This window comes from Saliniramus fredricksonii (assembly GCF_900094735.1).
GTDB classification, from domain to species: domain Bacteria; phylum Pseudomonadota; class Alphaproteobacteria; order Rhizobiales; family Beijerinckiaceae; genus Saliniramus; species Saliniramus fredricksonii.
In genome coordinates this window covers 55,658-279,637 of record NZ_FMBM01000002.1, presented here as the reverse complement: position 1 = coordinate 279,637, position 223,980 = coordinate 55,658, and the positions used below count along the sequence as shown (strand labels likewise).

General features: G+C 64.9%; 224 protein-coding genes and 2 tRNA genes (2 of these 226 only partly in view). 94 read left to right on the top strand and 132 right to left on the bottom strand.

Annotated features, from left to right (window positions below; translation table 11 throughout):
* Positions 1–175 carry the 3' portion of an RluA family pseudouridine synthase gene (locus GA0071312_RS07930; protein ID WP_420819967.1) on the top strand. 473 nt of this gene lie to the left of the window's left edge, so only the last 175 of its 648 coding nucleotides appear in the window; the start codon falls outside the window, past its left edge; its stop codon occupies positions 173–175.
* A 34-nt stretch (positions 176–209) separates the two neighbouring features.
* Positions 210–1,232 carry a zinc-binding dehydrogenase gene (locus GA0071312_RS07925; protein WP_074444524.1) on the top strand — a complete coding sequence of 341 codons (1,023 nt, stop codon included), beginning with the start codon at positions 210–212 and terminating at the stop codon, positions 1,230–1,232.
* Positions 1,233–1,334: 102 nt separating this feature from the next.
* On the opposite strand, the gene GA0071312_RS07920 is transcribed toward GA0071312_RS07925, so the two are convergent.
* Together GA0071312_RS07920 and GA0071312_RS07915 are read right to left on the bottom strand one after the other, a co-directional pair.
* Positions 1,335–1,577: a hypothetical protein gene (locus tag GA0071312_RS07920; RefSeq protein WP_074444523.1), complete on the bottom strand. Its 243-nt coding sequence runs from the start codon at positions 1,575–1,577 to the stop codon at positions 1,335–1,337.
* A 96-nt stretch (positions 1,578–1,673) separates the two neighbouring features.
* The gene (locus GA0071312_RS07915; protein ID WP_074444522.1) at positions 1,674–2,651 is read right to left on the bottom strand and encodes a Gfo/Idh/MocA family protein; all 978 of its coding nucleotides are present in this window, start codon (positions 2,649–2,651) and stop codon (positions 1,674–1,676) included.
* A 231-nt stretch (positions 2,652–2,882) separates the two neighbouring features.
* Here GA0071312_RS07915 and GA0071312_RS07910 point away from each other — a divergent pair, with 231 nt between their 5' ends.
* The 7 genes from GA0071312_RS07910 (at position 2,883) to mutT (ending at position 8,371) form a co-directional block, all read left to right on the top strand.
* Positions 2,883–3,164, top strand: a complete 282-nt coding sequence (locus tag GA0071312_RS07910) for an acyl carrier protein (protein WP_074445999.1) — start codon at positions 2,883–2,885, stop codon at positions 3,162–3,164.
* 112 nt (positions 3,165–3,276) lie between these two features.
* Complete coding sequence (locus GA0071312_RS07905; protein ID WP_074444521.1) at positions 3,277–3,741, top strand: 3-hydroxyacyl-ACP dehydratase FabZ family protein; 465 nt, start codon at positions 3,277–3,279, stop codon at positions 3,739–3,741.
* The gene (locus GA0071312_RS07900; RefSeq protein WP_074444520.1) at positions 3,738–4,934 is read left to right on the top strand and encodes a beta-ketoacyl-ACP synthase; all 1,197 of its coding nucleotides are present in this window, start codon (positions 3,738–3,740) and stop codon (positions 4,932–4,934) included. Before GA0071312_RS07905 ends, GA0071312_RS07900 begins: the two co-directional genes overlap by 4 nt.
* 2 nt (positions 4,935–4,936) lie before the next feature.
* A complete protein-coding gene (locus GA0071312_RS07895; protein WP_074444519.1) occupies positions 4,937–6,211 on the top strand; it encodes a beta-ketoacyl-ACP synthase in 1,275 nt (424 codons plus the stop codon).
* A gap of 38 nt (positions 6,212–6,249) precedes the next feature.
* Positions 6,250–6,999, top strand: a complete 750-nt coding sequence (locus tag GA0071312_RS07890) for an SDR family NAD(P)-dependent oxidoreductase (RefSeq protein ID WP_074444518.1) — start codon at positions 6,250–6,252, stop codon at positions 6,997–6,999.
* Positions 7,000–7,031: 32 nt separating this feature from the next.
* A complete protein-coding gene (locus GA0071312_RS07885) occupies positions 7,032–7,967 on the top strand; it encodes a TrmH family RNA methyltransferase (RefSeq protein ID WP_238947153.1) in 936 nt (311 codons plus the stop codon).
* Positions 7,964–8,371, top strand: a complete 408-nt coding sequence (mutT, locus tag GA0071312_RS07880) for an 8-oxo-dGTP diphosphatase MutT (protein WP_074444517.1) — start codon at positions 7,964–7,966, stop codon at positions 8,369–8,371. The genes GA0071312_RS07885 and mutT overlap by 4 nt, the downstream gene beginning before the upstream one ends.
* 43 nt (positions 8,372–8,414) lie before the next feature.
* Here mutT and GA0071312_RS07875 read toward each other — a convergent pair whose 3' ends face one another.
* Positions 8,415–9,677, bottom strand: a complete 1,263-nt coding sequence (locus GA0071312_RS07875) for a DUF418 domain-containing protein (RefSeq protein WP_074445997.1) — start codon at positions 9,675–9,677, stop codon at positions 8,415–8,417.
* 150 nt (positions 9,678–9,827) lie between these two features.
* On the opposite strand from GA0071312_RS07875, the gene GA0071312_RS07870 reads away from it, so the two are divergent.
* From GA0071312_RS07870 to GA0071312_RS07860, 3 genes are read left to right on the top strand one after another with little or no spacing between them, the layout of a single operon-like run.
* Complete coding sequence (locus tag GA0071312_RS07870; protein ID WP_074444516.1) at positions 9,828–10,700, top strand: LytTR family DNA-binding domain-containing protein; 873 nt, start codon at positions 9,828–9,830, stop codon at positions 10,698–10,700.
* Positions 10,687–11,457 (top strand): hypothetical protein, encoded by a 771-nt coding sequence (locus GA0071312_RS07865; RefSeq protein WP_074444515.1) that lies wholly within the window; start codon positions 10,687–10,689, stop codon positions 11,455–11,457. The genes GA0071312_RS07870 and GA0071312_RS07865 overlap by 14 nt, the downstream gene beginning before the upstream one ends.
* Positions 11,458–11,473: 16 nt before the next feature.
* Positions 11,474–12,955, top strand: a complete 1,482-nt coding sequence (locus GA0071312_RS07860; RefSeq protein WP_074444514.1) for a M48 family metalloprotease — start codon at positions 11,474–11,476, stop codon at positions 12,953–12,955.
* A 26-nt stretch (positions 12,956–12,981) separates the two neighbouring features.
* Here GA0071312_RS07860 and GA0071312_RS07855 read toward each other — a convergent pair whose 3' ends face one another.
* Positions 12,982–14,115 carry a D-alanyl-D-alanine carboxypeptidase family protein gene (locus GA0071312_RS07855; protein ID WP_165603988.1) on the bottom strand — a complete coding sequence of 378 codons (1,134 nt, stop codon included), beginning with the start codon at positions 14,113–14,115 and terminating at the stop codon, positions 12,982–12,984.
* A 402-nt stretch (positions 14,116–14,517) separates the two neighbouring features.
* Between GA0071312_RS07855 and GA0071312_RS07850 the strand changes: the two genes are divergently transcribed.
* A complete protein-coding gene (locus tag GA0071312_RS07850; RefSeq protein ID WP_074444512.1) occupies positions 14,518–15,426 on the top strand; it encodes a DMT family transporter in 909 nt (302 codons plus the stop codon).
* Between the two features lie 106 nt (positions 15,427–15,532).
* Here the strand turns inward: GA0071312_RS07850 and GA0071312_RS07845 are convergent, their stop codons facing one another.
* From GA0071312_RS07845 to GA0071312_RS07835, 3 genes are read right to left on the bottom strand one after another with little or no spacing between them, the layout of a single operon-like run.
* The gene (locus GA0071312_RS07845) at positions 15,533–16,420 is read right to left on the bottom strand and encodes a C40 family peptidase (RefSeq protein ID WP_074444511.1); all 888 of its coding nucleotides are present in this window, start codon (positions 16,418–16,420) and stop codon (positions 15,533–15,535) included.
* Positions 16,417–17,847 (bottom strand): leucyl aminopeptidase family protein, encoded by a 1,431-nt coding sequence (locus GA0071312_RS07840; RefSeq protein WP_074444510.1) that lies wholly within the window; start codon positions 17,845–17,847, stop codon positions 16,417–16,419. Before GA0071312_RS07840 ends, GA0071312_RS07845 begins: the two co-directional genes overlap by 4 nt.
* 43 nt (positions 17,848–17,890) lie before the next feature.
* Complete coding sequence (locus GA0071312_RS07835) at positions 17,891–18,760, bottom strand: NAD(P)-dependent oxidoreductase (protein WP_074444509.1); 870 nt, start codon at positions 18,758–18,760, stop codon at positions 17,891–17,893.
* Positions 18,761–18,960: 200 nt separating this feature from the next.
* Here GA0071312_RS07835 and GA0071312_RS07830 point away from each other — a divergent pair, with 200 nt between their 5' ends.
* The gene (locus GA0071312_RS07830) at positions 18,961–19,299 is read left to right on the top strand and encodes a hypothetical protein (protein WP_074444508.1); all 339 of its coding nucleotides are present in this window, start codon (positions 18,961–18,963) and stop codon (positions 19,297–19,299) included.
* A 34-nt stretch (positions 19,300–19,333) separates the two neighbouring features.
* Here GA0071312_RS07830 and GA0071312_RS07825 read toward each other — a convergent pair whose 3' ends face one another.
* The 6 genes from GA0071312_RS07825 to mutY form a co-directional block, all read right to left on the bottom strand.
* Complete coding sequence (locus tag GA0071312_RS07825; protein ID WP_083204426.1) at positions 19,334–20,620, bottom strand: multidrug effflux MFS transporter; 1,287 nt, start codon at positions 20,618–20,620, stop codon at positions 19,334–19,336.
* Complete coding sequence (locus tag GA0071312_RS07820) at positions 20,617–21,558, bottom strand: DMT family transporter (RefSeq protein ID WP_083204425.1); 942 nt, start codon at positions 21,556–21,558, stop codon at positions 20,617–20,619. Before GA0071312_RS07820 ends, GA0071312_RS07825 begins: the two co-directional genes overlap by 4 nt.
* A 134-nt stretch (positions 21,559–21,692) precedes the next feature.
* Positions 21,693–22,703: an OmpA family protein gene (locus tag GA0071312_RS07815; protein WP_165603987.1), complete on the bottom strand. Its 1,011-nt coding sequence runs from the start codon at positions 22,701–22,703 to the stop codon at positions 21,693–21,695.
* 99 nt (positions 22,704–22,802) lie between these two features.
* Positions 22,803–23,633 carry a glycoside hydrolase family 25 protein gene (locus tag GA0071312_RS07810; RefSeq protein ID WP_238947152.1) on the bottom strand — a complete coding sequence of 277 codons (831 nt, stop codon included), beginning with the start codon at positions 23,631–23,633 and terminating at the stop codon, positions 22,803–22,805.
* Positions 23,634–23,763: 130 nt separating this feature from the next.
* Positions 23,764–25,461: an alkaline phosphatase family protein gene (locus tag GA0071312_RS07805; protein WP_074444506.1), complete on the bottom strand. Its 1,698-nt coding sequence runs from the start codon at positions 25,459–25,461 to the stop codon at positions 23,764–23,766.
* A 63-nt stretch (positions 25,462–25,524) separates the two neighbouring features.
* Positions 25,525–26,655, bottom strand: coding sequence for an A/G-specific adenine glycosylase (mutY, locus tag GA0071312_RS07800; protein ID WP_083204423.1), 1,131 nt, complete (start codon positions 26,653–26,655; stop codon positions 25,525–25,527).
* A gap of 459 nt (positions 26,656–27,114) precedes the next feature.
* On the opposite strand from mutY, the gene GA0071312_RS19145 reads away from it, so the two are divergent.
* The gene (locus GA0071312_RS19145) at positions 27,115–27,633 is read left to right on the top strand and encodes a helix-turn-helix domain-containing protein (protein ID WP_083204422.1); all 519 of its coding nucleotides are present in this window, start codon (positions 27,115–27,117) and stop codon (positions 27,631–27,633) included.
* 19 nt (positions 27,634–27,652) lie between these two features.
* On the opposite strand, the gene cysK is transcribed toward GA0071312_RS19145, so the two are convergent.
* The 8 genes from cysK to yajC all read right to left on the bottom strand — a co-directional run bounded on the left by cysK (position 27,653) and on the right by yajC (position 34,344).
* Positions 27,653–28,621 carry a cysteine synthase A gene (cysK, locus tag GA0071312_RS07785; RefSeq protein WP_074444504.1) on the bottom strand — a complete coding sequence of 323 codons (969 nt, stop codon included), beginning with the start codon at positions 28,619–28,621 and terminating at the stop codon, positions 27,653–27,655.
* A 29-nt stretch (positions 28,622–28,650) separates the two neighbouring features.
* Entirely contained in the window at positions 28,651–29,103 is a 453-nt protein-coding gene (locus tag GA0071312_RS07780; protein WP_074444503.1) for an RrF2 family transcriptional regulator, read from the bottom strand.
* Between the two features lie 44 nt (positions 29,104–29,147).
* On the bottom strand, positions 29,148–29,600 hold the full coding sequence (dut, locus tag GA0071312_RS07775) for a dUTP diphosphatase (RefSeq protein WP_074444502.1): 453 nt from the start codon (positions 29,598–29,600) through the stop codon (positions 29,148–29,150).
* Positions 29,597–30,871: a bifunctional phosphopantothenoylcysteine decarboxylase/phosphopantothenate--cysteine ligase CoaBC gene (gene coaBC / locus GA0071312_RS07770; RefSeq protein ID WP_074444501.1), complete on the bottom strand. Its 1,275-nt coding sequence runs from the start codon at positions 30,869–30,871 to the stop codon at positions 29,597–29,599. The genes dut and coaBC overlap by 4 nt, the downstream gene beginning before the upstream one ends.
* A 70-nt stretch (positions 30,872–30,941) precedes the next feature.
* A complete protein-coding gene (locus GA0071312_RS07765) occupies positions 30,942–31,325 on the bottom strand; it encodes an Mth938-like domain-containing protein (protein WP_074444500.1) in 384 nt (127 codons plus the stop codon).
* Positions 31,326–31,329: 4 nt separating this feature from the next.
* A complete protein-coding gene (gene secF / locus GA0071312_RS07760; protein WP_074444499.1) occupies positions 31,330–32,280 on the bottom strand; it encodes a protein translocase subunit SecF in 951 nt (316 codons plus the stop codon).
* Between the two features lie 12 nt (positions 32,281–32,292).
* The gene (secD, locus tag GA0071312_RS07755; protein WP_074444498.1) at positions 32,293–33,903 is read right to left on the bottom strand and encodes a protein translocase subunit SecD; all 1,611 of its coding nucleotides are present in this window, start codon (positions 33,901–33,903) and stop codon (positions 32,293–32,295) included.
* 102 nt (positions 33,904–34,005) lie between these two features.
* On the bottom strand, positions 34,006–34,344 hold the full coding sequence (gene yajC, locus GA0071312_RS07750; RefSeq protein ID WP_074444497.1) for a preprotein translocase subunit YajC: 339 nt from the start codon (positions 34,342–34,344) through the stop codon (positions 34,006–34,008).
* Positions 34,345–34,550: 206 nt separating this feature from the next.
* Between yajC and GA0071312_RS07745 the strand changes: the two genes are divergently transcribed.
* The 3 genes from GA0071312_RS07745 to kynU all read left to right on the top strand — a co-directional run bounded on the left by GA0071312_RS07745 (position 34,551) and on the right by kynU (position 38,709).
* Entirely contained in the window at positions 34,551–35,435 is an 885-nt protein-coding gene (locus GA0071312_RS07745; RefSeq protein WP_083204421.1) for an ATP-binding protein, read from the top strand.
* Positions 35,436–35,551: 116 nt separating this feature from the next.
* A complete protein-coding gene (locus GA0071312_RS07740; protein ID WP_131817744.1) occupies positions 35,552–37,342 on the top strand; it encodes a hypothetical protein in 1,791 nt (596 codons plus the stop codon).
* A 110-nt stretch (positions 37,343–37,452) separates the two neighbouring features.
* Positions 37,453–38,709 carry a kynureninase gene (kynU, locus tag GA0071312_RS07735; protein WP_275261983.1) on the top strand — a complete coding sequence of 419 codons (1,257 nt, stop codon included), beginning with the start codon at positions 37,453–37,455 and terminating at the stop codon, positions 38,707–38,709.
* A 22-nt stretch (positions 38,710–38,731) separates the two neighbouring features.
* Here the strand turns inward: kynU and GA0071312_RS07730 are convergent, their stop codons facing one another.
* Positions 38,732–39,388, bottom strand: a complete 657-nt coding sequence (locus tag GA0071312_RS07730) for a PilZ domain-containing protein (RefSeq protein WP_074444494.1) — start codon at positions 39,386–39,388, stop codon at positions 38,732–38,734.
* 70 nt (positions 39,389–39,458) lie between these two features.
* Positions 39,459–40,718 carry an allantoate amidohydrolase gene (locus GA0071312_RS07725; protein WP_074444493.1) on the bottom strand — a complete coding sequence of 420 codons (1,260 nt, stop codon included), beginning with the start codon at positions 40,716–40,718 and terminating at the stop codon, positions 39,459–39,461.
* A gap of 299 nt (positions 40,719–41,017) precedes the next feature.
* Here GA0071312_RS07725 and GA0071312_RS07720 point away from each other — a divergent pair, with 299 nt between their 5' ends.
* Both GA0071312_RS07720 and GA0071312_RS07715 read left to right on the top strand, forming a co-directional pair.
* On the top strand, positions 41,018–41,638 hold the full coding sequence (locus GA0071312_RS07720; protein ID WP_074445991.1) for a class I SAM-dependent DNA methyltransferase: 621 nt from the start codon (positions 41,018–41,020) through the stop codon (positions 41,636–41,638).
* Between the two features lie 196 nt (positions 41,639–41,834).
* Entirely contained in the window at positions 41,835–43,331 is a 1,497-nt protein-coding gene (locus GA0071312_RS07715; RefSeq protein WP_074444492.1) for a CoA-acylating methylmalonate-semialdehyde dehydrogenase, read from the top strand.
* Positions 43,332–43,388: 57 nt separating this feature from the next.
* Here the strand turns inward: GA0071312_RS07715 and GA0071312_RS07710 are convergent, their stop codons facing one another.
* The 4 genes from GA0071312_RS07710 to GA0071312_RS07695 form a co-directional block, all read right to left on the bottom strand.
* A complete protein-coding gene (locus GA0071312_RS07710) occupies positions 43,389–44,054 on the bottom strand; it encodes a hypothetical protein (RefSeq protein WP_131817743.1) in 666 nt (221 codons plus the stop codon).
* Complete coding sequence (locus tag GA0071312_RS07705) at positions 43,960–44,286, bottom strand: hypothetical protein (RefSeq protein ID WP_074444490.1); 327 nt, start codon at positions 44,284–44,286, stop codon at positions 43,960–43,962. The genes GA0071312_RS07710 and GA0071312_RS07705 overlap by 95 nt, the downstream gene beginning before the upstream one ends.
* Positions 44,287–44,386: 100 nt before the next feature.
* The gene (locus GA0071312_RS07700) at positions 44,387–45,376 is read right to left on the bottom strand and encodes a calcium/sodium antiporter (protein WP_074444489.1); all 990 of its coding nucleotides are present in this window, start codon (positions 45,374–45,376) and stop codon (positions 44,387–44,389) included.
* 81 nt (positions 45,377–45,457) lie between these two features.
* Positions 45,458–46,075, bottom strand: coding sequence for a 2-hydroxychromene-2-carboxylate isomerase (locus GA0071312_RS07695; protein WP_074444488.1), 618 nt, complete (start codon positions 46,073–46,075; stop codon positions 45,458–45,460).
* Positions 46,076–46,184: 109 nt separating this feature from the next.
* Here GA0071312_RS07695 and GA0071312_RS07690 point away from each other — a divergent pair, with 109 nt between their 5' ends.
* A complete protein-coding gene (locus GA0071312_RS07690) occupies positions 46,185–46,892 on the top strand; it encodes an NAD-dependent deacylase (RefSeq protein WP_108721898.1) in 708 nt (235 codons plus the stop codon).
* Positions 46,893–46,904: 12 nt separating this feature from the next.
* On the opposite strand, the gene GA0071312_RS07685 is transcribed toward GA0071312_RS07690, so the two are convergent.
* The gene (locus tag GA0071312_RS07685) at positions 46,905–47,276 is read right to left on the bottom strand and encodes a DUF2293 domain-containing protein (protein ID WP_238947151.1); all 372 of its coding nucleotides are present in this window, start codon (positions 47,274–47,276) and stop codon (positions 46,905–46,907) included.
* Positions 47,277–47,476: 200 nt separating this feature from the next.
* On the opposite strand from GA0071312_RS07685, the gene GA0071312_RS07680 reads away from it, so the two are divergent.
* The 3 genes from GA0071312_RS07680 (at position 47,477) to GA0071312_RS07670 (ending at position 49,836) form a co-directional block, all read left to right on the top strand.
* Entirely contained in the window at positions 47,477–47,695 is a 219-nt protein-coding gene (locus GA0071312_RS07680) for a hypothetical protein (RefSeq protein ID WP_074444486.1), read from the top strand.
* 82 nt (positions 47,696–47,777) lie between these two features.
* Positions 47,778–48,722 (top strand): DMT family transporter, encoded by a 945-nt coding sequence (locus tag GA0071312_RS07675; protein ID WP_074444485.1) that lies wholly within the window; start codon positions 47,778–47,780, stop codon positions 48,720–48,722.
* Positions 48,723–48,726: 4 nt separating this feature from the next.
* Positions 48,727–49,836, top strand: coding sequence for an ATP-dependent DNA helicase (locus GA0071312_RS07670; protein WP_074444484.1), 1,110 nt, complete (start codon positions 48,727–48,729; stop codon positions 49,834–49,836).
* 31 nt (positions 49,837–49,867) lie between these two features.
* On the opposite strand, the gene GA0071312_RS20470 is transcribed toward GA0071312_RS07670, so the two are convergent.
* The 7 genes from GA0071312_RS20470 to GA0071312_RS07635 all read right to left on the bottom strand — a co-directional run bounded on the left by GA0071312_RS20470 (position 49,868) and on the right by GA0071312_RS07635 (position 58,324).
* On the bottom strand, positions 49,868–51,379 hold the full coding sequence (locus tag GA0071312_RS20470; RefSeq protein ID WP_074444483.1) for a DUF2793 domain-containing protein: 1,512 nt from the start codon (positions 51,377–51,379) through the stop codon (positions 49,868–49,870).
* A 43-nt stretch (positions 51,380–51,422) separates the two neighbouring features.
* Entirely contained in the window at positions 51,423–55,337 is a 3,915-nt protein-coding gene (locus tag GA0071312_RS07660; RefSeq protein WP_074444482.1) for a baseplate multidomain protein megatron, read from the bottom strand.
* Positions 55,334–55,795, bottom strand: coding sequence for an NlpC/P60 family protein (locus GA0071312_RS07655; RefSeq protein WP_074444481.1), 462 nt, complete (start codon positions 55,793–55,795; stop codon positions 55,334–55,336). Before GA0071312_RS07655 ends, GA0071312_RS07660 begins: the two co-directional genes overlap by 4 nt.
* Complete coding sequence (locus tag GA0071312_RS07650) at positions 55,792–56,664, bottom strand: DUF2163 domain-containing protein (RefSeq protein WP_074444480.1); 873 nt, start codon at positions 56,662–56,664, stop codon at positions 55,792–55,794. Before GA0071312_RS07650 ends, GA0071312_RS07655 begins: the two co-directional genes overlap by 4 nt.
* Before the next feature lie 143 nt (positions 56,665–56,807).
* Positions 56,808–57,446: a DUF2460 domain-containing protein gene (locus GA0071312_RS07645; protein WP_074444479.1), complete on the bottom strand. Its 639-nt coding sequence runs from the start codon at positions 57,444–57,446 to the stop codon at positions 56,808–56,810.
* A gap of 81 nt (positions 57,447–57,527) precedes the next feature.
* On the bottom strand, positions 57,528–57,782 hold the full coding sequence (locus GA0071312_RS07640) for a hypothetical protein (protein ID WP_131817742.1): 255 nt from the start codon (positions 57,780–57,782) through the stop codon (positions 57,528–57,530).
* A complete protein-coding gene (locus GA0071312_RS07635; protein ID WP_131817741.1) occupies positions 57,779–58,324 on the bottom strand; it encodes a hypothetical protein in 546 nt (181 codons plus the stop codon). The genes GA0071312_RS07640 and GA0071312_RS07635 overlap by 4 nt, the downstream gene beginning before the upstream one ends.
* 183 nt (positions 58,325–58,507) lie before the next feature.
* Here GA0071312_RS07635 and GA0071312_RS07630 point away from each other — a divergent pair, with 183 nt between their 5' ends.
* Entirely contained in the window at positions 58,508–58,750 is a 243-nt protein-coding gene (locus GA0071312_RS07630; protein ID WP_074444476.1) for an HP1242/YdcH family protein, read from the top strand.
* A 4-nt stretch (positions 58,751–58,754) separates the two neighbouring features.
* Here GA0071312_RS07630 and GA0071312_RS07625 read toward each other — a convergent pair whose 3' ends face one another.
* From GA0071312_RS07625 to GA0071312_RS07595, 7 genes are read right to left on the bottom strand one after another with little or no spacing between them, the layout of a single operon-like run.
* A complete protein-coding gene (locus GA0071312_RS07625) occupies positions 58,755–59,345 on the bottom strand; it encodes a phage tail tape measure protein (RefSeq protein ID WP_074444475.1) in 591 nt (196 codons plus the stop codon).
* A 22-nt stretch (positions 59,346–59,367) separates the two neighbouring features.
* Positions 59,368–59,574, bottom strand: a complete 207-nt coding sequence (locus GA0071312_RS07620) for a rcc01693 family protein (protein ID WP_074444474.1) — start codon at positions 59,572–59,574, stop codon at positions 59,368–59,370.
* The gene (locus GA0071312_RS07615) at positions 59,571–59,912 is read right to left on the bottom strand and encodes a gene transfer agent family protein (protein ID WP_074444473.1); all 342 of its coding nucleotides are present in this window, start codon (positions 59,910–59,912) and stop codon (positions 59,571–59,573) included. The genes GA0071312_RS07620 and GA0071312_RS07615 overlap by 4 nt, the downstream gene beginning before the upstream one ends.
* Positions 59,913–59,922: 10 nt before the next feature.
* Positions 59,923–60,330: a phage major tail protein, TP901-1 family gene (locus tag GA0071312_RS07610; protein ID WP_074444472.1), complete on the bottom strand. Its 408-nt coding sequence runs from the start codon at positions 60,328–60,330 to the stop codon at positions 59,923–59,925.
* A 32-nt stretch (positions 60,331–60,362) separates the two neighbouring features.
* Positions 60,363–60,773: a DUF3168 domain-containing protein gene (locus GA0071312_RS07605; protein WP_074444471.1), complete on the bottom strand. Its 411-nt coding sequence runs from the start codon at positions 60,771–60,773 to the stop codon at positions 60,363–60,365.
* Positions 60,770–61,102 carry a head-tail adaptor protein gene (locus GA0071312_RS07600; protein ID WP_074444470.1) on the bottom strand — a complete coding sequence of 111 codons (333 nt, stop codon included), beginning with the start codon at positions 61,100–61,102 and terminating at the stop codon, positions 60,770–60,772. Before GA0071312_RS07600 ends, GA0071312_RS07605 begins: the two co-directional genes overlap by 4 nt.
* Positions 61,103–61,113: 11 nt before the next feature.
* Positions 61,114–61,680, bottom strand: coding sequence for a head-tail connector protein (locus GA0071312_RS07595; RefSeq protein ID WP_074444469.1), 567 nt, complete (start codon positions 61,678–61,680; stop codon positions 61,114–61,116).
* A gap of 32 nt (positions 61,681–61,712) precedes the next feature.
* Here GA0071312_RS07595 and GA0071312_RS07590 point away from each other — a divergent pair, with 32 nt between their 5' ends.
* Both GA0071312_RS07590 and GA0071312_RS07585 read left to right on the top strand, forming a co-directional pair.
* Positions 61,713–62,471 (top strand): S1 family peptidase, encoded by a 759-nt coding sequence (locus tag GA0071312_RS07590; RefSeq protein WP_074444468.1) that lies wholly within the window; start codon positions 61,713–61,715, stop codon positions 62,469–62,471.
* Between the two features lie 51 nt (positions 62,472–62,522).
* Positions 62,523–63,368, top strand: coding sequence for a S1 family peptidase (locus tag GA0071312_RS07585; protein ID WP_165603986.1), 846 nt, complete (start codon positions 62,523–62,525; stop codon positions 63,366–63,368).
* Positions 63,369–63,410: 42 nt separating this feature from the next.
* Here GA0071312_RS07585 and GA0071312_RS07580 read toward each other — a convergent pair whose 3' ends face one another.
* The 4 genes from GA0071312_RS07580 to GA0071312_RS07565 all read right to left on the bottom strand — a co-directional run bounded on the left by GA0071312_RS07580 (position 63,411) and on the right by GA0071312_RS07565 (position 66,849).
* On the bottom strand, positions 63,411–64,655 hold the full coding sequence (locus GA0071312_RS07580) for a phage major capsid protein (RefSeq protein ID WP_074444467.1): 1,245 nt from the start codon (positions 64,653–64,655) through the stop codon (positions 63,411–63,413).
* 46 nt (positions 64,656–64,701) lie between these two features.
* On the bottom strand, positions 64,702–65,250 hold the full coding sequence (locus tag GA0071312_RS07575) for an HK97 family phage prohead protease (RefSeq protein ID WP_074444466.1): 549 nt from the start codon (positions 65,248–65,250) through the stop codon (positions 64,702–64,704).
* Between the two features lie 202 nt (positions 65,251–65,452).
* On the bottom strand, positions 65,453–65,656 hold the full coding sequence (locus tag GA0071312_RS07570; RefSeq protein WP_074444465.1) for a hypothetical protein: 204 nt from the start codon (positions 65,654–65,656) through the stop codon (positions 65,453–65,455).
* The gene (locus tag GA0071312_RS07565; protein WP_074444464.1) at positions 65,653–66,849 is read right to left on the bottom strand and encodes a phage portal protein; all 1,197 of its coding nucleotides are present in this window, start codon (positions 66,847–66,849) and stop codon (positions 65,653–65,655) included. Before GA0071312_RS07565 ends, GA0071312_RS07570 begins: the two co-directional genes overlap by 4 nt.
* A gap of 335 nt (positions 66,850–67,184) precedes the next feature.
* Here GA0071312_RS07565 and GA0071312_RS07560 point away from each other — a divergent pair, with 335 nt between their 5' ends.
* Positions 67,185–68,126: an IS110 family RNA-guided transposase gene (locus GA0071312_RS07560; RefSeq protein WP_074444463.1), complete on the top strand. Its 942-nt coding sequence runs from the start codon at positions 67,185–67,187 to the stop codon at positions 68,124–68,126.
* A gap of 55 nt (positions 68,127–68,181) precedes the next feature.
* Here GA0071312_RS07560 and GA0071312_RS07555 read toward each other — a convergent pair whose 3' ends face one another.
* On the bottom strand, positions 68,182–69,432 hold the full coding sequence (locus GA0071312_RS07555) for a DNA-packaging protein (protein WP_083204417.1): 1,251 nt from the start codon (positions 69,430–69,432) through the stop codon (positions 68,182–68,184).
* Positions 69,398–70,012, bottom strand: a complete 615-nt coding sequence (locus tag GA0071312_RS07550; RefSeq protein WP_074444461.1) for a hypothetical protein — start codon at positions 70,010–70,012, stop codon at positions 69,398–69,400. The genes GA0071312_RS07555 and GA0071312_RS07550 overlap by 35 nt, the downstream gene beginning before the upstream one ends.
* A gap of 265 nt (positions 70,013–70,277) precedes the next feature.
* Here GA0071312_RS07550 and GA0071312_RS07545 point away from each other — a divergent pair, with 265 nt between their 5' ends.
* A complete protein-coding gene (locus GA0071312_RS07545) occupies positions 70,278–71,024 on the top strand; it encodes a YebC/PmpR family DNA-binding transcriptional regulator (RefSeq protein WP_074444460.1) in 747 nt (248 codons plus the stop codon).
* Between the two features lie 62 nt (positions 71,025–71,086).
* On the opposite strand, the gene GA0071312_RS07540 is transcribed toward GA0071312_RS07545, so the two are convergent.
* Positions 71,087–72,310, bottom strand: coding sequence for a glycosyltransferase family 4 protein (locus tag GA0071312_RS07540; protein ID WP_074444459.1), 1,224 nt, complete (start codon positions 72,308–72,310; stop codon positions 71,087–71,089).
* A 71-nt stretch (positions 72,311–72,381) separates the two neighbouring features.
* Here GA0071312_RS07540 and GA0071312_RS07535 point away from each other — a divergent pair, with 71 nt between their 5' ends.
* Positions 72,382–73,161: an alpha/beta hydrolase gene (locus GA0071312_RS07535; RefSeq protein ID WP_074444458.1), complete on the top strand. Its 780-nt coding sequence runs from the start codon at positions 72,382–72,384 to the stop codon at positions 73,159–73,161.
* A 9-nt stretch (positions 73,162–73,170) separates the two neighbouring features.
* Here GA0071312_RS07535 and GA0071312_RS07530 read toward each other — a convergent pair whose 3' ends face one another.
* The 8 genes from GA0071312_RS07530 to sdhC all read right to left on the bottom strand — a co-directional run bounded on the left by GA0071312_RS07530 (position 73,171) and on the right by sdhC (position 78,770).
* A complete protein-coding gene (locus GA0071312_RS07530; RefSeq protein ID WP_074444457.1) occupies positions 73,171–73,578 on the bottom strand; it encodes a carboxymuconolactone decarboxylase family protein in 408 nt (135 codons plus the stop codon).
* A 53-nt stretch (positions 73,579–73,631) separates the two neighbouring features.
* Positions 73,632–74,258 carry an AprI/Inh family metalloprotease inhibitor gene (locus tag GA0071312_RS07525; RefSeq protein ID WP_108721841.1) on the bottom strand — a complete coding sequence of 209 codons (627 nt, stop codon included), beginning with the start codon at positions 74,256–74,258 and terminating at the stop codon, positions 73,632–73,634.
* A gap of 305 nt (positions 74,259–74,563) precedes the next feature.
* The gene (locus GA0071312_RS07520) at positions 74,564–75,349 is read right to left on the bottom strand and encodes a succinate dehydrogenase iron-sulfur subunit (RefSeq protein WP_074444456.1); all 786 of its coding nucleotides are present in this window, start codon (positions 75,347–75,349) and stop codon (positions 74,564–74,566) included.
* A 4-nt stretch (positions 75,350–75,353) separates the two neighbouring features.
* The gene (locus GA0071312_RS07515) at positions 75,354–75,824 is read right to left on the bottom strand and encodes a type II toxin-antitoxin system VapC family toxin (RefSeq protein ID WP_074444455.1); all 471 of its coding nucleotides are present in this window, start codon (positions 75,822–75,824) and stop codon (positions 75,354–75,356) included.
* Positions 75,821–76,072 carry a hypothetical protein gene (locus GA0071312_RS07510; protein WP_131817740.1) on the bottom strand — a complete coding sequence of 84 codons (252 nt, stop codon included), beginning with the start codon at positions 76,070–76,072 and terminating at the stop codon, positions 75,821–75,823. Before GA0071312_RS07510 ends, GA0071312_RS07515 begins: the two co-directional genes overlap by 4 nt.
* A gap of 18 nt (positions 76,073–76,090) precedes the next feature.
* On the bottom strand, positions 76,091–77,923 hold the full coding sequence (gene sdhA / locus GA0071312_RS07505) for a succinate dehydrogenase flavoprotein subunit (protein WP_074444453.1): 1,833 nt from the start codon (positions 77,921–77,923) through the stop codon (positions 76,091–76,093).
* A 16-nt stretch (positions 77,924–77,939) separates the two neighbouring features.
* The gene (gene sdhD, locus GA0071312_RS07500; protein ID WP_074444452.1) at positions 77,940–78,353 is read right to left on the bottom strand and encodes a succinate dehydrogenase, hydrophobic membrane anchor protein; all 414 of its coding nucleotides are present in this window, start codon (positions 78,351–78,353) and stop codon (positions 77,940–77,942) included.
* Between the two features lie 12 nt (positions 78,354–78,365).
* Positions 78,366–78,770, bottom strand: a complete 405-nt coding sequence (sdhC, locus tag GA0071312_RS07495) for a succinate dehydrogenase, cytochrome b556 subunit (protein ID WP_074444451.1) — start codon at positions 78,768–78,770, stop codon at positions 78,366–78,368.
* A 307-nt stretch (positions 78,771–79,077) separates the two neighbouring features.
* On the opposite strand from sdhC, the gene GA0071312_RS07490 reads away from it, so the two are divergent.
* The 3 genes from GA0071312_RS07490 to GA0071312_RS07480 all read left to right on the top strand — a co-directional run bounded on the left by GA0071312_RS07490 (position 79,078) and on the right by GA0071312_RS07480 (position 82,334).
* Complete coding sequence (locus tag GA0071312_RS07490; protein WP_074444450.1) at positions 79,078–80,223, top strand: iron-containing alcohol dehydrogenase; 1,146 nt, start codon at positions 79,078–79,080, stop codon at positions 80,221–80,223.
* 10 nt (positions 80,224–80,233) lie between these two features.
* Positions 80,234–80,698 carry an acyl-CoA thioesterase gene (locus GA0071312_RS07485; protein WP_238947150.1) on the top strand — a complete coding sequence of 155 codons (465 nt, stop codon included), beginning with the start codon at positions 80,234–80,236 and terminating at the stop codon, positions 80,696–80,698.
* Positions 80,699–81,221: 523 nt separating this feature from the next.
* Positions 81,222–82,334 (top strand): crotonase/enoyl-CoA hydratase family protein, encoded by a 1,113-nt coding sequence (locus GA0071312_RS07480; protein ID WP_238947149.1) that lies wholly within the window; start codon positions 81,222–81,224, stop codon positions 82,332–82,334.
* A 51-nt stretch (positions 82,335–82,385) separates the two neighbouring features.
* On the opposite strand, the gene GA0071312_RS07475 is transcribed toward GA0071312_RS07480, so the two are convergent.
* The 4 genes from GA0071312_RS07475 to GA0071312_RS07460 all read right to left on the bottom strand — a co-directional run bounded on the left by GA0071312_RS07475 (position 82,386) and on the right by GA0071312_RS07460 (position 89,476).
* Positions 82,386–85,013 (bottom strand): hybrid sensor histidine kinase/response regulator, encoded by a 2,628-nt coding sequence (locus tag GA0071312_RS07475; protein ID WP_165603984.1) that lies wholly within the window; start codon positions 85,011–85,013, stop codon positions 82,386–82,388.
* Between the two features lie 41 nt (positions 85,014–85,054).
* On the bottom strand, positions 85,055–87,205 hold the full coding sequence (locus GA0071312_RS07470; RefSeq protein ID WP_074444446.1) for a two-component system response regulator: 2,151 nt from the start codon (positions 87,203–87,205) through the stop codon (positions 85,055–85,057).
* 383 nt (positions 87,206–87,588) lie between these two features.
* On the bottom strand, positions 87,589–89,019 hold the full coding sequence (locus GA0071312_RS07465; RefSeq protein WP_074444445.1) for a GGDEF domain-containing protein: 1,431 nt from the start codon (positions 89,017–89,019) through the stop codon (positions 87,589–87,591).
* Positions 89,020–89,400: 381 nt separating this feature from the next.
* A tRNA-Lys gene (locus GA0071312_RS07460) sits at positions 89,401–89,476 on the bottom strand.
* A 284-nt stretch (positions 89,477–89,760) separates the two neighbouring features.
* On the opposite strand from GA0071312_RS07460, the gene GA0071312_RS07455 reads away from it, so the two are divergent.
* Positions 89,761–90,072 (top strand): DUF4258 domain-containing protein, encoded by a 312-nt coding sequence (locus GA0071312_RS07455; RefSeq protein ID WP_074444444.1) that lies wholly within the window; start codon positions 89,761–89,763, stop codon positions 90,070–90,072.
* 155 nt (positions 90,073–90,227) lie between these two features.
* Positions 90,228–90,674, top strand: a complete 447-nt coding sequence (locus tag GA0071312_RS07450; protein ID WP_074444443.1) for a helix-turn-helix domain-containing protein — start codon at positions 90,228–90,230, stop codon at positions 90,672–90,674.
* A gap of 127 nt (positions 90,675–90,801) precedes the next feature.
* On the opposite strand, the gene GA0071312_RS07445 is transcribed toward GA0071312_RS07450, so the two are convergent.
* A complete protein-coding gene (locus GA0071312_RS07445) occupies positions 90,802–92,529 on the bottom strand; it encodes an IlvD/Edd family dehydratase (RefSeq protein ID WP_074444442.1) in 1,728 nt (575 codons plus the stop codon).
* A gap of 38 nt (positions 92,530–92,567) precedes the next feature.
* Between GA0071312_RS07445 and GA0071312_RS20465 the strand changes: the two genes are divergently transcribed.
* Positions 92,568–92,696 carry a hypothetical protein gene (locus GA0071312_RS20465; protein WP_275261971.1) on the top strand — a complete coding sequence of 43 codons (129 nt, stop codon included), beginning with the start codon at positions 92,568–92,570 and terminating at the stop codon, positions 92,694–92,696.
* Here GA0071312_RS20465 and cysQ read toward each other — a convergent pair.
* The 3 genes from cysQ to GA0071312_RS07430 all read right to left on the bottom strand — a co-directional run bounded on the left by cysQ (position 92,693) and on the right by GA0071312_RS07430 (position 94,481).
* Complete coding sequence (gene cysQ / locus GA0071312_RS07440) at positions 92,693–93,523, bottom strand: 3'(2'),5'-bisphosphate nucleotidase CysQ (protein WP_074444441.1); 831 nt, start codon at positions 93,521–93,523, stop codon at positions 92,693–92,695. The two genes, GA0071312_RS20465 and cysQ, sit on opposite strands and share 4 nt — an antisense overlap.
* 131 nt (positions 93,524–93,654) lie before the next feature.
* Positions 93,655–94,203, bottom strand: coding sequence for a sigma-70 family RNA polymerase sigma factor (locus GA0071312_RS07435; protein ID WP_074444440.1), 549 nt, complete (start codon positions 94,201–94,203; stop codon positions 93,655–93,657).
* A complete protein-coding gene (locus tag GA0071312_RS07430) occupies positions 94,200–94,481 on the bottom strand; it encodes a NepR family anti-sigma factor (RefSeq protein ID WP_238947148.1) in 282 nt (93 codons plus the stop codon). The genes GA0071312_RS07435 and GA0071312_RS07430 overlap by 4 nt, the downstream gene beginning before the upstream one ends.
* A 386-nt stretch (positions 94,482–94,867) precedes the next feature.
* On the opposite strand from GA0071312_RS07430, the gene GA0071312_RS07425 reads away from it, so the two are divergent.
* Positions 94,868–95,671: a response regulator gene (locus GA0071312_RS07425; protein WP_074444438.1), complete on the top strand. Its 804-nt coding sequence runs from the start codon at positions 94,868–94,870 to the stop codon at positions 95,669–95,671.
* Between the two features lie 37 nt (positions 95,672–95,708).
* On the opposite strand, the gene GA0071312_RS07420 is transcribed toward GA0071312_RS07425, so the two are convergent.
* Positions 95,709–96,137, bottom strand: coding sequence for a SufE family protein (locus GA0071312_RS07420; RefSeq protein WP_074445987.1), 429 nt, complete (start codon positions 96,135–96,137; stop codon positions 95,709–95,711).
* A 106-nt stretch (positions 96,138–96,243) separates the two neighbouring features.
* Positions 96,244–96,558, bottom strand: coding sequence for a hypothetical protein (locus GA0071312_RS07415; protein WP_074444437.1), 315 nt, complete (start codon positions 96,556–96,558; stop codon positions 96,244–96,246).
* A 300-nt stretch (positions 96,559–96,858) separates the two neighbouring features.
* On the opposite strand from GA0071312_RS07415, the gene GA0071312_RS07410 reads away from it, so the two are divergent.
* The 3 genes from GA0071312_RS07410 to GA0071312_RS07400 are packed head-to-tail and all read left to right on the top strand — an operon-like array spanning position 96,859 to position 99,839.
* A complete protein-coding gene (locus GA0071312_RS07410) occupies positions 96,859–98,724 on the top strand; it encodes a sensor histidine kinase (RefSeq protein ID WP_165603983.1) in 1,866 nt (621 codons plus the stop codon).
* Positions 98,725–98,761: 37 nt separating this feature from the next.
* Positions 98,762–99,457, top strand: a complete 696-nt coding sequence (locus tag GA0071312_RS07405) for a peptidoglycan-binding domain-containing protein (protein WP_165603982.1) — start codon at positions 98,762–98,764, stop codon at positions 99,455–99,457.
* 43 nt (positions 99,458–99,500) lie between these two features.
* Positions 99,501–99,839, top strand: a complete 339-nt coding sequence (locus GA0071312_RS07400; protein WP_074444434.1) for a DUF1491 family protein — start codon at positions 99,501–99,503, stop codon at positions 99,837–99,839.
* Between the two features lie 5 nt (positions 99,840–99,844).
* Here the strand turns inward: GA0071312_RS07400 and GA0071312_RS07395 are convergent, their stop codons facing one another.
* Positions 99,845–101,023, bottom strand: coding sequence for an aminotransferase class V-fold PLP-dependent enzyme (locus GA0071312_RS07395; protein WP_074444433.1), 1,179 nt, complete (start codon positions 101,021–101,023; stop codon positions 99,845–99,847).
* 135 nt (positions 101,024–101,158) lie between these two features.
* Between GA0071312_RS07395 and kynA the strand changes: the two genes are divergently transcribed.
* Together kynA and phhA are read left to right on the top strand one after the other, a co-directional pair.
* Positions 101,159–101,977 carry a tryptophan 2,3-dioxygenase gene (kynA, locus tag GA0071312_RS07390; RefSeq protein WP_074444432.1) on the top strand — a complete coding sequence of 273 codons (819 nt, stop codon included), beginning with the start codon at positions 101,159–101,161 and terminating at the stop codon, positions 101,975–101,977.
* A gap of 121 nt (positions 101,978–102,098) precedes the next feature.
* Positions 102,099–102,965: a phenylalanine 4-monooxygenase gene (gene phhA / locus GA0071312_RS07385; RefSeq protein WP_074444431.1), complete on the top strand. Its 867-nt coding sequence runs from the start codon at positions 102,099–102,101 to the stop codon at positions 102,963–102,965.
* 17 nt (positions 102,966–102,982) lie between these two features.
* On the opposite strand, the gene GA0071312_RS07380 is transcribed toward phhA, so the two are convergent.
* On the bottom strand, positions 102,983–104,065 hold the full coding sequence (locus GA0071312_RS07380) for a flagellar biosynthesis protein FlhF (RefSeq protein ID WP_074444430.1): 1,083 nt from the start codon (positions 104,063–104,065) through the stop codon (positions 102,983–102,985).
* 302 nt (positions 104,066–104,367) lie between these two features.
* Between GA0071312_RS07380 and GA0071312_RS07375 the strand changes: the two genes are divergently transcribed.
* The gene (locus GA0071312_RS07375) at positions 104,368–105,840 is read left to right on the top strand and encodes a phospholipase D-like domain-containing protein (RefSeq protein ID WP_074444429.1); all 1,473 of its coding nucleotides are present in this window, start codon (positions 104,368–104,370) and stop codon (positions 105,838–105,840) included.
* On the opposite strand, the gene GA0071312_RS19640 is transcribed toward GA0071312_RS07375, so the two are convergent.
* Complete coding sequence (locus GA0071312_RS19640; protein WP_131817739.1) at positions 105,826–106,332, bottom strand: hypothetical protein; 507 nt, start codon at positions 106,330–106,332, stop codon at positions 105,826–105,828. The genes GA0071312_RS07375 and GA0071312_RS19640 overlap by 15 nt on opposite strands.
* Positions 106,333–106,482: 150 nt before the next feature.
* On the opposite strand from GA0071312_RS19640, the gene GA0071312_RS07370 reads away from it, so the two are divergent.
* Positions 106,483–106,737, top strand: coding sequence for a GlsB/YeaQ/YmgE family stress response membrane protein (locus GA0071312_RS07370; protein WP_074444428.1), 255 nt, complete (start codon positions 106,483–106,485; stop codon positions 106,735–106,737).
* A gap of 639 nt (positions 106,738–107,376) precedes the next feature.
* Here GA0071312_RS07370 and GA0071312_RS19635 read toward each other — a convergent pair.
* Complete coding sequence (locus GA0071312_RS19635) at positions 107,377–107,619, bottom strand: hypothetical protein (protein ID WP_131817738.1); 243 nt, start codon at positions 107,617–107,619, stop codon at positions 107,377–107,379.
* 105 nt (positions 107,620–107,724) lie between these two features.
* On the opposite strand from GA0071312_RS19635, the gene GA0071312_RS07360 reads away from it, so the two are divergent.
* Together GA0071312_RS07360 and cueR are read left to right on the top strand one after the other, a co-directional pair.
* Positions 107,725–110,199 (top strand): heavy metal translocating P-type ATPase, encoded by a 2,475-nt coding sequence (locus tag GA0071312_RS07360; protein ID WP_074444426.1) that lies wholly within the window; start codon positions 107,725–107,727, stop codon positions 110,197–110,199.
* A complete protein-coding gene (cueR, locus tag GA0071312_RS07355; RefSeq protein ID WP_074444425.1) occupies positions 110,199–110,654 on the top strand; it encodes a Cu(I)-responsive transcriptional regulator in 456 nt (151 codons plus the stop codon). The genes GA0071312_RS07360 and cueR overlap by 1 nt, the downstream gene beginning before the upstream one ends.
* On the opposite strand, the gene GA0071312_RS07350 is transcribed toward cueR, so the two are convergent.
* A complete protein-coding gene (locus tag GA0071312_RS07350; RefSeq protein WP_074444424.1) occupies positions 110,604–111,179 on the bottom strand; it encodes a Yip1 family protein in 576 nt (191 codons plus the stop codon). The two genes, cueR and GA0071312_RS07350, sit on opposite strands and share 51 nt — an antisense overlap.
* A 157-nt stretch (positions 111,180–111,336) precedes the next feature.
* On the opposite strand from GA0071312_RS07350, the gene GA0071312_RS07345 reads away from it, so the two are divergent.
* The 8 genes from GA0071312_RS07345 to GA0071312_RS07310 all read left to right on the top strand — a co-directional run bounded on the left by GA0071312_RS07345 (position 111,337) and on the right by GA0071312_RS07310 (position 120,409).
* Positions 111,337–111,990 (top strand): tetratricopeptide repeat protein, encoded by a 654-nt coding sequence (locus tag GA0071312_RS07345; protein ID WP_083204414.1) that lies wholly within the window; start codon positions 111,337–111,339, stop codon positions 111,988–111,990.
* A 122-nt stretch (positions 111,991–112,112) separates the two neighbouring features.
* Positions 112,113–113,756, top strand: a complete 1,644-nt coding sequence (locus GA0071312_RS07340) for a GMC family oxidoreductase (RefSeq protein WP_074444423.1) — start codon at positions 112,113–112,115, stop codon at positions 113,754–113,756.
* A gap of 107 nt (positions 113,757–113,863) precedes the next feature.
* A complete protein-coding gene (locus tag GA0071312_RS07335) occupies positions 113,864–114,223 on the top strand; it encodes a hypothetical protein (protein ID WP_074444422.1) in 360 nt (119 codons plus the stop codon).
* Between the two features lie 87 nt (positions 114,224–114,310).
* On the top strand, positions 114,311–115,855 hold the full coding sequence (locus GA0071312_RS07330) for a YifB family Mg chelatase-like AAA ATPase (RefSeq protein ID WP_074444421.1): 1,545 nt from the start codon (positions 114,311–114,313) through the stop codon (positions 115,853–115,855).
* Positions 115,856–116,335: 480 nt separating this feature from the next.
* Complete coding sequence (locus GA0071312_RS07325) at positions 116,336–116,557, top strand: hypothetical protein (RefSeq protein ID WP_074444420.1); 222 nt, start codon at positions 116,336–116,338, stop codon at positions 116,555–116,557.
* Positions 116,558–116,890: 333 nt separating this feature from the next.
* Positions 116,891–118,348 (top strand): LutB/LldF family L-lactate oxidation iron-sulfur protein, encoded by a 1,458-nt coding sequence (locus GA0071312_RS07320; protein ID WP_074444419.1) that lies wholly within the window; start codon positions 116,891–116,893, stop codon positions 118,346–118,348.
* Entirely contained in the window at positions 118,348–119,040 is a 693-nt protein-coding gene (locus tag GA0071312_RS07315; protein ID WP_074444418.1) for a LutC/YkgG family protein, read from the top strand. Before GA0071312_RS07320 ends, GA0071312_RS07315 begins: the two co-directional genes overlap by 1 nt.
* A 151-nt stretch (positions 119,041–119,191) precedes the next feature.
* Entirely contained in the window at positions 119,192–120,409 is a 1,218-nt protein-coding gene (locus GA0071312_RS07310) for an NADP-dependent isocitrate dehydrogenase (RefSeq protein ID WP_074444417.1), read from the top strand.
* A 314-nt stretch (positions 120,410–120,723) separates the two neighbouring features.
* On the opposite strand, the gene GA0071312_RS07305 is transcribed toward GA0071312_RS07310, so the two are convergent.
* From GA0071312_RS07305 to GA0071312_RS07295, 3 genes are all read right to left on the bottom strand, one after another.
* Complete coding sequence (locus GA0071312_RS07305; RefSeq protein WP_131817737.1) at positions 120,724–121,452, bottom strand: hypothetical protein; 729 nt, start codon at positions 121,450–121,452, stop codon at positions 120,724–120,726.
* 195 nt (positions 121,453–121,647) lie between these two features.
* On the bottom strand, positions 121,648–122,853 hold the full coding sequence (locus tag GA0071312_RS07300; protein WP_074444054.1) for an IS256 family transposase: 1,206 nt from the start codon (positions 122,851–122,853) through the stop codon (positions 121,648–121,650).
* Positions 122,854–123,315: 462 nt separating this feature from the next.
* Positions 123,316–124,107, bottom strand: a complete 792-nt coding sequence (locus tag GA0071312_RS07295; protein WP_083204413.1) for a DUF3800 domain-containing protein — start codon at positions 124,105–124,107, stop codon at positions 123,316–123,318.
* Positions 124,108–124,460: 353 nt separating this feature from the next.
* Between GA0071312_RS07295 and GA0071312_RS07290 the strand changes: the two genes are divergently transcribed.
* The gene (locus GA0071312_RS07290) at positions 124,461–125,624 is read left to right on the top strand and encodes a M20 aminoacylase family protein (RefSeq protein WP_074444414.1); all 1,164 of its coding nucleotides are present in this window, start codon (positions 124,461–124,463) and stop codon (positions 125,622–125,624) included.
* 13 nt (positions 125,625–125,637) lie between these two features.
* Here the strand turns inward: GA0071312_RS07290 and GA0071312_RS07285 are convergent, their stop codons facing one another.
* The 3 genes from GA0071312_RS07285 to GA0071312_RS07275 all read right to left on the bottom strand — a co-directional run bounded on the left by GA0071312_RS07285 (position 125,638) and on the right by GA0071312_RS07275 (position 128,049).
* Positions 125,638–126,360 carry a ribonuclease activity regulator RraA gene (locus GA0071312_RS07285; protein WP_074444413.1) on the bottom strand — a complete coding sequence of 241 codons (723 nt, stop codon included), beginning with the start codon at positions 126,358–126,360 and terminating at the stop codon, positions 125,638–125,640.
* Positions 126,361–126,412: 52 nt separating this feature from the next.
* On the bottom strand, positions 126,413–127,321 hold the full coding sequence (locus GA0071312_RS07280) for a dihydrodipicolinate synthase family protein (RefSeq protein ID WP_074444412.1): 909 nt from the start codon (positions 127,319–127,321) through the stop codon (positions 126,413–126,415).
* A gap of 104 nt (positions 127,322–127,425) precedes the next feature.
* Entirely contained in the window at positions 127,426–128,049 is a 624-nt protein-coding gene (locus tag GA0071312_RS07275; protein ID WP_074444411.1) for a PilZ domain-containing protein, read from the bottom strand.
* Positions 128,050–128,281: 232 nt separating this feature from the next.
* Here GA0071312_RS07275 and GA0071312_RS07270 point away from each other — a divergent pair, with 232 nt between their 5' ends.
* The 4 genes from GA0071312_RS07270 to alaS all read left to right on the top strand — a co-directional run bounded on the left by GA0071312_RS07270 (position 128,282) and on the right by alaS (position 133,275).
* The gene (locus GA0071312_RS07270) at positions 128,282–129,043 is read left to right on the top strand and encodes a hypothetical protein (protein WP_074444410.1); all 762 of its coding nucleotides are present in this window, start codon (positions 128,282–128,284) and stop codon (positions 129,041–129,043) included.
* A gap of 268 nt (positions 129,044–129,311) precedes the next feature.
* Positions 129,312–129,434, top strand: coding sequence for a hypothetical protein (locus GA0071312_RS20460; protein WP_275261967.1), 123 nt, complete (start codon positions 129,312–129,314; stop codon positions 129,432–129,434).
* Between the two features lie 56 nt (positions 129,435–129,490).
* Complete coding sequence (locus GA0071312_RS19630) at positions 129,491–130,429, top strand: hypothetical protein (protein ID WP_131817736.1); 939 nt, start codon at positions 129,491–129,493, stop codon at positions 130,427–130,429.
* Positions 130,430–130,602: 173 nt separating this feature from the next.
* Entirely contained in the window at positions 130,603–133,275 is a 2,673-nt protein-coding gene (alaS, locus tag GA0071312_RS07260; RefSeq protein WP_074444408.1) for an alanine--tRNA ligase, read from the top strand.
* 71 nt (positions 133,276–133,346) lie between these two features.
* On the opposite strand, the gene GA0071312_RS07255 is transcribed toward alaS, so the two are convergent.
* Both GA0071312_RS07255 and GA0071312_RS07250 read right to left on the bottom strand, forming a co-directional pair.
* Positions 133,347–134,609 (bottom strand): threonine synthase, encoded by a 1,263-nt coding sequence (locus tag GA0071312_RS07255; RefSeq protein WP_074445985.1) that lies wholly within the window; start codon positions 134,607–134,609, stop codon positions 133,347–133,349.
* 123 nt (positions 134,610–134,732) lie between these two features.
* Complete coding sequence (locus GA0071312_RS07250) at positions 134,733–134,930, bottom strand: hypothetical protein (RefSeq protein WP_131817735.1); 198 nt, start codon at positions 134,928–134,930, stop codon at positions 134,733–134,735.
* Between the two features lie 172 nt (positions 134,931–135,102).
* Here GA0071312_RS07250 and GA0071312_RS07245 point away from each other — a divergent pair, with 172 nt between their 5' ends.
* Positions 135,103–135,372 carry a helix-turn-helix domain-containing protein gene (locus GA0071312_RS07245; RefSeq protein WP_074444406.1) on the top strand — a complete coding sequence of 90 codons (270 nt, stop codon included), beginning with the start codon at positions 135,103–135,105 and terminating at the stop codon, positions 135,370–135,372.
* An 83-nt stretch (positions 135,373–135,455) separates the two neighbouring features.
* Positions 135,456–136,124, top strand: coding sequence for a septation protein A (locus GA0071312_RS07240; protein WP_083204412.1), 669 nt, complete (start codon positions 135,456–135,458; stop codon positions 136,122–136,124).
* A 4-nt stretch (positions 136,125–136,128) separates the two neighbouring features.
* Here GA0071312_RS07240 and GA0071312_RS07235 read toward each other — a convergent pair whose 3' ends face one another.
* From GA0071312_RS07235 to GA0071312_RS19620, 4 genes are all read right to left on the bottom strand, one after another.
* On the bottom strand, positions 136,129–136,344 hold the full coding sequence (locus GA0071312_RS07235; protein ID WP_074444405.1) for a hypothetical protein: 216 nt from the start codon (positions 136,342–136,344) through the stop codon (positions 136,129–136,131).
* A gap of 263 nt (positions 136,345–136,607) precedes the next feature.
* Entirely contained in the window at positions 136,608–136,877 is a 270-nt protein-coding gene (locus GA0071312_RS07230) for a hypothetical protein (RefSeq protein WP_074444404.1), read from the bottom strand.
* 141 nt (positions 136,878–137,018) lie between these two features.
* A complete protein-coding gene (locus tag GA0071312_RS19625; RefSeq protein WP_131817734.1) occupies positions 137,019–137,285 on the bottom strand; it encodes a hypothetical protein in 267 nt (88 codons plus the stop codon).
* Between the two features lie 67 nt (positions 137,286–137,352).
* Positions 137,353–137,730, bottom strand: coding sequence for a hypothetical protein (locus GA0071312_RS19620; RefSeq protein ID WP_131817733.1), 378 nt, complete (start codon positions 137,728–137,730; stop codon positions 137,353–137,355).
* Positions 137,731–138,186: 456 nt separating this feature from the next.
* Between GA0071312_RS19620 and GA0071312_RS07225 the strand changes: the two genes are divergently transcribed.
* The 4 genes from GA0071312_RS07225 to GA0071312_RS07210 all read left to right on the top strand — a co-directional run bounded on the left by GA0071312_RS07225 (position 138,187) and on the right by GA0071312_RS07210 (position 142,934).
* Positions 138,187–138,654: a hypothetical protein gene (locus GA0071312_RS07225; protein ID WP_074444403.1), complete on the top strand. Its 468-nt coding sequence runs from the start codon at positions 138,187–138,189 to the stop codon at positions 138,652–138,654.
* 10 nt (positions 138,655–138,664) lie between these two features.
* Positions 138,665–139,771: a SctD/MshK family protein gene (locus tag GA0071312_RS07220; RefSeq protein ID WP_074444402.1), complete on the top strand. Its 1,107-nt coding sequence runs from the start codon at positions 138,665–138,667 to the stop codon at positions 139,769–139,771.
* A 28-nt stretch (positions 139,772–139,799) separates the two neighbouring features.
* Positions 139,800–141,845 (top strand): flagellar biosynthesis protein FlhA, encoded by a 2,046-nt coding sequence (locus GA0071312_RS07215; protein ID WP_074444401.1) that lies wholly within the window; start codon positions 139,800–139,802, stop codon positions 141,843–141,845.
* Positions 141,846–141,971: 126 nt separating this feature from the next.
* On the top strand, positions 141,972–142,934 hold the full coding sequence (locus GA0071312_RS07210) for an OmpA family protein (RefSeq protein WP_074444400.1): 963 nt from the start codon (positions 141,972–141,974) through the stop codon (positions 142,932–142,934).
* Between the two features lie 3 nt (positions 142,935–142,937).
* On the opposite strand, the gene GA0071312_RS07205 is transcribed toward GA0071312_RS07210, so the two are convergent.
* The 4 genes from GA0071312_RS07205 to purH form a co-directional block, all read right to left on the bottom strand.
* A complete protein-coding gene (locus tag GA0071312_RS07205) occupies positions 142,938–143,681 on the bottom strand; it encodes a cysteine hydrolase family protein (RefSeq protein WP_074444399.1) in 744 nt (247 codons plus the stop codon).
* 68 nt (positions 143,682–143,749) lie between these two features.
* Positions 143,750–144,247, bottom strand: a complete 498-nt coding sequence (locus GA0071312_RS07200; protein WP_083204411.1) for a TRAP transporter small permease subunit — start codon at positions 144,245–144,247, stop codon at positions 143,750–143,752.
* 89 nt (positions 144,248–144,336) lie between these two features.
* A complete protein-coding gene (locus GA0071312_RS07195) occupies positions 144,337–144,903 on the bottom strand; it encodes a hypothetical protein (RefSeq protein WP_083204410.1) in 567 nt (188 codons plus the stop codon).
* A 16-nt stretch (positions 144,904–144,919) separates the two neighbouring features.
* Entirely contained in the window at positions 144,920–146,512 is a 1,593-nt protein-coding gene (gene purH, locus GA0071312_RS07190; RefSeq protein WP_074445983.1) for a bifunctional phosphoribosylaminoimidazolecarboxamide formyltransferase/IMP cyclohydrolase, read from the bottom strand.
* Positions 146,513–146,698: 186 nt separating this feature from the next.
* Here purH and glsA point away from each other — a divergent pair, with 186 nt between their 5' ends.
* Entirely contained in the window at positions 146,699–147,673 is a 975-nt protein-coding gene (gene glsA / locus GA0071312_RS07185; protein ID WP_074444397.1) for a glutaminase A, read from the top strand.
* Between the two features lie 25 nt (positions 147,674–147,698).
* Here the strand turns inward: glsA and GA0071312_RS07180 are convergent, their stop codons facing one another.
* Positions 147,699–148,670: a bifunctional riboflavin kinase/FAD synthetase gene (locus tag GA0071312_RS07180; protein ID WP_074444396.1), complete on the bottom strand. Its 972-nt coding sequence runs from the start codon at positions 148,668–148,670 to the stop codon at positions 147,699–147,701.
* 314 nt (positions 148,671–148,984) lie between these two features.
* Here GA0071312_RS07180 and GA0071312_RS07175 point away from each other — a divergent pair, with 314 nt between their 5' ends.
* From GA0071312_RS07175 to GA0071312_RS07165, 3 genes are all read left to right on the top strand, one after another.
* The gene (locus tag GA0071312_RS07175) at positions 148,985–149,368 is read left to right on the top strand and encodes a response regulator (protein WP_074444395.1); all 384 of its coding nucleotides are present in this window, start codon (positions 148,985–148,987) and stop codon (positions 149,366–149,368) included.
* Positions 149,369–149,528: 160 nt separating this feature from the next.
* Positions 149,529–150,128, top strand: coding sequence for a protein phosphatase CheZ (locus GA0071312_RS07170; protein ID WP_083204409.1), 600 nt, complete (start codon positions 149,529–149,531; stop codon positions 150,126–150,128).
* Positions 150,129–150,310: 182 nt separating this feature from the next.
* Positions 150,311–151,159 carry a chorismate mutase gene (locus GA0071312_RS07165; protein ID WP_074444394.1) on the top strand — a complete coding sequence of 283 codons (849 nt, stop codon included), beginning with the start codon at positions 150,311–150,313 and terminating at the stop codon, positions 151,157–151,159.
* Positions 151,160–151,182: 23 nt separating this feature from the next.
* Here the strand turns inward: GA0071312_RS07165 and cobO are convergent, their stop codons facing one another.
* Both cobO and secB read right to left on the bottom strand, forming a co-directional pair.
* On the bottom strand, positions 151,183–151,803 hold the full coding sequence (gene cobO / locus GA0071312_RS07160) for a cob(I)yrinic acid a,c-diamide adenosyltransferase (protein WP_074444393.1): 621 nt from the start codon (positions 151,801–151,803) through the stop codon (positions 151,183–151,185).
* A 71-nt stretch (positions 151,804–151,874) separates the two neighbouring features.
* A complete protein-coding gene (gene secB / locus GA0071312_RS07155) occupies positions 151,875–152,429 on the bottom strand; it encodes a protein-export chaperone SecB (protein WP_074444392.1) in 555 nt (184 codons plus the stop codon).
* A gap of 421 nt (positions 152,430–152,850) precedes the next feature.
* Between secB and GA0071312_RS07150 the strand changes: the two genes are divergently transcribed.
* The 4 genes from GA0071312_RS07150 (at position 152,851) to leuB (ending at position 156,737) form a co-directional block, all read left to right on the top strand.
* Positions 152,851–153,561 carry a Tim44/TimA family putative adaptor protein gene (locus GA0071312_RS07150; RefSeq protein ID WP_074444391.1) on the top strand — a complete coding sequence of 237 codons (711 nt, stop codon included), beginning with the start codon at positions 152,851–152,853 and terminating at the stop codon, positions 153,559–153,561.
* 44 nt (positions 153,562–153,605) lie between these two features.
* Complete coding sequence (mltA, locus tag GA0071312_RS07145) at positions 153,606–154,769, top strand: murein transglycosylase A (RefSeq protein ID WP_165603981.1); 1,164 nt, start codon at positions 153,606–153,608, stop codon at positions 154,767–154,769.
* Positions 154,766–155,533 carry a monofunctional biosynthetic peptidoglycan transglycosylase gene (mtgA, locus tag GA0071312_RS07140; RefSeq protein ID WP_108721837.1) on the top strand — a complete coding sequence of 256 codons (768 nt, stop codon included), beginning with the start codon at positions 154,766–154,768 and terminating at the stop codon, positions 155,531–155,533. Before mltA ends, mtgA begins: the two co-directional genes overlap by 4 nt.
* A gap of 91 nt (positions 155,534–155,624) precedes the next feature.
* Positions 155,625–156,737 carry a 3-isopropylmalate dehydrogenase gene (gene leuB / locus GA0071312_RS07135; protein WP_074444389.1) on the top strand — a complete coding sequence of 371 codons (1,113 nt, stop codon included), beginning with the start codon at positions 155,625–155,627 and terminating at the stop codon, positions 156,735–156,737.
* A gap of 18 nt (positions 156,738–156,755) precedes the next feature.
* On the opposite strand, the gene GA0071312_RS07130 is transcribed toward leuB, so the two are convergent.
* The 4 genes from GA0071312_RS07130 to GA0071312_RS07115 all read right to left on the bottom strand — a co-directional run bounded on the left by GA0071312_RS07130 (position 156,756) and on the right by GA0071312_RS07115 (position 161,173).
* Entirely contained in the window at positions 156,756–157,715 is a 960-nt protein-coding gene (locus GA0071312_RS07130) for a hypothetical protein (protein ID WP_131817732.1), read from the bottom strand.
* Between the two features lie 211 nt (positions 157,716–157,926).
* On the bottom strand, positions 157,927–159,051 hold the full coding sequence (locus GA0071312_RS07125; protein ID WP_074444387.1) for a DegT/DnrJ/EryC1/StrS family aminotransferase: 1,125 nt from the start codon (positions 159,049–159,051) through the stop codon (positions 157,927–157,929).
* A gap of 151 nt (positions 159,052–159,202) precedes the next feature.
* Complete coding sequence (locus GA0071312_RS07120) at positions 159,203–159,832, bottom strand: hypothetical protein (protein WP_074444386.1); 630 nt, start codon at positions 159,830–159,832, stop codon at positions 159,203–159,205.
* A 138-nt stretch (positions 159,833–159,970) separates the two neighbouring features.
* The gene (locus GA0071312_RS07115; RefSeq protein ID WP_074444385.1) at positions 159,971–161,173 is read right to left on the bottom strand and encodes a pyridoxal phosphate-dependent aminotransferase; all 1,203 of its coding nucleotides are present in this window, start codon (positions 161,171–161,173) and stop codon (positions 159,971–159,973) included.
* Positions 161,174–161,451: 278 nt separating this feature from the next.
* Between GA0071312_RS07115 and GA0071312_RS07110 the strand changes: the two genes are divergently transcribed.
* The 7 genes from GA0071312_RS07110 to GA0071312_RS07080 all read left to right on the top strand — a co-directional run bounded on the left by GA0071312_RS07110 (position 161,452) and on the right by GA0071312_RS07080 (position 168,267).
* A complete protein-coding gene (locus tag GA0071312_RS07110; protein ID WP_108721897.1) occupies positions 161,452–162,123 on the top strand; it encodes an FRG domain-containing protein in 672 nt (223 codons plus the stop codon).
* Complete coding sequence (locus tag GA0071312_RS07105) at positions 162,120–162,836, top strand: hypothetical protein (RefSeq protein ID WP_074444383.1); 717 nt, start codon at positions 162,120–162,122, stop codon at positions 162,834–162,836. Before GA0071312_RS07110 ends, GA0071312_RS07105 begins: the two co-directional genes overlap by 4 nt.
* Positions 162,837–163,116: 280 nt before the next feature.
* Positions 163,117–164,502, top strand: coding sequence for a Trk system potassium transporter TrkA (trkA, locus tag GA0071312_RS07100; protein WP_074444382.1), 1,386 nt, complete (start codon positions 163,117–163,119; stop codon positions 164,500–164,502).
* Entirely contained in the window at positions 164,489–166,000 is a 1,512-nt protein-coding gene (locus GA0071312_RS07095) for a TrkH family potassium uptake protein (protein ID WP_238947147.1), read from the top strand. The genes trkA and GA0071312_RS07095 overlap by 14 nt, the downstream gene beginning before the upstream one ends.
* A gap of 136 nt (positions 166,001–166,136) precedes the next feature.
* Complete coding sequence (locus GA0071312_RS07090) at positions 166,137–167,072, top strand: DMT family transporter (protein WP_074444381.1); 936 nt, start codon at positions 166,137–166,139, stop codon at positions 167,070–167,072.
* Between the two features lie 10 nt (positions 167,073–167,082).
* A complete protein-coding gene (locus GA0071312_RS07085; RefSeq protein WP_074444380.1) occupies positions 167,083–167,802 on the top strand; it encodes a haloacid dehalogenase type II in 720 nt (239 codons plus the stop codon).
* Positions 167,803–167,871: 69 nt separating this feature from the next.
* A complete protein-coding gene (locus GA0071312_RS07080) occupies positions 167,872–168,267 on the top strand; it encodes a VOC family protein (protein ID WP_074444379.1) in 396 nt (131 codons plus the stop codon).
* A 12-nt stretch (positions 168,268–168,279) separates the two neighbouring features.
* On the opposite strand, the gene GA0071312_RS07075 is transcribed toward GA0071312_RS07080, so the two are convergent.
* Entirely contained in the window at positions 168,280–168,933 is a 654-nt protein-coding gene (locus tag GA0071312_RS07075) for a MarR family winged helix-turn-helix transcriptional regulator (protein ID WP_083204408.1), read from the bottom strand.
* 187 nt (positions 168,934–169,120) lie between these two features.
* Here GA0071312_RS07075 and GA0071312_RS07070 point away from each other — a divergent pair, with 187 nt between their 5' ends.
* The 3 genes from GA0071312_RS07070 (at position 169,121) to GA0071312_RS07060 (ending at position 173,731) form a co-directional block, all read left to right on the top strand.
* On the top strand, positions 169,121–169,543 hold the full coding sequence (locus tag GA0071312_RS07070) for a DUF2237 family protein (RefSeq protein ID WP_074444378.1): 423 nt from the start codon (positions 169,121–169,123) through the stop codon (positions 169,541–169,543).
* The gene (locus GA0071312_RS07065; protein ID WP_083204407.1) at positions 169,524–171,062 is read left to right on the top strand and encodes a protein adenylyltransferase SelO; all 1,539 of its coding nucleotides are present in this window, start codon (positions 169,524–169,526) and stop codon (positions 171,060–171,062) included. The genes GA0071312_RS07070 and GA0071312_RS07065 overlap by 20 nt, the downstream gene beginning before the upstream one ends.
* A gap of 335 nt (positions 171,063–171,397) precedes the next feature.
* Positions 171,398–173,731 carry a bifunctional salicylyl-CoA 5-hydroxylase/oxidoreductase gene (locus GA0071312_RS07060; RefSeq protein ID WP_074445977.1) on the top strand — a complete coding sequence of 778 codons (2,334 nt, stop codon included), beginning with the start codon at positions 171,398–171,400 and terminating at the stop codon, positions 173,729–173,731.
* Positions 173,732–173,738: 7 nt separating this feature from the next.
* Here the strand turns inward: GA0071312_RS07060 and GA0071312_RS07055 are convergent, their stop codons facing one another.
* From GA0071312_RS07055 to GA0071312_RS07030, 6 genes are all read right to left on the bottom strand, one after another.
* Positions 173,739–174,155, bottom strand: a complete 417-nt coding sequence (locus GA0071312_RS07055; RefSeq protein WP_074444377.1) for an EVE domain-containing protein — start codon at positions 174,153–174,155, stop codon at positions 173,739–173,741.
* Between the two features lie 113 nt (positions 174,156–174,268).
* Positions 174,269–176,098 carry an allophanate hydrolase gene (atzF, locus tag GA0071312_RS07050; protein WP_074444376.1) on the bottom strand — a complete coding sequence of 610 codons (1,830 nt, stop codon included), beginning with the start codon at positions 176,096–176,098 and terminating at the stop codon, positions 174,269–174,271.
* Between the two features lie 11 nt (positions 176,099–176,109).
* The gene (locus GA0071312_RS07045; RefSeq protein WP_074444375.1) at positions 176,110–177,765 is read right to left on the bottom strand and encodes a dipeptide ABC transporter ATP-binding protein; all 1,656 of its coding nucleotides are present in this window, start codon (positions 177,763–177,765) and stop codon (positions 176,110–176,112) included.
* Between the two features lie 10 nt (positions 177,766–177,775).
* Entirely contained in the window at positions 177,776–178,648 is an 873-nt protein-coding gene (locus GA0071312_RS07040) for an ABC transporter permease (protein WP_074444374.1), read from the bottom strand.
* Positions 178,645–179,670, bottom strand: coding sequence for an ABC transporter permease (locus GA0071312_RS07035; protein WP_074444373.1), 1,026 nt, complete (start codon positions 179,668–179,670; stop codon positions 178,645–178,647). Before GA0071312_RS07035 ends, GA0071312_RS07040 begins: the two co-directional genes overlap by 4 nt.
* Positions 179,671–179,673: 3 nt before the next feature.
* Entirely contained in the window at positions 179,674–181,281 is a 1,608-nt protein-coding gene (locus tag GA0071312_RS07030; protein ID WP_074444372.1) for an ABC transporter substrate-binding protein, read from the bottom strand.
* A gap of 149 nt (positions 181,282–181,430) precedes the next feature.
* On the opposite strand from GA0071312_RS07030, the gene GA0071312_RS07025 reads away from it, so the two are divergent.
* The gene (locus GA0071312_RS07025) at positions 181,431–182,321 is read left to right on the top strand and encodes a LysR family transcriptional regulator (RefSeq protein ID WP_074444371.1); all 891 of its coding nucleotides are present in this window, start codon (positions 181,431–181,433) and stop codon (positions 182,319–182,321) included.
* A gap of 134 nt (positions 182,322–182,455) precedes the next feature.
* Here GA0071312_RS07025 and GA0071312_RS07020 read toward each other — a convergent pair.
* From GA0071312_RS07020 to GA0071312_RS19925, 18 genes are all read right to left on the bottom strand, one after another.
* Positions 182,456–182,531: transfer RNA gene (locus GA0071312_RS07020), tRNA-Ala, on the bottom strand.
* A 127-nt stretch (positions 182,532–182,658) separates the two neighbouring features.
* Complete coding sequence (gene pheT / locus GA0071312_RS07015) at positions 182,659–185,079, bottom strand: phenylalanine--tRNA ligase subunit beta (protein WP_074444370.1); 2,421 nt, start codon at positions 185,077–185,079, stop codon at positions 182,659–182,661.
* Positions 185,080–185,179: 100 nt separating this feature from the next.
* Positions 185,180–186,262, bottom strand: coding sequence for a phenylalanine--tRNA ligase subunit alpha (pheS, locus tag GA0071312_RS07010; RefSeq protein ID WP_074444369.1), 1,083 nt, complete (start codon positions 186,260–186,262; stop codon positions 185,180–185,182).
* Between the two features lie 179 nt (positions 186,263–186,441).
* Positions 186,442–186,813, bottom strand: a complete 372-nt coding sequence (gene rplT / locus GA0071312_RS07005; protein ID WP_074444368.1) for a 50S ribosomal protein L20 — start codon at positions 186,811–186,813, stop codon at positions 186,442–186,444.
* Between the two features lie 30 nt (positions 186,814–186,843).
* Positions 186,844–187,047 (bottom strand): 50S ribosomal protein L35, encoded by a 204-nt coding sequence (rpmI, locus tag GA0071312_RS07000; RefSeq protein WP_074445976.1) that lies wholly within the window; start codon positions 187,045–187,047, stop codon positions 186,844–186,846.
* A gap of 175 nt (positions 187,048–187,222) precedes the next feature.
* Positions 187,223–188,416 (bottom strand): lipid-A-disaccharide synthase, encoded by a 1,194-nt coding sequence (gene lpxB / locus GA0071312_RS06995; RefSeq protein ID WP_074444367.1) that lies wholly within the window; start codon positions 188,414–188,416, stop codon positions 187,223–187,225.
* Positions 188,413–189,282 carry an LpxI family protein gene (locus tag GA0071312_RS06990; RefSeq protein ID WP_074444366.1) on the bottom strand — a complete coding sequence of 290 codons (870 nt, stop codon included), beginning with the start codon at positions 189,280–189,282 and terminating at the stop codon, positions 188,413–188,415. Before GA0071312_RS06990 ends, lpxB begins: the two co-directional genes overlap by 4 nt.
* 1 nt (position 189,283) lies before the next feature.
* Positions 189,284–190,087 carry an acyl-ACP--UDP-N-acetylglucosamine O-acyltransferase gene (gene lpxA, locus GA0071312_RS06985; RefSeq protein WP_074444365.1) on the bottom strand — a complete coding sequence of 268 codons (804 nt, stop codon included), beginning with the start codon at positions 190,085–190,087 and terminating at the stop codon, positions 189,284–189,286.
* Positions 190,088–190,148: 61 nt separating this feature from the next.
* Positions 190,149–190,607 (bottom strand): 3-hydroxyacyl-ACP dehydratase FabZ, encoded by a 459-nt coding sequence (gene fabZ, locus GA0071312_RS06980; protein ID WP_420819966.1) that lies wholly within the window; start codon positions 190,605–190,607, stop codon positions 190,149–190,151.
* A 47-nt stretch (positions 190,608–190,654) separates the two neighbouring features.
* Complete coding sequence (lpxD, locus tag GA0071312_RS06975; RefSeq protein WP_074444363.1) at positions 190,655–191,788, bottom strand: UDP-3-O-(3-hydroxymyristoyl)glucosamine N-acyltransferase; 1,134 nt, start codon at positions 191,786–191,788, stop codon at positions 190,655–190,657.
* Positions 191,789–191,844: 56 nt separating this feature from the next.
* Positions 191,845–194,139, bottom strand: coding sequence for an outer membrane protein assembly factor BamA (gene bamA, locus GA0071312_RS06970; protein ID WP_074444362.1), 2,295 nt, complete (start codon positions 194,137–194,139; stop codon positions 191,845–191,847).
* Positions 194,140–194,326: 187 nt separating this feature from the next.
* Positions 194,327–195,472 carry an RIP metalloprotease RseP gene (rseP, locus tag GA0071312_RS06965; RefSeq protein WP_074444361.1) on the bottom strand — a complete coding sequence of 382 codons (1,146 nt, stop codon included), beginning with the start codon at positions 195,470–195,472 and terminating at the stop codon, positions 194,327–194,329.
* Positions 195,473–195,522: 50 nt separating this feature from the next.
* Entirely contained in the window at positions 195,523–196,686 is a 1,164-nt protein-coding gene (gene dxr / locus GA0071312_RS06960; RefSeq protein ID WP_074444360.1) for a 1-deoxy-D-xylulose-5-phosphate reductoisomerase, read from the bottom strand.
* 43 nt (positions 196,687–196,729) lie between these two features.
* Entirely contained in the window at positions 196,730–197,590 is an 861-nt protein-coding gene (locus GA0071312_RS06955; protein ID WP_074444359.1) for a phosphatidate cytidylyltransferase, read from the bottom strand.
* Positions 197,587–198,426: an isoprenyl transferase gene (locus GA0071312_RS06950; protein WP_083204656.1), complete on the bottom strand. Its 840-nt coding sequence runs from the start codon at positions 198,424–198,426 to the stop codon at positions 197,587–197,589. The genes GA0071312_RS06955 and GA0071312_RS06950 overlap by 4 nt, the downstream gene beginning before the upstream one ends.
* A 64-nt stretch (positions 198,427–198,490) precedes the next feature.
* Positions 198,491–199,051 (bottom strand): ribosome recycling factor, encoded by a 561-nt coding sequence (gene frr / locus GA0071312_RS06945; protein ID WP_074444358.1) that lies wholly within the window; start codon positions 199,049–199,051, stop codon positions 198,491–198,493.
* A gap of 51 nt (positions 199,052–199,102) precedes the next feature.
* On the bottom strand, positions 199,103–199,819 hold the full coding sequence (pyrH, locus tag GA0071312_RS06940) for a UMP kinase (RefSeq protein WP_074444357.1): 717 nt from the start codon (positions 199,817–199,819) through the stop codon (positions 199,103–199,105).
* 109 nt (positions 199,820–199,928) lie between these two features.
* Positions 199,929–200,228, bottom strand: a complete 300-nt coding sequence (locus GA0071312_RS19925; protein ID WP_165603980.1) for a hypothetical protein — start codon at positions 200,226–200,228, stop codon at positions 199,929–199,931.
* Positions 200,229–200,490: 262 nt separating this feature from the next.
* On the opposite strand from GA0071312_RS19925, the gene GA0071312_RS06930 reads away from it, so the two are divergent.
* The 6 genes from GA0071312_RS06930 (at position 200,491) to folD (ending at position 206,686) form a co-directional block, all read left to right on the top strand.
* Positions 200,491–202,191 carry a bifunctional diguanylate cyclase/phosphodiesterase gene (locus GA0071312_RS06930; protein WP_074444355.1) on the top strand — a complete coding sequence of 567 codons (1,701 nt, stop codon included), beginning with the start codon at positions 200,491–200,493 and terminating at the stop codon, positions 202,189–202,191.
* A 4-nt stretch (positions 202,192–202,195) separates the two neighbouring features.
* Positions 202,196–203,869: a murein biosynthesis integral membrane protein MurJ gene (murJ, locus tag GA0071312_RS06925; protein WP_165603979.1), complete on the top strand. Its 1,674-nt coding sequence runs from the start codon at positions 202,196–202,198 to the stop codon at positions 203,867–203,869.
* A 97-nt stretch (positions 203,870–203,966) separates the two neighbouring features.
* The gene (trpS, locus tag GA0071312_RS06920; RefSeq protein ID WP_074445975.1) at positions 203,967–205,007 is read left to right on the top strand and encodes a tryptophan--tRNA ligase; all 1,041 of its coding nucleotides are present in this window, start codon (positions 203,967–203,969) and stop codon (positions 205,005–205,007) included.
* A gap of 112 nt (positions 205,008–205,119) precedes the next feature.
* Positions 205,120–205,410 carry a YggT family protein gene (locus GA0071312_RS06915; RefSeq protein WP_074444353.1) on the top strand — a complete coding sequence of 97 codons (291 nt, stop codon included), beginning with the start codon at positions 205,120–205,122 and terminating at the stop codon, positions 205,408–205,410.
* Between the two features lie 2 nt (positions 205,411–205,412).
* Positions 205,413–205,814, top strand: a complete 402-nt coding sequence (locus GA0071312_RS06910; protein WP_074444352.1) for a DUF167 family protein — start codon at positions 205,413–205,415, stop codon at positions 205,812–205,814.
* Positions 205,814–206,686 (top strand): bifunctional methylenetetrahydrofolate dehydrogenase/methenyltetrahydrofolate cyclohydrolase FolD, encoded by an 873-nt coding sequence (gene folD / locus GA0071312_RS06905; RefSeq protein ID WP_238947146.1) that lies wholly within the window; start codon positions 205,814–205,816, stop codon positions 206,684–206,686. Before GA0071312_RS06910 ends, folD begins: the two co-directional genes overlap by 1 nt.
* A 9-nt stretch (positions 206,687–206,695) precedes the next feature.
* Here the strand turns inward: folD and GA0071312_RS06900 are convergent, their stop codons facing one another.
* On the bottom strand, positions 206,696–207,583 hold the full coding sequence (locus tag GA0071312_RS06900) for a sigma-70 family RNA polymerase sigma factor (RefSeq protein ID WP_074444350.1): 888 nt from the start codon (positions 207,581–207,583) through the stop codon (positions 206,696–206,698).
* Positions 207,584–207,816: 233 nt separating this feature from the next.
* Here GA0071312_RS06900 and GA0071312_RS06895 point away from each other — a divergent pair, with 233 nt between their 5' ends.
* Positions 207,817–208,872: a glycosyltransferase family 4 protein gene (locus GA0071312_RS06895; protein WP_074444349.1), complete on the top strand. Its 1,056-nt coding sequence runs from the start codon at positions 207,817–207,819 to the stop codon at positions 208,870–208,872.
* Positions 208,873–208,995: 123 nt separating this feature from the next.
* Here GA0071312_RS06895 and GA0071312_RS06890 read toward each other — a convergent pair whose 3' ends face one another.
* The 7 genes from GA0071312_RS06890 to GA0071312_RS06860 form a co-directional block, all read right to left on the bottom strand.
* A complete protein-coding gene (locus tag GA0071312_RS06890; protein WP_074444348.1) occupies positions 208,996–209,328 on the bottom strand; it encodes a DCC1-like thiol-disulfide oxidoreductase family protein in 333 nt (110 codons plus the stop codon).
* The gene (locus GA0071312_RS06885) at positions 209,303–210,169 is read right to left on the bottom strand and encodes an HTTM domain-containing protein (RefSeq protein WP_074444347.1); all 867 of its coding nucleotides are present in this window, start codon (positions 210,167–210,169) and stop codon (positions 209,303–209,305) included. The genes GA0071312_RS06890 and GA0071312_RS06885 overlap by 26 nt, the downstream gene beginning before the upstream one ends.
* On the bottom strand, positions 210,159–210,641 hold the full coding sequence (locus tag GA0071312_RS06880) for a hypothetical protein (protein WP_131817730.1): 483 nt from the start codon (positions 210,639–210,641) through the stop codon (positions 210,159–210,161). The genes GA0071312_RS06885 and GA0071312_RS06880 overlap by 11 nt, the downstream gene beginning before the upstream one ends.
* Positions 210,642–210,934: 293 nt before the next feature.
* Entirely contained in the window at positions 210,935–213,157 is a 2,223-nt protein-coding gene (gene pnp, locus GA0071312_RS06875; protein ID WP_074444345.1) for a polyribonucleotide nucleotidyltransferase, read from the bottom strand.
* A 289-nt stretch (positions 213,158–213,446) separates the two neighbouring features.
* Positions 213,447–213,716, bottom strand: coding sequence for a 30S ribosomal protein S15 (rpsO, locus tag GA0071312_RS06870; RefSeq protein WP_074444344.1), 270 nt, complete (start codon positions 213,714–213,716; stop codon positions 213,447–213,449).
* Positions 213,717–214,014: 298 nt separating this feature from the next.
* Positions 214,015–214,230 (bottom strand): heavy-metal-associated domain-containing protein, encoded by a 216-nt coding sequence (locus GA0071312_RS06865; protein WP_074444343.1) that lies wholly within the window; start codon positions 214,228–214,230, stop codon positions 214,015–214,017.
* Between the two features lie 43 nt (positions 214,231–214,273).
* The gene (locus GA0071312_RS06860) at positions 214,274–214,666 is read right to left on the bottom strand and encodes a RidA family protein (RefSeq protein WP_074444342.1); all 393 of its coding nucleotides are present in this window, start codon (positions 214,664–214,666) and stop codon (positions 214,274–214,276) included.
* Positions 214,667–214,821: 155 nt separating this feature from the next.
* Between GA0071312_RS06860 and GA0071312_RS06855 the strand changes: the two genes are divergently transcribed.
* The 3 genes from GA0071312_RS06855 (at position 214,822) to GA0071312_RS19920 (ending at position 217,884) form a co-directional block, all read left to right on the top strand.
* Entirely contained in the window at positions 214,822–216,663 is a 1,842-nt protein-coding gene (locus tag GA0071312_RS06855; RefSeq protein ID WP_238947279.1) for an EAL domain-containing protein, read from the top strand.
* 55 nt (positions 216,664–216,718) lie between these two features.
* The gene (locus GA0071312_RS06850; protein WP_074444340.1) at positions 216,719–217,309 is read left to right on the top strand and encodes an NAD(P)H-dependent oxidoreductase; all 591 of its coding nucleotides are present in this window, start codon (positions 216,719–216,721) and stop codon (positions 217,307–217,309) included.
* Between the two features lie 416 nt (positions 217,310–217,725).
* Complete coding sequence (locus GA0071312_RS19920) at positions 217,726–217,884, top strand: hypothetical protein (RefSeq protein WP_165603978.1); 159 nt, start codon at positions 217,726–217,728, stop codon at positions 217,882–217,884.
* Between the two features lie 103 nt (positions 217,885–217,987).
* Here the strand turns inward: GA0071312_RS19920 and GA0071312_RS06845 are convergent, their stop codons facing one another.
* From GA0071312_RS06845 to fliR, 4 genes are all read right to left on the bottom strand, one after another.
* Positions 217,988–219,592, bottom strand: coding sequence for a gamma-glutamyltransferase family protein (locus GA0071312_RS06845; protein ID WP_074445974.1), 1,605 nt, complete (start codon positions 219,590–219,592; stop codon positions 217,988–217,990).
* Between the two features lie 157 nt (positions 219,593–219,749).
* Positions 219,750–222,278, bottom strand: a complete 2,529-nt coding sequence (gene cckA / locus GA0071312_RS06840) for a cell cycle histidine kinase CckA (RefSeq protein WP_074444339.1) — start codon at positions 222,276–222,278, stop codon at positions 219,750–219,752.
* Positions 222,279–222,308: 30 nt separating this feature from the next.
* Positions 222,309–223,376 (bottom strand): flagellar biosynthesis protein FlhB, encoded by a 1,068-nt coding sequence (flhB, locus tag GA0071312_RS06835; RefSeq protein ID WP_074444338.1) that lies wholly within the window; start codon positions 223,374–223,376, stop codon positions 222,309–222,311.
* A gap of 9 nt (positions 223,377–223,385) precedes the next feature.
* A protein-coding gene (gene fliR, locus GA0071312_RS06830) for a flagellar biosynthetic protein FliR (RefSeq protein ID WP_074444337.1) crosses the window boundary here: on the bottom strand, positions 223,386–223,980 show its 3' portion. Its footprint extends 161 nt past the window's final position; 595 of the gene's 756 nt are visible here — the last part of the coding sequence; its start codon lies beyond the right edge, outside the window — the gene reads right to left on this strand; its stop codon occupies positions 223,386–223,388.

Genomic DNA, 223,980 nt, shown 5'->3' with positions numbered 1-223,980 from the left:
GATCTGTGGTGATGCGCTGCATGGAAGCGCCTCGCATGGCACACCATTGCTGCTTCACGCCAGAGCGCTGGTGGTCCCGCTCTATCCCAGACGCGACCCGATCCGCGTCGAAGCGCCGCTGCCGGCGCATTTCCCGGCTCCGGCACCCTCCCCAAAGGACGCAAAGCTGTGCTAAAGCGCCGCCAGTGCTCATCATGACGGGAAATTTCATGCGCGCCCTCAGACTCCACGGCGACCGCGATCTGCGTATCGACGATATCGAATCTCCCGGCCAGCCCGGCCCCGGCGAAGTCCTGATCCGGGTGCGAGCGGTGGGGCTCAACCATATCGATGTCTGGGGCTATCGCGGCATGGCATTCGCCAAACGCAAGCTGCCGCTGGCCGTCGGCGCGGAGGCCTCGGGCGAGATCGTCGCGACGGGCGCGGATGTCCCGGGCTTCACCCCGGGGCAGAAAGTCGTGATGTATGGCGCCATGACCTGCGGCGAATGCCGGGCCTGCCGCGAGGGGCGCGACAATCTTTGCGAGAATGTCGGCGGCATCATGGGCTTCCACCTCGATGGCTTTGCCCGCGAGGAGATCATCATGCCCGCGCGCCTGGTGATTCCGGTGCCTGACGCCGTACCTTTCGAAGATGCCGCCTGCGCGCCGATCGCGTTTGGCACGGTGCAGCACATGCTGTTCGACAATGCAAAGCTCGAGCCCGGCGAATCGATTCTCGTCCATGCCGGCGGATCGGGCATCGGCACGGCGGCGATCAAGATGGCGAAGGCGATCGGCTGCACCATCTATGCCACTGTCGGCGATGACGAGAAGGGCGCCAAGGCCAGGGAACTCGGCGCTGATCACGTGATCAATTATCGCGAGGAGCGCTTCGAGGGCGAGGTGCGCCGGCTGACGAAGCGCAAGGGTGTCGATGTCGTTTTCGAGCATGTGGGCGCCGATACCTGGAACGGCTCGCTTCTTTGCCTCAAGCGCGGCGGTCGCCTGGTCACCTGCGGCTCGACCTCCGGCGTCTCCACGCAGATGAACCTGATGCAGCTGTTTCAACAGCAATACCGCATCTTCGGCTCATTCGGCTGCTCGATGCGCAATATCCGCGACTCGCTTGACAAAATGGCCGGCGGCATGACGCCCGTGATCGATACGGTCTTCCCGCTGGAGGAATTCACGCAAGGGCTCGACCGGCTCGAGAGCCGCAAGGTGTTCGGCAAGATCATCGTGACACTCTGAGGCCGGATCGATCCGGATCGGCAAAAAAGTTGCGGCGAACCGGTCAGCTCGCCGCAATCATGCGTTCATCAATCAGGGATGGATCGAAGCGGCGATACGCCCTCAATCGACCTCGCGCTCACCCGGCTCTGGAGCCGTTTCCGCAGGATTTTCAGGGTTTGAGGGATCCGTGATCACACTCTCGTCACTGATCGACGTATCCGTCGTCGGCGTTTCTTCCCCGACCCAGAACAGATACCCGCCCATCGCGATGAGGGCCAGGATCAGACCTGCAACCAACACCTTGAGGACAGGCTTGCCTTCACGCCCTTGTCTGGCTTCTTTTTCATTGATCTTTTGTGCCATAATCGACGTCCTTTCGCTGTTTTTGATCGCGTTGCGATCACAAAACTCGTCAAACCAACGTCATGATGGTCAAGCTGTTCCATCGCGCCCCGCGATTCACGTCTCACGCGTGGCGAGGATCGCCTCGACATGCTGCTGCACCGCCAGCGCTTCATCGAGCGTGGCGAGATCCTGCGCCGCGCCTTGCGTCAGCGCCGCCACCTTGTCGAGTTGGCGCGCGAGTATGAGCGGGCGGGCCTTCTCGTTCGGGATCGCGTCCGGCGCCTCCACGAATCTGCCAGTGGCTGTATCGAGCCGTTCCGCGAAGGACCAGTCCCGCAGACGGATGGTGCCCTTGTCGCCGATGAGCGTCCAGGTGTTGTGATCGTCCTTGTCGGTGATGCCGACGCCTCCCTCAAGCGCCACCGGCAGGCCGGGAAGCGAAAGATCGGCGCTGACGGCGCGCTCCGAGCGACCGGATTCGGGGAAGGAGACACGGGCATCCACGAGGCGCAGATCACCGAGCATGCGCAGGGTGAGGAAGAGAAAATGCGAGACCACCTCACGGGTGAAACCACCCTCCTCCGGCCCGTCGAGCCAGGAGACCGCATCATGCTGCCAGGGGCGCGGCCATTGTCTGAAGCCGATTTCGATACCGACCCGTTGAGGCGTGCCCACGACGCCCTGATCCACCCAGTCGCGCAATTGCGCCACCGCGAAGGAGGAGGCGAAGGGGAAATTGACGGCAAAGCGGGCATCCGCAGCCTCGCGCGCGAAGGCGCGGGCATCGGCGAGATCGGTCGCCAGAGGCTTCTCGCAGAACACGGCCTTGCCGGCGGCGAGCGCGGCGCGCGCCAGCGGCAGGTGACTGGCCGGGGGCGAAGCAATGTAGACGCAATCGCTCGCTTCGATCAGCCCATCGCTGCTCCCTGCGATGCTGATCCCCGGGAAATCCGCCGCAAGCCGTTCCTGCGCGGCGGGAGAAGGGTCGAAAACCGCAGCGACGCCGAGGCGCGCCGGATCATGCGCCATTGCTGCGCGCAACAGCCGCTCGCCCATGATGCCGTAACCGATGATCCCGAGTTTCACGCTCATGACGCCTCTCCTGCTGGTATCTGCGAGGCCATGGTGCTGCCATGCCGCAGCGTTCGGGAAAATCGGTGAAAGCGCCATACGGCTTGTGCATGGCGCTTTCGCGCTGTTGCCCATGCCGGAAGCCTCGTGTAAGGGAACGCTTCGAAACATGTCCATGACGGCCTTTCGAAACCGGTGCGCGGCGCCGGCTTCCAGCGGGCCGCCCAGCCAGAGACCGGAGCACGAGGCGCGATGTCCTCCACTTTTGATACTGTTGCCGACATCATTGCGGACACCGCCGACATTCCGCGTGAGGAAATTACGCCGGAAAGCCATGCGATCGACGATCTGGGAATCGACTCGCTCGCCTTCCTCGACATTGCCTTCGCGATCGACAAGGCTTTCGGCATCAAGCTGCCGCTCGAGCAGTGGACTCAGGAAGTCAATGAAGGCAATGCGCCGGCGGAACAGTATTTCGTCATGAAGAACCTCGTCGCACGTATCGACGAACTGGTCGCGGCGAAGGCCGGCTGAGGCCCATCGGCGCGATCGCCGGGACGTTCGGGGGAGCGCAGCCTTGCGCTGCCTGGAAGCATTTGCCCCGTCATGCACCATTCTGGCAACATGCGAGGCAACGGGAGCGGTCATGCGGCTCGAATATTTCGAGATGATCGATCGGGTGACGGCCTTCGACCGTGAAGGCCGTATGATCAGTGTACGCTCGGTGGTGCCCACACGCAGCCCGGTCTTTGAAGGCCACTTTCCCGGTCACCCGCTGGTGCCGGGCGTGCTGCTCACCGAGACGATGGCGCAGGCTTCGGGCTATCTGCTGCTCGGCCTGATGGATTTCACGCATATGCCGTTCCTGATGGCGGTCGACAAGGCGCGCTTTCGCGATTTCGTCGGCCCCGAGGCCGTGCTCGAGATCAGCGCCGTGCTCGAGCACGAGGGCTCCGGCTATGCGGCCACGAAGGCGCGTATCAGCGTCGACGGCAAACGCATCTGCGATGCGCAACTGCGCTTTCGCACCATGCCCTTCCCGGAAGGGCTCGATGAACAGATGCGTGCACAGGCGCGCCGGATCGGTCTGATGGAGGCGATGGACGCATGACGGGCGCACAGGCTTCTTCCGACGCGCGATCGCCCGATCACGACGTCGTCGTCACCGGCTCCGGCATTCTCACCAGTGCCGGGATCGGCATCGCACCCAATCTCGACGCCCTGTGCGGCGAGGTGCCGCCGCTTGTCGATACCACCCGCTTCCCTCCGTTCCCGGTGCATCCTGCCGGCGAAATCGATTTTTCGCAGCAGATCCCCAGGAAATCCGATCTGCGCCAGATGGAGCCTTGGCAGAAACTTGGCGTCTATTGTGCCGGCCTCGCTCTCGACAATGCCGGCGCCAAGGACGACGCCGCGCTCAAGGCGGATATGAGCCTGATCGTCTGCGCCGGTGGTGGCGAGCGGGATTACGATGTCGACGGCCAGATCCTGACGCAGATATCGCAGCAGGCCGATCAGGGCGCGTTCCTCAACGAGCGGCTGATGAGCGATGTGCGCCCGACGCTGTTCCTCGCGCAGCTCTCCAACCTGCTCGCCGGCAACATCGCCATCGTCCACGGCGTCACCGGCGCCTCGCGCACCTTCATGGGGGAGGAGCAGGCCGGGATCGACGCGATCCGCATTGCCCATGCCCGCATCCGCGCCGGCCAGGCGGATATCGTCCTCGTCGGTGGCTCGTTCAACGCCGAGCGCGCGGATAGTCTCATGGTCTACGAACTCGGCGGCATGCTGTGGAAGCAGCCCCTTGCCCCGGTCTTCTCGCGCCCGGAGCGGGGCGGCGGTTTCATCCTCGGCTCCGGCGGCTGCTTCCTCGTGCTGGAATCGCGCGCTCACGCGCAAAGGCGGGGTGCGGATATCGTCGCGCGGATCGATGAGATCGGCGCCGATCTCGCCCGCCGCCAGCCCGGCGCCACGGCGAAGATGCTCGAAAAGCTCTGGGCCGAGGTCGCACCCGGCCCCGATGCCATGGTGATTTCCGGCGCGACGGGCGTGAAGGGGCGCACCGAGGAAGAGCGCGCCGCGCTCGATCGCCTCGCACCCGGCGCACGGATCCTCGCGCTGCAGGACGCGTTCGGCCATCTGATGGAAGCGCAGGCGCCCGCCGGCGTAGCGCTCGCTGCTGCCGCGATCGCGCGTGGCGATGCGCCGGAAGCCGTCGTCACCAGCATCGGGCACCAGCGCGGTGAGGGCTTGATCCGCCTGTCGCGGGCGGATGCACCGGCGCGCACCGGGCAGGAGGGTTGAGCATGTCCGCCTATCGTGATCGCCGCGGTCGCCCCCTCGTCGCCGTCACCGGCATGGGCCTCGTCACGTCGCTCGGCGAGGGCAAGGCCGATAACTGGAACGCGCTGACCGCCGGGCGTTCCGGCATCCACCGCATCCGCCGCTTCTCCACCGAGAACCTGCGCACCACCATCGCCGGCACTGTCGATTTCATCGATGTCGAACCGTTCTGCGCGCCGCTGCTCTCGCAGGAATTCGCCAGCCGCGCCGCGCAGGAGGCGATCGCGCAGGCGGGGATCGGCGCGGAATTTCCCGGCTCGCTCTTCATCGCGGTTCCTCCCGTCGAGATCGAATGGCCGCAGCGGATCGCCCTCGCCAAGGCCTCCGGGCAGAGTGGCGACGTTACCTACGATGATCTGTTGAAAGCCGCAGGCAGTGGCGATTACCGCGCCTGGCACGACCTTTTCCTTTTCGGCACCGTCGCCGAACGGCTTCAGGAGCGCTTCGGCACGCGCGGCTCGCCGATCTCGCTCTCCACCGCCTGCTCGTCCGGGGCCACGGCCATCCAGCTCGGCGTCGAGGCAATCCGGCGCGGCGAGGCGCCGGCGGCGCTCTGCATCGGCACCGACGGCTCGGTCCATGCGGAGGCGCTGATCCGTTTCTCGCTGCTCTCGGCGCTCTCCACCCAGAACGACCCCCCGGAAGCGGCGGCCAAGCCGTTCTCGAAAAATCGCGACGGTTTCGTCATGGGCGAGGGCGGCGCAGCGCTCGTTCTCGAGGATGCCGAACACGCGCATGCGCGCGGCGCGACGATCCTCGGCTATGTGCTTGGCTGCGGCGAGAAGGGCGACGGCTTCCACCGCACCCGCTCCAGCCCGGACGGCGCGCCGATCATCGCCGCCATCCAGGGCGCGATCGACGATGCGGGCCTTTCTCCGGATGCGATCGATTATGTCAACGCGCATGGCACCGGCACGCCGGAGAATGACAAGATGGAATCGCTCGGCCTGATGCAGGTGCTCGGCGAGCGCATGCAGAACGTGCCGATTTCCTCCAACAAGTCGATGATCGGCCACACGCTCACGGCCGCCGGTGCGGTGGAAGCGGTGGTCTCGCTGATGACCATCGCCGAGGGACGCATTCCGCCGACGATCAATTACCACGTGCCCGATCCCGCCATCCCGCTCGATGTCGTCCCCAATGAAGCGCGCGATGCGGATGTGCGGGTGGTCCTGTCGAATTCCTTCGGTTTCGGCGGCCAGAATACCTGCCTCATCCTCGCCGCAGAGCCGGTCTGAACGGGCATGTCCTCGATGATGCCGGGAGGCTTCTCACCATGAGCAGGCGGATTCTCGTAACGGGCGGCGGCAAGGGCGTCGGCGCGGCCATCGTGCGCAGCCTTGCGCAGGCCGGTTACGACGTCGATTTCACCTATCGCGCCTCGGCGGATGCCGCGCAGGCGCTGGCACAGGAACTCGTCGATGCGCATCCAGGCATCTCGGTGAACGGTTTCGCGCTCGATCTGTCGGACAAGGATGCGATCGAAGCGTTTTGCGCGCGCATCGAAGGCGAGGGCTATTACGGCTTCGTGCATAATGCCGGCCAGCCCTATGACGCGCTCACCGCAATGATGGCGCAGGACAAGGCCGAAGCGGCGATGCAGGTGAATTTCTGGGCCTTCACCCGTCTCGCCAAGGCGCTGATGCGCGGCATGCTGCGCGCGCGGGAGGGGCGGATCGTCGCCATCGGATCCGTCGCCGCGCTCCAGGCCACCGCCGGCAATGCCGCCTATGCTGCATCCAAGGGCGCGCTGATCTCCTATGCCCGCACGCTCGCCATCGAGACAGCCAAACGCGGCGTCAGCGTCAACGTGATCGCGCCGGGCTTCATCGATACCGACATGATGGCGAGTTACGAGGCCTATCGCGAGAACATGGAAAAGCAGATTCCGGCAGGACGCTTCGCGCGCCCCGAGGAAGTGGCGGGCCTTGCCGCCTTCCTGATGAGCGAGCCGGCAGGTTATATCACCGGCGCCGTATTGCCGATCGATGGCGGGCTCACCGCCATGATCGGCGTGCATCGCTGATATTTTTCGACGATTGCGGCGGAGTACGCAAAGTGGCGGGTGATGACGATCAGGGTGGCGGCGGGGCCGACGGCGTGAAGCCGAAGGCGGCCTGGCGCAAAGGCCCCGGAAAACCGGGTTCCGGCAAGCCTTCCTTTGGCAAACCTTCCTTTGGCAGGCCTGGCTATGGCAAGAAGCCCGGCTATCGCCCCGGTGGGCGTGGTCCCGCCCCGCGCCGCGATCCACGCAACGCGCCGGAGGACGGCGTCGCGGTGATATACGGCTGGCATCCGGGCTGCGAGGCCCTGCGCAATCCGCAGCGCAAGATACGCAAGCTTCTGGCCACCGAAAACGCGGTGAACCGACTGACGGCGGAGCTCGGAACGCTTCCGGTCACCCCCGAACTCGTCGCCCCGCGCGAGATTGACAGGCTTCTGACCCCTGATGCGGTGCATCAGGGCATCTATATCGAAGCCGATCCGCTCGATCATCCCGGCGGTATCGACGGGCTGGGCGCGGACGCGCTGGTGCTGGTGCTCGACCAGATCACCGATCCGCATAATGTCGGCGCGATCCTGCGCAGCGCAGCTGCGTTTGGCGTCACCGCCATCGTCACCACCGCCCGCCACTCCCCCGCCGCGACAGGTGTGCTGGCGAAATCGGCCTCGGGCGGGCTCGAACACGTTCCCTTCATCACCGTGCGCAATCTCGGCGATGCGCTGGAGCGGCTGGGCGAGCACGGTTTCTACCGCATCGGCCTCGATTCGGAGGGTGCGGAGGATTTCGACGCGCTCACCCCCCGCATGCCGCTGGCACTGGTACTCGGCGCCGAGGGCAAGGGCCTGCGCCAGCGCACGCGCGCCTGCTGCGATGTGGTCGCGCGGCTCGAAATGCCCGGCGTGATCAAGAGCCTCAACGTCTCCAACGCCGCCGCCGTCACGCTGCATACGCTGACGCGCAAGCTTGCGCGCGGGAGTGCCGCCTCATGAAGATTCTCCTCGTCGTCGCCGTGGCGCTCGTCGATACGGACGGGCGGGTGTTGATCGCGCAGCGCCCGCAAGGCAAGCAGATGGCGGGTCTGTGGGAGTTTCCCGGCGGCAAGGTCGAGGCGGGGGAGCGGCCCGAGGAGACGCTGATCCGGGAATTGCACGAGGAGCTCGGCATCGAGACGCAGGAAGACTGCCTCGCGCCGCTCACCTTCGCCAGCCACGCCTATCCCGATTTCCACCTGCTGATGCCGCTCTATATCTGTCGCCGCTGGCAGGGCCTGGTGCAGGCGCATGAGCATGCCGATCTGAAATGGGTGCGCGCCACACGTCTGCGGGATTATCCCATGCCTCCCGCAGACGAGCCGCTGATCCCGGTCCTGATCGACACGCTCGCGCATGTGTGACTGGAGCATGTGTGAGCGCATCGATCAGGCGGGGCGGAGCCAATCAGCCCGCCGCCGCGACGCTCGCCCGCCGCAGCATCGGCTGCGCCTTGCGATAGACGAGGCTGCGCCACAGCCATTCCGCCGGGCCGAAGCGGAACCGCGCGAGCCAGGCCCGCGACCAGAGCGGCATCGCGATCCAGATCGCGAGCACGATGAGGATCTGCCCGACGCGCCCGACCTCCATGAACAGGCCGAGCCCGTGGCCATAGAAGATCAGCGTGCAGATGATGCTCTGGGCCAGATAATTCGAAAACGCCATCCGCCCGACCGGGGCGAACAGCGCCTGCATGGCGGGGCCGAAACGGCGCGCGGCGAGGATCACCAGCGCCGTATAGGCGAGCGCCAGAAGCGGTGCGGCAAGCGTGTTCGGCATACGCCCGAAATAGAGCGAGAAGGTCATCTCCCAGCCGGCATTCTCGTTCATGACAAGGCCAAGCGCCACGAGCGGCAAGCCGAGCGCCAGCCCGATCGCGGCGAGGCGGGTATAGGCCCGGTTCGACCATTCACCGGTTAAAAGCCCGCTCTTGAAGGCGGCCATGCCGAGTGCCATGACGCCGAGCAGATAGAAAAACTGCTCCGTGGGAATGCCGAAGAACTGCATCGCGAGGGAGTGCTGGACCCTCATGGCGAGCTGCTCGGCATAGCTGCCGCGATAGGCTTCGATCTCCGCGAGCGCATAACTGCCGGTCGCAAGCCAGCTCTCGTCGGCGATGATCGCGATCTCCTCCGGCGGCAGCATGGTGATCCCGGCGCCGATCAGTGCAAACACGCCCTGCTGCAGGGCGAGCAGCACGAGGCTGGCGATCACCAGCCGGCGTGGCGACCAGTGGCGCATGAAGACCGCGACCATGCCGATCAGCGCATAGGCGGTGAGGATATCGCCATACCAGATCAGATAGGCGTGGATCAGCCCGATCACGAGCAGCCAGAGCATGCGCCGGTAATGCAGGGCGAGCGCGCCGTTGCCGGCGGCTTGCGCACGCTGCGTCATCAAAACGATGCCGGCGCCGAACAGCATGGTGAAGAGCGTGATGAATTTCTTGTCGAAGAAGACATGCGAAACCAGCCAGATCGCGTATTCGGCGGTGCCCGTCGGCGCTACGGCCGGCGGGTTGATATAGGCTGCCGCGATCATGGCGAAGGCCTGGATGTTCATCACCAGAATCCCGAACAGGGCAAAGCCGCGCAGGATATCGAGCGTGGCGATGCGTTCAGTGCCGCTGACGGGGGCAACGCGGACGCGGGCGGGTGGATTGGCAGACATGATCGCGTTCTCCTTCATCCATTGATCGTCTTGACGCCGATCCCGGCGTCGGGTTCCGCGACGGTGATGCCGATGCCCGCGCAGCCAAGCAAAGCGGCTTTCGGCAAGGGTAGCCAAAACTGCGTGAAAGCGTGCTAGTTTCCGTTCACGATGCGTGAATGGTTCGACGATCCGGCCAAAAAGGAAGCGCTGCGTTCACTTGCGGGCGCGGCTTTCGCGGCTGCGCTGATGACCGCGCTGGGGCCCTTCGGCACCTATGAAGCGCTGGAGACGCCGGCCCGCGCGCTCTACTGGTTCACGGTAATCGGGCTGATCTGGCTGCAGAGCGACCTCGTCACCCGTTTTCTGGAACGCGCGCTTGCCGGGCGCCTGCCGCGTCCCAATCTGACCATACCGGCAATCGCGGCGCTCATCGTGGCCCTGCCGGCGACCGCCGTGGTGATCGTCGTCACCCAATTGATGATGCCGGGCGTGCAGATCAGCCTCGGTCAGACCCTGTGGCAGGTCTTCGTCGTGATCCTCGTCTTCAGCCTCGCCTTCAACAATCTGGGCGGCGCCACCAGCGAAGCCGCAGCCGAGGGCGAAGCGCTCGAAGCCGAACGGCGCATGGAGGAGGCGCGCCTGCGCGAGGAAGCGGGCCTGCGCGAGGACGCGCGCGCCATGCCGCGCAACGATGCCAATATCCCGCCCCCTGCCCCGGATACGCGCTTTCGCCGGCGCTTCCCTGCGGGCCTGACGGGGCGTCTGCTTTGTCTGGAGATGGAGGATCACTATCTGCGCATCCATACCGACAAGGGCTCCGACATCATCCTGATGCGGATGAGCGATGCCGAGGAAGAGCTTTCCGATGTGGAGGGGCTGCGCGTGCATCGCTCATGGTGGGTTGCGCGCGAAGCGGTGACGGGCGTCAAGCGCGATGGCACGCGCCTGCTGCTGCAGCTTGAGAACGGGCTTGAGATCCCCGTCGGCAAGACCTACCGGGGCGCATTGCGTGATGCGGGCTGGCAGAATGTGGCGTCTTGAGCTTTGCGCAGCCGCGGCCTTCGCGCTCATCCTGACCGCAACCGCGCCCGCCATGGCGCAGGAGCGCTGCCGCCTCGCCTCCGCCGAACCCGGCGCGTATCTCACTGGCCTCGATCGCCACGGCAATCCGCTCACTGCCGACGACACGGCAATGCGTCTGATTGATCTGCGCGTCTCGGATATCGCCGCCGCCGAGACCCTGATCGCGCGCGAGCGCCCCGCCTTTCGCCGCCTCGCCGATGCGCAGCCCGATCGCTGGGGCCGCCTTCCCGTGCAGGCCCTCCTCGATGACGGACGCCCGCTCGCGCATGTGCTGATCGATGCCGGTCTCGCGCGGGTCGATCCGGGCCCGGGGTCGGATTTGTGCGATCCCGCGCTGCTGGTGCGTGAAGCGCGTGCCCGTGCGGCGCGGCGCGGAATCTGGGCCGAGCCCGCCAACCGGCCCCTGTCAGCGCATGATCCCGACGCGCTCGCAGCCCGCGCGGGGGAGAATGTCATCGTCGAAGGGCGCGTCGTCAGCGTCGGGGAACGCGCTCGGGCCACCTATCTCGATTTCTCCCGTCGCTGGCGGGGCGGATTCACCGTGATCATTCCCGAGGAGATCTGGCGGGACTTGCTGGAAAGGGGCATCGATGCCGACTATCTGAGTGGTCGACGAATTCGCGTGCGCGGTGTAATGCTGGACTGGCGAGGGCCGGCAATCGAACTTGCAATTGCCGCATTCATCGAGGATCTGGAGACGGGGCCATCCCCGTGATGCTTAGCAGCCGGCCATGTGGAATTCCGTGAAACCGATCAAGCGAAGCCTGTCGCGACTTGCCGCGATTTCCGCTGCGGCATTCATGCTCGCGGGTTGCGTCGGCGCAGGGACGGGCAGCGTCTTCTCGGCCAATACGCAAGCCCCCCTCGTCGCGGCGCTTGATACGGCGCAGGCGCGCGAGCATGCGCAACTCGTGGCGACGTTCGGCGGCGAATACGATTCACCGCGCCTGCGCCGCCTGCTCAACGGCATCGTCGACGATCTGATCCCGGCCACCCCTCAGCCCGATCTGCGCATCCGGGTGACGATCCTCGATTCGCCCGCCGTCAACGCCTTCGCCCTGCCCGACGGACGCCTCTACGTCACGCGCGGACTGATCGCGCTGGCCAATGACAGCGCCGAGATCGCGGCGGTGATGGCGCATGAAATCGCCCATGTGACGCTGCGGCATGCCTCGACGCGGTCCGAATTGCAGATGCGGTCCGATCTTGTCGCCCGCGTCGTCGCGGATGTGCTGCGTGATCAGCGTGCGGTGGAAAATGTCCGCGCCGCCTCACGTGTGGATATCGCCCGTTTCTCGCGCGAACAGGAATTCGAGGCGGATGCCGAGGGCATCGCCACCCTCGCCCGCGCGGGCTATGACCCTTACGGCGCGACGCGATTCCTCGGTTCGCTGGAGCGCTGGGAGGGGTTGTCGCAGGTACGAACCGGGGCGCAAATGCAGCAGAGCGCCTATGACATGTTCGCCACGCATCCCGCCACCGGCCAACGTATCGATGCCGCACGGGTGCTCGCGCGCCAGCTCGCCGAGCGGGCCGGTGCGGGCGATGCGCGCGGGCGCGACGTTTACCTCGCCGCGATCGACGGCACGACCTTCGGGGACGGTGCCGCTGACGGGCTGGTGCGCGGCGGGCGTCACTATGTGCACGGACGGCTGCGCATCGGCTTCAGCGCGCCGGAGGGTTTTGCCCTCGACAATTCCTCGCGCGCCGTGCTCGGCAGCTCCGCTGATGAATCGCGACGCATTCTCTTCGATCTCGTGGAGGCCGAGCCGGGGCAGGATCTCGAATCCGTACTCGCCTCGACCTGGACCGACGATCTCACGGCGGAGGATGTGCGCCGCCTCACAGTCAATGGTCTCGAGACCGCGACGGCGCGCTCGCAGGGGCAGGACTGGCATTTTCGCATCGCAGCCCTGCGCCATGATGGGGGAATCTACCGGCTGATCTTCGCCCATCGCCCGCAGGACGGCGCAGCCGATCGGCTGTTCGAGGAAACCCTGTCGAGCATAAGGGCCATGAGCGCCCGCGATATCGCCGCTTTCCAGCCGCCGCGCATCCGCATCCATCGCGCCGGATCACGCGACGATGTCGCCTCCATGGCCCGCCGGATGACCGGGGCCCGACAGAGCGTCTCGGTATTCCGGGTTCTCAACGGACTCGACGCCGATGCCGCGATCACGCCGGGCCGGAGTTACAAGATCGTGGTGGAATGACATCACGCGTGAGGGGACCGGCGCGATCAGAAAGGACGCGGCGGCGGCAGGGGCACGGACGCGGCGGCGCGCGCGGCTGCGGCAGGCGCGGGAACAGGCTCTTGCGCGCCCGGCGGCGTTGCTCCGGTCCAGACCCGTACGGGATTGGCGGGAGGTCGGTCTGGCAGGTCGACCTGCGGCAGAAGCGGCGAGGAACCTGAACCGCCGGCAAAGGCGAAGCGCTCCGTACCCGCCTGCGGCAGGGTGATCGAGGAAGGCGGGTTGCGCCCGCAGGTCACCGGGCGCAGATCGGGCGGGGCGATCCCGCCTTGACGCGGCAGGGCTTCCAGTGTGGTCCCGCCCCAGCCCAGCCGCGAGAAACCGTGTTCGAGCAGCGCAGCCGACCTGATCGTGCGCTCCGCCGACGAAGGTGCACCCATCACGATCGCCACCAGCCGGCGCCCGCGCCGCTCTGCGGTGACCACCACGTTGAAGCCGGAAGAGCAGATATAGCCGGTCTTCATCCCCGTCGTTCCCGCATAACGCCCGATCAGGCCGTTATGGTTGCGCATGGTGGAACTGCCGTAACGGATCGAATCGAGTCCGAACAGGTCGCGTTGCTCGGGGAATTCGCGGTAGAGCGCGCGGGCGAGGATCGCCATGTCGCGCGCTGTCGTGCGCTTGCGGGCATCGGGCAGGCCGTGGGCATTGGTGAAATAGGTGTCGTGCATGCCCAGCCGCGCCGCGTGAAAATTCATGATCGCGACGAAATCATCGACCGATCCGGCAATCCCCTCGGCAATGGTGGTGGCGACGTCATTGGCCGAGCGCACCATGATGATCAGCAGCGCATTGTCGAGGCGGATCTGCGTGCCAGGCGAGAAACCCATCTTCGAGGGCGGCTCGCCTGCGGCGCGGGCCGAGACGGTGAACATGTCATCCATGCGCACGCGCCCGTTGCGCGCCTCGTCCATGGCCACATAAGCCGTCATCAGCTTGGTGAGCGAGGCCGGATACCAGGGCAGCGTCGGATTCTGGGAATACAGCACCCGCCCGCTATCGAGATCGGCCACCAGTGCCGGTGTGCCCGCGACCCATTCGGGCCGCTCGTCGGCATCAGCCCGCTCGACCGGGAACACGGTGACAATCACCGCGATCAGGAGAACCACAATTCTCGCCATCTTGTCCTGATCCCCAATGCCCACCATACGCATGGGGGAGAAGCCGCCATCAAGCGCGAATCCACAGCCCTCATCATGCGCAACCATTGAACTGTACGCCGTATCAGCCATGCTTGCATAGAGGCCCGCCGCCTTGCATGAAGGCGCCTTGCAATGAAGGCACCGTGCACGATGCCTCAGCCGCCATGATCGCAAAAACCCGCCGCGTGGCGAAAGCGTGGCGAAATCTGCCTCCCCATGCCTGATACCGCGCCGATCGCCAGGCGATGGCGAAATGCCGCAAGCGCGACCGGCTGATCGCGATAAGACGCAGCCGGAATGGGCGCGCAGCCTGCGCCGGATCGCTTCAAATGGCGCGATCAGCCCGCTATGACGGACCCGTCTCATCGGGGAAGCGCTTTCATGGATCTCGTCTGGCTCTGGATACCGGCGACGCTGGCGGCTGCGGCAGCGCAGACGGCGCGCAACGCCATGCAGCGCAGTCTCACTCAGACGATCGGCACCATGGGCGCGACACAGGTGCGCTTCCTCTTCGGCCTCCCCTTCGCGATCGTCTTCCTCGTCCTCGTCGGATTCGCCACCGGCGAGCGCATCCCCTCCCCCGGTCCCGGTTTCTGGGGCTTCGCCCTGATGGGAGCGCTGACGCAGATCGGGGCGACTGCCCTGATGCTGGCCGCGATGCGCGCGCGCTCCTTCTCCGTGATCACTGCCTATGTAAAGACCGAGCCCATGCAGGTCGCGGTGTTCGGCCTCGTCTTTCTGGGTGATCCGCTCACCTTCGCCCTCGCCCTCGCGGTGCTGATCGGCACCGGCGGCGTCCTCGCCATGTCCTGGCGCCCGGGCATGCTGACCGAGGGCGGATTACAGCCGATCCTGCTCGGGCTGGCCGCCGTCGCCCTGTTCGGGCTCTCGGCGATCGGCTTTCGCGGCGCCGTGCTCAGCCTCGCGGAGGGATCGTTCCTGATGCGCGCCACGACGACGCTGGTCGTGGGGCTGACCATGCAGAGCCTGGTGCTGGGGCTTTATCTGGCGCTGGCCGACCGCACGGCGCTGATCGCGAGCCTGAAGGTCTGGCGCAGTTCCGCGAAGGCGGGATTCATGGGCGCCCTCGCCTCGCAATGCTGGTTCATCGGTTTCGCACTGACGAGTGCTGCGAATGTGCGCACGCTGGCCCTCGTCGAGGTGATCATGGCGCAATTCGTCTCGCGCCGGATCTTCTCGCAAAACGTGACGCGTCAGGAGCTTGCGGGCATGGCGGCGATCGTCATCGCCGTGACCATCCTGCTTGCCTTCGAGCCGGTCGGTGATTAGCGCGTTCCGACCTGACGAAAGTCAGGCCGGGCGCTCCAGGTCATTGTTCGACGCATCATTGTCCCCGTCAGCCGGTATCCACCTGACGACATGATGCGCCAAGGGGTCAGGCGCGCCGCTCGACGCGGCGGATGCCCGTGATCGGTCCGAAACTGTTTTTCGCAATCCGCTCCCGTGCCTGCGCCAACGGCTCACGCGCCACCGCCATGTGGTGGCCATTGGCATGCAGCAGTGTCGCACCGTCACACATGATGCCGACATGGCCCTTCCAGAAGACGAGATCACCGCGCGTCAGATGCGCGAGCTCGTCGTCGATGGCGAGCGCCTGCCCGAGCCCGGCTTCCTGCATGTCGGCATCGCGCGGCGCGTAGATCCCGGCGGCGGCGAGGGAAAGCTGGACGAGGCCGGAGCAATCGAGCCCGAGCGAGGTCCGCCCGCCCCACAGATAGGGCGTGTGAAGAAACCGCTCGGCGACCGCGACCGGGTCGTCCTCCAGCGCAGCGAGCGGCGCGATATGCGCGGTATGAACGTAACCGCCACCATGGCTGCCGCAAGCGATGCGCGCATAGGCGCCCTCGATCGCCGAGACATGAAGCCGCGCATTCAGCGAGAGAAAGCTTTGCGTCGGCAGTTTCAGCGAGGGGCCGGGATAGAGCGGGCTGCGCAGGGCCGTGAGACGATGCGTCGGCTCGGGCGCCTGGGGATCGAGGTCGTCGCGCGCGACATGGCCGACATAACCATCGCCGACGCTCTGCCCCCAGGCGAAACCGTTCTCGTCCGTCTCGTAGGTGATGAAAGCCTCGCCGGCGAGGAGTTCGGTATCGAGGGAGGCATCGCTGCGCGGCTCACGGCGCAGAGCCGTATGGGTCGCGACGACGCGCATCAGCGTGCCATCGGCATAATGCGCGGCGGCAATCCGTCCGCGCAGATGAGTGGCGGCGAGATCGGGCCGGGCCGGGGTCAGCCGGGGGTCGAAATCGCGCGCGTCGCTCATGCTCCGCTCCCGCCCGCGCGCGCCGGATAGCGCTCCGTGAGCAGCGCATGGACGAGCCGCGCAGCCTGCGCTTCGCCGCCCTTGGGGCGCCCCGGCTTCGCATTGGGCACCCAGCCATAGATGTCGAAATGCAGATAGCTTTCCGCCTTTTCGACGAAACGGCGCAGGAACAGCCCGGCAATGATCGCTCCGGCAAAGGAATTGCCGGAAATATGGTTCAGATCGGCGACGGAGGAACGCAAGAGATCGTCATAGGGTTGCCAGAGCGGCAGGCGCCATACCGGATCGGCCTCCGCCATGCCGATCCGCGCCAGATCGGCGGCGAGCGCCTCGTCATCCGTCATGAAGGGGGGAAGGTCGGGGCCGAGCGCGACGCGGGCCGAGCCGGTAAGGGTGGCGAAATCGATCAGCAGTTCAGGCGCCTCCTCGTCCGCGAGCGCGAGCGCATCGGCGAGGATGAGCCGCCCTTCGGCATCGGTATTGCCGATCTCGACACTGAGTCCCTTGCGGCTCGGCAACACGTCGCCCGGACGGAAGGCATTGCCGGAAATCGCGTTCTCCACCGCCGGCACCAGCAGCCGCAGGCGCAGATCGAGGCCGGACGCCATCACCATCGCCGCCGCCGCGATCGCCGCCGCCGCACCGCCCATATCCTTCTTCATCAGGCTCATGGCATTGTCGGGCTTGATATTCAGCCCGCCCGTATCGAAGGCCACGCCCTTGCCGACCAGCGTCACGCGCGGCGCATCGGCACGCCCCCAGCGCAGATCGATCAGGCGCGGCGCACGCGGCGAAGCGCGGCCCACCGCATGGATCATCGGCAGATTCTCCGCGACCAATGCGTCACCCTCGATGATCTGACACGACGCATTGTGACGCTGGGCCAGCCGCTCGACCGCCTGCGCGATCTCGGCGGGGCCGCAATCATTGGCCGGCGTGTTGATCAGATCGCGCCCCAGAGCGAGCGCCCGGGCGATCTGCGCCACGCCAGCGACATCGACGCCCTCGGGCGCAAGCAACCGCGCACGGGCCCCGTCGTCCGCGCCGTTTTCCGTTCCGTCGTTCCCCGATTTCCCGCTGCGATAGCGCGTGAAGCGATAAGCCCCCATCAGCCAGGCCAGCACGTCCAGCCGCCCGGCCCCGTTCAGGCGATAGAGACCTGCAGGCAGGCGCCCCGGCAGCAAACCCGCCAGCAGGGGATCGCGCTGCATCTTGTCACCGAGCCCGAACAGCACCTGGGCGAGCCCGCCTTGCGCATCCGGCAAGAGCACGGTCTCCCCCTTCTTCGCCTTGAAACCCTGCGCTTTGGCGAAATGCGCGGCGGGGCCGGGTAACTCCGCCAAAAGGTCATCAAGCCCTTCCGGGCCGATGGCGTGGACGGGAACGGCTTCGAGACTGGTATCGGTTTCGATGAGCGGGTGGGTCATGGTCTCTCTTGCATGTCGCGGAGGGGGCTTTCGCGGATCGGCGTCAATCGCGCTTCAGGCGGGCGATCAGGCTCGACGTATCCCAGCGCCCGCCGCCCATCTTCTGGACTTCGGCGTAGAACTGGTCGACCAGCGCGGTGACGGGCATGGAGGCGCCGTTGCGGCGCGCCTCGGCGAGGACGATGTCGAGATCCTTGCGCATCCAGTCCACGGCGAAGCCGAAATCGAATTTGTCCTCCACCATGGTCTTGCCGCGATTCTCCATCTGCCAGGAGCCGGCGGCACCCTTGGAGATCACATCGAGCACCGCCTCCATGTCGAGCCCGGCTTTCTGACCGAAGGCGATCGCCTCGGACAGACCCTGGACCAGCCCCGCAATACAGACCTGGTTGACCATCTTGGCGAGTTGGCCCGAGCCCGACGCGCCGAGAAGGCGGCAGGAACGGGCGAAGCTCATGATCGCGGGCTCAACCGCCGCATAGACTTTTTCCTCCCCGCCGCACATCACGGTGAGCACGCCGTTCTCCGCGCCTGCCTGGCCGCCGGAGACCGGCGCGTCGATGAAGCCGAAGCCGGCAATGTCCGCCGCTGCGGCGAGTTCGCGCGCGACTTCCGCCGAGGCCGTGGTGTGATCGACGAAGGTCGCGCCCTTTTCCATGGCATGGAAGGCGCCGGCGGGGCCGATCGTGACGTCACGCAGATCATCGTCATTGCCGACACAGGCAAAGACGATTTCCTGGCCCGCCGCCGCCTCGCGCGGGGTGGCCGCAGCGCGCCCGCCATGCGCGGAGACCCATTCTTCCGCCTTCGCGACCGTACGGTTATAGACCGTGACATCGTGGCCCTTGGCGGCGAGATGGCCTGCCATCGGATAACCCATCACCCCGAGACCCAGAAATGCGACCTTCGCCATGGCGTTTTCCCCGTTTTTGCCTTGCTTTCATACTGTCGTGCGCAACCTTTATGTAACGGCTGCGCGTGCGGATGGTCAAACCGCATCGCGGCGCATCGGCAAAGGGCATGGTACCCGTCAGACATGAACGTCATGCAAGTCTGTATTGCGCTGCAGCAAAAGTGCATGGCCAAGGATTGCGACTCGAGGTAAGTTCAGCTATGGACGAAACAATTCAGGACAATCGCGTCGGTTGCGGATCCGATCAGAGTCGCTCCGATGCAGATCCCGCCGGGTCAGATACGACCTCCGCGCTCGGACGGCATGGCGGCACGGATGGAAAGCCCTCACGGGGCAAGGAAGGGGTTGCGGGTTTGCGCCGGGTGCATGACCAGGGTCTGGGCGAGATGATGTATCGCGAATATCTGCGACGTCCCGTGCGCCGGCGCCTTCCCAGGCATGACGGACGCCCCGCCGTGTCGCGCCTCACGGCGAGCGAGCTCGGCATACCGGCCAATTCCAACACGCCATCGGACACGAACGACCCCTCCCCTGCCTGATTCGGTCGCGCCTGGATTGGCGCGCTCGGCCTGGTCATTCCCCGCCGCTGCGCATCTCATGATGGCGCGCGAACCGCGACGCCGTGAGACCGGCGAGCATGCAGACCAGCATGAAGATCACCAGACCCGGCGCATAGAGCTCGACGATATAGCCGCCGATCACCGCCGCGAGCGCGCCGGTCCCCAATTGCGCCGCGCCGGAGAGCCCCGCCGCCGTTCCGGCGAGATCCGGGCGCACCGAGAGCGCCGCCGCAGTGGCGCCGGGAATGGTCAGGCCGTTGCCGACGCCGTTGATCGTCAGCGGCAGGAAGAAGGTCAGCGGTGTCCAGGGGCCGATCAGCGCGAAATACAGGGCGATCAGCATCGCACCCGAGGACATCCAGGTGCCGATGACGACGAGCTTCATCGAGCCGAAGCGCTGGCCGTAGCGTCCGGTGAGGAAATTCCCGAACATGTAGCCGGCCGCATTGATAATGAAATACAGCCCGTAGACCTGCGGCGAGCGCTGCATCGTTTCCACCACGACGAAGGGCGCCCCGGCGATGAAGCCGAAGAACGTCGCGGATACGAAGGCCAGGGTCAGCGTGTAGAAGAGGAAGGCCGGATTGCTCAACAGGATCGGAAAGCCGCGCAGGATGGTGACGAACGAGGACGACGCGCCACGCGGCGCGGTTTCATACAAGGCGTACCAGGCCGCGACGAGCACACCGGCGGAGAGCAGCACCATCGCGATGAAGATGGCACGCCAGCCGAAGGCTTCCTCCAGCACACCGCCAACGAAGGGGGCGATCATCGGTGAGATCACCATCGCCATCGAGAGATAGCCGATAATGCTCGCCGCCCGGTCCTTGCCGGCGGTATCGCGCACGACGGCGCGCGCCAGCGCGAAACAGGTCCCGCCACCGGCGGCCTGGACGACCCGCGCCAGCAGCAGGCTCTCGATACTCTGGGCGAAGGCGCCCATCACCGAACCGATCAGAAACAGCGCGATCCCGCCGATGATGCAGGGCCGGCGCCCGATCCGGTCGGAGATCGGACCGACGAAGAGTTGCGTCACCGCGACCGTGGCGAGATAGACGGTGAGTGTGAGCTGAATCGTCGCGTAATCGGTTTCCATCACCCGCGCCAGGACGGGCGTGGCGGGAGCCAGCACGTTCAGCGCGAAGGGCTGCAGCGTGGAGATCGCGACAAGGATGGCGAGCGAAGGCACCCGCACCGGCGCGGAGCCGGACATGATTGCCTCGCCGGGCAACGGCGATGGCTGTTCAGGCTGCGTGGCCACGCCGGCATCCGGTTCCGCAGCGTCACTCGACCCTTTCATCGCCCTGTCTCCCCGCCTGTGGTTTCCGGGCGCGCAACACTCAGCGCAGAGATCTGCCGGCGTCGCACATGCTCGCGGTGTATCGTGTAGACCCCGGCCCCGACCACGAGCGCCATGCCCGCCATGGCGACGAGATTCGGCAGATCACCAAAGACCAGATAGCCGAGGATCAAGGCGAAGATGACGACGGCATAGCGGAACGGCGATACCACCGAGACCTCGACATTGCGGAATGCCATCACGATCGCCAGATTGGCCATCGTCACGAGCGCCGCCGCCACCACGAGATAGGTCACCTCCGGTACGAGGAAAGGCGCCCATTCCTCCCCGCGCACGAAACCGATGACGAAACCGGCAAGGCCGACAGCCATGGTGGTGGAGGCGGCGATCACCGGAGAAGGAATGTCATTGGCGATACGCCGCGTGACCAGATCACGAATCGAGACCAGCACGGCGGCGGAGAGCGCAAACAGCACCGAGATGTTGAACCCCTCGGGGCTCGGCTGCACGATCAGCAGCACGCCCGCGAAACCGACGAGGATCGCCCCCCAGCGCCGCCAGCCGACGCGCTCCAGCCCGAGCGCCACCAGCATCAGGGTCATGATGATCGGCGTGGATTGCAGGATGGCCGTGACATTGGCCAGCGGCAACAAGGCGAGCGCGGTAATGAAGAGGAAGGCGACCGTGGCCTCGAGCGTGGCGCGCAGGGCGACCAGAGGTGAGGCGAGCTTGCGCAGATGGCGGGCCTGGCCCAGAGCGACCACGATGATCAGTGCGAAACTCGTCGAGAAAACCCCGCGTACCGCCATCATCTGGCTCGTCGAGAACACATCCGAGGCGAGCTTGATCACCGTGTCGTTGGTGATGAAGAACAGGCTCGCGCACAGCATCGCAATGATGCCGCGGCGATTGTCGATGATGGCTTGCGGCGAGGACACGGGAGAAAATCCGATCGGTTATGCTCCCTTGGATACGCCCTTGCGCGGGCGCGGTCGAGGGTTGACCGGGCACAAATCCCGCAACCTCGCCTGCGCGCCCGCGCAACGCGTATCCGCGTGAACCGCCGTCCGGATCAGTCGATCATCTCGACGAGTTCCACGCGCCGATTGAGGGTGCGGCCCTGCTCCGTGCGGTTCGTCGTGATCGGCGACATCGGCCCTGCACCGGCGGGGCGCAGGCGCTCGCGGGCGATCCCGTGTTCGCGGCGCAGCCAGTTCACCACGGCAGTGGCACGATCGAGCGACAGGCGCAGATTGTAATCGAAGCTGCCGACACCATCCGTATGGCCGACCACGAGCAGTTTCAGCTCCGGGCGGTCGCGCATCAGACCGCCGACCACAGCGAGTGCCTCGGCGGATTCGGGCAGGATCTCGTCACTGTCGAAGGCGAAGAGGATGGCATCGACCACGACACGGCCATCGGCGAGGAGCCCCTCCTCCAGTTCATCGGCCTGCTGCACGACGGGAGCCGGCGCCGGTTCGGCTTCGGAGTCCGACGTATCGGGAGAGGCGAACAGGTCGATCGTATCCATCGGCGCGATATCGACGGCATTGACCATGATGCGCCGGTCATTCTGGCGATCATAGAAAGTCAGCGCGATGACGGTGTCCGCGCTCGCATCCCGGGCCAGGATATAGGCGACGGTATCGGCCCGGGTCGAAGGCGTCGCAGCGAGGAAGGTGGTGTGAATGAAGGTAAAGCCGCTGCGACTGCCGAGCTCGTCACCGAAGCCGTTGAAGACGATGTCGAAGCCCTCATTCTCGAAATAGTCGAGATAGCTGCGATACAGCCGCAAAGTCGCGACATCCGTCCCCTCGATCGTATATTCCTTGCGCGTATGCGCGCCCTCGACTTCGAGAAATTCCGTCTGCTCCCGCCCCTCGCGCGGCGCGGATGGGAAGGTGAGTTCGGCGAAATCGGTGAATTCATCGCGGGTTATATAGCCGCCGGGCGGCAGCGGAACCAGCGGATGGGCGCTCGCGCCTTCGATCGGGCCGCGGGCCTGGACTGACCCGGTCAGCGCGACGAGCGTCGCGGCTGCGCCGAAGAACAAGGCAAAAATCAAAAAGAGGGTTTTGCGCATGGATGGGTTCTCCCGGATTATGACGCCATACTGATAGCGGGCGCTCCGGGAGCGCGCCCCCTCCGAACGAAGGGGGCGGAGGTCCATTCATACCGCGCGTCACTTCACGCGGCAGACCCCGCGCTGATACAACCGGTCGAGATCGCGCGGGTCGCATTGCGTGGAGAGGAACTGCGACCATTCCCCCTCACTGCCGTAGAAGACGTTGCGATCAACCTCGCCGCGAATACCCGGCACGGTTCCGGTCTGCGTCCACTGCCAGAAGGTAAAGCGGCGGTTGCGATAGCGTTCATGCGGTTCGGCGGCGACGGAGCGAAGCCAGAAGGGGTTGTCGAAATGCGCGCCCTCGAGAACGTCGCGATGGAAATTGATATCGGTATAGATGATCGGCATCTGCCCGTAATGGGCCTCCATCATGGACAGCATGGTGCGGATCTTGCGCAAGGCTTCGTCCCGGGGGACATGGCGGGAGCATTTGCGCGAATGGTTGTTCCATTCGACGTCGAGCACCGGCGGCAGCGCATCGCGCGCGCGCGGCACGTTCTCGATGAACCAGGCCGCCTGCTCGGCCGCATCGCGACACCAGAAGACGAAGTGATACGCCCCGCGCGGAATGCCGGCTCGGCGTGCGCCTTCCCAGTTTTCGTGGAACTTGCGATCGAGATGCAAACCCCCTTCGGTCGCCTTGATGAAGGCGAAGCGCGTTCCGGCGCGGCGCGCCTGATGCCAGTCGATATCCCCCTGCCAGTGCGACACGTCGATGCCGTGGATCGGCATGCGATGCACCCGCGCGACGCCGTTATGGGGATCATTGTCGCCCTTCAGCGGATAGCGATCGGGGAAGACCGAACACGCCGCAAGGCTCGCAATCAGAGCGATGACGGCGAAAAGCGGCAGGAAACGGGGGGGCGGGATCAGGCGTTCGGGCATCGGCGGCATCCGTTGAACTGGCACGGTTCATCAAACGCACTATCCCTGACGAATCCTTAACGCGACGTACGCACACGGCGAAATTGCGCGTTTGATCAAAGCTTTGCGCGATATGGTTAACCCCGGGCGCTCAACTCGAAGGCTCCGGCTCGCGGCTGAACGCCTCCAGCAGGAAGGGCCGGAAATCCTCCATGCGGGGAAGCGCCGCATCACCGCCCGCCGCCTCCGCCTCGGGCAGGATTCCGGAAACGAAGCCGAGATCGGCAAAGGGCGCGAGCACGCTCTCGTCTCCGGAGAAGACATGCACCGGCACGGCGCGCGACGCATCCGGCCCGGTGATCAGCGGCGCGGGCTGGTGATCGCCGAGCACGACGACGAGCGCGTCGCGATCGATGCGGTCACGCAGGAATCGCGCCACGGCATCGATGGAATGCCCCACCGACAAGGCATATTGCGTGCGAATCGAATCCTGATCGCGCCACACCTCCCGTGCCTCGGGCGCGTCGCGCGTCCAGCGCTCATACACCGCGCCGTCACCCAGTTCATCCCAGCTGACGACTTCCGGCACCGGCAGCCACGGCGCATGGCTCGAGATCAGTGCAACGCTGGCAAAAACCGGCGGGCGATCGGCGATTTCGAGCTCGGTGCGGGCGAAGAAATCGAGGGCGAATTGGTCGGGCACGATCCCCCAGTAGAAATTCGGGCCGTGATAACCCATTTCCGCCGCTTCCCAGGTCGCCTGATAACCCAGCCGCTCGCCTTCCGGCCAGGGCAGCGTGATGGCCGGTTTGATCTGCACCGTGCGCCGTCCGGTCATTTCGAAATCATGGATCAGCGTGCGCGGACGCTCGGCGAGAAACAGGGCATAAAGCGTCTGATCGTCGATGAAGCGCCCCGCAGTGAAGGAGGCATGATTGAGCCAGGACTGACCACCGGCACTGACCCCGACCATGCGCCCGCTCTTCATTGCGAAGCCGGCATCCTCGGCTGCTTCCTGCATGGATTCGAGCCGTGGCAGGATGACATCGGCATATTGCGGCTCGTCCAGGGCGGTGACGCCGTAGCTCTCGATATAGACGATGATGACATCGCGATCACCGAGCCGCGCGAGCAGGCGCTCGGGCGCGATCTCATCCGCCGCATCCGTTGCGAGATCCGCGCGAAACAGCGCGCGCCGCACGATCGTATCGGCCAGCCGCTCACTCTGCTGACGGAAAACGAGACTCGCCGAGGCACCGAAGGGACGCCAGCCGGGTACTTCCGCGAAGACCGTGCGCTGGGCGGCGAAGACCGCGATCCCCGCCACGCAGATCATCGCAAAGCCACGCCGCGCCTGAGACGTGGCAAGGCAGCCGGATGCGCGGCGCAGAGCCAGGACGCACAGCACGTAGAAGGCGACGAGCAGAACGACGATCCCCGCCACGGCGCCGACGGCGAAGGGCCATCCGATCAGCGTCTGCGCCACGTCCCACAGGGCGGGCAGCAACGAGACGTCGAGGAACATGTTCAAAGAGCGATTGACCACCGATTGCGCGGTGAGATCGGCAAGGCGCAGGGCGAGCAGGAATGTCCCGATTGCGGCAAAGACGTGGATCAGCCAGCCCGGCACGCTTTCGCGCCGCGCCTGCACCAGCGCGATCACCGCGAAGGCGAAGCCGACTTCGAGCGCAAAGCCCCAGTGAAATCGCCCGAACAGCGCATCGGCAAATGGCGGCAGGCCGATGAACAGGCTCAGGCCGAGCCAGATCAGCATCAGCCGGAACAGGGCACCGGGGCGCGAAGAGGAGGCAAAAAGCGATGACGGCATGAATTCGATCTGGCTCGGCATTGTGTCGGTATCATGAGCCAGCAAACAGATAGGGCTGATTGTCGCATGGCCAAGGGGAAGCCGTTACTTCTCCACGGCGTCTTTTTTTCCGGACCGTTTCCGTGACGCCGGTTCTCTCTTTCCGCCCCCCTTGTCTGCCGGCGCGCCGAATTGCGGCAGGGCATGCGCGAGGACCTTGCGCATGACGCTGGGCAGCGCCTCGTCGGCGAGTTCGTCGGCACCGGTGAAACGCATGCCCTCGGGCGCCCCGGCCTGCCTGTCGAGCCGGGCGTGGAATACGGTCAGTTCCAGCGGAAAATGAGTGAAGACATGGCGTACGATCCCCGGCATCCGCCGCCAGCGTGCCTCACAGGGCGCGTCGAGGATGGCCTGGCTCAGCGGATAATCCGCGCGCCAGTCGCTGCCCGGCACCTCCGCCATCCCGCCGAGCAGTCCACTCGACGGGCGCGTGCGCAGCAGGATGGCGCCATCGGCGCGCTCGGCCACGAAAGCTGCGCCGTAGCGGATCTGGCGTGGGGCCTTCTTTGCCTTGCGCGGAAAACTCTCCTGCAAGCCCTCCCGGCGCGCGACACAGGCCACCATCCAGGGACAGAGCGCGCAGGCAGGGCGCCTGGGCGTGCAGATCGTGGCGCCGAGATCCATCATCGCCTGGGCGAAATCACCGGATCGCGCCTGCGGCACCATCGCCTGCGTCACTTCGCGGATATGCGGCTTCGCCGCCGGTAACGGCTCCTCCAGCGCGATCAGCCGGCTGACCACCCGCTCGACATTGCCGTCGACGGCGGCGGCGGGAATGCCGAAGGCGATCGCCGCGATCGCCGCCGCCGTATAGGCCCCGATTCCCGGAAGCGCGCGCAGGGCCGTCTCGTCGGCGGGAAAGCGCCCGCCATGATCGCGCGCGACGACCTGCGCGCAGGCATGCAGGTTGCGCGCCCGCGAATAATAACCGAGCCCGGCCCAGGCCTGCATCACCGCATCCTGCGGCGCCACCGCGAGGCTCTCCACATCCGGAAACCGGGTGAGAAAGCGCTCGAAATACGGTTTGACCGCCTGCACGGTGGTCTGTTGCAGCATGATTTCCGACAGCCAGACGCGATAGGGATCGGCTCGCTCCCCCGGCATGGCGCGCCAGGGCAGCCGGCGGCGATGGCGGTCATACCAGACGAGCAGATCCGCCGGGTCGGCGGCCGGCATCGTTTTGTGTTCGGGATCGGATGAAGCTGTCGGGATCACATCATGATTCGCGGTTGGATCGCAGGGTTTATCCTTACCACCCCGCGATCCGGCCTGCCACAGGGCAGAGGGGCGGAGGGGCGGATGAGCCACAACCGCTCTGGTTGCCGGGTAATTAAAACACGATTTCCGAAAAACCAGAAATATCCACTCACCTGAAATTTATACGCTGTTGGAGTATGCATTTGAAGGTAGACCAAATCGATTATGTCCTGCTTGATGATGGGTCGGAGCGTGAGGTTGCGACCATCAGGATCACCGTTCCGGGCGCGACGATCATGATCATGGGTGAGGTCGAAGACGTGGATGGCGGGCTCTTGGTGGAGTGTGCGCATATCTCGATCTCCCCGCCGGATGCGGGCGTCCTGACGCGGGGCAGCATGCGCATGATGGCGAAAAGGCTTCTGGGGGATACGGGTTATGTCGAAATCGTCATTCGCGGAGCGTCTCGCACGACAGGGGCGCGTCCGGGCCATACCCCGCGTGAATTCAGGTTCCCGGGAAGAGATCGTCCTGAAACCCGATCACGTCGCGCCCGACGTGATCGCCGCGACCCTGGCCATGGTCGCGCGCGGCACCACGAAGCTCAAGGCCAAGCGTGCGATCGAGCGGGCCTTGTGCGACGGTGCTGCGATCATCACGCTTTCGCAGGTGGACGATGCAACGGCGCTTTCCGATGAACTCCGGTCCGCCGGGATCAGCGTCGCCTTCCGCAGCGCCGCCGACCGGGATCTGAAGGCACACTTCTCTGCACGGCTGAAGGCTCTGCGCGCACGCCTCGGCATGTCGCAGGAAGAATTCGCGCGGACCTATAATCTCGAAACGAAGACCATTCAGGGCTGGGAGATCGGCAAGGTCCCCGACCGCGGCAACCGGCACCTGATCCGCATGATCGAAAAGGAGCCGGTCACGATCCAACAGCTCGTCAACGAGGGGTAATCGGCCCCGCAGAAAAACCTCACAGCCCCTCGAACAGGGCACTCGAAATATAGCGCTCGGCGAAGGAGCAGGCGAAGGTGACGATGCGCTTGCCGCGATTCTCCGGACGCGCCCCCACTTCCAGGGCCGCCGCGAGATTGGCGCCCGTGGATATCCCGCCGGGAATGCCTTCATTGCGTGCGAGCGCCCGGGAAAAATCGAAGGCGGTCTGGTTGCCCACGGTGATGACTTCGTCGATCAGGTCGCGGTCGAGAATCTCGGGCACGAAGCCGGCGCCGATCCCCTGAATCTTGTGTGGACCGGGCTGGCCGCCCGAGAGCACCGGCGAATCCTCGGGCTCGACCGCGATCACCTGGAGATCGGGATTGCGCGCCTTCAGCACGCTTGCGACGCCGGTAATGGTGCCGCCGGTACCGATCGCCGAGACGATGATATCGACATTGCCGCCCGTATCAGCCCAGATTTCCTCTGCCGTGGTTTCGCGATGGATCTGCGGATTGGCCGGATTGGCGAATTGCTGCGGGATTACCGCGCCAGGGATCGTATCGCACAGTTCGCGGGCCCGGTTCAAGGCGCCGCGCATGCCCAGCGGGCCAGGCGTGAGCTCAAGTTCAGCACCCAGAAAGCTGAGCATCTTGCGCCGCTCCATCGACATCGTCTCGGGCATGACGAGGATCAGGCGATAGCCGCGCGCCGCCGCCACGAAGGCGAGCGCGATGCCGGTATTGCCCGATGTCGGCTCGATCAGCACCCCGCCGGGGCGCACCAGCCCCTGCGCCTCGAGGGAATCGATCATGGCAACGCCGATACGGTCCTTGACGCTCGCGATCGGGTTGAAGAATTCGAGCTTCAGAAGGATCTCGGCATCGACTCCGTGTGCAGCCGGCATGCGCGCGAGCCGCACCAGAGGCGTATCCGCGATGGTCTGCGTGATCGAATCGTAGATGCGGCCCCGACCGAAACCGCGTGCCCTTGTCTCGTCGCTCATGACGCCTCCGGAATCTCGGGGAGAATGGTTCAGATCGCGAAATCGAGTGCCGGGGGAGGGCCACCGAATACGGCTTTCTGCTCGGCCTGCTGGCAGAGATCCTCGATCGTATAGGCATCGAGCGCGCCGAGGAAGCTCTCGCCTGCCTCCTTCACCGCAGGACCGACCACATCATCAACGAGCTTGGATTCGGGAAGCGGTGGCAATCCGTCCTCGCCGGTCGCGGTCATCGCTGCACGCACCACGTCGCCGGCGGTGATCTTGCGGCGTTCGCGGGCGAGTTCGTAGCCGCCGCGCGGACCGCGCACGCCCTTGAGAATGCCCTGTCGCACCAACGCCTGCAGCACGGTTTCGAGATGACGCGGGGGAAGATTGTGGCGCTGCGCCAGAAGCTTGGCCGCAACCGGCGTCGGCCGGGCATGCAGGGCCACATCCACCACCGCCGCGATCGCGAGCAGGGAACGCCGGGACAGAAGAATCATATCGATCGAACCTCACAATACGGGGCGCGCCCGCGAGACGCATATCACAGACCGGTGGATCCGAAGCCCCCTGCCCCGCGTGGCGTCGAATCGATCTCCGAGACCATGCAAAGCTGCGCCTGCGTCACCGGTGCGAGCACCATCTGAGCGATGCGCATGCCCCGGATGACCATGAAGGGGGCGTCTCCGTGATTGATCAGAACCACGCCGATCTCCCCCCGATAATCGCAATCGATCGTTCCGGGTGTGTTGAGAACGGTAACGCCGTGCCGGAGCGCGAGCCCCGAACGCGGCCTCACCTGAGCTTCGTAACCCTCCGGTATTTGCAACTTCAAACCCGTGGGCACAAGGGCTCTCTCGGATTTTTCCATTTTTATCGGGGAATTTTCGGCAATAGCGGCGCGCAGGTCGAATCCGGCGGCGCCCGCAGTCTCGTAGGCGGGCAGCGGCAGCCCCTCGGCATGGGGCAGCGCCTCGACGAGAAGCCGGATGCTCATGCCTGCGACCCCGCATCGAGATCAGCTTCGCTCAGGCCCTCAAGCCGCGTGACACATTCCGCGATGAGCCTTTCCGCTACCATGTCCTTGTCCATTTCTGGCCAGGAGATCACCGCGTCACCGGCATCGATCAGATGCACTGCGTTGCGTGCCCCGCCCATCACACCGCCCGCGACGCCGCTGCCGGCGGAGACGTCATTGGCGATCATCAGGTCGCAGCCCTTGCGCGCGCGCTTTGCCCGCGCGAGCGCGATCACGTCGTGCGTTTCCGCGGCAAAACCGACGACCAGCGCCGGACGGCCCGCACGCATCGCCGCGACGGTGGCGAGGATATCGGGATTTTCCACCAGCGCCAGCGCCGGCGGCCCGCCGCCAACCTTCTTGATCTTGCGCGCTGCATCACGATCGGTGCGCCAATCGGCGACGGCAGCGGCGAAGATTGCGATATCGGCGGGCAGCGCAGCATCCACTGCCGCCTGCATCTGCCGTGCGGTTTCCACCGGGACCAGATCGACGCCCGGCGGGGCCGGGATCCCAACCGGGCCGGAAACCAGCGTCACCCGGGCCCCGGCGCGCGCCGCCGCCGCCGCGATGGCGTGGCCCTGACGCCCGGAGGAGCGGTTGGCGATATAGCGCACCGGGTCTATCGGCTCGTGGGTCGGCCCGGAGGTGACCAGCACATGGCGACCCGCGAGCGCGCCATCGCGCGGCGTCTGCGCCACATCGAACAGCGCCTGTGTCGCCGCCACGATCGCCATCGGCTCCGCCATGCGCCCGGCCCCGGTTTCCGGCTCGGCCATGGGGCCGGAATCGGGGCCGACGGTACGCACGCCGTCGCGTTTGAGGGTGGCGAGATTGCGCTGCGTGGCGGGATGCGCCCACATGGCCGGGTTCATGGCCGGCGCGATCAGGACGGGCAGGCGCGTGGCGAGGAGAACCGTTGTGGCGAGGTCATCGGCATGGCCCTGCGCCATGCGGGCCATCAGATTGGCCGTAGCCGGTGCCACCACCACGCAATCGGCGTCGCGTGCGAGGCGGATATGGCCGATCGCCGCTTCATCGGCGCGGTCGAACAGATCGGTCCAGGTTTTCTCGCCGGAAAGAGCCGCAGCGGCGAGCGGCGTGACGAATTCCTGCGCGCCGGCGGTCATCACGCAGCGCACCTGCCCGCCCGCATCGCGCAGGCGCCGGATCAGATCGAGGGACTTGTATGCCGCGATCCCGCCGCCGATGATCAATAGAACCCGCCTGCCCTGCAATTCGCCCGTCATTGCCACGATCTCTCGGCTCCAACCCACCCGGACCATCTCATAACACGACGATGCGCCGCGACGGAAATCATCACCCCACGGCGATCAGCGCCGCCGCGACGCGCCGGTTCTCGGCCAGCAGGATGTTGAAGGTGCGCGCCGCAGCCCCCGTCTGCATGACGTCGAGGCGCATGCCGGGATCGCGCAGGCGCCATAGCAGCGGCTCGGGAAGGGGCACGATGTTGCGCCCGGTGCCGATCAGCAGGATCTCGATGTCCTCCGCCTCCGCGAGAACCGGCCTGAAGGCCTCCTCGTCGAGGGCGGATGCGCCCGCGACATCCCATTTCGAGATGCCCGACGGCAGCGCCAGAATGGAGCCCTTGTGCGACATCTCGGCAAAGCGAAAGCCGCCATTGCCATAGGCATCGATCGGATGGCGCCCGGGCACGAAGCCGTCATAGAGCGGCCCCGCCATCAGATCACTCCGCCGGCTGCGCGGCATCGGGCCCGCTTTGCGCTGCCGAGCCGACCGCGCTCGAGGCGCGCACGCCGAGATAGATCAGGATTGGCGCGGCGACGAAGATCGAGGAATAGGTGCCGACCACCAGACCGAAGATCATCGCATAGGCGAAACCCTTGATGATCTCGCCGCCGAGAACGGCCAGCGCCATCAGCGCGAGTAAGGTTGTCACACTTGTCAGGATTGTGCGCGACAAGGTGGCATTCACCGCGATATCCAGCACTTCGTAGACGGAGACCTTCTTGTATTTGCGCATGGTCTCGCGGATGCGGTCATACACGACCACGGTATCGTTGAGCGAATAACCCAGGATGGTCAGCAGGGCGGCGATCGAGGTCATGTTGAACTCGATCTGCGTGATCGCGAAGAAGCCGATCGCCAGCACCAGGTCGTGCAGGGTCGCGATCACCGCGCCGATGGCGAAATGCCATTCGAACCGGAACCAGAGATAGACCAGCACGCCGAAAATCGCCATCACCACGCCGAGCGTGCCCGATTGCACCAGCTCCGCCGAGACGCGCGGCCCCACCACCTCGACACGCCGAATGTCGTAATCACTCTCGAAGACGTCGCGCAGCGTCGAAACCACCTGCTGCTGCGCCTCCTCGCCACCTTCCTGCAATTGCACGCGCAGGGCGACGTCACGCGGAGTGCCGAATGCCTGCACCTCGACATTGCCGAAGCCCAGCTGATTCGCATCGACGCGGATCTGCGCGATATCGGCGTTACCCTCGCGGGCCTGCATTTCCATCACGGTACCGCCACGGAAATCGATGCCGGTATTCATGCCGAAATGCAGGAATGTCGCGACCGCAAGCACCGAAAGCAGCGCCGAGAGCGGAAAGGTCCAGCGCCGGTACCACATGAAGCGGTAGCGGGTCTCGACGGGGACGAGGCGGACGAGCCACATGATACGCGCTCCTCAATTCATCGCCAGCTGCTTGGGACGCATGACCCTGAACCAGGTTGCGATCATCAAGCGCGTGAGCGTGAATGCGGTGAAAACGGTGGTGACGATGCCCAGAGACAGGGTCACGGCGAAGCCGCGCACCGGGCCGGTGCCGAGGAAGAACAGAATTCCGGCGGCGATCAGCGTGGTGATATTGGCATCGAGAATGGTGCCAAGCGCCCGCGCGAAGCCCGTATCGAGCGCCTGGATCGCCGATCTCCCGATCCGCTCCTCCTCACGCACACGCTCATAGATCAACACGTTCGAATCCACAGCCATGCCCAGCGTGAGCACGATACCGGCGATGCCCGGCAGGGTCAGCGTCGCACCGAGTGCCGAGAGCAGGCCAAACAGCATGATCATGTTCACCGCGAGCGCCACCGTGGCCATGACGCCGAAGAAGCCGTAGGCCGCGATCATGAAGACGACGACGAGCAGCGCGCCGACGATCGCGGCCATGGTGCCGGCATAGATCGAATCCGCCCCGAGGCCCGGGCCGACCGTGCGCTCTTCCACGATGGTCAGCGTCGCGGGCAGCGCGCCGGAACGCAGCAGCACCGCGAGGTCATTGACCTCCTGAACGGTGAAATCGCCGGAGATCTGACCGGATCCGCCAGTGATCGGCGACTGCACGCGCGGTGCCGAGATCACGGCCTCGTCGAGGACGATGGCAAGCTGGCGCCCGACATTGCGCGTCGTCGCCTCGCCGAAGCGCTGGGCGCCCGAGACGTTGAAGCGGAAGGTGACGATCGGCTGGTTGGTCTGCTGGTCGAAGGAGGGCTGGGCATCAATCAGATCCTCGCCACCGACGATGACCCTGCGTTCGACATCGACAGGCTCGTCGCCGGCCTCTCGCAACGGCATTTGTACCGTGTCGGTATCGCCGGGATTGGCGAGGAAGCGGAATTCGAGCTGGGCGGTCTCGCCGAGCAGCGCCTTGAGCCGCTCGGGATCCTGCAGGCCGGGCACCTGCACGAGGATGCGGTCGGCACCCTGGCGCTGGATATTCGGCTCGGTGGTGCCGAGCGCGTCGATGCGCCGGCGCAGCACCTCGATCGATTGGGCGAGAGCGCGGTTGATGCGCTCGTCCAGGGCCGCTTCGGTCAGGGTGAGGCGAATCAGTCCGTCATCCTGTTCCTCGATGGTCAGTGTCGAAGACCCGGGCTGTCCGAAGGCGGCATCGGCGAGCGGTTCGGAGAGATCACGCAGACGCGGCAGCATCCGTTCACGGGCAGCCTCGTCGGGTATCCGCAGCTCCACCGTGCGGTTGCTGATCCGGATACCGCCCTCGAGCGGGGTGCGGGTCTCACGCAGGAGATTGCGCACCTGGTCGCGGACCTGCGTCGCTTCATTGCGCACGAGTTCGGCAGTATCCACCTGCAGCAGCACATGCGAGCCGCCCTGCAGATCGAGCCCCAGCACCACGGCCTGATCCGGGACGAGGAATCCCGGGATCCATCCGGGCGCCGCCTGGCTCACGGCCTCGCGCTGCTCGCCCGAAAGCAGGTTGGGAACGGCGAGATACATGCCGAAGAACAGCGCCAGCAGGATGGCGACAGTCTTGGTGGCAGAGATGCGCAACATGCTCGTGCGACTCCCGGGAATCGAATGTCGGTGTCGACGACGCGGCGGCTTCCCGAAGACGCGCCGCGTCCTTGTGGCGAAGGAGATGCCGGCGATCCGGCGTCAGCTCTTCGCTGCGTCCTTCGCCGGCTCGCCCTTGGCGCGCACATCGGCGACCATGCCGCGAATCACGCGCACCCGCACGCCCTCGGCGATCTCGACCTCGATCTCGTTGTCGTCGACGACCTTCGAAATCTTGCCGGTAATGCCGCCATTGGTGATGACCGTATCACCGCGCCGCAGGTTCTTCACGAGTTCCTGATGCGCCTTCACCCGCTTCTGCTGCGGGCGGATGATGAGGAACCACATGATGACGAAAATGAGGATGAACGGCAGAAGCTGCAGAAAGATGTCTGCGCCGCCGCCCCCGGCGGCCTGTGCATAAGCGGGCGTGATGATCACTGGTGACTCCTGATGCCTGTGCGCCGGATGCGGCGACCCTGCGGGCCGTGCCTCCGCCGTTTCGTTCGAAAGCGGCGCAACTTATAGCGATGCAGGCGCCGAAAGCAAACCGTGATCGGCGTGTTGCACGATAGACCACGGCCTGCCTTCGCGATATGGAGGCCCCGTCCTCCGTTTGCAACGATCCGATTCCGCGAAGGCCCGCCATGTTCCGATCCCAATCCGATGCGACCACCGCGCTGCTGGCACGTATCGCCGATGCCCTGGAGCGCCTCGCTCCGCCCCAAGCTGCGGCCGTGGATACTGCGAGTGCCGATGCCTTCGTCTGGCACGCTGCGCCGCCGCGCCTCGCGCCTGTCGCGCAGGTCAACCGCGTCGAGATGGGGCTCCTGCGCGGGATCGACCGGGTGCGTGACCAGCTTCACGAGAATACACGGCGCTTCGCCAAGGGGCTCCCCGCCAACAACGCGCTGCTGTGGGGCGCGCGCGGCATGGGCAAGTCCTCGCTGGTCAAGGCCGTGCATGCCCAGGTGAACAGCAACCGCGAGATCGGCATGGAGCCGCTCAAGCTGATCGAGATCCACCGCGAGGATATCGAGAGCCTGCCGGCACTGATGGCGATCCTGCGTGCGGACCGGCATCGCTTCGTGATCTTCTGCGACGATCTGTCATTCGATTCCGACGACACCTCCTACAAGTCACTCAAGGCCGTGCTCGAAGGCGGCATCGAAGGACGGCCCGACAACGTGCTCTTCTACGCCACTTCGAACCGCCGCCATCTGATGCCGCGCGACATGGTCGATAATGAACGCGCCACGGCCATCAACCCGGGCGAGGCCGTGGAGGAGAAGGTCTCGCTCTCCGACCGGTTCGGCCTCTGGCTCGGCTTCCACAAATGCTCGCAGGACGAATATCTCGACATGGTCTTCGGCTATGCGGCGCATCTGGACATCGCCTGCGACGAGGACACCCTGCGCCGCGACGCCCTCGAATGGGCCACAACCCGCGGCGCCCGCTCGGGGCGTACCGCCTGGCAGTTCATCCAGGACCTCGCCGGACGCGTCGGCAAGCGTATCGACGGGGGCAGTTGAGGCGGCTGATCCCGATGCCCGAGGCCACGGGTTCGGATTTCCCCGTCGCGCCCCCTGTTTTTCACGGTGGCGATCTGTATGATCGCCACCAAAGTGAACGGATAACGGAGGCAGATATGACGGTTTCGGCTCGATATACCGATGATCGCGGAGGATCGGCGAAAGCCGCACGCGCATTCGGTCTCGGCTTGCTCGGCACCGTGGCGCTATGGAGTGTTCCGGCTGCCGCGAACGACGTCGTCGTGGCGGATCTGGCATATTCCGGGGCGATGGGAACCTATGCGATCCCGCGCATGGAATTGACCGATTCGAGCCTCACGGCGTCCGAGATCGAGGCCGCTTTCGCGCAGGGTGATCCGCGCGTGCTGTTCGAGACGCTGGCAACGCTCTCGGCGACCGAGGTCGTCATCCCGCGCATGAGCCTCAGCCAGGATGTCGCGGATGTCACCCAGGAGGCCGTTTACGAGGACATCCGCATCGAGGACATGCGCGAGGGCCGCATTGCCGGCTTCACCGCTGCCGGCGGTGAATTTTCCGCGCAGGACGGGGATCAGAACGTCAGCGGTCGCTTCGGTGCGGTCGAAGCGCGGATGATCGATCTGCCGGCGATCCTGCGCTACTACACCGAAGCGGCAGGCGACGGGGACAATCCGTTCCGCACGGCCTACGAATCGTTTTCGATCAGCGACCTCGTGATGCATGACGGCGAGGATGTGCATTTCACGATCGACGGGATCTCCGGTCGTGCCGTGGCCATGCGTCTGCTGCAGGAGCCACTCACCGAGACCATCGCGGCCATCACTGAAATGGAGGATACCGAAGATCCGACGCCGGAAGAAGCCACGCGCATGCTCAACTTCATGGCGGATCTGATGGATTCCTTCCGCTTCGAAGAAATGGGCGTGACCGGCATCAGCATCGTCGACGAGAGTGACGAGGATCCGGTCGACATGTCCATCGCGCGCATCGGATTCCTCGGCAGCCCCGATGGCGGTTTCGCCAGTTTCACCCTCGAAGACATGCGTGTCGCGGCAGAAGGCGCGGAGATCACCATCGCATCGATCGGCTCCGAAGGATTTTCCTTCGCGCCGATGACGGAGGGGCTGCGCCGGCTTGCGGAAGACCCTGATGCCGATCTCTCCCCGGACGAAATTCAGCGCATGATGCCGGTGATCGGCACGGTGACGCTCGACAATCTCACAGCCTCGATCCCGCCGCAGCCCGACGCCCCGGCGATGGATGGAGCGATCGGCCGCCTGAGCGTCACGGCGGACACGCCTTATCAGGGCGTGCCCACCAATCTGCGCGTCGCCATCGACAATCTCGCCTTCGACCTGCCGGAGGGGACCGGAGAGGAATTCGTCGAGACGGCACGCGCCTTCGGCTATGAGCGGCTCGACCTTTCCGGCAGTTTCGCCGCGCGCTGGAACGAGGCGGGGCAGGAAATCGTGCTCAGCGACCTCTCCTTCAGTGGTGAGGATATCGGCGCGGCCTCGCTTCGCGGCGTCATCGGCGGTGTCGGGCCGCAGGCTTTCAGCGGCGACGAGGCCGCCCGCCTGATGGCGTTGATGGGCGCCTCGGTGAAGAACCTGCATCTGATGGTGGAGGATCGCGGCATCGCCGAAATCCTTCTCACCCTGCAGGCTGCAGAGATGGGCGTAAGCCCTGATGAGGCACGCCAGCAGATGGGAATGATGTCTCAGATGATGCTGCCGGCGATGCTTGGTGGCGGGCCGCAGGCGCAGGGCCTGGCGGAAGCCGTCGGGCAATTCCTCGAGAATCCCGGCGAGCTCGAGATCGCTGTCGAATCGATTGATCCGGCAGGCATTCCGATCATGGAGCTCGGGACCATGAGCACCCCCGCCGCGCTGATGGAGCGTATCGAGATCGACGCACAGGCACGTTGATCCGCGCACCATCCGGGCTCGACCGGATCGCTGAGTTCCGTTACGTCACTTCTGCGGCCCGCATCCCCCATGCGGGCCGTCTTTCGCAGCGATCACGACGGAGCGGAACCATGATGACGCAGCACCGGCTCACGAGCCGGGATCAGGCACAGGCGCGCGACGGGCAGGATTGCCTCGCGCCGATGCGCGCGCATTTCGCCCTGCCGGACGACATCACCTATCTCGACGGCAATTCGCTCGGCCCGCTGCCGCATGCCGTGCGTGCACGCATGACCCGGACCGTCAACGCGGAATGGGGCCAGGGGCTGATCCGCAGCTGGAACGATGCCGGCTGGATCGATCTGCCCGAGCGCGTCGGGGCGCGCATCGCCCGGCTGATCGGCGCCCCGGCGCAGGCGGTCTTCGCCGCCGATTCCACCTCGGTCAATCTGTTCAAACTGCTCTCCGCCGCCCTTGCCCTGCGGCCCGAGCGGCGAGTCATCGTCTCGGAACGCGGCAATTTCCCCACCGATCTCTACATGGCGCAGGGGCTGATAACGCAGCTCGACCGGGGGCACCGTCTCGTGCTGGTGGACGATGCCAGTGCGATTCCCGCCGCGCTGTGCGACGATACCGCATTGTTGATGCTCACCCATGTCGATTATCGCAGCGGCGCCATGCACGACATGGCGGCGCTTACCCATCAGGCTCACCGGGTCGGCGCCCTCACGCTGTGGGATCTCGCCCACAGCGCCGGGGCCGTGCCGCTGGATCTTGCCGGGGCGGATGTCGATTTCGCCGTGGGCTGCGGCTACAAATATCTCAATGGCGGACCGGGCGCGCCGGCCTTCTTCCATGTTGCCGAGCGCCATGCGGATGCCTTCGTGCAGCCGCTCGCGGGCTGGTTCGGCCATGAAGCGCCCTTCGCCTTCGAGCCGCAATACCGCCCCGCCCCCGGTGCCGCGCGCTATCTGTGCGGCACGCCGCCGGTTCTCGCCATGGCCGCGCTCGATGCTGCGCTCGAACTCTGGGAGGATGTCGATCTCGATGCCTTGCGGGCGAAATCGCTCGCCCTCACCGATGCCTTCATCGCCACGATCGAGGGCGCGTGTCCCGATAGGGTGCTGGAACTGATCACCCCGCGCGATCCGGCAAGGCGTGGCAGCCAGGTGAGTTTCCGCCATCCGCAGGCCTATGCGGTGATGCAGGCGCTGATCGCGCGCGGCGTGATCGGCGATTTCCGTGCCCCCGACATCCTGCGCTTCGGCTTCACGCCGCTCTATACCCGTTTCGTCGATGTCTTCGACGCGGCAAAGACCCTGCGCGCGGTGCTGGAGACGCGCGCCCATGAGCGCCCCGAATTCCAGATCCGCGCGAAGGTGACCTGAGAGATCATCGCACGGCAGCGGTTCAGGGAGCGCATCCGCGCGCGCCGTGTTCCGCCTCGACACCCTCGAAGCGCACGGCGAAACCGTCCGGCGTGTGGCGTATCACGGTTGCATCCCGGTCGCGGATGCGTATGCCGGCGCCGAGGCTCGGGCGCTCGCGCGAAATCACGCTCGCCCCGCTGCGGGAGATGTCGCGCAGACGCTCGGCGATGATGCGGCCATCGGGAAGCGTGATCATGAGGTGAAGGTCGGGCGCGCTGTAGCGTCCGGCGCGCTGCTGCGGGATCCGCGAGTCGAAGAAGCCGCCGCCACCCAGCGGACGGCGTCCGCCGGCAGCCTCGATCGTATCGAGGCGCGCGCAGAGCCGGGCCTGATGCGCGGCATCATGCATGAAGCGGATGGCGAAACCGTCCGGCGTCCAGCGTGCGACGCGCCCTGCAATGATGCCGATTTCCTCGAATATCCCGTTCACGCGCAATCCCGGCGCCGGACGCGCCGGTGCGATCACGGCCATGCCCGACCGCGACACGTCACGGCTGTGCAGGGCCAGATCACTGCCATCAGGAAAACTGATCGTGCCCGCGAGATGAAGATGCAGACGCGGCTCGGCGCGTTTGTCGATCCAATAGGGGCGATATTCCTGCGGCATGATCGGACTTTCCGGCAGCGGATTCGGCATGTCCGGGCGGAGCCGGACCTGACATCATTGTCGCCTTGCCGACTTGTCCGAACCTTACGCAGCGGGAGTTTCAGTGATCCGCAGCGCCGTGGCCGGATGCGCATGCCGCGATGGCCGCAACCAGCACCGCGACGGCGATGCCGACATCTTCCCGCGTGACCGATTCCGCCGGATTGTGGCTGACCCCGCCGGCGCAGCGCACGAAAAGCATCCCGACCGGGCAGAGCCGCGCCATGGCCACCGCATCATGCCCTGCGCCGGAGGGGATCATCGGCGCTTGCCCGGTCACGGCGCGCGCTGCATCGGCCAGCGCCTGCTGCAGCGGCAGCGCCATCGGTGTGGCGGGCGCGCGCATGAAGGGCGCCTGCGTGAAGCCGAGGCCACGGCGCCTTGCGATCTCGCTGCAGGCCGCGTCGATCTCGGCCAGCATGGCGGCGAGTATCGCATCGCTCGGGGCGCGGGCATCGATGGAGAAGCGCACCTCGCCCGGAATGACATTGACGGCGCCCGGTGCCACCGCTGCGCGCCCCACCGTCGCGACACCGCCCTCATGGCGCGCGCCGATGGCTTCGATCGCCACGATCATCTCCGCTGCTCCCGCCAGCGCATCCCTGCGCAGCCCCATCGGCACCGTGCCCGCATGACCGGCTTCACCGCGCAGCAGGCAATCCGCCCGATAGGCGGCAGCGATGGCTGTGACGATTCCGACCGGCAGATCGGCGCGCTCCAGCACGGGACCCTGTTCGATATGCAGTTCGAGATAGCCCAGCGCCTGCGCCGGATCGCGGGCGAGCTGCGCGATCAGCGCCGGATCGCCACCGAAATCCCGCAGCGCCTGCGCCAGGGTGACACCATCGTCATCGCACACCTCGAGCCAGCGTGGATCATAGCCGCCGGCGATTGCCTGGGTGCTCGACAGGCTGGTGGGAAACCGCACATTCTCTTCGTCGCCGAATGCCAGGATTTCGATCGCGAAGGGCAGCGCGATGCCGCGGCGCGCGAGTTCCCCAACCGCGAGAATTGCCGCGACGACCCCCAGCGAACCATCGAAACGCCCGGCATCGATCACCGTGTCGATATGCGACCCGCAATACAGGACGGGCCCGTCGGCGGGCCCGTAGCGGCCCACGACATTGCCGACCGCATCGATATGCGCGGCGCAGCCAGCCTCTTCCATCCAGGCGCGCACCTGTTCGGCGGCGCGGCGATGGGCGGGGGAGAGATAGAGCCGAGTCAGATTGTCCGGCGCGTCGCTGATCGCGCCGAGCGCGTCGAGCATCGCCATGGCACGCTCGCCTGAAGCCGTGGCCTCGAATCCATTTCCGCTCATGGGAATCCCCTCGCTGCCTGCCGAGGCCCAAGCCGCCGATGCGGCCCGATGATCGTCGGGTTAGCATGACGGATCGGGTTTGTCAGGCGCAAGGCCGCATCCGCCAAAGGCCGCCGAGGCCCGGCCCCGGCAGAAAGGGTTCTTCGAAAAGGGCATGAGAGGATTTGCGGTTTCGTAGAGTTTCAAGGTTGATCCGCTTGAAATCAGCCGCGCCCGAGAAGCGATTTTTCAGAGATTTGCCAATTCCCACAGCGATTGCTATGTCAATCACCATGCTGAAATCAAACCTGGAGGCCGATATGGCGCGCGAAAGTGCCTATCTCGACAATATCTATTCTGTGGATGGCGGTGAGGAAATGCGCCGTTATTATGACGATTGGGCGACGAGCTATGACGCCGATCTGGTCGACAACGATTACCGCACCCCTGCGCGCTGCGCTGAAGCGCTGGCCCGTCATCTGAGCGACAAATCCGCCCCGATTCTCGATTTCGCCTGTGGCACCGGCATGTCCGGTGTGGCCCTGCGCGAAGCCGGTTTCACACGGATCGACGGGATCGACATTTCGCAGGGGATGCTGGACATCGCCCGCGAGAAGAACGCCTATCGTGCCCTTTGGGTCTGCGATCCGGATACCCCCTTCGATAAGCGCGCGCACGGCTATGCCGCGATCACCGCCGTTGGCGCAATCGGCGCCGGAGCCGCTCCTGTCGATGCGATCGACGGGGCGCTGGCCGCGCTGGAGCCGGGTGGTCTGTTCGTGGTCTCGCTGAATGATCACACGCTTGAGGACCCGGCCTTCGAGGCCCGGCTGCGCGCCGCCGGGAAGGCCGGCACAATCACCATTCTCGAGGATGCGCACGGCCCGCACCTTCCCGCAATCGGGCTCGGTGCGAAGGTTTATGTGGCACGCCGCACCTGATCGGTCGCATCCGCACGAGACTGTCGCCGCCCCGTCATCCGAGGATGGCGGGGCGGTGCTGTATCGGAAATGGCATTCCGACACGGCGCGGATTGCCGAACTTGCACGGCGCTGGACGTGGGAATACGGTTTTATCCCATGCCGAAATGCCGCAAACAGACGGTCAAGGCTTGAAAGATTTCGGGGAGGATAACGCATGAAGACCTATGGCCATTTCATCGGGGGCGAACACGTCGCGGGCAAGTCGGATCGTTTCTCCGACGTCTACGAGCCCATGACCGGCGAGGTGCGTGCCCGCGTGGCGCTGGCCGGGACTGCCGAGTTGCGTGCCGCCGTCGAGAACGCCAGGGCCGCCCAGCCGGGCTGGGCCGCCACCAATCCGCAGCGTCGCGCGCGGGTGATGATGAAATTCATCGATCTGCTGCATCGCAATTACGACGAACTCGCCGAGTTGCTCGCCCGCGAGCACGGCAAGACCGTCCCCGATGCCAGGGGCGACATCCAGCGCGGGCTCGAAGTCTGCGAATTCGCGCTCGGCGCGCCGCATCTGATGAAGGGCGAATATACCGAGGGCGCCGGCCCCGGCATCGACATCTATTCGATGCGCCAGCCGCTTGGCGTTGTGGCGGGGATCACCCCGTTCAACTTCCCTGCCATGATCCCGATGTGGAAATTTGCTCCCGCCATCGTCTGCGGCAACGCCTTCATCCTCAAGCCCTCCGAGCGTGATCCGGGCGTGCCTATGCGGCTTGCGGAGCTGATGATCGAGGCCGGGCTGCCGGCGGGCATCCTCAACGTCGTCAACGGTGACAAGGAAGCCGTGGACGCCATTCTCGATGATCCCGACATCAAGGCCGTGGGCTTCGTCGGCTCGACGCCGATCGCCGAATATGTCTATTCCCGCGCCACCGCCTCGGGCAAGCGGGCGCAATGCTTCGGCGGCGCCAAGAACCACATGATCATCATGCCCGATGCCGATCTCGACCAGACGGTCGATGCGCTGATCGGCGCCGGTTACGGCTCGGCCGGCGAGCGCTGCATGGCGGTCTCGGTGGCGGTGCCGGTGGGTGAGGAGACGGCGAACCGGCTGATGGAAAAGCTGATCCCGCGCGTCGAATCCCTCAAGATCGGCCCCTCGACCGATCCCAGCGCCGATTTCGGCCCCGTCGTCACCAGGGCGCATCTCGACAAGATCAAGGATTACGTCGAAATCGGCATCGAGGAAGGCGCAACCCTCGCCGTGGACGGGCGCGGCTTCACCATGCAGGGCTACGAGAACGGCTTCTACATGGGCGGTTGCCTGTTCGACAACGTGACGAAGGACATGCGCATCTACAAGGAAGAGATCTTCGGCCCCGTGCTCTCCGTGGTGCGCGCCAAGAGCTTCCATGAGGGTCTTGCGCTCGCCAACGACCATGAATACGGCAACGGCGTCGCGATCTTCACCCGCGACGGTGACGCGGCGCGCGATTTCGCCGCGCAGGTCGATGTCGGCATGGTGGGTATCAACGTGCCGATCCCGGTGCCGATCGCCTATTATACCTTTGGCGGCTGGAAGCGCTCGGCTTTCGGCGATCTCAACCAGCACGGCCCGGACGCGATCCGCTTCTATACGAAGACCAAGACCGTCACCTCCCGCTGGCCCTCCGGCGTCAAGGACGGCGCGGAATTCGTCATCCCGACGATGCGGTGATTGCGCGTGAAACAGGCGGGGGCGTGCGCGCTTTCGCCTGTTTTTTGCATAGCGGCGTCAGATCGGGCGCAAGCCGCCACCATCGGGCCGAGGGCCGTCTTCCAGATCGCGTTTGATGATACCTGCCAGACGCTGGATGAGCGTGTCCGGCGCACGCGCGGTTTCGGCCTCGAGGCAGCGTACGCGGAAACGTTCGATATTGTTCAGCATCATCAGCCCGAAGGACAGGCTGGCCAGGATGCCATGAACTTCCTTCGCCAGGTCCGGATCCCTGCGCCACAGATCTTCCATGGCAGCGCTGATCCCGTCTTCGGACGGCTTATCGGCATCGCGGGCGCCAGCTGCGACATGGTCCAGCATGAAATCGGCAAAGGCCTTTCCACGTGCCTCGTCGGCATAGCCGGAGACGAGAAAGAGGATCATACGCCGCAGAGGTTCGGGCAGATCGGGTTTCCGAAGAACGCGGTTTGCGGCGGCGAATGACCGCCTCAGATCTTCGCGCAGATCCCCGAGAAACGCATAGCGATGCTCGAGTTCGGTTTTGCTCCGCCAGAAGATCAGCATGAGTGCCATGAGCGCCGCGCCGGCGGCGCCCGCGACAATTAGGCTCAAATGGAGGGTATCAGGATCAATGTTCATCACTGTTTCTGCCCTTGTCCTGCCCGCTTGCCGAACCGCTTGATGAGTTGGGGTTTGCAAATGTGTTGAGCGTCTGACTGGCACTCCCTCTCATTTCGCTCGTAATGCTGTACGTGCGCTCTTCAACCCGCCGTTTGCGGCTGGTAAATCCGAACGCCATCCAAATTAGCGCGAAGACCGCCGCCATTCCAGCCGAAAGCACCAATTCCTCGGTCTTTATCGAAATCACCGCACTGGCGGCACAAATCACAATCAGCGCCAACAGATCCGCATTATCCTTGCACGCTTCAAAAAACGCTTTCGTATCCAGCTTCATCCGGCAATTTCCCCCCGCGACGCCGGAGGGTGATAGCCAATATGATCTTAAATTGCAATTTCGGATTAAATTACTCAAAGGCTGTATTCCAACCCACCCCTCACCCCAGCCCGATCATCCCCCGCAGGCCCGGCGAAAACTGGATCGCGATATATGCCACATAGAGCAGGCTGAGCACCGCGCCCTCGCGGCGGCCGATGCGCCAGCCGGTCATGGCGAAGATGACGAAGATGATGGCCGCGAAAGCGGCGACCCAGACGTCGAACAGCGCGATCTCGGGGGGCACCGCGAGCGGCATGACCAGCGCCGTCACGCCGAGAATGCCGAGAATGTTGAAGATGCAGCTGCCGACGATATTGCCGAAGGCGACATCGGCATGCCGGCGCCAGGCCGCGATCACGGCGGTGGCGAGTTCGGGCAGCGAGGTGCCGATCGCCACGATGGTCAGCCCGATCACCGCCTCCGACAGGCCGAAATTCCGGGCGATACCGATCGCCCCGTCCACCAGCAGATCCGCACCGTAGAGCACGGCCGCCAACCCGCCGAAGCCCATCAGGAGTGCAATCGGCATGGAGCTTTGCGGAATCTCGTCGACCTCCTCGGCCTCCTGTCCGTGCATGACCGCACCGGCATCGAGGGAGCGACGATCACTCCACCAGGTGAAACTCGTATAGGCGACCAGCAACGCTACCCCGATCGCCCCGGCGATCCGTCCGATTTCGCCGGAGAGCACCATCAGGACGAGTATGGCGGTGGCGAGGATCAGCGCCGGGCCGTCACGCCGATAGGCCTCGCGGTTGGTCGCGAGCGGGAAGATCAGCGCGGCAATACCCAGAACCAGGAAAATGTTGGCGATATTGCTGCCCACGACATTGCCGAGTGCAATCCCCGGCGCCCCCTTGAGCGCGGCATTGATGCTCGCCATCAGTTCCGGCGCGGAGGTGCCGAAACCCACCAGCGTCAGGCCGATCACCATCGGTGAAATACCGAAGCTTCGCGCGATCGAGACCGCACCACGCACGAGATATTCGCCGCCGACAAGAAGCAAAACGAAGCCGGCGGCGAGAAAAGCGATGTCAGTCAGAGGCATGGGCGGATCCGGGCGTTGATGCAGGGCTGATGCGCCCTCGCCCTGTCGCACTCTTTGGTTGAGATAGTGTTACGGTGCATTTCAGGGCTTGTATGGCGCGCGACCGCTCGACAGGGCGTCATCGAGCAATTCGACGCGATCCTGCCCCCAAAACACCTCGCCGTCCAGCACATAGCTCGGCGCACCGAATACATCCGCCGCAACCGCGCTGTCCGCATTCAACCTGTAGAGCGCCTCGACCGCATTGCCGCGGGCCTCGTCCAGAACGGCCTGCGCCGGATGCCCGGCCTCATCGAGAAGCGCTGCAAGCGTCCCGGCATCGGAGATGTCGCCCTCTTCTTCCCAGACGGTCTCGAAGATACGGCGCAGATATGCGCCGGGATCGCGGTCGCGGGCAATCAGTGCAATCACGCTCCGGTCGGCGAGGCCGGGATCGACGGGGAAGAATCGGGGCTGGATGTTGAAGGTCATGCCGCGCCGGTCGCGCCAGCGCTGGAGTTCCAGAAGCCGGTATCGCTGACGCTGTTTCGGGCGCTGCCCGAGCGGCAGACCGCCGGTGCGCGCAAACACCTCCGGCACCGGCATCGGGCGGTATTCGACCTTGAGCGCGTGCCGCCCCACCACCTCCAGAAAAGGCTCGTGCCCGATATGGGTCCAGGGTGAGCTGCTGGTGAAATAATAGGTGATGGTGCGCGTCATGGCCTGCCTCCGGCGTTGAGCCGAACTATTGCCCCTTCATCCGGGGCTGACAAGCCGTATTCGGATGTGCAGCATGACCCTTCCCCTTTGCAGGATGTCGGGAGACGAGATGCGCATATTCGTTCTGACCGGAGCCGGTATCTCGGCGGAAAGCGGCATGGGCACCTTCCGTGATTCCGGCGGGATCTGGGAACGCTTCGATCCGATGAAGCTCGCGACGCCCGAGGCCTTCGCCGCCGATCCGGAAACCGTCCAGGCCTTCTACAATGCCCGCCGCGCCAATCTGCGCAGGGCGGAGCCAAACCGCGCGCATGAGGCGCTCGCGCACCTCGAAACAGGGCTCGCGGCGGCATCGGGATCGCTCTTTCTCTGCACACAGAACATCGACGACCTGCATGAACGCGCCGGCTCGCTTCATGTGCATCACATGCATGGCGAATTGTTCAAGGCCCGCTGCACCGCCTGCGGCGCTGTACATGACTGGCGCGATGATCTGGGCACCGGCGATAACTGCGCGGCCTGCGGCACGACGGGGCGGCTGCGTCCCCATATCGTCTGGTTCGGGGAGATCCCCTTCGGTCTCGACGCTATCGGCGAAGCCCTGGCCGGGGCGGATCTGTTCGTCGCCATCGGCACGTCGGGCTCGGTCTATCCGGCGGCGGGGCTCGTGCGCGAGGCGCGGATGATGGGTTTGCGCACCTGCGAGCTCAATCTCGAGCCCTCCGACAATGCTGATGTCTTCGATGAACGCGCCTACGGCCCGGCGAGCGAAGTGGTGCCCGATTTCGTGGCGCGGCTGCTGGCGGAAATGCGGTGAGATGCGCGCCGGCTATTCGCTGCCCTCGACCCGCCTCCGCGCACCCCATTCGGCGAGATAATCGTTGATCTCGTCGATCACGAAGAAGCGCGCGGCATCCTGGTCGAATCCGTCCGCGAGCAGTGCATCGTAATCGGTGAAGACGTGGCGGATATAGGCGACCATGGCGAGCCAGGCCGCATTACCGGGGTCAGCGGTGCTCAGGCCGGGGCTGTCGAGGGCGTGATCGATGATGGCCTCGCGCTCGAAACGCGGCAACCGCGGCGCGAGATGGTCGAGGGCTTCATCAAGGCGCTCGCGGCGCCCGCCTGCGCTGGCAGCTGGCGCTCCTGCCGCACGTATCCGCTGTGCTTTACCGGTTTTCCGCGTTGCCATGTCCGCCATGACGCCATCCTCCGTCAGCGCCCTTCTTGCATCAGCATGCCATTGTCGCCCACCCGTGTGAAGACGCAAAGCCGGCGGGGGGTAACGCTCCGTTCACCCTGCCCGTCGAAAGCCGCGTCGTGGGCGCGCCGGTTTACCTGCGCTTCAGTGATTCCCGTCGATTTTTCCGGGATGAGACGAAGAGCGCACGGAGATCCGGCATGGCGGCATCGCAGCAAATCAGCCTCGACGCTGAGGAAAACCGCCATGCGGCTGCGCTGTCTCCGCAGCCTGGATGCGACTATGCCCTGCGCCTCGCCGAGGCTGGCCGCTTCAACGGGGCTCCGCGCGTGAGCCCGGTGGCCTCCGGCGCGGCCGCGGGTGCGCTTGCGATCGGATTATGCACCCTGCTGGCGACCCTTGCGCCACTCCTGGGCTGACGCGCCCTCGAACCGGGCTTTGCAAGTCGCGACAATCCGGGGTAAGGATCGCGCAGGTTCATAAAACGTTCGATCCTCGCCCGTGTCACAGCCATCCGCGCAACCATCGCAAACCGCCGCGCGCCCCGCCGGCAATGTCCTGCTCGTCGTCGCCTGGATGACCGGTACGCTCTTGTCGTTCTCGACCGTCGCGGTCTCGATCAGGGAATTGTCGGGCTCGATCGGCGTGTTCGACATTCTCGCTTTGCGCAATATTGCCGGGATCATCATCCTGGTCGGCGTCGCCATTGCCTATCCTTCCCTGCGCGAGGGTTTTCGCCCGCGCCGGATGGGGCTGCATCTGCAGCGCAACGTGATCCATTTCTTCGGTCAATATGCCTGGGCGCTCGGCGTCACGCTGTTGCCGCTGGCCATGGTCTTCGCCATCGAATTCACCACCCCGGCCTGGGTGGCCTTGTTCGCCTTCCTGCTGCTGGGCGAGAAGCTCACCGCGCCGCGCCTGATCGCCATCGCGCTGGGCTTCATCGGCATTCTGGTGATTCTGCGCCCCGCCCCCGGCTCCCTTGATCCGACGGGGCTGATCGTGCTCGGCGCCGCGATCTGTTTCGCGCTCACCACCATCGCCACCAAGCGCCTGACCGGCACGGAGAGCACTTTCGCGATTCTGTTGTGGATGAACGTGATGCAATTGCCGATGAATTATCTCGGCGCCGACAAGCTGTTCTTCCTGCAGATCCCGGATCTGCCGATCCTGCCGCTGATCGGGATCTGTGTCGGCGGGCTCTCGGCCCATTTCTGCCTCACCAACGCCTATCGCCACGGTGATGCGGTGATCGTGGTGCCGCTGGATTTCCTGCGCCTGCCCCTGATCGCGCTGATCGGCTGGCTGCTCTATACCGAGCCGCTCGATCCGTTCATCTTCGCCGGCGGGGCGCTGATTCTGATCGGCATCCTGCAGAATCTGCGCGCAGAGCGCAGGCGCAATCTGGCGGCGCGGGCGGCGCGCGTGACAATGAAGGAAGAGTGAAGCCATGTCGTGGTCGGCCCAACAGGATGACGCCCTCAAGGCCGTGTCGCGCTGGCTCGACACTGGCGGCGGCAACCAAGTGTTTCGCCTGTTCGGCTATGCTGGCACCGGCAAGACCACGCTGGCGCGCCATATTGCCGAGGGTGTCGATGGTGAGGTCGCTTTCGGTGCCTTCACCGGCAAGGCAGCATCCGTGCTGCGCGCGAAGGGCTGCGCTGATGCGGGCACGATCCATTCCATGATCTACCGTTCGCGCGAGAGCGACGAGACGGAGGGTCCCTCCTTCGTGCTCAACCGCTCGGGCGCGGCGGCCAAGGCGGATCTGATCGTGATCGACGAATGCTCGATGGTGGACGAGGATCTCGGGCGCGACCTGCTCTCCTTCGGCAAGCCGGTCCTCGTCCTGGGCGATCCGGCGCAGCTGCCGCCGATCAAGGGTGGCGGCTTCTTCACCGAGGCCGAACCGGACGTGATGCTCACCGAGGTGCATCGGCAGGCGGCAGATAATCCCATCATCCATCTGTCGATGAAGGTGCGCGAGGGCGGGCAGCTCGATTACGGCCTCTATGGCGAGAGCCGGGTGATCCGCCGCGCCGAGATCGACCAGAACGAGGTGATGAAATCCGACCAGGTGCTGGTCGGACTCAACCGCACCCGGCGCAATTACAATGGCCGCATCCGCGAATTGCTCGGCCTGCGCGACCCCCTCCCCGCTGCCGGCGAGAAGCTCGTCTGCCTGCGCAACGACAAGTCCAAGGGCCTGCTCAACGGCGGCACCTGGCTGGTGGAGGCCATGCGCGGCCTCAAGACCGACCGCAAGGGAGAATTCATCCGCATGGATCTCAAGCCGGAGGATGAAAGCCGCCGCCATGCGGTCGAGGTCAAGGTGCTGCGTGCCTTCTTCGAGGGGGGGGAGGAGGGTCTGCCCTATGTGATCCGCCGCGAATCCGACGAATTTACCTATGGCTACGCGCTGACCGTGCACAAATCGCAGGGTTCGCAATGGGACGACATCGTCCTCTTCGACGAATCCGGCGCCTTCCGCGAAAACCGGGCCCGCTGGCTCTATACCGGCCTCACCCGCGCCGCGCACCGCATCACCGTGGTGCGCTGAGGGAAAGAGCATTGCCGCAACCTTGCGCCGCTCACCCCATGACGAGGATCCGCACCTCCCCATCGGCGCCATCGCCGCCAGATCCGGACGTTGTGCTGCTGCGACTTCCCCCACCACCGCCGCCGCCGCCGCCCGGACCGCCGCCGGGGCCTCCGTTGCCGCCATTGGCTGCGGATGCGCCGGCACCGCCGCCACCACCGCCGCCGCCCGCGCCGCGATCCCAGCTTTTGCCCCAACCGCCCCCGGCGCCGTTGCCCGGCCCCGCGCCGTCAGCCCCCGGTGCCGCACGGTCGGTTCCGCCAATGGCCTGGCCGAGGCCGCCATCGCCCCCGGAAGTGCGGCTGTCATCGCTATCAATCGCCCCGCCCGCACCGCCGCCGCCCGGACCCTCGCCGCACGGGCCCTTTGCCCCCGCCGCCCCGTGATCGCGTGCCGCCGCCGCGCCCGCATTGCCGTATTGCAGATGGCCGAGCCCGCCCGGTGAAGCCGCTCGCACGCTCGTCGAACCACCGCGCCCGCCGCGACCGCCCTCGGCGACGAGCAGGCTCGTGCCATCATCACTGATAAGCGTCTCGCCGCCATCGGCCCCGTCGAGCCCCTCGGCATCAGCGTTGTCGAACACGCCCGCCGCGCCGGCACCGCCCGCACCAATGGTGATGGCAAGGCTCGCGCCGATCTCGCTTGCAAGCAGCGTCATGCGCGCGACACCGCCGGCGCCGCCTCCCCCGCCCCCGAAACGCGGCGCGGCATCATCTCCGACCGCGCCCGATCCGCCACCGCCGCCTGCACCGATCACCTCGACGATCACGCTCTTCGCCCAGGCGGGTTTCGTCCATGTACCATCCGCGTTGAAGATCGCGATCTCGGCCCGCGCCGCACCGCGCGGGAAGCTGACGGCGCCGGTGGCACGATCGACACTGAATGCATCGTGCCAGGCCGAGCCGTCCGGGCTGACCTTGAGCGTGAAATCATCGTCGCCCAGCAGCCCGAATTCCGCCCGCGCCGACCAGCCGCGCTGGAACAGAAATCCCCCGGCATTGCCCACGTCTTCCTTGTTCAGGACGATCCGCAGATCACCGCTGCCGCCCTCCCCCGTCTCGCGCGCGGCGAACAGGGCCGCGTTGAGCCTGGCGGCGAAGGGGTTTTGCGCATCCGGCACTGTTGCGATGCCGAGCTGGTCGTAGATTTCGGGAAAGGCGATCAGCTCTTCGAGATCGCGCCAGGCGGCTCCGTCATGCACGAGCAGCGCCGCGTCGCCCGCATCATAGGCGAGGAAGCCGGGCCCCGGCGTGATAAAGCGCCACGCCCCGGTATCAAACCAGGCGATCGCCCCCTCCTGCCCGGCGAAGACCCCGCTCGCCCCTGCCCCGACGATCACCCGCATTCCGTCCTCGGGTTCGGCGGGTGGCGTGGTGACCAGACGTGCATCGACGGAAATCTGCGCGAGCGCGTCGATCAGCGCGAGCGCCTCGTTATGGGTGACATGCTTTTGCGCCTGTGCCGCCGCGAGCAGCGGCAGTGCCAGATGAGGGGTGAGGCTCATGACGGATTCCTCGGTTCGGTTGAGGGAAGGAAGGAGGCGGGCTTCAGCCGGGCATGACGGGAAGCGTGCCCGTGAAGGCAAAACCATCGCCGACGCTGGCGCTGATCTGCATCACGCGCAGATCGAGGCTGTCGCGCGGCGCGCCGAAATCGGCGATCTCGTCGGCATCCGGATAGAGGCAGAGCGGTTGATCGACGACGATGCGCCGCTTGAGCGTGGCGCCGTCCATGATCTCGACAGCGTATTGCTCGCCATCCTCGCCGAGCGGAATCTCCACCGGCTCCCAGGCATCCGCCTCGATGCGCCCGCGCCGTATCCAGCGTATCGCGATGCCGCCGGCGACGCGCCGCAGATGCGGATGCACCGGTGCGAGCGGCTTCAGGGCGAGGCGCGGCACCTCGGCTTCGAAGGCGAGCGCCGCGTCATCGGCGTGATCGCGCCCGATCGGAGCGATGCGGTATTGCCATTCCCGGCCCAGCTCCGAGAGCCCCGAGGCGAGCGGTACGACGGTCTCGTCGAGCCGCACGAGGGTGGCGCCCGGCGCCAGATCGCGCGACGCCACCGCTTCGCTGCCGGCGAGGCCCCGCAGGAAATGCGTCAGGCGATACCGGTTGTCGCCGATCAGCTCGGCCTGCGCGACCGCGATGATCTCGCAGACACCGTCGGGCCCGACCAGCGCGAAGGTGTTGGCGCCGGCAAGCACCGGGTTCTCGCCGAGCGCGGCGATCGCGCCCGCGCGCAGGGTCACTTCGAGCGCATTGGCCCGATCCCAGCGCCAGAGCGGGCCCGGTCCGAAGGCGGTCTCGGTGAAGCCGATCTGCGCGGCAGCCGATACAAAGCCGGACTGGTCAAATCCCTCGCCATCCACTGAACGCCACAGGGCGAGCGCACCCGGCCAGGGATCGGCATAGGCGGCAAGATATTGCAGGGCGGCCGGTTCGCCCTGGCTGACGGGCAGATCAAGCACGACGACAAAGGGGCGCCCCGGTGAGGCGGGCGGGCTGCGGCGCTGCGGCGCGATGCGTGCGCCCGGCGTTTCGAACAGGGCCGGCTCCACCGCACGCGTCTCGATCTGCCGCTCGGCTCCGTCGGTGATCCGGCTGATGCGGTGCAGACGCGGACCGGCGAGCCCCGGGATCGCGACGATATCGCCCACCTCATAAGCAATCGCCGCCGGGCCGAGGGCGAAGTGTGCCCCGTCACGGGCGGCCCAGGCATCCTGCAGGAGAATGTCACTGAGCCGGCCCGCCTGCCCCCGGCTCATCACGGCCGCGAGATCAAGCCGCGCTTCACGCCGGCTCGCCCCCGCCAGCCGGCGCGAGGCCGCGGCGGCCCGGCGCATCTCGCCCCAGGAATCGATGAAGCTCATGACGATCTCGCGCGGCAGCTCCGTCTCCTGGGCGCGCACATGACGCATCAACGGCGCTTCATCGTCATCGACGAGCATGCCCGCATCGATGCTGGCCACGACCCGCCCGCCCCGTCCGCGCCAGCGCAGCACACCGCCCGTCGCGGCGAGATCGACGCCGAAGGCGCGCAGCAACGGCTCCAGCGCCGCGCGCGGCGACATCGGGCGGTCGATCACGAAACCGTCGACGAAGCCGTCAGCGGCAATGTCGAGCGGCATCCCGATCCCGTAATCATCGAGCACCTTGCGGATCAGCGTGGCGAGATCGAGCCCCTCCAGCCGCCCGTTCAGCCAATGCCCCGTCTCGTAATTCGCGCCGTCCGCCCAGACCGATTCGAATTCCGGAAAGGCGGGGAAGGGCCGCGCATCCCAGGCCCAGACAGCGAGGCTTTCGGGCGCGACCATCGGCCCGCCATAGACCGGCGAATGCGGATTATGGGCGGGATCATGGGCTGGATGAGCGGGATCGAAGCGCCGGATGATCGCCTCCACCCCCGCCGCCTGGGCGAGATCGTCGCGCATGCGCCGTGAGAAATGCGGGAAGGCGCCTTCAGAGGATTTCATGTCGGGGAAGAGGTTGGGCTGGTTCGTCCCCTTGTCGACGGCCGGAATGCCGATCTCGGTCAGCCAGATCGGCTTGGCCATGGGCATATAGGCCGTCGCGCCGATCTCGACGCCGCCGACGCGCTCGACATGCGGCTCGCTCCACCAGGATACGAGATCCTTGGCGCGATACACCCAGGGCTTGCCATAGGCACCATCCGTGATCGGCAGGCGGCTCTGCGCCGCGCGACCCGCATCATCCGCATAATACCAGTCGAACCCCTCCCCCGCGCCGAGCCGTGCGCACAGGTAATCGACATCGTAGATGCTGCGCGCGAGCGCCGCATCGAGATGCCCGCCCCCATCGCGCCAATCCGAAATCGGAGGGTAGTAATCGATCCCGATCGCGTCGATGGCGGGATGGGCCCAGAGCGGGTCGAGGGGAAAGCGCAGTTCATTGCCGCCGTCGCGCACATGCGCGCCGTATTCCGTCCAGTCGGCGGCATAGGTGATGCGGGTTGCCGATCCGAGAATGGCGCGCACATCCTGCGCGAGGCTCATGAAGGCGGTAACTGCGGGATATTGCCCCGGCCCGGAACGGATGCGCGTCAGCGAGACCATCTCGGTGCCGATGACGAAGGCATCCACCCCGCCGGCCTCCACGGCGAGCCCGGCGTAATGCAGGATCAGACGCCGCAGGCTCCATTCGGAGGCGCCGGGATTGGCGCTGCCGAAGAAGCTCGCCACCTGCGCCGCCGCGCTCGCGGTGCCGTCGACGCTGCCCGGCGCTTCCGGGGCGGGATCGCAGGTGACCCGCCCCCGCCAGGGATAGGGCGGCTGTCCGGATGCGCCGGTGCGGGGATCGGGCAGCGCATTGCCGTGGGGGATGTCCATCATGATGAAGGGGTAGAGCGTCACCTTCAGGCCGCGCGCCTTCAGATGCCGGATCAGCGCGATCACGCTCGCATCACAGGGTGTGCCGCCATAGGCGGGTACGCCCTGATGCAGCGAGGCGAGGCGCGCCGTGCTGCGATCGAGCCCGGCCACCGACCAGACCCGCCCCTGCGTCTGCTTGTTCCGGATATCGACGCGCGGAGCGATGCTGCATTCGCCGACCCGCAGATCATCACCGAACCACGACACCACCAGCGAGACGCTCTCGAGCCCGGGGCACAGCCGTTGCAGCGCATCGAGCGAGGCGCGGATATCGGAACGCGCCTGAAACTGATGCCGGTTGTCGGGGCGCGTCTCGCCGGGGCCGATCACCTGCATGACGGGCGTCGGATCATAGCCGAATTCCGTCGCCGCCGGGATCAGGCAGACGGAACGGATCATTGTCCCGACGCCCTCACCGGGACGCACCACCTCGAAGGAGAATTGCGGCACGCGGTTGCCGAAATCAGCGAGCGGCAGGCGTTCAAAGACGACGTAAGCGAGCCCGCGATAGGCCGGCGCCCGGTCCGCACCCTCCTTGGCCACGATCAGCGCATCGGGCTGCTGATGCGCGCCGCCGGGATGCACGCGCATGGTGATCTGCGTCAGATCCACCTCGCGCCCGTCGGCCCAGACCCGGCGCACGAAGGCGATCGGGCCCTCGCACAGGCCGATGGCGAGATTGGCATAGTAGGAATAGCGCACTTCCTTCGTGGTCACGGTGGAACCGCCACCGCCGCCGGAATTGCGAAAAAACCCCTTGCCGCCCTGGCGCCCGGAGCGCTCAACGGTTACGTCCACCTGCTCCTCGAACCGGGTCGCCCAGATCACCTGGCCGCCGATGCGCGCGCGGCCATAGACACGCGGGATCGGCGCGCCTTCGCTGGAGGCGAGCCCCTGCATCTCGGCAAGGCGCGGCCCCTCCATCACACGGTATTCATGGGTGGCGAAAAGCGCGCCGTCGATGGCCGATCCCGCCATCGTTCCCAATGTCTGCCCGAGCATGGCGCCGACAGGGCCGGCAACGGCGCCGCCGATCGCCTGGCCGGCGGTTTGCAGGATCATCGTGGTCATCGATGGATATCCTCTTCACAAAGCACGAGCGGCGCGGGCGGCGGGAAGGCGAAGCTCGCGGCGAGATGACGCCGCCACCAGCCGGTCAGCGCGACCTCGGCCACGCAGGCCCCGTCATGGGCATGGATCATCCGGGCCGTGTCGGTGGCGATGGCGCAGTGCTTGGCGGGAAGCCCGTCGCGCCAGCGGAAGATGAGGACACGTCCGGGGCCCGGCGCATCGACGGGGATCAGGTGGCGCCGGGCGGCGGCGAGAAGCCGTTCCCTGCCGCCAGCCTCGGCCCAGTCCGGGCGATAGGCGCCGGGATGCTCGGGCTCGCAGCCCATCACCATCCGCCAGACGCCCCGGATCAGGCCCAGGCAATCGCAGCCCACACCGCGCAATGAGGCCTGGTGGCGATAGGGCGTACCGATCCAGCTGCGTGCGGCGGCGATGATGGTGGCCTCTTGCGGGCTCATCGAAACAGGCTCCCGCCATCGAGCCCCGCCTCGCCCTGACGCGGCACGCGCAGGATGAAATCGTTGCCGGGCATATGCGGGAAGCCACGGAAATTCACGCTATTGCCGAATTTGGCTCGGCAGGTGCCAAAGCTCTTGTCGCAGCCGGGTGTCAGGGTCACCGTGTCGCCCGGCGCGACGGGGCGCGGGGCGCGCTGCCACAGGGCGACCGCGCCGTCAGCACCATGGCTGCGGATCTCGACGGCGAAACCCGCATTCTCGCCGCTCGTAAAGACGAGCTTGCCCCCGCTGAACCAGCCCTCCGGCTGCCCCGCGATCCCGCTCAGGGTGAGATGCAGCGCATCCGCGCTTGCAATGACTGTTGCCTCGACCGGCGTGATCGTCACCCCGCAGGCGGCATCGCCAAGGTCGGCCGAACAGGCCGCGCGGTAGAGCCGCCCGCTCTCCTCGTCGAGGCGATGGGTGAGCCCGCGCAACTCCATGACGAAGGCGCCGTCGGCACGCCGGATCTCGCCGACATGGAACAGGTCGATCAGGAGGCGCTGGTCAGGATCCTGCCAGTTGACCAGCCAGAATTCGATGCCCGCATCGTCATAAAGACCCGCCTCCACATCGTTTTCCGTGATACCGCCCGACATCAGCGCCCCGGCGACGTCACCGCCGGAGACCGCGAAGCCGAGTTCCTGCGTCGCTTCGGCGGCATCGAGGCCGGTGCCGGCATGAAAAGTGGTGGCGTCGAAGGCGAGATCCGCATCGTGGTCGGTAAAGCCCATGATCGCACCGTCGCGGCGGATCAGCCGCCAGCAGCGGCACAGGCTCGTCACCCCCGCCGCGAGATGCGCGGCGAGGTTCTCGTCGATCTGTCGCATGGGAAGTCTCTTTGAAACGGTGTTGGAGCGCGCCACGCGCCTTTAGAGCATCATTCCGTCAGGTGGATACCGGCTGACGGAAAAAATGATGCGTCGAACAATAACTTGGAGCGCCCGGCCTGACTGCATCAGGTCGGAACGCGCTAGGGAACGATTTCCACCATCGGCACATTTGGCACCGCGCCGGCCTCGAAGGCGGAGAGGTCGATATCCAGCGAATCCGTGTCGAAGCGCACCGGCACGTCGAACGCGTATCCCGCCGTCAGCACGCTGCCTTCCGGCGGCGCGGTGAGCAGCGTCACCTTCCCGGTGGTCACATCGGCCACGAAATCGACGTCGGCGACCAGTTCATTGCCGTCGCGCGCGACACGCACGCTGCCCGCGACCGGCTTCACGATCGGGCGGGCATAGGGCGCATGGGCGCCGCCATAGGTCTTGGTGAGCTGAAAGACGAGGGTTTCGCCGTCGCCCGTGCCGAGCGGCTGGTCGCCGGGACCGGGCGTCGCGCCGGGCGGCCCGGAGCGGCAATCGACCCGGTCATGCAGCCGGAATCCGGTCAGGCGCCCGCGCCGCTCCTCGAAGAAGGCGATCACCGCATGCAGATCGTCGAGGCTGCGCACCCCGAGCCCGGCATCGTAGCGCCGACGCGAGCGCGCCCAGCGCGCATTGCGGCTCTCGGCCCCCGATGCCAGCGTCACCACATCCGTACGCCGCACCGGCCCGCCCCGCGCACCGCGCGCGACGGAGAAAGGAAAAGAGATTTCGTGGAAGCCCTGGAGCATGCCCTTACCTCCGGGAGTAAAAACGCAAAAAGCCCCGGCACTGCCGGGGCTTTCGTGAGAAACCGGTTCTGGCGGATGCGGTCAGGCGGCATCCGCGAAGAGATCGTCATCGTCGAACGGGTCGCACCCTTCGAGACCATCCTTGTCGGCGACGAGAATGTTGCCGTCATCATCGCCCCAGGTCGCCCAGAGCGCGTCGTCGATCTCATCGATCATGGTGTGCGTGCTTTCGGCATGCACTTCCTCTGCGCGCTTGCGAGCGAACTCGATCGCGTCGACGAGAAGATCCGTGTCGACCGACACCATTTCCTCAACTGCGTTCTGTTTCGCTGTCATCGCACATTCCTACTCATGTAGACGCCACCAACTTTCGGCAGCTTGTATGGCGTAAAGCCGTATTTTTCGTAAACCCGACTGTCAACCGGATCCTTGATCAAAACGCGTTCAGCACGCAAAAGTTTCGCATATTCGTGCGCACAAGGCAATATCAGAGATAACACGCCTCTTATCGACGTCGGAGCGAAACTCCTTTCGACCCAATGTATCGTCAAATGGGTCTTGGAATTCGACGGCTTGCCCAATGCGAGCCCCTGCAGAACGCGCCCATGTCCCTCAATCTCCTGCCAGACTGCAAGATTGAAGAATGAAACACGGTTCCTGAATTTGTAATATAAGCGCTCCCAGCTCTCCGAAAAGCCCGCATGCGTGTCCGGACCGTAATGCTTCGGCCATTCCTTTCGCGCCTCTTCCAGCGCAGCTTTGCAGATCGATGCCAGCGTAACCCCCTTGAAGCGCCCAACCCCGACACGCGCGTTCTTCGCGTTGATTTTCGACGCGATATGCTCACGCGCAACGCGTTGAAGCTGCGCGTAGCGCAATTCGTTATCCTCACGAAGACACATGCAAACCCCACTTTAAAAACAGCAACTCAAGGCTGCATGCCACAGGCCAGAGCGCCCCGCAACCGCTCGTACCACCCTCGCCATTGACAATTCTCAAGGCGCGGTCGCGTCGAATCCGATTGTGTGGGGAGGAAGGCTTTCGAAGAAGGAGAAAACACGATGAGCCACGTCCCGCACGAACTGGCCGAGGAATTCCCGGACAAGGTGCAGCAGATCCATGATCTGAAGATGGCCGATGCCCATTTCGCCAAACTCGCGGACGAGTATCACGAGATCAATCGCGCGATCCACCGCGTCGAGACTCGTGTCGAGCCGACGACCGAGGAAGTCGAACACGACATGCGGCGCAAGCGGCTGCAACTCAAGGACGAGATCGCCGCCATTCTCGAAAAGGCGGCCTGAGGTCTCACGTCGCGCGGCGCCCCCGGGCCACGGCCCGGGCGAGCGTCGCCGAGACCTGGCTCTCCGAGCGCCGGAAGGATGCCGCATCCGGCGTCGCGATATTCACCGTTACCGATACCGGCCCGTCACGCCCAGCGGCAGCGACACCCAGACGGCCATCCGGGCCGCGCGCCAGCGGCATGATCGCCTCGGGGCCCGCCTCCCCCATCAGCCCCGTCCCGCCGCGCATCGGAAAATAGGTCGGCGCGGCGACGACACCGCCCTGGGCGAACGGTATGACCCGACCGCCCGCGATCACCCCGCCATCGGCGAAAGCCTGCGTTCCCCCCTGACCGATCCCGCCCAGCAGGGAACGCACGCCCTGCCGGATCAGGCTGCGCAGCGGCGCCTGCGCCATGCGCGTCACGAAACCGGTCAGAGAGCGCTGCATCCGCTGCAAGGTGCGATCGAAACGCCCGCCTTCCGCATTGGCGCGCGCGAAGCTCTGTTCGAGCGTGGTGCCGAGACGCTCGGAGATTTCGCGCAGGCGCTCGGTCTCGTCGATCTGTCGGCGCAGTTCGAGCCGCTCGTCATCGGGGCGCAGTGTGGGATCCATGATCGTCTCTCCTTGAATTGTTTCACGCGCATGCGGGCGCGTCGGGATGGGCGCGCATCAGCATCGCGAGCTCGGCCCGTGTCGGCGGTGCCGATGCCGCGACATCACCGAGCGCGACGGCGAGTTCGCGCGGCGTGGCGCGCCAGAAGCTCTCGGGGGACCAGCGCAGACGGTTGAGGCAGTAGCCGAGCACCGCATCCCAGGGAAACGGCGCCGGCGCGGCGCTCACCCCGTCTGCGCCTGCGGAGGGTTTGGCGCATCGACCCCGAACGCCGCCTCAAGCGCCGCGAGGGCGCCCTCGACCAATGGACTGACACCATCCGGCCCGTGCAGCGCCGCGACCTCCGCCTCGCTCATCTCGTGACCACCGCCGCGCATGGCACAGGTCAGGATGGTGATCACGTCCTGCGCCGCAAGCCGCCCGGTATTGAAACGCTCGGCCAGGCTTGCGAGATCATCGACCCCGAATGTCGCTTCGAGCTCGGCCAGCGCGCCGAGCGTGAGGCACAGGCGAAAGCGCCGCTCTCCGAGAACGAGCTCCCTCTCACCGCGTCTGCGATTGACCATATCCACCTCCTCAAGCTGCCTGGAATGCCAGCGCGCCCGCAGATTCGAGCGCCATGTCAAAGCTCACCTCGCCCGCATGATCGCCCCGATATTCCAGTGCGACGATCTGGAAGGGGCCGGTGATCGCGCCGAAATCGGGAATCACGATCTCGAAATCGCCGATCCCGCCATCGAAGAACAACGCCCGCATCAGCGCATCCGATTGCGCATCGCGAAACACACCCGATCCCGCGATCGCGGCCCGGCGCATGCCCGCACCCGCGAGCAGTTCGCGCCAGCGCCCGGCGGAATCCGCATGGGTGACGTCGACGGGCTCGGCATTGAAACTGATCTGCCGCGCGCGCAATCCCGCCACCGTGGCGAAACCGCCGCCATCCGCGATCTTCACCAGAAGATCCTTGCCTTTCTGTGCTGCCATTTCATGTCTCCCTCAAATCGCATCGCTCTCGCTCACAGGCGCTCGGTCACCGCCCGCAACCGCAATTCCGCCCGCCCCGATCCGGAGCGTTCATCACGCCCGATCGTGCAGGAGACGACGCGCAGATTGACCAGCCGGTGATCGGTCAGAGTCAGCGGGGCGTCGTGCAGTGCCTCCGCCATGTAATCTGCGGCAATGAGCGCGCTCGCCCGCGAGCCCGGTCGCGCCCAGACGATGATGCGCAGATCGTGCTCATGCGCCTCCTGCAGGTCGCCCGGCCATTCGCGCACCCGCGCATCGCCGAACACTGCGTAGATTGCCGGTGCCGCGCGCGGCGGTTCATCGTAGAGATGCACCGTGCCGCCCATCGCCTGGGCGAGATCGGCATCCTCGGTGAGACGCGTCAGAACGGCCTGACGCAGGGCTAGTATGGGGCCACTCATGGCCTGATCTCCTCCACCAGACAGACCAGATCACGCGCCGGCGCCTCGGCAGCGTCGCTCGCGCGCAGGTCGAAACGACGCGGGCCGAGCGCGAAGCGCGAACCCGCAGGCGGCGGCGTGCGCCGGCGCAGCCGCAAGCGATGCGTCGCCACCTCCTCGGTACGGTCCGCGATACGGCGTTCGTCGAAGCGCAGGGTTTCGAGCGCGCCCCAGACCGTCGGACCGGCCTGCCAGCTGCGCGTGAAACCGCCGAAGCCATCGGGGAGATCGATCGGCGTTTCGATGACGAAGAGTTTGCGACGCGCGCCGATCTTCGTGCGCTGTTCCATGCCTGCCTCCCTCAGCTCAGTCGCAGATGGCGATACGGCGCGATCATCAGCGCGACATCGGGCGGCAATACCCCTGTCTCAGGCTCGCCGGCCCCGTCGCCACGCTCCTCGAACCAGCGCGCGACCAGCATGCGCAAAGCCTGGCGCAACGGCGCCGGCACGTTCTCGGGTGCGGGTCCGAACCCCGCCTCCAGATCGATCTCGATACCGCCGGGGGGACGCGGAAAGCCGTCTTCGAGTATCAGGGTCGGCGGCTGCGCCCCCGCGCGCAGCCGGTATTCCTGCGGGTCGACCATGCTGGCGGCGCCCTGCGCATCGATGGCGCGGATCTCGGTGATCGCGATGATCGGGGCGAGCGGCAGATGCAAACGCAGGCTGCGGGGCGTCTCCTCCAGGATCAGCCGCCAGCTCTGATTGATGAAGATCAGCCGCGTTGCCGATTCGAGCAGGAGCCGCCCCGCCTCGATCAGCGCCGTGACCAGATCATCTTCATGCGTGTCGTCGAGCCGCAGATGCGTGCGCGCATCGGCGAGCGAAACGGGCTCGACGGCGGGGCCGTCGACGCGTATCGGAATCATGCTGGATACCTCGTTCAGGAAGAAGGTCTCGAATGTCGCGCCTCTGCCTCGCCGCACTCACCCTGTGCCTGTGGCTGACGCTGCCGGTCGCGCCGGTTCGCGCAGTGATCGGCGGTACTGCGGACACCTCCCCGCTTGCACGGGCGGGCGTGATGGTTCTCGGCTCCGGCGGATCGGTCTGTTCGGGCGTGATGCTCGACGACGATGTCGTGCTCACCGCCGCCCATTGCGTGACCGGCGCTGCGGAACATCGCGTCCATTTCCGCGATGCGGACGGGAGGCCGGTTCTGCTCGAAATCGGCGAGACGGTCGTGCATCCGCAATTCGATCCGGACGCGATCCGCACCCGCCGCCGCTCGATCGATCTCGCCCTGATCCGCGTCTCTCAGCCCCTGCCGACGCAATTCGAGCCGGCCACGCTGTCGATGCAGGCGCCGCGTGCCGAGACCCGGGTGCGCCTGGCCGGTTTCGGCCTGCGCGATGAAGCCGATAGCAGCGGCGCCACGAGCGGCAATTTCCACAGCGTCGAACTGCATGTGATCGAGCCGTATGGACCGAGCAGCATCCTGATCTGGCTGTCTGGTGGCGGCGCCACGCCGCGCGGTGGCTGCCACGGCGATTCGGGCGGGCCGATCAGCCGTGACGGGGATGTCTTCGCCATCACCACCTGGACGACCGGCAACGGCGCCGGGTCCTGCGGTGCCATGAGTCAGGGCGTCCTTGTGGGCCCGCAGCGAGGCTGGATCGAAGATGTCGCGGCGGGCTGGAATCGCCATGTGGCGTGGCGATAAGTGCTTGTCTTGCGCGGCGAAGCGGTCAAGATTGCAGGGATGATCCGAAGTGTGCTCCTTGCCCTGATTCTCTTCGTCGCTGCCGCTGGCGCACCGGCGCAAGCGATCGTGCGCGGCGTTGAGGCGACCAATCGCGACGGTCTGCGCCAATTCGTCGTGCGCATCGAAAGCGATCAGGGCGAAATGTGCTCCGGCGTGCTTACCGCCGCCGACCTGATCGTGACGGCGGCCCATTGTCTGCTTGCGGATACGCAATACGAGGTCTTCGCTCTCGACCGGCGCGGACGCACCATCAGACGCGGCGTTCTGGCCCAGGCCCTGCATCCGAGCTTCGACGGGACGGCGCCGCCACGCCGACAGCCCGGCATCGACCTGGCCGTGCTTCGTCTCGATGCGCCGCTCGGCCAGGAATTCACGCCTTTGCCATTGCGCCGCACCAATACGCCGATGCCGGGCGAGGACGTGACGCTGGCCGGATTCGGCACCACCGCCTTCGGCAAACGCGAGACGGCGCGCAAGTTGCGCTACACGTATCTGCGCATTCGCGGTGAAATGCAGATCGGCAACACCATGCTGATGGCGTCCGACAGCGAGCGCGAATCGCAGCGCACCGGTGCCGGCGCCTGCCAGGGCGATTCCGGCGGTCCGATCCTGCGCGGCGATCCGGGCCGCTTCAGCCTGCTCGGTCTGGTCAGCTGGTCGAGTGGTGCCACGAGCGAGCGCTCCGGCGCAGCCTGTGGCGGGTCCACCGCGATTACCCCGCTCACGCCCCATCTGGGCTGGATCGAGGCGCGCATGCGCGAATTGCGCGCCATCGATTCCAGCGTCTCGACCTCGGTACGCCTGCCACCGCTCGGTCGCGACGACAGCAACGAATGGATCGAATGGGCGGATTGACCCCGCCCCGGCGCATGACCGGGACGGGAACCGCGCCGCAAGTCAGGCGGCGCATTTCATCAGCTTGATCGCCGCGAAATCCTGCACGCCGCCGCCGACTCGCTTGGTCGTATAGAACAGCACATAGGGCTTGGCCGAATACGGATCGCGCAGGATCCGGATCCCGGCGCGATCCACCACGAGATAACCGCGCCGGAAATCGCCGAAGGCGATCGGCGTGGTCCCCGCGCCGATATCGGGCATGTCCTCGGCCTCGATCACGGGGAAGTTCATCAAGGTCGCGTTGCGCCCCATTCCCGCCGGCGGCTGCCACAGATAATTGCCCTGCTGATCCTTGAACTTGCGGATCGCGCTTTGCGTCTTGCGATTCATCACGAAAGTCGCATTCTGGCGATAGCCCGCCTTCAGCGCATAGATCAGATCGACCAGCACGTCGGAAGGATCGGAGGCCGGAAAGGCGTCGGCGACGCCCGTCCCGATAAAGCCGAGATTGCCCCAGCTCCAGCTGCCATCGGCCACTGCCGTATAATCCAGGAATCCACGCGGCTTGGCATTGCCGTCACCATTGACGAAGGCCGCGCCCTCCTGCTCGGCGAAGGCGGTTTCGACCTCGTCGGCGATCCACTGGTCGATATCGACGATGGCGTCGTCGAGCAGCGTCTGCGTCGCGGCGGGCATGGCGTAGAGCTCCATGGCCGGGAAGCTCAGCTCCGCCAGCGTCGGGCTGTCCGTTTCCGGGCGCGCCGCCGTCTCCGAGACCCAGCCCGAGGCCGGGCCGGAGACCGAATGCGCCACCTTGTAGAGCCCGCCCGAGATCACCCGGTTCCCGGCGATCGCACGAATCGGCGAGAGCGCCGAGAGCCGGCGCAGCACCTCGCTCTCGACCTGGGGCGGGGCGAGATAACCGCCATCGGGCCCCGACCCTGCCGAGAGCGCCTTGGTTTCGAGCTGCTTCAGCCCACCGCTCTCGCCGCTGCGGATATAGCTTTCGAAGGCCGTCTTGTGCTCATGCATCAGGGGGTCGTGGTCGCGAACCGCGCCCTGATCGACGCCGCCGAGCGGCGGGCGTGCGCGCCCCAGGGCCAGCGCATCGATACGCGCGCGGGTCTCGTCGAGCCCGGCATCGATACGCGCGAGCTTCTCCTCGGTCAACGGATCGGCATGGCCTTTGCGCTCAAGCGCGGCAAGGCGTTCGTCATTGGTCTCCTTGAAGGCCTCGAAGGCGCGGCTGAACGCGTCGAAAGCCTCGACGGCCTCGGCGGATTTGGTCTCGATCGGTACGCTCATAATGCTCACTTTCATGGTTGGGTGTGGCGAAGAAAACGCGCGCGGCTCAAAAGGCCGGACGCGGGAACAGCCGGTCCGCCGCGCGGCGGATCGCAGCGGCAAGGCGGTCAGATCCGTCCTTGATCTGCGACACCCGCGCCGCCGGCAGCATCGGGAAGGTGACGACGGAGATCTCCCAAAGATCGAGCTTCTCCAGGATACGCTGCCCGCGTCGGCGATCCTTGCCCGCGCGCCGGACGCGATAGCCGATCGACAGCCCGTCAATGGCGCCGTCGCGCATCAGCGCATGCACCTCCCGGGCGCGCGCCACGGCGAGGTTGAGCCGCCCGCGTACGAACAACCCGCGCGCATCCTCGCGGATCGTGGTCCATGTACCGATCGGCTGGGCCGGATCGTGCTGCCAGAGCATGCGGATATTGCCGGCGCCGCGCCGTGCGAGGCTCTCGCTGAAGGCGCCCCGGCGCACCACGTCCTGCGAGAGGTCGGGCTCATCGAACAGGCTGGCATAACCTTCGAAGACCCCCTCCTCGGTGATGCCCGCCGGCGCATGCGGGTTCAGCTTGATTTCGGGGGCTGCGGGAAATTCAAGCTTCATCGTGCCCCCTCCCTGAAACCGATCGGGGCGCGTTGCTTGTGCGACGCGCCCCGATCAAGCCTTTCCAATGTCCTGATGAAATCCCGGAAGGTCTCTCCGGGTGGCTTGCCGGGCCCCGATCCACCGGAAGGCCCGCGCCCCGGCGGTTTCGACGAACGGGGCGTAGCCGGACGCCTTGCTGGCGTCGCGCGTCGTTTCAGCATCATTCACAATCTCCCGAATGATTGCGGTTGAAGAGGGCGAGTTCGCGCACGAACTCGTCGAAGCGCCGGCTCGCGGCGGCGGCTTCCCGGTGCTGGGCGGCGGCGAACAGGCTCGCCACGCTGGCCCAGGCAAACAACGCGATATGGCCGAGATCGCCCCGCGCAGCGATCGTGCCCACAAGAGTCTCGATGGCAGCGCTCATTCGGAGCCCTCGATCGGCCCTGGGTCGTCGTGACCGCCCCCGCGACGCCCGTAACCGACCGCCTCGCGCTTTTCGTCGTCGTCGAGGAAGCCGGCGGCGTTCACCCGGCGCCACAGGGATTCCCGTTCCTGCGCCAGCGCCTCGATGGCATCGAGATCGGGCTCCAGCACCAGAGCGCGGCCGTAAGCCGGTCCGAGCCAATGCGCCAGCGCCTGTGCCGTACGTCTCACCAGCGGGATCACCGTCTGGCGGTAGAAGGCGCGGTTGGCTTCCGCGTAATTGGCATGCGTCGCATCACCCGGCAGGCCGAGCAGCAGTGGCGGCACGCCGAAAGCGAGCGCGATCTCGCGCGCGGCCATGTGCTTGGCCTGGACGAAATCCATCTCCTGCGGCGAGAGGGAAAGCGGTTTCCAGTCCAGCCCGCCTTCGAGCAGCAGCGGACGACCTGCATTCTGCGCGCCCTGATAAGTCTGTTCGAGTTCACGCCGCAGCCGGTCGAACTGGTTGTCGCTCAGTCCCGTCGCCCCGGCGAAGACAAGCGCTCCGGAGGGCCGGGCGGCATTGTCGAGCAGCGCCTTGTTCCAGGCGCCCGCAGCGTTGTGAATATCGAGCGCAGTTGCCGCCGCCTCCATCGGCGAGAGCCCGTAATGGTCGTCCGTGGGATGAAACAGCGTCAGGTGCAGAACCGGCGCGACACCCTCGGGCGGGATCGTGAAGCGTACGCTCTGGCTTCCCACCACGTAATCATAAGCCGCCGGCCAGCCATCCGAGCCGGCGACGATGCGCATCCTGTCTGGCCGCAAAGCATAAAGTTCACGCGGCATCGCCTCGATCAGCGCCGCCTCGATATAAGCATTGCCCGAGACCATCAGATGCCCGTAAATCGTTTCCAGAAGCCCTGTCCCGCCCTCGCGTGGATTGGGCCGGGCGAGCAGATCGAGCAACGGATGCGCCACGATCTCGCTGCCTCCTTCGCGCAGGATCAGCGGCATCGAGGCCGCCGCCTCCGCCACCAGCCGCACCGCGCGATGTACCACGGGATTGCGCTGAAACCCCTCCCGCGCCAGCGCCGCATAATCACGCGGCGTCCAGATCGGGCGCCCGCCATGATACAGCGCCATCGCCGCCCCGGCCCGCGACGCCTTGTGCCCCGGCGCGGCCAGCCGCCCGAGATTCTGAAGCAAGTTGAACATGAGATCCTCTCCACATCAGGCGTCCATCGAATGACCCGCCATAAATGCCGGCGTTCCCCTCTCCCTTGTGGAGAGGGGACAGGGGTGAGGGTGGGAACCACACGGGGTAGCGGTTGATTACCACCGCGCTTCATTGAAGCCCCTCACCCCCAACCCCTTGTAACTTGAATCGCGCCGTTTCTGGTACAGTGCCGGAGGCGGTGGCGAGTGTGAGACCGATGCCCCTCAGGGATACCGAGCCCGTTGGAGAGCCTGGGTCCGCGCTCGCCGTTCCATTGAACCCGAACAGTCGCTTGGGCCGCCATATGAGCCCGTTTGTGCAAGGATGGGGAACAATGGAAGCCACTGCCCTCTTCGTCGGTATCGACGTCTTGAAAGATCGTCTCGATGTGCATGTGCATGGGCGTGACGAATGGTTCGACGTGCCGCGCGATACCGAAGGCATCGCCGCGCTGGTCGAACGGCTGCGTGCCCTGGCGCCGCAGATCATCGGGATCGAAGCCACCGGTGGCTTCGAGAATGTCGTCGTGGCCAGCCTGGCCGTGGCCGGATTGCCCGTCGTCGTGGTCAATCCGGCGCAGGTGCGCGCCTTTGCCAATGCGCTCGGCAAACGCGCCAAGACCGATGCCATCGATGCCGCCGTGATCGCACGTTTCGTCGCGGCGACACAGCCGGAGATCCGGCCTGTCAAGGACGAAGAGACCCGCCTGCTGGCGGATCTCGTCGCCCGCAGGCGCCAGATCCTCGCCATGATCAAGGCAGAGAACCAGCGGCGCGCAAACGCGCCGCCACGCATGCAAAAGAGCATCGACCGCCTGCTGAAGGCGCTCGGCCGCGAGATCGACAGCGTCAATGGCGACATCGATACCGGCATACGCAACTCTGCGCTCTGGCGCGAGAAGGAGAACCTGCTGCGCTCCGTGCCCGGCGTCGGCCCCACCATCGCGCGGACCCTCATCGCCGAACTGCCCGAACTGGGGACCCTCGACCGCCACGCCGTCGCTTCCCTGGTCGGCCTCGCCCCATGGACCCGGCAATCCGGACGCTGGCGCGGCAAGAGCTTCATCGGAGGCGGGCGCGCGAACGTGCGAAGCGCCCTGTTCATGGGAGCCCTCGTCGCCGCACGCCACAATCCCGTGCTCCGGGAATTCCGAAACAGGCTCGTCGCACAAGGCAAACCAAAGATCGTCGCCATCGTCGCCACAGCCCGAAAGCTCCTCACAATGCTCAACGCCATCATCCGGGACAAAACGCCATGGCAAAAACAAAACGCTTGACCCGAAAGACAGTCGCTCTCCACGGAGGGAGAGGGGAGTTCGCACTGCATTACCCTCACACCAACCGCAGTCGCGGGTCGCCACCCTTCGGGCCCAGCGCGAGATGCGTCACCGCCCAGACCAGGGCATCGAGGCGGTCCGGCGAGCGACCGTTGGACAACCCGTCGAGCCCGAAGTCGCACATCTCGTCTTCGAGCTCGGGAAACACCCCGACATGGCGCACCCGATCCTGCGCGTAGAGCACCGAGACCGGCTCGGCGCGCAGGCGCTTGCCGCGCGATGCGCGCACCGGCACGACCGGGCAGGCCGGGTCGATTTCGTGGATGACCGTCGTCGCCATCTCGCCGCCCTGGTTGACCTCAACGACGAGGGCATCCGCCTCCAGCCGCCGATACAGCGTCGTCGCCTTTGCCGCCCAGGCATTGGGCTTGAGCCCGGAGGCGCTTTCATCGGCCAGCACATGGCAGATCCCCTCCGCATCGATCCCGACCCCGACGATCCCGCACGCATCGGCCCCCGCCCGCGACGAAGCCGGCGGATCGACAGCGACCACGATACGCCGCAGATCCGGCGCAACCTCACGCCGGGCGCGTTCGAGCAGATCACGCGTCCAGAGCGCATCGGCGCGATCCTCGATCAGATCGCCGTCGAGTTCCTGACGCCCCAGCCGCGTCCCCGCATAGCGCCCCACCACCGCATCCAGAAAGGCGGGGGCGAGATTGTCGGCATTGTCCTGTGTGCGCGCCCGGGTCAGCGCGATGCGCTCATCGGCGAGCATCCGCTTCAACAGCGGAATTGCACGCGGCGTCGTCGTCACCACCTCGCGCGGCTGGGCTCCCAGCCGCAAACCGAATTGCAGCTGGTCCCAGGCCGCATCCGCATAGCGCCATTTGCCCAGTTCATCCGCCCAGGCGGCCTCGAATTGCGGGCCGCGCAGGCTTTCCGGATCATCGGCCGAGAAAGCCAGCGCCACCGCGCCGTTGGGCCATTCGAGCCGCCGCCGCGTCGCCGTCCAGACCGGGCGCTCGTGCCGGGCATGGATGGAGAGCAGGCCCGACGGCCCGTCTATCATCACGTCGCGCACATCCGCAAAGGTCTCGCCCACCAGCGCGATCTTGCCGATCGGCTGGCGCGTCAGCCAGGGCAGGCCATGGACCATGCCCTTGATCCATTCCGCGCCGGTGCGCGTCTTGCCGGCGCCGCGCCCGCCCAGAACCAGCCAGATCGTCCAGGGCGAGGCGTTGCGCGCATAAGTCGGCGGCAATTGATCGTCACGTGCCGCCAGCGCCCAGGTCGCCTCCAGCATCCGGCGCATCTGCGGGGTACAGAGCCTCCAGAGCGCTTCCCGCTCCATGTCGCTCGTGCAGGCGTTCCACCTCGAGCGCAACGATCTCAGCCAGATCAGATGCCGTTCCGGTGCCCATGAACGCCGCATCGCGCGTTTCCCCTTCCTCGCCGGTTTCATTCTCGCGAAGGCTGCGCGCAAGTTTGTCCTCGAGCATGGTCAATTCCTTCAGGCAGCGGGTGAGATCGACGATGTCGCGGGCCGCCGCCGTCTCCGGCTGAGCTGCCAGTGTCGACAGACGCGCGGCCACGAAGGCGCGCAGCTCCCCGGCCAGCGCCTGCGCACCAAAATCCACCCGCGCATGCTCGGTGCATAAGGAAGCCGCAGGCGCATCGAAGGAGGCAAGAAACAACCCGAGCGCGCGTGCCGTGGGCGCCTTGCCGCGCTCAGCCCAGCCGGCAGCGCGCCGAAACCGCGTGAAGGCATCCGTCTCCATCCCGAGATAAGCCGCGATGCGCCGGCCGGAACCGATACCGTTCTCATAAGCGAAACGCGCCAGCACACGCGAAGGCGCATCCGCCGGTGCGGAAGGTACAGTCATCGCGGAGCTCCGGGGGGACGTTTTGTGAAAGACGCTGCGCCTCGGCGCAATTCCTCAACGTTCAGGATTAATTGCATAAGACCGGGGCGCTGTCAATGCTTATTTTCCTATTTCTTGTCCTGCATTGATTTCATCGCGCGCGCCGAACGATCCCATTGCGGGCGGGGCTTGCCGAGACCGCGTCGCCAAGCCTATAAGCCGTCAGTCTTTTCACCGGTCGGCCCGGCCGCCGGACCCCGATCACACGCGCGTCGACGAGAGCACCATGGCTGGACATTCACAGTTCAAGAACATCATGCATCGCAAGGGGCGCGCCGATGCGCAGCGCTCGAAGCTGTTCTCCAAACTCGCCAAGGAAATCACCGTGGCCGCCAAGCTCGGCATGCCCGATCCGGCGATGAACCCGCGCCTGCGCGCCGCAATCCTTGCGGCCAAGGCGGAAAACATGCCCAAGGACAATATCGAGCGGGCGATCAAGAAGTCCCAGGCCGGCGATGGCGATAATTACGAAGAAATCCGCTATGAGGGTTACGGGCCGGGTGGCGTCGCCGTCATCGTCGAGGCGATGACCGACAACCGCAACCGCACCGCCTCGGATGTGCGCTCCTACTTCACCAAATCCGGCGGCAACCTCGCCGAGACCGGCGCCGTCTCCTTCATGTTCGACCGGGTCGGCCTCGTCGAATACGAGCCCGAGCGCGCCGATGCGGAGGCCATGCTCGAAGCCGCGATCGAGGCCGGCGCCGACGATGTCGTCTCCTCCGAGAACGGCCACGAGATCTATTGTGCGCAGAGCGCCCTCAACGAGGTCACCAAGACGCTCGAGGAGCATTTCGGCGAGGCACGCAAATCCGCCCTTGTCTGGAAGCCGCAAAACACCATCGCGGTGGATGACGAAACCGCCGAGAAGCTGATGCGCCTGCTCGAATCGCTCGACAATCACGACGATGTGCAAAACGTCTTCGCCAATTTCGAGATGACCGACGAGGCGATGGCCAAGCTGTCCGCCTGACAGAAAGCTGTCCGCCTGACAGAAAGCTGTCCGCCTGACGGGCGCCCCAAGGGCGCCCCGCTTCAGCGCTGGAGCAGCGCGGCATAGGTATCGAGCGTATCCGCCACCATCCGGTCGAGCGAGAAATTGCGCTCCACATGCAGCCGCGCACGCAGGGCCAGCGATTCGCGCGCGCTCGCCCCCAGCGTCAGCGCTTCCGCGACCGCATCGGCGAGCGCTTCGGCATCACCGGCGGGGACCCGCCAGCCGGTGCGCTCCTCGGCCATGACCTGCGGGGGTGACAAGACCGTCTCCGGCACCGCCCCGAGATCAGACACGACGACGGGCGTCCCCATGGCCTGCGCCTCCACCGCCGAACGCCCGAAGGCCTCGGGCTCGGTCGAGGGCACGGTCACCACGGATGCCCCGAGAAACGCCGCAGGCATGTCCGTGCAATGCCCCACCCGCCTGACCATGCCGGTCAGATCGCGCGCCGCGATCATCTGTTCGAGTTCGGCGACGTAATTCTCACGCCCTTGCGCATCTCCGGCAAGCACGAAGGCGACATCCGTCAGCCCCCAGCTCTTGAGCAGTGCAGCCGCCTCGATCAGCACGCGCTGCCCCTTCCAGCCGGTCAGCCGGGCGGCGAGCAGCACCACGCGCTCATGCGGCGCCACGCCCCATTCCCGACGCAGATTCTCGATCCGCTCGGGCGCCACGGCAGAAGGCGCGAAGGCGGTGAAATCGGTCCCGCGATAGATCACCCGCAGCCGCCCCTCGGCCTGGGGGTGCATCGCCGTGATCAGCCCCGCCGTATAATGCGAATTGGCGATCACGACATCACCGCGCGCCATCACCGAATTATAGAAATTCTTCACGCCGGAACGTGCGTTGTATGAACCGTGATAGGTCGTCACGAAGGGCAGCGAAAGCGCCCGCGCAGCACCCAGTCCGGACCAGGCCGGTGCGCGCGAGCGGGCATGGATCAGATCGATGCCTTCATGCAGGCAGATTCGCGCGAGCCGGCGTACGTTCCACAACATGGCGAAGGGATTCTTCGTATCGGCGGGAAAGCGTACCCAATTTCCGCCCTCCGCCTGCAATTCACCCACCAGCCGCCCACCGCGTGTCGCCACCAGCGCCCGCGCCCCGCACGCCGCCAAAGCCGCCGCAACATCCACCGCCGTGCGCTCGGCACCGCCGGCTTCGAGTGCGGGGATGAGCTGCAGAATCGTGCGGCCGGCCAGAGGATGCCGGGCCGGCGCGGGAAACAAATCGCCGTCGGGTGGTCGCGCAGATGTCGTCACCAGTGTATGAACCTTGTCGAGAGCATGCCACCCGTCAAATTCACGAGCGATCCTTGAGGATACGTTAAGCAATGCCGGAATTCATCACTGTGGGGAAGGGCCCCCAGGCCCGAAAGATTGCCGTCGAATATCGTCCGGGCAGCGGGCCCTGCCTCGTCTGGCTGGGGGGATTCATGTCGGATATGCGTGGCTCCAAGGCGGAGGCCGTCGCCGATTTCGCCGCAGCACAGGGACGCGCCTGCCTGCGCTTCGACTATTCGGGGCACGGCGAATCGGAGGGAGCGTTCGAGGATGGGACGATCTCGCGCTGGTGCGAGGAAGCGATTGCCGCCATCACCACCCATGCGGGCGAAAAGCCGATCCTGATCGGCTCCTCCATGGGCGGCTGGATCGCGCTGCTCGCGACGCGGCATCTGCGCGTGCATGATCGCCCCCGCGCGCCCTCCGGCCTCGTGCTGATCGCACCGGCCCCTGATTTCACCGAACGTCTCATGTGGGCGGCATTCGACGAGGCGACCCGCAGCGCCATCATGAGTGACGGCAAGGCCATGATTCCATCCGAATACGACGAAGCCGGCTACCCGGTCACGCGGGGGCTGATCGAGGACGGCCGCAACAATCTGATCATGGACGAGCCGATCCTCACAGGCTGCCCGGTTCACATCCTGCAAGGCATGCAGGATGATGCCGTGCCCTGGCAACACGCCCTCGCCGCCATGGAGCGCATGCCCGCCGATTCGGTGGCCATGACGCTGATCAAGGATGGCGATCACCGGCTGTCGCGCGACGAAGATATTGCCCGCCTGCTGCAGGTTCTGGACGGGTTCACGGCCGGGATCGGCTCACCCTGATCGCCGGCATCAGCCTTCGGGCGGCTCCGCAAAGCGCGCATCCAGCGGCACACGCAGGGCTGTGGCGAGTTTGTTCGTCTGCGATGCAAGCGCGATGACATTGAGCAATTCGTGGTATTGCGCCTCGCTCATGCCCTTGGCGCGCGCGGCAGCCGTATGTGAGCCGATGCAGTATTCGCAATTGTTCGCCACCGAGATGGCGACATAGATCAGCTCCTTGGTCAGCGGATCGAGGGCACCCGCCCCCATCACCTGCTTGACCTGATTCCAGACGCGCTCCAGCTGGATCGGATCATGGGCGAGCGCGCGCCAGAAATTGTTGACGAAATCATTCTGGCGCGTCGCGCGAATATCGTCGAACACGGCACGCGCGGCCGGGCTCAGTTCGTCGTCTGAAAGCAGTTTGACGCTTGACATGGAAATCCCTCATGCCCCGCCGGGATGGCGGGGCCGAAACCGATTGCGCCAGTTCAACGCGACATCGTCAAGGGTGCGCCGGACTGGGAGATCGCGCCGTTCATCGACCCCCGTGAAGCCTGCAGCCGCGCAGCTACGGCGCCGCCCTGCTTGTACAGATAGACCTCGCTGCCGCGCAGATCCCAGGCATTGACGCTGGCCACTTCCTGGTTGCTGCAGCCCGAAGCGGACGCGCGATAGAGATCCAGGGCAGGCGTCGAGGACAAGGTCACCCGGCAACTGCCGCCGCCCGGCTCACTCGCATTCCAGGAACCGACAAGGCTGGTGCGGCTGAGCCGGCTGCGCTGCTGCTCAGGCTCGCTGCGCGCTGCCGTCTGCTGACGATCATCATCACCAGAGTTACGCGTCTCCAGCTCGGGGAAGTCGTCGATGCGGTCACTCCCGGGCGCGCCCAAGGGCTCGGCCATGACGATGGCCGAGGGCGCCGAGGGTCCGGACTCGAGATCGCGCACCACTTCGCGCTGTTGAGGCTGACCGCCGAATCGCGCCGTCTGACAGGCCGCCATCACCCCGGCAAGACCGAGAATAAGCGTAAGGCGGGCGATCATGCGCCCATATGTCGAAATGCTTTGTGCCGGGATGGTTTGCTCGGCAGTCTCTGCGATTGTATTCGTGCTCATGGCTTTCGTCCCGAATTGCCCCACCGGGTAGGGACCCGGCGCCCGTATCACCCCAACAGCCGCAACCCGTCTCATCCCCCGGCTCTTCCGGAGATCAGGGTCTCGGCTGGTTCGGACAGGCCGAAGGCGTGCCGCATCATGCCCTTTCCGTAACGCCCTCGGGGGACGCCCGTTCCGGACCTGCCCAAGAAATGACCCTTCGCGCGCAAAAACGCAAGCGCGGCCCTGCAAGAGGACCGCGCCTGTTACGCGAAAGTCGCAGTCAGCACCGCGAAGCGTGGGGAGCTGCGCCGCAGCTGAACGAATCAGACGTGACGCTCGACCATCATCTTCTTGATCTTGGCGATCGCCTTGGCCGGGTTGAGGCCCTTGGGGCAGGCATTGGCGCAGTTCATGATGGTATGGCAGCGATACAGCCGGAACGGATCCTCCAGCGTGTCGAGCCGGTCACCCGTGCGCTCGTCACGGCTGTCGGCCAGCCAGCGATAGGCGTGCAGCAAGGCTGCGGGGCCGAGGAAACGATCGCCGTTCCACCAATAGGACGGGCAGGCCGTGGTGCAGCAGGCGCACAGGATGCACTCGTAGAGCCCGTCGAGCTCGACGCGATCCTCCGGTGATTGCCGCCATTCATGCTCCGGCGTCGGTGAATCAGTCTGCAACCAGGGCTCCACCGCCGCGTGCTGGGCGAAGAAGGTCGTCAGATCCGGCACCAGATCCTTCAGTACCGGCATATGCGGCAGCGGATAGATCTTGACCGCTCCACTCGACGCACACTCGTCGATGCCCATGGTGCAGGCGATGGTGTTCTGCCCGTCGATATTCATGGCGCAGGAGCCGCAGATCCCCTCGCGGCAGGAGCGGCGGAAGGTCAGCGTCGAATCGAGGTTGCTCTTGATCCAGATCAGCGCATCGAGAACCATCGGCCCGCAATCATCGCGATCGACGTGATAGGTGTCGATGCGCGGATTGGACCCGTCATCCGGGCTCCAGCGATAGATCCGGAATTCCTGCAGGTTCTTCGCCCCCTCGGGCTTCGGCCAAGCCTTGCCCTCGGTGTATTGCGAGTTCTTCGGAAGGGAGAATTTGGCCATGAATTTATCCGTCCAGAGGGTTGGAAGGTGAACGCGAAGCTGCGGCTGCCGTCGCGGCCTCATGCCATGCGGCGAGCGACGAAATAATTGCGACATAACCGGCGGACGCCGCCTTGGTGGCAAATCGTTCATCCGCTGTCACGAGCAATCCGCTCTGCGCCTCGGCCATCGCAAGATACACGCAGTCATAATAGCCGTGATCCAGCGCGAGCGCTTGTTCGGCGGCGCGTGAGGAGGTTGCCTGTGCGGTCTCGAAACGATCGAGAAATTCCGGGAGGGCACGGCTCGCCGCCAGAAACTGCTCGGCGCTCATCTCGCCTCCACGCACTTTCTTACGCAGTGCGTGGAGTGTTTCAGCGACCAGGAGATCCGGTGCGATAAGATCTTCATCGGAGGCGAGCACGGCCACCGCTTGATCGTGTCCGGGCTCCTCGACGAACCACTTCACTGCCACGGATGCATCGACCACGATCACGCCTCCCGCTCCTCGCGCAGGAGCGTAACCGCATCAGTCTGCGGCACGTTACGGGGCGTCATCGCCGCGATGTCCTTGGCACGCCGAACCTGAGCTGAACGCCGCCCCGTCGGACCGCCCGGCAATTCGCCCTTTCCAAACGACCCGCTTAGAAGATCCTCGGCCAGACGCTCCGGCGCGACGCCACGTCGCTTCGCGGCATCGACAATCTTCGCAAGAAGGTCATCGCTAATCGCAAGCATGCCCATGACGCCGCCCTCCACACCTCAATACACGCGCGCCTTGGGCGCGATGTACTCGATCTCGTTCGACAGGGTGTAGGCGTGAACCGGGCGATAATCGATATTGACCGCCTTGTTCGACACATCCGCCCAGCAGAGCGTGTGCTTCATCCATTCCTTGTCGTCGCGATCGGGGAAGTCCTCGCGGGCGTGGGCACCGCGCGATTCGGTCCGGTTGGCCGCCGATTCCATGGTCACGACAGCCTGCTCGATCAGATTCTCATATTCGAGCGTCTCGATCAGATCCGTGTTCCAGATCAGCGACCGGTCGGTGACACGCACATCGTCGCTCGCCTTCCAGACATTGTTGATCAGCTCACGCCCCTCACCGAGGATCTCGCCGGTACGGAACACCGCGCAGTTGTTCTGCATGGTGCGCTGCATGTCGAGACGCAGCTGCGCCGTTGGTGTCGAGCCATCGGCGTGGCGCAGCTTGTCGAGGCGCGACAGGGCCATGTCAGCGGAATTGGCCGGCAGATCCGACTGCTTCTCACCGGGGGTGACGATCTCCGCGCAGCGCAGACCCGCCGCGCGACCGAACACCACCAGATCGATCAGCGAGTTCGAACCCAGACGGTTGGCGCCATGCACCGAGACGCAGGCCGCCTCGCCGATCGCCATCAGGCCCGGCACCACATGGTCGGGATTGCCGTCCTTGAGGGTGAGCACTTCACCGTGGAAGTTCGTCGGAATGCCGCCCATGTTGTAATGCACCGTCGGCAGGACCGGGATCGGTTCCCTTGTGACATCCACACCGGCGAAGATGCGCGCGCTCTCCGAGATGCCCGGCAGGCGCTCGTGCAGGATCTTCGGATCAAGGTGGTCGAGATGCAGATAGATGTGATCGCCGTTCTTGCCGACGCCACGTCCGTCGCGGATCTCCATGGTCATGGAGCGCGAGACGACGTCACGGGAGGCGAGATCCTTGGCCGAAGGCGCATAACGCTCCATGAAGCGCTCGCCCTCGGAATTGGTGAGATAACCGCCCTCACCGCGCGCACCTTCGGTGATCAGGCAGCCCGCGCCGTAAATGCCGGTGGGATGGAATTGCACGAATTCCATGTCCTGCAGCGGCAGCCCGGCGCGCAGCACCATGGCATTGCCGTCACCGGTGCAGGTATGGGCCGAGGTCGCCGAGAAATAGGCGCGCCCATAGCCGCCGGTGGCGAGGATCACCATCTGCGCCCGGAAACGGTGGATCGTCCCCGTCGTCATGTCGAGCGCGACGATGCCACGGCAGCGGCCATCCTCGTCCATGATCAGGTCGATGGCGAAATACTCGATGAAGAACTCGGTATTGTGCTTGAGCGCCGCACCGTAGAGCGTGTGCAGGATGGCGTGGCCCGTGCGGTCGGCGGCGGCGCAGGTGCGCTGCGCGGTGCCTTCGCCGAAATGCGTGGTCATGCCGCCAAACGGGCGCTGGTAGATCTTGCCCGCTTCCGTACGCGAGAACGGCACACCCCAATGTTCAAGCTCGTAGACGGCGGCCGGCGCCTCGCGCACGAGGTACTCGATGGCGTCCTGGTCACCGAGCCAGTCGGCGCCCTTGACAGTGTCGTACATGTGCCAGCGCCAGTCATCCTCGCCCATATTGCCGAGCGAGGCGGAGATACCGCCCTGGGCCGCGACCGTATGCGAGCGGGTCGGGAAGACCTTGCTGATGCAGGCCGTCCGCAGGCCGGATTCGCTGCAGCCCACCGTCGCGCGCAGGCCGGCGCCACCGGCGCCGACGACCACCACGTCGAAGGTGTGGTCGGTGATGGGATAGGCCGCGCCGTTCACTGCGGGCCCGCCATTGGTTTGTCCGTTCGTCGCCATGTTTCTTCCATCTCCCTCAGAGCAAGGGGCTCAGACCGATCTTGAGGATCGCATAAAGGCTGGCCGCCGAGACGGCGATGACGAAGAACGTGTTCGCCAGAAGGGCCACGACCTTGGCACCCTTGCCGTGGACGTAATCCTCGATCACGATCTGCATCCCCAGCCGCATATGGATCGCTATTGATATTACAAAGAGCGCAGACAGGATCGCGGCAAGGGGATGCGACATGATCGCAACCGCATCTTCGTATGGGCGCCCCACCGTCATCGCCAGAATGATGATGAACGGGAAGACGAGCAGCGCATTCGCCACGGCGGTGATGCGCTGCTGCCAGAAATGCTCGGTGCCGCCGCCCGACGCACCGAGTCCGCGGGCGCGGGCCATGGGGGTACGGATGGAGGTGCCGGTATCGAAACGGTTCTCAGCCATGATGCGTCCTCCTCAGCGTGCGATCAGGATGACGATCCAGATCAGCAGGGTGAGCCCCACCGAACCGGCCAGCGTCAGTTTGGCCAGGAGAAAACGCTGCTCGGGCTCGAAGCCCTTGCCGAAATCCCAGACGAAATGGCGCAGGCCGCCGAGCATGTGATGCATCAGCGCCCAGGTGAAACCGAACAGGACGAGATAGCCGAACCACGAGCCGAAGAACCACGCGGAGCCTGCATAGGCCTCCGGTCCCGAAGCCATCGACAGGAAGAACCAGGCCAGCACCAGCGCACCGAGATAGAGCGCCACGCCCGTCACCCGATGGAAGATGGACATCGCCATCGTCCATGTCCAGCGATAGATCTGCAGATGCGGCGACAGGGGTCGCGGCGTCTGGTTGCGGGATTCGGCTTGCGCCATCCTTCATCTCCCGGTTACCGGCCTCGCGCTTCCGGTGCATTCACCACGCGAGCGCTGTCAATTCTTGCGTTGCTGCGTGCTTAAACAAACATAGGGCAATGGGCAATGCGGCAAGAGAACTAGTTTGTGACAATTCTAATATTTTGTAAGCGCCTCGGCCACCTTCGGGCCGCAACAAGGGCTGATGGCCTTCCTCGCACCCGGTCTGGCGCAGACGCGGCTGGTCAGTGCCGGAATATGCGTTACCCTGCCGCGAAAATACCGCTTCGGCAATGGTCGGAGGCGCCATGATCCCGGAGGAGACCGCATGAAACCCTTCATTTTCGCCACGACGCCACGCGTGATCTTCGGCGTCGGCAGCATTGCGCGGCTGCCGGAACATGCGGCGGCACTCGGGCCCTGCATTCTCATCGTCAGCGATCGCGGCATGGTCGAGACCGGGCTCGTGCCGCAGGTCGCGGAGACCCTGCATCGGGCAGGTCATGCCGTGGTGATCTTCGACGGTGTCGTCGCCGATCCGCCGGACAGCGTGATCATGGAGGCCTGTGCCATGGCGCGGGGCTGTGATGCGACAGGGGTGATCGGACTTGGCGGCGGTTCATCCCTTGATGCCGCCAAGCTTGTTGCGCTGCTTGCGGGCACGCCGCAGCAGCTTGACGACGTCTACGGAATAGGTCTCGCCAAAGGCCCGCGCCTGCCGCTTCTGCTCGCCCCGACCACGGCCGGCACCGGATCGGAAGTGACCCCGATCGCGATCGTCACGACCGGCGCGCACGAGAAGAAAGGCGTCGTCTCCCCGCTGCTGCTGCCTGATATCGCCCTGCTCGATCCCGAAACGACCCTCGGCCTGCCGCCGGCCTCCACCGCCGCCACGGGCGTCGATGCCATGGTTCACGCGATCGAGGCCTTCACCACCGCGAGCGCGAATGCCAACCCGGTCTCCCGCGCTCTTGCCCGCGAGGCCCTGCGGCTTCTGGGCGGGGCGATCACGCGCGCCGTGCACCAGGGCGACGATCTCGAAGCCCGCTCGGACATGTTGCTGGGCTCCATGCTGGCCGGGCAGGCCTTCGCCAATGCCCCCGTCGCGGCGGTGCATGCGCTGGCTTATCCGCTGGGCGGCCATTTCGGCATTCCGCACGGCCTTTCCAACGCCCTCGTGCTCACCCATGTGATGCGCTTCAACGCCCCCGCCTGTGGCGATGCCTACGCACTTCTGGGCGGCGACATCTTCCCCGCCCTGGCCGGCGGCAGCGATCCGCAGGCGGTGATCGACGCCGTCACGGCGCTCTCGGCCGATCTCGGCCTCGCGGCGCGCCTGCGCGATCTCGGCGTGCCGCGCGAGGCGCTGGAGACGCTCGCGGATGATGCGATGAAACAGACCCGACTTCTCGTCAATAATCCGCGCGAGGTCACGCGGGCGGATGCATTGGCCATCTATGAAGCTGCCTGGTGAGGGCGACGCAATGACCGGATCCGCCGGAAACGACACACGTCCGCGCCCCCTGCCCCGCGCCGCCTTCGCGCTGTTTCGTGCGATGCCCACGCGCTGGATGGACAACGACGTCTATGGCCATGTGAACAACGTGGTCTACTATTCCTATTTCGACACGGCGGTGAACGCCTTTCTCGTCGAGAACGGCCTGCTCGACATCGCCGGCAGCGATATCGTCGGCCTCGTGGCCGAGACCGGGTGCAGCTATTTCGAATCGGTCGCCTTCCCGGACGCGCTGGAGACAGGCCTCGCGGTGACGCGGCTGGGGCGCTCCTCGGTGACCTACCGCATCGGCATCTTCCGCGAAGGCGCGCCGCGGACGGCGGCGCAGGGACATTTCGTGCATGTCTATGTCACCCGCGAGACGGGACGCCCCGCCGCGATACCAGATCCGGTGCGCAGCGCATTGGCGACATTGCTGATCACCGATTCTTAATAAAACACAATGACTGCTGATTGTGCACAATCAGCATGAGCGGCGACCGGCACCACCCATATCCTCGCCCGAAGCGCGGCCATTTCATCCCCATGGATGACGGTTGCAGCAAATGAGCGTCTGCGCGCAACCACAGCAATACGATGGCAGAAATTCATCTTAAAGATCAGCTTTCTGGAGTGCGTGGATCGGCATCCGATCAAAAATTCAGCGTTTGCCGCATTTTTCTGCTCGTTTCAAAGAATCGAGATGCAATTATTTATTGCGCATCCCACCGCCACGCGGCAAATTAACGTTAACAGATGGTAAACCTGCGGCGGAGCAATTTAGCGGTTCCCTTCACAATCGAAGGGCGCGATAGTCTCTGCGGCGGACGGAGGCGCTCCGATCGGGGCGGCAACCGAGATGAGGCGGTGAAATGCGTATGCGTGCGTATCATGGTGCGGGCAGAGCAGGCGGTGAGTCCAGCGCGGCGCACCAGGCGGAAACGAGCGCCATGATCGCGATCCGTGAAAGGCGGCGCTTGCGCGGCTCCTTCAGTGAGCGGAACGGCGCTGGTGGCGAGGCGGCAATGCGCCCGCTTGAGGCGCTCGATTGGGTGGCAGGACGCACCGGCGCGCCGCGCGCAGCACCAGCAACAGCGCCCTCATCCACGCAGAAAGGGGTGATTGCGCGCAACCGGGTCGAAGCGGCCACGGATATCGTGGCTGGGCATCGCTTCGAGGAGCTCGACGTTTCGATTGACACGGAACTCGCCACCTATTGGTGCCGCATGCGCCCGCAAGGGCGTCCGAGTTATACGCCCGAACTGCTTCGCGGCCTGTCCGACATGCAGGATTCTCTGGTTAATCTCTTCGCCGGTTCCCCCGAGCGTCCATTCGACTATTTCGTTGTCTCGTCGCTGCGTCCGGGCGTCTTCAATCTGGGCGGGGACCTGGCTCTGTTTTCGCAGTTGATCGCGGCGCGCGATCAGGCCGGATTGCTTGCTTATGCGACCGCCTGCATCGACGTCGTCTATGCCAACCACATCAATTATCAGCTACCCATTGTCACGATTGGCCTCGTTCAGGGCGATGCACTGGGCGGTGGGTTCGAGGCCGCCCTGTCGAATGACGTCATCATTGCCGAAAAAGGTGCGAAATTCGGCTTTCCGGAAGTTCTGTTCAATCTTTTCCCCGGGATGGGCGCCTACAGCATGCTGTCGCGCCGCGTGGGCGCCCTGGTAGCGCACCGCATGATCAATGACGGACGCATTTTCGAGGCGGAGGAATTGCACGATCTGGGTCTCATTCAGGTGCTTGCCGAGCCGGGCGAGGGCGAGGATGCGGTGCGCGACTTCATCCGCCGCGATCGCCGTCGTCGCAATGCCAGCGTGGCAATGCAGCAGGCGCTGCGCCGGACGAATCCACTACCCTATTGTGAACTGCACGACATCGTCACCCTTTGGGTCGATGCCGCCATGCAGCTCCAGGATGCCGATCTGCGCCGAATGCAGCGTCTGCTCGGCGCTCAGGACCGTCGGACGGGCAACAATGCACGCACAGGATCTTCTGGCGCAGGCGAAAAGAGCAGTCCAGAAACACCTGAAGAAAACCTCTGCGCCCGCGAGAAGCAAACGCGCGCTGTTGCCGGGTAAGGCAACCTGACGCGGCTGCAGGCGTCTCGCCGCTGCGCGCCAAGTGTCCGGTCAGGCGGCCTGAGCCAACGCGGTGAGGGCGTCGTGCGCTTCGTCGTAGCGCCGACGCAGTGACGCGAGATGCGCCATACCTTCACAGGCGAGCGCTGCCTCATCGATATCCCGCAGGTTGAGACAGAGTTCGAAAATCCTCACTGCGCCGACATTCGCAGCAGAGCTGCGCATGGCATGAAGCAGATCGCGCACCGTTTCAGCATCTCGGGTTGAAACGGCCTGTTCGAGTTCTGCAATGATGTCCTTCGCATCAGCGAGAAAACTCTCGGCCACCTCGCGCCTGAAACTGTCACCGCCGAGTTGACCGAGACGCGAAAAGGTCTCGGCATCGATAACCGGCGGGCTCTCGTTATCCGTGTCGGCATCGCTTGATGCGTTGGGCGCTTCAGTCAGCGGATCCGCGGCCATTGATGCCATGGCATCGGGCATCCCGCTCGGCTCCTGCGCGATGCTGATGCAATCCCGGACGGTGCCGCGTTCTGCGTCCAGAACATCGGCGATCACGCTGAACAGGTGTTGCGGCAGAATCGGCTTGGTGGCGCAGGCAGCCATTCCCGCCGCACGGCAGGCCAAGCGCCCCTCCGGCGTGGCATCGGCAGTCAGCGCGATGACCGGGATTCGCTTGTCCGTCGGCAGGCTGGCACAATAGCGCTCCGTCGCCTCAATGCCATTCATCAGAGGCATGTTGACGTCCATCAGCACGAGATCGAATGGCCCCAGCCCAGGATCCAGCATTGCCTGCAATGCTGCCTGCCCGTCTCCGACCATGACGTGCTCATGCCCGGCACGCTCGAGGATCTTGGCGATCACCTTCTGGTTGGTCGTATTGTCTTCCGCCACGAGAACCTTCAGCGCCGGAAGCTTCAAACCCTCCTTCTGCGTCTCTGTTACACCAGTGCGCGACATACGCTGATACGGCATCGCAGCGATTTTCAACGCATTGCGCATTCGCGCGCCATCGGCGTCACGTGGCAGCCAGGTCGCAAAAGACAGAGCGGTTTCGTCGTTCGGAGCCTGTGCGCTCATGAGTATCGTGCTGCGATCGTGTAAACCGTCACTGGCGGCGACATCGCGCCGAATCGCGCGCGGGTCCGCGTTGATCCCCTCGGCGTCGATGACGAGAACCGCCGGCTGACCATTGCGTGCCGCATCGCCCTCAATCAGGTCGCGTGCCGCGCTGGCATCCCTTACCAGACGCGGCAGGTGGCCAGCGCTGGCGAACCGGTGAACGAGTGAAGTGGAATCGGCGGCATTCGAAAGCAGGATGGGTGCCGGCGCCTGGCCCTTCGTCGCCCCCCCGTTGGCGACATCCGCGTCGCGCGCATGCGTCAGGCGAAAGCTGAAGCGGAAGGTCGAGCCCTTGCCGGGTGTACTGTTCACGCTGATTTCACCACCATTCAGCGTTACCAGCTGACGTACGATGGCGAGGCCGAGCCCTGTTCCGCCGAAGCTGTTGATTATGGTTTCATCGGCCTGAGCGAAGCTCTCGAATATCCGCTCGCAGGCCTCTGGCGCAATACCGATCCCGGTATCCGCAACCGCCACCTCGAGCGTGATCCCCGTATCGTCGTTGGCCAGCAGAACCGCACGCACGAGGACATGGCCCTCCTGCGTGAACTTGACCGCGTTCCCGGCAAGGTTGACGAGAATCTCCTGGAATTGCCTGCGCTCGCCATGAACCAAGGCCGGCAGGTCGCTGGCAATCGCATATGCTACCTGCACGCCCTTGAGCCCGGCCTGGGCCGAAACCATGGCGACCGCCTCGCGAAGACTGTGATGCAGATCGAAATCGGTTTTCTCACTGGGCATCTGCCCAGCTTCGAGACGGGAGAAGTCGAGAATGTCGTTGATGTGCTCCAACAGGCTCGTCCCGGCACTCTGGATGGTATCCGCCATGGCATGCTGGTTGCTGTCGAGAGGGGTATCCTTGAGGAGGTCGCTCAATCCGATGATGGCATTGAGCGGTGTGCGCAATTCATGGCTCACACTGGCCAGGAAGAGGCTCTTCTGTCGACTGGCTTCCTCGGCCTCACGCTTCGCCCGCGACAGTTTTGCGATGAGTGTCGCAGCATAGGCGGGGATCACCAAAAGGCCTATGAGCAGACCGGTCGCCAACAATGCATGGCCGCTCCAATAATCCGCCGTGAACGCCACAGCACCAAAACCCGCCACCGACATACCGGCGGCAGTGAAGAGATAGGGAATGCCGAACCGGAATCCGTTGCCGAAGATCACCCAGAGATAAATCGGATAGAGCAGCGCAGTAATAGCCCCCCCGACATACAGACCAAAGGACAGGGTCCCCAGATCCATCGCCATGGCCACGATACGCCGCACCGGGGATGTGCCCGGAAAACGCAGAATATGCGCGAGAACCCCGACCGAACCGAGAACGTAGAATGAGACCGTCAGGAAGGGCATCAGCGCGCCCTCGCGATCCCATAATTTGGTAATCAGCAGATAAATGAGGATCAGTACGCCGATCACGAGACGGTTCAGCACCATTTCATGCTCGGTATCGGGCCTGTCGGCGAAAAGCCGCGATGGCCGCAGACGCTGCATGAGCGTTGCGCGCGGCTCTTTGGAGCCGCTCCCCTCCGAAACCTGCCCGAACGCCGATGCCATCCGCTTCCCCGCGCCCGTCCCGTCTGCTTTCACGCTATCGCTCATGCCGAGCGCGCCACCGCCGCGTCAGCCTGAACCAATGCGAGGAACTCCTCCACCGGCAGCGGTTTGGCAAAGAGGAAACCCTGCGCTTCCTCGCAGCCCTCCGCGCGCAGCATCTCGACCTGGTCGGCGCTGTCGACACCCTCGGCGATCACGTCGATCCCGAGCGAGTGACCGAGATTGACGATGGCGCGCACGATGGCGGCATCATTGGGATCGCTGGTGAGATTGCGCACGAAACTCTGGTCGATCTTGATCCGGTCGACGGGGAACTTCTTGACATAGGCCAGCGACGAGTAACCCGTGCCGAAATCGTCGATCGACACACTGACGCCACGCTTGCGCAGTTCACGCAATTCGATCGTCACGGCATCCGCATCATGCATCAGGATGGTTTCGGTGAGTTCCAGTTCCAGCCGCTTCGGATCGAGTCCGGTGCGGGCGAGAATGTCATCAACCAGGGCGACCATGTTTCGGTTGCGGAACTGCACTGGTGAGAGATTCACCGCGACACGCAAGGGCGGCAATCCATGTGCGCACCAGCCCCTTGCCTCACTGCAGGCCTGTGCGATCACCCATTCATTGATCGGGATGATCAGCCCGGTCTCCTCGGCGAAGGGCAGGAAATCCAGCGGGCGCACCAGCCCGCGCGTGGGATGTCGCCACCGGATCAGTGCCTCGGCACCGACGATGCGGTTCGTCCGCAGGTCGATCTGCGGCTGATAGAAAAGCTCGAATTCCTGATTGGCCAGAGCGCGGCGCAACTCGGCCTCGAGGGTAATCTCGCCGCGCGCACTCGACATCATGGCCGGATCGAAGGCGCGGTACAGATTGCGCCCCTCCGCCTTGGCCCGATACATGGCGATGTCGACCTTCTTGAGCATGTCCTCGGCATCGTCACCGTCGTTGGGATGGAGCACGACACCGATACTCGCACCCACGACGATATCCTCGCCGGCAATGGTGAACGGCTGCTTCAGCGCGCCCAGAATCTGCTCGGCCCTGTCCAGCGCGTCCTGGGGATTGCGGATTCCCGACAACAGCAGGGCGAACTCGTCACCCCCGAGGCGCGCCAGCACATCCTTCTTGCGGATATGGGTTCCCAGTCGCTCGCCCACGGCACAGAGCAATGCGTCGCCGGCATGGTGGCCCAGCGCGTCGTTGACCGTCTTGAACCGGTCGATATCCAGCATGAGCAGCGCGAATATCCGGTCGCCCCGGCGGGCCCGGGCGATTTCGCGACGCAGCCGGTCCTGCAGGAACGTCCGGTTGGGCAGGCCCGTCAGTGCATCATGATGGGCCAGATGCACGAGATGTCGCTCGGCCTTCTTGCGGTCGGTAATGTCGAGAGAACTCGTCAGCACCGCCGCGATCATCCCGTCGCCGTCGCGCAGGGGCGACTTGGTCGTGAGCCAGTATTCGGGTTCACCGCCCTCCTGCCCGGCCGATTCCTCCTCGAATGTCGGCAGAGCCACGCCGGAGCGAAACACCATCTGGTCGAGGGAAAGCGAGCGCGCGCCCATCTCGTCCCCGAGGAGCGCATCTGCGCGTTGACCGATCGCGCCATGCGCATCGACATCGAAACGCGCTGCGGCGCGGCTGTTGAGGAAGATGCATGCGCCATCGCGATCAAAGGCGCTGACACAGGCCGGCACCGTATCGATGACCTGCGCCAGCCGCTCCTTGCTGTCACGCAGCAACTGCTGCCGGGAACGCTCACTATCCTGAAGCTCGCGCTCGAGATCATGCGCACGCCCCTTGATGATCAGCGCCTGACGACGCATCTGCAGAAGGTTGCGCGCCCGGGTGAGGAATTCGGCATGATCCACGGGGCTGAGCAGGAAATCCGTCGCCCCGGCCTCCAGTGCGGCCAGCCGGAAGCTGCGCTCCTCGTAGACGGTGATGGCAATCACCGGCACATCCTCGCAGCCGGGAATCTGGCGGAAATGCCGCACGAACTCCGCCCCGTTCATGCCGGGCATCTTGTAATCGGTGATGACCAGATCCGGAAGGGGCGCCCCTATCGCCGCAAGGGCGGAAGCAGGATCGCCATGTGTTTCGACGCGGACGTCATCGGAAATCGAAGCCGCGAGCTTCGCGAAGATATTCCGGTTCGTGACCCGATCGTCGAGTATCATCACCAGGGGCATGCAACACCAGCCGCGTTCGGTTCGCTCATGAATTGTCGGCAAGAACAGCCTTCACCATCAGGGTGCACAAAAGAGTCTAAATAATTCCAAAACATAACGTGAAATTCTGCAATCCTTGCGCGAATTTTCCGCAAAATCGACATTTTACTGCGCACAGGGCGTGTCATTCCAGACGCTTTGGGCTGCGCAGGTCTCGAAGTCCAACTGCCGAGGCAGCTTATGTTTATGGCGCAGACTGAAACAATACATCCAATAAAATAAGAATACATTGAAACAATCAGATAATGGCAGCCGGCCCCGCTACGGGTATTTGAATCATCCGGCCTCCCATCGCGCAGGGGTAGCAGCGCGATCAACCAGCACGGGCGACAACCCAGGGCGGGTTACCCTTCGCCACGGGTCGCTCTACGCTCGGGAAGCACGACATTGTTGCGGCCCGAATCCTTTGCCCGGTACAAGGCGGCGTCGACAGCGGCAAGCAGGACGCGATAATCCTCACGCGGTTCATATTCATACACGCCGAAACTCGCCGTCACGGCGACCTCATGCATGCCGATCCGGAAAGATGTCGTCTCCAGGCGGTGCCGGAGTCGTTCCGCGAGGTCTCCGGCACCTGCGAGTTCCGTATCCGGCGTGACGATCATGAATTCCTCGCCGCCCGTGCGCGCCACCAGATCGATCTCGCGACGGGTTTCGTCGGCAAACAGGGCGCCGACGGCAATCAGGACCTCATCGCCGACCGGATGTCCGTATGTATCATTGAGCTGCTTGAAATGATCGAGATCGATCGCGATCACGCAGAAGCGTCCACCATAGCGGCGTATGCGCGCGGTCTCGTGCCGCAATTTGCGCTCGAGGGCACGGCGATTGGCAAGACCGGTGAGTTCATCGGTCAGCGAAAGCTGACGCAGTTCATCCTCGAGGCGTCGTCGCAGTTCCACTTCCCGGGCCAATGCCCGCCGGGCGGTTTCCGCTTCGATGAGGGCGTTCTTGAGATCGCTGATATCGGCGAAAGACATCACCGCCCCGTCATCGAGGGGCAGGATCGTGATCCGCAGCCACAAAGCGGCTGCATCGGACGGGTCGTCTGCTGGACCGAGATTCAGCTCGAACCGCTCCGCGATGCGCCGCGTGATCACACGGGCACAGCGCGCATGAAGACTGCGCGCCGCGACACCCTGGAACAAGCCGCCGAGGCGCATGCCCTCCATCTGTGCATTTTCCTCGAAACATGCCCGCGCACGCGCGTTGGCGATGATGATTTCCGCATCCTCGAAACGCCCTTCCGGGTCACGCAGGGCGCGCATCACCAGCATGCCGTCACGCGATGCCTCGAAGATGGCGGCAAGCAGATCTTCCCGACCGCCCCGCGGATGGACATAAGCCACCACGCGCATAGTACCGTCTTCCGCACGGGCCGGCACGATCAGCCGCTCCCAGAAATGCATTGATCCGCCATCGAACCGGCGATCGACCGCAAGAACCGGGCCCTCGGCCTCGGCCATCGCAGCGATGGCGGCTTTGTAGTATTCGGCGATGCGCGGTTCATGCGCGCCCACGCGTTTACCGGTCATGTCAAGGCCGCAGGCCGCCATGATCGCCGAGCCGAAACGGACATAACGCCAGCCCTCATCGTCGGGGGCGAGGACCTCGATGCCATGCATGAGATCGGGGTCGAGGGCATGCAGAAAGGCCTCAGCCGGGGGCGGACCATCGCCGAGGCAACGGAATTCACGATAGACCCGCAGGAATCGCGCAGCCTCCGGGGCGCTCGCGTGGTATTCCAGTGCCTGCGTATGAATCGTCGGCAGCATGCCCGTCCGTCACCTGATCGCGTGAAGAAGCGGCAGTAGACGCGCGCCCCGTCACCCGAGTCTTAATCGGATCGCGCGAATGCCGCGCAGAACGGCGTTTTCAACAGCCGCCTTGCGCATGTTTGAGCGCGGATCGCCTTCTCCGCCACCGGCGAGACAGGCTTGGCAAGACAGGCTTGGCAAGACAGGCTTGGAAAGACAGGCTTGGAAAGACAGGCTTGGAAAGACAGGCTTGGAAAGACAGGCTTGGAAAGACGATGAGCGCGCACACATGCAGCGGCGATACACGCGGCATTGGCGCCTGCGATGCGCGATGAATCGTATCGCCGCAGCCTCGCCGGCCCGGCGTGACGCTTCAATCGGATGGGGCCGTTCGGAATATGGTGGGTGTACTAGGGCTCGAACCTAGGACCCGCTGATTAAGAGTCAGCTGCTCTACCAACTGAGCTATACACCCATTCGCGCGAGGCGAAGATCGCTGCGGCAGCGCCGCTGCGGAAGAAGCGATCGTCTATCAGAGCATTGCGGAACTGGCAAGCGCGAATCGATGCGTGCGGCGCGGGGAAGGGTCGCGTGGCGTGCATGTTTGCGCCGCCCTCCAGACCATGCGGCGTGGCAGGCGAGCGATATCCATTAAAGGTGCAAAAATGCAATTTATGATCTTGATTTCCGTCGAGACGCCACTTATTTCAGCCTTGCAACTTATCACGGTGATATGTCATAGTCTGAAAAGGAGATCGAATGGCGAAGCCCCAACCCTGGAGCCAGAAGGATGCGACCGACAACATTCGCGGAATTGCCGCACACAAGAGTCTGTCACTGACGTATACGCTTCACGCCAAAGAGCAAATGGCGGAACGCGACCTGATTATAGGTGATATAAATTATGTAATGAAGCATGGATTTGTCCATACTGACGCGCAACCTTCGACACGCGAGAACCTCTACAAATACCGGATAGAGTGCCGGTCACCGAATTCCAACAACAGAACGGTCCGTATTGTCGTCATTCCCTGCGCCGGAGCATCATTCCGTCAGGTGGGTACCGGCTGACGGACAAAATGATGCAACAAAACAAAAATTTTGCGCGCTCGACCTGACTCTGTCAGGTCGAAACGAGCGCTAAAACAAGATGGATGAAAATCATAACAGTCATGTGGGTGGACGAATAATTACCCACGCTACAGTGAAGAGGACGGAGATAGAATATGGCTGAGTATCGTTACACGGAATGCGGCCTCGATAACGTCCTGATCGTCGGAGTGAGCTTCATCTCCGACGATGCAGGCGAAGAGTGCATCGACATTCCCAACGTGCACGACCTGCACCGCGCCATCGCGGAGGGGATCACCAAGAAACGATCCAGCATGACCGGCAGGGAGTTACGCTTCCTGCGCACGGAAATGGGCATGACCCAGGCCGAACTCGCCCGGCTGGTGCATCGCGAGCCGCTCGCGATCAGCCGCTGGGAGCGCGGTGAGGTCGAGGCGATAGACAGCAATGCCGAAGCGCTGATCAGGCTGCACGCCATACAGGCGCTGGAGATCGACAATCCGCGCATCGCGGACCTGTCGGCCTGGTGCACCCCTGCTGCCGAAACCCCGCAGATCATCATCGACGGCTCGCAGGAGGGACAGTACCACGTCGCCGCCTGAACCGGCCTGAAGATCAGCATCCAGGAGATCGACATCCCGGAGCAGCGCGGCTGCCCCGGGATGCTCATTTAACCATCCCCAACTGTCACGAATCCGGCCCGGTCTCTCTCCAACGAGCACCCTCCCCTCAGATTTCCCCATCCTTGCGCAGGAAATCGAAGTCGCAGCCCTTTCCGGCCTGGTTGACCTCGGCGAGGTAGAGGCCACGATAGCCGCGTTGCGGGCCGGCCATATGGGGAGGCGGGGCGAAATCCGCACGGCGTCGGGCGAGTTCGTCTTCGGCAACGTCGAGATCGAGCCGGCGCGTCTCGACATCGAGGCTGATCGTATCGCCGTCGCGCACGAGGCCGAGCGGGCCGCCGACAGCGGCTTCCGGGGCGATGTGGAGCACGATCGTGCCGAAGGCCGTGCCGCTCATCCTTGCATCGGAGATGCGCACCATATCCTTCACGCCTTGCCGGGCGAGCTTGCGCGGAATCGGCAGATAACCGGCTTCCGGCATGCCCGGCGCGCCCTTGGGACCCGCATTGCGCAAGACGAGGATATCATCGGCGCGCACATCGAGATCCGGATCGTCGATGCGGTTGGTCATGTCCTCCACCGAATCGAACACCACCGCGCGCCCGGTATGGCGCAGGAGTTCGGGCGAGGCCGCCGATTGCTTGATGATGGCGCCGTCAGGGGCCAGATTGCCGCGCAGAACCGCCGTCGCGCCACCGCTCTTCAAGGGATTGTCACGGGTGCGGATGATGTTCTGGCCGGGTACGTCCTCGGCGCGGGTGATCACTTCACCCAGCGTCACGCCATCGACGGTGGGCGCCTCCAGGATCAGGTGATTGCGCAGTTCGCGCAGCAGCGCCGGCATGCCACCGGCCCAGTGGAAATGCTCCATGTAATGCGCGCCGGAGGGCTTGAGATCGATCAGAACCGGCACGTCGCGCCCGAGCCGGTCGAGTTCTTCGAGGTCGAAATCGAAACCGAGCCGGCCTGCGATCGCGGCGAGATGCACGACCGCGTTGGTCGAGCCGCCGATCGCCTGCAACACCACCATCGCATTGTGGAAGGCAGCCTTGCCGAGGATCTGCGTCGGGCGCGTTCCGGCTTTCGCGAGCGCCACGGCCTGCCGCCCGCTGGCTTCCGCCGAGCGGATCCGGTCGGCATGGGTGGCGGGGATGGTGCCGGTGCCCGACAGGGCGATCCCCATGCCCTCGACGAGGCAGCCCATCGTGCTCGCCGTGCCCATCACCATGCAGGTGCCCTGCGTCGGGGCGAGCCGCTCGCTCACGGCCTCGATCTCCGCCTCGTCGATTTCGCCGGCGCGATGCTGTGCCCAGAGGCGGCGACAATCGGTGCAGGCGCCGAGCACCTCGCCCTTGTGATGGCCGACGAGCATCGGCCCGGTGATCAGCTGGATGGCGGGAATATCGGCGCTCGCCGCCGCCATCAGCTGGGCCGGGACGGTCTTGTCGCAGCCGCCGATCATCACCACGGCATCCATCGGCTGGGCGCGCACCATCTCCTCGGTCTCCATGGCCATGAGATTGCGCAGGAACATGGAGGTGGGATTTGAAAAGCTCTCGTGGATCGAGATGGTGGGAAATTCCATCGGCAGACCACCCGCCAGCATGACACCGCGCTTCACCGCCTCGATCAGGCGCGGCACGTTGCCGTGGCAGGGGTTGAAATCGGAAAACGTGTTGGTGATGCCGATGATCGGGCGATCGAGCGCATCATCGGAGAAACCCGCCGCCTTGATGAAGGCCTTGCGCAGGAACAGCGAGAACCCCGCATCGCCGTAGCTCGTCAGCCCCTTGCGCAGCCCGGATGCCGGTGCCTTCTTCTCGTCGTCGCTCATGCTTGCCTCCCTCACCGGCGTCGTGGATTGCGCCCGCCATGCCTCAACGGGATCAGGCTTACCAGTTTCGCGAGGGGCCCGGAACGGCCTTGCCGGGGGTGCGGGTGCAAAGCGGCCTGCGCAAGCTGCGTGGCATGGGCGGCATGGGCGCTATGGGCGGATTCTAGAGTCGCGCCTTCAGGCGCGCATCACCGAAGGCGCAGAAATCCGGATTGCCGAAATCACGGCTCACGCCGGCCACGTGGCGCGCATAGCGCAGGGGTGCGCCGGCGAGATCGACCACACAGCCCCCCGCCGCCCGCAGGATCGCATCGCCCGCCGCCGTATCCCATTGCATGGTCGGGCCATGACGCAGATAGAGATCGGCCGCGCCCTGCGCGATCCGGCAGAGCTTGAGGGACGAGCCGAGCGGCTTGACCGCGCCGGGTGCGAAGCGGGCGAGCGCTTCGTGCGTCTGCGCATCGCAATGCGAGCGGCTGACCAGAGCGACCGCCCCGTCTTCGGTCACGCTGCGCGCCCGGATCTGGCGGATATCGCTGATTGTCGGCTCATTTTCCTCGAGAGCGACCCGCCCCGCAAAGGCGCCACGGGCGCTGTCGGCGAAGACGATCTCGCCACTCGCGGGCGCATGGATGACGCCCATCACCGGTGCACCATCGACGATCAGCGCGATATTGACGGTGAACTCGCCATTACGCTCTATGAATTCGCGTGTTCCATCAAGGGGATCGACGAGGAAGAACCGGTCCCCGACATCCGGGATGTCGCCGGCTGCCGCAGCCTCTTCGGCCACGATCGGAATGTCGGGGGCAATCTCGGCAAGCCCGGCGGCGATGACGTTTTCGGCTTCGATATCGGCGCGGGTGACGGGGGAATCGTCGGGCTTGGCTTCGACATCGAAGGGCCCGGTATATATCGTCATGATGGCCCGGCCCGCCGTCACGGCGACCCGGGCCAGATCTTCGATATCGGGTGTGCCTTTGGCTGCGGCCATGACCGTCTCGTCGTCAGCTTCCGCGCAACGCGGCGCCGGAGCGTCAAGCTAAGCGCATCCGGCAATGCCTGTCGACTGCGCGGTTTTGCGGATGGCAGCTGCCGCCTTCCGCACATCCGCACGGCCCCGGCTCAACTCGCCGCCTGCTGCAGCGCCGCGCGGGTCATCTGATCGGGCCCCAGTGCACTCTCGTCGTTCAGGTCGAGCATCTCAGCCAGACGTGTGCGAGCCCGGTTGACCCGGCTCTTGATCGTGCCAACCGCACATTCGCAGATCTCGGCGGCCTCCTCGTAGGAGAAACCGGAGGCGCCGACCAGCAACAGCGCCTCGCGTTGATCGTCCGGCAGCTGCGCCAGCGCCGTGCGGAAATCCTCGAAATCGAGATGCGCACCCTGTTCCGGGCGGCTCACCAGATTGGCCGCGTAATTGCCGTCGGGATCCTCCACCTCGCGCTTGCGCTTGCGGAATTCCGAATGGAACAGATTGCGCAGGATCGTGAAGAGCCAGGCGTTGAGATTGGTGCCGCGCTGGAAGCGATGAATGTTCGCCAGAGCGCGCATCAGCGTATCCTGAACCAGATCATCAGCACGGTCGACCTTGCCACAAAGCGATATGGCGAAGGCGCGCAGGCTGGGAACCGCTGCGAGCAGTTCGTCACGTAATTCGGGTTCGATGCTCATTGGCCATCCTCCCGATCCGCCTTTGGTCTGTTTTCCGGATCATCAAGCTGGTCCAGCAGCGCGCGGAAGCGATCGGGCACGGGCTGGTCCATCAATTCAGCATACATGGAACGCAACTGATCGCCGATGCGCGTCTGCGTCGGTCTGTCGAGCTGCGGCTTGTGTTGCTCAGCATCGGCGCCCGTCCCGGCACCCGGTACCCCGCCCTTTTCGCGATCGGCCATGTCGTCCTGCCCCCGATGATCACGCACCCGCTCCCGCGCTTCACGGGCGCTCAACTGTCGCTCTTCCTGTTGTCTTACCGGAGATCCGCCGGATGTCACCCTGTCGGCGACGGCTGACAGAGCCCGTGGCTCCAATCGTCTGTTCATGGAACAATGCCTCATATTCACCGCGCGCAAGCCATCGAAAGGCCTGGGAAAATTACGTCATGCACGAGTTCAATGCAGCAGGAGGGGAGAAGTTCCGTGCCAGCGGCGTTATTGCAGAATTTTTCGACGTGGGCGGGAACCTGTGGAAACATCGCGCGTTATCAAAGGCAGGTGCGCGTGTCCGTCCGTGGCTGACGTTCGGACGGTGCAAGCACATGCAGGCTGTTTCGCGTGACCGGGCACCGATATCGTGCCAGCCGGACCCGGATGACAAAGTACAAGGATGACACCGTATGTCGACTGCCGAGCTCGTCGCCCCGCAACTGCCCTATCTGAGACGCTATGCGCGCGCCTTGACAGGGTCCCAGGCCGCAGGAGACGCCTATGTCGCCGCGACGCTCGAGGCACTGATCAACGACCCCTCGCCTCTGAGCGAAGCGGCTTCGCCGCGACTGGCGCTGTTTCGCGTCTTCACGGTAATATGGAATTCGCTCGCCGTGAACGAGCGGCGCGAGACGATCGAGCGTGATCTGCCCGCCGAAGCGCGGCTCGGCGAGATTACACCTCTTCCGCGCCAGGCCTTTCTGCTGTCATCCCTCGAAGGCTTCGCCGAGGAAGAAGTCGCCGATATCCTCGGCAGGGACGTTACCGCCGTGCGCGCGCTCGTCGATGATGCGGGGCGCGAACTTGCTGCCGATATCGCGACGCAGATCATGATCATCGAAGACGAACCCCTGATCGCCATGGATCTGGAGAGCCTCGTCGAGAGTCTCGGCCACCAGGTGACGGGCATCGCGCGCACACGCGGTGAAGCCGTGGCGCTCGCGGACGAAAAGCGCCCCGGGCTGATTCTCGCCGATATCCAGCTGGCTGACGGCTCCTCGGGCCTTGATGCGGTAAACGACCTTCTGGAGACCTTTCAGGTGCCGGTAATCTTCATCACCGCCTATCCGGAGCGCTTCCTGACCGGCGAACGCCCCGAACCGGCCTTTCTGATCGCCAAGCCGTTTCAGCCGGCCAATGTCTCCGCCGTGATCAGCCAGGCCCTGTTCTTCCAGCAGACATCGCACAGACGCGCAGCCGCTGCCGGAAGCTGAACCGGGTGCAGCCGGGCGGCTTGCGCAAGAGGCGGTATCAGGCCGCCTCTTCCAGCGCGATCTTCGCATCATGCTGGATGCGCTGAACCATTGCGCGCACGCCGTTCGAACGCTGCGGTGTGAGATGCTCCGACAGGCCCAGCGTATCGAAGATCTCCGCCGCATCGGTTTCGAGGATCTCGCCTGCCTCGCGCCCGGAATAGAGTGCGATCAAGAGCGCCACGAGGCCGCGCACGATATGCGCGTCACTGTCGCCGCGCAGGTTCAGCACGGGTGCACCCTCGGCGCGCTCCACATGCGTCTCGAGCCAGACCTGGCTCGCGCAGCCCTGCACCTTGTTGGCGTCACTATGCGCCTCCTCGGGAAGCGCCGGCATGAGCTTTCCGAGTTCGATAATGTAGCGGTAGCGCTCCTCCCAATCGTCGATGAATTCGAAATTGGCGAGGATTTCGTCGAATGTCGGCATCATGTCCTTATGATGGCCCTCGGCGCCGCGCGCGCAAGGGGGCGGCGCGCCGACACACAGAAATTCCGGCCATCGCGGTTCAGGCGATGGCGACCGAACGTCACAGTCACTCACGCGTCGTCGCGGTATCGAGCCCCGCGCCGCGCGCGATCTCCTCGGCGAGGCGTTCGCGGGCATATTGGGTGATCGCGTCCCGGTCCTGTCCGAACTCGCGCTGGAGGATTGCCGCGATCGTATCCACAGGCGTGTCTTCGCGGCGCGGCGCGGCCGATTCCTGCATCGGATCGAGCAAGGGGGCCGGAGTCGGCAAGCCGTCGGCCACGACCGATGCCCCGCCGATGCCGGTATCGTCCCCTCCCCGTTCCGGCGAGAAGTAGAAGATCACGGCCACGACGGCGAGGAAGCGGATGAGAAAGAACATCTGGCTCTCCGGTTATGCGCGCGAGCATTGGGCGCAAAGCATGAATCGCTCCTTTCCGCCGCGCCCCGATCACACCCCGATCATCGCGCAAAGTTAACGGGCCGTATCTGCGCGTCCGGAAAAGAGACGTCGATGGGCTTCATGCGTTAACGAAGCATTCGCCATAAACCATGGCCCCGCCCATCGGGATCGTCGCCTTAGTGTTCGCTTAAGTCGCCCCTGTGAATATCCCCGTAATCGACAGACAGGGAGCGCGGCGCTTTCGCGTTCAGCATGGTCAACACAGACAGGTACTCGGAATTGCAACGCAGGCTGGCTGATCTCGTGCATGATTCGGCGCGGGGCGAGCCTGCGGAAGCCTCGCGGCATCGGCGCTTCATCGCGACACGCCTGATCATGGGCGTGATCGCGCTTGCCTGTCTTCCGGTTTATTTCGCCCTGCGTGGCGGCGCCCCGCAAGCGGCGGAATACATCGTCTTCGCCTGCCTGATCGCGCCGCTTTTCGCCGCCCTCGCCCTGTCGCGGACCGGCTCCCTGCCGCTGGCGCATACGATCTCGGCCATCGCCTTTGCGGGGCTGATCGTGGCAATTGCCGGCACGACCGGCGGGCTCGCTTCCGCCGCGACGATCTGGCTCGTCACCGTACCCCTCGAAGCGCTGCTTTCGGGCTCGCGCCGCTCGGCGACGGCGACGACGCTCGTCGCCATCATCGCCGTCGTGCTGATCGCGCTGATGGACAACGGCGCGACGCAGGCGGGCTGGCTGCCCTATATCGCGACACCGGTCTTCGCGCTCGTCGCCATCGCTCATGCCGGCGCACTGGTATCGGCCGCCTCGCGCCGCGAGGCTGATGACCGCCGCGAGATCGCCCGGCGCGACGCGCAGGACCGCCACCTGCTCCAGATCATCGACGATCTCGTCACCTGGCATGATGGTAACGGCCATGTCAGCCACGCCAGCGCCGGTGCAATGAAATTGCTCGGCGTGCCCTCGGGCGCCCTCGAAGAGCGCGGCCTGCTCGGGCGCGTGCATATCCAGGATCGCCCCGCCTATCTCAAGGCGCTGAGCGATGCCGCCACGGGATCGGCGCATGTCTGTGCACAGTTGCGCCTGCATTACGGCGATGCCTTCGCCGGTGAGAATGGTCGCGTGATCTGGGTCGAGATGCGCGCCTACCGCCTCGAGGGCGAAGCGTCGCGTCCCGGCCCGGTCATTGCCGTGATGCGCGATATCAGCAGGCAGAAGCAGCATGAGGACGAACTCGAAGCAGCCCGGCTGCGCGCCGAGAATGCCGATGCGCTCAAGGGCCGCTTCCTCGCGACGGTGAGCCATGAGCTGCGCACCCCGCTCAATGCGATCATCGGATTCTCGGAAATCCTGGCCTCCGACAGCATGAGCTACCTTGATGCCGAGCAGCGTCGCGACTATGCGCGCATCATCGGCGAATCGGGGCACCATCTGCTCGAGGTGGTCAATGCTCTGCTTGACATCTCGAAGATCGAAAGTGGCAATTTCGATTTCACCGCGACCCGTTTCGACATGGCCGTGCTCGCCCGCAGCAGCATCGAACTGATGCGCCTCAAGGCCGAGAGCCGCAATGTCGCGCTTGATCTCGACATCCCGCAGGATCTACCCGGCATCACCGCCGATCAGCGCGCCTGCCGGCAGATCCTGATCAATCTTCTGTCGAATGCGGTGAAGTTCACGCCGGATGGCGGTCGCGTCTGCCTCGGGCTGCGTGCCGATGCGCGGCGCATGCGCATTACGGTCTCCGATACGGGCATCGGCGTCGCCGCACAGGATCTCGCACAACTGGGCAATCCCTTCTTCCAGGCCGGCAGCGGTCATGGCAGCGGCAATTACGACCGCGCGCATGAGGGAACCGGCCTCGGCCTCTCGGTGGTGCGTGGCCTCATCGGCCTGCATCACGGCAGCCTCGCCATCGAGAGCGGTGAGGATGCCGGCACGCTGGTCAGCGTCGAGCTTCCCCTTGATTGCGGTGAGGAGGCGCGCGAAGAAGCGCGCGCGCCGATCCCGATCCACATTGCGGCGCGCCAGCGCGAGAGACCGGATGCCACACGCAACAAGGACAGCGAACACAGCGGGAAAGCGTCGGAAACGAACGGCGCGCGCAACAGGGACAGGGAGTACAAGCGCAGTGCGTGACGGGATGGCGGTTCGATCGGGACGGAATATGCGCAATATGGGGCGCCGGCGCACGAACAATGCATCGCGATGGGCCGGTTGGCTCGCGGCTGTGGCGCTGCGGCATCCGGGCGCCATGCTGGGTGGACTGATCTTCATGGCTGCGCTCACGGCGGTCAGCGTCAATGCGCTCACCCTGCAGAACGCACCGCACCCCGCTCCCTTGTTCAGTGGCGGCGCCGCGCAGGAGCACACGACCGCACAGGCCACACCACCTGCCGTGCCCACCCGCCTGCAGACCCCGGCCGATGCAGCGCAGCGCGTCCCTGCGCAATCCGCGCCGACACGGCAATCACCCGCCCCTGCCGCTCCCCCGGCCCGACAGGCGAGCGGGCCGCGTTCCATCGACGAACTGCTCGCCGCACCCGTTCCCCCGACACGGCGTGACCCGACCGCTTCGGATGGATCCGCGCCGCAGACGGGCGGCACGATCGCGAGTCTTCTGGCCGATGGCGACGGCCCCACCCGCACCGGTTCGACCGGCCCGACTGACCCGGACGCCAGCATCGCGAGCGCCCAGCGCGCGCTCGATGCACTCGGCTACGGCCCCTTGACGGCGGACGGGCTCTACGGCCCGATGACCCGTGACGCGATAGAACGCTTCGAAAGCGATCACGGCCTCACCGTGACGGGGCAACTCGTCCCGGCGACCGCCCAATCGCTGGCCCGCGAAGCGGGTATCGCCATCGAGTGATCCGCACCTCCGGCGCGGGTGCCATATCGCGAGAGGAAACCGTTTGCGCCTGCGCTCCGATTTTTTTGCCTCCGCCCTGATCCGGCGCTGCGGCGTCGAGGACGTGGTCGCCGTGCTGCGCCGCCGTGGTGCGGCGGAGGCCGGCGCGATCTTTGTCAAGGTCGACCGCCTCGACGGCACCGCCGATCTCTATGGCCCGGCACCACAGAGTCTCGTCGACGAAGACAGCAGCGGTGAACGCCTCTTCACCCGGCTTCTGGAGGCGGCACCGAGCCCGGATGTCGAGGCAAAGATGGGGCGCGAGATCCGCTTCGATCCCGATCTCTGGCTCATCGAGATCGAGGACCGCGCCGGTCGCGCCTTCATTGATACAATCGGCTGAAAGGCTCAATCGCGCAGCAGCACCGCCGCCGCTTCGCCCGCCTTCACCGCATCGTCCTCGGCGTGATACGGGCCGAAGCCCACGCGCAGCCGGTCGCCGCGCACATCGGTGACCACCTTCCCCGCCGCGAGCCGCGCGTACAGGTCCTGCGCGTCCGCGCGGCGGAAGGTGAGGAAATTGCCGCGCTGCGCCTGTGAGAGCGGGATCAGCAGATCGCTCTTGCGCAAGGCGGCGCCCCGCGCTTCGAGTTCACTGATGAAGACAGCTTGCAATGCATGCGCATGCGCGTGGATTGCCGCGACGTCGATGCCCAGCCCATCGAGCCAGCGCATCACCGCGTTGAAGCGATAGAGCGCGGTGGGGTCGAAGGTCGCACCCATGAAGCGATAGCCGTCCCCGGCATAGCCGACGGGGCCGTCCTGGCTGGCCTCAAGCGCGGCGAAGGCAGCGTACCAGCCGGTGGCGCGCGGACGCGGCCCGTAGCCCGGCGGGCAATGCATGAAGGCCGCGCCCTCGCCGCTCATCACGTATTTGTAGCCGCCGCTCATGTAGAACACGCGTTCGGCCAGGCCCGAGAGATCGGTCGGCACGGCGAGATAGCCGTGATAGCCGTCGATCACGACGAAACTCTCGGGCGAGGGAACCGCCGCAACAATCTCCGCCATCTCGTCGCCTGAGAGCGCGAAGCCGGAATTGAACAGCACCTGGCTGAACAGCACGATATCGTGCCCTCCCGCTGCCGCACGCTCGGCGAAACGTGTCGCGAAATCATCGAAGGGCTCGGCGGGGACATGCTCCACCGTGACCAGCCCGTCCTCCGCCAGCCGGCGCGTCAGACGCGTGAAGGAGTGGAACTCGCCGTCGCTGGCGAGGATCCGCAGCCGCTTCTGCGCGGGAAAACAGGAGAACAGCCGCAGCCAGAATTCGAAGGTGTTCTGCCCGAAGACCACGCTTCCCGGATCGGGCAGCGACAGCGTGCGCGCCACATACGTCTGCGCCTCGCGCCAGACGGGCCCCATCACGTGCCCCCATTTGCCGTCGGCGAGCCGCGCCGCGTCGTCCCAGGCCGCGAGCTGGGCCTCGCGGGTCACGTCGGGCCAGTAATGGTGCGAATGTGCGGCGAGGTGGATGCGCCCCGGTTCGGCGGCGAGGAAACGGGAGAAATGGGCGCGCAGGTCGAGCATCGCAGACGGCCTCGTCGATTTTCGCCGCGCGCACATTCCGCTCGCGGCTTCCACATGATATTTTAAGCTTTAAATATCTCGTGACAACAGGCGGGCGGACAATCCGCGCGAAGCCGCCTGCAAGGAGCAGCGTAGATGAGCAGCGACGGCGTCCATACCGATTTTACCAAGGCCATGTCCTATGGCGATTATCTCGATCTCGACACGCTGCTCTCGGCGCAGAATCCGCTCTCGGACCAGCATGACGAGCCACTCTTCATCGCCATCCACCAGGTCCAGGAATTGTGGATGAAGCTTTTCCTGCACGAGCTCGATTTCGCGATGGCCCGCATCCGCGAAGACGATCTGCGCCCCGCCTTCAAGGCGCTGGCGCGCTGCGGGCGCATCCAGGAGCAGCTGGTGCGCGCCTGGGACGTGCTTGCCACCATGACGCCCGCCGATTACCTCGCCTTCCGCGACAAGCTCGGCCATTCCTCCGGCTTCCAGTCGTTCCAGTACCGCATGATCGAGTTCAAGCTCGGCGCCAAGAAGGAACTGATGCTGCGCCCGCATGCCCATAAACCCGAGCGCCACGATCCGCTCAAGGCCGCCTATGACGCGCCCTCGATCTATGATGAGGCCATGCGACTCATGGCCCGGCGCGGGCTCGCGATCCCCGAATCGGTGCTGAACCGCGATGTGCGCGAGCCGCATGCCTACAATGCCGGGACCGCCGCGATCTGGGAGAAGGTCTATCGCGAATCGCAGACATATTTCGATCTCTACGAACTCGCCGAGGAACTCGTCGATCTCGAGGACCTGATGCGGCAATGGCGCTTTCGCCATGTGACCGTGGTGGAGCGCATCATCGGCATGCGCATGGGCACCGGCGGCTCGTCGGGGGTGGGTTATCTCAAAAGCGTCCTCGACCATGCTTTCTTCCCGGAATTGTGGGGCCTGCGGACGCGGCTTTGAGGGCCCAGTGCAGGTCATGAAGTGACCGATATGGAGCGATTTGCGCCCATAATCGTCTGATAATGACATCTGATCTGGTTTATTCTCTCGTCAAACACATGATCACGAGAGGAGAACGCCCATGTCGTCCGCCATCCTCAGCGAAACCGACAAGGACCATCCGTGCCATTACCTGCGCGATCAGGGTTTTGCGGATTACACGCCGGAAGATCACGCCACCTGGGCGGCCCTGGCACGACGCCAGCGCGCGGTCCTGCGCGGGCGCATCTGCGACAGTTTTCTCGAAGGCCTCGACGCGCTGGGAATCTCCGATGAGGGTATTCCGGATTTCCGGGTGATGAATGCCCGTCTGCGCGCGACCACCGGCTGGGAGGTCGTCGCCGTGCCCGGGCTGGTGCCGGACATCACCTTCTTCACCCTGCTGGCCGAGCGCAAGTTCCCGGCCGGCTACTGGATCCGCAAGCCCGAGCAGATCGATTATATCGAGGAACCGGACATCTTCCATGACGTCTTCGGCCATGTGCCGCTGATCATGCAGCAGGTCTATGCCGATTATCTGGAGGCGTACGGCAAGGCCGGGCTCGTGGCGGCGCGCCAGGGCACGCTGCACCGGCTGGCGCGGCTCTACTGGTACACGGTCGAATTCGGCCTCGCCCGCACGGAGCAAGGCCTGCGCATCGTCGGTGCCGGCATCGCCTCCTCGCCATCGGAGACGGTATTCTCGCTGGAGAGCGAATCACCCAACCGCGTCGGCTTCGATCTCGGTCGCGTCATGCGCACGAACTACCGGATCGACGATTTCCAGGAGACCTATTTCGTCCTCGACAGCCCGGATGCCTGGCCGGCGCTCGATCTCGAAGAGTTGATCCCGCTCTGGCGAGAACTCGATCGCCAAGGCGATCTCGCACCGGCTGATCTCCTGGAGAGCGACATGATCCTGCATCGCGGCGACGGCGGTTATCACGCGGCCAAGCGTGATGCAGCCTGAACCGGGGCCCGCGTCAGTCAGTGAGGGCCCTGAATCAGGGGAGGCATCTCTTCCGGCTGTACGGGCGTGAGGCTTTCGGCTTCGAGAGCCTCACGCGCCTTGGCGAGGCGGATCTCGGCGATGTCGAGGCGGGCCTGGACGGCGAAGATGCGTGCCTGGGCGTCGCGCTGGGCCTCGTTGATGCGCGCCTGCATTTCCGCATCCTTCCGCGCGAGCGCGTCTTCGCGCGCGGCCAGCGTTTCTTCGAGACTGGTGAGATGCTGACGTGATTCCGCGCGATGGCGGGTGAGTGCTTCCTGTGCCGCATCGGCTTCGGCCTCGGCGGCGGCGATGCGCTCCTTCATGATGGCGAAAGCACGCGCTGCGCGTTCCTCGATATCGGCGCGCGTGGCTTCCGCCACTTCGGCGCGCTGCTCGGCAGCTTGCGCCCGACGGCTGGCCTCATCGAGGCGTTTTTGCATCTCGGCGAGGCGTGATTGCGCCTCGTTGGCGAAGCGCCGCGCCTCACCAACGAGCGAATGCGTTTCCGCAAGACGGCCCTCGGCCTCGTCCGCACGCCGCTCGGCCTCGGAGAGCGCCTCGGCATGCCGGTTGACCGCCGCCTCGGTCGCAACAAGCCGCTCCTCGTTCTGTCGCAATCGCTGCGCGATAGCCTCTGCGCCCTCGAGCGGATTGCGCTTTTGCGCAACCGGTTGCGCAAAAGATCGCGAAGGAGGCTCTGAGGCGGGCTGTGACGCGCGTTGCGCAGAAGCAGTCCGTGCACAAGCGGCTTGCTGCGCGGGGACCTTGCTCGCGACACTCGGAGCCGCCGCCCGGGCCGGGCTCGTTTCCGCCTGATGCCCGGAATCGACCCGCCGGCTCGCCTGCGCATCGCGCATCGCGGCTTCGGCGAGACGCTCGGCCAGCCAGGCCGCCGGCGCGTTGCGCCAGCGCTCGAATTCTGCATCACGGGGCGTGCGCTGACCTGCCGGGGCAGGCTGCGCCGTGGAAACCCGCGCCGGCGCGGGGCGCGAAGCGATGTCGCCTCCGCGCACCACGGCAGCGGGTTTGCCGGCAATGCCGGTTCCGTTCTGACGGGCAGCGGTTCCCACTGTCGGCATGGCGCAATCCTCGCTCGGCCTCAACATGCGCCGCCTGAGCACGACGCAACGTAAATGTGAATCGTTTCTGAATGATCAGCGTTAAAATTCGATTAAAAAGCCTTAATTATAAGTTGTATTTTAATACAACTTAAGATAATATATACAATCAAAAATAAGTTTTCTACGCTCCATCTTCCGCAATCCTTGCAGGCGTCCGGCATTTCCATCCGCGATCGGTGGCATGCATTCCTGTGCAGGAATCGGCTCCGGGCGCGCATTAGGGTTGTACTCACCTGCAAAAAACCGTCTACGCTCGGGATATGGAATGGCTTCTGGATCTCTACTGGCCGCATCTGACCTTCGCGGCAGGCCTGATCATCGGGCTCGCGGCGGCCTTGCATGCGGCCATGACCAAGGACGATGTGCGCGCCGCCCTCGGTTGGGTCGCGGTGGTGCTGTTCTCGCCGTTCCTTGGTGCCTTCTTCTATCTCGTGGCCGGAATCAACCGGGTTCGGCGCGAAAGTGTGCAACGCCGACGCCGGCGCCGTAATCGTCCGCGCGACGCCCATGAAGAAGCGGCGCTGTCCGGGTCGATCACGGTTCCGGCACTGGGGCGGCTCGGTGACAATGTTTCGCCCTTCCGGCTGAAACCGGGCAACCGCGTCACACCGCTATCGGGTGGCGATGAGGCCTATCCGGCCATGCTGGAGGCGATCCGCAGCGCAAGGCGCTCCATCGCTCTGGCGAGCTACATCTTCGACCATGACGCAGCCGGCCTCGCCTTTGTCGAGGCACTGGCCGAGGCGCGGGCGCGGGGGGTGCAGGTGAAGGTGCTGATCGACGGGGTGGGCTCGCGCTATTCGCGTCCGCCCGTCACCCGTGTCCTGGCATCGAAGGGGGTCGATACGGCCTTGTTCATGAGCAGCCTGTCAGGCCTGCGGCTCGCCTATGCCAATCTGCGCAGCCACCGCAAGATCATGATCGTCGATGGCGAGACGGGCTTTACCGGCGGCATGAACATCCGCGCCCATTTTCTCACCGGGGCCGCCGGGGGCAACGTGGCGCATGACACGCATTTCGAGGTCACGGGGCCGCTGATCGGCGAATTGATGACGATCTTCGCCGAGGATTGGGAATTCACCACCGGCGAGACGCTCAAGGGCGATGACTGGTTCGTGCATGACCGCGCCGAGCATGAACGCACCGAGCATCACCGCTCACCCCGTCGGGACGGCGTCGCCCATGCCGCGCCGGCGCGCGCCATACCGTCAGGCCCGGACGAAACCCTCGAATCGACCCATGCCATGCTCATCGGCGCGCTCGGTGAAGCGCGCGAGCGGGTGATGCTGGCCACACCCTATTTCCTGCCCGACCAGCAGCTCGTCGCCGCTTTCGGCGTCGCCGCACGGCGCGGTGTGTCGGTCGATATCGTGATTCCGCTGGCCAACAATCTCAAGCTTGTCGATTACGCCATGACGGCCCAGCTCGATCAGATCCTGCGCCATGGCTGCCGCGTCTGGCGCGCGCACGGGCCCTTCGATCACTCCAAGCTCTTCACGATAGACGGGGTCTGGAGCTATCTCGGCTCCTCCAATATCGATCCGCGCAGCCTGCGGCTGAATTTCGAGCTCGATGTCGAGGTCCATGATCCCGCGCTTGCCGGCTGGATCGAGGCGCGGCTGCATGCGCGGATCGGCGATGCGGTGCCCGAAACGCTCCAAAGCCTCGCCGCCCGCCCCGCCTGGCAACGCGTGCGCAACCGTCTGGTCTGGCTGGCATCACCATATTTGTGAAACGGTTGAAATTATGAAACACCATATTTCAGAAAATTTAAAATAAAACAATACTGTAATTAAAATAAACAAATAGAAACACCAATTATCAAATCTTAAAAAATTAGTTTTTAAATATTTATAGTAATCTTTATTTTTGAATTTTTCTGGATATAATGGTCTTTTGTATCCTTTTATATTAGAATGACTCTCTGACAACGGAGTTCTGCCGATAATTTCAGAAATTTCTTGCATAGTTATAATAAAAACATCCTTATAACTGTTTACCATTGTGTCAATGAAGTAGAAAGTTAAAATAAAACCAAAAATTATCCAAATACTAACATCAAAATCAGGCCTTGTTGCAGCAATTATCGATCCAGCCACGAGGGTAACGACCCACGCCCTGATTTTAAACGTGATCGCATCCAGCCCCCGAATACCACTCTCGCATTGCCGCCACTCCTCCATCATAACTTGAAATCGTTGCTCGTCGCTCAGCAGCATGACCATGAGGCGCCAACCTTCCAAGAAGCAATTTTTAATAGAAGATATGCTGATCATGCACCTGTCAACACGAAATCGGCCGCGGGCCGGGTAACGGGGCTGTGCCGGCGCGTCGCTTTTGCTACAACGGGTTCAGTGAAAAGAAGGAGCCCCGCCATGGGAATCGAAAGCCTCGTCATTTTCCTCATCATCGGCGCGCTTGCCGGCTGGATCGCCGGCGCGCTGGTGCGTGGCTCCGGCTTCGGCATTCTCGGAAACATGGTGCTCGGCATTCTCGGCGCTTTCGCCGCCGGCCTGATCCTGCCGCAACTCGGCTTCACCGTCGGCGGCGGCTTCCTCGCTGCCCTGATCCACGCCACCCTCGGCGCCGTCATCCTGCTGGTGCTGGTGCGGCTCGTGAAGCGAATGTGAGGCACAACCCCGCATGAAGCGCTCGCCGGAACGCCGCTCTCCCGCCGTGGTTTATGGACCGGAGAGATGGTGAACACTTTGAGGCATGTGCAGGAAGGGTTCGCGCATACCCTTTCAGGAGTGTTCGATTGTGGATCAACGCGAGGAATTTTGCCGTCTGGCCTGTGTTCTGGGGCAAATATTCGTCAGTTGTGTCGGCGTTTCGCAGGAGCCCCGGCGTCAGGCGACAAGCGGCTTTTGCGCCCGGAGCGGGCCCCTATCATCCCATGACCCTGCTCGACGAGCATTCGCGTTACGCACTGACGCACACGTTTCGCCGCTACGGATTGCCGCTGCGCATCCTCGCCGACAATTGGCGCCGCGGGCAACCGCAGGCCAGGGGCGCGATACGGCGTTCGGCTTATGGTTGATAGATCTGGGCGTCCGGATCATGCACGGCAGGCCATGGCATCCACAGACCCAAGGCAAGGAAGAGCGCTTCCACCGCATCCTCAAGACCGGGCTGCTCGACGGCTACAGCTCCCCCAGCATTCCCCGGCACCAACGCGCATTCGACAGCCCGCGCCATGCCCGAGACCATCGCGGAGCCGGAATATCAGCCGCAGCCCCATGTCCGCAAGGTCTACGATAAGGGCTGGTTCAGCTTCCGGGGGCCGCACCCATGCCTGTCCGCGCGCCTTCATCGGAAAGCGCATCGCATTGCGCCATACTGACGACGAGCAGATCCTCGACATCTGCTACAGAAGCCCAATCCTGACGCAGATCAATCTGCGTCAGGGCAAACCGCGAGCCGTTCACGATGCCCCCGAAAACCCCTGCACCTTGTCTCCAGTCTGTACAGCGGGGGTGGTGGGGCTTGTAGCCTTGATGCAGGAAGCGCATGCAGATTCCCCCCCGCCCCGCGCGCTTGACCTTCCCATGGTGGGAGGGTCTATACATGTCCTCAGATGACGAAATGCGCCGTAAACGCGCCAGCCGGGAGCTGACATGGATCTCGCCACACGCAGCGATACGCTGACCAAAGCCACCGACGCGCAGGCCACTGCACGTCTGCGCCTGCCCGTCTCGGGCATGACCTGCGGCTCCTGCGTGCGCCGGGTCGAGACGGGGCTGGAGCGGCTCGAAGGGACCGGCGAGATCGCCGTCAATCTCGCAGGCGAGCATGTCGATATCGCCTATGATCCCGCCCGCCTGGCGCCGCATGACCTCGTCGAGGCGGTGGAAGCCGCCGGTTACGACGTGAAGCTGCGCGAAGTCGATCTCGCGCTGGAAGGCATGACCTGCGGCTCCTGCGTGGCGCGGGCGGAAAAGGCGCTTCTCGCCACGCCGGGCATGATCTCGGCCTCGGTCAATCTCGCCACGGAACGCGCCCGCGTCACCGTGGCGGAGGAAGCTGTCATCGACGAGGCGATCCGCGCCGTCTCGGATGCCGGCTATGAAGCGCAGCGCGTCTCGCAGGACGAGCCCGGTGCCGGCGCCCCCGCCTATCCCGACGACAATCGCGAGAAGCTCCATCTCGCCATCGGCATCGTGCTCTCCGCGCCGCTGGTCCTGCCGATGCTCGGCATGCCCTTCGGCTATCACTGGATGCCGCCGGGCTGGGTGCAGGTGCTTCTCGCGACGCCGGTCCAGTTCTGGCTCGGCGCGCGCTTTTACGTCTCCGGCTGGAAGGCCCTGAAAGCCGGCACCGGCAATATGGAGCTGCTCGTCGCCATGGGCACGAGTGCCGGCTATTTCCTCTCGCTCTACATGCTGATCGGCTACTGGCTGTCACCGCATGCCGGCATGGGGCATGAGCCGGAATATTATTTCGAAGCGGCGGCGGTGATCATCACGCTGATCCTGCTCGGCAAGTTTCTCGAGGCGCGGGCCAAGCGCAAGACGGCGGATGCCGTGCGCGCTCTCGCGGCGCTTCGCCCCGACACCGCCCGCCTGCGCCGCGACGGTGAGGACGCCATCGTCCCGATCGCCCAGGTGCGCGCCGGCGATATCGTCGTGGTGCGCCCCGGCGAGCGGGTTCCCGTCGATGGCAGGATCCGCGAGGGCGAGAGCGAGATCGACGAATCCATGGTCACCGGCGAAAGCCTGCCCGTACATCGCGAGGAAGGCGCGCGGGTGATCGGCGGTTCGATCAACGGCTCGGGCCGGCTCATCGTCGAGACCACCGCGATCGGGCAGGACACCACCCTGTCGCGGATCATGAAGCTGGTCGAGGGCGCGCAGGCCTCGAAGGCGCCGATCCAGAAGCTCGTCGACAAGGTCGCGGCGATCTTCGTCCCCGTCGTGGTGGTGATCGCTGCCATCACGCTCGTCACCTGGCTCGTCATCGACGGTGATGTCGAGAAGGCCATCGTCACGGCCGTGACGGTGCTCGTCATCGCCTGCCCCTGCGCGCTCGGCCTCGCCACGCCTACCGCGATCATGGCGGGAACCGGTGCCGCAGCCAGCAACGGTATCCTGATCAAGGATGCCGAAATGCTGGAACGCGCCCATGCGATCCGCGCCGTCGCCTTCGACAAGACCGGCACGCTGACGCTCGGCAAGCCGGCGCTTGCGGGATTCACGCTGGTGGCGGGAGGTGATGAAGGCGCATCCGACGACCTCCTCGCCGCCGCCGCCGCCCTGCAGGAGGGCAGCGAGCATCCGCTGGCCGGCGCCGTGGTGACGGCTGCGAAGGAGAAGGGCCTCGCCCTGCCGCAGGCGCAGGCGGTGAAGGCCGTTCCCGGACGCGGCATCGAGGGCAGCGTTGGCGATGCGCGCTACGCCATCGGAAGCGCCCGCCAGATGGCGGATCACGGCATCACCCTCGACGATCTCGCGGCTGCCGCGCAGGAAGAAGCCGCGCGCGGGCGTTCGATCTCCTACATGGCGCGCATCGACGGCACGGCCCGGCTCGTCGCCTGGATGAGCTTTGCCGACCAGCCGCGCGAGAGCGCCCGCGCCGCCGTGGCGAAGCTGCGGGAAATCGGCATCACCAGCATCATGGTCACCGGCGACAACGAAGCCGCCGCCCGCGCCATCGCCCGGGAGATCGGCATCGACGAGATCCGTGCCGAGGTGGCGCCGGAGGACAAGGCGCGCATCGTCACCGAACTGCGCGCAATCCACGGCGCCATCGCCATGGTGGGGGATGGCGTCAACGATGCGCCGGCACTCGCGGCCGCCGATCTCGGCATCGCCATGGGCTCGGGCACCGATGTCGCCATGGAGGCGGCGGGGATCACGCTGATGCGCTCGGATCCACTCGCCGTCGCCGACGCCCTCGACGTGTCGCGGCGCACCCGCTCCAAGATCAAGCAGAACCTGTTCTGGGCCTTCGTCTACAATACCGGCGGCATTCCGCTCGCGGCATTCGGCCTGCTCAACCCGATCATCGCCGGCGCGGCCATGGCGTTCTCCAGCGTCAGCGTGGTCTCGAATGCCCTGCTGCTGCGGCGCTGGAAACCGGCGGGAGGGCGCTGATGCGCATCGGCGAAGCAGCGACGCGCTCAGGCGTGAGCGCCAAGATGATCCGGCACTACGAGAGCATCGGCCTGCTCGCCCCGGCCCCGCGGCGCGACAACAGCTATCGCGATTTCGACGCCCGCGACGTGCATGATCTGACCTTCATCCGCCGCGCGCGCGATCTCGGCTTCTCGATCGAGGAGATCGGGCGCCTGCTCGCCCTGTGGCGCGACCGCGACCGGCCGAGCCGGGAGGTGAAGGAGATTGCACAGGCGCATGTCGCCGATCTCGAGGCACGCATTGCCCGCATGCAGGACATGGTCGAGACCCTTCGCCATCTCTCCGAGGCCTGCGCGGGCGACGAGCGTCCCGATTGCCCGATCCTTACCGGCCTTGCGGGTGAGAAGACGAAGGCTGCGGGCTCACACGCGGGCCAGCCCGATCAGGCCGATCAGGGCGCCGATCAGCGCTGACAGCGTGATACCGATCAGGACCAGGAGCGCCGTCACCATCAGGGCGCGCCGTTGTGGCACGTTCATCACCGGCTGCAGGCCGGTATGGATGAGATAGACGGCATAGAGGCCGAGAAGCGTCAGGAATGACAGGGTCGGCATCAGGTTGAACACGCCGGCGAGCCAGGCTGGCGTCCAGGCATAGGCCACCACCTTGAACGCCGCCGCGCGGTCCCCGCTGCCACCGAAACGCGGAGCCAGCCAGGCCAGAACCAGCGCCATCACATAGATGGTGGCGAGCTGCATCGCATATTGGAACGCTCCCGAGATGACGGCCTGCCCGGGCTCCATGCGGATCACCCCCATGCCGGGCAGTTCGATACCGATGATCGAAGCGCCCAAAGCCGAGGCGATGGCGGGGATGGCGGCGAGCGGCATCACGTAACCGAGATAGATCGCCGCGATATTCGGCTCTTCCTGCGCGATACGCGGCCATTCTGCGCGCGGACGGGCGATGATGGCGGCGGCGCGTGTGATCAGATGCATCCTTACTCCTGCAGCTGGTTCGCACCCTGCCTCAAGGGCAGCAGCCTGTCGAGCGCGGCAAAAAACGTCGCGGGGTGCTGCCTGTCCGGGGTCGCTGCCCTAGATGATCATCATGTGTCGTCGCGATCACGACGATGGAGCGCTTGCAAAGGGTACCATGAAACTGGTCACGACGGGCAGACAGGATGGGCAATCGGGAGACGCACGTGCCGGCGACGCGCATTGCGATCCCTTCGACAGCGTGCTCGCACTGATCGCGCAAGCCTCGGCCCGGCGCGCGCATCTCGTCCTGCCCGTGGTCGACGCCGCCGCGCGTGATCCTGCCCTGCGCACGGCCAGGCGCCTCGCCAAACTCTTCGAGGATCTCGCCCAGACGCATCCCACGCGCCCGGTGGAGGAGATCGAGGACCTGGTCTGGGCCCTGTGGATCAGCCATCCCTCGAAGGCCGCCGAAGCGCTGATGACGCGTGGCATCGAGGCTTTCGCCGACGGGCGTCTCGCACAGGCGCGCGGGCATTTCGATGCGCTCGTCGCGGCCTGGCCCGATTGGGCCGAAGCCTGGAACAAGCGCGCGACGCTTGCCTATGTCGAGGGGCGCGACCGCGATGCCTGCCGCGACATCGCCCGTACGCTGGAACGCGAGCCGCGCCATTTCGGCGCGATTGCCGGTTTCGGCCAGATCTGCCTGCGGCGCACGCGTCCCTGCGAAGCGGCGATCGCGTTTCGCGCCGCGCTTGCGCTCAACCCCCATCTGCACGGCATCCGCGCCCTGCTCGACGAGATCTCCGGCGGCGCCGCGCGCATGCATTGAGGCACCGGCGCACAGCTTCGGTGCACGCTGCGACTTGCACATTCTCCCGTGGCGTCATCGCCCCGTCTCGCACTACCCTGCGGCAAAAGCACAAGGGATAACGCATTCGGGGAGGACAGCGCATGGCACGGGGCGCGGGCGATGGCGAAGACGCAATCTTGGAATTCGGAACTTTCGACGATATCGTCGTGGGAGCCGGTTCCGCCGGATGCGTTATGGCGAACCGGCTGTCGGCCGATGCGCAGAACAGGGTTTTGGTGCTCGAGGCCGGCGGGCGCGACAACTGGATCTGGTTTCACATCCCCGTCGGCTATCTCTTCGCGATCGGCAATCCGCGCGCCGACTGGATGTTTCGCACTGAAGCCGTCCCGGGACTGAACGGTCGCGAACTGGCCTATCCGCGCGGCAAGGTGATCGGGGGTTCCTCGGCGATCAACGCCATGATCTACATGCGCGGCCAGGCCGCCGATTACGACAACTGGCGCCAGCTCGGCCTGCCAGGCTGGGGCTGGGATGACGTTTTGCCGTTCTTCCACAAGCACCAGGATCACGTGCGCCCCGATGAGCATCATCGCGGCGGAGGTGAGTGGCGGGTCGATGACCCGCGCATGCGCTGGGAAATCCTCGACGCCATCGTCGCCGCCTGCGAGGCGGCGGGGATCGCGCGCACCCCGGATTTCAACCGGGGCGACAATGCCGGCGTGTCCTATTTCCAGGTCAACCAGAAGAACGGTCGGCGCTGGAGCGCGGCGCGCGGTTTTCTCAAGCCGGTGCTCGATCGCTCCAATCTCGCACTGGAGACGGGTGTACTCGTCGAGCGCGTGTTGATCGAGGAGGGCCGCGCCAGCGGTGTGATCTTCTCGCGCGATGGCCAGCGGTTCCTGGCGCGCTCGCGCGGTGAGATCGTCTTGTGCGCCGGCGCGGTGGCGACGCCCAAGCTGCTGGAGCTCTCCGGGATCGGCGCCGCTGAACGGTTGAAGGCGCTCGATCTGCCCGTCCATGCCAATCTGCCGGGTGTCGGCGAGAACCTGCAGGATCACCTGCAATTGCGCCCGATCTTCCGCGTCGAGAACGTGGCCACGCTCAATACCGAATATGCGCGCTGGTGGAAGCGCATCGGCATGGCGGCGGAATATGCGCTCTTGAGGCGCGGGCCCCTGACAATGGCTCCCTCGCAGCTCGGCGCCTTCGTCCGCAGCGGCCCGGAATACGAGACGGCGAATCTGCAATTCCACTTCCAGCCGCTCTCCCTCGACAAGTTCGGCGATACGCTCCACCCGTTCGGCGCCTTCACCGCGAGCGTGTGCAATCTGCGCCCGTCGAGCCGGGGGCATATCCATGCCGCCAGCCCCGATCCGCGCGCGGCGCCGGCAATCCAGCCGAACTATCTCGACACGGATGAAGACAAACGCGTCGCCGTCGCCGCGATCCGGCTGGCGCGGCGCATCGCGCAGCAGGAGCCCCTGGCAAAATATCGCCCGCAGGAATTCAAGCCGGGCGCCACCATCACCGATGACGATGCCCTGGCGCAGGTCGCCGGCGATATCGGCACCACGATCTTCCATCCGGTCGGCACCGCCAGGATGGGCGCGGATGACGAGACCGGCGCCGTGCTGGATGCGCGGCTGCGGGTGCGCGGGATCGCGGGCCTGCGCGTCGCCGACGCCTCTTCCATGCCGCGCATCACCTCCGGCAATACCAACTCGCCGACCATGATGATCGCCGAGAAGGGTGCGCAGATGATCAGGGAGGACAGAGGTGGGTGAAGGCTCGAGCGGGTGAGAAAAGGCTGTGCTTAAATAAAGATTCAAGAAGACCGGCTAATCTCCCCCCTCAATTTCGGGCGCATGCGCGCAGGCCGGAGGACAACGAGGTGGATGGGGAAACGAAAGCGGCAATCACACGCCTGGAGCTCGCCATCGATTCGCTCGCCGGCATGGTGGCCGGCTGCGCCGCCTATCTCACTGCACTCGACGAGGCCCGGCACGTGGACAAGCGCAAGGCTCTGGGCGTATCGCGGCGCTTCGTGCCCGACGGTCTGTCTGGCAATACCATGCATTCGCCCGCCGTGATCGCCCAGGCCATGATCGAGCAGATGGGTGATCTTTCGCACCAGCTCGCGACGGTGAAGGCGCGGGCCCAGGAGCAGGAAGCACTCAGCCGCCGTCCGCTGGCGCGCGACTGGCAGGGCCGCCCGCGCGAACTCAACCCCATGCTCGAGCGCAAGCGCTGAGAAAAACGCATATCCTCTGATGCAATATCTTGCTTTATGCAACCAATGACAATAGTTTCGCCCTGAAGGTTGCAGAGGGCGAAGGGCATGGTCACGCGCGTCGCGACGGTCGCGTTTGAAGGTATCGAGGCGCGCGCGGTTGATGTCCAGGTGCAGATATCGCCCGGCACCGTCGCCTTCACGATCGTCGGCCTCCCGGACAAGGCCGTCGGCGAATCGCGCGAGCGGGTGCGCTCGGCGCTGGTCTCATCCGGCCTCGCTCTGCCGAGCAAGCGCATCACCGTCAATCTCGCACCGGCCGACATGCCCAAGGAAGGCAGTCATTTCGACCTTCCGATCGCGCTCGGCGTCATGGCCGCGATCGGGGCCATCCCTTCCGATGCGCTTGAAGGCTTCACCGTGCTCGGTGAACTCGCCCTCGACGGCTCGCTCACCGCGGTGGCCGGGGTGCTGCCGGCGGCGATGGCGGCGCATGATCGCGGACAGGGTCTGATCTGTCCGGCGCCTTGCGGCCCGGAAGCCGCCTGGGCCTCTCCGGATATCGACGTCGTCGCCCCGCGCAACCTCATCCAGCTGGCCAACCATTTCAAGGGAAATCAGGTGCTGGGCCGGCCCGAGCCGGCGGTCGCCGCCATGGCCGGCACCCTGCCCGATCTGCGCGATATTCGCGGTCAGGAAAGCGCCAAACGGGCGCTCGAGATCGCGGCGGCGGGCGGCCATAATCTCCTGATGAACGGCCCGCCCGGTGCCGGCAAATCGATGCTCGCGCAGCGCCTGCCCTCGATCCTGCCGCCGCTGATGCCGCGTGAACTGCTCGAAGTCTCGATGATCCAGTCAGTGGCGGGACTGATCGCCGAGGGCAAGCTCAGCGACCGACGCCCGTTCCGCGCGCCGCATCATTCGGCCTCCATGCCCTCGCTCGTGGGCGGTGGTGCGAATGCCCGACCGGGAGAGGTCTCGCTCGCCCATCACGGCGTGCTCTTTCTTGATGAATTGCCGGAATTCCAGCCGCAGGTGCTCGACAGTCTGCGCCAGCCGATCGAGACCGGCGAGGTGATGATCGCACGGGCCAATCACCGTGTGACCTATCCCGCCCGCTTCCAGCTGATCGCGGCGATGAATCCGTGTCGCTGCGGCCAGGCCACGGAGCCGGGCCATGCCTGCCGGCGCGGCCCCAACGAGCGCTGCATGGCGCAATACCAGTCGCGCATTTCCGGTCCGCTGCTCGACCGTGTGGATCTGCTCATCGACGTCCCCGCCGTCACAGCTGCGGATCTGCTGCTGCCACCGGCGCAGGAAGGCTCGCAGGAGGTGGCGGCGCGTGTTGCCGCAGCGCGGTCGGCACAGCGCGCGCGTTATGCCGGGCTCGGTCTCGCCGAGATCACCACCAATGCATCCTGCCCCGGCAGTCTGCTCGAGGAAGTGGCGCGCCCGGATGCCGAGGGGCTGACGCTGCTGCGTGATGCATCGGAGGCGATGCGGCTGTCAGCCCGCGGCTTCCACAGGATCATGCGTGTGGCACGTACCCTGGCAGATCTCGACGGCGCAGCATCGGTCGGGCGGCTGCATATCGCCGAGAGTCTGTCCTATCGCAGCAAGGCCGGGCGCGGGCTGGCGGCGACGATCGGCTGAATGTGGGTTGGCGACACGAATCAGGTGCCACGGGGGCGAGTGCACGGCACATATCGGCAGGTTAATTAAAGGTTAATATTTTTATTCTTTACAATTTAAAGTAGCTATTACAGATATATCTTCTGTCTTCTGTGATCGTTTTGTAACAACCATGCGCAAAGAGCCGATTGAATCGCGAATTTTTGCTTTGGTGCACCGATAGACCACTTGATTTTCCCATGCAATCTTGAGACGATCGCCCCAGAATAAAATGATCGACAATAGCATGGATGATTCGAGGCCGTACAACCTTCGGAAGTGCAGGCAGAGGCCTTCCGATCAGGCATGAGAGGGATCAGCGCAGCATGGAACACTGCGCAGTTATCGGAGCGAACATGCCCGGAATCCAGGTCAAGAGACACTGCGAGGCAGTTCGACCCGCGCGCGGACCGGACGATATGGCGGGCCTTCAGCATGGCCTGCCGAGCGGGAAATCCAGAAATGTCAAAGCAGAATATCGAAACGGACTACCTCGAAGACATGCATGGCGAGGGTACCGACATCACCCTGACGCCAAGCGAGCTGCGCGCACTCTACCTCCTGCGAGAGAACCACGTTCAGGAACTGGTCGAAGTCGCCGTCATGCTGGATGATGGCCAGCGGCGCCTGGCTCTGCGCATGCTCAAGGCCATGGTCGAACACCGCCGCTCCATGCTCTCGTGAGATCGGGCGCGGCCATCTTGCCATTGTCACATGGACAGCATGCGGCAGCTTTCCCGGCGCGGTGATCGCACGCGGCAGGCTGGCGCGTTGCGGAGCATGTCAGGATCCGTGCCCTTGCAGCAGGCCCCTTCGTGGCGCGACGCTCTCATATCGCCATGAGAGCGTCGCGCCATGAGAGCTTGGCGCGACGCTGCGGCAACGCGCGCGTGGATATGGGCGCATGCGCCATTGCGCGCCTTGCGCCTGCGCCCTACCGTGGTTCCATGAGTTTTCCGGGCCAGCCGTGAAACAAGGGCCGGGCGGACCAGGGTAGAGGGCAGGAGGTAATCCGCGATGAGCGTTCATCCCACATCGCCGCAATTCAAGGCGAATGCCGGGCATGCACTGGCCGATGCCCAGCTCCAGCGCGCCATGGGCAATGTCAAGAAGGGCTTCATCGAGAAGCGCCGCGCGGCGGCCGACCGGCTGCCCGAATTCGAGGCGATGCGCGATTCGGCGCGCGACATCAAGGACCATACGCTGGCCCATCTCGATCTCTATCTCGAGCGTTACGAAGAGAAAGTGACGCAGGTGGGCGGGCATGTGCATTACGCCCGCGACGCGGCGGAAGCGCGCCAGATCATTCTCGACATCTGCAAGGCGCAGGACGCGAAGACCGTCACCAAGGGCAAGTCGATGATCTCCGAGGAGATCGGCATCAACGCCTATCTCGAGGCGGCGGGGATGCAGCCGGTCGAGACCGATCTCGGCGAGTACATCATCCAGCTGCGCAACGAGATGCCCTCCCACATCATCGCGCCGGCGGTGCATCTCAATGCCAGCCAGGTCGAAAGCGATTTCCGGCGGGTGCACAAGCATCTCGACAAGGAGCGTGATCTCTCGCAGCCGGTGCAGCTCCTGACCGAGGCGCGCGCCGTCCTGCGCGAGCGCTTTCTGGCGGCGGATGTCGGCATCACCGGCGCAAATTTTCTGGTCGCGGAGACCGGCAGCTCGATCATCGTCACCAATGAAGGCAATGGCGATCTGACGCAGACCTTGCCCAGGACCCATATCGTCCTCGCCTCGATCGAGAAGATCATCCCGACCCTCGATGACGTCGCCCAGTTGCTGCGCGTTCTGGCGCGCTCCGCCACGGGTCAGGATCTCAGCGTCTATACCACCTTCTCGACTGGCCCGCGTCGCTCCGGCGACGTGGACGGGCCGGAGAACTACCACGTCGTGATCCTCGATAACGGGCGCTCCTCGATGCTCGGTACCAGTTTCGAGGAGATGCTGCGCTGCATCCGCTGCGGGGCCTGCATGAACCATTGCCCCGTCTATCACGCCGTGGGCGGCCATGCTTATGGCTGGGTCTATCCCGGCCCGATGGGCGCGGTGCTGACGCCCTCGCTGATCGGCGTCGACAAGGGCGGACATCTGCCCAATGCCTCCACCTTCTGCGGGCGCTGCGAGAGCGTCTGCCCGGTGCGGATTCCGTTGCCGAAGATGATGCGACACTGGCGCGAACGCGAATTCGAGCGCCATCTCTCGCCGGCGACGGTGCGGGCGGGCCTGAGCTTCTGGGGCTATTTCGCCAAACGCCCGCGTCTCTACCGCTTCACCACGCGCCTCGCCATGGGCACGCTCGGCTGGCTCGGGCGCATCAAGGGCCAGCGCAAGGGCCGCTTCTCGCGCCTGCCCCTTGCCGGCGGCTGGACGCAATATCGTGATTTCCCCGCACCACAGGGCGCGACCTTCCAGGAACGCTGGCGGCGTGAGCAGGATGCCGGCAAGCGCAAGGAGGCGGCGTGATGGCGGCGCGTGACGAGATCTTCACTACGATCCGCCGTTCGCTCGGCGTGCGCGGAGACGAGCGCACGCGGCTGGGCGTGGTCGAGGACCGCCTCGCCCATGCGCCGAAAGGCCTGATTCCCCAACGCGGCCAGGTCTCGGGCGAAGCGCGCATCGCGCTGTTTGCGGAGCAGGCCGAGAGCGTGCAGGCGAGCGTGGCGCGGGTCGCCGACCGGTCGCAGGTGCCCGAGGCCATCGCCGCCTATCTGCGCGATCACAATCTTCCTGCGGAATTGCGCATGGGCGCCGATCCGCGCCTCGCCGGAATGCCCTGGGGCGAGACCAGTCTCTCGCTGAAGCACGGTGCCAGCGACGGCTCGGATGCCAATGCCGTCAGCCACGCCTATGGCGGCATCGCCGAGACCGGGACGCTGGTGATGGTCTCGGGCGCCGACAACCCGTCCACCCTCAATCTCCTGCCCGACAATCACATCGTCGTGGTCGATGCCGCCGGGATCGAAGGCGATTACGAGACCATGTGGGAGCGCCTGCGCGCCACCTACGGCAAGGGCGTGATGCCGCGCACGGTGAACTACATCACCGGCCCGTCGCGCTCCGGCGATATCGAGCAGACCCTGCTTCTGGGCGCGCACGGCCCGCGCCGGGTGCATATCGTCGTGGTGGGCGAGCCGGCTGCGGATGCGCACGCCTGAGCCGGGGCAGACCGGGCTCGCGCGGATGAAAACCGCTTTGCGCGTCGCATGCTCTTCCCCATTGCGCCTGCACGCGTTATGAGGCTGGCACGCTCGGGGGGCGCGCGCCGTCCCCCGCCCCGTTTTCGACTGCGCATTCACGAGGGAAGAGATGGCGAAAATCAAAGTCGCGAACCCCGTCGTCGAGCTCGACGGCGACGAAATGACCCGGATCATCTGGGACTTCATCAAGCAGAAGCTGATCCACCCCTATCTCGACATCGATCTGAAATATTACGATCTCTCCGTCGAGAGCCGCGACGCGACCGACGACCAGATCACGGTGGACGCCGCCAACGCGATCAAGCAATACGGCGTCGGCGTGAAATGCGCCACGATCACCCCCGATGAGGGGCGCGTCGAGGAGTTCGGCCTCAAGCAGATGTGGCGTTCGCCCAACGGCACGATCCGCAACATCCTCGGCGGCGTGATCTTCCGCGAGCCGATCATCTGCAAGAACGTGCCGCGCCTCGTCCCGGGCTGGACGCAGCCGATCATTGTCGGCCGCCACGCCTATGGCGACCAGTACCGCGCCACCGATTTCAAGGTCCCCGGCCCCGGCCGCATGACCGTGAAATTCGAGGGTGACGACGGCACGGTGATCGAGAAGGAAGTCTTCAAGTTCCCCGGCGCGGGCGTCGCCCTGTCGATGTACAATCTCGACGAATCGATCCGCGACTTCGCCCGTGCCTCGCTGAATTACGGCCTCAACCGCAAGTACCCGGTCTATCTCTCCACCAAGAACACCATCCTCAAGGCCTATGACGGGCGCTTCAAGGATCTGTTCCAGGAGGTCTACGAGGCCGAGTTCGCCGACAAGTTCAAGGCCGCCGGCATCACCTACGAGCACCGCCTGATCGACGACATGGTCGCCGCCGCGCTGAAATGGTCGGGCGGCTATGTCTGGGCCTGCAAGAACTATGACGGCGACGTCCAGTCCGACACCGTCGCCCAGGGCTTCGGCTCGCTCGGCCTGATGACCTCGGTGCTGATGACGCCGGACGGCAAGACCGTCGAGGCGGAAGCGGCGCACGGCACGGTGACGCGCCATTACCGCGAGCACCAGAAGGGCAAGGAGACGTCGACGAATTCGATCGCCTCGATTTTTGCCTGGTCGCGTGGCCTCGCCCATCGCGCCAAGCTCGACGACAATGCCGCGCTCGCCAAATTCGCCGCGACCCTGGAAAAGGTCTGCATCGACACGGTCGAATCCGGTCACATGACCAAGGATCTCGCCCTCCTCGTCGGCCCGGACCAGCCCTGGCTCTCGACCACCGGCTTCCTCGACAAGGTCGACGAGAACCTTTCCAAGGCGATGGCGGCGGGTTGATCCCCGGCGCCGGACCCTGATCAAGGCACGCCGCAGCATCCACACGGGCGCTGCGGCGTTTGCGTCGTGACGGGCTTGCGCGACATTCCTATTTTATGGATTATTAGATGCTGCTGTGGTCGGTACCAGATGTTACATTAATCCATCGAGTGGGGCCCTTGGCCCCGGTTTTGTTTTCAGGGAAGATATTTATCCCGCATCTGGGAATCTTTCCAAACGACGACCTGTGGTGCCATTTGGAACACATATACGCGCGTGCGCTTATAAAAGGGGCAAGGCGGGGCATAGCGTACTCGCTTTATGTCGATTGATACTCAATGTTGAGGATCTTGTTTCTTAGGCAAAAATGCTTTTAACGCGCTAAGGGCACTCACGACCTGCTCCACGTCCTCTTGTGAGTTTAGGCTGCCAGCGAGGCGAATAGCATTCTTCGTGAAGCCGATATCAAATGGTGCCTCCGAGTGTGTTTGAGCAGCGACTGCTCCTGCCGTAATTTTTCGAGGCTGCCTTTCCACAGTATCAATCGGAGTTTGAGTGCCGTCCTCCTTTTCAAACTCGTCTTCAGAGATGGAGTCGTACCCCAGCACTTCCTTCTCTACAAAGTCAACAGTTCCGCGATAAGCGCGTATAGCGTTGTCAACCGCGCTCGGTAGAAACTTCTTTCGGTGCAGAAGGAACGACTTTATCGCGGCGTCGCTTGCACCGTTTGGAAACTGGTCCATTAACTCAGCGAACAGCGCCGGTCCCCTAGCAGCGCTTCGCAGCGCTTCTAGTCTCTCAGGATCACCGGGAATAGCCGCTATTATAGAAAGCGCCCGATCCGTTAACTTCATTCCCGAGGACCCACCTTCTATGAGCCCATATTTGGAAACGGCAGAGATAACGCCCAAAGACTTCCCGTTGAGGCTGCCATACCCCATGTGAGCCGCCATAACTTCCTTAGGCACCGTATTGAGATGATCCTCATCATATACAGATCGAACCTTTTCGATCGCCTCTGGTAGGCTGATCTGCGGGTATCGCGGGCTCCGGATTTTCGGCATGTCTACCCCCCTGTACCTGCTGTGCGTTTCGAGGATATAGCATTGCGTATAACTAGATACAATGTGGATTGTACGCGCATAGCGATTAAATTGTTTGACGTAGAAACGCGCCGCTTCTAATTTTGGGGTGTTAACGCGATTCGGAGGTCGCGTCCGTCAAGCTGGTGTAATTTTCTGGATGGCCTGAGGTCATGATCAGGCGGCTTTTGTGGTTATGCTGAGGATGGGATCGATCTCCTCCTTGTCGATCTGTGCGAATGCCTCGACCATCATGTAGCGGCTTGATGTCTGCCATTCGTCATTCTGCTCGAAGAGCACGGCGCCGATCAAACGCATGATGGATGCTTCATTGGGGAAGATCCCGACGACGTCGGCGCGTCGCTTGACCTCCTTGTTCAGACGTTCAATTGGGTTCGTGCTGTGCAGTTTGGTGCGATGCTGGCGCGGGAATGACATGTAGGCCAGCACGTCGTGCTCGCTGGCATCCATGAGATCGGCCAGTTTTGGCCAGCGCGGGCGCAGTTGCTCTGCGACCTTGCGCCAGGTTTCGCCGGCATGGGTGCGGTCGGGTTGATCGAAGGCCTGTCGGATGGCAGCGGCGACGACAGTATGCTGACCACGCGAGACATGGGCCAGGGCGTTGCGCATCCAGTGGACGCGACAGCGTTGCCAGGTTGCTTCGAAGACCCGGGCGATGGCGGCTTTGAGGCCTGTATGCGCGTCGCTGATGACCAGTCTGACGCCCCCCAGGCCGCGAACGCGCAGGGATCGAAGGAACTCGGTCCAGAATGTCTCGGCCTCGGACGGGCCGATACCGAGGCCGATGATCTCACGGCGTCCCTCGGTGTTGGCGGCCACGGCGATTATTGCGGCGACTGGTACGATCCGTCCGCCCTGGCGCACCTTCAGATAGGTGGCGTCGAGCCAGAGATAGGGCCATTCGCCGGTGAGCGGGCGGTTCAGGAACTCGCCGACACGTTCGTCGATGTCCTTGCACAGCTTCGACACCGTGCTCTTCGAAATGCCGCTCAGCCCCATGGCCTGCACCAGCTCATCGACGCGACGGGTCGAGACACCACTGATCCACGCCTCCTGGATGACGGCCACCAGCGCCTGTTCCGAGGTCTTGCGCGCTTCGAGAAAGCCCGGGAAGTAACTGCCTTGACGCAGCTTGGGAACCCGCAGGTTCAGCGTGCCCAGACGGGTATCGAGAGCGCGCTCTCGATACCCGTTACGCCACGTTGTGCGTTCGCCGCTGCGCTCGTGCTTGCCAGCGCCGATCAGGCCTTCGACATCCGCCTCCATGATCAGCTGCAGGACGGCCTCGGCAACGCTGCGCAGAAAGTCTCCCTGATCGTGCTTGGCCAGAAGTTCGGACAGGTCCATGTTCGTCTTGGTCATCGGGGTCTCCATGTGGTCCGGGGTTGAAGTCAGCAAACTCCACCTCGACCATACACCTCGATGGCCACCCAGGATCACACCGTTGACGGCACTGAAATTACACCAGCTCCTTGGACGCTACCCTGCCTTGCAGCTTCGGTTGGTATTTTCTTATCCTGGAAAGATGCGGTCGAAGACCAGTCTGCCGGCACCACCCCACTCCCACCCCGTGCCATCATGGCAACCCCGCGCGGGCAAAATTGCATCTGCGAAGGTGCGCAACCTCGATGCGTCCTGCGACCAAGCGTCTGGTTGTGGGGATATCCAACTGAAGCAAGTTTTTTTCTTGACTTCGTCATGATCCCCAAATTGCGCTTGACGAATCTCCGCGAGAATCCTATTTTCTCATTAATCCGATGCTACGGCGGTCGGTAGCAGATGGTACATAAATCCATCGAACGGGGCCTCTGGCCCCGTTTTTGTTTATGGCAATGTCTTTATGCCATAGCCTGTTATATTGCCGGATGCCGATCTATCGTATTTACTTTGGACAAGAATTATTGCGACCTGTTGAGCATAGTTCCCCAAGTTTACCGAATGGCCACTTACGTGTCGAATATGCATATGGCTCGGATGCGCGAGAAGGTCGGCCAATTGGAGGCCAGCAATATTGTTATCTTTATATCTAAATTTCAGATTTTTAGGTGGAATACGATAACAAATTTGCTCGGCTGGAAAATAAAAATTTCCTCTTGATCTTACGTCTGCATATGCGTTTTGCAGTTCTTCATCTTTTTTTCCTTTTCTGCCTTCAGGCATAATTTCCCCAAAGGCTTTTTTTCTTTCCAAAAAGCGTGCAAATTTCTCAACGATAATTTGCATGAGGTAATGATAAGGATGCTTTTCGCGCCAACGGAATTTCTTCGATGCTTCCAATTTATCAATCATTGCCGTAATTACGACATAGTCGCATTTTCGAAAGATTCTCAACATGGCGCGATCGAAAAGATCTGCCTTGAGAGGGTCGTTTAACACACCAAACGCCTGCTTACGCTGTACGATCTTTCGTCTGTGAAAAATTAACGGGTAGTCTGGATCATGTTCGAAAATGTTGTTCTTGATCCAATCGAATTTTGGCACGAGATCTTCGCGTGCAGCCTCGATAGTCATAGCAACACCAGTCAAACTAAGATAACGATTATTGTTATTCTCGATATCTCCCATGTCATCAGTTCCAACTTCATCAACATAAAGTCTATAAGTTGGGGCAATCATTAAAATTCCTCGTCGTTGAGTTGAAGCAAAAGATCGCCTTTATTGCGAAACGTAGTGCTAAATAAGCCTTTAATTTTAAAAAATAATATGCTCGTGTTTTCTGAAAAACAGAACTTCCGACTTATAATTGGCCTCAATTTGGCTTCTCGGAAAAACGAGAAAAATTGATACTGCCATATCCGCAACCACTGATTCGCAGTTCGATTACAATAAAAGCTACCACACCGATCTCACTCTGCCACCCCGCTCACACGCCGTGCCGACACGGCAAGCCCGCGCGGGAAAATCCGCGCTGCCACGGCGGAAGATCCCGATGTAGCATGGTCGCCTGACACGGTTTCAGGAGACAGCCCATGCCCGCCATCGCCCTCATCGAGAGCTATCAGGACGAACTCACCGAAATCCGCCGCGATCTGCACGCGCATCCCGAGATCGGCTTCGAGGAGACGCGCACGGCGGGGATCGTGGCAAAGACTCTGCGCGACTGGGGTGTCGACGAGGTGCATGAGGGCATTGCCGGGACCGGTATCGTCGGCATCATCCACGGCAAGCAGCCCGGCGAGCGCCGCATTGGCCTGCGCGCCGACATGGATGCGCTGCCGATCACCGAGACCACCAACCTGCCGTACTCCTCGCGCAATCCCGGCAGGATGCATGCCTGCGGCCATGACGGCCATACCACCATCCTGCTCGGTACAGCCCGCTATCTCGCCGCGACCCGCAACTTCGCCGGCACGGCGGTGCTGATCTTCCAGCCCGCCGAAGAGGGGCTCGGCGGTGCGCGCCGGATGATCGCCGAAGGCCTGTTCGAGCGCTTTCCCTGCGACGAGCTCTATGGTCTTCACAATGACCCCAACACCCCGCCGGGACGCATTCTCGGCAAGCCCGGCGCGGCCATGGCCGGGGCGAGCTTCTTCGACATCGTCATCGAGGGGACGGGCAGCCATGCGGCCATGCCGCACCAGTCGCGCGATCCGATCGTGATCGCGACACAGCTCGTGCAGCAATTGCAGACCATCGTCTCGCGCAACACGCCGCCCCTGCGCCCCGCAGTGCTCTCGGTCACGCAGCTCCATGCGGGCGCGGCCTATAACGTGGTGCCCGATTCCGCCACGCTGGCCGGCACGATCCGCTATTTCGACGATGCCGTGATTGCCATGATCGAGGAGCGCGTGCGCGCGGTCTGCGCGGGCATCGCAGCCGGATTCGGTGTCGAGGTGCGCGTCGATATCCGCAACGTGTTCGACGTGCTGATGAACGATCCCGAACTCACCGACGCCTATCTTGCGGCCGCTGCCGACGTGGTGGGCGCGGAAAACGCCGTGGTCACACCGGATCCGGCAACGGGCTCGGAGGATTTCGCCGACATGCTCAAGACCATCCCCGGATCGTATCTGCGCGTCGGCCATGCCGGGGACGTGCCCCTGCACAATCCCGGCTTCGTCCTCGATGACGGCATCCTGCCGATCGGTGCCTCGCTGATGGCGCGGATCATCGAGCGGCGGATGCCGGTTTGACGCTCAATAAGAGTTAGCGCCCGTTCGCCTCCCGCCAGGCCGCGAAATCCACCTTCGTCTGCGGGTCGGTGGCAGGATAGAGCCCGAGGATCGAGCGCCCGGCGCGGACCTGCTCGGTGACGAAATCCTCGAACGCGGTCATTGCCACGGCCTCGTCGGCGATCTCGTCGGCGATGCCCGCCGGGATTACCACGACGCCCTCGCGGTCCCCCACCACGATGTCACCGGGAAAGACCGGGACATCGCCGCAGCCGATCGGAACGTTGATGTCGATCGCCTGGTGCAGGGTGAGATTGGTGGGGGCGGAAGGCCGGTTGTGATAGGCGGGGATTGCCAGATCGGCGATTTCCGGCGCATCGCGCAGCCCGCCATCGGTAACGATCCCGGCCACGCCGCGCACCATCAGGCGCGTCACCAGGATCGAGCCGGCCGAGGCCGCGCGGGCATCCTTGCGGCTGTCGATCATGAAGACCGAGCCCGCCGGGCATTCCTCGATCGCCTTGCGCTGGGGATGGGCGCGATCCTCGAAGGCGGTGATCGGGTTGAGATCCTCGCGTGCGGGCATGTAGCGCAGGGTGAAGGCCGGTCCGACCATGTTCGGCCCTTCCCGGTTCGGCGCGAGCGGATGCACGTCCTGGATGAACTGGTTGCGCAGGCCGCGCTTGAACAAGGCGGTGCACAGGGTTGCGGTGCTGACATGGGACAGCTTTTCGCAGGTGGTCTCGTTGAGGGCCATCAGCGCCTCCTCCTTGGTTGTTGTCCGCCCGGGCAGAGCGGCGCGAGAGTTTTCAATCGAAGCGGATGCCCCATTGCGCGATCATGGCTTCGAGCCGCTCGCGCTGCTGGTCCGTCAGCGGCCAGGCGGAAGGCGGGCGCGTGGGGCCGCAATCATGGCCGAGCACCTGCAGGGCCGCCTTCACGCCGGTGACGTTGGTGCCGTTCATCTCCTCGGCGCGAATCGCCTCGAACTCGGCCATGCCGTCGATCAGTTCCATGGCGCGCGGATAATCACCCGCCTCCAGCGCGGCATGGATGGCGACGGAGCGCTCAGGCCAGACATTGATCAGCCCGGAGGTGAAGCCGCGCGCCCCCACCGCATAGAGCGGCGGGGCCCAGACCTCGGCCAGACCGCCCACCCAGACGATCTGCGGGTCACAGGCACGCATCGCCTCCGCGAGGCGCAGGGGCGCGGGCGTCGCCCATTTCACGCCCATCACGCCGGGAATGGCGCAAAGCTGGGCGATCGCGGCCGTGCCGATCGCGTCATTGCGCAGATAGAGCATCAGCGGCAGCCCCTCAGCTGCCTCGGCGACCGCCTCGACATAGGCGACGACGCCGCGCGGGGCGACGAAGGGGTCGGGTGGCTGGTGCACCATGATCGCCTGCGCACCCGCCGCCCGCGAAGCTTTGGCGAGGCGTTGTGCATCCTTCACCGAGCGCCCGACCCCGCCGATCAGCGGCACGCGCCCCGCCACATGCTCGGCCGCCGCATGCACCATGCGCTCGGCTTCCTCGATGGTGAGCCCGTAGAATTCGCCGGTATTGCCGTTGGCAACGAGAATATGCACGCCGGCATTCACCGCGCCATCCACGATCGGGGCCAGAAGCTGCGGGGCGAGCCCGTCATCCGCATCGAAAGGTGTGACCAGAATTCCGGATATGCCCGTAAACGCCTGGCGCAGTTGCGCGTGATCCATTGCGATAATCCTCCCCGAAGCCTTCATGTCGTTGGGGAAGAACCTATCACCGGCGCATGGCGGGGAAGTTGCGCAATCCTTCACACCCGGATGGCGTGAAACGCTTACAGACGAATGTCCTCGTTGAACACATCAGCGGGAATGGCTTCATGGAAATGAACGCCGATCGCCTCCTCGGTCGCGCGTACCACGCGCGCGCGCGTCTTGCCGATGGTGAGCATCGTTCCAGGCACGAGGCTCTGCGAAACCGTGAGGCCGGCGCCGGTGCGTGAGAGGTCCAGGACGCGCCCCTTCAGGCGCTGACCGTCGGCCAGGGTGATGAAAACGCTGCGCTTTGACGGCACCAGCCGCTCACCGGCCCGTTCGTCGCCAAGCCCGAGCGCGTCGCGGTTGGCCAGCCAGGTGAGCTGATCGGCCAGATGCAGGCGCTGCCGGCGCGAGGTGATCATCGACATGGCGAAGCCATCCGGCACGTGGCGCACGATCTCCCCTTCGAGGCGCCCCAGCAGCGGCAAATGGCAGACCACCCGCTCGCCGATCGCCCCGATGACCGGCGCCGCCAGCGTCAGATTGCCCGGTGAGATCGAAACACTGCGACAGGGGTGATCCTTGCGATCGGCCAGCATGTAGCGGCCGTCGAGGGCAACATCGACGCGCGCGAAGCGGCGCCGTTCAGCGCCCGGCACGATGGCGGTTTCTCGGGCCGCATGAGGCTCGCCTGCGGTCATGAAGGAACTCCCGTCGAATGAACACGCGCGTGCAAGAATAGGCCGGGCTTCCTTTAAGGAGGCTTAAGCATCGCAGCATTCAGGCAACCACCACCGGAATTACAATCATAAAGAGCATTATTTACCCCCACGCCGCGCAGCAATTCATGAACGGGACTTCCCATTTGCCCAAGCTGGCTTAGCTTGCGGTCTACGGCGCAGCATCCTGCCAGCGCGAGGGAGAAGGCAGACCATGGCGGACGGCAACCCGGAAACGCATCAAGGCGGGCAGCAGATCGCGTATCTGCGCTGGCTGAGCGTATTGTTTTCCGCGCAGACCGGCTGGCTGCGCTTTGCGCTGCAGAGCTTCGCCCTGAGCATGATCGGCCTGCTGCTCGCGACGGGTTTCTACATCCTGACCTACCCCGCCCTGCGCGCAGGGCTCATGGACGATCCCATGCTGCTTAATGCGTTTCTGCGCCAGATCATGGCGAGCGGGCTGCTGATCGTCTTCGTGATCAACGCGATCGGCTTTGCCAACTACCGCGCCTTCGTCACGCGCGGCAATGACGGGCGCAGCACAGCTGCCGTGCTCGGCGCCGATCTGTTCACGCGGGGCTTCCTCTTTTTCGGCATGCACGCGATCAGCTATTATCTCGCAGCTGAATATTACGGTTCTTTCGGCGGCAATCCCCTCATCGCCCTGCAGGTCGTCGCCCCGACCCTCGCGGGCGCGGCCCATATGGGCAATCTCTCGGGAGTCTATCTCTGGGCGACGGCAATCAGCGCCCTGCCCTTCTTCATGGTGGTGCTCGCGCAGGGCACGCGCGGACGCGGACGATTCAACGATCTCACCCGCGCGGCGCTGACCCGGCTGGGGCGCAGTTCCGGGGAGCAAACCCGCCCGGGCTGGCCGCATCTGCTGCTCGCGCTCGTCCTCTTCATCGTCTTCGCCGCCGCCCTCTCAATTTTTGCTGCGCTGCTGGCGCTGATCATCCCGGTGAGCCGGGGGTGAAGGGGGCACGCTCTTCCTATCGCACCGCCTGCCGGCTCGGGCTCTGGCATCCTCTACCCGCATCGTTCACATCCACGGCGACGAGCCGCGGCAGACGTCAATGGACGTTTGACGCACGGGTCACGATTGGTACGCGGGGTGTCTTGTAGCATACCATGATTGCCTTTCGACCATGATTAAGCACCTGGGATTGACTAGAGACCTGCGACCAACTACAATCTTTGATACTCTGGGCTGGCGGTCAGCCCCGCTACGGGAGAATCCGAAAATGTCTGACGAGACCGAGATGCAAGAGGTCCAGGACGCGCTCGACGAGCTCTTGGGGGATGTCGATCCCTGCCTTACCTCACCGGAGTGCAGCGACGTAGCAGATGAAAGCCAGCAAGGTTGATACATAGGCGGGCCGAAATGATTTGGGCCCGCTTTCCGCTCGACTGAGAAGCATTTATGGATAAAACTCCGATATTGCGCATCGATCCCGGGATTACTTCGATCGTTTCAGCGCATATTGCACGCTCCGGCATCGGCTCATTATCCGATCTAGGCATCGCCGGCGACAGTGATGCCGGTCGAGCGGTGCTGGATTACCTCGCAGACGACACACTGCTTGCAAGCCTGGACGACAATGACGGGCCAGGCATGGTTTGCGTTGATATCCAGCTTCCCGAAGCAACGATAGACATGAAGACACGCACACTCAGCTTAGCTTTTATATTTGAAACAATTAATCGAAATATTTTTTCTCCCGCGATTGATTTTAGAAACAATCTTCCTTTTACCGCTTACAAAAGTACGAATAAAATACTTAATGGATTACGTGATGCAGGTGCCAAATTTTACTCACCAGAAATAAAACTCGGATTCCATAATGATGGATTTTTTCAAAATGGAAGCTTTATCATACCTCGCTATGTATCCCTGATTAATCTATTTATTGGATACGACAGCCCGGGGAATTTTTATTGGGCAGACAAACGTTCCTGGCCAGATTGTCAGACCTTTGCCGCTCGGGGTGAACAGCGTCGGTTCCGTTACCGCCCTACACCCATCATCTACGAGAGCACCCTTGAGAACGTGTCCGCGCTGGACTATTTCCGTGAGATTCCCGTGATCTGGAAGAATGGCGACGATATTCATCTGTTTCTCAACGGGGAAATTCTGGACGACGAGAACGGCTTGGTCTCAGATATCCGCACCTCGATCGAAACGCGAGCTCAGCGCAAGTTCGTACCGCAGGCCGTCGGACGGATGATCCTCTTTCGCAACGATCTGGGTTTTCACTCGCGCGACATATTCAAGGACCAGCGCGTGTTCGAAGGAACGACCCGTCTCATGCTGCGGTCGTTTTCGAACCACGGCATCGGATTGCCAGAGGACAGCTTCTGATACCGCGTACATCACTGTGCAAACCCGCGCTTCATGTGTTCGGACGAGACAGCGCGAGGCCTTTGCTGTTGCATGTGTTCAGCACTCTCGACAATGCGCTGCGGTGCCCTTAGAACCGTCGGAACGAGCTTGGGCTCCCCGCCTGGCCACCACGTATACGAACAGAGCAGTACATGAGCGGCGTCAACGAAATCCGGTCAGCCTTCCTGAACTATTTCGCCAAACATGGTCACGAGATCGTAGCGTCGAGTCCGCTCGTGCCACGCAACGATCCGACACTGATGTTTACGGCGGCGGGGATGGTGCAGTTCAAGAACGTCTTCACCGGCGTCGAGCACCGGCCCTATTCGCGCGCTGTGAGCTCGCAGAAATGCGTGCGCGCCGGCGGCAAACATAATGATCTCGACAATGTCGGCTATACCGCGCGCCACCATACATTCTTCGAAATGCTGGGAAATTTCTCCTTCGGCGATTATTTCAAGCCACTCGCCATCGAGCTTGCCTGGAACCTCGTGACGAAGGAATTCGGCCTGCCTGCCGAAAAGCTCCTCGTCACCGTCTATGCCGATGATGATGAAGCTGTCGATCTGTGGAAGAAGGTTGCCGGCCTGCCCGAATCGAAGATCATCCGCATTGCTTCCGACGACAATTTCTGGCGCATGGGCGATACCGGCCCCTGCGGCCCCTGCTCGGAGATCTTCTACGATCACGGCGATCACATCCCCGGCGGCCCGCCCGGCTCGCCCGACGAGGATGGCGATCGCTTCATCGAGATCTGGAACCTCGTCTTCATGCAGTTCGAGCAGCTCGAGAGCGGCGAGCAGATCGCCCTGCCCTCGCCCTCGATCGATACCGGAATGGGGCTCGAGCGCATCTCCGCCGTGATCCAGGGCACGCACGACAATTACGCCACCGACATGATGCGCGCCCTGATCGGGCAGGTGGAGAATTTCACCAATGTCGATGCGGATGGCCCGCAATCGGCCTCGCACCGTGTCATCGCCGACCATCTGCGCGCCTGCTCCTTCCTCGTTGCTGACGGGGTGCTGCCCTCGAACGAGGGACGCGGCTACGTGCTGCGCCGGATCATGCGCCGCGCCATGCGCCATGCCCAGCTGCTCGGCTCACGCGATCCGCTGATGCACCGCCTCGTCCCCGCCCTCGTGCGCGAGATGGGCCAGGCCTTCCCCGAACTGGTGCGCGCCGAAGGCCTGATCGAGGAGACGCTGCTGCTTGAAGAACGCCGTTTTCGCAAGACGCTGGAGCGCGGGCTCGGCCTGCTGGAAGAAGCCGCGCAGGGGCTCGGCAGCGGCGACCAGCTCCCCGGCGAGACCGCCTTCACGCTCTACGACACCTACGGCTTCCCCCTTGATCTGACTCAGGACGCCCTGCGCAATCGCGGGGTGGCGGTCGATCTCGCCGGCTTCGAGGCGGCGATGGAAGCCCAGCGCGAGCGCGCCCGCGCCGCCTGGGCTGGCTCCGGCGAGGCCGCGACGGAGACGGTCTGGTTCGGCGTGCGCGAGCGCGTCGGCGCCACCGATTTCCTCGGCTACGATACCGAGAAGGCGGAAGGCGTCGTGCGCGCACTGTTGCGCCAGGGCGAGGAGGTCGATGCGCTGGCCTCGGGCGAAAGCGGTCTCGTGGTGCTGAACCAGACCCCGTTCTACGGCGAATCCGGCGGCCAGGTCGGCGATACCGGCACGATCGCGGCACCGGGCATTCGCGCCCGCGTGACGCAGACGGAGAAAAAACTCGGCGATCTCTTCGTGCATCACGTCACCGTGGAGGAAGGCAGCCTGCGCAGCGGCCAGCCGGTCGAGCTCACAGTCGATCACGCCCGTCGCGCCGCCATCCGCGCCAACCATTCCGCGACGCATCTGCTGCACGAGGCCCTGCGGCTCGTGCTCGGCGATCACGTTGCCCAGAAAGGTTCGCTGGTCGCACCCGAGCGGCTGCGCTTCGATATCAGTCATCCCAAGCCGATGAGCGATGAAGAGCTGGCGCAGGTGGAGCGCCTGACCAATGCGCTGGTGCTCCAGAACGCCCCGGTTACCACCAAGCTGATGGCGGTGGACGAGGCGATCGAATCCGGTGCGCGCGCCCTGTTCGGCGAGAAATACGGTGACGAGGTGCGCGTCGTCTCCATGGGCAGCTATCCGGAAGAGTTTGCCCCGGAAGGCGCGGCAAAGCCGTTCTCCATCGAATTGTGCGGCGGCACCCATGCCCGGCGCACCGGCGATATCGGCCTCGTCTCGATCGTGGCGGAAGGGGCGGTCTCCGCCGGCGTGCGGCGGATCGAGGCGCTGACCGGTGATGCCGCGCGCGATCACCTCACCCGCGAGAGCCGCAATCTGCGCACGATCGCGGGCCTGCTCAAGACCAGCGTCGAGGATGCCCCGACCCGGCTCGCCTCCCTGCTCGAAGAGCGCCGCAAGCTCGAACGCGATCTCGCGGAAGCGCGCAGGAAGCTCGCGCTTGGCGGCGGCGGTGGTGACGGCGCGGCGGAGGCCGTGCGCGACGTCGCCGGCGTGAAATTCCTCGGTCGCAGCGTCACCGGCGTCGAGATGAAGGATCTCAAGAGCCTCGCCGACGACGCCAAGCGCAAGATCGGCTCGGGCATCGTCGCCATTGTCGGCGTATCTGATGACGGCAAGGCCGGCATCGTCGTGGGCGTCACCAAAGATCTGACCGAGCGCTTCGATGCGGTCACGCTGGTGCGTGCGGGCTCCGCCGCACTCGGCGGCAAGGGCGGCGGCGGACGTCCCGACATGGCCCAGGCCGGCGGGCCGGACGGGGCGAAGGCCGATGCGGCAATCGAGGCGGTGGCGTCGGCTCTGGAGAGCTGATCCGCTCTGAGTTATTCCCTGGCGCATCATTTTTATCCGTCAGCCGGTATCCACCTGACGGAATGATGCTCTCAACCGAAGCGCGCGTAATCGATCGGCTGATGCCGGTCGAGGCTCTGCTCGGCGCGCGGCAGCGGGTATTTCAGCCCGGTGGCGCAGTTGAACAGCATCACCCGCTCGTGCTTGCCGATCCGCCCTTCCGCGAGCGAACGCTTGTAAGCCGCCCAGGTCGCAGCGCCTTCCGGGCAGAGCAGCAGCCCCTCCGTCTGCGCCACTTCCGCAAGGCCTTGCGTGATCTCCCGGTCCGAGACCGCCATGGCATAGCCGTTGCTCTCGCGCACCGCGCGCAGGATCAGGAAATCGCCGACGGCCTGCGGCACGCGCACGCCCCAGGCGATGGTCTGCGCATCCTCCCAGCGCGGCGCGTGTTCCTCGCCCGCCTCATAGGCCCTGACGATCGGTGCGCAGCCCTCGGCCTGAACCGCGATCATGCGCGGGCGCTTCGAGCCGATGAAGCCGATCTTCTCCAACTCGTCGAAGGCCTTCCACATGCCGATCAGGCCGGTGCCGCCGCCGGTGGGATAGAAGATCGCATCGGGGACCTCCCAGCCGAGCTGCTCGGCAAGTTCCAGCCCCATCGTCTTCTTGCCCTCGATCCGGTAGGGCTCCTTCAGCGTGGAGAAGTCGAACCAGCCGGCTTCCTCCTTGCCCTGGCCGACGATCTTGCCGCAATCGTCGATCAGCCCGTTGACGCGGTAGACGTCCGAACCCTGGATCGCGATCTCGGAAATGTTCACCTCCGGCGTATCCTCCGGGCAGAAAACCGTGGTGCGAATGCCCGCGCGCGTCGCATAGGCCGAGAGGGCGGCGCCGGCATTGCCGTTCGTGGGCATGGCGATATGGCGGATGCCGAAGGCTTTCGCCATGGAGACGGCCATGACGAGGCCGCGTGCCTTGAACGAACCGGTCGGCAGGCGGCCCTCCTCCTTGACCAGAATCTCGCCGCTGCCGAGCTTCTCGGACAGACGCGGCAGCGGGATCAGCGGCGTGGCATTCTCGCCGAGACTGACAATGTCCTCGGTTCGGCGCACGGGCAGCAATTCGCGATACCGCCACAGATCCTGCGGGCGAGCAGTGAGCGCAGCCTTGTCGAGCGCCTTGCGCACGCCGTCGAGATCGTAGCGCACCAGAAGCGGGCGGCCGACGCGCGAGAGATTGTGCGGCGTATCCGCTTCATAGATCTCCCCGGTCATGGCGCATTCGAGATGCGTCACGAAGGTGGGGCGTGCCTCGGTCAGGTTGAGATCGTGGGGTATGCCGGATGGCTGTGTCATGGTCGGCTCCTGTTGCGCGCGTCCCATCATCGCCATGACGGGCGCGGCGGTCCACGGGGCAAACCGCCCGGGCGCTGCGGAGAAATCCACGCATGCATGAAGCCGCGCCGATCGAGGGCGGGTTCAACCCGTCTCGAGGCGCGCCTTGATGGCCTGCAGCAGCCGGACGCTGCGCGCATCCTCGCATAGACGCGCGCCCTGGATCTGCTCGCGCACGACCTGCACGGCGCGCGAACCGAAACGCGCGCGGTAGCGCCCGGCGAGTATCTCGATACGCGCAGGATCACAGCGTTGCAATCTGCGCTTGAGGGCACTACTCATGATAAGCAGCGCGGCACCCGGCAGAATTGCACCAAGAAACAGTGCCGCCACAACGGGAATCAGGCAGGGATCGCTCATTCGTGATGACTATAATCTACAGATCATCGCAACAAGCGAAATGTGACGTTGAATCTGTAGACCTTTGGTCGACAAACTGGCGCTTGCATCGGGCATGAGCCGCCTCAGACAGATCCTCGGTCGCAACCTTCGGCTCGCCCGCAATCGCCTGAAGCTGTCGCAGGAGGTGCTTGCCGGCGAGTCCGGCGTCGATCGCACCTATGTGTCGGGGATCGAGCGCGGCCTGCGCAACCCTTCCGTCGATCTGATCGAGAAGCTCGCCGGCGCGCTGGGCGTGACCGCAGCGGATCTGATCACCGACCCGGCGCCGGAAAGCCTGCGTCGCAAGCCGGACGAAGACGCCGAGGCGGAGGCATCCGGCTGAAACCCGGTCGCATCGCGCAGCCGTGATCACGCATGCCTGCGCGCCCCTTCCCTCGCGCGCCCGGACGGGCTAGAGATGCGCGCATGATCCGCACCGAAGACCCGGCCCATCCGGCCCCGCTGAACCCGCTGCTCAAGCTCGCGCTCGAGATGGGGCCGCTCGTCATCTTCTTCTTCGTCAACCAGCGCGGCGATATCTTCGCCGCGACGGCTTTGTTCACCGTGGCAACCGTGATCGCGCTCGCCATTCATTACGCGCTGGTGCGCAAATTACCCGTGATGCCACTGGTATCCGCCGTGGTTGTCGTCGTGTTCGGCGGGCTGACGCTGCTCTTGCAGGACGAGCTCTTCATCAAGCTCAAACCCACCATCGTGAATACCCTGTTCGGGATCGTGCTGCTGGTCGGGCTGTATTTCGGCAAGCCGCTTCTGACGGTGGTGCTCGATTCGGTCTTCAAGCTGACCGATGAGGGCTGGAACAAGCTCACCTTCCGCTGGGGGCTGTTCTTCTTTTTCCTCGCCGCGATCAACGAGGTGGTCTGGCGCACGCAGACGACGGATTTCTGGGTGAGCTTCAAGGTCTTCGGCATCATGCCGATCACCATCATCTTCGCGCTGGCGCAGACGCCGCTCTTGATGCGCCACGAATTGCCGGAGGACGGCGCGGGCGGGGACGCGGCTTCGGATGACGCGGCACCTGATCAGCCCGCAGCACCTCCCGCACCGCCCTCGCGCAACGACGCTTCACCCTGAAGCCTCAGCTGCGATAGACCATCGCGTCGAGCTGCTGCATGAGTTTGCGGTTGGCTTCGCGGCGTTCTTCCCAGGCTTCCATATCGGCGCGCACTTCCTTCATCACCGCGTTGGGATTCTCGGGAGAGCCGGGGAGCTTTCGCGCGACCGCGCGGGAGGGGGATTCGGCGGCTGTGGGCAGGGCTTCCCTGAAGCCGAAATCCTGGACGGCGAGGCCCATCGCCTCGCGGAAGACGGCACGGTCGCGCGCGACCTGCGCGCGCGTTTCATCAGCAGCGGAAGGGCCGGACGCGGAAGAACCCGTCCCCGGTGCCGGGGCGGGTGTGGCGGGTTGCGACGGGGCTCCCGGGGCCGGCCTCGTCGGTTCAGGCGGCCCGTGGACCGGACGCGTCCGGAGTTCAGCCAGATAGCTCGGGTTCGCGCCTGCGAAGGATCCGGAAGAGAGCACACCACCCGACATGAGAGATCACCCGCTGGTTGCGCCTACTGGCGATAGAGCATCTGGATGCCCTGCGGACGCTTGGCGAAATCCTGGTTCTGCGCTTCGACGGAGGTATCGAGCCCCTTGCGCTGCCCGGTATTGGCATTGATCGTGAGGCTGGTCTTCATCGATTCCTGGGTGTTGATATTGTCCGCCGTACGCATGGCCGACTGGAAGGCCTGATTCTGCGCGACGACGCTGGACAATTGTTCCAGCATTGCCGACGTGGTGTCGGTCGTCACCGAGGACGTATTACCGATTCCCTCCGCCATGTCGCTTTCCCCTGCATGCGTCACTTGTGAACCTGCGATGCATGGTTGCGGCGATGGGGCAGAGAGTCAATGAAGGATTAATGGATCGGGGGTTGGGTGTGAGGATAGGGTTAATGGGCTGGGGTGGTAGGAGGTGAGGCGTCAGCCGTAGTGGCGCATCCAGCTTTCAATCTGGTCGTATTTCTCTGCGTATTGGTCGATTTGCCCTTGTATGATTGTGTGATTCGTCTGACCATAAGTACGTTGAAGGGCGGTTTGCTGTTGAGATTTATCTACAAGGTTTTCTATCGCTCCCGCATATAAACTGAACGCAGTTGAATATTCTGCAGAATTAATAATCGCCTTCCGTAATTCATCAGCTCGTTCGTTCGCCCTTTCTATTCGCGATCGGATGTCGAAACTGGACATTTTTACTCTCCTAGGATCTACAATAAGTGTGCGGGCAATAAACTGCCCGCACACACAGTTTTAATGGTTATGCACCGAACAATGATGCGAAAAATTCTTTATCTCCCTCGGCCATGGCCTGAGTAGTCTCATCAATAGTATCCCTAACGGTGTTTCCTCGCTCAATCTCGGTCCTCGTGTCAGTAATGATATCATCAGCTGCATCACCGGCTACTGATGTAGTCACACTGTTACCCGTATCGTGAGCTAAAAGACCCAATTGATCAGCAGTATCTTGCCCAGAAAGTTCCATCTGCTCCTCAACGGAGAGACCCGGAGGACCATTTTGCCCGGTGAGATTCCCAACCGCATTCTGTATAAAATCCCCACCCGGAAGATTCTCAGTAATTGAACCCAATGCACCGTTAAAGGCACCGCCAGCGATATCTGCCAAAAAACCAATCATTGTGATGTCTCCTTTTCAAATATATACATTTAATTCCTATCAAACTTTTAAAGTTATGTCAATAAAAAGTTTTATATATATAAAAATTATATTTTCAAAATTTTACATAATTAAAAATTATTCTTGAAATTAACCAAAATGCACAATCCTCGCTAGTATGCTTCACTGCAGCACACATGACCTCTATGACGGCAAGCGATAAAGAGCGCGACATTGGCACGTAACGGGTACAGGCTCCCTATATTGGTATTCTTCGCCAGTCTTGGCATGGCCGGCTGGTCGGGAGATCGTGCCGAAGCTTTTCTGCCATTGACGCATGGTGATCACGGTACAACGCAGACACGCCCCGTCACTCCGGAGCAGCCAGGTGACGCTGGCGAAAAACCAATTGTTCGCTTCAACCAAGCCGACACCCACACCCCCCCCCACCACGAAAAGCTCACCACCGACATCCTCATGCATGTCACCGAGCGCCCGCTTGCCGATCTGCTCAACGATCTCGCCCGCATTGCCGGTTTGCGCATGCGTCTCAATGACCGGCTGGAGCGCGAGATCGTCAGCCGACAGCGGCTGGAGGGGACGCTGGAGGAAATCCTCGACGGGCTCGGAGCCGATTTCAATCTGGTCTGGTTCGCCGAGCGGGATCTGATCGACATTGCCCGCGCCGATACGGCGACGGTGAAGACCTTCCAGATCGGGCGCACCAGCGACCGGCAGATCCGCGATGCGATCGCCCGGTTCGGGCTGGTCAATGCGGATTTCGCGCTGGAGGTGGACGAATCGAACGGCATTGCCCGCGTCTTCGCGCCGCCGCGTCTCTCGGCGCGCATCGAATCGATCATCGTCGGCCTGCGCGCGCCCGTCGAGATCGACACACCGGTCGAGGTGATCCGCTTCGGCCAGCGCGCCCGTTCCGGCGAGTGACGGGGGCGCCATGCTTGCAGCCCTGAAAAACCGCCTGCGCCCGGCGCCCGATCCTCCTGATCCGCGGGATGATGCCGGGCTCACGCCGGATGATCTGCCCGATGCCGCGCGCGTCGAGGCCGAGTTGCGCGCGGCTGCGGCCACGGTAGCTCCGCGCGAGGGCGATTTTCGCATCATTGTGAGCGATCGCGGCGCGGCCTGCTTCGAGGATCGTTTCGATGCCGGCGAGATCATTGTGGGCGCCGACCCGGAATGCGATGTCGTGATCACCGATATCGACGCGCCGGAAGTGCTGGTGATCCGGCTGGAGCGCATCGGCTCGGCGGGAATGATCACGCTCACCGCCCTGTGCAATGGCGTGACGGCGCGCGAGCGGGAATTGCCCGTCGGGCGCCCGGTCCAGTTTCCCGACCGGGCACAATTTGCGATCGCCTCGGATTATGCCTTCAGCATCGATCTCGCACCGCGCCGCCAGAAGCTGGCCAAAGCACCTTCCGGCCCCGCCGTGCTGCTCACCGGCGCGCTGCTGCTTGCGCTGGCCGGTTGGCTGCTCTCGACACCACTGCCGCGACCGGAAACACCCGCACAGTTCCCGACGTCTCCGCAGGCCGAGCGCGCCGCGCCGGATCTTTCCGAAGCGACCGCGCCGTCGGAGCCTTCGCGCCTGCGCAGCGTCACGCCGATTCCGCCCGCAGATCTCGCGGCGCCGGACGAAGCGGATGCGCCGGTCAATCTGGCCAACGCTACCCAGCGCCTGCAAGCGCGGCTCCTCGATGCCAATCTCGTGCCACCGCTCGTCGTGGCACCCGAGGCCGATGGCATTCTCGTCAGCGGCGCCCTGAGCGCTGGCGAGCGCGAGCGCGCCATTGACGTGATGCGCGCCTTTCAGGATGGTACAGTCGCCACGATCACCATGGAAATCACCGCCGAGCCCCGCGAGGATCCTTTCTTCTCCGCAGTGGTGCTGCGCCCCGAGACCTTCGCCATTGGCGCGGATGGACAGCGCTACGGCGAGGGGCAGCGGCTGCCCGATGGCGGGCGGATCGAAAAAATCGACGAAAACGCCATTGTTGTTAACCGGGACGGACTACTTGAGCGTGTAAGCTACGCCTGGTAGAAATCGCGAACCGGGGACAATTCTCGCGATGAGCCTGATCAACCGCCTGCTCGCGGAGATGTCGAAGCGCCAGGATCTGGTCTTCGCCTTCTTCTTCGTGATGATCGTCGTGATGCTGGTCTTTCCGCTGCCGACCTGGCTGGTGGACGGGCTTCTGGCCGTCAATCTGACAGTGTCACTGGTGATCCTGATCTCGGCCACCTATCTCAAGCATCCGCTGGAGATGTCCTCGTTTCCCTCGATCATCCTGCTCACCAGCATGTTGCGGGTGGCGATGTCGGTGGCGACGACGCGCCTGATCCTGGCCACCGGCGATGCCGGCCAGCTGATCGTGGCCTTCGGCGAATTCGTCATCGGCGGCAATCTCGTCGTTGGTCTGGTGATCTTCCTGATCATCGCCACCGTGCAGTTCATGGTGGTGACGAAGGGCGCCGAGCGGATTTCGGAAGTCTCCGCCCGCTTCACCCTCGATGCCCTGCCCGGCAAGCAGATGTCGATCGACAATGACGCGCGCAACGGCGACATCACCGCCGAGGAGGCCCGCGACAAGCGCCAGACCCTGCAGCTCGAAATGCAGTTCTACGGCGCGATGGACGGCGCCATGCGTTTCGTCAAGGGCGATGCCATTGCCGGCCTGATCATCGTCTTCATCAACCTCGTCGGCGGCATGACCATCGGCATGATGCAGCGCGGCCTCTCCGCCGGCGAGGCAGGAGAGCTCTATGTGCTGCTCTCGGTGGGCGACGGGCTGATCGCGCAGATCCCGGCCATGTTCATGGCGCTCGCCGCCGGCACCATCGTCACCCGCGTCACCACGGATACGAGCTCCAATCTGGGCCGCGATATCACCAGGCAGCTCGGCGCCGAACCCAAGGCGCTGGGCGTTGCCGGTTTCGTGGCGATCGGCATGGGATTCACGCCGGGCTTTCCGACCATCGTTTTCATGCTCCTCGGCGGCACATTATGCTACGTCGCCTGGCGCATGGGGCGCGATCCGACCGAGGCGAAGGCTGCGACGGGTTCGGAAAAGACCGACGGCACGGCCCCCGAAACGGGCGAAGGCGCGCAGCCCCCGGCGGATGCGCCACCGCCGGCATTGCCCGAGGGCGCGCCGGAGGATCAGCCGATGGATCCGCTCAATGATGCGTCGCTGCCGCTTCGCCCGGCGCAGCAGGGGGATATCATCGTGGTCGGAGCGAATGCAGCGACGCTGGCCTTGTTGTGTCCGGATTCGGCGTATCGGTATGTGGAAATGGGAAAAAAGGCATTTCTTTTAATGATGGGATTCTCAGCACCACCAGTGGGTTTCAAATATGCAGACGGGCTCGATGACGGCGTTTTTTCCATCAGTATCGATAACGTGCCAGCGGTCACCTTACGTATTGATGGTCTGGCACCGCCCAAGCCAATGACTGACCGACAAGCGCAACAATACGCGACTGAAGTCGAAAAGGTCCGCAGGCAACACGCCGCCCAGCTCTTCGGCGTGCCGGAAGCCCAGCAATGGCTCGAGGATATCCAGCCGGCGGTCGGGCGCATGGCGAATGACATCCAGCAGCTCATGCCATTGCTCAACATGGTGGAGACCCTGCGTCGGCTACTCGCCGAACAGATCGGCCTGACACCGCCGCGGCTCATCCTCGAAGGCCTCGTCCAGGCCACGCAGCGCGCCAAGGAACCCGACGGCTATGCGGAGGTCGTGCGGACCTTCCTGCAACGGCAGATCTGCCATTCGGTGGCCGATGGAAACAAAACCATCGAAGGCATGGTCCTCGGCCCGGATTGCGAAACCAATTTCCGCCGCATGCTCAACCCGGACCCCCAGGGCGGCCCGCCTCCGGGCAAGGATTTCGTCGAGAGCTTCATCGCCCATGTCAGGGAGCGCCTTCCCTCGATCCAGGAAGATGCAAAAAAACCGATCTTCATCGTGCCCCCGGATATCCGGCGCCCGTTCATCCAGATGCTGCGTAACCATGATGTTTTCACACGCACCATCGGCTACAACGATATCGCGTCGGGCTATCAGGTGCGCACGGTCGCGGTTCTGACCCTCGAGCAGCAGCAGGCGGCGTGAGCCGGCGCGGGTTTTCGCAAACCGCTTGCCAGACCGGCCTCGATTTCGTCATCCTCTGCGCGCAAGAGCGCGGGGACCGGCTTGCGATTCGCGTCGCCGGGCAAAGCGTGGATCCAGGGGTTTCGTATGCGTCTGTTCATTGCCGTCGCGATCCTGTGCGCAGGTGCGACCAGCGCAGCACTCTTTTATGAGGGGATGCAACGCTTCGGCGACCTGCCACAGCCGGAGGCAGGAGCTTCCCTGGCCGCGACGGATGCGCCGCAGGACAACCGGGACTCTGTCGCCATGACCGGCTCGATCACCTCCGGCGCGCGCGCAGACGAGGCGGGTGCCGGCAACGCGACGAATGGCGAGAGCGGCCTCACCCTGCGCCGCAGCGATGCGCGCATCCGCGTCAACGGGACACTGCCGGATCTCGACATGGTCGACCTGTTTCGCGAGACCGCCCGCGAGCGCTTCCCGACACTTGCCTTCGAATCCGGCCTGCGCGCCGATTCCGATCTCGATCCCGGCATCGTCGAAGCCGGGATCGCCGGCATGATTGCCCTGTCGCGCCTCGCCGCAGGGGAGGCCCGCATCGCCGACGGCATCATCGCGGTGGAGGGTGAGGCGCTCTATGCGCAGACGCAGGAGAGCCTGATGCGCGGCCTCGACGGGCGCATCCCGGAAGGCTGGGAGATGAAGCTGACGATCAGCGAGCCGGCCCTGCCGGAGATTCCCGATATCGCCATGTGCCAGGCCGAGATATCCGAAAAACTCGCCGATGAACCCATCGTCTTTGCCTCCGGCGCAACCAGCCTTGGTGATGAGGCCGCGCCGCTGATGGATTCGCTCGCGATCCTCGTCGACGAATGCGCCCCCGCCCCCGTCGAAATCGGCGGCCATACCGATTCGGACGGGCCGGCGGAGACCAATCTGCGCCTGTCGCAGGAGCGCGCCGATTCGGTGCGCGATGCGCTGATCGCCCGCGGGATCGACGCAGCGCGGCTGACCGCCGTGGGCTATGGTGAGACCGAGCCGCTGGTGCCCAATGACAGCGATGCCAACAAGGGCCGTAACCGGCGCATTGAATTCCTGATCATCGAGTGAGGATCATCCACGCGCGGTGGCGGATTTTGCATCGATCAGCGCGCGCAATTCATCGGATGCCATCACGTTGCAGTAGATATTGTTGATGATCTCCAGCTCGCGATGATGCAGTGCGTCTGTCCCCGCCGCGCAGCAATCCTCGACCACCACCACGTGAAAACTCTCATCCGCCAGCGAGCGCACGGTGGAGGAGACGCATTGATCGGTGAAGACGCCGACGCAGATCACCGTGCGGATTCCCATATTGTCGAGCAGAAGCCGCAGATTGGTGCCTGTCACCGCCGAATCGGTGGTCTTGGTGACCACGATCTCGTCTTCCAGCGGCGCAAGTTCCGGCACGACCTGCGACGGTGTGTCGCGATGCGGCAGGAGGATGTTGTTCCAGCCCGGCAGTTTCTGGCTCAGAGAGCGGTCGCGCCCGTCGCGTTTGAGGGCGGCGATGCGGGCGAACATGCACTCGATGCCGAGATCCCGGCAATGCTTCAAAAGCGCCCGGATATTCGGCACGAGCACATTCTCGAAACGCGCGTGAAACGGTGTCCAGGCGTCGTAGCGCGCGCGCTCGGGCGGGCTCAGCGTCTGCGGGTCGGGCCGGTCGCGATAGGTGTTTTGCACATCGATGACGAGCAGGGCCGTCGTCGCCGGGTCGAGCGGCGGCGGCGACGGCTCGGGCGCATCCGCGTAATAGAATGAACGATAGGCGGTTTTCCAGGATTGCGGATGCGCGTTGTTCTCGTTCTGGCTCATACCGGCTCCCCATCTCGAAATCGCTGTCACGGAAATCTGTCACGCCCGCGCAGGGGATGCAAACCGCCTCAGGCGCGCCCGGCGATACGCTTGATCAGTTCCGAGAAGGCCTGCGCCAGCAGCAGGCTCAGCCCGATCACGATGACGAGCCGGATCGGCCAGAGCGGCAGGCCACCCAGATTCGGCGAGGTCTCGCCGCTCTCGAAGGCGCGGTAGAACCAGGGTATCGCGAGCCACACATGCAGAACGCAGAACGGGATCAGCATCACGGTATGCCCGATGATGTCGAGCCGGCGGCGATAGACGGGCGGGGCGCGGGAGATCAGGATGTCGATGCGCACATGCCGGTCGAGCCGCAAGGTCCAGGCCGCGCCGAGCATCACGATCGCCGCGAAGAACAGCCATTGCGATTCGTACCAGGCATTCGACGATACGGAGAACAGCCGCCGCGAGAGGGCGAGCCCGGCAGCGACGAGGATCGCGGCCAGCACCAGCCAGGAAGCGGCCCTGCCGATCAGGGCGTTCACCCGGTCGATTCCCCGTGACAGGCAGAGCAATAACCGCATCCGTCGCCGTCTCCACTGTGTGCGGAAACGGCTTAACGGGAAAACCACCCGGTGAGCAAGCCAGCTGGTCGCGCGGTCTTCGCCGGAGCCTATCGCGGATGTGCGACGTAAACCGTCAGATCGACACCCGCATCGGCGTCGATCACCCGCGTGGCGCCGGGTCTCAGCCCGCCTTCGCGCAGGAGCGCATCGGTGTCGCGCCCCGCTTCGACACCGCGCAGGAGGCCGCGCCCGTCGGGGATGGCGGCGCGGGTGGCGCGGGAGAGGTGGAATTCGCTGAAACGCAGGCCGGGCGGGCTCTCATGCAGGAAATAATCAAAGGCGACCTGCCCGCCCGGCACGCCGATACGCCCGCCAGCGGGCAGGAGCCGGGCACAGACCTCGTCGAAGGCAACCTCTTGCGGCGCCCACCACCAGGCATCTTCACGCTGTTCGAGCCCCGCAGCACCGCGCGACATGACGAGGCGCCGGCGATTGGCACGGTTCGGCGTGGCACGGTGGCTGGCACTGCCCAGAACGCACAGATCCGCCCGGTCGAGCTCGGCCTGGAAGTAGGCCCAGTCGGCCTCGTTCATCAAGGCCGGCGGAAAGGCGCCCGTCGCATCGGCGATGCGACCGTGCCGGCAGACAATGGCATAGCCGTGGATGCTGATCATCGCCCGCCCTCCCCGATCAGTGACGGAAATGACGGTGGCCGGTGAAGACCATGGCGAGACCGGCATCGTCAGCGGCGGCGATCACCTCCTCGTCGCGCATCGAGCCGCCGGGCTGGATCACGGCGGTCGCCCCCGCTTCGGCTGCGGCGAGAAGGCCATCGGCAAAGGGGAAGAACGCGTCCGACGCCACGACCGAGCCCTTGGCGAGGCTGTCAGTCAGCCCCTTTGCCCGCGCGGCCTCGCCCGCCTTCCAGGCCGCGATGCGCGAGGAATCGACCCGGCTCATCTGGCCGGCGCCGATCCCGACCGTGGCGCCATCGCGGGCATAGACGATCGCATTCGACTTGACGTGCTTGGCCACCCGGAAGGCAAAGCGCAGATCCGCCATCTCGCGCGCATCCGGCGCGCGCTTCGTGACGACCTTAAGTTCCATGTCGTCGACCACAGCCGCGTCACGCCCCTGCACCAGCAGACCGCCGGCAACGCTGCGGATCGCGAGCCCGGGCGCGCGCGGATCCGGCAGGCCGCCGGTGAGCAGCAGCCGCAGGTTCTTCTTGCCCGCGATGATGGCCTTTGCCTCCTCATCCGCCTCGGGCGCGATGATCACCTCGGTGAAGATCTCGACAATCTTTGCGGCAGCCTGCGCGTCGAGCGGTCGGTTCATGGCGACGATGCCGCCGAAGGCGGAGACGGGATCGCAGGCCAAAGCCTTCTCATAGGCCGCGCGCAGGCTCTCGTCCTGCGCCACGCCACACGGATTGGCGTGCTTGACGATGACGACGGCCGCACCCGCAGCCGGATCGAATTCGCCCACGCACTCGAACGCGGCGTCGGTGTCGTTGATGTTGTTGAAGGACAATTGCTTGCCCTGGACCTGGCGCGCCGTGGCGACGCCGGGGCGATGCGAGCCGTCGGTATAGAAGGCCGCCTTCTGGTGCGGATTCTCGCCATAGCGCATTTCCTGCGCGAGGGCGCCGCCTGCGGCACGGTAATCCGGCGCGTCGATGGCGAGTTCGCCCGCGAGCCAGTTGGAGATCGCCGCGTCATAGGCGGCGGTGCGGGCATAGGCCTTCTGGGCCAGACGCCGGCGCAGGGTAAGCGTGGTCTGGCCATCATGGGCGTCGAGATCGGCGAGCACCGCCTCGTAATCGGCTGAATCGACAACGACGGTGACATCCTGATGGTTCTTGGCGGCGGCGCGGATCATGGCCGGGCCGCCGATATCGATATTCTCGACGCAATCATCGTAAGGCTTGCCGGCGGCGGCGGTGGCCTCGAACGGATAGAGATTGACCACGAGCAGATCGATCGCCTCGATCCCGTGGGCAAACATCGCCGCCTGGTGCTCGGGATTGGCGCGGATGCCCAGAAGCCCGCCATGCACCTTGGGATGCAGGGTCTTGACCCGCCCGTCCATCATTTCGGGAAAACCCGTCACCTCCGAGACTTCCAGCACCGGAAGCCCGGCCTCGACCAGAATGCGGTGCGTGCCGCCGGTGGAGACCAGCGTGATGCCGCGCGCATGCAGTTTTTCGGCGAAGACGACGATGCCGGTCTTGTCGGAAACGGAAAGCAGGGCGCGGGCGACGCTCTTGGTATCGGTGGGCATGATCTCGATCCGGAAAATACGGGCAAAAGCGCGGCTGCGCCGGGATGCGGGGCGGTTAGCACGAATGCGCGCGCGAAGAAACCGGCTTGTGGATTCCCGCGCATGACCGCAGATCATGAACCCGGTCCCGATCCGCGCGTTGTCGATCGGTCGCAACCATGCGATCAATCAGCGGGAGGGGCGGGCATGCCGGGCAATCACGATGAGGACACGCGCCTGCAGAAGGTGATCGAGGGCATTGCCGCGCGCATGGCGTGCGAGACGGAGCGCGGCACGGTTCGCCCCGGTGATGACGACAGCCGTCTGGGCGCTTTCGGCATCGCCGTTCAGACTGCAGACGGCGCGCTGCTCAAGGCCGGCGATCACGCCGAGCGCTTTCCGATCCAGAGCATTTCCAAGGTCTTCGCGCTGACCATCGCGCTGGAGCATGCCGGCGAGGATCTGTGGCGGCGGGTCGGGCGCGAACCCTCCGGCGACCCGTACAATTCCATCATAGACCTTGAACGCCACCAAGGCATGCCGCGCAACCCCTTCATCAATCCGGGGGCGCTCGTCGTCGCGGATGTGCTTCTGGCCCATGAAGAAGCGCGCGAGGGCGTTCCCGAGCCGGTGCGGGCGCGGATCGCGCAATTGCTCGGCATCACCGAGCCTGCGCAATGGCCGCCCTGCGAAACAGCGGGCCTCGACTCACCGGAGACCGGTCATGTCAACCGCGCGCTCGCGCATCTGACCCGGTCCTACGGCAATCTCGAACACGAGGTCGAGCAGGTCATGGCGGTCTATCTGCGTCAATGCGCGGTGCGCCTCGATTGCGGGGAACTCGCCCGGGCGGGACGCTATCTGACACTGGAACGTAACGGCATGGCGACGGATTCGGCGCAGGATGTGCGGCTCGCACGGCGGATCAACGCGCTGATGCTGACCTGCGGACAATATGACGGTTCGGGCGAATTCGCCTATCGCGTCGGCCTGCCGGCGAAGAGCGGTGTGTCGGGCGCCATTCTCGCCATCGCGCCCAACCATGCCAGCATCGCCGTCTGGTCGCCGGGGCTCGACGAAGCCGGGAATTCGGCGCTCGGCACCCGCGCCCTCGCCTGCCTCGCCGAGGAAATGGACTGGTCGGTCTTCGGGGCCAGCGGGTTGCCGGACGAGCGCCTGTAAGGCCGCATGCGCAATCGGGACATGCTCAATCGGGATCGGGGGTGATCATCGAGGGCGTGGTATCCGCCTGCGCAAGAACGGTGCGGGCGCGCGCGGAATCATCATCCATCTGCGCGATCAGCGCCTGCGCGCTCTCGAACCGCGTCTCCGGGCGCAGGAAGGCGAGGAATTCCACATCGGCCTGCGCACCATAGAGATTGCCGGAAAAATCGAACAGGAAGGTCTCCAGGAGCGGCGCCCCGTCATCGAAGGTCGGGCGCCGACCGAAGCTTGCGACGCCGTCATGCAGCGCGCCGTTGACCGCCATGCGCACCGCATAGATGCCATGGCGCAGGGCGCAGGCGTCACGCAGCGCCATGTTCGCCGTCGGATAGCCCAGATCGCGCCCGCGCTTCTCGCCATGACGGATCGGCGCGGTGACGAACCAGCGATAACCGAGCAGCCGGTTGGCGGCGGTAATGTCGCCTTCGGTGAGTGCGGCGCGGATGGCACTGGAGGAGATCGCACCGCCCGTCTCCTCGACCACGGGGACGACGTTGCAGGCGATATCATGCGCTGCACAGAAGGCCTGCAGAATCTGCGGATTGCCCTCGCGCCCCTTGCCGAAATGAAAATCGTGGCCGACCACGACACCCGACGCGCCGATCTCCTCCAGAATGAATCGCGTGAGGAAATCCTGCGCACGGGTCGCGGCGAGCGCCGCATCGAACCGGCGAATGATCACCCCGTCGAGGCCGAGCCGCCGCATCACCCGCACCCGCTCGGGCTGCGGGGTGATGCGGAAGAAAGGCGTATCGGGGGCGAAGAAGGCACGCGGATGCGGGCTGAAGGTCAGGATCGCCGCCGGCACGCCACGCGCCCGCGCCATGTCCCGGGCCTGGGCAATCAGCTGCTGATGCCCGCGATGCACGCCGTCGAAATTGCCGATCGCGATGACCGCGCCGCGCAAGGCTTGCGCCACCGCCTCATCCGCACCCGTCAATATGAAGCCGCTCATGCGCTCCCTCTTGCGTCTCGATTTCGCATCACCGGTCTGTCGCGAATGACCAATACAGGCAAGTGCGACGGATCGCGCGCGCGGTCAAGCGCCACCCGCCCCTTGCAACTTTTCCCGGCGGACCACAACCGGCGTGGTTAAGCTTTTGCCAACCCAAATCCATTTCAGCCGGTACAATTAACCGCTTTTCAAGGGAGCGGGGCTAATGCTTCTCGTGGCGGGAGGACTTCTCGGAGCCCTCCGATACCGATCAAACAGACTCATTGGGACCGCCGCATATCCCTGCGGCGCAAGAGCAAACTGGAGCTTGGGACATGGGCCTCGACCTCAAGATGCCGATCCTCGTCGTCGACGATTATCAGACGATGGTGCGCATCATTCGCAATCTGTTGAAGCAGCTCGGTTTCGAGGATGTCGACGATGCCAATGACGGCACCGCGGCCCTCGCCAAGCTCAAGGAGAAGAAGTACGGGCTCGTCATCTCGGACTGGAACATGGAGCCGATGACGGGTTACGAGCTTCTGCGGCATGTGCGCTCGGACGAAAACCTGCGTGTCACGCCCTTCATCATGGTGACGGCCGAATCCAAGACGGAGAACGTCATCGCCGCGAAGAAGGCCGGTGTGAACAACTACATCGTCAAACCCTTCAACGCACAGACGCTGAAATCGAAGATCGAGGCCGTCTGCGGCGCCTGATCCGCAGGCGCGGGCGTTGCGAGGTGCATGCGGATCCGGAAGCGGATCCGCCGCGCCGATCGTCGATATTGCCGATCGGGCCGCAATTGCGCGTGTCGCGAACGAAACATGCTGCGCGCGTCAAGACCGCTGATCGACAGGGACGGGGAAAGGGCAGGACATGGCAAGAGCCGCGACGAGTGCCGCCATACGCAAGACCGCGACCGAGGCGCGTCCGCGTCGCCGCAAGCAGGAGGCCGGCGAAGCGGAGCCGCAGGTCGATATCCGCATGATCGCGCAGGAACTGACGCGCGTTGCCGATTACATCTCGCGGCTCAAGAACGAGATCGGCGCGCTGCGCGCCAACGAACTCTACCGCGATCGGCTTCCCGGAGCCCATGACGAACTGGGCAACGTTGTCAACGCCACCGCCTCGGCAACGAATTCCATCATGGAAGCAGCCGAGGAGATTCTCGGCTATGACGATGCCGATCTCGAGACCTACCGTACCCGGGTTCAGACCCGCGTGATGGATATATTCGAGGCCTGCTCGTTCCAGGACATTACCGGCCAGCGGATCAGCAAGGTGGTGGAGCATCTCGCCGCCGTCGAGAAGCGGCTTTCGCATTTCGCCAGCGCCGTCAATGCACGCGATGCGGATCTGCCCCCGGATCCGGAAGAAGCCCGGCGCCAGACGCGCAAGGAGGTCTTCCTGCTCAACGGTCCGAGCGCTGACGGGGACGGCGTCAGCCAGAACGATATCGACGCGCTGTTCGACTGAACGGCGCGACCGGCGGGGCCTGCTGCGCATTGCCGCAACGCCGCCTTCGTCCTGCGCGGCTTGTCAGAAGCCTGTGAACCTGCAAACACAACGATGGCGGCATCGTCTTGCGCGATGGCGCCCGAACGCCGTCGCATGGCGCGACGCCGGTTTCCGTCCGCCCGATTGCCGCGAGCCCCATCATGTCCAGCCCCAATGACGAAGCCGCCCCCGTCGATCTCGATGCCCTGCGCGCGGAAATCGACCGGCTCGACCGCGAAATGCACGAGCGTCTGATGCAGCGCAGCGCCATCATCGAGCGGCTGATCGCGGTGAAGAAGACCTCGCAATCGGGCTCCGCCTTCCGTCCGGGGCGCGAAGCCGCCATGATGAAGGCGCTGGCCGAGCGCCATTCCGGGCTTTTGCCGCTCGATACGGTCGAATCGATCTGGCGGGTGATCATCGGCACCTTCACCTATGTGCAGGCGCCCTACACGGTCCATGCCGATATCTCCGCCGGTGACGGGCCGATGCGCGATTCCGCGCGCTTCCATTTCGGTTTCACCGTTCCCTATCAGCCCCATCCCGATGCGCGCGCGGTGATTGCGGCGGTCGCCGGCGGGCGCGGCGATCTCGGTATCTTCCGCCTCGACCAGGGCGCCTCCGCAGGTGACTGGTGGAACGGGCTGATCGGGCCCGATCGCCCCAAGGTGATCGCCCGCCTGCCCTTCATCGAGCGCGACGATCACCCCGCCGGAACGCCGATCTTCGTGATTTCCAAGCCCCTGGCTGACGCCGCAATGCGTGACGTGGTCCTCTACGCCGCGCGGTTCGAGCGCTGGCGCTCGGAAGCCGCAGGCGCGATTGCGGGAGCCGGCGGCGAGATCGTCTGCACCACGGGCGTCGCGGGTCAGTTGTCGATGCTGTTTTCGGTGCCGGGTGATCTTGATATTCAGGCGCTGACCGATCTGCTGACGCAGGCCGGGGCGGCACCGGCGGAGATCGCCGAAATCGGCTCGCATGCCGCGCGCTATCGCAGTGACAGGGGCTGAACCGGCGCGCGGGGGCCCGCACGTCAGTATTCCACGCCCTTCTGCGCCTTGATGCCCTGTTTGAACGGGTGCTTCACCGCCTGCACCTCGCTGACGAGATCGGCGATCTCGATCAGCTCCGGCTTGGCGTTGCGCCCGGTGAGCACGACATGGGTCATCGGCGGCTTCTCGTCGCGCAGGAAGGCGATGACGTCGTCAAGGGGGATGTAATCGTAGCGCAGGGCGATGTTGATCTCGTCGAGCAGGACCATGTGAATGGCGGGATCGCGGATCAGTTCCTTCGCCTTCTCCCAGGCTGCCATCGCCGCCGCGACGTCGCGGGCGCGATCCTGTGTCTCCCAGGTGAAGCCTTCACCCATGGTATGAACCGTGCACAGATCGGCAAAGCGCGTCTTGAGCACGTTGCGCTCGCCGCTCTCCCAATTGCCCTTGATGAATTGTACAACGGCGCAGGGCATGCCGTGTCCGACGCAGCGCATGATCATGCCGAAGCCGGAGCTGGATTTGCCCTTGCCGGGGCCGGTATGGACGATGATCAGGCCCTTCTCGCCCGTCTTCGTCTCCATCATCCGGTCTCGCGCCACCTTGATCTTCGCCATCCTGGCGTTGTGGCGGGCATTCTTCTCGGATTCGGTCTCGCTCACCTGATCGGCTCCTGAAACGGGCTCAAGACGTCAGGCGGGCCGGGCGAGCGCCCGACCCGCGCGGGTAAGGCTCACGCGTTTTCGGAAGCCGGGGGCGTCTGACCGCCGGGCTCTGCATTGCCGCCAGCCTGCTGCGCCTTCTGGGCTTCGGCGACGCGCTGGCGGTAGAGCGCCACGAAGTCGATCGGATCGATATAAAGCGGCGGGAACCCGCCATTGCGCACGGCATCGGCAACGATCTGGCGCGCGAAGGGGAAGAGCAGGCGCGGGCATTCGATCATGATCACGGGATGGATCTGGTCCTGCGGCACGTTCTTCACGCGGAATATCCCGCAAAAGGCAAGATCGAAGGCGAAGAGCGTGTTCGCATCGTTCTTGGCGCTGCCCTCGAGCTTGAGTTCGACTTCGTAATCGGTCTCGCCGAGCTGCTTGGCGTTGACGTTGACCTGGATCGAGATCTGCGGCTGCTGCTGTTGCGGCGCCAGCGATTGCGGCGCATTCGGATTCTCAAAGGAGAAATCGCGCGTGAATTGCGCGAGCGCATTCAGTGACGGCGCGGTGTTCTGCTGCGCCTGCGTGCCGGCGGCAGCCGGATCGGCGCCATTGGTGTTCGGGGTATCGGCCATGTCGATCAACCTCTGTCAGAGCGGATATGCGCCGCGCGGCGCAGGATGAAACGATGCGCGCGACCCTTCGGCGCATGTGCCCTCATTTCGGGACGGCACCGGCACGGGTCACGGTTGCGTTCGCAAGGCCGCTAACATGCTTCAAGCGCCCAAACAAGCGCGTCGGCCCGTGATCCGCGCGATTCGCACCCCCTGCGCCGGACGGTCGGACGGCGCCCGAGCCAAAAAAACGCCACGCGATTTCGGATTTTCTCGCTATTCTGCGCCGGGGTGGTAGATGTCCGGGCAAGACGTTCCCATATTGGGGGTGGCCGCTGCCCGTTGCGACGCCGGAGGCGTTGACGGGCATGGCCGAATGTGTTTCCACCCGGAATGAAACGGGTGGGGCGTGTTTTACCCTGGAAACCAGGCCGGATCGACGATGCAAGAGTCTTTCGACATCACGACGCTCATCTTTCTCGCGCTGGCAGTCTTCGTGATCTGGCGGTTGCGATCCGTGCTGGGCCAGAAGACCGGCCAGGAGCAACCGCCCCAGGAACCGTTCCGACGCGGCGCCCCGCAATCGGATCGCTCCGGGCAGAAGTCCGAAGGCAATGTCGTGCGCCTTCCCGGCGCCGAGCAGGCCGAGCAGCGGCTTGCCTCGGTTGATCGCTGGAAGGGCATCGCCCAACCCGGCAGTTCCATCGCCGACGGATTGGACGACATCGTGCGCCAGGAGCCGGATTTCGATCCGCGCGGCTTCCTGGAAGGCTCGAAGATGGCCTACGAGATGATCGTCTCCGCCTTCGCCACCGGTGATCGCGAGACGCTGAGGAATCTCCTCGCCAAGGACGTCTACGAGGGTTTCGAGCAGGCCATTAGCGAGCGCGAATCCCGCGGTGAAACGGCGGAAACCACCTTCGTGGCAGTGGACAAGGCCGAGATCGTCGAGGCCGAGGTGAAGAATCGCGTTGCCCAGATCACCGTGAAGATCGTCTCCGAACTCATCACCGTGACGCGTGACGGCGAGGGCAATGTCGTCGATGGCAGCCCGGATGCGGTGGTCGACGTCACCGATGTGTGGACCTTCGCGCGCACGCTCGGCTCCAACGATCCGACCTGGCATCTGGTGGCGACCGAAGCCGGGCAATGAACTTGCCCGGCGTGCTTCGCCGGTTCCGGACGGGAGCGATGGCCATGGCTGCGGTTTTCCTCGCCGGTACCGCCGCCCCGGTATCGCTTGATGCCGTGGCCCGTGAACGCGCCCAACTCGTGCCCCTCGATTTTGCCGCTCTCCCGGGCTGGGCCGAGGACGATCACGACGCTGCCTTCGCCGCCTTCATGCGCTCCTGCGAGGGCCCCGCGCGCGAGGCGCCCGACAGCCCCGTCACCCTGCGCCCCGGTATCGCACTGTCCGAAGATCTGGCAGAGATCTGCGCACGCGCGCGGCTCTGGCAAGGTGGCGCGCGCGCTTTCTTCGAAGCGCATTTCATGCCGCACCATGTGATTCCCAATGAGGGCCGGTCGTTTCTCACCGGCTATTACGAGCCCGAATATGAAGGCGCGCGGCAGCCCGGTCCGGATTTTTCCGCAGCCCTGCGCCCGCGCCCGTCCGATCTGGTCACCCGTAATGCGGAGAATCCGCTCCCCGGGATCGACGAGAACCTCGCCGCCGCGCGGCGCCTGCCCGATGGCAGCCATGTCCCCTACCCGGATCGCGGCGCGATCATGGACGGCGCCATCGACGATCTCGCCCCGCCGATCGTCTATCTGCGCCATCCAGCACAGGCCTTCATCATTCATGTCCAGGGGTCGGCGCGCATCCGCCTCGACGATGGTGGCGTCATGCGCGTGGGCTATGCCGGGCGCAACGGCCATCCCTTTACCGCGATCGGGCGGCTGCTCGTGGAGCGCGGCGCTATTGCCCTCGAAGAGATGAGCCTCGCGCGGCTGCTGGGCTGGCTCGAGGATCCCGCCAATGCCGCGCAGGCGGATGCGCTGATGCGTGAGAACCGGTCTTATATCTTCTTTGCGGAAAACCGCGCGCTTGCCGCAGAAGACGGCCCTATCGGCGGAGCCGGCGTAGCGCTCACGCCGCATCGTTCGCTGGCAGTCGATCGCACCATCTGGCCTTATGGCCTCCCGGTCTGGCTTTCGGGCACCTTGCCCGATGCCGATAATCGCGAGGCGCGTCTGGCACAGCTGATGATCGCACAGGATACCGGCTCGGCCATCACCGGGGTGGCGCGCGGTGATTATTTCACCGGCAGCGGTAATGAGGCCGGGCGCCAGGCCGGCTATATCCGCCACCATCCGGATTTCATCGTTCTGTTGCCACGCGCGACCGGAGGCGGGCCGTGATCGGCTGGCGCAGAAGCGGGCGCGACGCCGGCACCGCCGCATCGACGGACGCGCCACCGCCGGCGAAGAGAGGGCGCGGGGCGAAGAGCCGCAAGCGGCAACCGGGCTTCCTGCGCCGGCTGTTCGCACGCCTGCTGCGCGCAATCCTGCTGCTCGTCCTGCTCTTCCTCGCCTCGAATCTGCTCTTCATGTTCGTCACCCCGCCCTCCACGATCATGCTCGCACGCTGGCTCACCCTGCAGCCGGTCGCCCGCGAAACCGTCCCGCTCGAGGCGATCAGCGCCGAATTGCGGCTCATGGTGATCGCCTCCGAAGACGGACAATACTGTCGGCATCTGGGGGTGGACTGGCGCGAATTGCGTCAGGTGATCGAGAGCGGCGGCGCGCGCGGCGCCTCCACCATCTCGATGCAGACGGCCAAGAACGTCTATCTCTGGCCGCAGCGTTCCTATATCCGCAAGGCACTGGAGATCCCCATCGCGATCTGGCTCGATTTTCTCTGGTCGAAGCCGCGCATGCTGGAAATCTATCTCAATATCGCGGAATGGGATGAGGGCGTGTTCGGCGCCGAGGCCGCCGCGCAGCACTATTTCAACCGCTCCGCCGCCGATCTCACCCGCCATCAGGCGGCGCTTCTGGCCACCGCACTCCCCGCGCCGCAAAGGCGCAATCCCGCCGCCCCCTCGGCGGGGCATGCGCGGCTTGCCGAGCGCCTCGCGTACCGGGCGGTGCGCTCGGGGCCGATCGCAGCCTGCGTCGAGTGAATCACGGCTTGGCATATCCGCGCTTGCTCTGAAGGGTGGTTTTCGTCAAAAGCAGGCAGGAATTCATTTCGCGACGACAGACGAGGCACCCATGGCGACCCACAAGCTCCTTCTCCTCCCCGGCGACGGCATCGGCCCGGAAGTGGCCGCCGAAGTCGAGAAACTCGTCGCCTGGTTCACCCGCTCCGGAATCGCCGCCTTCGAGACCGAACGCGATCTCGTCGGTGGCGCGGCCTATGACGCGCATGGTGTGGCGATCAGCGAAGATGCCATGAAGAATGCCAAAGCCGCCGATGCGGTACTGTTCGGTGCGGTCGGCGGGCCGAAATGGGCGGATGTGCCTTACGAACACCGCCCGGAAGCCGGGCTTCTGCGCCTTCGCAAGGATCTTGGTCTTTTCGCCAATCTGCGCCCCGCCATCTGCTACGGCGCGCTGGCGGATGCCTCCTCACTCAAGCGCGAACTGGTCGAGGATCTCGACATCCTGATCGTGCGCGAGCTCACAGGCGGCGTCTATTTCGGCGAGCCAAAGGAGATCGTCACCCTCGAAGACGGCCAGAAGCGCGCCGTCGACACCCAGCTCTATACCACCGGCGAGATCGAGCGCATCGCGCGCGTCGCCTTCGATCTCGCCCGCAAGCGCAGCAACAAGGTCTCCTCGGCGGAAAAGCACAACGTGATGAAATCCGGCGTGTTGTGGAAGCAGGTCGTCACCGCCGTGCACGGTGCGGAATTCTCCGACGTCGCCCTCGAACATGTGCTCGCCGACAATTGCGCCATGCAGCTCGTGCGCAATCCCAGGCAATACGACGTCATCGTCTGCGACAATCTCTTCGGCGACATCCTCTCCGACGTCGCGGCCATGCTCACCGGCTCGCTCGGCATGCTGCCCTCGGCCTCGCTTGGCGCCGAAGACCCGGCAACGGGCAAGCGCAAGGCGCTCTACGAGCCGGTCCATGGCTCCGCGCCCGACATTGCGGGCCAGAGCCGCGCCAATCCGCTGGCCATGATCGGCTCCTTCGCCATGAGCCTGCGCTATTCCTTCGGGCTGATCGAGGCGGCGGACATGCTGGAAGGCGCCATCACCGACGCGCTGGCCAATGGTGCGCGGACCGGCGATATCGCACCGGCCGGTACCAACAGCCTCTCCACCACCGAAATGGGCGATGCCATCCTGCGTGAACTGGAAAAGCGCGCCGGCTGAGGCGCGGCGGACGCTGCCTCAATCGCCTTCGGGGCGGGGCGGCGGCTTTGGTGGCCGCGTCCCGGACGGGACGGCTCTGTCGCCGCTCTCGTCGAGCACATTGAGCAATCCCGCGATATCCTGCGGCGCATCGCGCGCCGGCGTGGCTGTCTCCGCTTCGCCGGTACACGCGCCGGCAGCATTGGCCGGAGGCAGCAGCGTTTCACCGCTGATTCCGTCGACGAGGTCGATGTCATCGATCATGCAGGCCAGAGCGGCAGGATCGGAAGCGGTACCGCAGGTCCAGCCTGCAAGCAGGAACCCGCCATCGCCGGCGGGCTCAGGGCTGCGAAAGGCAAGGCAGTCGCGGGCGAGCCCGTCTTCGAGCACCATCTGCGCCACGATCAGCGGCAAGCGCCGCGTCTCCACCTGCTCCTGATCGCGCACCCGCTGCACGGCGAGCCCGGCCTCCGCAGCATCGAGGGTGGTCGCGACGAAGAAGGAATGGCGCGGGCGCGCCGCCGCACCGCGCAAAAGCACGAGATGCAGATGGGGCTCGTCGCTGCCAAAATCTCCCAGGGTCATGGCATCGCGCCGCGCTCCGTCATCGCGGATCTCCGCATGATGCGTGAACCTTGCCTGTGCGAGCGCATCGGGCAGGGCCGAGACCGCGATATCGCGCGATGGAGCGGGCCGCCAGATCGGCGGCGGTGTTGCGAGCGCCGGCGCATCGGCACGCACGCGCGGCTCCTGGACGCGCGGGCCATGGGGCGCATCTTCGTAATGCTCGATGGCGGCGAGCGTCAGAACAGTGATGAGCGCCGTCGATCCGAGCATCAGCCGGATCAGCGGCAGACGCCGGCGACGGCGCGGCTTGTGCACAGTCTCATAGGCAGGCGCGCGGGCAGGCGGACGGGCAGATGGGCGCGCAGCAGGGTCTCCGGCACCGATGGCGCCGAAATCCATATCCTGCCAATCCTGCAAGCCGCGTGACGCCACGCGCAGCCTCCCGTTCTGCTTGCGGAGGCGGCAGAAACCGCGTCCGACGGATGGATCAGGCCACCCGATAGCGGCAGAATCGAGAGATTTCTTTCAGAATCGATTGACGCTGTCCGGGTTTCCTTCGGCAGCGTGAATCGTTGGTTAGCGCGCGCATCCTTCGGTCAGGCGGGTATTGGCTGACGGTCGACATGATGCGCCGAAAAATGCCTCAGGCACCCAGCGCCGCGCGCGCCGTGGCGATGACGTGATCCTGATCCGCCTCGTCCAGATAGGGATGCATCGGCAGGCTGACCACCTCTTGCGCCAGCCGGTCGGTCACCGGCAAGCCGTTACCAGCACTCGGATAACGCGCATACGCGTCCTGTCGGTGCAGCGGGCGCGGATAATAGATCGCCGTCGGCACGCCGGCATCGCGCAGGCTCGCCTGAAAGGCCGAGCGATCGAAACCGGGAAGGCGCAGGGTGTATTGCGCCCAGACCGAGCGCGCATCCGCCATCACCTGCGGCACGACGGCGCAATCGGACAGACCTGCCGCATAGCGTGCCGCGATCCGGTCGCGCGCCGCGATCTCGTCGGCAAAGACGCGCAGCTTCTCGATCAGCACTGCCGCCTGGATGGTGTCGAGGCGGCCATTCATGCCGATGCGTGCATATTCGTATTTGTCGGCGCCCTGGCCGTGATTACGCAGGGAGCGCAGCACCGCATCGAGTTCGGAATCGTCGGTGAAGATCGCCCCGCCATCGCCATAGCAGCCCAGCGGCTTGGCCGGAAAGAAGCTGGTCGCCGTGGCGTCACCGATGGTGCCGACCTTGCGGCCCTGATAATGCGCTCCGAAACTCTGCGCGGCATCGGCGAGCAGCCACAGCCCCTCGCGCGCGCAGACGGCTTCGATCGGCGCATAATCCGCCGGCTGGCCAAACAGATCCACGGGGATCACGCCCACGGGCCGCAGGCCCTGTTCGCGCGCAGTGACGAGCCCGGCTTCGATGCTGTCGATGTCGAGATTGAAGGTGTCCTCGCGCACATCGACGAAGACCGGCGCGGCGCCCAGCCAGCAGATCACCTCCGCCGTCGCGGCGAAGGTGAAGCTCGGGCACAGAACGGCATCGCCGGGTTTCACCCCCTTCGCCATCAGGATCAGCGCCAGCGCATCCGTTCCGCTGCCGCAGCTGACCACGTGTTTCGCCCCGCAAAAGGCTGCGAGTTCCTCTTCGAGCTGCCCGACTTCCGGCCCCATCACATAGGCGCCGTGGCGGACCACCGCGAGAATGGCCTCTTCCATGCGCGGGCCGAGCGCCGCGCGCTGGGCGGCAAGATCGATGAAGGGAAGCATGGGCAAGGGTCCCCGAAAGACGTAGCGTCACCGCCGGCTGAGCCGAAGGATTCGCGTGATTCACTGTGAGTTCCGTTTAGCCGCTGCATCGCCGCGTGCAAACGACTGCGCAATCAAGATTCGTAACCGATTGCGACAATACCCGCCCGGCTCAGCCGTGGCGCCGCACGATCAGGGCATGCGGTGCGAGGGCGATCAGGCTGAAGCCGGCAAGCGCTGCGGCCTCTCCCGGCTCCATCGGCCAGACCGGCCATTCACCGTAGAACGATATGCCGCTCTGGCCCGGCAGAAGCAGGATCAGGCCAGCGAAGACGAGGGCGGCGTATCGCATCAGCCCGGTGGCGAGGCGGGCCCGACGGGTACGGCCCGGTTCGGCGAAACCGAGTCGCACGAGAATCACGCCCGCCCCCAGCACGAAACCGAAGATGATCGCCGCAAAGGCGATGCCGACCAGCCAGGCCGCGCCGAGCATCACGCCCTCGACGAACATCATCCCCCCGGCGAAGAAGGCCGAGCGGGCAATGATGCCGCCGAATGTGGGATACAGCGCCGCCGCGAGCAGCGCTGCCACGGCGAGCGGGGCGGTGACGAAGCGGGCAAGCGCCAGATCGCTCGGTTCGAGCAGCGCGACGGCGATGATGCGCGCCACGGCGTAGATCACGAGGATGATCAGCGGCGCGAAGGTATCGAAGAAGAAGCCGTGCAGGATCGGCGCGAAGGGCCCGGCCTGGATCTCGAAACGGCTGATCCCGCCGAAACCCAGAGCTGCCGCCGCGATCACGGCAATGATGAGCGGCGACAGCGCGACGAAGGGGCGGCGCGCCCGTCCGGCGGCAAGATGGCTGCGGCTTTGCGTTGTCTGATCCGGAATCGGGATGGCCTTCCTCCGCTGGTTGAACGCATTCAGCCGTGCAGGGCCTCAGCCCAGCGAGCCGCAGAAGCGCTGAATGCGGTTGCAGGCATCTTCCAGAACCGTGTTCGACGTCGCATAGGAGATGCGCAGATTGGGGCCGAGCCCGAAAGCCGAGCCGTGTACCGCGGCCACGCCCTCGGCTGCGAGCAGTTCGGAGACGAAATCCTCATCCGTCTCGATCACCTTGCCCGATGGCGTGCGCTTGCCGATCGCCTCGGCGCAGGAGGGATAGACGTAGAAGGCGCCTTCCGGCATCGGGCATTTCAGATATTTCGTCTGATTGAGCATCGAGACGACGAGCTCGCGGCGCTCGGCGAAGGCCTTGCGGAAGACGTCGAGATGCGCCTGCGTTCCGTCCAGCGCCTCGACGGCAGCCCATTGCGAGATCGAAGCGGCCCCCGAAGTCTGCTGGCCCTGCACGAAATCCATGGCCTTGATCAGCTTCTCCGGCCCCGCCGCATAGCCGATACGCCAGCCCGTCATGGCATAGGCCTTGGAGACGCCGTTCATGGTCAGCGTGCGCTCGTAAAGATTGGGCTCGACCTGGGCGGGGGTGACGAACTTGAAATCGTCGTAGACGAGATGCTCGTACATGTCGTCGGTCAGCACCCAGACATGCGGATGGCGCATCAGCACGTCGGTGATCACCTTCATCTCGTCCCAGCTATAGGCCGCGCCCGAGGGGTTCGAGGGCGAGTTGAGGATAATCCACTTCGTCTTCGGCGTGATGGCGCGCTCAAGCGGCTCGGCCTGGAGCTTGAAATTGTCATCCATGCTCGTATCGACGAAGACCGGCGTGCCGCCACACAGCCCCACCATCTCCGGATAGGAGACCCAGTAGGGACGCGGGATGATCACCTCGTCGCCGGGATTGAGCGTGGCGAGCAGCGCGTTGTAGATCACCTGCTTGCCGCCCGTGCCGACGATGGTCTGCGCGGGCTTGTAGTCGAGATCGTTCTCGCGCTTGAACTTCTTCGCGATCGCCTCGCGCAGGGGCACGATGCCGGAAACGGGCGTGTATTTCGTCTCGCCGCGCCGGATCGCCGCGATGGCGGCTTCCTTGATATTCTCGGGCGTGTCGAAATCGGGCTCGCCGACGGAGAGGCTGATGACATCGACGCCCTCCGCCTTCAGCTCACGCGCCTTCTGCGTGATGACGATGGTGGCGGAAGGCTTGATGCGCGACAGCGCGTCCGACAGAAAACCCATTCTCTCCTCCGAAATTACGGTGCCCGCCGCGATTCCGGCACGCGACGCGAACCTAATCCCGCCGCATGGCGCAAGGCAAGACGAAACCGCGCCGGTTGGGGATGGGCGGTGTTGATCGGGGTTGAAGGGTTGCCTTCAAAACAAGGAAATGCAATTTTAGAAATTGAAACTAAAACAGTACTATTTTTAATATCTTTCCGTTGCGCTCCTGGTCGCCCATGGTTTCTGCTTCACCAACTCCCGACGATTTCGCGAAATGGGCGGAATTCAATGGGTTCATGCTCTCGACTTCGCACGCCGGCTGGATATTCTGCGGGCAGGGGATGCGGCAGGGGCTCGCTGGCTGCGAAAGCTACGGATTGCGCCCGAAGGCCGGGCGTGCCGATTGTCTGGGTCTGCGAGACTACGACTCTTCACTGGAGCGCCTGATCTTCGAAACCTTCAAGAGGAAATCAGTGCGATTGGTCGACGCCAATGACTATTCCGATCTCGACTGGCTGGCGCTCGCGCAACATCATGGTGTCCCGACCCGGCTCCTGGATTGGAGCAGCAATCCGCTCGTCGCCGCCTGGTTCGCGGTCAATGGCGGGAACATGGACAATGATTGCAAGATTTTCGCGATCCTTGTCCCAGGTATCATGCGCAATCGCGCTCTGACCAACCCTTTTGCGGCAACGCACGTTTCATATGCACAAACGACCCCAAGCATCGAGCGGGTCTTCCGGCAACATGGCGTCTTCACGATATACCCCGACCCGGACAGGGACTGGGATCCAGATGCTGAGAATGTGCCGATGCACCGCCTTACCATTCCGGCAGCCAATCGCAGCTTCTTTCGCCGGATTCTCGGAAAATTTGGGCTTGATCACCAGAGATTGATGACGGACATCGATGGCATTGGTGCTGATCTCGCTTTGCGTTATCTTACGGATCAGGAGGTTGCGCCATGACGAATGCGGTCGACGAGGCAATCACGGTTTTCAAGGAACGCAAAGACAAAGCGCGCGCAAACTGGATCGCCCATAGGACCGTCGATTCCAGTCAGATCATGCGCGCACAATCCGATGTCGTGCTGCCTGGCTTGGCGGCGGCAGCGAAGGCTTATGTCGGACATGCATTTGTGGGTCGTTCGTTCATAGGCGCTGACCCGGCAGTGAAGAAGGCGGGTGCGAAATCCCTGCGTTTCTCCGAGAAGACGTTTCGCCCGGTCCAGCGGAAAACCGGGAAGAAGTCTCCGGGGACCAATAGGCATCAATATGTCTTTCCCGACTTTCCCCCGGCAATCGTCAAGGCGATCGACGATGAAGCCCTGCTGCACGGCCTGGCGGAATATGTGCTGGAAGAGGCGTCACGAGAAGATATTCATCTCCTCATCACAGCGCTTCGTGCAGTGATGTGCTACGACTTGACCAAAAATTCCCTATGGGACGAGGTTTTAAAGGCTCAACCATCAACCCGCCTGTATTTATGCGACCCTGAGCCCGACAGCTTCACGATTGACGCAGCCAAGGCTATCTCGGGCCGCGTTAACGTGCTCGTGGACTTTGAAACCGAAGTCATGCCGGGCCATGAGCGCCGGGTCTCGGCAATCATCCCGACCCGGTTTTACCTTACGACGGAAGACGGCGTGCCACAGGTTATGGCTGTCGAATTGCACGCGTGAACGCATGATGTGCGTAACGTAGGGCTCACCCGCCCCGCCCCCGCCCCCGCCCTTCGCGCGGGCCGTTGTGCATCTGCGAAAAAAGGCGTAAAGGGGGCGACCCGGTCTCGACCGGGGGCGGCTCGTGCGTGTATCGTCGACACGGAATGCCGGTGGCAGAGGGTCGGCGCGCCCGCAACACGTGTGCCCGTTTCACGGGTCACGCGATCAGGGGTGCGCCGGAAGATTGTCGCATCGGAACCGGCAGGGGGCCGTTTTCCGTCATGAAGTCACGCTTCTCATGAGAATTATCGTCTGCGGTGCCGGTCAGGTCGGCTCGACCATTGCGCGCCATCTCGCCGTCGAGGGCATGGATGTCACGGTCGTCGATCTCGACGCGGCACAGGCGCGCCGTGTCGACGAATCCTACGACGTGCGCGGCATGGTCGGCCACGCCTCCCATCCGGAGGTGCTGGAAAAGGCCGGCGCGCGCGATGCCGACATGCTGATCGCGGTGACCCGCTCGGACGAGGTCAACATGGTCGCCTCGCAGGTGGCCTATACGCTGTTCCGGGTGCCGCGCCGCATCGCCCGCGTGCGCCATCACGGCTATCTCGACCCGCTCTCGCGCGCGCTCTACGCCGCCGACCAGCTCCCCATCGACGTGGTGATCTCGCCGGAAGTCGAGGTCGCCAACGGCATCGCGCGGCGCCTGCGCACGCCCGGCGCCTTCGACACGATGCCGCTCGCCGACGGCAAGGTGCAGCTCATCGGCATCCATGCCGACACGCATGATTGCGCCTTCATCGGCAAGGCGATCCGGGACGTGCCGACGATCATGCCGGATCCGCACATGATCATCGTCGCCGTGATCCGCAACGGCGAGGCCTTCGTGCCCAATGGCGACGACGTGATCGAACTGGGTGACGACGTCTATGTCGTGACGGAGCCTTCGCGCGTCGACCGGGTGATGAGCGTCTTCGGCCACCAGGAGCGGGTGGCAAGGCGCGTGGTCATCGTCGGCGGCGGCAATGTCGGGCTCAACCTCGCCAACATGCTCGCGCGCGACGCGCCCTATGTGCGCCTCAAGCTCATCGAGCATTCCCGCGAACGAGCCGAATACATCTCCCGCGAACTCGGCGAGAAGGCCGTGGTGCTGCTCGGCGACGCCCTCGATACCGAGGTGCTCGACGAGGCGAATATCGGCTCGGCGGAGACGGTCGTCGCTGTGACGAATGACGACGAGACCAACATCTTCTCCTCGGTGCTCGCCAAGCGCATGGGCTGCAAGCGCGCCATCACGCTGGTGAACAAGTCGAGCTACGAACCGATCATGCCCTCTCTCGGCATCGATGCGGTGGTGAGCCCCAACGCGATCACCATCTCGACCATCCTGCGCCATGTCCGTCACCGCTCGGTGACGGCGCTCTACACCCTGCGCGAGGAATTCGGCGAGGTGATCGAGGCGCGCGCGCAGGAGGGCTCGAAGCTGACTTCTGGCCCGCTCAAGGATATCGGCCTGCCGGAAGGCTTCCTGATCGGCGCGGTCGTGCATGACAGCGGCGTGCTGATTCCCACCGCCGAGACCCATATCAAGCCCGGCGACAGCGTCATCGCCATGGTGACCTACAAGGCCCTGCGCAAGGCCGAGGCTTTTCTGGCGGGGGACAGGCGTGACCGAAGCTGAGCGGCGAATCGGCTGGCGCCTCTCCCTCGACAATTGGGCGCCGCCTTATCTGCGACCTATCCTCTATCTGATCGGGGGCATGCTCACCGTGCTCGCCATCGCCATGCTGATTCCGGTGGGCGTCGATCTCTATGCCCATAACGAGGACTGGAAGGCCTTCGCGATCTCCAGCGCGATCACCTTCACGGTGGGCATGCTGCTTCTGTATTTCGCGCAGGTGCGGCTGGATAGCGGTCTGACCCTGCGGCAGGCCTTCCTGCTCACGCCGATGGCCTGGCTCTCCGTGGTGCTCTTCGCCGCCCTGCCGCTCTACATCTCCGATTTCGAGCAGATGCGCGCGAGCTACGCCAACGCCTTCTTCGAGGCGATGTCGGGGCTGACCACGACCGGCGCGACGGTGATCGTTGGCCTGCAGGAGGCTCCGCCGGGCGTGCTGATCTGGCGCGCCATCCTGCAATGGCTGGGCGGAATCGGCATCATCGCCACTGCCATTGCCATCCTGCCGGCGCTCGGTGTCGGTGGCATGCAGCTGTTTCGCACCGAATCCTCCGATCGCTCGGAAAAGGTGCTGCCGCGTGTGCGGGAAGTGGCTGCCGCCATTACCACCATCTATGTCGGCTTCACCATCGCCTGCATCGCCGCCTACTGGCTTGCCGGGATGAGCGGTTTCGACGCCGTGGCGCATGCACTGACAACGATCTCGACAGCCGGCTTTTCCACGCATGATGCATCGCTGGGCCATTTCACCAATCCCGCGATCCACTGGATCGCGGTCTTCTTCATGATCGCCGGCGCCATCCCGTTCGTGCTCTATGTCCGCCTGTTCCAGGGCGAGACGGATACCTTGCGCAACAGCCAGGTGCGGGTGCTGCTCGTCTTCCTGCTGGTGATCGTGCTCGTCATGACATTGTGGCTGAGTCTTTCCGAGCGTTTCGCGTTTCTCGATGCCTTGCGGCTGGCTTCCCTCAACGTCGTCTCCGTGGTGACCACGACGGGATTCGCTTCCGCCGATTATGGCGGATGGGGCAATGTGGCAATCGGCATCTTCTTCGGGCTGATGTTCGTCGGTGGCTGTACGGGCTCGACCACCGGGGGTGTGAAGATCTTCCGCTACGAGGTGATGGCCAAGCTCCTGCAGAGCTATTTCCGGCATCTTCTGTTTCCACGCGGCATTTTTCCGCGCACCTATGCCGGGCGTGAACTGCCCGACGACGTGATCCATTCCGTGGTGGTGTTCTTCTCTCTCTTCTTCATCTGCTACGGCGCCATCACCATCACCCTGATGGCCTTCGATCTCGATTTCCTCACCTCGGCCTCGGCGGCGGTGAGCGCGCTGTCGAATGTCGGCCCCGGCCTCGGCCCGATCATCGGCCCGGCGGGCAATTACGCCACGCTGCCCGATGCGGTGAAATGGACCCTGGCCTTCGCCATGCTGCTGGGCCGGCTCGAACTGTTCACCGTGCTGATCCTGTTCATGCCGCGCTTCTGGCGCGGCTGAGGGCGCTTGTCGCGCGTATACGGGCGCGATCACGCAGGCAAGAGCGCGGAATTTCTTGCACCGCAATCCATGCGGGTGAGTGATACTCACCACGCGGCGCACCTCTTGCGTGGCATGAACCGGGAGGCTTTGGCGGGTGCGGGCGCAGAATACGCTCATCGGTGTCGGCTGGATGCTCCTGACGACCCTGCTGCTCGCCAGCGTTACCGCCATCGTGCGCCATATCGGCGCGGATCTGCCTGCCGCGCAGGGCGCCTTCATTCGCTATGCCGCCGGCGCGCTGATGATGCTGCCCTTCATGGGCGCGCTGCTGACACATCGCCCCTCCGGCCGGATCCTGCATCTGCATCTCCTGCGCGGCGCGGTCCACGGGGTCGGGGTGATCCTCTGGTTTTATGCCATGGCGCGCATCCCGATGGCCGAGGTGACGGCTCTGGGCTATGTGGCGCCGATCTTCATCACCATCGGCGCGGCCCTGTTTCTCGGCGAGGCGCTGCACATGCGCCGGGTCTTTGCCGTCGTGGCCGGGATCGCGGGCGCGCTGATCATCCTGCGCCCCGGCTTCCAGGAAATCTCGATCGGCCAGATGGCGCAGGTGGCCGCCGGGCCGTTCTTTGCCACATCCTTCCTGATCGCGAAACGCCTGAGCGGCACCGAGGATACGGCGGTGATCGTGGGGCTGCTCTCGGTCTTCTGCACCATCGCACTCGCCCCCGTGGCCGCTGTGCAATGGGTTGCCCCAAGCTTCGAGCAGGTCGCCTGGCTGACCCTGGTCGCGGCCTTCGCAACGGCCGGGCACTGGACCATGACCAAGGCCTTCCAGAACGCTCCGATCACGGTGACGCAGCCGGTGCAGTTCCTGCAACTGGTCTGGGCGACGCTGATGGGGATCGTGCTCTTCGCCGAACCGCTGGACCCCTTTGTCATCCTCGGCGGCGGCATCGTCGTGGGGGCTGCGAGCTTCATTTCGCATCGCGAATCGGTTCTCGCGCGCCGCGCCGCGAAGGCCGAGAAGACCGCGACGCAGGCCGAGCCGGTCGCGATCGTGCGCCCGGAACGTGAAAAGCCCTGAGGGGGAGACGATGAAGAAGATGCCCAAGGCCCTGCTCTTCGACGTGTTCGGCACCGTGGTCGATTGGCGCGGCTCCATCACGCGCGAAGCGCAGGCGCTGCTCGCGCCGCAAGGTCACGCCCTCGACTGGGATGCCTTCGCCCGGGACTGGCGATCGCGCTACCAGCCCGCCATGGAACGGATCAGATCCGGCGCGCGCGGCTTCGTGCGCCTCGACGTGCTGCATCGGGAAAATCTCGTCGAGACGCTGGAAGCCTTCGGCGTGACCGGACTCGCCGAGACCGAGATCGACCATCTCAACCGCGCCTGGCATCGGCTCGATCCCTGGCCAGACGCGCCGTCCGGGCTCGCGCGGCTCAAGCGCGGGGCGATCATCGCCACGCTTTCCAACGGCAATATCGCGCTGATGGTAAACATGGCCCGTCATGGCGACCTGCCCTGGGACGCGATCCTCGGCGCGGAAGTCGCGCGCGCCTACAAGCCGCAGCCCGAGGCCTATCTGCGCAGTTGCGAAGCACTCGCCCTCGCTCCCGGCGAGACCATGATGGTCGCCGCCCACAATTCCGATCTCGTGGCCGCCGCCGCGACGGGCATGCGCACGGCCTTCGTCCTGCGCCCCGAAGAATACGGTGATCCGCAGCACGAGGATGCGCAGGCGCGCGGGCGTTACGACATCATCGCGGATGATTTCCACGATCTCGCGGAGAAGCTCGGCATCGCCGCGAATTGAGGCACGCCCTCACGGCATGATCGTGGCATGCTGCAGATCCCGGCCCATTGCAGAAGGCGAGCCTGTCCGATGCCCGATACGCTTTCCGATTTCCTGATCGACCAGCAGGTCACCTTCATCTATACCCGCGACCTCCCGGCTGCGAGCCGGTTTCTGTCAGAGACGCTGGGGCTTGATCTGGTGCTCGACCAGTTCGGCATCTGCCATATCTACCGCATTTCGCCGACATCGTTTCTCGGCGTGTGCACCAATCGCGAGCCGCCGGAGAATCCCGGCGTGACTTGCACCTTCGTGGTGCGCGACGTCGATGCGGCCCATGCCTTCCTCTCAGAGCGCGGCGTCGTTTTCGACGGTCCGCCGCGCCTGTCGGAGAAGTTCAACGTCTATGCGACGTTCTTCGGGGGGATCGAGAATTATCGCTTCGAACTGCAGGAATTCCGTGATCCGGCCTGGCCGCGTCCGTGAGGCCGGCGGGCGTCAGCCGCTTTCGACCGCCGCCTCGAAATCAGCGCAGAGCAGATGCATGTCATCCAGGCTGAGCGGCGCGTCGACCTGGGCGCAATAACCAGCGCAGGCATCACGCTCACGCAGATGGCGGCAATCCTGGCAGCAGCCGAAACACGGCGCGCCATGGCTGACGGCGATCTCGCCGGCCAGCCGACGCATGGTCACGATCAGGTTCTCGCGCTGGTCGGCGGGCAGATCGGCGACGGCCTGCACGAGGGCGCAGGCGCCATCCTCGGCCAGACATGCCTCACCGGACGGCGTCAGAGCAAAGCGCACGCTGCGACGGTCGCGATCATCACGCGCACGGGTCAGCAATCCGGCCGCGACCAGCGATTTGATCGTCTGCGAGGCGGTGCCGCGTGTCGTGCCGTGATAGCGGGCAAAGGCCGAGGGGGTGCGCGAGAACGGATTGGCGCGCGCCATGTAACGCAAGGCCGCCCATTGCGCCGCGCTCAGGCGCTGCACGGAATTGCGGCTCTTCGTCTCCCCCGGATCCTCTCCGGACCGGGCAATCCGCGCCAGATGCACGATCAGATCCGCTGCCAGCTCGGCATCGGGCCCGCTGGCCGCCGATGCGGATTCCGGCGCATCGGACGCGCGCGTCGCTGGAGGATTGCGTTTCATGACGTCAATGTATCGTTTCGCTATCATATTGACAAGCGCCTGCAACGCCCCAATCTTTCATAAGCATCGGCCTCGCTGGCCACGGGATTCGCGCGGTGCGATCCGGAGGTGAGTGTGTGGCGTCCCTCAAGAGCATCATTCCGGCGAATGCGCCGTAGATCAACGCTGACAACCCGACAGGTTCATCATGAAGCGCCAACAGGGCGAAGATGCCCCATCGACCGACGGGCCACCCGCTTCAGCGGAGAGCCGCAACGTCTTCGGCGAACCGCTCGCGACCTGCTCGATCTCCCCGATGACGGGATTTTTCCGTGACGGCTGCTGCGAAACGGGTCCGGAGGATGTCGGGCGTCACGTGGTCTGCGCCCAGGTGACCCGGGAATTCCTCGAATATTCGCGTGACCGCGGCAACGACCTGATGACGCCGCGCCCCGAATTCGGTTTTCCGGGGCTGCAACCGGGGGATCGCTGGTGCCTGTGCGCCCTTCGCTGGCGCGAGGCGCTGGAAGCCGGCGTTGCCCCGCCGGTCTCGCTCGCCGCGACGCATGAGCGCGCCCTCGACATCATCGATCTGCAGGAGCTGAAGGCGCATGCCCTCGACCTCACCTGAATTCCCGACGCGGGATACCGGGCCTCTCGCAGACGATACCGCGATCGGCGGTTTCGTCTTCGACAACAGCTATGCCCGCCTGCCCGACCGGTTCCACGCGAAGCTGCCGCCGGCACCTGTCGAAGCGCCCCGTCTGATCCGCCTCAATCACGACCTAGCCGAGGAGCTCGGCCTCGATGCGCAGGCGCTCGATTCGCCGCAAGGCGCGCAGATCTTCGCCGGCAACATCCTGCCAAAAGGCGCGGAACCGCTGGCAATGGCCTATGCCGGCCATCAATTCGGCCATTATACGCCGCAGCTGGGCGATGGCCGCGCCATTCTGCTCGGCGAAGTGATCGATCGTGACGGGCAACGCCGCGACATCCAGCTGAAGGGTTCGGGCCGCACGCCCTTTTCCCGGCGCGGTGACGGGCGCGCGGCGCTCGGGCCGGTCCTGCGCGAATATGTCGTCAGCGAGGCGATGCATGCGCTCGGTGTCCCGACGACACGGGCGCTCGCCGCCGTCACCACCGGCGAGCAGGTGGTGCGTGACGCGTTTCTGCCCGGCGGCATCGTCACCCGCGTGGCCGCGAGCCATATCCGGGTGGGGACGTTCCAGTATTTCGCCGCGCAGGGCGACCACGAGGCCGTGGCGACCCTCGCCGATCACGCCATCGCCCGCCATTGCCCGCAGCTCGCCGGCCAGCCGGATCGACATATCGGCTTCTATCAGGAGGTGCTGGAGCGCCAGGCGGCGCTCGTCGCCCACTGGATGAGCCTCGGTTTCATTCATGGCGTGATGAATACGGACAACATGGCGATCTCGGGCGAGACCATCGATTACGGCCCCTGCGCCTTCATGGATGCCTATGACCCGGCAACAAAATTCAGCTTTGTCGATGAATACGGGCGCTATGCCTATGTCAACCAGCCGCGGATCGCGCCGTGGAATCTGGCGCGCCTCGCCGAAGCGCTGCTGCCGCATGTGGATGAGGATACCGAGCGCGGCATTGCCCGGCTCGGCGAAATCCTCGCCACCTTCCCCGAACGCTACCGGGCACATTGGCGCGCCCACATGCGGGCGAAGATCGGTCTCGAACGGGAAGCGGAAGGCGATGACGCGCTGATCGAGGATCTGCTCGAAGCGATGCATCAGGGCGGCGCCGATTTCACCCTGACTTTCCGGGGCCTCACTGACGCCGTCTTTGATGACGGGGCCGATGAGACGATCCGCGATCTGTTCGCGCAGGGCGACGCGATCCACGCCTGGCTACCGCGCTGGCGCGCGCGAATCGCGATGGAAGCGACTGCGCCGCGCGAGACCGCGAAAGCCATGCGTGCGGTCAATCCGGCCATCATCCCGCGCAATCACCGTGTCGAGGCCATGATCGACGCCGCCGTCATGCGCGATGATTTCGGGCCGTTCGACGAGTTGATGCAGGTTCTGGCCGAGCCCTTCGCCGACAAGCCGCAACATGCGGCCTTCCTGGCACCGCCGCAAGCACATGAACGTGTGACGCTGACCTTCTGCGGCACCTGATCAGCGGTGCGGACGTCACCTGTCGCCCGCCCGCGCGCCCCTGTGCTGGCGCCTCAGATGATCCCGAAAAGCAGCAGCAGGATCACGATCGGCAAGGGAATGCCGAGAAACCATAACAGTCCACCACGCAACATAGCCGGGTCTCCCTTGAGCTGTCGAGCGAGGGCAACGCCAGGCGTGTTGAGCGGTTCCCCAAGGGCAGCGGCGAGATGTCCCGGCTGGCCCTTCCTGCCCGCTGCTTGCGCGTAAAATTATTTTAAGCTTAAATTATTTCCATGACGTCATCGGGACGTGGAATGACGCGCGGGAACCGCGTGCGACAAGGGGACAGCATCATGAAGATCGCCGTCATCGGAGGCGGGCCGGCGGGCCTGTATTTCGCGATCCTGATGAAGAAGCAGGATCCCGGCCACGCGATCACCGTCTATGAGCGCAACCGCCCGGACGACACATTCGGCTTCGGGGTGGTCTTCTCCGATGCCACGCTCGACAATTTCGAGGCCTACGACAAGCCGAGCTACGACCGGATCACCCGGGAATTCGCCTATTGGGATGATATCGACATCCATTTCAAGGGGGAGAGCTTCCGCATCGGCGGCAACGGCTTCTGCGGCTGCTCGCGGCGCACGCTGCTTCTGATCCTGCAGGAGCGTGCCCGGGAACTGGGCATCGCACTCGTCTTCGAGAGCGAGATCGACGATGAGCGCGCGCTCGATGCCGATCTCGTCGTGATCGCCGACGGGATCAACAGCCGGTTTCGTGCAAGGCACGAGGATCATTTCGGCACGCAGGTCGATCTGCGGCCCAACAAGTTCACCTGGATGGGCTCGACGAAGCCGCTCGACGCCTTCACCTTCATCTTCCGCGAGACGCAATCGGGCCCCTTCATCGCCCATGCCTATCAATACGAGACGGGACGCTCGACCTGGGTGTTCGAGACCGATGCGCAGACCTTCGAACGCGCCGGCCTCGACCGGATGGACGAGGCGCAATCGGCGGCGCTGATGCAGGAAATCTTCGCCGATGCGCTCGACGGCCACCCCGTCATCACCAACCGCTCGATCTGGCGCAATTTCCCGATGATCCGCAATGCGCGCTGGGTCAAGGACAACATGGTCCTGCTCGGCGATGCCAAGGCGAGCGCGCATTTCTCCATCGGCTCGGGCACCAAGCTCGCCATGGAGGATGCGATCCATCTCTACGAGTGTTTCCGCAAGGATGGCAGCGTGGCCGGCGCGCTCGATCGCTTCGAATCGACGCGCCGCGAGGAAACCGAGAAGACGCAGCACGCGGCGGACGTGTCGCTGGTCTGGTTCGAGCATGTGGCCCGGTTCTGGAATTTCCATCCCGTGCAATTCGCCTTCGGCGTGATGACCCGCGCCAAGGCGATTACCTATGACAATCTGCGCCTGCGCGCGCCGGAATTCGTCGCGGCGATCGACCGGCATTTTGCGCAGCAGGTGCGCGAAGCCGGCTTTGACGTCGATACGGACAACCCGCAAGTGCCGATGTTCCAGCCGTTTCGCCTGCGCGAGATGGTGGTGCAAAACCGCGCGGTGATGAGCCCGATGTGCATGTATTCCGCCAGGGACGGCCTGCCCGGCGACTGGCACATGGTGCATTACGGTTCGCGCGCCATCGGCGGGCCGGGGCTGATGTTCACCGAGATGACCTGCATCTCGCCGCAGGCGCGGATCACGCCGGGCTGTACCGGGCTGTGGAACGACGCGCAGCAGGAGGCCTGGACGCGCATCGTCGATTTTGTCCATGCCAATTCACAGACGAAGATCTGCCTGCAACTCGGCCATGCCGGGCGAAAAGGTGCGAGCAAGCTGATGTGGGAGGGCATGGACCGGCCCCTCGAAGAGGGCGCCTGGGACATCACCTCCGCCTCCCCCATCCCCTATTTCCCCGACAGCCAGGTGCCGCGCGAGATCAGCCGCGAGGAGATGGATGCAGTGACGGCGCAATTCGTCGCGGCGACGCGGCGCGGGGAGGCCTGTGGCTTCGACATGCTCGAACTGCATTGCGCCCATGGTTATCTGCTGGCGAGCTTTCTCTCACCGCTCACCAATACCCGCAAGGACGCCTATGGCGGCAGCCTCGAAAACCGCCTGCGCTTTCCGCTGGAGGTCTTCACCGCCATGCGCGAGGCCTGGCCGGCGCACAAGCCGATGTCGGTGCGCATTTCCGCCACCGACTGGGTCGAGGGCGGGATCACCGGCGAGGATGCGGTGGCGATCGCGGAGGCCTTCGCGCAGGCCGGGGTCGATCTCGTCGATGTCTCCACCGGCCAGACCGTGCGCGAGGCACGCCCGATCTTCGGGCGCATGTTCCAGACGCCGTTCTCGGACCAGATCCGCAACGAGGCGCATGTGGCGACGATGTGCGTGGGCAACATCACCGATGCCGATCAGGTCAACACCATCCTCGCGGCAGGGCGCGCCGATCTGGTGGCGCTGGGGCGCCCGTATCTCACCAACCCGTTCTTCACGATGCAGGCGGCGGCCTGGTATCAGGCCGAGAACATGCCCTGCCCGCCGCAATATCAGCCCGGCCAGGATCAGCTCATGCGCAACGCCGTGCGCGAGCGTACCGACCTCGAGGATCTGCGCATTCGTGGAAAGCCCAAGACGCGAGCGGAGTTGAAGAAGCAGGCGGCAGGGTAAGGCGCCGTCAGCGCATCCCGGCCATTTCCAGAACGATGGCCCATTCTTCTTCCGTTACCGGTTGCACGGAAAGACGCGACTGCTTGACCAGCGCCATCTCGGCCAGACGCGGCTCTTCCTTGATCGCAGCCAGCGAGACCGGATTCTTCAACGGCTCGATAGCCTTGATATCGACCATGCCGAAGCGCCCGCTCGGATCGGTGTGGTCGGGATAGAATTCGCGGATCACCTCGACGATACCGACGATCTCCTTGCCGATATTGGAATGGTAGAAGAAACCGCGATCGCCGGTCTTCATGGCCATCATCTGCTTCTTGGCCAGATGATTACGCACCCCGTCCCAATGCTCGCCCCTGTCGCCACGCTCCATCTGCATCTCGAAGGACCAGACATCCGGTTCGGATTTGAACAGCCAGTAAGCCATGCATGCCTCGATGATCGCGCTGTCGGAAACGGACGGCGCAGGCCTGTCCGCATGGGCGCTTCTAGCCTGATTCCGGGGGGAAACCGAAGCGGAAATTCGCCACCGCGTTCTGTTCAGGCCCGCGCAGCGTCGCCGGCCTGGCGCGACGCAAGGTAACCGCGCCAGCCGCCGAAGCCGCTGATATCCTGCGCGCCGGCAAGGCCGGCGCTCTCACACAGGAAACCGGTGACAAAACTGCCATCTTCCAGTGCGATCCGGCCCAGCCCGAGCGGGGCGGGGATCTGCGCAAGCAGCGCACCGATCGCGGTTTGCGGCAGGGCCCAGATTTCCAAAGCAATAGCGTGGCCGCCGCTTTCCCGGCGCACCAGGCCGGGACGCGCCGGCGGGCCGCCGGCGAGGGCGTGGAAGCCGTAACATGGAGCCGTGCGGGCTTCGTGCAGGAAGCGCCCGCCCAGTTCCAGAAGCTGGCCGTTCAGGGGAAGCCCGGCCATATGCGCGCCGCAGACCGCGATCGCCATCTCGTCATCGGCCGGTTCCGCCGGCATCGCGGGGGCGGCGATCCCCGCCACCGCCCGCGTGAGCCGTGACGCCTCCGTCGCGAGCCGCCCGTCGGCTCCCGCCCGGCCGATCAGCGTCACGCTGCCCGGACGCCCGTCCTCGCGCGGCGCGACGGGGACGGTGAGCGCGCAGAGATCGAGCAGATTGACGAAATTGGTATAGGTCCCGAGATTGCTGTTGGGCGTGATCGGATCGGCGGCGAGATCGGCGCAGCTGTAGAAACGCGGGATGCTCGGCACGACGAGATAATCGAAATCCGCCATCAGCTGCACGCAGTGCCGCCGCAGCTCCGCGAGGCGATAGATCCCGCGAAAGGCATCCAGAGCGCTCATCCCCCGCGCCTTGCCGATCACCTCCCGGGTGACCGGATGGATCGCCTCGGGCTCGCTCTCCATAAGTTCCGCGATCACGCTGTAGCGCTCGGCCACCCAGGCGCCGTCATAGAGCATCTGTGCGACATCGTGGAACGGCCCGAAATCGATGGGGGTGATCTCGGCCCCGCGCCGACGCAGGGTCTCGAGCGTCGCCGAGAAACTCTCCGCCTGCAGGCTGTCACCGAAGAAGCGCAGGCTCGCGTGATCGGGAACCGCGATGCGCGGTGCGGGAAGCGGCGCCGGCGGGGGCGCCATGCGCAGGGGCCGCGCATAGGCATCCGCCGCGTCGTAACCCGCCATCACGGCACAGACGGCATGGGCGTCCTCGACGTTGCGGGCGAAGACCGAGATCGTGTCGAGGGTGCGGCAGGCGGGAACGACACCGCCGGCGGAGACCGCGCCCAGCGTCGGTTTGAGGCCGACAATCCCGTTAAGCGCCGCCGGCACCCGGCCCGATCCCGCCGTATCGGTTCCAAGCGCGAAGGGCACCACCCCATGGGCCACCACCACGGCGGAGCCGGAGGAGGAGCCGCCGGGGACGATCGCCGGATCGAGGGCGTTGCGCGGCACGGGGTGCGGGGTGCGGGTGCCGACGAGACCGGTGGCGAACTGGTCGAGATTGGTCTTTCCGATGGGGATCGCCCCGGCTTCACGCAGCCGCGCCACGGCGAAGGCATCGGTTTGCGGATAACGGGTAAAGGCCTCGCAGCCGGCACTGGTCGGCATGCCGGCCACGTCGATATTGTCCTTCACGGCGAAGGGCACGCCCCAGAGCGGACGGGCGGGATCGAAGGCGCCGAGCGCATCGGCTTGCGCCAGAAGGGTTTGCGCCACTTCGAGATGGATGAAGATTCCCGGATCATCGATATCCGCCAGCCGCGCCAGCAATGCGGTCATCACGGCGCGCGGCGTGATGCCGTCTGCATAGGCCGCGCGCAGATCTGCCAGGGTGCAGGGCAGGTCTTCGAGGCCGGCGGCATGATCCGCAGCCAGGGCAGGATCGAGGGACATGAGGCGCTCCTTTACTCTGCGGCTCTGACGGTTTCGCCGGTGGACCGGTCGAGCATGGGCGGTTTCGGCGCAGCGGCGAGGAGTTCGCGGGTATAGGGATGCTCTGGATCCTGCATCACCCTTGCCGACGGCCCGGCCTCGACGATGAGCCCGTCGCGCATGACAAGGACGTGGTCGCAGAGCAGGCGCACCACGTTCAGATCGTGGCTGACGAAGAGATAGGTCATGTTCAGCCGCGCCCGCAGATCGGCCAGCAGGTTGAGCACCACCGCCTGGATCGAGACATCGAGGGCGGCGGTGGGCTCGTCCAGGATCAGGAAATCGGGATCGAGGGCGATGGCGCGCGCGATCCCCACCCGCGCCTTCTGGCCGCCCGAGAGCTGGTGCGGGTAGCGCGTGAGCAGCTGTCCCGGCAGACCGGTGAGATGGGCAAGCTCGTCCACCCGCACCCCGAGCCGCTTGCCGGACATGCCGCCGAGTCGCCGTAACGGTTCGGCGATCGCATCGAAGGCATTGTGGCGCGGGTTGAGGCTGTCGGTGGCATCCTGGAAGACCATCTGGATCCGCCCCCGGCGCGAATCGCGGGCGAAGCGATCGGCGGGAATGCCGGCAATGTCGCTGCCGTCGAAGACGATGGCGCCGGCGCTCGGATCGAGCAGCCGGACCAGCATGGCGGATGTGGTCGACTTGCCGCAGCCCGATTCGCCCACGAGCCCCACCGATTGTCCTTCGCGGATATCGAAGGAGATCCCCTTCACGGCCTGGACCGGACCGGACTTGCCCGCGAAGGTCTTTTCGAGGCCGACCACTTCGACAAGCTTGCGGCGACCGGGACTGTGCTGCGGCTCGGGCCCGCGCGCCTCCGCGGGCAGGAGCTCGCGGATTGCGACACCCGGGCGTGGGGTCGCGTCGATCAGCTTGCGGGTATAGGGGTGTCGGGCTGCCGCAAACAGCGTCGCGGAGGCCCCGCTCTCGACGATCTCGCCATCCTTCATCACTGCGAGGCGATCGCTGTATTGGGACGCGAGGCCCAGATCATGGGTAATGATGATCGCTGACATGCCGCGTTCGCGGATCAGCTCGCGCACCAGGTCCATCACCGCCTTCTGGGTGGTGATGTCGAGCCCGGTCGTGGGTTCGTCGGCGATCAGGAGTTTCGGATTGCAGGCGAGCGCGATGGCGATGACCACGCGCTGGCACATGCCGCCGGAGAGTTCGAACGGATAGGCGTGGTAGCGCGCAGCCGCATCGCGAATCTTCACGGCTTCGAGGGCGGCAATGGCTTTTGCCTTCGCGTCACGACGCTCCGCCCGGCCATGCTGCAGCAAAACGTCCTCGACCTGCTTGCCGATCTTGCGGATCGGGTTGAGCGCCGCGCGCGGGTTCTGGAAGATCATCGAGATCTCGCGCCCCCGGATCGCCCGCATCGCCCCCTCGCGCGCCCGGCGCAGATCCTGCCCGTTCCAGCTGATCTCGCCCGCATTGATGCTGCCACCGGCATCGAGGATGCGCATCAGGGCGTAGGAGGTGACGGATTTGCCCGATCCCGATTCGCCGACGATGCCAAGCGTCTCGCCGGGGCCGAGATCGAAGGAGATGCCGCGCACCGCCTCGACCGCGCCGCGACGGGTGCGGAAACCGACGATCAGATCCTTGACCGAAAGCATGGCGGTCTCCTCAGGTGCGGCGTCTGGGATCGACGATGTCGCGCAGACCGTCACCCATCAGGTTGAAGGTGAAGACCGCGAGCATCAGCCAGAGACCCGGAAACAGGGCGATCCACCAATGTCCCGAGACGATGAAATTCGCCCCTTCCGCCACCATGATCCCCCATTCGGGTGTCGGCGGGCGCACGCCCAGCCCGATGAAGGAAAGCCCGGCGGCGTTGAGGATGGCCCAGCCCATATTCAGCGAGACCTGCACCATCATCGGCGGCAGGGCGTTGGGGAAGATGTGGAAGGCAAGCACGCGCGCATGGGAATTGCCGGCCAGTCGTGCGGCCAGGGCGAAGCCCGCCTCGCGGCGGATATTCACCTCGGCACGCACCACCCGGGCATAGAAGGGGATATTGATGATCGCGGTGGCGTAGATGATGTTTTCCACCGAATTGCCCAGGGCCGCGACGATCCCCATCGCCAGAATGAAGAGCGGGAAGGCCATGATCGTATCGAGTATGCGGTTGAGCACAGCATCGATCCAGCCGCCCCAATAGCCGGCGACGGCCCCGAGAAAGGCGCCGATCACGAAGGAGATCGCCACGGCGGCCACCGAAATCGTCAGATCGAGGCGCGTTGCCACGATCACCCGTGAGAACACGTCACGCCCGAGCTGGTCGGTGCCGAACCAGTGCGCCGCAGAGGGCGCCTCGAGCGCGCGCGCGGCATTCGTCGCCAGCGGATCATAGGGCACCAGATACGGGCCGATCAGCGCCGACAGCACGATGAAGCCGAAGAGCGCGAAGGACAGGGCCGTGACCGGGTTTTCGCGCAGCACGTAAGCGATATGCGCGATCTGGCCCGAAGCGGCGGCGGATGAGACGGGGCTGCTCATTTCGCGGAAAATCCGATGCGCGGATCGATCAGCGCGTAGCTGAGATCAATCAGGAGATTGAGCAGGACGAAGAGCAGCGCCATCGCGAGCACGAAGCCCTGCACGGCGGCGTAATCCGATTGCACCAGCGCCTCCACCGCATAGGAGCCGATTCCCGGCCAGGCGAAGACCTTCTCGACCAGCACATTGGCGCCGAGCACGAAGGAGAACACCATGCCCAGCGTCGTCACCACCGGCAAAAGCGCGTTGCGGAAGGCATAGCCGAACAACACCTTCGACGGCCTCAGCCCGGCCGCGCGGGCGGTGCGGATGTAATCGGAGGAGAGCGCGCCCAGCATCGCGGCACGGGTCATGCGCGCGATCGGGGCGAGGGTGAACAGCGCGAGGGTAACCGCCGGCAGGGCGATCTGGCGCAAGGCCCCGAAGAAGGTCTCGGTATCGCCGTCGATGAGCGTATCGATCAGGTGGAAACCCGTCACCCGGGGTGGATCGAGATAGATGAAGTCGAGCCGACCCAGCGGCGAGGGCGCCCAGCCGAGCAGGTAATAGAAGACGTAGATCAGGAGGATGCCGGTGAAGAAGGTCGGCAGCGAGACCCCCGCCGTCACCACGACCCGGCAGAGCTGGTCGATCCAGCTACCCTGGTGCACGGCGGCGAGCAGGCCCAGCGGGATCGCCACGAGACACGCCAGAAGCAACGCGGTGAGCGTCAGTTCGAGCGATGCGGGCAGGCGCATGGCGAGATCGGTCACGACCGGCTGGCCCGTCACTACAGAGCGCCCGAGATCGCCCTGGAGCAGCGCCCCGCAATAGATCAGGAATTGCTGGATCAGCGGCTTGTCGAGCCCGAGCGCCTCGCGCACCTGGGCAATCGATTCCGGTGTGGCGGCGAGCCCCGCGAATTGTACGGCGGGGTCACCTGGCAGCGCCCGCGTCAGGATGAAGCTGATCACGACGACCCCGAAGATGACCGGGATCGTCTGAGCCAGGCGCCAGAGAAGCGGATGTCTGCGCCCCGCCATGGCTCAGGCTTCCCCGCCATTCAGGGGACGTATGTCGAGCTGGCGGTGGAACCAGAATTCGTAGCCCCCCGCCCCGTTCATGGCGACGTTCAGCGCCGGCTGGTAGAGCGGAATGCGCGGCAGATCCTCGATCACATGCGCAAACATCTGCTTGATCAGCGGCGCATATTCCGGATCGTCCATCGCCATGTGCAGGGTGCGTTCGGTCAGTTCATGGACCGCTTCGCTGTCGTAGGCGGAGGAGTTGAACAGCCGGTCCTTCTGATAGGCCCAGAAGAAGTAGTAGCAGGGCGTGTTCAGCCAGCCGCCGAAATTCTCCAGATGCAGATCGAGGGATTTGTCGACAAGCGCCACCGTGCGCCAGTTGGCTCCGGGAATGCGATCCACCGTGACCGTGATGCCGATCCGCCCGAGCGCCTCCTGGATCAGCAGGGCTGTGGGCTCCATCCAGTCGACCAGATCGAGGCTGATCGAGAGCGTGACCTCGAAACCGTCCGGATAGCCCGATTGCGCCAGATATTCACGCGCCGTGTCGAGGTTCGTGTCATAGGGGAAGGGGCGCGGCCAGACGATGTCATCGATCTCCTCCGGCCCACCCCAGAGCCTGGCGCCCCGGCCATAGGCCGCGCTCTCGAAAATCGCCTCATAGGGCACCGCATAGGCCACGGCCTTGCGGACATTCGCGTCCTGGAAGGGAGCGAATTTGGAATTCAGGCACAGGCAGTGCATGCAATTCTCGATCGGCGTGGAATGCACGGTCAGGCTGTCGGCCAGTTCCGCCGCGTCGCGATCGGGAATGTCCATCGAGATCTGCACGTCGCCGCGCTCCACCAGCGCCCGGCGCGTGGCGGCGGAGGGGACCTCGCGCACGATGACCCGGCGGATCGCGGGCAGTTCACCACCGACCCAGGCGTCGTTGCGCTCATAGACGAGCTGCTGCCCCTGATCCCAGCGCGCCACCTTGTAGGCGCCCGAACCGGCCGGGTTCATGTGCAGATATTCCATCGCCCAGGGATCGTCCCCGGTGGCATTGGCCTTCGCCACCTTCGAATTGATGATGAAGGGCACCGGCACGGCGAGATTGGGCAGCGACAGTTTGGACGGGTAGTCGAGCCTGACCACGAAGGTCTCCTCGTCGACGGCCTCGAACTGATCGGGCCGGAAGAACCCGCCCGCACGCATTTGCGTCGAGGGGAAACCGCCGGCCAGCACGGCCCGGTCGAAGGACCATTTCACGTCCTCGGCCGTGACCTTCGTGCCGTCCCAGAAGGTGGCGTCGGGCTTGAGCTTGAAGGTGATGGTCAGCCCGTCATCGGAGATCGTCCAGCTCTCGGCCAGTTCCGGCACGATGGTGTCGTAATCGTAGGACATCTCGCCGCTGGGCAATTGCTTGGCGCCGAAGCCGACCAGCCGGTCATAGCAGTTGATCGCGACCTGGTAGCTCGCGCGGTTGGTGCCGACGCGGTGCAGATCGAGGCTGTTGATGGTCTGGCCGAAGACGGTGACGAGCGTGTCACGCTCCTGCGCCTCGGCGGGAAGGATGCGCAGGAAGGGCAGGATGCCGGCGCTGGCGGCTGAAGCGAGGAAGGCGCGGCGATCGAGTGTCGGCATGGCAGACTCCGGGAACGGGGTGGGCAGTAGCAGCGGCGGGGAATCGCGGTCGATCCCGAGGATGGACCGAGCATGCCGCGTTGCGCCCGGTTCGTAAAATGCTAAGATTTCACCGGATCGGTGCATTCAGTGCACCAGTGGAGGCGTGTATGCGGCATATGGAAACCTTCCGGCTGATCGAGGCGGTGGCCCGCGCGGGTTCGATCCGCAAGGCGGCGGAGGATGCCGGCCTGACGGCCTCGGCCCTCAACCGGCGGATCGCGCGGTTCGAGGACGAATTCGGTGCAAGGATTTTCGAGCGTCTCGCACGCGGCGTGCGCCTCAACTCTGCTGGCGAACTCGTCTTGCAGCATTATCGCGCCCAGCGCTCGGACATGGCCCGGGTGCAGAGCCAGGTCGCCGATCTCAAGGGCGTGCGGCGCGGCCATGTCACGATCGCCTGCAGCCAGGCCCTGCTGCCGTATTTCATGCCCGAACAGATCGCCCGTTACCGCCGCGAGCATCCCGGCGTGACCTTTGCGGTGAAGGTGCGCGACAGGGCCCGCGCCGAGGAGGAGCTGGCCGCCATGCGCAGCGATCTGGCTCTGGTTTTCGAGCCGCAGCTGATGGTGGATTTCGAGGTCCTCCATCAGATTCCGCAGCCCGTCTGCGCGGTGCTTGCGCCTGATCACCCGCTTGCCGGCCAAGACGAGCTCCGCCTGCGCGACTGCCTCGATCATCCGCATATCGCCCCGGCAGCGGGCTATGGCGTGCGCTATCTGCTCGACATGGCGGCCCGGCGCGGCAGCCGGCAGGTCGAGCCTGTCGTCGAGACCGAATCCTTCGAACTGATCCGCCACTACGTGCTGCACGAGGGCGTTGTGGGCTTCCAGATCCCGATCGGATTGCGGCCCGGCGGCGCTTCCGGGCTGACGGTGCGTCCCATCACAGCCCGCGACGTCCCGCCCGGGTTGCTGCTGCTCGGCCAGATGAAGGGGCGCGTCCTGCCCGTGGCGACCTCACGCTTCGCCACACAACTCGTGCAGGCCCTGGGCGAATGAGCGCAGCCCGGAACCCGACGAAAGGCGCCGGGTCCCGGAGACATTTCACGGGCTAAACCGGACCCGCCCGGGGCACAGCGCCCGAAACACCGTCGGAGTTCCGGCATGCAAGCATTTGGCGAGGTTTTTGGAAATGGTGGAGCTGAGGGGATTTGAACCCCTGACCTCTGCAGTGCGATTGCAGCGCTCTCCCAACTGAGCTACAGCCCCTGACCAGCGCGGTTTTCACCGCCGGTTGGTGTGGCGGTGATAAGCGCGTGCGCAGCGTCTGTCAATCGCGATTGCGCGCGGATTTTCGCCCGCGCGCAGGCTTTTTCGACGACGCCGCCCGCCCCCCTCAACCGCGCAGCGTGCCGCCGGTCTTGCGGGCGACTTCCGCGACGATCTTTTGCGACACCGCCTCGATCTCGGGATCGGTCAGCGTCTTTTGCGCCGGCTGCAGCGTCACCGCGATCGCCACCGATTTGCGACCCTCGCCGACATGCTCGCCCTCATAGACGTCGAATACCTCGACCCCGGTGACGAGATCGCGCTGTGCGCCCTGCGCCGCGCGCAGGATATCGGCGGCAGCGATGTCACGATCGACCACGAAGGCGAAATCGCGGGTCAACGGCTGAAGCTCGGAGAGTTCGAGCTTCGCGCGCGCCCGGGTCGGCTTCGCCTTCGGCGCGGGGATGGCGTCGAGGGTAATCTCGAAGGCGACGAGCGGGCCCTTCACGTCGAGCGCCTTGAGCGTGGCGGGGTGCAATTCGCCGAAATGGCCGATCACGTTCTTCGGCCCGAACTGCATGCGCCCTGAGCGCCCCGGATGCAGATAATCGGGACCGCCCGGCACGATCTGCAACTTCTCGACCGCGACGCCGAGAGTGGCGAGCAGCGACAGCGCATCCGCCTTGGCATCGAAGACATCGACATTGCGTGTGCCCCCATCCCAATGCCGGCCGGCACCTTGCGGTCGCGCCGTGCCACGGCGAATGCCGGCGGCGCGCATCTTCTGGCCTTCCGGCGTGTCATCCTCGAAACATTGGCCGACTTCGAACAGCGCGACGTCGCCGAAACCGCGATCGGCATTGCGCTGAGCGGCGCGCAGGAGCCCCGGCAACAGGCTCGGGCGCATGTCGGAGAGTTCCGCGGCAATCGGATTGGCCAGCGCGAGCAGGTCATGCCCGCCGCCGAAGGCGATCGCGTCCTCACGGGAAATGAAGGACCAGGTCACCGCCTCCGACAGCCCCCGGGTGGCGAGCGCCCTGCGCGCCTGGCTGGTGCGCTTTTGCAGCAGCGTCAGCAGCGGCTTGACCACGCTCGCCTCGATCCGCCCGAGCGGCACCGCTTCGATGCGGTCGAGCCCGGCAATGCGCACGATCTCCTCGACGAGATCGGCCTTGCCCTCGACATCCGGACGCCAGGAGGGCGGCAGCACCTTCACCTCCTCGCCCGTGCCGGAAATATGGAAGCCGAGCTGTTCGAGGATCGCATGTGCCTCCGCCCTCGGCAGATCAAGGCCGGAGAGACGCTTCGTTTCCGCGAAGGGAAAGCTGATGATGCGGCTGGGATCGGGGATCGTACCGGCGAGATGCGTCTTCGAAACGCTGCCACCGCACAGATCCAGTACCAGCTGCGCTGCGAGATCGAGGCCCGGCAGGGTGTAATTGGGATCGACGCCGCGCTCGAAACGGTAGCGCGCATCGGTGATGATGCCGAGCTTGCGCCCGGTCTGGGCGACGTTGAGCGGATCCCACAGGGCCGATTCGATCAGCACATCCGTGGTATTCTCGTCGCAGCCCGAATGCTCGCCACCCATGATACCGGCGAGCGATTCCGGGCCGTTCTCGTCGGCGATCACCACCATGGTGGAATCGAGCGTATAGGTCTTGCCGTCGAGCGCGAGCAGCTCCTCGCCGTCGCGCGCCTTGCGCACCACGAGCGCGCCCTTCACCTTCGCCGCATCGAAGACGTGCAGCGGACGCCCGCGATCATGGGTGACGTAATTCGTGATATCGACAAGCGCATTGATCGGGCGCAGCCCGATGGCGCGCAGGCGGCGCTGCATCCAGTCCGGACTCGGGCCGTTCTTCACGCCGCGCACCAGACGCAGGGCGAAAGCCGGGCACAGATGCGCCTCACCGGGCAGATCAAGCCGCACGCCGATCGGGCTCTCGCCCTCGCTGGCCGGCGCGGTGGCCTGCTCCTGGCGCAGGGTGCCCAGCCCCGCCGCCGCGAGATCGCGGGCAATGCCCCGGATCGCCGTGCAATCGGGGCGGTTCGGCGTCAGGCTGATCTCGATCACCGGATCGTCGAGCTTCGCATAGGTGGCGTAGAGCGCGCCCACGGGGGCGTCTTCCGGCAGATCGATGATACCGTCATGATCCTCGGAGAGTTCGAGCTCGGCCTCCGAGCAGAGCATGCCGGCGCTCTCGACGCCCCGGATCACGCCGACGCCGAGCGTCAGGTTCTTGCCGGGAATGTAGGTGCCGGGCGGCGCGAACACGCTCTTCATGCCCGTGCGCGCATTCGGCGCGCCGCAGACCACCTGGATCGGATCGCCTTCGCCGGCATCAACCTTGCACACGCGCAACCGATCCGCATCGGGATGCTGCGTGGCCTCGATCACGGAGGCGATGCGATAGGCGGCGAGTTCCTGCGCCTTGTCGGTGACGCCCTCGACCTCGAGCCCGATGGCATCGAGCGCAGCCACGATCTCGCTTAGCGTCGCCTGCGTCTCGAGATGATCCTTCAGCCAGGACAGGGTGAATTTCATGGTCGTATTCCCGGATTATCGGATGTAAGGCGCGCTTTCATGAAGCGTACGCCCGTAACTCCCTCCCCCGAGAGGAGTGGGCTAATGGCGCAAGCGCGATTCACGACGACAATCCCCCCGCCAGTGTCGGCAGGTCGAGGGGGCGGAAGCCGTAATGCTGCAGCCAGCGGATATCGGCCTCGAAGAACGGGCGCAGATCCGGCATGCCGTATTTCAGCATGGCGATGCGGTCGATGCCGAGCCCCCAGGCGAAGCCCTGATATTCATCCGGGTCGAGCCCGCAATTGCGCAGCACGTTGGGATGCACCATGCCGCAGCCGAGAATCTCGAGCCAGTCCTCGCCCTCGCCGAAGCGGATCTCGCCGCCCTTGCGCGAGCACTGGATATCGACCTCGGCGGAGGGCTCGGTGAAGGGGAAGAACGAGGGGCGGAAGCGCATCTTGACCTCGTCCACCTCGAAGAAGGCCTTGCAGAATTCCTGCAGCACCCATTTCATGTGGCCGATATGGGCTTTCTTGTCGATCACCAGCCCCTCCACCTGATGGAACATCGGGGTGTGGGTCTGGTCGGAATCGTGACGATAGGTGCGCCCGGGAATGATCACGCGGATCGGCGGATTTTGCGCCGTCATGGTGCGGATCTGGACCGGGCTGGTATGGGTGCGCAACAGCTTGCGCGCGCCGGTCGCGTCCGGCTGCATGAAGAAGGTATCGTGCATCTCCCGCGCGGGATGGCCCTCGGGGAAATTGAGCGCGGTGAAATTCAGGTAATCCGTCTCGATATCGGGGCCTTCCGCTACGGAAAAGCCCATATCGGCGAAGATCGCGGTCAGTTCGTCGATGACCTGGCTGATCGGGTGGATGCGCCCGCGCGTCTCGGGCCCCTCGCGCACCGGCAGGGTGACATCGACCCGCTCGGCGGTGAGGCGTGTTTCGAGCGCTGCGGCGGCGAGTGCCTCGCGGCGGGCATTGATCGCCTGCTGGACTTTGTCGCGCAAGCCATTGATCACGGCGCCTTGCGTCTTGCGCTCTTCCGGCGTCATGCCGCCGAGCGACTTGAGCAGATCGGAGATCGTGCCTTTCTTGCCGAGCGCGGCAACGCGCAGCCGTTCAAGCGCCGCCTCGTCCTCGGCCTCGGCGATACGGGCGAGCAGATCGCCTTCGAGCTGTTTGAGATCGGTCATCGGTCCCTCTGATGATACGCCGGGAGATCAAGCGCGCGGCGCGGGGACCGTCAAGCCCGAAACCACGCCACGACGCGCAAAGCGCCGAAAAAATCGACGCCGCCGCCGGAAATGGCCTCACAGGGCTGGGCGGACCCATGCGAAACGCTTTCGCATGGGTCATGAGCGGTAGATACGCCTTACGCGGCCTGCTGCGCCGGCAGCGCCGCCTTCGCCTGATCGACGAGGGCGGTGAAGGCCGCCGGCTCGTGGATGGCGAGGTCGGACAGGACCTTGCGATCGACCGTGATGCCAGCCTTGTTGAGGCCGTCGATAAATCGCGAATAGGTCAGGCCGTGTTCACGCACGGCGGCGTTCAGGCGCTGGATCCACAGGGCGCGGAAGGTGCGCTTCTTCGCCTTGCGGTCGCGATAGGCGTATTGCATGGAGCGATCCACGGCGGCCTTGGCCGTGCGGATCGTGTTCTTGCGGCGGCCGTAGAAACCCTTGGCGAGTTTCAGGACCTTCTTGTGCTTGGCGTGGGCGGTAACGCCCCTCTTGACGCGAGCCATGATGGTTCTCCGTATAGCGTGTCGTGATGATCAGCGGGAATTGGGCAGGAAATACTTGCGCACGTTGCGGGCATCGCCCTCGAACATGACCGCAGTACCGCGCTGGTCGCGGATCTGCTTCTTCGTCCGCTTGATCATTCCGTGCTGCTTGCCGGCCTGGGTACGGATCACCTTGCCGGTACCGGAGAGTTTGAAGCGCTTCTTCGCGCTGGCTTTGGTCTTCAACTTGGGCATTTCGCTCATTCTCCTGAGGCGCGTGGAAGCAACGGGTGCACCCCGCTTCCGCTCGCCGACATGTTTGCTGTTCGAGCAGACGATCCGACACGGCAGCCCTTGATCAGCCGGACGGATCAGTGAGAGCCGCAGCTTATGACAGAACTGTGCTGCCCGTGCAAGGGCCGCAACGCCATCAACCGGCGGGCAGGCGCCCGCGCGCCGCCATCGTCTCGCGCACCAGCCGGGCAGCCCGATCACTGGGCGCCTCGTCGCCGATATCCATGGCTGCATCGAGCCGCGCGAAGCCTGCCAGTTGCGCATCGCGGGCAGGGCCCGGGGTGACGATCGCCCGCAAAGCATCAGCCAGCGGACCGGGCGCGCAATCGGCCTGGATGAATTCCGGGATCACGTTCTCGCCGAGGATCAGGTTGGCCAGGACGATGCTGTCGACCTTGATGAGATGCTTCAATTGCTCTTCCAGCCGCGAGACCTTGTAGGCCACGACCATCGGCACGCCCGAGAGCGCGAGTTCGAGGGTCACGGTGCCCGATGCGGCCAGCGCGGCCTGCCCCCTGCGGAAGGCGGCGCATTTCGCCTCCTCGCCCTGCACGATCTGCGGCACGATCGGCCAGTTACGCGTGATCTGGGTGATCTCCGGGGCAAGATGCGCGATGGCCGGCAGAGTCAGATTGATCTCGCCTTCCCAGCTCTCGCAAAAACGCGCGAGCGCACCGGCGAAGGGCTCGGCCAGACGCCGCAATTCCGAACGTCGGCTGCCGGGTAGAACGAGCAATTCCAGCGGGCCGTCACCGAGCGGACGGCGTTCTCCCTCGGCCGGCTGCAGCGCATCGCGGCGCTCGATCAGCGGGTGTCCGACATAGCTGCAGGGCGGCCCGCCCAGACGCTCATGCGCGGCAGGTTCGAAAGGTTTGAGCGCGAGAACATGATCGATATAGCCCCGCATTTTCCGTGCGCGGCCCGGTCGCCAGGCCCAGACCGAGGGCGAGACGTAGTTGATGATGGGGATCTGCGGCGCACGCTTGTGCACGCGTTTCGCGATCGGCTGGGTGAAATCCGGGCTGTCGATGATCACCAGCGCATCGGGATCGTGCGCGACGATATCGGCGATGACGCGATAGGCCCGTGCGACGATACCGGGCAGCTTCGCGATGACCGGCACAAGCCCCATCACCGAGATTTCCTCCATCGCGAACAGCGATGTCAGCCCCTCGCGCTGCATGCGCGCGCCACCGAGGCCGAAGAAGACAAATTCCCGATCAGGCTGCGTGCGGCGCAGCGCCCGCATCAGCTCGGCCCCGAGCTGATCGCCCGATTCCTCACCGGCGACCAGGTAGATGCACAGGGGCCGTGTCGCGTCTTCGCTCATGATTGCGCCATCTCCTGCGGATCGAAGGCGGCGAGGAACAGGCCGCGCCGGTCGGCTTGCGCGATCATCTTCTCGCGCTCGACGACGAGGGTCTGACCGGCGCCGACGGCAATCCCGGTGATCCCGGCTGCCGCGGCCCGCACGACCGTGCGTGGCCCCACCGCCGGCAGATCGACCCGCCGCTCCTGCCCGGTCTTGGCCGATTTGACCAGAATCCCGGCATCGCGCCGGCGCCGCAGCAGGTAGCCGCGCGACAGCCCGGCGACGCGCGCGAGCATCCGGTCGGTCCCCTCCGCCCCCTCGATCGCGGTGACGCGCTCACCGCAGACGACCAGTCCCTGGCCGATATCATAGGGTGAGAGATCGGTCAGACAGCGAAATCCGGTGCGCACCGGGGCCAGGGCCATATCCGGAACCGGGACGGCGCCGAGCGGCCCGACCGGCACCAGCAGGTCCGGGGCGATTTCATGGGCGCCGATGACGCGGTGGCCATGCTCCTCGATCATCCCGATCACCGCCCGCAAGAGATGATCGTCGCCGCGCGCCAGCAACTGCCTGAGTTCGGCGCTGTTGCGATAGGCCGCGAGCGCACCGAGAAAGGCGGCGGGATGCGGGCGCGTGACGGCGCCGGCGAGCACCACCGCCTCCGGCTGCCAGCGCGCCAGCCAGCCGATCGCGCCGGAAATGTCGAGAAGATCGATCACCGCATCGGCCTGCCGGCGCAGGCTGCGATCGGCGAACCCGCGCAGGGCGAGCAGGCGGTGAGGACGCTGTGTACGCACCAGCGCCTCGAGCAGGATATGCGGCAAGGCCCCGCCGCCGGCGAGGATCGCGACCGGCCCTGATGCCGTGGCCGGAGCGCCCATCTCAGATGCCGGTTTCACGCGGCGTCAGGACCGAGCGATCCCCGCCGGCGCGGATGAAAGCGAGAATTTCGCCGACGGTGACATGGTCCGGGTGATCGGTCGCGACATCCTCCATGCGCTCCTTCAGCGTGCCTTCATTGGCGAAGAGCAGGCGGTAGGCGCGGCGCAATTCGTGTATGCTGTCGCGCGAGAAGCCGCGCCGGCGCAGGCCGACGATGTTGAGACCCGCCAGGAAAGCACGGTTGCCGACCGCCATGCCGTAGGGGATGACGTCCTTCTCGATGGCCGACATGCCGCCGATGAAGGCGTGATGGCCGATGCGCACGAATTGATGCACGCCGACGCCGCCGCCGAGAATGGCATAATCGCCGATGATGCAATGGCCGGCGAGCATCACCGTGTTCGACAGGACGACATTGTTGCCGATGCGGCAATCATGCGCGACATGGGCATAGGCCAGAATGAAGCAGCGATCGCCCACGGTGGTCAGGAAATCGCCCGCCCTGGTGCCGGGATGCACGGTCACGCTCTCGCGGATGATGCATTCCTCGCCGATCACCACCCGGGTCGGCTCGCCGTTGTATTTCAGATCCTGCGGCGGGTGCCCGATCGCGGCGAAGGGAAAGATGCGCGTGCGGGCGCCGATTGTCGTATCACCCGTGACGACGACATGGCTGAGCAGTTCGCAGCCGGCACCGAGTTTCACCTGGGGACCAACGAGACAGAAGGGGCCGATCCGGCAGCCGGGGCCGATTTCGGCGCCGTCCTCGATGATGGCGGTCGGGTGGATGACGGTTTCACTCATGCCGGATTGTGCTGCCTCATTGTTTCGATCAGGCCAATTTGCGGTTTGACTTGCAATTCATCTATTTCGGGAAAACCAGCATGGCACTGAGATCAGCCTCGGCCACGATCTGGCCGTCGACCTTCGCCTCGCCGTGATACCACCACATTGTGCGCCTCTGCGCCGTGCGTTGCATGTGGAACTCAACCACATCGCCCGGGACGACAGGTTTGCGGAACTTCGCCTTGTCGATCGTCATGAAATAGACCTCCTTCGGCGCCTCAGCATCACCAAAACGACTGGCAACGCAGATCGCCCCGGCTGTCTGCGCCATGCCCTCGATCAGGAGCACACCGGGAAAGATCGGGCGCGTTGGAAAGTGACCGGTGAATTGTGGTTCATTGATGGTGACATTCTTGATGCCGATGCAGGAGAGATCCGCGTCGATCTCGATGATCTTGTCGACCAGCAGAAACGGATACCGATGGGGCAGATAGGTCATGATCTGCATGATATCCGCTGTCATCAAGGTTTTCGGCATATCCGACATGCCCAACGCTCCTCCATGCCCGGTGGGCACCCGCCCCCTCAAGACGCCGCACCGTTATCGGGCGGCGTGTCGTCTTTGGCCGAATCGGCGCCCGATGCAAGTGTTTTGCGTGCACCGGCTGCGCTTTCATCGCCATGCTGCTTGCGCGCAGCGAGTACCTTGAGCGTGGTCATTTCACGGAACCACTCGCGCATCGGCTTGGCGGGCGTACCGCCCCAGCGCGCGCCGGGCGGCACATCTGAATTGACATTGCTCGAGGCTGCGATCTGCGCGCCCGTCCCGATGGTGACATGGCCGATAATGGCGACCTGTCCGCCGAGGACGACGTAATCCTCCAGCGTGGTTGAGCCGGCAATCCCGGTTTGCGCAACGATCACGCAATGACGACCGATGATCACATTGTGGGCGATCTGGACCAGATTGTCGATCTTGGTGCCCTCGCCGATCACCGTGTCACGGCTTGCGCCGCGATCGATCGCGGAATTCGCGCCGATCTCGACGTCATCCTGGATGATCACCCGGCCAACCTGGGGGACCTTGCTATGACCGCCCGCCCCCATGGCGAAGCCGAAACCGTCCTGTCCGACGCGCACGCCAGCATGGAGGATGACCCGATTACCGATGAGGGCATGTATCACGCTGGTATTGGCACCGATACTGCAGTCGCGTCCGATCTTCACATGGGGACCAATCACGGCATTCGCGGCAATGATGGTTCCGGCACCAATCTCGGCATGCGGCCCGATCACCGCGCCGGGATCGACACGCACGCCACTCTCCAGTTGCGCGTCGGGATGCACGACGCTGCCGGGTGCGATACCGGGTGTCTCGAACAGACTGCCGGGGCGCATCGCTTCCGGGTAGAGATGGGCCAGAACGGCAGCGAAGACGGGATAGGGCTTGTCCAGTATGAACGCTGCCGCGCCGTCGGGAATGGCGGAGGCGAATTTCCGTGCAACCAGGAGACAGCCTGCCCGGCTCGTCGCCAGCGCTGCGACATAACGCGGATTGTCCATATAGGCGACCGCATCGGGCCCGGCCTGCTCGAGGGGCGCGGCCCGATGGAATCGGCGCGCCGGTTCCAGACCCTCTGGAACGGGTATTGATGCGATTTCGGCGATCTCGGCCAGCGAGATCGCCGAAGCGGCAGGAAAGAAAACGGGATCGGCCATGGCTGTTTATGCGCATTACGCTACGGCGAGGCAAGCCCGCCGAAGCGCAGCCCACATCAGAAGCTCGTACCACCGGAGAAGCGGAAGGCCTGCGTGCGGTCGCCGGAGGCTTTCGATGTGGCGATCGCGTAATCGAAGCGGATCGGCCCGAGCGGTGAGCGCCAGATCAGACCGGCACCGACCGAGGAGCGAATGCTGCGCGAGTTACGAACGTCGAACGCCTGCCCATCAAAACTGCGCATGCCGTCATAATCGAACAGGGTGCCCGCATCGGCAAAGACGGCCCCCTTGATCCCGATGGCGCGCGGCAGCAGCGGAATTTCGAATTGCACCTCCAGTGAACCACCGAAATACGTGGTGCCGCCGAGGCCGGTATTGCGCGTCGGATCGGCATCGCGGGGGCCAATGCCACCCGATTCGAAGCCACGCACCAGATCCGCACCCTTGAAGAAATGGTCGTTCATGCGCAGGTTGCGACTGCCAAAGCTGGAGATATGGCCGGCCTGGGCGCGTGCAATCCCGACAACGCCTTCCGTCAATTCATGATAGTAGCGCGCATCGCCGGTCACCCGGAAGTAACGCGCATCGCCACCAAGCCCCGCAATCTCCGGAGTGACCTCCACGAGCCAGCCATTGGTCGGCTCGTTCATGTCATCAATGGAATTATAGATGAAGGACACGCCCACGAGGGAGGTGGTGCGCCGCCCCTCGGATTCGAGCAGCGCCGGAGACGCATTGTTGCGGAAGCCGTCCGGAATTGTGAGCCGTTGTTGGAAAAGCGAATACTTTGGCGCGATCGTGAACTCTTCCGTGATCGGAATGCCGAACCGGATCGTGCCGCCTTCCGTGCGATTCTCGTAGCGCGCGAATGTCCGCTCTTCATTATAGCGCGAGAACAGGTCAATCCCCGCAGATAAACGGTACCCCAGGAAATAGGGCTCCGTGAAGGAGAAGTCGTAGCTCTGTGAGCGCTGTCCGAAACCACCGGAAATCCGCACGGCCTGGCCGCGACCGAGGAAATTGTCTTCGGAGAGAGACACTTCGCCGAGGAAGCCGTCAGCCGTCGAATAGCCGCCGCCGACACTGAACGACCCCGTGGCCTTGTCTTCGACCTCGATGTTGATCACCACACGATCCGGCGACATGCTCGGCTCGTTGGTAATCCGCACATCCTCGAAGAAACCCAGGTTCCGCAGACGGCGCTCGGCCCGGTCGAGCAGGACCTTGTTGTAGGGGTCACCCTCACCAAGATCGAGTTCGCGGCGGATGACGTTGTCGCGGGTGCGCGTATTGCCGCGGATATTGATCCGCTCGATGTAGACGCGCGGCCCCTCCTCGACCACATAGGTGAGATCGACCGTGCCTTCCGCTTCATTACGGACACCGACAGGGCGCACCTGCGCAAAGGCATAGCCACGCTGCGCAACGGCAGTGGTCATGTCGACGAGCGTCCGCTCCACTTCGGTGGAATCGTAGATACCCCCGGTGCCGGTCGCAACGCGCTGGCGCAATTCTTCCTCGGACACGTCGGGAATACGCGAATCGACGCTGACGTCCCCGACGCGGTAGCGCTGCCCCTCATCGACCGTGATGGTGATGACATAACCCTTGCGATCCGCATCAAAGACCACATCGCTGCCGACGACCTGCATGTCCGCATAGCCGCGGCGCATGTAATAGCGGCGTACGGATTCGAGATCGGCCGCGAGTCGATCAGGATCATAGACATCGGTCGTGCTCAGCAACGTGAAGATGCTGCTGACCTCGGAGCTCATCGCATCACGCAGACGCCGGCTCGAAACCGAATCATTCCCCACGAAATCGATCGCACGAATATTGGTGCGCGCACCCTCGTCGATGGTGAATACGACGTCGATGCGCCCGTTTTCGAGCTCGACGGTACGCGGCGTGACTTCGGCGAGCGCACGGCCCGAGCGGCGGTACAGTTCGCGGATGCGGCGCACATCCTCGTCGACGGTTGCGGGGTTGTAGGGACGGTTGGAGCGCGTCTGCATCTCCGGCAGCAGCGCCTCACTGCGCAGGCGACGATTGCCCTCGAAGGCAACCCGGTTGATCACCTGGTTCTCGGCGACCCGCACCACGAGCGATCCGCCCTGGCGGGAGACACGGACATCACTGAACAAACCCGTCTCGACCAGATTCCGCCGCGCTTCGTCCGGGCTCGACCCGACCACATAGGACCGGATCGTGTCGGTATCGACGCGGCGATTGCCCTCGACGACCACCTGCTGCGCGAAAGCCTCGGAGACGCCGAAGGCTGCCATCGCCATGGCGAGTGCTACCGTCGTCCGTTTCGCCGTCACGCTGCGGCGCGCGTTCTTGCTCGACATGTACTGGCCCGTCTCATTCTGGTTTGTCGCGGGTTTTGCCCCGAAGCCGGACACGCACATGCATGCCGACCCGCTTGGTCTACACTCCGCTTCTACCGAAACTCGGCGCCATTGCAAACGCCGAATGTCCCACCCGGCAGAATTTTCCCCCGGCGTGGCCTTCGTGTCACGATGGGGCCGCAATCTTTCAGGCGCTGAGGTTAATGATATCATTCCAGGTGACGAAGAGCATGAGCATCAGAACCAGCGCCAGACCGATCCGGAAGCCGATTTCCTGCGCCTGATCACTGAGCGGGCGCCCACGCGCTGCCTCGATCGCATAAAACAGCAAATGCCCGCCATCGAGCATCGGCACGGGGAAGAGATTGATGAAGCCGATCGAGACGGAAAGCAATGCCGTGAGGCTCACCAGCCCGAGAATGCCGCCGAGGGTGGCGACGTCCCCCGAGACTTTCGCGATGCGGATCGGCCCGGAGAGCTGATCCGCCGATTCGCGGCCCGTCACGAGCTTGCCGAGATAGTCGACCGTCCGGTCGATGACGAAATAGGTCTCCGAGACTCCGTGACCGAGCGACTGCAGCGGGCCGTACGTGACATGGCGCACGGCCTGCGGATCGTTGACCGCCTGCAGCCCGATCATGCCGATGCGATGGCGCCCGAAAGCCGTCTCCTGCTCGGTGCGCACCGGCGTGACGAGGAGGGTCTCGATCTCTCCGTCCCGCTCGACCTCGAAGACGAGATCATCGCCGGCCGAGGAACTCACGATGCGCTGCAGATCAGAGAAGCCGACCACCTCGCGCCCGTCGATCGACAAAATCAGATCATTGGGCTCAAAACCCGCAGCCTCCGCCGCGCTGCCTTCCACCACCGCTTCGACGCGCGGTTCAAGCACCTGTTTGCCGTTGAAATAGGCCAGCCCGGCAAAGATCAGGATCGCGAGGATGAAATTCGCCGCCGGCCCCGCCGCCACGATCATGGCGCGTCGACCAACGGATTTGTGATGAAAGCTGCGGGAACGGGTCGCCTCGTCCATCTGCGAGAGTTCATCGGGATCCGGCGCACTGGAGACATTGAGATCGCCGGTGAACTTGACGTAGCCGCCCAGCGGAATGACGGAGACCTTCCAGCGCGTTCCCTGCCGGTCGGTCCAGCCGAACATTTCCGGCCCGAAGCCGATCGAGAACGCGTCGACACCCACACCGCACCAGCGCCCGACGAGAAAATGACCCATCTCATGGACGAAGATCACGATGGCAAGCACGAAGATGAAGGGAATCAGATAGCCGAAGACGAGATCCCAGACCGAACCGACCACCAGACCGAAAATTTCCATCACCCGCCTCCATTTCGCCGCATCCGCACCGGATCCGGCCCAAATCTGCGCTACATGCCCAGAACTTCGCGCGTCAGTGCGCGGGCGCGTTCATCGATGGCCAGAGCCGTCTCGACATTATCGGGCGCCTCGCGCTCTGAAGCCACCATACGCGAACAAACCTTCTCGACACTTACCGCGATACCATAAAAATCCAGCCGACCGGCAATGAAGGCGGCGACTGCGATCTCGTTGGCCGCATTGAGGATGGTGGGATGCGCGCCGCCATCCGCCAGAGCCGCCATGGCGAGCCCGAGACAGGGAAACCGCTCCAGATCCGGCTTCTCGAAGCTCAACGCCGCAATCGCGGCCAGATCAAGGCGTGGCAGCGCGGTGTCGAGCCGCATCCCCGGCGGTGCCAGCGCATGGGCGATGGGCACGCGCATATCCGGCGCCGCCAGCCCCGCCGTCACCGCACCGTCGCGCCAGCTCACCAGCCCGTGCACGATCGATTGCGGGTGCACGAGCACGTCGAGCCGCGCGGCCTCCAGCCCGAAAAGATGATGGGCCTCGATCAGTTCGAGGCCCTTGTTCATGAGCGTCGCCGAATCGATCGTGACCTTGGCCCCCATCGACCAGTTGGGATGCTTCGACGCCTCCTGCGGCCCGGCGGCGGCGATGGCCTCGCGCGACCATGTCCGGAACGGCCCGCCCGACGCGGTCAGCGTCATCGCGCTGACGTCGTCCAGCGCGCCGTTGCCCAGAGCCTGGGCCAGGGCGTTATGCTCTGAATCGACCGGCAGCACCGCCACCCCGGCCCGCGAAGCAGCCTGCATGAAGGCGGCGCCCGCACTCACGAGGCTTTCCTTGTTGGCCAGCGCGATAGCGCGCCCCGGACGGATCGCCGCCGCAGTCGGGCGCAGACCCGCCGTCCCCGCTATGGCTGCCAGCACGAGATCGGCCTCGTACGCAACCGCCTCCATGACGGCCCCCTCCCCCGCACCGCAGGCGATGCCGCTGCCCGCAAGCGCCTCACGCAGGGCCGGCAGGGCGGCGCCGTCGGCGAGCGCGGCATAGCGTGCGCCGGTCTCGCGGGCGGCTGCGGCCAGCGCCGGCGCGTCCGAGCCCCCCACCACCGCGGTGACCGTGAAGGCGTCGCGGTGACGGGCGATCACGTCGCGGGCCGATCGACCGATCGAGCCGGTCGCACCGAGCAGGATGAGTTTGCGTGTCATCGCCTCGCTCTTCTCCGTCAGCGTCGGGCTCGTACATCGGGCCTCATCCGGCGCCGATCCCGAAGGGCGACAGCCCCAGCAGCATCAGGCCGACCAGCAGACAGACGGCGAAGAACGCATCGAGCCGATCCATCACGCCGCCATGGCCCGGGATGAGACTGCCGGAATCCTTGACGTCGAAATGCCGCTTGAGCGCCGATTCGGCCAGGTCCCCCCCCTGTCCGATCACCGATGCGAGCCCCGAGAGCAGGGTCAGCGCCCAGAGATCGAGCGGCGGCGCCTGACCCGCAATCCGGGCGGCGAGCCCCAGCAGAAAACCCGCCAGCATGGCACAGGCCAGCCCGCCGAAGAATCCCGCCCAGGTCTTCTTCGGGCTCAGCCGGGGCCAGAGCTTCGGCCCGCCCAGCGCGCGCCCGGTGAAATAGGCCGCGATATCCGTGCCCCAGACCACGGCGAAGATCCATATGATTGCGAGCGCGCCGAGCGCCGGATCGGATCGCACAATGATCGGGACCGCCACCACCACGAAACCGACGGCATAGCCCGCGCCGGCCCAGATCCGGTCGCGCCACGTCATGCTGATCATCACGACGAGCGCGCCACCGGTCAGCGCGATCGCCGCCAGCACGATCCCCGGCCAGTCGGTGAGATGCGCCAGCACGAAGGCCGTATAGGCCAGCGCGCCGGCCACGACGCTGGGGATGCGACGGACGATCCAGACCATGGCGATCCATTCGAACAGAACCGCCGATCCCGCCGCCAGCCAGAGCAGGGCGAAGACGACCCCGCCGAACCAGGTCGTGCCCAGCGCCAGCGCGATCATCACGACGGCCGAGATGAGCCGGATACCAGTCTCCGAGCGCAGGAAGCCGCGCGCCTTGCCGCTTTCGCCGGGGCCGTTCATCGGCTCGCCTCACGATAGCGGGCGCCATCATCGGTGGCGGAGCCCTCCGCGACATGGCCGAGCCCGCCGAAACGCCGCTCGCGCCGGGCGTATTCCGCCAGTGCCCGGGCGAGAACCGCCTCGTCGAAATCGGGCCAGAGATCGGGCAGGAAGACATATTCGGCATAGGCCGATTGCCAGGGCAGGAAGTTCGAGACGCGCTGTTCGCCCGAGGTGCGAATCACCAGATCCGGATCGGGCATACCGGCCGTGTCGAGGGCATCGGCGAAGCGCGTCTCGTCGATGGCGGCAGGATCGAGCCTGCCGGCCGCGACCTCCGAGGCCAGACGCCGGGCGGCCCGCAGGATCTCCTGACGCCCGCCGTAATTGAAGGCCACAACGAGGTTGAGACCGGTATTGTCGCGCGTGCGCGCCTCGACCTCCTCCAGCAGCGCAAGAATGTCGCGGGAAAGGCCTTCACGTTCGCCGATGATCCGGATCCGGACGCCCGCTTCATGCAACGTGTCGAGGTCGCTGCGGATATAGCGCTTCAGGAGGCTCATCAGGATGGAGATTTCGGTCGGCGGACGGCGCCAGTTCTCGGCGGAAAAGGCATAGAGCGTGAGATAACCGATCCCGGCCTGCGTTGCGGCGCGCACACAGCGCCGCACCGCCTCGACGCCCTGGCGATGCCCCTCGGCACGCGGCAGGCCGCGCCGCGATGCCCAGCGACCGTTGCCATCCATGATCACGGCGACGTGACGCGGCAGGCGGGAAAGCGGATACCCGCCCCGGATGTCGGTCTGCGGCACGCCGCTGACCCGTGCGGCGGCTGCGGCGCTGTGATCCTCCGGCATGAAGCCCTGTCTCCGCTTGGCGCCGGCTGACCGGCGCATGCCCGGATGCAGGTCCGATCCCCGATCAGACCTGCATGATTTCCTTTTCCTTGGCCGCGACGACCGAGTCGACCTCGGAGACGTGTTCATCCGTCGCCTTCTGGACCTGATCGGCCTGACGCTTCTCGTCGTCCTGGCTGATATCGCCGTCTTTTTCCAGCTTCTTCAGCGTATCAAGCCCGTCGCGACGCACATGCCTGACGGCCACACGCGCCTCTTCGGCATATTTGTGCGCGACCTTGACCATTTCCTTGCGGCGCTGCTCGTTCATCTCGGGAATGCGCAGGCGGATGACCTGGCCCTCGGTCTGCGGATTGAGACCGAGATCGCTCTCGCGGATCGCCTTCTCGACGGAGGCCACCATGCTGCGATCCCAGACCTGGACCGAGAGCAGGCGCGGCTCGGGCACGCTGACCGTCGCGACCTGGTTGATCGGCATGGCGGCGCCATAGGCATCGACCGTGATCGGGTCGAGCAGGTTCGTGGAGGCGCGCCCGGTGCGCAGCCCCGCCAGATCGCTCTTCAATGAATTCACCGCGCCACGCATACGGCGCTTGATGTCGTCGAGATCGAATTCCGCAGCCATTGTCGTTGTCCTGTCGTGCAATTGTCGGGATACGGCCCGATGCTGTTTATATCAGGGCGCCACCACCGTCGAGGGTGCTTCTCGCTCCAGAATCGCCGCGATCGAGGACGGCGCGTGCAGCGAACCGACGATGATCGGCAACTTGCCGTCGCGGGCGAGCGCAAAAGCAGCGGTATCCATCACCTTCAGATCACGGGCGATCGCCTCGTCATGGGTAAGCCTGTCGTAACGCTTCGCATCCGCGTGCGCCTTGGGATCGGCGGAATAGACCCCATCCACCTGCGTCGCCTTGAGCACCGCGTCACAACGCAGTTCCGCAGCGCGCAGCACGGCGGAGGTGTCGGTGGTGAAAAAGGGATTGCCGGTACCGCCCGCCAGCACCACGACCTGGCCTTTTTCGAGATAATGCAGGGCCGGCTGGCGCGCATAGGTTTCGCAGATCGTCGGCATCGACACCGCCGACATGGTACGCGCCGAGACGCCGTTGGCGTTCAGCGCGGTCTCGAGCGCGAGCGAATTCATCACCGTGGCGAGCATGCCCATGGAATCCGCCGTGGGACGGTCGATCCAGCCGGCGGCGCTCATGCGCGCGCCACGGATGATGTTGCCGCCGCCGATCACCAGAGCGATCTCGAATCCCGCCGCCGTGGCGCGGGCTATATCCTGGGAAAGCCGGGTGAGGACCTGCGCATCGAGCCAGAACCCGTCCGGTGCCTGCAACGCCTCTCCCGACAGTTTCACGAGGATTCGTCGGTAGGGCATGGTCATGGCTGTTCTCCGGCTCGCGTTGACGGCGCGTCGTCCTTACTCCCCGAATTGCGCCCTTACCGCAAGGGGGCGCTGCGGATTTTTCGACCGCAGCGAATTGTGGACGGGCTCACACGGCGATGCCGCGCCCCTGCACCGGATGCGCCGATGCGCCCGCATAACAACGCGCGGCCTCCTCCGGCTCGGCCCGGCGCCGGGCCCGATAAGCAGGCAGGTTGCCGGCACAGGCGATCAGCTGCGTGACGAAACCCGCCGAGGCCCCAGCCTGCCGGGGCATCGCCCGGAACGATGCCCGTTCGTGCCGCGTGCGCTCATCCCCCTCGTTATGCGTGCGCGTGGTGGCCGTGACGGGCACGACCGCACGGCTCGCGGAATTGCGATTCGCGCGATGCGCGGCAGCGGTTTGCATCAATGGTTCGTTATGCATGCAGCGAAACTCCCGGACGCATGATCACCATTACGTGCAATTCTGCGGCCAGTTTTAACCGCCTGTTAACCTTGGTTTATGCATCATTTCAGGACGAATTGTCACCTGCAGGCGCTTGCTTCGGAAGATGGTTCGCGCACGGCGGGCATTGCCCTGTGCCGTTCTGGTGCACCGCATCCGGGCAATGGCATGGGCGTCACCGCGTCGGTTCAAGCCGTAACGGGATGGGAAAGGACGGGCCTCGATGTCGGATGCCAGACCGCCGGAAACGGCTCTCGATCCGCGCGCCGTGCTCACCTCCATCGGGGAAGTCATCTATGACTGGAACGTGGAGACCGACGCGCTCGCATGGAGCGCCAATGCCTGTGACGTGCTCGGCATCGCCGATCCGCAGAGCATCGCCACCGGTGGCGCCTTCGCGCTGATGGCCGAGCCGGGCAGCGGCATCAACCGCAACGAGACGATCAGCCTCGCCCGGGAGACTGATACCGGCGCGGGGATTCCCTTCAGGACACGTTACAACCTTCGCCTCCCGGATGGACGCCGGGTCGCCGTCGAGGATTCCGGTCGCTGGTATGCCGGGCCGGGCGGCACACCGGCGCGGGTCCACGGTGTGCTGCGCGTCGAGCCCGGCGATGCGACGCAGATGCGGCTGGGTGATCGCGGCGCCTTCGTCGATTTCATCGGCGCCGACGTGCTCGCCACTGCGAGTTCGCAAAAGCGCGTCACCATCATGATCGCCGCGATCGACAATCTCGAGCGGATCAACGACGAGCTCGGCTTCGATGGCGGTGATGCGGTGATCGACGAGGTCGCGACACGCATCCGCCGGGTGCTGCGCAGCCGCGACAAGATCACCCGCTACGCCAGCAACCGCTTCGCCGTGGCAATGATGTCGTGCTCTCTCGGCCAGGCTCCGATTGCCGCGCAGCGGCTGCGCGATGCGGTCGAGAAGACCCCCGTCGCGACGCAGGGCGGCGTCTTCCCCGTCAGCCTGCGCATCGGCGCGGCCTGTGCCCCCGATCACGCCCGCGATGCCGCCTCGCTGATGCGCCGCGCGGAAGATGCGCTGGCGCGTGCACGCATCCAGCCGCATGAAACGCTCGTCGTGCATGATCTGCGCTGCGAAGCCCGTCTGCGGCGCGAGGCGCAGCTTTCGGCCAATGCGGTGATCGATGCGCTCAACGAGCGCCGGCTCGTCTTCGCCCGCCAGCCGGTGGTCGATGCGCGCACCCGCAAGACGGTGTTCTGCGAGGCGCTGGCCAGGCTCACCCGCCCGGACATGCCGCTTCTGGCCGGTGGCGAGATCATGCCCGCAGTCGAGCGCGCGGGGCTGATGGATCTGCTCGATGCGCGCATGCTCGAACTGGCCACAAGCTGGCTCGCGAAGCATCCGGAGGACCATCTCTCCGTCAATCTCTCCCCGTCGACCCTGGAGCGCCCCGACTGGATCAGCGCGCTGGATGGTCATCTCGCCCTGCATCCGGGCGTGGCCGCGCGGCTGATCATCGAGATTACCGAGACGAGCGCGGTCCGCGATCCCGAACGCACGCGCATGCAGCTCGAAATGATGAAGCAGAAGGGCGTTCGCATCGCCATCGACGATTTCGGCGCCGGCCACACCTCCTTCCGCCATCTTCGCAGCTTCCCCGTCGACATTCTCAAGATCGACGGGGCCTTCGTGCAGAACCTGCCGCGCTCCCCCGATGACCGCTTCTTCGTGCGCACCCTCGTCGATCTCGCGCGCAATCTGGACATGCGTGTCGTGGCCGAATGGGTCGAGGACGAGGAGACCGCCGCCATGCTTGCGGAATGGGGCGTCGATTATCTCCAGGGACGCCATTGCGCCGAACCGATTCTGACGCTCGCCGATGATGCGGCACAACCCGCGACCGGCGACGCCGACAGGGACGGAGACGGGACCAGCAGTCCGGCGGTCGCGTGAGGCCGTGACGACGCAGTCGCCGCAGGATCCGGCGCCGCAAGATCCAACGCGGCAAGATCCAACGCGGCAAGACCCGGCGCGGCAAGACCCGGCGCGGGACAAATCTGCAGGCGATCCGGGCGCGAAGGGCCCTGTCCGATCCGGCCTCATCGTCGCCGGCGCCGCCGCCTTCTCCCGCATTCTCGGCTTCGTCCGCGACGTGATGATCGCCGCCGTGCTCGGGGCCGGTCCGGCGGCGGAGACGCTTGCGATCGCCCTGCGCCTGCCCAATCTCGCCCGGCGGATGGTCTCGGAAGGGGCGGTCAATGCCGGTTTCGTGCCACTGCACGCGCAGATCGCCGGGACCGGCGGGGCCGCGGCTGCGGCGGGATTCGCCGGGCGGGCGCTGACCACGATCGGGCTTGTGATCATCGCCCTGAGCGCCCTCGCCACCCTCGCCGCCGGCGCCCTGCTCGCGCTGCTCGCCGGCGGATTCGCCTCCGATGACCCCGCCCGCGACATCGCCGTCACCGCCACGCGGCTGGCCCTGCCGGCAATCGCGGTGATGACGCTGTCGGCTCTGATCGGTGCGGTGCTCACGGCCCATGGCCGCTTTCTCGCGATCAGCCTGAGCCCGCTCGTCGTCAATCTGGCCATGATCGCGCTTCTGGCCGCGCCGTTGCTCGGTCTCGCCCCGACACCAAAGCATATGGCCTTCGCGCTCGCGGCGACGATGAGCCTCGGCAGCCTGATGCAGCTCGCCCTCCTCGCCCGCGCCCTGCGCCGGCTGCCTGGCGCGGTCCGCCTGAGCCGACCGGCTTTCGATGCCGATCAGCGCCGGCTCGTGCGGCTCGCGTTCCCGGCCCTGATCGCCGCTGCGGGCTCCCAACTCCTCCTGCTCGCCGCCATGCCCGCTGCCTCGACCATGCCCGGCGCATTGGCCTTCCTGCATTATGCCGAACGCGTCTTCCTGCTGCCGCTCGGTCTCATTGCCGCGCTGGCGGGGATCGTGCTGCTGCCCCGGCTCGCATATCAGGCCGCAACCGGCATGCAGAGCGGCTTTCGCACCCTCGCGCGCCGCGCCCGCTTCGACGCGCTGCTGCTCGCGCTTCCTGCCGCGATCGGCCTCGTCCTGCTGGCGCAGCCGATCACCACGGCCTTGTTCGCGCGCGGCGCCTTCGACGCGGCGGATGCGCGCGCCACGGCGGGGTTGCTCGCCGGCCTCGCCTGCGGCCTGCCCTTCGCGGTACTGACCCGGATCAACGAGCAGATCCTCTTCGCCCGCCAGCGCATGCGCGCGCCCGCCCTTGTCGCTCTGGCGAGTTTCGCCCTCGCCCTGGCCGCCTGCGCGCTTGGCGCGAACCTCGCGGGGGCAACCGGGCTCGGACTGGGCATCGCCTGCGCCTTTGCCGGGCAATGGCTCGCACTGCATCGCGTCGCGCGCGACCGGGATCCGCACAGGCGGCCCCGCCATACGGCGCTGATCCGCTGGCGGCTTGCGCGCCTGATCGCCGCCAACACCGCCTTCGCGCTCTTCGTGCTCGGCGCGGATGCATTCCTGCCGCTGACCAGCCTCCCGGTCCTGATCGCCTTCTGCCTCGCGGCAATCCCGGTCTACGGCCTGCTCGCGATGCTGACGGGCACGCTCGGGCGCCATGATCCCCGGCGCAGGTTGCGCCGATCACACAGGGCGGCATGACGCAAGCCCGGTGTGGCCCGCCGGCCCTTGCATCCCGTCGCGGCTTGCCATAATCCCGCTATGCGCGCGTTTGGGTCGGCGCGAAAGGGGTATGTCGATGGCCGGTTTTGAGGAATTGGTGTTTTCCGGTGTGCAGCCGACGGGCAATCTGCATCTGGGGAATTATCTCGGTGCGATCAGCCGTTTCGTCACCATGCAGGAGAATTATTCCTGCATCTATTGCGTGGTCGATCTGCACGCCATCACCGTGCCGCAGGATCCGCGGCTGCTCAAGGACCAGATCCGCGAGGTCACGGCCGCCTTCATCGCCGCCGGCATCGATCCGAAGAAGAACATCGTCTTCAACCAGTCGCAGGTGCCCCAGCATGCCGAGCTCGCCTGGGTGTTCAACTGCGTGGCGCGGATGGGCTGGCTCAGCCGCATGACGCAGTTCAAGGAGAAGGCCGGCAAGGATCGCGAGAACGCCTCGGTGGGGCTGTTCGCCTATCCGACCCTGATGGCCGCCGATATCCTCGTCTACCGCGCCACCCATGTCCCCGTGGGCGACGACCAGAAGCAGCATCTCGAACTCTCGCGCGACATCGCCCAGAAATTCAACAATGACTGGGCGGAGATGATCGCCGAGCTCGGCCATGGCGCGGAATATTTCCCGCAGCCGGAACCGCTGATCCAGGGCCCGGCGACGCGGATCATGAGCCTGCGCGACGGCACGAAGAAAATGTCGAAATCGGACCCCTCCGATTACTCGCGCATCAATCTGACCGACAATGCCGACACCATCGCCCAGAAGGTGCGCAAGGCCAAGACCGATCCCGAGCCGCTGCCGGGCGCGCTCGAAGGTCTCGAAGGGCGCCCGGAGGCGGATAACCTCGTCGGCATCTTTGCGGCGCTCCGCGACATGCCGCGCCAGAGCGTGCTCGACGAATTCGGCGGCGCGCAATTTTCCACCTTCAAGGGCGCGCTGGTCGATCTCGCCGTGGAGACGCTCGCTCCGATCGCCGGCGAGATGCGCCGGCTGACCGCCGATCCCGGCCATATCGACGCAATCCTCGCTGACGGCGCCGGTCGGGCCGAGGCGATCGCCTCGAAGACCATGAACGACGTGCGCGACATTCTCGGCTTCGTGCGTCGCCCCTGAGCGCCCGGCTGTCGCCGCCATGGTTGTCGGCGGCGGCGCGGGGCGCTAAACCCTGTGGGGGGCCTGCACGCCCTGCCTGACCGAATCGCTTTCTCCAGACTGGACGCGCCTCATGCTCGCTGTTCTCGACGTCATCATGCTGGCCCTGCGGATCTATACCTGGCTCGTCATCGCCATGGTGATCATGAGCTGGCTCGTGGCTTTCGGCGTGATCAACACGCGCAACGATTTCGTGCGCATGATCTTCGATTTCCTCCACCGGGTGACCGAACCGGCCCTGTCACGCATCAGGCGGATCATGCCGGATCTGGGCGGGATTGATCTCTCGCCGATCATCCTGCTGCTCGGCATCTTCTTCCTGCAGCAGGTCATCATCCGCTACCTCTATCCGATCGCCTTCTGATCATGACCGGGGCGCCCTCACCTGCGCGCCCCGCCTGGAGGGAGCGCGAAGACGGGATCAGCCTCAATCTGCGCGTCACGCCCGGCGCCAGGCAGGCTGCGATCCGGGGCGTTCAGGATATCGGTGACGGGCGCGAGGCGCTCGCCGTGACCGTGCGCGCGAAAGCCCGGGACGGCGAGGCCAACAAGGCCGTGATCGCACTGATCGCCGGGGCGCTGGGCATCGCACCCGCCCGGATCAGCCTCATCACCGGGGCGAGTGCACGGCTCAAGAGCCTGCATCTGGGAGGCGATCCGCAAAGGCTCGCAGAAATGCTTGCAGAAATGCTTGCAGAAATGCTTGCAACCCTGCTCGCACGATGCGAGCCCCTTGCCCGCAATGCATCGTATCAAGGATCATCGTGATGAGCGCCACCATCATCGACGGCAAGGCCGTCGCCGCCGATCTGCGCAGCCGCCTTGCCGGCGAGGTTGAGAGCATTGCCGGCACCGGGCTCACCCCGGGCCTCGCCGTGGTGCTGGTCGGAGAGGATGCCGCCAGCCAGGTCTATGTGCGCAACAAGGCAAAGCAGACCCGCGAGATCGGCATGGCCTCCTTCGAGCACCGTCTGAGCGCAGACACGCCGGAGACCGATCTGCTGGCCCTGGTCGCACGGCTCAATGCCGATGACGCGGTTGACGGAATCCTCGTGCAATTGCCCCTGCCCGATCATATCGACGCGCAGAAGGTGATTGCGGCGATCGATCCGGACAAGGATGTGGACGGGTTTCACCCGGTCAATGCCGGGCGCCTCGCCACCGGATTGCCCGGGCTCGTGCCCTGCACGCCGCTGGGCTGCGTGATGCTTGCCAAGAGCGCGCAGGCCGATCTTTCCGGGATGGAAGCCGTGGTGGTGGGCCGCTCCAACATCGTCGGCAAGCCGGTGGCGCAATTGCTGCTGGCGGAGAACTGCACCGTGACCATTGCCCATTCGCGCAGCCGCGATCTTCCCGCGATCTGCCGGCGCGCCGATCTCCTCGTCGCGGCGGTGGGGCGCCCTGAAATGGTGCGTGGCGACTGGATCAGGCCCGGCGCCATCGTCATCGACGTCGGCATCAACCGGGTACCCAATCCTGATGCGGGAGGCGGCAAGACCCGCCTTGTGGGCGATGTCGCCTTCGCCGAGGCGCGCGCGGTCGCGGGCGCGATCACCCCTGTCCCCGGCGGCGTCGGGCCGATGACCATCGCCTGCCTGTTGCAGAACACCCTCACCGCCGCGCGGCAGCGGCGCGGGTAACCCGCCGGATCAGCCGACCGGAACCGCCCCGGCTTCGTCCTCTACGGCAAAGCCGTCCTCCGCGAACCAGCGACGCAGCTTGCGCATGCCCTGTTCGCGGATCTGGCGGATGCGCTCGCGCGACACGGCGTGGATCTCGGCGAGTTCGCTGAGCGTGCGCGGCGGATCGGAGACATAATAATCGGTCACGATGGCACGCTCGCGCGACGGCAGGCGGTCGAGATAGCCGGCGAGATGGGTGCGCAGCTTCTCGCGGCTCAGGCTGTCGAGGGCTTGCACTTCCGGGTCGGGGGCGTTCTCGTCGACGATGTCGAGCGCCTCACCATCCTCCGAATCCTCATCCGGTCGCTGATCGAGGGAGACGTCGCGCACGCTCATGCGCTCGCGCAAGGTGGCGATCCGCTTCTCGGGAAGCTGCATGATGCGCGACAATTCCGCATTGATCTGCGCATCATTCGGCTGCTCGCCATGGGTGAGGCCATGGCGGCTCTCCAGCCGGCGCAGATGCAGGTAGATCATCTTCTGAGCTGCCGAGGAACCGATCTGGACCATGGCCCAGTTACGCACCCGGTATTCCTGGATCTCCGCGCGGATCCACCAGCGGGCATAGGTTGAAAAGCGCACGCCCTTGTCCGGATCGAACCTGTCGGCGGCCTTCATCAGGCCGAGATAGGCCTGCTGCATCAAGTCATCATGATTCTCGCCGCTGCGCCCGGCCATGCGCGCGACGGCACCCTGGGCGAGACGACGGTGGGCGAGGATCAACCGGTCGCGCGCACCCCGGTCACCGCGCTCCCGCCAGGCCCGGGCCAGCGCCGTCTCGGTCGGCTGATCGATCTGGTCGTAGCGCCCGAGCGGGCGGCTGTCGGCTGCCTGAAAGGGAACATGGATATTCATCACGGTCCTCGTTGATTTCGATACGAAACTAAATCCTTGATGCAGGTCCGTCAATCCAGTTTCGAAGCGCTATCAATTTCGCCGCCGCGTTTTCTTGCAAAAGGCGCTTCAGCGCGCCACAAGGAGGCACCCGCAATGGCCAGACCGGAAAGGGTGGCAACAGAGATGGCGATCGATACGCGACGAGGCCGGCGCACGCGCCGAACCGGGCGATCGCGGGGAGTGAAGCGGTGATGCGCATCGCCGTCGTCCTGCCCCGCAACATGCATTTCGGGCCCGCCGGCGCCACATCGATCGATCTTTGCGCGCGCGATGCTGTGCTGCACAGCCGCCATGGCGGCGATATGCGCGTGATCTGCGAGGACGCCCCGGGGCTCTACGAAGACATGCCGGTCACGACGTTTTCCGGGCGCAGCGTGGGTCATCGGATGCGTGGCGCGGCGCGGGCTGCAGCGGCACATGATCCCGATCTCGTCATCGTGCACCAGCACGCGCCAAGCGCCGCGCGGCTTGCGCGTCTCCTGCCCGATCGGCGCGTCGTGCTGTATCTGCACGGGATGCCGAAGCGGCTGAGCGGGTTCCGGCGCTGGTGGCGCGCGCGTGATTACCGGGATCTCGCGGGGATGATCTTCGTCAGTGAAGCCGCGCATGACGTCTTCGGCGGGCTCTATCCCGCCAATGGTCGCCCGCGCCTGGTCGTGCCCAACGGCATCGACCCGCAATTCTGGACCGGCATCGATTCATCACGCGGCGACACGATCGTGATGGTGGGCCGCATCGAGCCGCAGAAGGGATCGCTTGCCGTGGCGCAGGCGCTCGCCGAAGTGCTGCCGCGCCATCCGGGCTGGCAGGCGCGTTTCATCGGGCCGTTGGCCGGTGACCGAGCCTTCCGCGAAGCCTTCGCGCGCACGATCGCAGCGTGCCCGGGCATCACGCTGACCGGAACGCTTCCCTTCGACAGGGTACGCGAAGAATGCCTGTCCGCGCGCATCGCGGTGCTCGCCTCGCATGCGGAGGGTTTCGGCCGCGTCGCGGTCGAGGCCTTCGCTGCCCGCCTCGCCCTGATCGCCACCCGCGCCGGCGGGCTGGGTGAGGTGATCGGCGATTGCGCATATGCGCTGCCCTCCCCCGAGTCCGCACCGCTCGCGCGGGCCATCGAGACCCTGATCACCGATTCCGCCCTGCGCGAAGATCTCGCAACACGCGGCCATGCGCGCTTTCAGGCGCATTACACCACGGCTGCTTTTGCGGCAGCGTTCGATGCGGCAGTAGAGAAAATGGCCGCATGAGCGTGACGCTGCCGGAACGGCGGACGCATATCGCGGTCATGCGGGCATCGGCGATCGGATCCTCACAGAATCCGGGCGACGCTGTTGCGGCTGCCCATGCATCCTGCGCAGATGTCGCACCCGTCAGATCGGTTTGCGCCCCAGAAGGCGTAACGTCATGTTGCGCCCGAAACGCAGGAACGGATAGAGCGCCCGTGCCAGCCTTGCATTGCGCAACGGACCCGGACGCTGCGAGAGCTGCGAGAGCAGGCACACGGCATCGGCACCGTGATAGACGCGTCCGTCGAGATCGACGATCATGCCTTCATTGAGATCGAGCCCGTAGCTTGCCGCGCGTTCGGGCTCCGCCCGGGCGTCGACGAGTTGCACCGTGTATTCCTCGCGCAGGCGCTGATAAGCGGCATAGCGCGAGCAGAACGGGCAATCGCCGTCATAGATGATGCGCAACACGCTCATGGCCTTGTATCCGATCAATGAAGCTGTGGACGCGGGCTGGATCCAGCAGGGCCAGATAGAGCACCATGGCCGTTGCGGAATAGGTGTGAACCGGCAGCATCAGATAAAAACCCGCATGCAGGGCAAGGCCCATGGGCAGCGCCCAGATCCGCCAGCGCGGCACGAGGATCGCAACGGCCAAGACGTATTCGACGATCACGACGATCACGGAGAGCAATGCGATCATTCCGGGATAGGCGAGGACGAATTCGAGGGCACGCCCGGAATAGACCCACACGAATGTCTGCTCGAGACGCTCTCCGGACAGAAAGGCTCGATCGGTCTTGTCGATGGCGGTCCAGAAATACATCGCCGACAATTGCAGGGCTATCAGGCGCTGGCCCCATAACAGCCCGTATTCACGCGGTTCCGGCTGCGTCGGTCGGGCCCGCCGCGCGGCATTGAGCACCCGCCAGCGGTCGAGGGAATAGGAGCGCCCGCATTCGGTCAGCGCCAGAAGGAGACAGGCGGTGCCGAGCAGATAGACATGATGGTGGGCCCAGCCCGCCGTCTGTGTGAGCGCACCCGCGATATAGAGACACATGACGCTCAGCCCGGTCCCGATACAGGCGAACCGGCTCAGATAACCGACGAACATCATCGCCACCATCAGAAAGAACAGCGCCGAAAGAAGCAAGGTGCCGGGGTTCTGCGCCTGGTGGAAACCGATCTCTCCGCCGAAGCGCGTGATCGCGATAACTGCGAGCCCAATGCGCATCAGCGCGACGGCGCGCGTCGAACCGGTGAAGGACGGCCCCCACCGATCGAACCGCGCAGCAATCGTCTGCAGATCAACGGTCATGCTCTGCCTCCCGTTGCGATCCTGCTGCGGTGATTTGATGACCGTCACCCTTGCACACATCGCCATGCTGCGCGCGACGCCAACCCGCGCGCGTCCCCACAACGCCCTCGAAACTCACCCGATCACCGTCATGATCCGCGAGCGCTTCGCACAGACGCGCGGCAAAGGCCGGCAAATCCGCATCATCGAGAACACGATGTGCGAAGGTGTAATGGATGACGCTCGGATAAGCCGGCAGATCCAGAGCCTCGAGCGGTGACAGCGTCGCCACCATATGGTCGCCGCGCCAGATCCGGAACTCGCCCCTGGGAATACCGACACCGACACCGGAATACATCACCCATTCGCGCAACAGCAGGTGCTTCACGCCGAATACCTGCCCGGCAGACGGTGCCAGCAGGATGAACAGGGCGATCCCCACGAAGCCGGCTCGCCGCAATTGCGTCGGCAAACCGCTGGGGCGCGAGTCCACGCCTTCTCTGCGCGCATCAGCAGACATCTCGTCACCCTGCATGCCTCTCCCCTGATCGGAACCGGCGATGATGCTGGATGAAAGATGTTAAGTTGTGTCTAATGCGGTTGTCTGCGCGCCTCTGGGCAGCGGATCAAAGCTTCAGAAGGGCACCATAGCGCCGCACATGCGATGAAGCGCGGCACGCGACGGCGCCGGAACGCAAACGGCCCGCGAAAAATATCGCGGGCCGGGCGATTCTCACGCCGGGACATCAGTCCCGGGCATACAATGCCAATTCACTCCGAGCCAATTCACTCCGAATGGCGACGCGGGCGGCGGGGGCGGCGGTCGCCGCGATCCTCGCGATCATCCTCGCCGGTTTCACCGCGCGCCGCGCGCTCGGCTTCCCGCTCGGCCTTGATCTTCTCGGAGATGTCCTCGCCGGTCTCCTGGTCGACGACCTTCATCGACAGGCGCACCTTGCCGCGATCATCCATGCCAAGGAACTTGACCTTCACGGTATCGCCTTCCTTGACCACATCGGTGACCTTGGCGACGCGCTGCGGGGCGAGTTCGGAGATGTGGACCAGGCCGTCGCGTGAACCGAAGAAGTTCACGAAGGCGCCGAATTCCATCACCTTGACAACCTTGCCCTCGTAGATCTCGTCCTTCTCGGGCTCGGCCACGATCGAGCGAATCCAGTTCTTGGCCGCTGCAATCGACTTGCCGTCGGCAGAGGCGATCTTCACCGTGCCGTCATCCTCGATATTCACCTTGGCGCCGGTCTTCTCCACGATCTCGCGGATGACCTTGCCGCCGGTGCCGATGACTTCGCGGATCTTGTCGCTGGGGATCTGCATCACTTCGATGCGCGGGGCATGCTCACCGAGCTCGGCGCGCGGAGCGTCGAGGGCCTTCTGCATCTCCGCCAGAATGTGCGTGCGCCCACCCCTGGCCTGATCGAGCGCGACGCGCATGATCTCTTCGGTGATGCCGGCGATCTTAATGTCCATCTGCAGGGAGGTGATGCCCACCTCCGAGCCGGCGACCTTGAAGTCCATGTCGCCGAGATGATCCTCGTCACCGAGAATGTCGGAGAGCACCGCGAATCGCTCGCCCTCGAGGATCAGGCCCATGGCGATACCCGCCACCGGGCGGCGCAGGGGCACACCCGCATCCATCAGCGAGAGCGCGCCGCCGCAGACGGTCGCCATCGAGGAGGAACCGTTCGATTCCGTGATCTCGGAGACGAGGCGCAGCGTGTAGGGGAATTCATGCGCCGGCGGCAGGACCGGACGCAGGGCGCGCCATGCCAGCTTGCCGTGGCCGATTTCGCGGCGCCCCGGCGAACCGACGCGGCCCGTCTCGCCCACGGAGAAGGGCGGGAAGTTGTAGTGCAGCAGGAAGCGTTCCTTGCGGGTGCCTTCCAGTTCGTCGATGAACTGCTCGTCCTCGCCGGTGCCGAGCGTCGCCACGACGAGCGCCTGGGTCTCGCCACGGGTGAACAGCGCCGAACCATGGGTGCGCGGCAGCACGCCGACTTCGGAGACGATCGGACGCACGGTCTTCACATCGCGCCCGTCAATGCGCTCGCCATCATCGAGAATGGCCCAGCGCACGATCTTGGCCTGGACTTCCTTGAATGTGGCCTTGACCATTTCGGGTGCGAAACGCGGCTCGCCGTCCTCGGGGAGAAGCGCCTCGGTCACCTTCGCCTTGGCAGCGTCGATGGCGGCGTAGCGCTCCTGCTTGTCGCGATGCTTGTAGGCGGCGCGCAGATCGGCCTCGGCAATCTCGAGCACGGCCGTCTCGACCTCGGAAAGGTCTGTCGGCGCGAAATCACGCGGCTCCTTGGCGGCTTTCTCGGCCAGACGGATGATCGCATCGATCACCGGCTGGAAATGCTTGTGACCGAACATCACCGCGCCGAGCATGATGTCCTCGGGCAGCTCCTGGGCTTCCGATTCGACCATCAGCACCGCTTCGTTCGTGCCCGCCACGACGAGATCGAGCTTGGTATTCTCCATCTCGGGCAGCGGCGGATTGAGCACGTAACCGCCATCGATATAGCCCACGCGCGCCGCGCCGATCGGACCGGCGAAGGGCACGCCCGAGAGGGTCAGGGCGGCCGAGGCCGCGACCATGGCGACGATGTCGGGATCATTCTCGAGATCATGCGAGAGCACCGTCACGATCACCTGGGTGTCGTTGCGCCAGCCGTCGAGGAAGAGCGGGCGGACCGGGCGGTCGATCAGGCGGGAGACCAGCGTCTCCTTCTCGCTGGGGCGGCCTTCGCGCTTGAAGAAGCCGCCGGGAATGCGTCCCGCTGCATAGGTGCGTTCCTGGTAGTTCACCGTGAGCGGCAGGAAGTCTGTGCCGGGCTTGGGCTCCTTGGCCGCGACCGCTGTCGCCAGCACGGTGGTGTCGCCATAGGTGGCGACAACGGCGCCGTCGGCCTGACGGGCCATGCGCCCGGTTTCGAGGACCAGCTTGCGGCCGGCCCAGATCAGTTCTTCACGTTGGATATCGAACATGTCGTCCTTGCTTTCATGCAATGTCGGCCTTCGGCGACACCATGGGCAAGACGGCGGGGGGCTTCTCTTCGGGATGCCGGGCAGGGCGGGCGCGCATGCATGATGCGGGCGGGCCGTGCCGGCGCGAAACCCCCGGCGATCCTGCCATGGTCATCTCCGGGCCTTCTCGTACTGACGGTGACCGCGTTCGGCCACCATCGGGTGCCGGCGCAAGGCCCTGCCGAGCGGCAGGCGCATCCGCGCCGGCGGGTTCGTCATGCGCACCGGCGGACCGGGGCGCGGGGCGGCGTCAGCGGCGGATGCCGAGACGACCGATCAGAGCGCGGTAGCGCGGCTCGTCGTGACGCTTGACATAGTCGAGCAGCGAACGACGCTGCGAGACGAGCTTCAAAAGACCGCGGCGGGAATGGTTGTCCTTCGCATGGGTCTTGAAATGCTCGGTCAGATTGGTGATCCGCTCGGTGAGGATGGCGATCTGGACATCCGGGGAGCCGGTATCACCTTCTTTCGCACCGAATTCCTTGATCAGTTCCTGCTTGCGCTCAGGCGTGATCGACATCGGTTTTCCTTTCGATGAGACTTGGAACGAAACGGGTTCCCGCAGCGCCGCCGCTTCTCGCGAAGACGGCCTTTGCCGACAGGGCCCTGCGCTGCGGCGATGCCGGGATGTCGTCCAGCATGGTCGCAAGCACCATGGTTCGCGCTGACACAGCCCTCGCGAATGGCCGCAACATAGTCGATCTGCGCATAAATGCCAGCGGAAAATCACGCCGGTCCGGACGATGTCGCAAACGCTGCTGCAGGCCGACCCAAGACCTTCCGGCCTTGCCTGCCAGCCCGCCTCCCGGCCCTGGCCCTCAGCCTCGCGCCTGCGCGGGGAAGCCGCCCTTGTCGAGCGCAGCGCAGACCGTTTCGACGGGTGCCTGCGTGCGCAACTGCGCTGCGCCGGCATCGAGATCGACCCGAATGACGGCCTGCGGGTCGATCTTCTTCACGATCCGCTCCACCGCCGCGAGGCAGCCGCCGCAGGACATGCCCTCGATGGCGAGGCTGATCTGGGACGTTTCGCTCATGGCATTCTCCTTCGCACAGGCCGATCACGCGACGGCAGCCGGCTCAATCCGCGTCACGCACCGCTTCCGCCTCGATCTCGACGAGCAGATCGGGAGCCGCGAGCCCCGCCACCTGCAGATATGTCGTGGCCGGAGCATGCCCCTGCAAGGCCTTGTCCCGCGCGGCGCGGAAATTCATCACCGTGTCGGGGCGCGTGCTGAACACGGTCACCTTGACGAGATGGCGGGTTTCCATGTCGGCGGCGCGCAGAACGGTGAGGAGGTTGGCCCAGGCCAGATCGAGCTGGGCATCGACCCCGTCGGCGACGGTACCATCGGGATGGACCCCGATCTGCCCGGAAATCACCAGGCGGCGCCCCGTCAGGGCATGCGTCACGCCGTGCGAATAGGACGAGGCGGGGGCGTGAATGGTCGGCGGATTGAAGAAATCGGGCATCCTGGTTCCTCCCCTGGCATCGTTTCGTTGCCGAACTCGGCGACATCTTGCCGGAAGCCTGTGGACCGGGCAAGTTGGGGCGAAATTTGGGCTGGTACTTCCAGTAGCGATTTGCGAGTTTTCGTGTCGCATCATGCGTGGAGCAGGTCGTGTCGATGGGGAGCATCAGGAACTGGGCATTGTGGGCCGTCAGTGCCGTGGCGATCATTGCCTCGGCTGTCGCCCTGTGGAGCCTGTTCGGTGCGGCGCTGGCGCCGGGCATGCTGCTCGCCGGGATCGGCGCGATCGCGGTCTTCACCTTCGCCGCAGCGGGGTTCTGGCGGGCCGGGCGCGCCTCTGGGCTCGCCGCGAAGACGGCCCATGATCTCGATATCGTCGCCCGCCGGCTGTTGCGTCTGGAGGCGCGGCTGGCCGAGATCGAGCGCCATCCCCATGCCGAGACGCGCAAGACCGTCGCCGAGGTTTCCGGCGAGATCGCCCTGCTGAGTGGTCTTCTGCGCGATCTCGCCGGCAGCGTCTCCGGCCATGACCGTGACGTGGCGACGCTGGCCGAGGAGATCGTCGACCTGCGCCAGCGCCTCGACGGCGCTGCATCGATGCGCGCGGGGGACATGCACGCAGGAGACATGCGCGCAGGAGACATGCGCGCGGCGGAGCCTTCACAGCCCGCAGATGCGGCGGATGGCGGCACCGGCTGGGCCGACCGGCTTTCCGATCTCGCCCCCGCCGGGAGCATTGGCGAGGAAGGCATACGCAGTCCGGATCTGCCCGCCGCGCCTGCCATGGGCGAAACCGCGCCGCCACCGCTCACCCCGCAGGCGCCTGCGGCGAATGACCGTGACGCCCTGATCGGCGGTGTCTCCGCCGTGGAAGACGCACTGTTTTCCACCCCACCGGAGCCGCCGGAACCCGCCACCGATCCGGCCGAGGAGGCGCGCAAGCGCGCGATCCTCCAGGCATTTCGCGAGGACCATCTCGAAATTCACCTGCAGCCCGTGGTCAACCTGCCCCAGCGCAAGACGCGCTTCTACGAGGCGCTGGCCCGTCTGCGCCTCGATGAGCAGACCCTGCTTCAGCCCGACGAATTCCTGCCGGTTCTGGAGGAATCGCAGCTCCTTCCCGAACTCGACGGCAAGGTCGCCGCTCGCGCCGCCGCCGTGGCGCGCCATCTGGTCAATCGCGGCAGCGAGGGTTTCGTCAGTTGCAACCTCGCAGCAGCGAGCGTGCGCACACCCGGATTCCTGCGCGCGCTCGGGCGTATTCTGGAGGCTTATCCCGACATTCTGGGGCGCCTTGCCTTCGAGATCCCGCAGCGGGCCTGGCGCATGCTCGATGCGGAATCGGCTGGCGCGCTGGAGCAGCTGCGCGCCAAGGGTGCGTTCTTCATTCTCGACCGCGCCACCGACATGCGCCTCGACCCGCTGAGCCTCGCCGATCGCGGCGTCGCTTATGCCAAGCTGCCCGCGCGCATGCTGCTCGACCCGCAACCGAGCCATGGGCTCGATTTCGAGACTGCCGATCTCGCCACGGTGCTCAGCCGTGCGGGTATCCGGCTCGTCGCCGACCGGGTCGAGACCGAATCCGACGTGCCCGATCTGATCGATATCGACGTGCCGCTGGCGCAGGGCTACGTCTTCGCGCCGCCGCGCGCGGTGCGCCCCGATATCGTCGCCGGCCTCGCGCGCCGGGCCACACCGCCGCAGAGCGCACCGCCTTCACGATCCGGCACGGCGCAGCAGGCCGGAAATGCGGGCGCTGACGGGTCACGCGCTGCGGGCAACACCGCCACGCAGAGGTCGATCGGTAACAGGTCGAGCGTGGACAGATCGGCCACAGGCACGGATTCCGCAGGCAAGAATGCTGCAAGCAAGAACGCCACAGGCAAGAATGCCACAGGCAAGAACGCCGCCAATCCGCCCCCCGCTGCGCCGACCGAGCCGCCCGATCCGCCCGAGCCGCGCCTGCCCTATCGTGCCTTCCTGCGGCGTGCGGGCTGAGCGCTTCCCCGGCATGGAGGGTCCCCGCCATTAATGAAAGGACTATGCGCATCCCATGCACATCCTGCTGGTCTATTCTCACCCCTGCGAGGAGAGCTACGGCGCCGCCCTGCGCGATCGGGCGGTCGAGAGCCTGAAACAGGCCGGCCACAGCGTCGACCTTCTCGATCTCTATGCCGAGGGTTTCAACCCCGTGCTCGATGCCGATGAGCGGCGCGGCTATCATACGCCCGGCGAGAACGAGAAACCGATCGCCGATCACCTCGCCCGGCTGCGCAAGGCCGAGGGGCTGATCTTCGTCTATCCCACCTGGTGGTACGGCCCGCCCGCCATGCTGAAGGGCTGGATCGACCGGGTCTTCGTACCCCACGCCACTTTCAGGATGCCGGAGCGCGGCAAGCCGATCGCCCGCGTGATGACGCATATCCGCGTCGTCGGTGCGATCTCGACGCTGGGCTCGCCGCTCTGGTGGTGGTGGCTGATGGGCATGCCGGGCCGGCGCATGCTGCTGACGGGGATCTCGGTGCTCTGCGCGCCGAAAGTCCGCACCTTCTGGCTCGGCCTCCACCGCATGGATTCCACCACCCGCGAAGAGCGCACCCGCTTCCTCGACAAGGTCGGCACCCGCCTCGCCCGTCTGCGGTGAGGGGTGCGGCCATGGTTGCATGTTGATACAACCAAAACTCCTCTTTTCAATGTATAATGCGTGTTTTACTGTCGCCACAGAGTCGGCGAAATCCGGCCCCGGGGCCTAGAATCCCCTTCCTGTAGCGGTTGGTGCGACCGAAAAGGCACCTCCTCGACCTTCATGGCCGGGGAAGCGCTGGCGCATGTCCAAGGCTTCGGCCCAAAGGCCAGTGCGGTCGTCCGTAGACGGCTTTCTAGCTCCCCGGTCACCAGAGCGAACCTCTGGTGACCACGAAAACCCGGTTTCAGGATGGTTTCGGGGAGTTCGAGCATGGAAGAGACGACATTCTGGCGGATTCTGTTTGCCACCTATCAATCACTGACGGACTGGATCAAGGCGCTCTGGCTGATCATCCCGCCGGTGTCATCTTCGCCATGACAGCGCTGCTCCCGCGCGCAAAGCGTCCCGTGCCCGAGGTCGATGGCGAACTCGTCTATACCGTGCAGCGCGACGCATCCGGCCAGTACCGCATCCTGCGCCACATGCCGTCCGATGACACCCCGGCCCTGCTCCCGCTGGAGCCGCGCAGCTAAGCCGTCGATGCAGCGCGCACTCCCCCCTCCCTCCGTGGAGAGGGGAGTTCTGGCGCGGCCTTCATGAAAGGCGCACTTCACGACGCACGCTCCGCCGGACGGGTTACCAGCCCAGCGCGCAGCCATCCTTGCGGGGATCGGAAGCGCCGGTCAGGGTGCCTGTCTCGTGGTCGATGGCGATCGCCTGGGCACCGCCCAGCGGGGCGTCGAGAACGGTGACGGCGCAGCCGTTCGCCGCCAGATAATCCGCCACGCCCGCATCGATGCCGGTCTCGACCTGCGTCTCGCCCTGATAGGCAAAGGCGCGGGGCGCGTCGATCGCCTCCTGCAGCGGCATGCCCTGCTCGTAGAGCCGCATCATCAAATGCGCGTGACCGCCGGACTGGTACTGCCCGCCCATCACGCCGAAAGGCAGGACCGGCCTGTCGCCCTGCATGACGAGGCCGGGGATGATCGTATGCATCGGGCGCTTGCCGGGTTCGAGCCGATTGGGATGATCGGCCTCAACGCTGAAGCTCGCGCCACGACAATGCAGCATTACGCCGCTTTTCGGCGCCAGCAGAGTCGCGCCGAACGGATGGAAGATGGAATTGATGAAGGAGACGACGAGCCCGTCCGGATCGACGACCGAGAGACAGATCGTATCGGTCTCCCAGGGAGCGGGGCCGAGCCTGCGCCCGGCATGGGCGGCATGCGCGTCGAGCGCCGGGCGCGCCGCCTCGCGGCGCACGAAATCGATCGCCGCCTGCCCGAGGAAATCATCGACCCCCGTCTGCATGAAGGCGGGATCGGTGATGGCGCGATCGCGCAGGAAATAGGCTGCACGGGTGGCTTCGAGATAGAGCCGCATGCGCTCGCCCGGATCGGTGCAGCCGGTCCAGACATCCCAGTTCTCGAGCGCTGCGAGGATGAGCAGCGCCGTGGCGCCCTGGCCGTTGGGCGGGCATTCGAGGATGTCGTGACCCTGGTAGCGCCCGGCGATCGGGGCTGCGTAATCGCTCGTCTGTGCGGCGAAATCATCGAGCGCATGCACGCCACCCAGCGCCTTCAGCGTGGCGACGATGTCATCGGCGACCTCTCCCTCGTAGAAACCGGCCCGCCCCTTGCGCCCGATCAGCCGCAGCGAGGCCGCGAGCGCGGGTTGGGCATGGCGCGCGCCCAGCGCCGGGGGTGCCCCACCGGGCAGGAAGACCTCCGCCGTGGCGGGGTTGCGCGCCAGGCGCTTCGCATGGGTCTGCCAGTCGAAAGCGACGCGCGGGGCGACTGCATAGCCCTCCTCGGCGACTCTGGCAGCCGGTTCGAGCAGTTCCGCGAGATCGAGTTTGCCGTAATCTTCATGCAGCCGGCACCAGGCATCGACGGCACCGGGGATGGTCACCGCATGCGGGGAATTGTCGGCGATCTCGCCCAGCCCCTGATCGACCAGAGCTTGCCGGTCGCTCGCCGCCGGCGCGCGGCCCGAACCGTTGATGGTCACGGGCTTTGCCCCTGGCTTCGCGATGATGGCGAAGCAATCGCCACCGATTCCCGTCATGGCCGGCTCGACCACACAGAGCATGGCGGTCGCCGCGATCGCCGCATCGACGGCGCTGCCGCCCTTGCGCATCACCTCGACGCCGATCAGCGAGGCCTGTGGATGGGAGGTGGCGATCATCGCCTGTGTGCCATAGACGGCGGAGCGCCCGGGGCGCTGGAAATCACGGTTCATGCGGTCATCGTCTCCCTCGGTGATACGCGCCGGCAACGCCGATCCGCGCATCCTGCATATCGTGCGATCATAATCTCTGATCGATGCGGGCGCGCCCCCTGATCCTGCGCAGAAACGACGAAAGGGATGTGGCGTGGCGCGCGGTCGCAACGGCTGCTCAGCGCGCCATCACGTCCTTCACCGTCTCGACCAGCTGCTTGAGGGTGAATGGCTTGGGAAGGAAGTTGAATTCCTCGCCCTCGGGCAGGTTCTTGCGGAACGCGTCCTCGGCATAGCCGGAGACGAAGATCACCTTCAGCCCCGGATGCTTGCCGCGCAATTCGCGCAGAAGTGTCGGCCCGTCCATTTCCGGCATCACCACGTCGGAGACGACGAGATCGACCGGGACTTCCTGCTCGTCCATGATCTCCAGCGCCTCGAGCCCGGATGCGGCTTCGAGCACGGTATAGCCGCGCGCGGTGAGCGCACGGCCATTGACCGCACGCACCGGATCCTCGTCCTCGACCAGCAGGATCACGCCCTCGCCGGTGAGATCGCGCGCCTCCTCCTTCGCGGCCTGGGGCTGTTCCTCGTCGGCGCCCTCCTCCGGGACATGGCGCGGCAGGAAGACCCGGAAGGAAGTGCCCTGCCCGATCTGCGAATCCGCATAGATGAAACCGCCCGACTGCTTGACGATCCCGAACACCGTCGACAGGCCGAGCCCGGTCCCCTTGCCGATATCCTTGGTGGTGAAGAAGGGTTCGAAGATCTTGTCCATCACGTCGGGCGGGATGCCGGTACCGGTATCGGAAACCTCGACGAGGACGTAATCGGCGCCCGGCATGCCGGTCAGCGCGAGTTCTGCGGCTTCCTGCGCTTCGACATTGGCAGTGCGGATGGTGAGCTTGCCGCCATCGGGCATGGCGTCGCGGGCATTCACCGCCAGATTGACCACGACCTGCTCGAACTGGTTCACATCCGCCTTGATCGGCCACAGATCGCGCCCGTGGCGCAGATCGAGCTCGACCCGCTCACCCAGCAGGCGTTTGAGCAGCATCGACAGATCCGACATGACGTCGCCGAGCTGCAGCACCTCGGGGCGCAGCGTCTGGCGGCGCGAAAAGGCGAGCAGCTGGCGCACCAGGCTCGCGGCCCGGTTGGCATTCTGCTTGATCTGCATGATGTCCTGGAAGGCCGGATCGGTCTGCCGGTGATTGGCCAGGAGCAGATCGGAATAGCCGATGATCGCCTGCAGGACGTTGTTGAAATCATGCGCCACACCACCGGCGAGCTGGCCTACGGCCTGCATCTTCTGGGCCTGCGCGAATTGCCGTTCGAGCTGACGCTGCTCGCTGGTATCGAGCGCATAGAGCAGGACCGCCTCGCCCTCCTCGTTCTCGCCCTCCTCGGCCGGGCTCAGCCAGATCCGCGCCGAGCGGGCGCCATCACCGGCGAGCGAGACCTCGACCGGCGCGACGCCCGAGCGCGCCTCGGCGGCGTCGTGCAGGGCCGCCGACAGCGCCTCGCGGTCCGTCTCGGCGATCTGGGCGAACAGGTTGGGCCCGTCATCCTCGCCGCGCTGCGCGGGGCCGAACAGCCGCGCGAAGGAGGCATTGGTGCGCAGGATCCGCCCGCCGCGCTGGAGCGTGGCGATGGCGACGGGGGTATTATTGAAGAAACGCGCGAACCGCACTTCCGCCGCGCGCTGACCCTCTGCGCTGCCCTCCTCGCCGGCGGAGCGGTTGAGCACCAGCGAGCGCGAGGCACCAACCTCGCCGTCCTGCCCGAAGGCGACACGGTGATAGATCCGCACCGGCATGGCCTGCCCGTCACGGCGGCGCATGTCGAGATCGAAGGTCTCGGTGCGCACCTCGCCGGGGGCGCCGGTGATCGTGGTCATGATCGCCACGACATTGGCCGGCAGCACATCCTCGATGCGCAGGCCGCCGGAGCCCACCTCGGCGAGATCATGGCCGAGCCAGGCGGCGAGAGTGGCGTTGATATAGGCGATCGAGCCGTCGATCTCGACCGAAAAGAAGCCCGCCGGCGCGTGATCGAGATAGTCGATGGCGTGCTGCAACTCCTGGAAGACGTTCTCGTGGCGCTCGCGCTCATGGGTCACGTCGGAGACGCTCCACAAGGTGGCCGTGCCGCCACCGGGACGCGGGAGCGGGCGCACGCGCACCCGGTACCAGCCGAAATCCGCACGGCCGGCGAGGCCGGGCGAGAGGCGTATCTCTTCGGCCAGCGCGCGGTGTTCACGGGCGGCCTGTGCCAGCCGGTAGATCGCCTCGGAGACTTCCGGCGCGCCGACGAACAGACGCTCGACCGGTTTCACATCCGCAGGATCGCGCGCGCCGGCAAAGGCGAGATAGGCCTCGTTGGCATAGACGATGCCACCATTCTCTTCCGTGACGACGAGCCCTTCGCCGGCGCTGTCGGCCATGGCTTTGGTAAGGTCGTTGCGCCCGCTCGCACCCGAGAACTGCAGGGCGCCGATGGCATAGGCGGCGATGAAGAAGACGCCGGCCACGGCGAGCAGGGCGAGAATCGCCATGATGGCCATGCGCGCCTGATCACCGCTGAACAGGTTCAGCCCCAGAAACGCCACCGGCAGGGCGATGGCGAGCAGCACCAACAGCCAGATATTGCCGGATTTCTCCGACCTGTCGATGGTGCTGCGTGCTTTGTCGCCCGTTGGAGCCATTGATTGGAAACCGCCTGTGCTGAACGTCACTTATGCCCGAATACGCCGCAGTCGCAAGACGTATCCGATCACTTCCGCGACCGCCTTGTAATGTTCCACCGGGATTTCGTCCTCGATGTCCACACTGGCATGCAGGGCCCGCGCGAGCGGCGGGTTCTCGACGATGGGAATGGCATTCTCGTTCGCGACCTTGCGGATGCGCAGGGCGAGGTGATCGACGCCCTTGGCAACGCAGATCGGCGCCTGCATGCCCTGTTCGTATTTCAGGGCCACGGCATAGTGGGTGGGGTTGGTGATGATCACCGTGGCATCGGGCACCGAGGCCATCATGCGCCCGCGCAGGCGCGCCATGCGCGTCTGCTTCATCTTGGCCTTGACCTCGGGGTTACCTTCGGTCTGCTTGTATTCGTCCCGCAACTCCTTGCGCGTCATGCGCTGCTTGTTGTACCAGCGCGTGCGCTGATACATCAGATCCGCAACGGCGACGAAGAAGAACAGCACCAGAATGCCGAGCAGCATCTTCATCGCGCCGCTCTGCGCCGCCTGCGGGATCATCCGGGGTTCGACCTGAACCAGCAGGTCGAGAGTATCTCTCTCGCCCCACAGAATGATTCCGGCCAGCACCCCGACGATCAGGATCTTGAGCAGGCCCTTGGCGAAATTCACCAATGCCTCCACGCCGAAGAGGCGCTTGGCGCCGCTGATCAGCGAGATCCGCTCGAGCTTCGGCTGAAGCGGGTCGACGGTCCAGAGCGGACGATGCTGGATGGCGCCGCCTGCCAGCCCGGCGAACATGATGAAGATGAAGGGCAGCGCCAGCACGCCGAGCATGCCGAGCAGCACGTTGCGCGCCACGATGTAGAAACCCGCCCCGTCGGAGGGCACCTGATGCGCATTCATCAGGAAGCCGCGCATCTCGTCCATGAACCCGATGCCCATCGGGCGGGCGAGAACCGCGATGCAGAGCGCGAGCCCGCCCAGAACGAACAGCGTATTGAGTTCCTGGCTCTTGGGCACGTCACCCTTGCGAAAGGCTTCATCCAGTTTTCGCTGGGTTGGCTCTTCCGTACGATCGTCGTTTTCGGCCTGTTCCGACATCTCAATGCCTCACAGACCGGCGATCTCGGCCAGATAATCGCCGATATCCTCGAGAAACACACCCATCATAACGCCGACCACGGCGAACAGGATCACCATGCCGAGCAGGATCGTCGCCGGCAGACCGAGGAAGAAGACGGGCATCTGCGGCATCAGGCGCGCGAGCACACCCAGCCCGAGATTGAACAGGATCCCGAAGACCAGAAACGGCGCCGAGATCTGGATGGCGAGACGAAACCCGCGCGCAGCCGCCTGCACGCCCAGAGCCGCAGCATCCCCGGCCGACGGCAAGCCGCCCGGCGGCAGGAGATCGTAGGAATTGCGAATCGCGGCAATGGCGAGATGGTGCAGATCCGTCGCAAAGATCAGCGTGATGCCCAGCAGCGAGAGAAAATTGCCGATCGCAGCCTGCTGACCGCCCATGGCGGGATCGACGGCCATGGCGAAGCCGAGACCGATCTGCTGCGCGATGATCGTGCCCGCCGTCTGCAAGGCGCCGATGATCAGCCGTGTCGCCATGCCGAGCATCAGCCCGACGAAGATCTCGCTGATCAGCAGCGTGATCAGCTGCGGCCCGCCCTCGCCGATCGGCAGCGTCGCCTGC

Excerpts from the sequence above, each read along its gene's own strand:
- GA0071312_RS07925 (WP_074444524.1), top strand. The coding sequence starts at position 210 with ATGCGCGCCCTCAGACTCCACGGCGACCGCGATCTGCGTATCGACGAT.
- GA0071312_RS07920 (WP_074444523.1), bottom strand. The coding sequence starts at position 1,577 with ATGGCACAAAAGATCAATGAAAAAGAAGCCAGACAAGGGCGTGAAGGC.
- GA0071312_RS07915 (WP_074444522.1), bottom strand. The coding sequence starts at position 2,651 with ATGAGCGTGAAACTCGGGATCATCGGTTACGGCATCATGGGCGAGCGG.
- GA0071312_RS07910 (WP_074445999.1), top strand. The coding sequence starts at position 2,883 with ATGTCCTCCACTTTTGATACTGTTGCCGACATCATTGCGGACACCGCC.
- GA0071312_RS07905 (WP_074444521.1), top strand. The coding sequence starts at position 3,277 with ATGCGGCTCGAATATTTCGAGATGATCGATCGGGTGACGGCCTTCGAC.
- GA0071312_RS07900 (WP_074444520.1), top strand. The coding sequence starts at position 3,738 with ATGACGGGCGCACAGGCTTCTTCCGACGCGCGATCGCCCGATCACGAC.
- GA0071312_RS07895 (WP_074444519.1), top strand. The coding sequence starts at position 4,937 with ATGTCCGCCTATCGTGATCGCCGCGGTCGCCCCCTCGTCGCCGTCACC.
- GA0071312_RS07890 (WP_074444518.1), top strand. The coding sequence starts at position 6,250 with ATGAGCAGGCGGATTCTCGTAACGGGCGGCGGCAAGGGCGTCGGCGCG.
- mutT (WP_074444517.1), top strand. The coding sequence starts at position 7,964 with ATGAAGATTCTCCTCGTCGTCGCCGTGGCGCTCGTCGATACGGACGGG.
- GA0071312_RS07875 (WP_074445997.1), bottom strand. The coding sequence starts at position 9,677 with ATGTCTGCCAATCCACCCGCCCGCGTCCGCGTTGCCCCCGTCAGCGGC.
- GA0071312_RS07870 (WP_074444516.1), top strand. The coding sequence starts at position 9,828 with ATGCGTGAATGGTTCGACGATCCGGCCAAAAAGGAAGCGCTGCGTTCA.
- GA0071312_RS07865 (WP_074444515.1), top strand. The coding sequence starts at position 10,687 with ATGTGGCGTCTTGAGCTTTGCGCAGCCGCGGCCTTCGCGCTCATCCTG.
- GA0071312_RS07860 (WP_074444514.1), top strand. The coding sequence starts at position 11,474 with ATGTGGAATTCCGTGAAACCGATCAAGCGAAGCCTGTCGCGACTTGCC.
- GA0071312_RS07855 (WP_165603988.1), bottom strand. The coding sequence starts at position 14,115 with ATGGCGAGAATTGTGGTTCTCCTGATCGCGGTGATTGTCACCGTGTTC.
- GA0071312_RS07850 (WP_074444512.1), top strand. The coding sequence starts at position 14,518 with ATGGATCTCGTCTGGCTCTGGATACCGGCGACGCTGGCGGCTGCGGCA.
- GA0071312_RS07845 (WP_074444511.1), bottom strand. The coding sequence starts at position 16,420 with ATGAGCGACGCGCGCGATTTCGACCCCCGGCTGACCCCGGCCCGGCCC.
- GA0071312_RS07840 (WP_074444510.1), bottom strand. The coding sequence starts at position 17,847 with ATGACCCACCCGCTCATCGAAACCGATACCAGTCTCGAAGCCGTTCCC.
- GA0071312_RS07835 (WP_074444509.1), bottom strand. The coding sequence starts at position 18,760 with ATGGCGAAGGTCGCATTTCTGGGTCTCGGGGTGATGGGTTATCCGATG.
- GA0071312_RS07830 (WP_074444508.1), top strand. The coding sequence starts at position 18,961 with ATGGACGAAACAATTCAGGACAATCGCGTCGGTTGCGGATCCGATCAG.
- GA0071312_RS07825 (WP_083204426.1), bottom strand. The coding sequence starts at position 20,620 with ATGAAAGGGTCGAGTGACGCTGCGGAACCGGATGCCGGCGTGGCCACG.
- GA0071312_RS07815 (WP_165603987.1), bottom strand. The coding sequence starts at position 22,703 with ATGCGCAAAACCCTCTTTTTGATTTTTGCCTTGTTCTTCGGCGCAGCC.
- GA0071312_RS07810 (WP_238947152.1), bottom strand. The coding sequence starts at position 23,633 with ATGCCCGAACGCCTGATCCCGCCCCCCCGTTTCCTGCCGCTTTTCGCC.
- GA0071312_RS07805 (WP_074444506.1), bottom strand. The coding sequence starts at position 25,461 with ATGCCGAGCCAGATCGAATTCATGCCGTCATCGCTTTTTGCCTCCTCT.
- mutY (WP_083204423.1), bottom strand. The coding sequence starts at position 26,655 with ATGCCGGCCGCCGACCCGGCGGATCTGCTCGTCTGGTATGACCGCCAT.
- GA0071312_RS19145 (WP_083204422.1), top strand. The coding sequence starts at position 27,115 with ATGTCGAAATCGTCATTCGCGGAGCGTCTCGCACGACAGGGGCGCGTC.
- cysK (WP_074444504.1), bottom strand. The coding sequence starts at position 28,621 with ATGAGCGACGAGACAAGGGCACGCGGTTTCGGTCGGGGCCGCATCTAC.
- GA0071312_RS07780 (WP_074444503.1), bottom strand. The coding sequence starts at position 29,103 with ATGATTCTTCTGTCCCGGCGTTCCCTGCTCGCGATCGCGGCGGTGGTG.
- dut (WP_074444502.1), bottom strand. The coding sequence starts at position 29,600 with ATGAGCATCCGGCTTCTCGTCGAGGCGCTGCCCCATGCCGAGGGGCTG.
- coaBC (WP_074444501.1), bottom strand. The coding sequence starts at position 30,871 with ATGACGGGCGAATTGCAGGGCAGGCGGGTTCTATTGATCATCGGCGGC.
- GA0071312_RS07765 (WP_074444500.1), bottom strand. The coding sequence starts at position 31,325 with ATGGCGGGGCCGCTCTATGACGGCTTCGTGCCCGGGCGCCATCCGATC.
- secF (WP_074444499.1), bottom strand. The coding sequence starts at position 32,280 with ATGTGGCTCGTCCGCCTCGTCCCCGTCGAGACCCGCTACCGCTTCATG.
- secD (WP_074444498.1), bottom strand. The coding sequence starts at position 33,903 with ATGTTGCGCATCTCTGCCACCAAGACTGTCGCCATCCTGCTGGCGCTG.
- GA0071312_RS07745 (WP_083204421.1), top strand. The coding sequence starts at position 34,551 with ATGTTCCGATCCCAATCCGATGCGACCACCGCGCTGCTGGCACGTATC.
- GA0071312_RS07740 (WP_131817744.1), top strand. The coding sequence starts at position 35,552 with ATGACGGTTTCGGCTCGATATACCGATGATCGCGGAGGATCGGCGAAA.
- kynU (WP_275261983.1), top strand. The coding sequence starts at position 37,453 with ATGATGACGCAGCACCGGCTCACGAGCCGGGATCAGGCACAGGCGCGC.
- GA0071312_RS07730 (WP_074444494.1), bottom strand. The coding sequence starts at position 39,388 with ATGCCGAATCCGCTGCCGGAAAGTCCGATCATGCCGCAGGAATATCGC.
- GA0071312_RS07725 (WP_074444493.1), bottom strand. The coding sequence starts at position 40,718 with ATGAGCGGAAATGGATTCGAGGCCACGGCTTCAGGCGAGCGTGCCATG.
- GA0071312_RS07720 (WP_074445991.1), top strand. The coding sequence starts at position 41,018 with ATGGCGCGCGAAAGTGCCTATCTCGACAATATCTATTCTGTGGATGGC.
- GA0071312_RS07715 (WP_074444492.1), top strand. The coding sequence starts at position 41,835 with ATGAAGACCTATGGCCATTTCATCGGGGGCGAACACGTCGCGGGCAAG.
- GA0071312_RS07705 (WP_074444490.1), bottom strand. The coding sequence starts at position 44,286 with ATGAAGCTGGATACGAAAGCGTTTTTTGAAGCGTGCAAGGATAATGCG.
- GA0071312_RS07700 (WP_074444489.1), bottom strand. The coding sequence starts at position 45,376 with ATGCCTCTGACTGACATCGCTTTTCTCGCCGCCGGCTTCGTTTTGCTT.
- GA0071312_RS07695 (WP_074444488.1), bottom strand. The coding sequence starts at position 46,075 with ATGACGCGCACCATCACCTATTATTTCACCAGCAGCTCACCCTGGACC.
- GA0071312_RS07690 (WP_108721898.1), top strand. The coding sequence starts at position 46,185 with ATGCGCATATTCGTTCTGACCGGAGCCGGTATCTCGGCGGAAAGCGGC.
- GA0071312_RS07685 (WP_238947151.1), bottom strand. The coding sequence starts at position 47,276 with ATGGCGGACATGGCAACGCGGAAAACCGGTAAAGCACAGCGGATACGT.
- GA0071312_RS07680 (WP_074444486.1), top strand. The coding sequence starts at position 47,477 with ATGGCGGCATCGCAGCAAATCAGCCTCGACGCTGAGGAAAACCGCCAT.
- GA0071312_RS07670 (WP_074444484.1), top strand. The coding sequence starts at position 48,727 with ATGTCGTGGTCGGCCCAACAGGATGACGCCCTCAAGGCCGTGTCGCGC.
- GA0071312_RS20470 (WP_074444483.1), bottom strand. The coding sequence starts at position 51,379 with ATGAGCCTCACCCCTCATCTGGCACTGCCGCTGCTCGCGGCGGCACAG.
- GA0071312_RS07660 (WP_074444482.1), bottom strand. The coding sequence starts at position 55,337 with ATGACCACGATGATCCTGCAAACCGCCGGCCAGGCGATCGGCGGCGCC.
- GA0071312_RS07655 (WP_074444481.1), bottom strand. The coding sequence starts at position 55,795 with ATGAGCCCGCAAGAGGCCACCATCATCGCCGCCGCACGCAGCTGGATC.
- GA0071312_RS07650 (WP_074444480.1), bottom strand. The coding sequence starts at position 56,664 with ATGCGACAGATCGACGAGAACCTCGCCGCGCATCTCGCGGCGGGGGTG.
- GA0071312_RS07645 (WP_074444479.1), bottom strand. The coding sequence starts at position 57,446 with ATGCTCCAGGGCTTCCACGAAATCTCTTTTCCTTTCTCCGTCGCGCGC.
- GA0071312_RS07640 (WP_131817742.1), bottom strand. The coding sequence starts at position 57,782 with ATGACAGCGAAACAGAACGCAGTTGAGGAAATGGTGTCGGTCGACACG.
- GA0071312_RS07630 (WP_074444476.1), top strand. The coding sequence starts at position 58,508 with ATGAGCCACGTCCCGCACGAACTGGCCGAGGAATTCCCGGACAAGGTG.
- GA0071312_RS07625 (WP_074444475.1), bottom strand. The coding sequence starts at position 59,345 with ATGGATCCCACACTGCGCCCCGATGACGAGCGGCTCGAACTGCGCCGA.
- GA0071312_RS07615 (WP_074444473.1), bottom strand. The coding sequence starts at position 59,912 with ATGGTCAATCGCAGACGCGGTGAGAGGGAGCTCGTTCTCGGAGAGCGG.
- GA0071312_RS07610 (WP_074444472.1), bottom strand. The coding sequence starts at position 60,330 with ATGGCAGCACAGAAAGGCAAGGATCTTCTGGTGAAGATCGCGGATGGC.
- GA0071312_RS07605 (WP_074444471.1), bottom strand. The coding sequence starts at position 60,773 with ATGAGTGGCCCCATACTAGCCCTGCGTCAGGCCGTTCTGACGCGTCTC.
- GA0071312_RS07600 (WP_074444470.1), bottom strand. The coding sequence starts at position 61,102 with ATGGAACAGCGCACGAAGATCGGCGCGCGTCGCAAACTCTTCGTCATC.
- GA0071312_RS07595 (WP_074444469.1), bottom strand. The coding sequence starts at position 61,680 with ATGATTCCGATACGCGTCGACGGCCCCGCCGTCGAGCCCGTTTCGCTC.
- GA0071312_RS07590 (WP_074444468.1), top strand. The coding sequence starts at position 61,713 with ATGTCGCGCCTCTGCCTCGCCGCACTCACCCTGTGCCTGTGGCTGACG.
- GA0071312_RS07580 (WP_074444467.1), bottom strand. The coding sequence starts at position 64,655 with ATGAGCGTACCGATCGAGACCAAATCCGCCGAGGCCGTCGAGGCTTTC.
- GA0071312_RS07575 (WP_074444466.1), bottom strand. The coding sequence starts at position 65,250 with ATGAAGCTTGAATTTCCCGCAGCCCCCGAAATCAAGCTGAACCCGCAT.
- GA0071312_RS07570 (WP_074444465.1), bottom strand. The coding sequence starts at position 65,656 with ATGAGCGCTGCCATCGAGACTCTTGTGGGCACGATCGCTGCGCGGGGC.
- GA0071312_RS07565 (WP_074444464.1), bottom strand. The coding sequence starts at position 66,849 with ATGTTCAACTTGCTTCAGAATCTCGGGCGGCTGGCCGCGCCGGGGCAC.
- GA0071312_RS07560 (WP_074444463.1), top strand. The coding sequence starts at position 67,185 with ATGGAAGCCACTGCCCTCTTCGTCGGTATCGACGTCTTGAAAGATCGT.
- GA0071312_RS07555 (WP_083204417.1), bottom strand. The coding sequence starts at position 69,432 with ATGCTGGAGGCGACCTGGGCGCTGGCGGCACGTGACGATCAATTGCCG.
- GA0071312_RS07550 (WP_074444461.1), bottom strand. The coding sequence starts at position 70,012 with ATGACTGTACCTTCCGCACCGGCGGATGCGCCTTCGCGTGTGCTGGCG.
- GA0071312_RS07545 (WP_074444460.1), top strand. The coding sequence starts at position 70,278 with ATGGCTGGACATTCACAGTTCAAGAACATCATGCATCGCAAGGGGCGC.
- GA0071312_RS07535 (WP_074444458.1), top strand. The coding sequence starts at position 72,382 with ATGCCGGAATTCATCACTGTGGGGAAGGGCCCCCAGGCCCGAAAGATT.
- GA0071312_RS07530 (WP_074444457.1), bottom strand. The coding sequence starts at position 73,578 with ATGTCAAGCGTCAAACTGCTTTCAGACGACGAACTGAGCCCGGCCGCG.
- GA0071312_RS07525 (WP_108721841.1), bottom strand. The coding sequence starts at position 74,258 with ATGAGCACGAATACAATCGCAGAGACTGCCGAGCAAACCATCCCGGCA.
- GA0071312_RS07520 (WP_074444456.1), bottom strand. The coding sequence starts at position 75,349 with ATGGCCAAATTCTCCCTTCCGAAGAACTCGCAATACACCGAGGGCAAG.
- GA0071312_RS07510 (WP_131817740.1), bottom strand. The coding sequence starts at position 76,072 with ATGGGCATGCTTGCGATTAGCGATGACCTTCTTGCGAAGATTGTCGAT.
- sdhA (WP_074444453.1), bottom strand. The coding sequence starts at position 77,923 with ATGGCGACGAACGGACAAACCAATGGCGGGCCCGCAGTGAACGGCGCG.
- sdhD (WP_074444452.1), bottom strand. The coding sequence starts at position 78,353 with ATGGCTGAGAACCGTTTCGATACCGGCACCTCCATCCGTACCCCCATG.
- sdhC (WP_074444451.1), bottom strand. The coding sequence starts at position 78,770 with ATGGCGCAAGCCGAATCCCGCAACCAGACGCCGCGACCCCTGTCGCCG.
- GA0071312_RS07490 (WP_074444450.1), top strand. The coding sequence starts at position 79,078 with ATGAAACCCTTCATTTTCGCCACGACGCCACGCGTGATCTTCGGCGTC.
- GA0071312_RS07485 (WP_238947150.1), top strand. The coding sequence starts at position 80,234 with ATGACCGGATCCGCCGGAAACGACACACGTCCGCGCCCCCTGCCCCGC.
- GA0071312_RS07475 (WP_165603984.1), bottom strand. The coding sequence starts at position 85,013 with ATGGCATCGGCGTTCGGGCAGGTTTCGGAGGGGAGCGGCTCCAAAGAG.
- GA0071312_RS07470 (WP_074444446.1), bottom strand. The coding sequence starts at position 87,205 with ATGCCCCTGGTGATGATACTCGACGATCGGGTCACGAACCGGAATATC.
- GA0071312_RS07465 (WP_074444445.1), bottom strand. The coding sequence starts at position 89,019 with ATGCTGCCGACGATTCATACGCAGGCACTGGAATACCACGCGAGCGCC.
- GA0071312_RS07455 (WP_074444444.1), top strand. The coding sequence starts at position 89,761 with ATGGCGAAGCCCCAACCCTGGAGCCAGAAGGATGCGACCGACAACATT.
- GA0071312_RS07450 (WP_074444443.1), top strand. The coding sequence starts at position 90,228 with ATGGCTGAGTATCGTTACACGGAATGCGGCCTCGATAACGTCCTGATC.
- GA0071312_RS07445 (WP_074444442.1), bottom strand. The coding sequence starts at position 92,529 with ATGAGCGACGACGAGAAGAAGGCACCGGCATCCGGGCTGCGCAAGGGG.
- GA0071312_RS20465 (WP_275261971.1), top strand. The coding sequence starts at position 92,568 with ATGCCTCAACGGGATCAGGCTTACCAGTTTCGCGAGGGGCCCGGAACG.
- cysQ (WP_074444441.1), bottom strand. The coding sequence starts at position 93,523 with ATGGCCGCAGCCAAAGGCACACCCGATATCGAAGATCTGGCCCGGGTC.
- GA0071312_RS07435 (WP_074444440.1), bottom strand. The coding sequence starts at position 94,203 with ATGAGCATCGAACCCGAATTACGTGACGAACTGCTCGCAGCGGTTCCC.
- GA0071312_RS07425 (WP_074444438.1), top strand. The coding sequence starts at position 94,868 with ATGTCGACTGCCGAGCTCGTCGCCCCGCAACTGCCCTATCTGAGACGC.
- GA0071312_RS07420 (WP_074445987.1), bottom strand. The coding sequence starts at position 96,137 with ATGCCGACATTCGACGAAATCCTCGCCAATTTCGAATTCATCGACGAT.
- GA0071312_RS07415 (WP_074444437.1), bottom strand. The coding sequence starts at position 96,558 with ATGTTCTTTCTCATCCGCTTCCTCGCCGTCGTGGCCGTGATCTTCTAC.
- GA0071312_RS07405 (WP_165603982.1), top strand. The coding sequence starts at position 98,762 with ATGGGGCGCCGGCGCACGAACAATGCATCGCGATGGGCCGGTTGGCTC.
- GA0071312_RS07395 (WP_074444433.1), bottom strand. The coding sequence starts at position 101,023 with ATGCTCGACCTGCGCGCCCATTTCTCCCGTTTCCTCGCCGCCGAACCG.
- kynA (WP_074444432.1), top strand. The coding sequence starts at position 101,159 with ATGAGCAGCGACGGCGTCCATACCGATTTTACCAAGGCCATGTCCTAT.
- phhA (WP_074444431.1), top strand. The coding sequence starts at position 102,099 with ATGTCGTCCGCCATCCTCAGCGAAACCGACAAGGACCATCCGTGCCAT.
- GA0071312_RS07380 (WP_074444430.1), bottom strand. The coding sequence starts at position 104,065 with ATGCCGACAGTGGGAACCGCTGCCCGTCAGAACGGAACCGGCATTGCC.
- GA0071312_RS07375 (WP_074444429.1), top strand. The coding sequence starts at position 104,368 with ATGGAATGGCTTCTGGATCTCTACTGGCCGCATCTGACCTTCGCGGCA.
- GA0071312_RS19640 (WP_131817739.1), bottom strand. The coding sequence starts at position 106,332 with ATGGTCATGCTGCTGAGCGACGAGCAACGATTTCAAGTTATGATGGAG.
- GA0071312_RS07370 (WP_074444428.1), top strand. The coding sequence starts at position 106,483 with ATGGGAATCGAAAGCCTCGTCATTTTCCTCATCATCGGCGCGCTTGCC.
- GA0071312_RS19635 (WP_131817738.1), bottom strand. The coding sequence starts at position 107,619 with ATGCGCTTCCTGCATCAAGGCTACAAGCCCCACCACCCCCGCTGTACA.
- GA0071312_RS07360 (WP_074444426.1), top strand. The coding sequence starts at position 107,725 with ATGGATCTCGCCACACGCAGCGATACGCTGACCAAAGCCACCGACGCG.
- cueR (WP_074444425.1), top strand. The coding sequence starts at position 110,199 with ATGCGCATCGGCGAAGCAGCGACGCGCTCAGGCGTGAGCGCCAAGATG.
- GA0071312_RS07350 (WP_074444424.1), bottom strand. The coding sequence starts at position 111,179 with ATGCATCTGATCACACGCGCCGCCGCCATCATCGCCCGTCCGCGCGCA.
- GA0071312_RS07345 (WP_083204414.1), top strand. The coding sequence starts at position 111,337 with ATGAAACTGGTCACGACGGGCAGACAGGATGGGCAATCGGGAGACGCA.
- GA0071312_RS07340 (WP_074444423.1), top strand. The coding sequence starts at position 112,113 with ATGGCACGGGGCGCGGGCGATGGCGAAGACGCAATCTTGGAATTCGGA.
- GA0071312_RS07330 (WP_074444421.1), top strand. The coding sequence starts at position 114,311 with ATGGTCACGCGCGTCGCGACGGTCGCGTTTGAAGGTATCGAGGCGCGC.
- GA0071312_RS07325 (WP_074444420.1), top strand. The coding sequence starts at position 116,336 with ATGTCAAAGCAGAATATCGAAACGGACTACCTCGAAGACATGCATGGC.
- GA0071312_RS07320 (WP_074444419.1), top strand. The coding sequence starts at position 116,891 with ATGAGCGTTCATCCCACATCGCCGCAATTCAAGGCGAATGCCGGGCAT.
- GA0071312_RS07315 (WP_074444418.1), top strand. The coding sequence starts at position 118,348 with ATGGCGGCGCGTGACGAGATCTTCACTACGATCCGCCGTTCGCTCGGC.
- GA0071312_RS07310 (WP_074444417.1), top strand. The coding sequence starts at position 119,192 with ATGGCGAAAATCAAAGTCGCGAACCCCGTCGTCGAGCTCGACGGCGAC.
- GA0071312_RS07305 (WP_131817737.1), bottom strand. The coding sequence starts at position 121,452 with ATGCCGAAAATCCGGAGCCCGCGATACCCGCAGATCAGCCTACCAGAG.
- GA0071312_RS07300 (WP_074444054.1), bottom strand. The coding sequence starts at position 122,853 with ATGACCAAGACGAACATGGACCTGTCCGAACTTCTGGCCAAGCACGAT.
- GA0071312_RS07295 (WP_083204413.1), bottom strand. The coding sequence starts at position 124,107 with ATGATTGCCCCAACTTATAGACTTTATGTTGATGAAGTTGGAACTGAT.
- GA0071312_RS07290 (WP_074444414.1), top strand. The coding sequence starts at position 124,461 with ATGCCCGCCATCGCCCTCATCGAGAGCTATCAGGACGAACTCACCGAA.
- GA0071312_RS07285 (WP_074444413.1), bottom strand. The coding sequence starts at position 126,360 with ATGGCCCTCAACGAGACCACCTGCGAAAAGCTGTCCCATGTCAGCACC.
- GA0071312_RS07280 (WP_074444412.1), bottom strand. The coding sequence starts at position 127,321 with ATGGATCACGCGCAACTGCGCCAGGCGTTTACGGGCATATCCGGAATT.
- GA0071312_RS07275 (WP_074444411.1), bottom strand. The coding sequence starts at position 128,049 with ATGACCGCAGGCGAGCCTCATGCGGCCCGAGAAACCGCCATCGTGCCG.
- GA0071312_RS07270 (WP_074444410.1), top strand. The coding sequence starts at position 128,282 with ATGGCGGACGGCAACCCGGAAACGCATCAAGGCGGGCAGCAGATCGCG.
- GA0071312_RS20460 (WP_275261967.1), top strand. The coding sequence starts at position 129,312 with ATGTCTGACGAGACCGAGATGCAAGAGGTCCAGGACGCGCTCGACGAG.
- GA0071312_RS19630 (WP_131817736.1), top strand. The coding sequence starts at position 129,491 with ATGGATAAAACTCCGATATTGCGCATCGATCCCGGGATTACTTCGATC.
- alaS (WP_074444408.1), top strand. The coding sequence starts at position 130,603 with ATGAGCGGCGTCAACGAAATCCGGTCAGCCTTCCTGAACTATTTCGCC.
- GA0071312_RS07255 (WP_074445985.1), bottom strand. The coding sequence starts at position 134,609 with ATGACACAGCCATCCGGCATACCCCACGATCTCAACCTGACCGAGGCA.
- GA0071312_RS07250 (WP_131817735.1), bottom strand. The coding sequence starts at position 134,930 with ATGAGTAGTGCCCTCAAGCGCAGATTGCAACGCTGTGATCCTGCGCGT.
- GA0071312_RS07245 (WP_074444406.1), top strand. The coding sequence starts at position 135,103 with ATGAGCCGCCTCAGACAGATCCTCGGTCGCAACCTTCGGCTCGCCCGC.
- GA0071312_RS07240 (WP_083204412.1), top strand. The coding sequence starts at position 135,456 with ATGATCCGCACCGAAGACCCGGCCCATCCGGCCCCGCTGAACCCGCTG.
- GA0071312_RS07235 (WP_074444405.1), bottom strand. The coding sequence starts at position 136,344 with ATGGGCCTCGCCGTCCAGGATTTCGGCTTCAGGGAAGCCCTGCCCACA.
- GA0071312_RS07230 (WP_074444404.1), bottom strand. The coding sequence starts at position 136,877 with ATGGCGGAGGGAATCGGTAATACGTCCTCGGTGACGACCGACACCACG.
- GA0071312_RS19625 (WP_131817734.1), bottom strand. The coding sequence starts at position 137,285 with ATGTCCAGTTTCGACATCCGATCGCGAATAGAAAGGGCGAACGAACGA.
- GA0071312_RS19620 (WP_131817733.1), bottom strand. The coding sequence starts at position 137,730 with ATGATTGGTTTTTTGGCAGATATCGCTGGCGGTGCCTTTAACGGTGCA.
- GA0071312_RS07225 (WP_074444403.1), top strand. The coding sequence starts at position 138,187 with ATGCATGTCACCGAGCGCCCGCTTGCCGATCTGCTCAACGATCTCGCC.
- GA0071312_RS07220 (WP_074444402.1), top strand. The coding sequence starts at position 138,665 with ATGCTTGCAGCCCTGAAAAACCGCCTGCGCCCGGCGCCCGATCCTCCT.
- GA0071312_RS07215 (WP_074444401.1), top strand. The coding sequence starts at position 139,800 with ATGAGCCTGATCAACCGCCTGCTCGCGGAGATGTCGAAGCGCCAGGAT.
- GA0071312_RS07210 (WP_074444400.1), top strand. The coding sequence starts at position 141,972 with ATGCGTCTGTTCATTGCCGTCGCGATCCTGTGCGCAGGTGCGACCAGC.
- GA0071312_RS07205 (WP_074444399.1), bottom strand. The coding sequence starts at position 143,681 with ATGAGCCAGAACGAGAACAACGCGCATCCGCAATCCTGGAAAACCGCC.
- GA0071312_RS07200 (WP_083204411.1), bottom strand. The coding sequence starts at position 144,247 with ATGCGGTTATTGCTCTGCCTGTCACGGGGAATCGACCGGGTGAACGCC.
- GA0071312_RS07195 (WP_083204410.1), bottom strand. The coding sequence starts at position 144,903 with ATGATCAGCATCCACGGCTATGCCATTGTCTGCCGGCACGGTCGCATC.
- purH (WP_074445983.1), bottom strand. The coding sequence starts at position 146,512 with ATGCCCACCGATACCAAGAGCGTCGCCCGCGCCCTGCTTTCCGTTTCC.
- glsA (WP_074444397.1), top strand. The coding sequence starts at position 146,699 with ATGCCGGGCAATCACGATGAGGACACGCGCCTGCAGAAGGTGATCGAG.
- GA0071312_RS07180 (WP_074444396.1), bottom strand. The coding sequence starts at position 148,670 with ATGAGCGGCTTCATATTGACGGGTGCGGATGAGGCGGTGGCGCAAGCC.
- GA0071312_RS07175 (WP_074444395.1), top strand. The coding sequence starts at position 148,985 with ATGGGCCTCGACCTCAAGATGCCGATCCTCGTCGTCGACGATTATCAG.
- GA0071312_RS07170 (WP_083204409.1), top strand. The coding sequence starts at position 149,529 with ATGGCAAGAGCCGCGACGAGTGCCGCCATACGCAAGACCGCGACCGAG.
- GA0071312_RS07165 (WP_074444394.1), top strand. The coding sequence starts at position 150,311 with ATGTCCAGCCCCAATGACGAAGCCGCCCCCGTCGATCTCGATGCCCTG.
- secB (WP_074444392.1), bottom strand. The coding sequence starts at position 152,429 with ATGGCCGATACCCCGAACACCAATGGCGCCGATCCGGCTGCCGCCGGC.
- GA0071312_RS07150 (WP_074444391.1), top strand. The coding sequence starts at position 152,851 with ATGCAAGAGTCTTTCGACATCACGACGCTCATCTTTCTCGCGCTGGCA.
- mltA (WP_165603981.1), top strand. The coding sequence starts at position 153,606 with ATGGCTGCGGTTTTCCTCGCCGGTACCGCCGCCCCGGTATCGCTTGAT.
- leuB (WP_074444389.1), top strand. The coding sequence starts at position 155,625 with ATGGCGACCCACAAGCTCCTTCTCCTCCCCGGCGACGGCATCGGCCCG.
- GA0071312_RS07125 (WP_074444387.1), bottom strand. The coding sequence starts at position 159,051 with ATGCTTCCCTTCATCGATCTTGCCGCCCAGCGCGCGGCGCTCGGCCCG.
- GA0071312_RS07115 (WP_074444385.1), bottom strand. The coding sequence starts at position 161,173 with ATGGGTTTTCTGTCGGACGCGCTGTCGCGCATCAAGCCTTCCGCCACC.
- GA0071312_RS07110 (WP_108721897.1), top strand. The coding sequence starts at position 161,452 with ATGCTCTCGACTTCGCACGCCGGCTGGATATTCTGCGGGCAGGGGATG.
- GA0071312_RS07105 (WP_074444383.1), top strand. The coding sequence starts at position 162,120 with ATGACGAATGCGGTCGACGAGGCAATCACGGTTTTCAAGGAACGCAAA.
- trkA (WP_074444382.1), top strand. The coding sequence starts at position 163,117 with ATGAGAATTATCGTCTGCGGTGCCGGTCAGGTCGGCTCGACCATTGCG.
- GA0071312_RS07085 (WP_074444380.1), top strand. The coding sequence starts at position 167,083 with ATGAAGAAGATGCCCAAGGCCCTGCTCTTCGACGTGTTCGGCACCGTG.
- GA0071312_RS07080 (WP_074444379.1), top strand. The coding sequence starts at position 167,872 with ATGCCCGATACGCTTTCCGATTTCCTGATCGACCAGCAGGTCACCTTC.
- GA0071312_RS07075 (WP_083204408.1), bottom strand. The coding sequence starts at position 168,933 with ATGAAACGCAATCCTCCAGCGACGCGCGCGTCCGATGCGCCGGAATCC.
- GA0071312_RS07070 (WP_074444378.1), top strand. The coding sequence starts at position 169,121 with ATGAAGCGCCAACAGGGCGAAGATGCCCCATCGACCGACGGGCCACCC.
- GA0071312_RS07065 (WP_083204407.1), top strand. The coding sequence starts at position 169,524 with ATGCCCTCGACCTCACCTGAATTCCCGACGCGGGATACCGGGCCTCTC.
- GA0071312_RS07060 (WP_074445977.1), top strand. The coding sequence starts at position 171,398 with ATGAAGATCGCCGTCATCGGAGGCGGGCCGGCGGGCCTGTATTTCGCG.
- GA0071312_RS07055 (WP_074444377.1), bottom strand. The coding sequence starts at position 174,155 with ATGGCTTACTGGCTGTTCAAATCCGAACCGGATGTCTGGTCCTTCGAG.
- atzF (WP_074444376.1), bottom strand. The coding sequence starts at position 176,098 with ATGTCCCTCGATCCTGCCCTGGCTGCGGATCATGCCGCCGGCCTCGAA.
- GA0071312_RS07045 (WP_074444375.1), bottom strand. The coding sequence starts at position 177,765 with ATGCTTTCGGTCAAGGATCTGATCGTCGGTTTCCGCACCCGTCGCGGC.
- GA0071312_RS07040 (WP_074444374.1), bottom strand. The coding sequence starts at position 178,648 with ATGAGCAGCCCCGTCTCATCCGCCGCCGCTTCGGGCCAGATCGCGCAT.
- GA0071312_RS07035 (WP_074444373.1), bottom strand. The coding sequence starts at position 179,670 with ATGGCGGGGCGCAGACATCCGCTTCTCTGGCGCCTGGCTCAGACGATC.
- GA0071312_RS07030 (WP_074444372.1), bottom strand. The coding sequence starts at position 181,281 with ATGCCGACACTCGATCGCCGCGCCTTCCTCGCTTCAGCCGCCAGCGCC.
- GA0071312_RS07025 (WP_074444371.1), top strand. The coding sequence starts at position 181,431 with ATGCGGCATATGGAAACCTTCCGGCTGATCGAGGCGGTGGCCCGCGCG.
- pheT (WP_074444370.1), bottom strand. The coding sequence starts at position 185,079 with ATGAAATTCACCCTGTCCTGGCTGAAGGATCATCTCGAGACGCAGGCG.
- pheS (WP_074444369.1), bottom strand. The coding sequence starts at position 186,262 with ATGACCGATCTCAAACAGCTCGAAGGCGATCTGCTCGCCCGTATCGCC.
- rplT (WP_074444368.1), bottom strand. The coding sequence starts at position 186,813 with ATGGCTCGCGTCAAGAGGGGCGTTACCGCCCACGCCAAGCACAAGAAG.
- rpmI (WP_074445976.1), bottom strand. The coding sequence starts at position 187,047 with ATGCCCAAGTTGAAGACCAAAGCCAGCGCGAAGAAGCGCTTCAAACTC.
- lpxB (WP_074444367.1), bottom strand. The coding sequence starts at position 188,416 with ATGAGCGAAGACGCGACACGGCCCCTGTGCATCTACCTGGTCGCCGGT.
- GA0071312_RS06990 (WP_074444366.1), bottom strand. The coding sequence starts at position 189,282 with ATGGGCGCTCCGGCCACGGCATCAGGGCCGGTCGCGATCCTCGCCGGC.
- lpxA (WP_074444365.1), bottom strand. The coding sequence starts at position 190,087 with ATGAGTGAAACCGTCATCCACCCGACCGCCATCATCGAGGACGGCGCC.
- fabZ (WP_420819966.1), bottom strand. The coding sequence starts at position 190,607 with ATGCCGAAAACCTTGATGACAGCGGATATCATGCAGATCATGACCTAT.
- lpxD (WP_074444363.1), bottom strand. The coding sequence starts at position 191,788 with ATGGCCGATCCCGTTTTCTTTCCTGCCGCTTCGGCGATCTCGCTGGCC.
- bamA (WP_074444362.1), bottom strand. The coding sequence starts at position 194,139 with ATGTCGAGCAAGAACGCGCGCCGCAGCGTGACGGCGAAACGGACGACG.
- rseP (WP_074444361.1), bottom strand. The coding sequence starts at position 195,472 with ATGGAAATTTTCGGTCTGGTGGTCGGTTCGGTCTGGGATCTCGTCTTC.
- dxr (WP_074444360.1), bottom strand. The coding sequence starts at position 196,686 with ATGACACGCAAACTCATCCTGCTCGGTGCGACCGGCTCGATCGGTCGA.
- GA0071312_RS06955 (WP_074444359.1), bottom strand. The coding sequence starts at position 197,590 with ATGAACGGCCCCGGCGAAAGCGGCAAGGCGCGCGGCTTCCTGCGCTCG.
- GA0071312_RS06950 (WP_083204656.1), bottom strand. The coding sequence starts at position 198,426 with ATGCCGGAGGATCACAGCGCCGCAGCCGCCGCACGGGTCAGCGGCGTG.
- frr (WP_074444358.1), bottom strand. The coding sequence starts at position 199,051 with ATGGCTGCGGAATTCGATCTCGACGACATCAAGCGCCGTATGCGTGGC.
- pyrH (WP_074444357.1), bottom strand. The coding sequence starts at position 199,819 with ATGACCATGCCCTACCGACGAATCCTCGTGAAACTGTCGGGAGAGGCG.
- GA0071312_RS19925 (WP_165603980.1), bottom strand. The coding sequence starts at position 200,228 with ATGCAAACCGCTGCCGCGCATCGCGCGAATCGCAATTCCGCGAGCCGT.
- GA0071312_RS06930 (WP_074444355.1), top strand. The coding sequence starts at position 200,491 with ATGTCGGATGCCAGACCGCCGGAAACGGCTCTCGATCCGCGCGCCGTG.
- trpS (WP_074445975.1), top strand. The coding sequence starts at position 203,967 with ATGGCCGGTTTTGAGGAATTGGTGTTTTCCGGTGTGCAGCCGACGGGC.
- GA0071312_RS06915 (WP_074444353.1), top strand. The coding sequence starts at position 205,120 with ATGCTCGCTGTTCTCGACGTCATCATGCTGGCCCTGCGGATCTATACC.
- GA0071312_RS06910 (WP_074444352.1), top strand. The coding sequence starts at position 205,413 with ATGACCGGGGCGCCCTCACCTGCGCGCCCCGCCTGGAGGGAGCGCGAA.
- folD (WP_238947146.1), top strand. The coding sequence starts at position 205,814 with ATGAGCGCCACCATCATCGACGGCAAGGCCGTCGCCGCCGATCTGCGC.
- GA0071312_RS06900 (WP_074444350.1), bottom strand. The coding sequence starts at position 207,583 with ATGAATATCCATGTTCCCTTTCAGGCAGCCGACAGCCGCCCGCTCGGG.
- GA0071312_RS06895 (WP_074444349.1), top strand. The coding sequence starts at position 207,817 with ATGCGCATCGCCGTCGTCCTGCCCCGCAACATGCATTTCGGGCCCGCC.
- GA0071312_RS06890 (WP_074444348.1), bottom strand. The coding sequence starts at position 209,328 with ATGAGCGTGTTGCGCATCATCTATGACGGCGATTGCCCGTTCTGCTCG.
- GA0071312_RS06885 (WP_074444347.1), bottom strand. The coding sequence starts at position 210,169 with ATGACCGTTGATCTGCAGACGATTGCTGCGCGGTTCGATCGGTGGGGG.
- pnp (WP_074444345.1), bottom strand. The coding sequence starts at position 213,157 with ATGTTCGATATCCAACGTGAAGAACTGATCTGGGCCGGCCGCAAGCTG.
- rpsO (WP_074444344.1), bottom strand. The coding sequence starts at position 213,716 with ATGTCGATCACGCCTGAGCGCAAGCAGGAACTGATCAAGGAATTCGGT.
- GA0071312_RS06865 (WP_074444343.1), bottom strand. The coding sequence starts at position 214,230 with ATGAGCGAAACGTCCCAGATCAGCCTCGCCATCGAGGGCATGTCCTGC.
- GA0071312_RS06860 (WP_074444342.1), bottom strand. The coding sequence starts at position 214,666 with ATGCCCGATTTCTTCAATCCGCCGACCATTCACGCCCCCGCCTCGTCC.
- GA0071312_RS06855 (WP_238947279.1), top strand. The coding sequence starts at position 214,822 with ATGGGGAGCATCAGGAACTGGGCATTGTGGGCCGTCAGTGCCGTGGCG.
- GA0071312_RS06850 (WP_074444340.1), top strand. The coding sequence starts at position 216,719 with ATGCACATCCTGCTGGTCTATTCTCACCCCTGCGAGGAGAGCTACGGC.
- GA0071312_RS19920 (WP_165603978.1), top strand. The coding sequence starts at position 217,726 with ATGACAGCGCTGCTCCCGCGCGCAAAGCGTCCCGTGCCCGAGGTCGAT.
- GA0071312_RS06845 (WP_074445974.1), bottom strand. The coding sequence starts at position 219,592 with ATGAACCGTGATTTCCAGCGCCCCGGGCGCTCCGCCGTCTATGGCACA.
- cckA (WP_074444339.1), bottom strand. The coding sequence starts at position 222,278 with ATGGCTCCAACGGGCGACAAAGCACGCAGCACCATCGACAGGTCGGAG.
- flhB (WP_074444338.1), bottom strand. The coding sequence starts at position 223,376 with ATGTCGGAACAGGCCGAAAACGACGATCGTACGGAAGAGCCAACCCAG.